This window comes from Flavobacterium sp. ACN6 (assembly GCF_002304005.1).
Taxonomy (GTDB): Bacteria; Bacteroidota; Bacteroidia; order Flavobacteriales; family Flavobacteriaceae; genus Flavobacterium.
Genome location: NZ_MRCQ01000009.1, coordinates 57,672 through 228,059, shown reverse-complemented (window position 1 = coordinate 228,059; position 170,388 = coordinate 57,672). Strand labels below are relative to the sequence as shown.

The window sequence follows — 170,388 nt, the reverse complement described above, 5'->3', positions numbered from 1 at the left end:
AACAGCCAATCTTTGTCGATCCACGAGTGTGATCCTTCGTTCCTCAGGATGACAAACTGGAAGTAAAAAAATTCCAAATTCCAATTATGGAGAGGGAAATTCCAATCCCGAAGCCTCGGGATAAATTCCAAATTCCAATTTGAATTCGGGGCGGAAATTGTCAGTCTGAGCGAAGTCGAAGACCTTTAATAATGCAAAAGTCCTTCGACTTCGCTCAGGATGACAACTGCACAAAAAAAATCCCAAACCCCAATCGTAAAATTGGAATTTGGAATTTATAATTTATCCCGAGGCTTCGGGATTGGAATTTTAAATTAACCTACAAGATTAATGATCTTTCCTGGAACGATTATCACTTTATTTGGAGTTCTTCCGTCTAATTGTTTTTGTGTTCTTTCGTCTTTCATTACGATTTCTTCGATTTGTTCTTTGGTTAAATCCAAAGGCAATTCGATTGTGAAACGCATTTTTCCGTTGAAAGAAACTGGATATTCTTTATTCGTTTCAATTAAATGATTGGCATCAAAAATTGGAAACGCCACTTCAGAAATTGAAGTTTTATGTCCTAACTGCGACCATAATTCTTCTGCAATATGCGGTGCATATGGCGAAACCAAAATAGCCAATGGCTCTAAGATCGCTCTTGAATGACAATTTTGAGATGACAATTCGTTCACACAAATCATAAACTGAGAAACCGAAGTATTGAAAGAGAAATTCTCAATATCGTCAGCCACTTTTTTAATCGTTTTGTGTAATGATTTTAAGTTGTCTTTTGTTGGTTCGTCGTTGTTTACAATTAAACCATTATCATCAAAATACAATCGCCAAAGTTTTTTCAAGAAACCAAAAACTCCTGATATACCAGCAGTATTCCAAGGTTTTGCCTGCTCTAACGGGCCTAAAAACATTTCGTATAAACGCAATGTATCAGCGCCGTATTCATTACAAATATCATCTGGCGTTACTACATTATAGTACGATTTCGACATTTTTTCGACTTCACGTCCTACAATGTATTTTCCGTTTTCATCTAAAATAAATTCAGCTGTATTAAAATCTTCTCTCCAGTTTTTGAATTTTTCTATATTTAATTCATCAGAAGAATTAACAAAATTAACATCAACACGAATTGGCTGTACATTTTGATCTCCAATTTTATTTTTAGACACAAAAGTATTTGTTCCTTCCAATCTGTAAACATAAGCCGTCGTTCCCAAAATCATTCCCTGATTGATCAGTTTTTTGAATGGTTCTTCGGTTGGAGCAAAACCTTTGTCTTTTAAGAATTTGTTCCAGAAACGAGAATACAATAAGTGTCCGGTTGCGTGTTCGCTTCCGCCAATATACAAATCAACGCTTTCCCAGTAAGCCAAAGCTTCTTTACTTGCAAATTCTTTTTCATTGTGTGCATCCATGTAACGCATCCAATACCAAGAACTTCCCGCCCATCCTGGCATAGTGTTCAATTCAAGAGGGAAAATTTCGAAATTATCTACTAAATCAGTATTAACAACTTCATTATTTTTAGTGTCCCAAGCCCAAATTGTTGCGTTTCCTAACGGAGGCAGACCATCTTCGGTTGGTAAATATTTCTCTACTTCAGGCAAAATAATTGGCAAATGTTCTGCACTGATCATTTTAGGCAATCCGTTTACATAATAAACTGGAAATGGCTCACCCCAATAACGCTGACGAGAGAAAACAGCATCACGCAAACGGTAATTTGTTTTTCCTGTTCCCTGACCGATTTCTTCTAATTTAGCAATTGCTTTTTTAGTCGCGTCTTTATAATTTAATCCGTTTAAGAAATCAGAATTAGCGATTTCTACGTTGTCTTTTGATCCGTAAGCAGCTTCAGAAATATCAACATTGGCGAAGATATTTTTAATTTCCTGCATACCCAGATTTCCTTTAAAGAAATTAGCAAAAGCGTAATCTCTTTCGTCGCCGCAAGGAACCGCCATTACAGCACCAGTCCCGTAACCTGCCAAAACGTAATCGCCAATCCAAACCGGAATGGCTTCTTTTGTAAAAGGATGTTCTGCATAAGCTCCAGTAAATACACCCGAAATAGTTTTTACATCGGCCATACGCTCACGTTCAGAACGTTTTGCTGTTTTTTCGATATATGCTTCAACTGCAGCTTTTTGTTCTGGAGTAGTAATTTTAGCTACCAAATCATGTTCTGGCGCCAAAGTCATAAAAGTTACTCCAAAGATTGTATCAGGACGAGTTGTGAATACTTCAATAAAGTCTAAAGTCGAATGTCCAGAGTCTGAAAGTGCAGCTTCACTTTCGACATTCGACTTTTGACTTTTGACTTGAAACTTAACCAAAGCCCCAACCGATTTCCCGATCCAGTTTCTTTGAGATTCTTTTATAGATTCACTCCAATCAATATCATTTAGACCTTGAAGCAAGCGTTCGGCATAAGCAGAAATTCGCATACTCCATTGTGTCATTTTTTTTCTTATAACAGGAAAACCTCCACGCTCCGAAACTCCGTTTACAATTTCATCATTTGCTAAAACAGTTCCTAAACCAGGACACCAGTTTACTTCAGTTTCTGCCAAATAGGTCATTCTGTATTGCAAAAGGATTCTTTCTTTTTGATCTTCAGAATAAGAATTCCATTCGTCAGCAGTAAAAATCGCAACGTTATCGTCGCAAACTGCTTCAACCAATGCATTACCGCTTTCTTCAAAAACAGTTATAAGCTCTGAAATATCAAATGCTTTTCCTTGTTTTTTACAATACCAAGAATTAAACAATTGAATAAAAATCCATTGTGTATGTTTGTAATAATCTGGATTTGAAGTTCGTACTTCACGGCTCCAATCAAATGAAAACCCAATTTTATCTAATTGTTTTCTGTATCCTGCAATTTGCTTTCCTTCTTTATCAACTCCTCCGTCAATATTAACCCGCGTTGTATCTTCTGGACGCTGTCCCGTCTGAATCGCATATTGCTCTGCCGGCAATCCGAAACTGTCGTAACCCATTGGATGTAAAACATTGAAACCTTGGTGTCTTTTGAAACGAGAATAAACATCTGAAGCTATATATCCCAGCGGATGACCCACGTGTAATCCTGCCCCTGACGGATAAGGAAACATATCAAGAACATAATGTTTAGGTTTATCAGAGTTGTTTTTTGCTGCAAAAGTTTGATTTTCTGCCCAATATTTTTGCCATTTGGCGTCAATTTCGTTTGGATTGTATTTCATTTTTTAAGGTTCAAAGTTGCAAAGTGACAAAGGTCCAAAGGTTTTACCACTTAATGAATTAAGGCGCAAATTTACATTTATTGTTTCTTGTTCCAAAGCTATTTCATTGACAAACAAATAAAATATCGAAATACCTATTCAAATTAAGTAAAAATACGTAATATTGAGTCTACTACTATACTAAAATTTATGAAAACTAAAAATTACATTTTAATTCTCCTTATTGCATTTTCATGTTCTATGTGTAATTCTTCTAAAAAAGAAAAAGAAGAAACTACTTCTCCGGAACAAATTTCAAAAACTGAAAAACACGAACACAAAACGCTTTCTGCAGCAGACAGTCTAAAATTGGCCAATCACCACATTGAAGTAAAAGGCGCTATTGAATTTCCGTTACAATTAACCGTTGATTCGTTAAAGAAAATGAAAGTTGCTGCAATTGATAATTTCAAAGTAATGGGGAAAAACGGTGCAGTCAAAAAAGAAATTAAAAATTGCAAAGGGGTGCTTTTGAAAGATATTTTAGAAAAAGCAAAAATCAAACAGGAAGATCATAAGGACAGAAATTTTTATATTGTTGCAAGAGCTTCAGACGGTTATAAGGCAACTTTCTCTTGGGCAGAACTTTTCAATAATCCGACAGGAGAAAATGCTTATATTCTTTTTGAAGAAAATGGCAAACCAATCAAAAACGGTGAAATGATTTTAATTTGTAAAAATGACATTGTAACTGGGCCAAGACACGTTTATTGGTTAAAAAGTATTGAAGTTTATAAGGTTCAGTAAACTTTTTAAGGTTCAAAGGCTTTATATGCTTAAATTTTTTTAACCGCTAAGACCGCTAAGTTTTCTCACTAAGCATTGCCTTTACAAAGCACAAAGTTCGCAAAGCTATCTATTTATAAAGCTTTGCGAACTTTGTGTTTTTTTTTATATAAAATCGTTACTTAAAAAATAACTTGGCGTACTTTGCGTTTAAATCAGTTTTTATATCACTTAATAAATAACTGTTCAAAAAAAATTGCACCCTTTGCGGTTAAACATATTTTTATTCAATATCAAATTGTACATTTATAGTATAAAAGTTCGTTAATAACTTTAAATAAAGAAATTCTTTATTATTTTTACCACATAATTTAAGCAGACTATGAGTTCTAACTTTGATAAATTTCAAAAGCGCAGGTTAATTTCCTCTTATTTTTCGGTTGTATTAAGTGTATTCTTGGTTTTATTCCTTTTGGGAGTACTGGGATTATTCATTATTAATTCTAAAAATCTAGCAGATGACTTTAAAGAAAAAATCGCAATGACGGTTTTCTTTAAAAACGAAGCTAATGATAGTATTATCAAAGCTTTTGATAGTGAATTAAAGCGAGCGCCTTTTGCACTTTCGCATGTATATGTGTCAAAAGAAAAAGCTGCAAAGGAGCATACTGATATTATCGGAGAAGATTTCTTAACATTTTTGGGAGAAAATCCTTTGCTGAATTCGTACGATATTCATTTAAAAGCAGATTATGTCGAAAGAGACAGCATTGTTAAAATCGAGAATCGCTTTCGCAAAAACGCTATGATTTCAGATATTGTTTACGACAAACAATTAGTAAATCTGGTAAATGACAACATCAGAAAAGTAAGTATGTGGATTTTAATAATCAGTGGTTTCTTAACTGTAATTGCTGTTTTATTAATTAATAGTTCACTTCGTTTATCAATACATTCTAATCGTTTTATCATTAAAACCATGCAGATGGTTGGAGCAACCAAAGCGTTTATTCGTAAACCATTTGTAATGCGAAGCGTAAAACTAGGAATGTTAGGAGCCGGGTTGGCAATCATTGCTTTAATTGCGCTGTTATTATATGTAGAAACTAATTTCCCTGGATTAGGAATTTTAGAAGATAAAGTATTAATCGCGTTGGTTTTAGCTGGTGTTTTCGGATTAGGCGTTTTAATTACCTGGGTAAGTACACACTTTGCAACACAACGTTTCTTGAATTTAAGAACTGACGATCTTTATTAATTTTAGATTGCTGATTTTAGATTTAAGATTTAAGATTTAAGAATGCCTTCGACTTCGCTCAGGCTGACATATAAAAAACACTTTGACTTTATTTAGGATAACAAAAGAAATATGAAAAACAACAGTAACGCAGAACAACAGCCAAAACAGGAATTCCTTTTTGATGGTATCAATTATAAAATTTTATTAATTGGTATTGCTGTAATTGCATTAGGATTTATTTTAATGTCTGGAGGAGGAAGTACAGATCCGAATGTTTTTAACGAAGATATTTTTAGCTTTAGACGTATCCGTTTAGCTCCGACAACTGTTTTAATTGGTTTCGGAATCACGATTTATTCTATTTTTAAAAAATCAAAATAATTAGATTTTCTTGATTTCAAATTGGAATACCCTTCTCCCGAAGCCTCGACTCGCTTAGGGTGACAAATCTGAAATCTGAGATTCTAAAATCTAAAATTCTCAATGAATACATTACAAGCTATCGTTCTTGCCATTATTGAAGGAATTACAGAATTCTTACCTGTTTCTTCAACTGGACACATGATTATTGCCTCTTCTTTTTTTGGAATCGCTCATGATGATTTCACTAAACTTTTTACCATTGTTATTCAGCTTGGCGCGATACTTTCGGTTGTAATTTTATATTTCAAACGTTTCTTTCAAACATTTGATTTCTACTTTAAACTTTTAGTTGCTTTTATTCCTGCAGTTGTTTTAGGATTGCTTTTAAGTGATTTTATCGACGGTTTATTAGAAAATCCTGTTACGGTTGCAATTTCGCTTTTAATTGGAGGAATTATTTTATTGAAAGTAGACGAATGGTTTAACAACCCAAATGCTGCCGAAACTTCACAAGAAATTACATATTTACAGGCTTTTAAAATTGGATTGTTTCAATGTTTGGCAATGATTCCTGGAGTTTCGCGAAGCGGCGCAAGTATTGTTGGAGGTATGTCGCAAAAATTATCAAGAACAACTGCTGCAGAATTTTCGTTTTTCCTTGCAGTTCCTACAATGTTAGGTGCAACAGCAAAAAAATGTTACGATTATTACAAAGCAGGATTTGAATTATCTCACGATCAAATCAATTTATTGGTTATTGGGAATATCGTTGCTTTTATTGTAGCACTTTTGGCCATTAAAACGTTCATCGGATTTTTAACTAAAAACGGATTTAAAGTTTTTGGTTATTACCGAATCATCGCTGGAATCATTTTATTATTGATTCACTTTTTCATTCACCCGCTTACCATTATATAATGACACCTGAAGAATATTTAGACGGACAAGTTTTATTGATTGACAAACCATTAAAATGGAGTTCGTTTCAAGCTGTCAATAAATTAAAATACCTTTTGATCAATAAAGTTGGGCTTCCAAAAAAGTTCAAAATTGGGCACGCAGGAACTTTAGATCCACTGGCAACGGGACTTTTATTAATCTGCACTGGAAAATTCACCAAAAGAATTTCTGAACTTCAAGGTCAGGCAAAAGAATATACGGGTACTTTTTATATCGGAGCCACTACTCCATCGTACGATTTAGAAACCGAGATCGACCAGACTTTTCCAACTGAACATATTGATGAAGCTTTGATTCACGAAACAGTAAAACAATTTTTAGGCGAAATTGATCAAAAACCACCTATTTTTTCGGCAATTAAAAAAGACGGTGTTCGTTTATACGAGCATGCGCGTGCTGGAGAAACTGTTGAAATTGCAAGCAGAAAAACTACTATTCACGAATTTGAAATTACTAGAATAGCTTTACCCGAAGTTGATTTTAGAGTGGTTTGCAGTAAAGGAACGTATATCCGTTCTCTGGCGTATGATTTCGGAAAAGCAATGAATTCTGGTTCTCACCTAACCGTTTTACGTCGTACCAAAATTGGCGATTATGATGTACAAAATGCAATCGACATTACTTTGTTTGAAGAGAGTTTGATGCTATAAAAAAAGCACATTACAATTTTTAAAATAGTAATGTGCCGGCTCCTAAATAGTACAATTATCTCATACGTATTTTTTTGAGTTAATAGTGAGGCACATTTTTTCCTCCAAATAAAAATTGAGAAAAGAAATCATAGAATCTTTCAAATAACTTTTTCATAATAGTGTATTTTTTAATGTTAGACAATAAATAGACACCAGTAAAAAGAGTAAATCAGAAAGTTATAATAGAAGTGGGATTATATTTACTAAGTTACAACTTTTGAAGTAAAATAAAAACACTTTAAGATAATTTTATCAACCAAAAGATTTGTTTATCAATAGATTAACTAAAATCATAGTCGATTGTACTTGATATTCTCCATAATTTCAAGCAATTCTTCCTGAACGGAGATTCCTTTATCGGCCAAATACCATAATTGTAAATCGGTTTTTATTTTTTCATTAATTGGCCCAACATCCCTTTTATGATTTGCCATTAATTCGGCTGCGCCTTTTGGTCTTGGCCCCCAATCTGCACGAACAATTCCAGCTTCTTTACAAATAACAATTACTTTCGGAATTGCTCTTCCGCCATTTGTCAAATATTGATTCATTAAATCGTCGTTTTGATCTCGAAGCGCAATGCGCAGATCCACTTTTTTATTCGAAGCCGAAGCCATTTTATCTAAAATTGGAAGAATCTGAGCCGCATCGCCGCACCAGCCTTCAGACAAAACCAGCCAAATATAATGATTGTCCAAATTTTGAAGTTTTTCGATAATAGATTCCGAAATTTTTATCGTCTTTTCCAGCCTGTTCATTCTGGCTTCATTTAATTTGGAATAATTCGTCAAACTCTCCGATTGTTCGTTTCCAGTTGATTTTCCTTCAGATAATAAATCGGTTACTAATTTTCGGTATTCAGCATAAGAATGAGTATTGAATAATGCTTTGGCTACGATGCTTTTCATATTTTCAATTTTTAGGATATATAAAAATACGAATTTTAGAAAGATGGTATAATGACTTTTGTCACATTTGAAATAAATAATATTAGTATATTGAAATTTGAAGAGAAAGGAAATAATTTAAAATTTAATAATTCCGTTCTTCTTCTTCATCATCTAATAAGTATTCAAAAAAATCTGAAAAATCATCCCAAATATCTGGCTTAGATATAAAATCTTGTTCCTCTAATTTGCTTATTTCAATAGAATCTAGCCATATAATTGAAGGTTTATTTTCAGTATCCATTACAAATACGCTCATATCATGTTCGGCTAATACAATAAATCTGTCTGGTATACCTACAGCTTTTCTAATTCTTAAAGTTTCCTCAATGAGATTAGTTGGATCGTCAAATAAAAAAGAATGCATCCAAATACTCCCGTTAAAGAAGTTTGAAATCTCACAAAAGTCAGATGGCAATTTTACATGGAGTTCCTCCTCAATCTTTTTTAAGTCTTCTTTAGAAATCCCATCATTATCATCAAATAATTTAATGTATCTATCTCGTAATTTGTTAATGTCTCTCATCTCTATCTTTTTATTCTTTAGTATCACTTAAATTAAAGCTAAATAAAATCTTACAAATTTAAAAAAATAACTTAATACGCGAACTTAAAATTATTTTGCAAACATTATTTTTAAAAATCAGAATATGTCTATATTTGCACAAATTAACGCGACACACACATGAAATATAAAAGAATTCTTCTAAAACTTAGCGGCGAAGCGCTAATGGGTGATTTACAATACGGTATAGACCCAAAAAGATTAGCCGAATATGCTGATGAAATTAAGCAGATTCACAGTAAAGGAGTAGAGATTGCAATTGTTATTGGAGGAGGAAATATATTTAGAGGAGTTGCTGGAGCAAGTTCTGGAATGGATAGAGTTCAAGGTGATTACATGGGAATGCTTGCAACTGTAATTAACGGAATGGCTTTACAAGGCGCTCTGGAAGACAAAGGAATGAAAACGCGTTTGCAGACTGCTTTAAAAATGGAATCTATTGCAGAACCATACATTAAAAGAAGAGCAGACCGCCACTTAGAAAAAGGAAGAATCGTAATTTTTGGAGCCGGAACTGGAAATCCATATTTTACAACTGATACTGCTGCCGTTTTAAGAGGAATCGAAATCAATGCCGATGTTATCTTAAAAGGAACTCGTGTTGACGGAGTTTATGATTGTGATCCTGAAAAAAATGCATCTGCAGTTAAATTTGATTTTATTTCGTTTGACGACGTAATCAAAAAAGGATTAAATGTAATGGACACCACTGCATTTACTTTAAGCCAGGAAAACAAATTGCCAATCGTAGTTTTTGATATGAACAAAATTGGAAACTTGTTGAAAATCTGCGAAGGCGAAAACATAGGAACTGTAGTAAATATATAGTCATCAGTAACAGTTTACAGTCACACAATTAAGACTTTAACTGAAAACTGAGAATGAAAACTGAAAACTAAAAAAAACAATGACGGAAGAAATAGACTTTATTTTAGAAAGTACTGAGGAATCAATGAATGGTACTATTGCACACTTAGAGAAAGAATTTCTTAATATTCGTGCAGGAAAAGCCTCTCCAGCTATGCTTGGAGGTGTTTTTGTAGATTATTACGGATCTGCAACGCCGCTTTCGCAAGTATCTAAAATCAGTGTTCCAGATGCTAGAACAATTACATTACAGCCATTTGAAAAAAATATGCTGCAAGCAATTGAAAAAGCAATCATGATTGCTAACATCGGTTTTAACCCGATGAATAATGGAGATGTGATTATTATCAGCGTACCGCCATTAACAGAAGAGCGTCGTCGTGATTTGGCTAAACAGGCAAAATCTGAGGCTGAAGATGCTAAAATTGGTATTCGTAATTCTCGTAAAGATGCTAATACTGATATCAAAAAATTAGAAAAAGAAGGAACTTCTGAAGATGTTTGTAAATCTGCTGAAGAAGAAGTTCAGAACTTAACAAACGCATTCATCAAAAAAATCGATGAATTATTAGTTCAAAAAGAAGCTGAAATCATGAAAGTGTAATCAGAGATTCGAGATAAAATAAAAAATCCGTTTGGTTAATAGTACCAGACGGATTTTTTTATTGTTATTTTTGCATACGAAAATTTAATTCTTTTCGTTTTTGAAACTATATCATTCTGTATGAAGCTATTTTGTTTTTTGACTTTGTTTTTTACGCTTACTATTCAAGCGCAATTTCAAATAAACGGAATCGTAACCGATTCAAACAACAGACCGCTGCCGTTTGCCACTATTACTACCTCAGAAAATAACAACGCTATCACAGATGTTGATGGCAAATTTATTTTCAAAATCAGCACATCGGCTACAACCTTGACGGTGTCGTATGTAGGTTTTCAAACTAAAACTATCGCATTAATCACTAATAAAACTTTTTATTCGGTTTCGCTTGCACAGCAGACAGATGATTTAAAAGAAGTTGTTGTTTCTAATGAAAACCCCGCTTTAACGATAATTAGAAAAGTTATTGCCAATAAATCATTAAATGATCCGCAGAAAAAGCTCAATAGTTTTGAATATAAAACGTACAACAAACTTATTGTAACTGCCAATCCCGACTCTATTGAAGGTCGAATTGATTCTTCTGCAGCTTATAAAAATCTGGATAAAAAAATCATCAATATTGATTCTTCTGATTATAAGTTTAAAGAGATTGTAAGCAAACAGCATTTATTCCAAACCGAGAAAGTTTCGCAGTATCAATTTGGAAATAACAAATTAAAAGAGACTGTTCTTGGTACCAAAATCGCAGGTTTCAAACAGCCTATTTATGAAGTCCTTGCTTTTAATCTTCAGTCGATTTCCATATATAATCCGAAATACGAATTGTTTGAAACGAAATACGAAAACCCAATTTCGAATCAGGCTCCGTCAAGTTATAATTATAAACTGTTAGATACGGTAAACATTAAAGGTCGTGATACGTATATGATTTATTTTAAAAATAAACTAAAACGAAAATCATCCGGCCTCGAGGGCGTATTGTATATTGACAAAGAAAATTTTGCTGTTGCCAAAGCAGTAATGCGAATAAAAGGTGTTTTGGATATCAGCGGGATTCACGAATTTGAATATATTCCGAAAGAAAAAATTTGGTTTCAAAGCAATACGACATTTAAAATTGTAAAAGGAAAAAACGATGATGACATTAGGATTCTAGGCGGCACCATTCAATTTGATGGAGATGTTGAAGATAATTTTGAACCAAGAAAAAAAGCTGCTTCTGATTTTACCTATTTACTTTCAGAAAGTAATAGTTTTGATATTCGTGTCAACACAAATAATCCAATAAAAAATCCTTCGCTTTATATCGAAATTAATGACGATGCGGCAAAAAAACCAGAAAACTTCTGGGAAGCTTATCGAAAGGAAAATCTTGATTTAAGAAGCCAAAAAACCTATTTATCACTAGACAGCCTTTCTGTGAGCAACAGAATTGAAAAGCGTTTAGGAATTGGCCGAAAAATAATTAATGGTTTCTATCCTCTGGGCCCTGTTGATTTGGATTTAAAGAAGATTATAAGTTTTAATAATTACGAAGGATTCCGCATCGGTTTAGGCGGTATTACAAATGACCGTTTATCTAAAAACTTCCGCCTTGAAAGTTATACCGCTTACGGAACAAAAGACGGTGTTTTTAAATACAGTCTTGGCGCCGGCGTTTTATTAGATAAATATACTAATACGTGGTTTAATGGTTATTATGCAGATGACGTGCGCGAAATTGCTAGTACGGTTTTCAGCGTAGACAAACGCGTGTTTAAGATTTATGATCCAAGGCCAATTAACATTAGTACTTTTTATGAATATTCAGGATGGAGAGGTAATATCCAGACCAAATTTATCCCAAAAACTGAGGCCGTTTTAGAATTTTCCCGAAATTATATTGAACCAAAATTTGATTATCTTTTTAATTTAAACGGAAATTTATATTCGAATTATGTCATGACGACGGCCATGCTTTCTATTGTATGGGCGCCTTTCAGCGAGTTTATGCAGACTCCAACTGGAAGAAATGAAAGCGATAAAAGATTTCCGAGATTTACTTTTCAATACACGCAGTCTTTACCAAATGTATTGGGCAACGATTTTACTTTTAGCAAAATAGATTTTAAAGCAGAATACGAAAAACAATATCTAAACCGTCAGAAGACCAGTTTACTTTTACAAGCGGGTTATGCAATTGGAGATGTTCCGATAACGCATTTGTATAATACTTCTCCAAATAATTTGACCAAAGAAACTATTATTCAGCGTATTACTTTTGCGGGAAGAAATGCTTTTGAAACCATGTATTTTAATGAGTTTTTCTCTAGTCAATATTTAATGTTTCAGATCAAACATGGATTTGACCGTATTAGAATTATGAAAAAAGTTCGTCCTTCGTTAGTTTTAGTAACGAGAATGGCATGGGGAAATATGGAAAATCCTGAACAGCACGTCGGACCTGCTTACAAAACACTCGATAAAGGTTTCTTTGAATCAGGAATTGAATTGAATAAAATCTACAAAGGTTTCGGCCTTGGCGGATTCTATCGTTATGGCCCTAACCAATTATTGAAATTTGAGGATAATATAGCGGTTAAGATTTCTTATGTACTTGACTTGGGATTGTAAATTAAATTGCAAACCTAATTAGATTAAAAATTCCAATCTTTTTAAATTCCAAATTCCAAAACTAATTAAGTTAAAATTTCAAACTCTAATTCCAAATTCCAATTACAACGTCATGTTTGTCAATCCTGAGAAACGAAGGATCACACGCGGGATTCTACAATGATTGATCTTTTTATTAAAAGGAACTTCTACTGTGATTTCTCTCCTGAAACCTCGGGATCGTAAAGACAAAATTGTGGTTACGATACTCAATTGGAAACAAAAAAAATGCGAATTCAGAACGAAAATCTTTGTCAAAGTTTTAAACTTTGACAAAGGTTACTCTATAATTGTCCGATTCTATCATTTTTCTATCTTATTTAAGCTAACGAAGTTCATCAAAACAATTACTATTGTAGTAGTTTATTATTCATATAACACTCTTTACTATTTGTAAGATGAAATTATTCCAAATAAAAGAAATTAATAATGTCAAAAATTAAACAAAATGGATTTAGAAAAAATTGAAGAAGTACTTTCTGAAAACCTTGGTGAAGGATATAGAATACTAAGAGAAAATGGAGATTTATCTCCTACGATTGAATGGGTTGATTGGGTTCAACAATCTGATGATGATGAAGATTATATAGTTGAAGTTAATTTTGAAGACGAAACAGAAGAAGTTTTTAAGAAAGGAATACTGTTAAAACAAATATGGCACGAAGACGTATAATTTTGTATAAACCGAAGATACTAGTGTCATCATCTTCGGGATAACAAATATTGGTGAAAAACCTTTGTCAAAGTTTAAAACTTTGACAAAGGTCAATCTAAAAGATCTTTAGGGGAGATACCGTGCTTATTTGCTAAATTGATATCTGATCCTTTTTCCAAAAGAAAATTGATTATCTCCGAATTTTTATTTGCAATTGCACGAAACAAAGCTGAATTACCAATATCATCAACAACATTTACATCAGCATTAAATGAAAGAAGTACTTTTACAGTATCAATTTTATTATTAATTACAGCTAAATGAAGTGCTGTTAAACCTTTATTATCTTTATTGTCTATTCCACAACCAAGAGTCAAAAGCTCTTTTACCATTTCTGTATCACCATCTACTATGGCTGACATCAAAAATGTGCGACCATCTCGATCAACACTATTTAATCCAAAATTTTTCTAAAAACTCTTTAATTTTCGAAAAATCCTTTTGAAGTAATAATTTGTAAAGCTGGGTGTCGTCAAATTTTTGCATATCACATAATTAAAAGAATAATCCTACAAATGTAAATATTTAATTTCAAATATTTTTTACTTTAAAATATTCCTTTTGATAGATCATATCTTACTTCAAAATGAAAAATTGTCTTTACTGCGAGAATTCACAAAGAAAATCTTTGTCAAAATTTTAAACTTTGAAAATAAGCTGTGCGCAGTTTAATCGTAAAAAAAAATCCCAAATCCCAATCATAAAAATTGGAATTTGGAATTTAAAAATATTGGAATTTAAAATTTTTTATGGTTTCAAAATCAAAACTGAAGGTGTATTGTTCAACCAGATACTTTGAGATTCAATTAATTTTTTCCAGCTGTCTAAACTTATAATCATTAAGTTTTGTCCGTCTAAAAATTCTTTTTTCAGTGTTCGATCATTCATAATCATGATATGGTTGGGTGCAATCTGCTCAATTGAACGAATCGTTTCCTGCATTTCGCGAGTATTTTTCACTTCTCCGCTGGCATCCAGAACCGTAATCTGAGAACCATTATTATTGATCAGCTTTTTAGCATATTCAATTAAAAAAGAATCTTCTTTACTAAAAATAGGAATAAATACCTGATTTACTTCTTCTAAATCTTTATCGATAAAAATACCAACCGGCATTCTCGTTTTGGCAATAATATGACGCGTTCTTTCATCGAAAGGATTATTTTCAAACAAACCTTCTTTTCCTGTAAATTTATCAATCAAACGATCTGGATTTACTATTCGGGTTGTAAAACCAAGAATTTTTCCAAGAAGCGTTCCGTCAAAAATGGATTGTCCTAAACCAACCAATAACAAATCATATTCTCCTTGATTGGCAGAATCGATAATATCAGTATCAATATCATTAGAAACTTTAAAAAGAGTCACGATATTTTGATTTAAACGGTTTGATTCTTCTATAACTGGAACAAGCATTTTACGTTCATAATCTTTAACATCAAATGAATGTATTTCTGTACTTAATGACAAATGCAATGCTGTTACAATCGAATTATCGGGCTGTTTTTTAACCAAGCTGTTTGCAATTTTCAAAAGCTTCTTCCCTCTTTCTGGAGTTGCAAACGAAAGCAGAATCTTGTATTTGCTTTTACTGCCAATTTCCTGCGGCACACTTGTTATTTTATCTTTAAAAATAAATCCTATAAAATCTAAAGCCGGACCAGTCATAAATGTTGTAACCAAAGCCATAATTACCATCATGGTAAAAATCTCTGTGGAAAGAACTCCAAGATCGTAACCAATATTTAGAACAACAAGTTCCATTAAACCACGCGTATTCATCAAAGCTCCAATAGCTAAACTGTCTTTCCAATTTTGCCCGACAAATTTTGCTGCCAATGCGCTTCCAAAGAATTTTCCAACAACGGCAACTGCAATAATCAAACCTGTAATTTTCCACAAATAAGGATCATTAAGCAATCCGATTTGTGTACGTAAACCTGTGAAGACAAAGAATAGAGGTAATAAAACGATAATAGAAACGTCCTCTACTTTTTCTATAAATATATTTCTGAATTTATTGTTTTCCGGCATAATTGCTCCCGCTAAGAAAGCTCCGAATAAAGCATGAATTCCGATTAACTCTGCAGCATACGCTGAGATTAAAAGTGTGATAAAAAAGATCGCAACAACCGGCTTATTTAAACTTTCTCTTGTCGAATTTAAATCTCCAACACGTTTTAGGAACGGACGAACGATTTTCAACATTATAATTACATATAAAATTGCCAGACCAATAACATATAAGGAACTTGTAAATGACCCCGCTTTCACAATCGCAATTACAACCGCCAGAATACACCAAGCTGTAATATCATCTGCAGCGGCACAAGTTATTGCAATTGTACCTAATCTCGTTTTCTGTAAGCCGCGTTCTTGAACAATTCTTGCCAAGACTGGAAATGCGGTAATACTCATGGCAATTCCCATAAACAAACCAAAAGAAGAAAACTCAACTCCAATTGGTGCAAAAGTATGATAGATAAAATAAGCTAAAGTTAATCCTAAAGCAAATGGAATAACGATACTGGCGTGGCTGATAACAACAGCGTCGTGCGCTTTGTTTTTTAGTACTTTTAAATCCAGTTCCATCCCAATAACAAACATGAAAAGGATTAAACCGATTTGGCTTAAAAATTGTAAATTTCCTAAAGATTCTTTTGGAAACAAAGCTGCCGAAAATTCTGGGAAATACATTCCGACCAAAGATGGTCCTAAAACAATTCCGGCAATCATTTCGCCAATTACAGATGGCTGCCCGATTTTTCTAAAAAACCATCCGAACAAACGTGCTACTAAAATAATAGTAACAATTTGAGCCAATAAAATTGCTAACGGATGCTGTAAATTGTCAACCATAGAATGAAGGAAATCATTCCAGTGGTTACTTTCGATTTTTTTCTTAACGATATTTCGCCCCACTTCAAGTGCTGCGCCTTTTGAAATTACCCAATATATCAGAGCGGTAAAACCTCCAATAATAGTTACGTAGAATAAAGAGTTTTTAATGTTATTCATAACTCGTTCTTTTAATTTATTGCGGCAAATATCAGAACTGAGGTTCAAGTGAAAAAGTAAATTTGGAGCTAATTTTCAATCTATGTAATAAGTCCGAAAAACTTTGTAATAAGTTATAATTTCACCTTTTTCAAAAAGTCCGAACGATAGGTTTCGCTTAGAATCAAAGTCGTATTTTTATTGTTTTCCTCAAGATGATGCAGCACAATTTCGTTATGATTAAAGAACTTTATCGCTTTTACGGCAACAATTTCTTTTTTGTTGATACGGCAGAAATCGGCTTCTGGAAGTTCGTTTAAAAGCGTATCAAATTTAACGTTTTTTAGATTCAAAAAACTTCCATCAGTAAGCAGGACTGTTTTATCACGGCTGTCACTTGGGGCAGTTTTTATCAACTCAATTTTATTAAAATATAACAATGTTTTTCCTTTGTCTGTATTGAGCTGTATAAATTTTTTAGCTGTATCTGTTTTCTCAAAGCGTTCAAAGGCTTTTGAAACCGCTTTTTGCAGGCGCTCCAGTTTTACAGGTTTTGTTATATAATCGACGGCATCAATATTAAATGCTTCTGCGGCATATTCTTTATAAGCCGTACAAAAAATAACCATTTTATCCTGAAGTTTTTCAGCAAGATGAAGCCCGTCAATTCCAGGCATTTCAATATCCGAAATCAACAAATCGAAATCCAGAATCGAAATATCATTCAAAAGTTTTTCTGGATTGTTATACGTTTTTACAATTTCCAGTTCCGGAATTTGTTCGCAGAGCATTTTTAGGTAGGTTAATCCTGGAAGTTCATCGTCCAGAAGCAAGCATTTCAGTTTTGTATTCAAGTAAATCAATTTTTAGATGAGCAATATAAACGTCGTTTTCTATAAACTTATCGAGTTTGAAGTTATTTTTATAAATGATTCTCAGACGATGTTCTAGAGTGGCGTGACCAAAACCGCTTCGCTCCTTTTTCAACACTTTTTTATCGGAGATTTTATTCGAAACCGTCATAAAAAACGCATTATCTTTAAACTCAAAAACAACCGAAATAAAAGCGTCGGCACTTTGAAGATCGGCGTGTTTAAAAGCATTTTCAATCAAATCAATCGAAATCAGCGGTGCCAGTAACGGCTGATCGTACAATTTGTCTTCTTTGTTAATATTGGTTTTGATTTTTAATTCAAAAAGCGGACTGATTTTAATTTTATTGATTTCGATTAAATTCAGCGCAAAATCAATTTCTTCCTTTGCCGTTACAAATTTCTTCTTGCTTTCATATAAAATATAATCCAGAACATTGGCCAATTTATCTAAGGCAAAATAAGTTTGATAAGCGTGCGACTGAATCGAATTTAAAATATTCTTAAACAAATGCGGATTTAGTTTAGATTCTAAGTTTTCCAACTGCAGATCATTGACCTTAACTTCAAGCGCATAAAAACTCCTTTCGGCATCATCTTTTGCTTTTTTTGCCTGTAGTAATTGATAAATCATAAAACAAATTATGATAACCAGCAATAAAAGAATTGCTAAAAAAATATACGTTATGGCGTTGTTATCCTGCATTTGCAATAGTTTTTGGTTTGGTGCGAATGAAACGGTTATTTTTCTTCATTATAAAATTACTGCAAATATGAGAAAAGCTGCTAACTAAACAGTCAAAAGAAAGAAATATATCACAAACCAAAAACTTTCAAATATTGTGTTAACATTAAGTAAAATACAGGCGATTGATTATGATTTCGAGCACTTTTCACTACATTTGCAACCATTTTTAAAGATTTTATGAAAAACGCGATTCAAGTTGGATTTTGGGAAAAATTAGCCCGAATCATACTTAAAAACAGAATAACTATTTTAATAATATTAGCAGTTTTAACTGTTTTCCTTGCTTTGCAGTGGAGAAACCTTTCTATGACTTATACTGAAGCAAACCTGCTTCCTAAAGATCATATTGCAAATAAAGAATATCAGAAATTCCTAGACAAATTTGGTGAAGAAGGAAACCTTGTCGTAATTGGTTTTAAAGATCCTAAATTCTTTACTCCAAAAAATTATGCGGCTTGGAATGAATTAATGACTGGCTTAAAAAAATCAAAGGAAGTCGATTTGGTTGTTTCCTTAAATGATTTGAAAAAACTGGAAAAAGATACAGTTAACGAAAAATTCGTTTTAACTCCGTTTATCGACCAAAAGAAAGCCTTTGATCCAGCTTATTTAAAAAATATTCAATACGATTTATTCCATAATCTGCCTTTTTACGAAGGGCTTTTATTCAATAAAGAAAGCGGAAGTGTTCGTTCTGCGGTTTATATCAATAAAAAACTGGTAAATACAGCTGAAAGAAAAACTTTTATACTTCAAAATTTAGTTCCGAAAATCGATAAATTCGAAAAAACAACCGGAATTGATTTGAAAGTTTCTGGAATGCCATACATCCGAACAATCAATGCGGATAACATGAAAGGCGAAATTGGATTGTTTATTGGAGCTTCATTATTTACGGTTTCTCTAATTTTCTTTTTCTTTTTCCGTTCGTTTAGAGCGACGTTTATTTCGATTTGTATTTTAATTGTCGGCGTAACTTGGTCTTTTGGAACACTTGGATTATTTGGTTATAAAATCACGATTTTAACGGCTATTATTCCACCGCTGATTATCGTAATCGGTATTACCAACTGTATTTTCCTGATCAATAAATATCAGCAGGAAATCAAATTGCACAATAATCAGGCAAAAGCTTTACAGCGTGTTATTTCTAAAATTGGATCTTCGACTTTAATGACCAATCTTACGGCTGCAATTGGTTTTGCAACCTTGATGATTACGGGTAACGAATTGCTTTTTGAATTCGGATTGGTAACTTCAATCAACGTGCTTTCTGTTTATACTTTGACGCTTTTTATTGTGCCGATTATTTACAGTTTCATGCCACTGCCAAAAGCAAAACATTTATACCATTTAGATAAAACTTATATTTCAACTCTATTAAATGTAGTTGCCAATATAATTAAGAGCAAAAAATCAATTGTTTACACGATTTACGCAATCCTTTTTATTATTAGTATCAATGGTGTAAGACAAATGAAAGTTTCGGGAAGTTTGATTGGCGAAATGCCAAAAAGTGCTTCTTTCTTTAAAGATATTTTATTTTACGAAAAAGAATTTAACGGAGTAATGCCGTTGGAAATCATGATTGACACCAAAAAGAAAAAAGGTGTTATGAAAGCGTCTACTATTCGTAAAATGGACGAATTGCAAAATACAATTCAAGAAATTCCTGAATTGGCAAAACCAGTTTCGATTGTGAACTTGGTTAAATATTCTAAACAGGCTTTCTACAACGGAAATCCAGAATATTACCAATTACCTACTTCGCAGGAACAGACTTTTATTTTGAGTTATGCTAAAAACGCGACCAAAAACAGCAAAGAAAATTTAATGAAAGCCTACGTTGATTCGACTGGACAATACGCTCGAATCACAACTTTCATGAAAGATATTGGAACTGATGAAATGGCAAAAGTAGAAGGAAAACTTCACAAAAAAATTGATGAAATTTTCCCGAAAGACCGTTTTGAAGTTACCGTTACCGGAAAAGCGTTAGTTTTCCAGAAAGGAACTACTTATTTGGCGCATAATTTAATTGAATCATTGCTTTTTGCGATTTTAACGATTGCGATTTTGATGTTGTACTTATTCCGTTCCTTTAAAATGGTAGCAGCTTCTTTGATTACGAATATTTTACCGCTTTGTATTACTTCGGGATTAATGGGCTATTTTGGAATTCCGTTAAAACCTTCTACGATTTTGGTATTTAGTATCGCTTTCGGAATCTCGGTTGATAATGCGATTCAGTTTATGGCAAAATACAAACATGACCTGATTCAAAACCGCGGAAAAGTCAAAAAATCGGTTTTCAGTGCTTTAAGAGAAACTGGAGTCAGTACTTTTTATACTTCTATTGTTTTGATTTTAGGTTTTGCAACTTTTACATTATCAAGTTTCAGCGGTACAATCGCATTGGGAGGATTAATTTCTTGTACTTTGGTCTTTGCAATGTTTGCTAATTTGGTTGTGCTGCCTTCGCTGGTTTTGACTTTTGAGAAAAAGAAAACTAAAAAAGAGGAACTGGAGAATTTGGAGAAATAAAGGTTTTTATTTGACACGAATTGGCGCGAATTAAAAAGCAATGAAAAAAATCGAAATTTATTCAAGTAAGAAAAATACGTTTTTATTATTAATTGGCTCTCTTCTATTTATCATTGGAGGAATTTGGATGTTTAAGGATGCTGAAAATTTAGCAAGCTATAGAGGAAGTCCAATTTTCTTAAAAGGGATTGGAATTATTTCCGTTTTATTTTTCGGTTTAGGAGCGTATCTTTCAATTAAGCAATTAGTAAAAAACAAACTTTTTCTAATTATTGATAAAAATGGAATTAATGTTAATCCGAAAAAGAATTCAACAGAATTTATAAATTGGAAAAATATTGAAGGATTTTTTGAACTAAAAATTCAAAGTCAAAAAATGGTGCTTATTAAAGTTAACAATCCTGATTATTGGATTGAAATTGAAACTAATCAAATAAGAAAAAAACTAATACAATTTAATTTAAATAATTACGGTTCACCTTTTTGTCTTTCAGCAGTTTCAATGCAAATAAATCATGCCGAACTTATGAAAGTATTAAATGAGAGTCTTAAGAAATACAAAAATTAGCATAAGGAATAAAACCATTTTGTCATTTCGACGAAGGAGAAATCTCCGCAACATATTCCGCAAAGCTAGGAAATACTAGACGGAGCTACTTGCTGAGATTTCTCCTTCGTCGAAATGACAAAAATGAGAGAAATACTAAATCTCAATAAAATTATTTCTTTTGAAACCGAGTGCCCTAGCCCCGATCGAAGCGGCATCCTTTCTATTTTTTCTTTAAAAATAGAAAGATACAGCGAAGAGCGGGAAACAGCTTCAAAAATTAATTATTATCGTTTATATTTGCAATTCGATATAAAAACACTGGTTTTATTTTAATGTAAAATCAGCAATCTATAAATCTAAAATTAAAATGAGACACACAAAGGTTAAAGACTTATTAAACAGTACGACGACGCTACAGGAAGTGAATGCAAAAGGATGGGTGAGAACTTTTAGAAATAATCAGTTCATCGCGCTAAATGACGGTTCTACCATTAATAATATACAATGTGTTGTTGATTTTGAAAATACACCTGAAGAAACTTTAAAAAGAATCACGACTGGAGCTGCGGTTTCTGTAATTGGAACTTTGGTGGAAAGTAAAGGTGCGGGTCAGAAATATGAAATTCAGGTAAACAAACTTGAAATTCTTGGAGATTCTGATGCGGAGAAATTTCCAATGCAGCCGAAAAAACACTCTTTGGAGTTTTTACGTGAAAATGCACATTTACGTGTACGTACAAATGCTTTTGGGGCAATTATGCGTGTGCGTTCGGTATTATCGTATGCAGTTCACAGCTATTTTCAACAAAAAGGGTTTGTGTATGTAAACACGCCAATTATTACGGGAGCTGATGCTGAAGGTGCCGGAGAAATGTTTCAGGTAACTTCTTTACCATTGGATAATCTTCCAAAAAATGAAGAAGGAAACATTGATTTCAAAAAAGATTTCTTTGGAAAACATACGAACTTAACGGTTTCTGGACAATTAGAAGGTGAAACTTTTGCTATGGCTTTGGGACAGATTTATACTTTTGGACCAACTTTTAGAGCAGAGAATTCAAACACTTCTCGTCACCTTGCTGAGTTTTGGATGATTGAGCCAGAAGTTGCTTTCAACGACCTTGACGACAACATGGATTTGGCTGAAGATTTTATTCAGTACGTAATTAAATATGCTTTAGATAATTGTGGAGATGATTTGAAATTCTTGGAAGGAAGACTTTTAGAAGAAGAAAAATCAAAACCTCAGGCGGAAAGAAGCGAAATGGCTTTGTTGGATAAATTAAACTTCGTTTTGGAGAACAACTTCAAACGTGTTTCTTATACGGAAGCAATTGACATTTTGAGAGATTCAACTCCAAATAAGAAAAAGAAATTCCAATACCTTATTACAGAATGGGGAGCAGATTTACAATCTGAACACGAACGTTACTTGGTTGAAAAACACTTTAAATGTCCGGTAATTTTATACGATTACCCAGCAAACATTAAAGCGTTTTACATGCGTTTGAACGACAACACAGAACCAGGAAGAGAAACAGTTCGCGCAATGGATATCCTTTTCCCTGGAATTGGAGAAATCGTTGGAGGTTCTGAAAGAGAAGAGCGTTACGACGTTTTGGTGGAGAAAATGAAAGCTTTAAATATCGACGAAGAAGAATTATACTGGTATTTGGACACCAGAAGATTTGGTTCTGCAACTCATGCAGGTTTCGGTTTAGGATTTGAGCGTTTGGTATTGTTTGTAACAGGTATGACAAACATTAGAGACGTAATTCCTTTCCCAAGAACTCCTGGAAGTGCGGAATTCTAAAATAGTTTAATCGGTTAATCGTTCATTCGGTTAACCGATTTTCACGAAGAAACGAATTGACGATTAAACAAATAAACGATTAAACATTATAAATGCTAAAGCAATTTTTAAATTTAAAATTATCACAAAAATTATCTCCGCAGCAAATTCAGCTGATGAAGTTAATTCAATTGCCTACGCAAGCTTTTGAGCAACGTTTATTAGAAGAAATGAACGAAAATCCGGCTCTTGAGGCTGGAAAAGAAGACGAATACGAAGCCGATGAATTCGCCAATGAAGACTACGACGATTATGATGATGCAGAATCTGACAGAATCGAAGCAGATGACATTAATATCGACGAATACCTAAGCGACGACGATACACCTGATTATAAAACTCAGGTGAATAATTACAGTGAAGACGAAGAACGTGAAACGCCTTTTGCTTCGCCAATTAGTTTTCATCAGGATTTAATCAATCAGTTGAATACTTTTATTTTAAACGATGAAGAACGCGAAATCGCTGAATTCCTTGTTGGAAGTATTGACGACATGGGTTATATCCGCAGAAGCGTTCCGGATATTGTAGATGACATGGCTTTTACTCAGGGAATTTATACCGATGAGAAAATGGTCGAGAAAATGCTTCAGGTGATTCACGAACTAGAACCTTCGGGAGTTGGAGCGCGTGACTTGCAGGAATGTTTGCTATTGCAGTTAAAGCATAAAACGCCAACAGAATATGTTGATCTGGCGATTGATATTATCGAAAATCAGTTTGACGCTTTTACGAAAAAACATTACGATAAATTATTACAGAAATACAGTGTTTCTAACGAACAGCTTAAAAAAGCGATTCACGAAATTGAAAGATTAAACCCAAAACCGGGCGGTTCTTTTACAGGAAACAATAAAGTAACGGAAAATGTGGTTCCCGATTTTGCAATCAGAATTGTTGACGGAGAATTGGAATTGACTCTAAACGGACGAAATGCTCCTCCCCTGCACGTTTCTAAAGATTATCAGGAAATGATGCAGACGTATAAAGATTCTCGTGATAAGTCATCAGCGCAGAAGGATGCGGTTCAGTTTATCAAACAAAAACTGGATTCAGCCAAATGGTTTATCGATGCGATTAGACAACGTCAGGAAACGCTTTTTGTAACCATGAATGCGATTATGCATTATCAGGAAGAATTTTTCTTAGACGGTGACGAAACCAAATTAAAACCAATGATCTTAAAAGACATTGCGGACATGGTTGGTTTGGATATTTCGACGATTTCGCGTGTTGCCAACAGTAAATATGTTGAAACACCATACGGAACGAAACTGATTAAAGAATTTTTCTCTGAAGCCATGAAAAATGATCAGGGCGAAGATGTTTCGACTTTAGAAATCAAAAAGATTCTTAAGAATACAATTGAAGAAGAAGATAAAAAGAAACCGCTTCCAGACGATCAATTGGCTGAAATCCTGAAGGAAAAAGGATATCCAATTGCAAGAAGAACTATTGCTAAATATCGTGAACAATTGGATATTCCAGTTGCTAGAATGAGAAAGAAAATTTAGGTTTTCTCTGCCTTTATATCAAAATACCAAACCTAACAGGTTTTAAAACCTGTTAGGTTTTTTCATTAAAGAAGTTAAGTTATTTCAAGATATGATTCATTCCTACGGAATGTCTCATTGGTAGAAAATATTTGATGTATAGTTAAATATTGGTTCCGTAGGAACGTTTGATTAATCGAACAAATAAATTACCGTTAAATCAGGTGTCTCTGCAGGACACAACACAAAACCATTTATGATTCTACCGCTGAAATATTCCTATGGAATATAATTGAAATCCTGAATATTATTTTAAAAGATCTAAAAACAACAAACCCTACAGGTTTTTAAAACCTGTAGGGTTTGCTATATGTGAACCTTCTAATTATTTATATTGATCTGGCAATATTTTCACAGTAAACAAAAACGCTTTCTTTTTGTCGCTGTAACTGTAAATCAAAGTATAATCGTTATCTCTAAAAACCTGAAGCCCTTCATTTGATTTGGCGGTACTTATTAGACTTTTTTGAATCTCGTCGTGAATTACATTGATCTCTGCTTTTTCTTTTTCTACATTCAACAATGTCAAATTATACTGAACAGTTCTTTCCTCAGGCAAAGTCACACTATCTAAACGAATGCCTTCCTGAATATTAAGCGGGCAATTTTTATTGTATTTGGCAACTAATTCGGTTACCTCGGAATTTACTTCATCTGCATTTTCAGAAAGATAAAACTGAAAAAAAGCTGCTAAGGCTAAAGCAACACCAATTATAATTAATAATAAAATATTCTGTTTTCTCATTTTACTTTCACTTCTTAATAAAGTTAAAATTTATTTTTCTTGGATTTTCTTCATTGCATTAAAATACGCTGCACGGCTAAGTGGCTCGTATTCTTCTGTTTCACCAAGCATCACCAATTTATCATTATCTGTTTTTCTAAAACTGTAATTAGCCAAATTTCCAGTTCTCGTGCAAACGGCGTGTACTTTGGTCACATATTCTGCCGTTGCCATAAGTCCCGGCATAGGCCCGAAAGGGTTTCCTTTAAAATCCATATCAAGTCCGGCAACAATTACGCGGATTCCCTGATTGGCCAAATCATTACAAACCGTAATAATTTCATCATCAAAAAACTGAGCTTCGTCAATACCGATCACATCACAGCCTTGTGCCAAAATTAAAATATTGGCAGCTGCGGGAACTGGAGTGGAACGAATTTCATTAGCATCGTGCGACACTACCATTTCGTCATGATAACGGGTATCGATTGCGGGTTTGAAAATTTCGACTTTTTGCTTGGCGAATTGAGCGCGTTTTAATCTGCGGATTAATTCCTCGGTTTTACCCGAAAACATTGATCCACAAATAACTTCAATCCAACCAAATTGTTCTTTGTGATTTACTGTATTTTCGAGAAACATTTTGTATTTTTCTGCCTTTAAAAATGAATAGTTTTTATTACTTTGTACTGGTAATAAATCGACGTAAAAATGTGCTGTTTTACATTTTTTCAAAAGTAGAAAATTTTTATCAAATCGGAGATTCGCGAACGCTTATTAACAGAAATAAAAAAATATCTTTTGGATTTCTTTCATAATAAAGACATTCAGACATTAAATACACTAAAATACCTTATTCACTATAATTTCAACAGTTATGAAAAAAAAATTGGAAGCCGATTTAATCAGCATTGCACATCGAATTTTGAAACTTAAAAACAAATCCGATATCAATCAATTGTATCTTGAAACTCAGAAATTATATGAGAAATTAGCGGTATTGAAATTTGTAGAAGAGAATTTTGACGCTGCAAAACCAACAATTGGTCAACACGATATTGCTTCAGAATTAGAAACAATCTTTGATAAAGAGGAAATAGTTCCTGTTCCATCTGAGACAGAAAGCCCTGCTGCTGTAATTGAACTTGAGGAATCTTACGAACCAGAAGTTTCAGAAGAAATCACTGCTGCAATTCCTGAACCAATTGCAGAAGAAATAGAGGAACCAATCGCTGCTGAATTTTCTGAATCTATTATTGAAGAAACACCAGAACCAATTACTGCCGAAATTATTGAATCTGTTGTAGAAAGAACAGAAGAGCCAGTTGTTTCTGAAATTATTGAACTGGAAGCAGAAAAAGAAACTGAAGTAGAAGAATCAAAGAATAATCCAGAAGAACTTTCGTTTACGACTGTAAGTGATTTAAAACCAATTCCAGATTTTAAACCTGCGTTTGAATTAGAAACGGAAGAGATTAAAGAAGAAATAAAAGAGGAACCAAAAATCGAAACTTCGAGTATACCAACCATTCTTTTTGAAGATTTTGGAGTAAATTATGCCGACGCTCAGTTTGTAAAAGTAGATAGTTTTGAAGCAGTTCCACCGGCTAAAACCCCTTCAATTACTGATTTTAAAGAAGAGAAAAAAGTAGAAACAGCCATTCTTGAAACTCCTACACAGCCAAAAGCGGTAAGTTTAAATGAAAAAATGGCAAAAGGTTTTCATATTGATTTGAATGACAGAATTGCTTTTACTAAAAATCTTTTTGGAAACAGTACAGAAGACTACAGCCGCGTTTTAAATCAGCTTTTAACCTTTGATTCTTATAGTGAAGCACAAGAATTTATTGAAAACATGGTTAAACCTGATTATAATAATTGGGAAGGAAAAGACGATTACGCAGAACGTTTCTTGGGAATTGTAGAGAAGAAATTCTCATAATCCTTTTCACTTTTTACATTTCACTAATAACAAATTATGTCTAAATTATATATCGTTCCAACGCCTATTGGCAATCTTGAAGACATGACTTTTCGTGCCATTCGCATTCTGAAAGAAGTCGATTTGATTTTGGCCGAAGACACCAGAACGAGTGGAAAATTGTTGAAGCATTTTGAAATTGGCACACACATGCACAGCCATCATATGCACAACGAACACAAAACAACCGAAAACTTAATTGCGCGTTTAAAAGCCGGCGAAACTATCGCTTTAATTTCAGATGCAGGAACTCCGGCAATTTCAGATCCTGGTTTTTTATTGACGCGTGCCTGTGTTGAAAATAAAATTGAAGTAGAATGTCTGCCTGGCGCAACGGCTTTCGTTCCAGCTTTAGTCAACAGCGGATTACCAAATGACAAATTTATTTTCGAAGGTTTTCTGCCTGATAAAAAAGGACGTCAGACTCGTTTTTTGGCTTTAGCCGAAGAAACAAGAACGATGATTTTGTATGTTTCACCACATAAATTAGTCAAAACTTTAGCCGAATTTATTCAGTATTTTGGCGAAGACAGACAAGTCTGCGTTTCAAGAGAATTATCAAAATTACACGAAGAAAATGTACGCGGAACTGCAAAAGAAGTTTTAGCACACTTTGAAAAAACAGCACCACGCGGAGAAATCGTAGTTGTCGTTGCTGGAAAAACAATAATAAAAGAACCTAAGAAAAGTAAGTTTTCTAAGGATGATGACGAAGAATAATAGTTGCCCCGAATTCACAAATTAAAATATATTAAAAAATGTTTGCAACGAATTACACCAATTATCACGAATTTAATTGGTGAAAATTCGTGAAATTCGTGGCAAAAAAACGAATAACATATCATGAGCATCCAAGCCTTTTTAGAAAAAGTAAAACAAACTCCAACAGAAATAACATTCCCAGAAACTATTGCAGTAATCGAGGAAAATTACAATTTTACTCCAACCGCTTTTCAAAACGGAACGCAACACAACGCTGCAGGCGAAAATTCAGGTTCTTGTAAATTATTTTCTTTCGCCAAATTGCAAAACTTAAGTAAAGAAGAAACTTTAGCCTGTTTCGGAGCTTTTTATTTCGAAGAAGTTTTAAAAGATCCAAACGGAACAAACCACCAAAACATTAGAAATTTCATCAACTTAGGCTGGGACGGAATCCAGTTTGAAGGCAATGCTTTGGAAGCGAAGTAATATTTTAGATTTTAGAGTGTAGATTTTAGATTTCTGAAATTTACACTCTATATTATATACCCAAAAAGCTTTGACAAAATTTAAAAAAGTATTTCTGCCACAAATTTCGCAGATTAAAACAGATTAAAGATTGCCACTAATTACTCAAATTAACACAAATTGAATTAGTGAAAATTCGTGCAATTCGTGGCAAAAAAAATTACCAATCAAATTAAACGATTTCAGACATCAACAATCTAAAATCTACACTCTAAAATCTAAAATCAACCATGCGTTGGACCTTAAAACCAAAACCTTCTGAAGATAAAATCAAACATTTGGCACAGGCCTTAAATGTAGAAGATTTTGTAGCAACACTTTTGATTCAGCGTGGTATTGAAACTTTTGAAGATGCTAAGAATTTCTTTCGCCCTTCATTAGAACATTTGCATGATCCTTATCTCATGAAAGATATGGACAAAGCCGTTGCAAGAATTGAACAGGCTATTGAAAGGCAGGAAAATATTTTAGTTTTTGGAGATTATGATGTTGATGGAACGACAGCGGTTTCATTAGTTTCCTCTTATTTAAAATCACATTATCCAAATATCGCCACTTACATTCCAGATCGTTATGACGAAGGTTACGGGATTTCTCTTAAAGGAATTGACTTTGCCGACGACAACGGATTTTCATTAATTATCGCTCTCGATTGCGGCATAAAGTCCATTGATCATATCGCCTACGCGAAAGAAAAAAACATTGATTTTATTATTTGTGACCACCACAGACCTGGCAATATTCTTCCTGATGCGGTTGCGATTTTAGACCCGAAAAGAGAAGACTGCTCGTATCCGTATGATGAATTATGTGGCTGCGGTGTCGGTTTTAAACTGATTCAGGCTTTAGGTCAAAATAGAAATGAAACCATAGAAGATTTAGTTCCGTATCTGGATTTGGTTGCTACGGCAATCGCGGCAGATATTGTGCCGATTACAGGTGAAAATAGAGTTTTGGCTTACTTTGGTTTAAAAGTAATAAACAGCGAGCCAAGACCTGGAATTAAAGCATTGGTGCATCAAGTAAAAAAGAAAGTTTTAGATATTACAGATGTTGTTTTTATCATTTCTCCCCGAATTAATGCGGCAGGAAGAATAAAACACGGAAATCATGCTGTTGAATTATTGACTGAATTTGATTTCGATCAGGCCCAGCAATTTGCTTCGGAAATTGAACAATACAATGCAGACCGAAAAGATTTAGATAAAAAAATTACAAAAGAAGCTTTTCAGCAGATTTTAGAAAACAAAGAAGAAGAACGTTTTTCAACGGTTGTTTTTCAGGAAGACTGGCACAAAGGCGTGATCGGGATTGTAGCTTCGAGATTAATTGAAACTTATTACCGCCCTACTTTGGTTTTTACAAAAAGCGGTGATAAATATGCGGCTTCTGCCCGATCTGTAAAAGGTTTTGATGTTTACAATGCCTTAGATGCCTGCGCAGAACATTTAGAACAATTTGGAGGACATATGTACGCTGCAGGAATGACTTTAAAAGCTGAAAATTATCCACTTTTCAAAGAAGCTTTTGAAAAATGTGTACAAGAAACAATTCAGCCTGAAATGCGAACTCCTGAAATAGAAATTGATGCCGAAATTAACTTCTCCGATATTACTCCAAAACTTATCCGAATTTTAAAACAATTCGAGCCTTTTGGCCCGCAGAATATGACGCCGGTTTTTATGACTTCGGATGTAAAAGATACCGGATACGGCAAAACTTTAGGAGCTGAAGATGAACATTTGAGACTTTGGGTAAAACAAAACAATTCTGAGGGAATTGGTGCTATAGGTTTTGGATTAGGAAAAAAAATAAACATCGTAAAAAATCAAAATCCTTTTCAGCTCGCTTATTGTTTGGGTGAAAACGAGTGGAACGGAAATGTTACAACACAGCTTATGCTGAAAGACATTAGAACAAATGGAAGAGATTAAATCAAATAAACCGGATCCGTATCAGGCGCTGCGTTATAGAGAATTCAACGTATTTTTATTATTACGTTTTGCCATGGTTTTTGCTTGGTCAATGCAGTTTATTGTAATTGAATGGGAAGTGTATAGTTTAACTAAAGATCCGCTTTCACTTGGAATTATCGGTTTAATGGAAGTCGTTCCTGCCGTTTCAATGGCCTTATTTGCCGGTCATATTGTTGACCAAAGAGAGAAAAAAGGCTTGTTGGTAAAATGTATTCTAGGATTTTCTGTAATTAGTTTTGGATTGTTTTTACTGACGTGGCCAAAAATTATTGGCGGCTGGTCTTCCAATGTTATTTTATATTCAATTTATACTTTAGTCTTTTTTGGCGGATTAGTTCGTGCATTTCTTGGCCCAACTATTTTCTCACTTCTATCACTGATTATTCCTAAAAAAGCATATCCAAATGCAGCAACTTGGAGCAGTTCTGTTTGGCAGGTTGGCGCTGTAATGGGCCCTGCTCTTGCCGGATTTTCAATTAATTGGATGGGCGTTCACTGGTCGATGTGTTTGGTTTTTGCATTCTCCATACTTTCCTTAATTTTTTTATCTCAAATTAGTACAAAACCAATCCTAAATCCAAAGATTGGTGAATCAATAAAAGACAGTCTTACAGAAGGTTTGACTTTTGTATTTAAAAACCAAATTGTCTTAGGAGCCTTATCTCTTGATATGATTGCTGTACTTTTTGGGGGCGCAGTTGCATTGTTACCAGTTTTTGCTCAAGATATCTTAAAAGTTGGTGCAGAAGGATTTGGTATATTGAGAGCCGCTCCAGCAGTTGGTGCGTTTATCACGATGCTTGTTTCTGCTTATGTGCCATTATATAAAAATGCCGGAAAGAAACTTTTAGTCGCCATATTTGTTTTTGGATTATCGATTATCTTATTTGGTTTTTCTACGTCATTCTGGCTTTCTGTTTTTGCTTTATTCCTGAGCGGACTAGCAGACGGAATTTCGGTAGTAATTCGCCAGACGATTTTACAGCTTAAAACGCCAGATCATATGCGTGGTCGTGTTGGTGCTGTAAACTCCATTTTTGTGGGATCTTCTAACGAATTAGGGGCTTTTGAAAGTGGTGCCACTGCCAAATTAATGGGTGCTGTAACTTCTGTTATTTTTGGAGGAAGCGTTACATTACTGACTGTAGTCGTTACAGCATTAAAATCACCAACATTTCGAAATTTAGACCTTCATAGAGATATGGAAGATCATAATAAACTGGAGTAAATGAAGTCTATTTTTCTTTGCTTATTTTTTGGAATGTCTCTTTTCGTAAACGGACAAAATCTTTATATTAAAACATACGGAAACGAAAAGGACAAACCCATAATTTTTATTCACGGCGGTCCAAGTGGTAATGCCACTTTATTTGAAGGAACAACAGCTCAAAATCTAACTAATCAAGGTTTTTATGTTATTGCTTATGATCGAAGAGGCGAAGGAAGATCTGCAGATCCTAATGCAAAATTGACTTATGAAGAAGCTTATCAGGATTTAAATTCTATCTATAAAAAGTACCATTTAAAAAAAGCAGTTTTGCTTGGTCACAGTTTTGGTGGTTTGGTCGCGACTCTTTATACGAACAAATATCCTCAGAATGTCAGCGCTTTAGTTTTGGCTGGCGCTTTGTTTTCTCAGCAGGAAACTTACGACCATATCTTAGATACTTTAAAAAAGAAATACAGCATTAATTCTGAACAATTAAAAAGAATAAATGTTGTAGAAAATTTAGATAAAAATTCGGCCGAATATCGAAAAAAATGTTTTGAACTGGCTGGTGAAAACAACTTTTTTAAAATGCCGCATCCAACTTTGGTTTCAAAAAAATTGTATGCACAATACGAAGCGGGCGAGTATTTCAAAACCAATATTAGGAACAAAAATGCACCTTTGCTTTTTTATCAAAATGAAAAACAAAATAACATTGACACTCGACCAATCTTAAAGAAAATAAAAGCCAGCGGTGTTCCAATTTACGGAATTTACGGAAAACAGGATGGCATTTTTTCATCGGCACAAATTAAATCAATTGAAAATCTCACTGGTAAAAACCACTTTGCTTTTTTAGACAATTGTTCTCACTATTTATTTGTAGATCAGCAAAATGAGTTTCTGTCAAATGTTAAAAATTGGATAAAGTAACATTCAATTTTAATCTTATTTCATTTCTTTATTTAAAAAAAGCAAATGAAATATACTTCTACTCTACTTTTTGTGTTTTTATCTTTTGCAATTTACGCTCAGGAAAATACTATTTCCGGCGATGTCAAAAGTTCTCAAAACAGTTCAGCTTTAGAATATGTAAATATCGGCATTGCTAGGAAAAATTCTGGAACAGTATCAAATACAAATGGAAATTTCGTTTTAAAGCTTAATAAAAAAATGAATCCAAACGACACTATCCTATTTTCTCATATTGGATTTGAAACCAAGAAAGTTTTAATTAGTCAATTAAAATCTAGCAATAATGTTGTAAAAATGACGCCTTCTGAAAACACTTTAAAAGAAGTTGTCGTTTCTTTCAAAAAACCCAAGCCAAAACAATTTGGAAGAAGCGCAAAAGGATTAGGACTTATGCATTTCAATTTTTTCACTGCTTTAGACAAAACTGTCGACGATTATTTGAGTCGTGAAAGAGGAATGGAATTTCGAATCAAAAAAGACTGCAAAATAACCGACTTTAATTTTAATATTACTTCTAACGAATTTAAATCGGTAAAATTTAGATTGAATTTTTATAAAATTGAGAATGGTCTTCCTTCCACAATTTTAATTGAAAAAGATATCCTTTTTGAAGTAAAAGACAACAAACTTGGGTTATTTACCTTCGATCTACAACCATACGATATTTATCTTGACAAAGAAATGGGAGATATTGCCGTTACGATTCAATGGATTGAAAGTGTAAAAAGCAATGAAAAAAGTAAATTCTTCGCGATTTCAACGGCTGTATCAGCAACTGAAAATAGTTTTTACAGAGAAAGAAATATGGCAAACTGGTCCAAAAGCGGTCAAAGTTTGACATTCTACCTCAACACAATGTGTCAATAAAAGATTTAAGACATCAGTCTATATAATTTTATTGTTTCTACAACCTTTTAATTTAGAATTAATATAAATAATAATTATATTTGTTGAATTAAAAGGATTTACAATGAGAGATATTGAACAGATATACCATAACAACTTTGGAATAGCTTTTTACTGGAAAGATGATAATAGTACGATTTCAGATAAAGTACAATTGGTTTTTAAAGAAACCGGCTTTTACTTTACTATTCCGGAATTAAATCTTTTTTGTGATTTGATTGAAGACAGCATGATCGAAAATGCTTGTTGCGAAGCTTGTGAAATGAAATATTCGTGCCATAAATTTCTATTAAAAACACCCTGTAATTCTATAGATTTAGCTGTAAATATGACCGAATTAAAATCGATTAAAGATTTGGTTGAAGGTTCTCTATTCAAAATTGAACTCGACGAATATGTCTACGGAGTTGGCATGAACTAAGAAACATTCTAAATATTTTAAGAATATTTTTTCATTATTGAAATATATTTTGATTCAATTCAAAAAAAAGTATATTTACAGTAATGAAAAAAGCCGTTTTTCTAATTATCTCACTATTTCTGATCAGCTGTACCAATAAATCAGAAGAATATATAGATCCGCGCGGAACCGATTACGCGGGTTCAGAAAGCTGTGTACAATGTCACAAAACGCAGTCTGAAATGGTCTTTCACAGTTCTCACTTCAAAGCAACTGCACCAGCCGTAATAGAAAATATTTCTGGAGATTTTGATTCTAAAAATCATACTTTCATTTATGATAAAAACACCAAATTGGTCATGGAAAAACATGGCGACAGTTTGTATCAGGTTCTATACAAAAACGGTAAAGAAACAGCTAAGTATAAATTTGAAATTGTTTTTGGAACCAAACATGCGCAGACATCTGTTTATTGGAAAAACAACAATACTTACGAACTGCCTCTTTCTTTTTATCATTCTGTAAATAGCTGGGCAACAAGCCCTGGTTTTCCTGCCGACAAACCATACTTTGACCGCATGGTTGTTAAAGATTGTTATGCCTGCCATAGTTCAAATATCAGCTCCAGAACGACTGATCAAAGTTCTGCAGAGAAAAACTTTATGTCGATGGATGTGGAAGATATTATCAATAAAAAAACTATTATTTACGGAATTGACTGCGAACGCTGTCACGGACCTGCAAAAAAGCATGCAGAATTTCATCTAAAAAATCCAAACGTTAAAATCGCCAACAGCATTACAAGTTTTAAAAACCTCAACAGACAGCAAAAACTGGATGCCTGTGCTTTGTGCCATGCTGGAAATGATGGAATGAAATTAAAATCGCGCTTTGAATTTAAACCTGGAGATAATCTTTCAGAATTCTTTCGTGAAACGAGAAGTATAAATGACACGACACAATTTGATGTTCACGGGAATCAATTTCGTTTAATGGCGCAGAGTAAGTGTTTTATAAACAGTGAAAAAATGGATTGCATTACCTGTCATAATCCGCATGAAAATGCTTCAAAAAACATGGTTTCCTACTCTAAGATCTGTATGAGCTGTCATCAAGGTTTAAAACATAAGGAACAAACGCTACAAGCAATGCCTGAGAAAGTATTGGCCGATAATTGTGTAGAATGTCATATGCCGAAAAAAGCTTCAAATGCAATAAGTTTTCAGCTTTCAAACAGCAAACAATTATCGAATTACATTTTAAGAACGCACAAAATTGGAATTTATCCAAATAAAAAGTAATTATTTCTTGTACTCTAAAAGTTCGAATTTTTCACCGTCAAAAACGCCGTAGGTAAAATAGCCAATCCAGTCGCCTAGATTCACATACTCAGAATTTTCGCCAACTGAACGAATCATTGGCAGATGACGATGACCAAAAATAAAATAATTGTAATGTTTGGTTTCAAGCTTTCGTTTAGCGTATAAAATCAGCCACTCTTTTTCTTCTCCTAAAAACTTAATGTCTTCATCTCCGGAAATCAATTTATTTTTAACCGATAAATATTGCGCTAAACTTACACCAACATCTGGATGAAGCCAGCGAAAAAGCCATTTTGAAAACGGATTTGTAAATACCTTTTTCATTCTTTTATAACCTTTATCTCCGGGTCCTTTTCCGTCGCCGTGGCCAATTAAAAAAGTTTTTCCGTTAAAAGTAAATTCTTTGTTATCATGATAAACCGGAATATTCAATTCGGTTTCAAAATAATCATTCATCCATAAATCATGATTTCCTACGAAAAAATAAATTGGGATGCCGCTGTCGCGAATTTCGGCCAGTTTGCCTAAAATGCGCACAAAACCTTTTGGAACAACCGTTTTATATTCGAACCAAAAGTCAAATAAATCACCCAATAAAAAAATTGCTTCTGCATCTTCCTTAACCTCATCCAGCCAAGCCACGAATTTCTTTTCGCGCGGTAAGCTCAATTCTGGAGTCGGCGCACCAAAATGCTGATCTGAAGCAAAATATATTTTTTTCATTGAGATTTTTAAATTTTAGACTTTTGTCTCTCTGAGCGAAGTCGAAGAGTTTGGAATTTGGAATTTAATTTTTGGAATTTTACAAATTATCAGATGCATACCATTCTGCAAACGAAGATTCTGTTTCCTGAAGTTTAAGAGAGAAAAGAGAAATTCCTTCTGGAAGGCGTGCCACAATTCTATCTGCAAAATCAACCACCATATTTTCGCTTGTTGGCTGGTAATCTACCAAAATAACGTGGTGACCGCGATTTTTCAATTCATTTGCCAATTCGATGTGCGGTGTAGTCTGATTGAAAACAGTTGCGTGATCAAACTGATCGACGATTTCTTCTTTTACAATTTTCTTTAGATCCGAAAAATCAATCACCATTCCGAATTTCACATTCGATCGATCTGTAATTGGCGAACCAATAACCGTAACCGACAATTTATAACTGTGTCCGTGAACGTTCTTGCATTTTCCGTCGTAACCGTACAAAGCGTGTCCGGTTTCGAAACTAAATTGTTTTGTAATTCTGATATTACTCATCGATGTTTAATTTTAAGCTGGCAAATTTACGAATTAATAACCGTTTAAATAATAAATTCCAAATAAAGAAAAATTCCAGATTTCAATAGGAATTTAATGCAATTGGAATTTCGAATTTGGAATTTCGAATTTCATTGATCTATTTTTTAAACTGCAGTAACGCATTTCTGCTAAAATCAGATAAAACCAGTTTACCTGTAATTGCGGCACGTTCAAAAAGAAGCGATTCCCATTGTTCTGTACCTTCCCAAATAATCTTTTTCATTTCTTGTAAAGCTTCGGGATTGTAAGTGCTTAATTTTTGAGCAAAGTCTTTAACGTCATTATCCAAAGTATTGACCTCAGTCAAAACAGAATAAAGACCTTTCTCAAAAGCCCAATCTGCCGATTTCCATTCGTGTGCTGCGAGCGTCATTTCGGTCATTGCTGTTTTTCCAATTTTGCGAGAAACCGCTGGTTCTATAACAAAAGGCCCGATTCCGATTGCCAATTCTGATAATTTAATATCACTTTGAGGTGTTGCAAAAACATAATCGCAGGCCGAAATAATTCCGACACCACCTCCTACTGCTTTTCCTTGTACACGGCCAATTATTATTTTACTGCAATTGCGCATGGCATTTAGCAGATGGGCAAAACCAGAAAAGAATTCAGTTCCTTGTTCTTCGTTTTCTACTTTTAAAAGCTCATCAAAAGAAGCGCCGGAACAAAAAGTTTTTGCTCCTTCACTTTTTAAAATTATAACCGAAACATTTTCATTTCGGCTTAACGCATTAATTTCGGCTGTAAGTTCATCTAGTAATTTACGTGGAAAAGAATTACTTGCAGGATGACCAAATTGTACTGTTGCAATTGTATTTTGAAAAGAAGTTTCTAAACTTCCATTTAGATTTTTAGAACTCATAAAAATAAATTTAAACGTAAAGTTACGCTTTTGCAAAATATTTTGTCTGATTGATTTCTAAATTTGTTTTTTGAGAATTATTTGACTTTATTTGCTAAGACTTTGGGGGATTAGCTCATTTGGCTAGAGTACTTGCCTGGCAGGCAAGGGGTGACCGGTTCGAATCCGGTATTCTCCACTTAAACGTATAAATCCTTGTAAAAACCTAATTTACAAGGATTTACACTTTCAATTGATAGGATTGTAAATTATTTTTCGTTAGCTGAATCATCAACATCAATGTCTATTTTTTCTTCTTTTTTAAAATCATTATTTAACAAATCGGTTAATTTCTTTTTTTCTTTTTGATTTTTTCTAATTGTCAAAACAACCAAGATGATAACCAATACTACTACAACTCCTATTACAACCCAGTTAATTTCCATAATTTAAGTTTTATTAAAAGTAAAAATTTAAACTATTCAACATATTATCAAAAGGTTAAGCGTTTCATTTTTTATTAAAACTTTCTTTAAAAGATGTCAATTCCTGAAAGATATTTCTTTAAATTTATTTCTATTTTTGTATTCCTCAAATTCTAAAATACCACACAGTCTTTAAGGAACTTATAAGAAATAAACCTTTCAGAGAATAAAAAACAAATGAAGCAAACCTTAAAAACCAAATTATTTCCTTTATTAAAAAAAGTTACTATAATCACGATTATAATTTTCATAACCACTTTTATACAAATTTATTGGGCAATGGGAAGTCTTTCTGAAAGAAATTCAAGCGGATGCCTCGACTGTACTTTTTCTTATGACGCGTATTTAATGTCTTTAATTTCTGCAATTTTATTGTCAATCGTTTTTCTGTTTCTTTCTTTCATTAAAAACAGCTATTTAAAAGTTTTTCTTCAATTATTATTCTTAATTTCAATATGGCTTTTCTGGAATTATGGCATTTTTGTTGATCGCGAATCTTCTTGGAGCACTTTTCGGTTTAAAGAAGAATTATTTTACACATTCACATTGTCATTTTTACCGATTTCTATTCTTTCTATAATTACAGTATTCACTTTACATTATATCTTAAAAAAGTATGAGTCGAAATAACAAAATAGTATTGAGATTTTATCTCATTATGAGCCTATTTCTAGCATTAAACTGTTGTTTGTATTATTTTAAAGAAATAAGTTTACGTGGTTATTATAGTGATATTGTATTATTTTGGATTTGGCTCTTTACAAGCTTTGTAGTCATTGTACTTTTTTGGAAAAAAATCATGGCCAAGCTTCTTCTGGCAGCTCTAGTATTGACTTTGATAGTAAGCATTATCCCAATGATGATTCCTTTTTATGCGCTTTTACTTTCGACCACATCTTTAGGTTTGTATATTGATAAAAATTTAAATGATAAATATCGGGCTCAAATTGTGGGCTACAGCGCAATGACGTCTCCGTGGCTTGAAGTAATGGAGAAAAATGGCCCAATCGAAAAAAGAATTTTTAAATGTACCGACTCGCAAATCAGGAATGATAATTTGAATATCAAAATCAGAAATGCAAAAGATATTCTTTTTAAAAAGGAAACCGACAGCACATTAACGTTGACAATCTTTTGTGGAGGTCCCAACCAAACTATTACGTTCAATAAAAATTCTGGAAATAGTATCGAACTAAAAAATAACTGAATAAAAACGAAATAATATGACCGTATTCCTACGCTGGCTTTTACTCCCAATAATTGGATTGATTGCATTATTATTTTGGAAAGGAAGTCCCATCTTGATTAAATCGTTACTGCTAATTTTTCCGCTTGTATTAATAATTGCTTGGTTTGTGCACGAAGGCGCATTTAGCAGTGGCGGCGGATTAGCCACAATATATGGCGTATTAGCAATTATCGCATTTTTAGTTTGCTATGAAATTGGATTATTAAGTCATCGGTTTTATCTCGTAAAAAAAGGTGTTACAACAAACGAAGATGACATCTTACTACTCATCGGATTGGTTATCTTAGTAATTGCTACAATCTATTTCTTCATATCAATTTCAAAATAAATTATTTAAAACAAATCGCCAATTGTTTTAATTATGTTTCATTAAAATCTTAAACCATGTCTGAATTAAGTTCTCTATTCTGTAAAGTAAAAATCACAAAATCGCAGCTGGATTTTTTTTTAAACAGCGCTCCCGAAAAACCAACGTTAAATGACAATTGGCAAAAATGGTGGGACAGTCGGGAAATGGATTCTAAAATGGATTTAACGCCAGAATATCTTCATGCCTACAATGAAAACACCAATCAGGAAGTTCTTGACGGATGGATGGAATACAAACAAGCAATGGCTTTTTCAGATTACGATGAAGCGAAAGAAGAATGGCAATGGGGAATGCTGTTTTTTAGCGAAAATTATGTAGAAATGCTACCCATGTTTGCCTTTATCGTTAGCATGGAAAAATACGTTAGCGAAAGCACCGAAAACAGCGCAATTGTTTATCCATACTTTTGGGGAGACAGCAATGTTGATGCTTATATTTATTTTGAAAATGGAAAGGCCGTACTAAGTCCGCAAGTAAAAAGCACTTCTGACGTGAACGCGGTAATAATGGAAAGCACTATAGTTTGTCTGGATCAAAAATGGGAGGATTTGTCTAAAAATATGGAAATGGATTAAAATTTCTTCTCTGAAATTCTGTTTTAATCGAAGTATAATTATTTACAAATTTCATTTAGAATTGAAATTCTTTATAGAGCTTCTTGCGGAGATTTCTCCTTCGTCGAAATGACATATATTGCGAAAATTTTGATTATTCACTCGCTATAAGATTGCTATTGAGCGCGAAAACTTAGTGCCTCAGCATCTTTGCGGCAAACTAACCTTTATCGCAGTAAAAACCCCATTCGAATCGATCCATAAAAATACCCGCGATTTGTATCATTAACATCGCCTTTTAATTCTCTTCCGCGGTACAGGAAAGAATAGGAAATATTGAAATTATTGTAGCGGTATTTTAAACCTGCTTCTCCATTAAAGCGAAGCGGCACTAAATCGAAAGTAATTGGACTGGTATTATTAAACATACTGCCCTCGATTGTGGCATCGTAAAACTGATAATTAACGCTTGGCGCTATGTAGAAATAAAACTCTCGAATGTTGGGCTGTACTTCTGCACTTATAGAAGCATCATGCATATTAGAATCGTAAATCGGAATTAATTTTTTAAATCCAAATCTCGCCATAAATCCTGTAGAGATTCCCGTAAAAATGGTTCCCAAATTGGCTTCCGACTGGAAATGCAGATCTACAAAATCATTATGCTGTGATGGAAACATTTTTTTAGAATACATTACGTGCGCTTGTAATCCTAAAGCGTTATGAATTTGATTTTCCCAGCCAAAAACTTTTTTATAACCGATAATTTTATGAAAGCCTTCCTGCAATTGTTGCCCAAGAGCATTTGGTCCCACAAAACCCAATTGAAAATCGGTTTTTAAAACGGATTCGCTTTTATAGAAAAAGCTTTTCCCCGCTTCTGCAAAAAGATATCCCGCAAACGGACGATCGTTTATATCGACGGCTTCTTCATTGATAAATCGCGGATTATAAAGATATTGCCCAATTCGAAATTCGGTTATTTCTTTACTAATTTTTTCATTGCTATTCCGGCTTATATATCGATAAAAAATTTCCAATCCGTTGGTGTAATACATATCGTTTTTAGACGAAGTATATAAATCATTATCTGATATAAAACCTATTTCTGAAGTTTTTCCTTGTCCAAAAGTCAACGTTGTTGTTAAGATTAGAAAAGCAAAAAATAACTTTTTACTTCTCATTCCCTTTATAATTTACTTTTTTTCCAACGTAACGCATCTCGCGAACAATACGCTCTTTTCTTCTATTGATATAACTTGATGAACCTGTAGCCTTAAATTTTCTCGGATTTGGTAAAATCGCCGCAATTCCCGCCGCCTGCATTGGTGTTAAACTCGAAGCATCGCGACGGTACCAATGTTCTGTCGCCGCATAAGCGCCGTAAACTCCGTCACCCATTTCGATGCTGTTAAGGTAAACTTCCATGATGCGTTCTTTGCCCCAGATCAATTCAATTAAAACGGTAAAATAAGCTTCAAGACCTTTACGGAAATAACTTTTTCCCTGCCACAAAAAGACGTTTTTAGCCGTTTGCTGTGAAATGGTGCTTCCACCGCGAATTCGCCTTCCGCGTTCATTACTTTTATATGCTTTTTGAAGTGCTTTAAAATCGAAACCATTATGAATAAGAAAAGTTCCATCTTCGCTCGCAATTACTGCTTTTTGCAAATTCATGGAAATTTTTTCAATCGGTTCCCAGTCGTGATCAAAATACACTTCCTTTCCACCAAATTTATTTTCGATAGCGCGAATAATCATCAAAGGTGTAAAAGGAACCGGAACGTATTTAAAAAATATAACCGAACCAATTGATAATCCGAAAAACCACAAAGCAGCTTTTATAAAAAACCATTTTATTTTTTCTCCCAAAGATCGATTTCCTTTTTTAGGAGACGATTTTGGTTTTGGTTTCGCTGCGGTTGTTTTTTTTGGTGCTGGTTTTTTGGGTGCTGCCATTATATTAAATCTGCTAATTCTGTTCCTATTAAACTGCCAATTGCTATTCCCATTCCGCCTAAACGCACTCCACAAAACACGTTTTCAGATAGTTGAGAAACAACAGGGTTTTTACTATTTCCAATTCCCATAATACCGCTCCATCGGTGCGCAATCTGAAAATCCTGATTTGGTAAAATTACATTTTTCAGTAAATCTTCCAATTTATTTTGAATAATTTTCGTCTCGCCAAATTCAGTTGTCGTTTCGCCTTCAAAATCCAGATTTCTTCCGCCGCCCAACAAAATACGATTGTTTACATTTCTGAAATAATAATACCCTTTATCTAAATGAAACGTTCCTTTTATATCTAAATTATCAATGGGTTCTGTAATTAAAACTTGAGCCCTTGCAGGTTTTACAGCGCCACTCGTCAAAACACTTGCAAAACCATTTGTCGCAAAAAGTAATTTATGGGTTTTAAAACTGAAATCATTCAGGACAACTTCAACATGATTTCCTGCGTCTGCATAAGATGTTACGGTTTGCTGATTTAGAATTAAAATGTTTTCAGAAACTGCTTGCTTCAACAATTCCTGCATCATATTTCCGGTATCAATCTGGGCTTCAAAAGGATTAAAAATTAAATAATCTTGAATATTTCCAAATCCAAATCGGTCTGTTTCTTTCGCAAAAACTTCTGTTTTAAAAAGCGGTTTTAGAATTTCATTGATAAAAGGCATTCTTGAAATACATTCATTAAATCCCAATTCATCTTCTTTCAAAAACAATTCATAACCGCCGTGAGGTTTAAAATCAATTGCTGCATCTCCAAGTCTTTTTCGAAGTAACTGCAAACCTTTCCAGCGTTTCCCAATCAAATTGACTACATCATCTTCTGAATGCGTTTTTAAATCATCCATAATTTCAGAGAGACTTCCAAAACAGGCAAAACCAGCATTTTTCGTACTCGCCCCTTGTGGTAACATTCCTCTTTCTAAAACAAGAATTTTAGCATCCGGAAATCTTTCGCGTAAGCGTAATGCAGCATGCAGGCCAACGATACCACTTCCCACAATTGTGTAATCAACATTCGTGAACCAGTTTTTTAATTCCCAATAGCTTAATTCCATTTCTCTGTTTATATAAATTCCAAACTTTTAAATTCCAAATTCCAATTTAGGAAATAAATTTGAAAGAAATTCTAATAAAAAATTCCAATAATGAAAATTCCAGATTCCAAATTTTAGAAACGTTTGCCAAACTCAATTGCTGTATGCCCTTCGACTTCGCTCAGGGTGATAAAACAATTATACTGTAAGAAATAGAATTTCACCTCACTTGTCAGGCTCAAACTGACAACATTGGAATTTGGAATTTCACCTCGCTGTCAGGCTGAGCGGAGTCGAAGCCCTTTACTACTTACTCTTCGACTTCTCTCAAACTGACAACATTGGAATTTGGAATTTCAAAATTGGAATTTGAATTTTAACAATTTATTGGATTTTAAATGTTGTATTTTTAGCGCCACAAAAAATAGAATAATTTGATTATGAAAAAAGTATTATTAACAACCTTAATAGTAATGAGTTTAAACGCTATCGGACAGAATGTTATGTCGCCAGAATTATTATGGAAATTAGGAAGAGTGACACCTCTTGGTATTTCTAAAGATGCGAAAAATGTTGTTTTTAAAGTTTCTACACCTTCTGTAGAAGAAAATAAATCGACTTCTAAAATTTACACAATTCCCGTAAACGGAGGAAATGCAACAGAAATTAAAGACACGAAAGACATCTTAGCGGACAAAAATATTTCTCCTGACGGAAAATATCTAGTGTATAATGAAGAAGTAAAAATCGATAAAGTTTTAGGAAAAGATTTTTATCCAAAACTAACTAAATCTGACGCTCAAATTTATGACGGATTAGATTACCGTCATTGGGATACTTGGAACGAAGGAAAATTTAACCATGTTTTTTATAAAGAAAATAAAGATAGCGCAAAAGGAATTGATATTTTAAAAGGTGAAACTTTTGATTCTCCTCAAAAACCTTTTGGCGGAGACGAAGATTATATTTGGTCGCCAGACAGCAAAAGTATTTTTTATGTTTGCAAGAAAAAAGCAGGAACTGCTTATGCGATTTCTACCAACACAGATATTTACGAATATAATTTAGAAACTCAAAAAACGACCAACAAAACAGATGGTAATTTAGGTTACGATACGGCACCGCAGTTTTCTCCAACTGGAAATTTATCTTGGCTGCAAATGAAACGTGACGGTTACGAGTCTGATAAAAACGACATTATTGTTGAATTTAAAGGAATCAAAACTAACTTAACGGCAAATTGGGACGGGACTGTAGATAATTTTATCTGGAGTAAAGATGGAAAAACGGTTTTCTTTGTTGCGCCAATTGATGGAACAAAGCAACTTTTCTCTGTTAATTTTCCAGGTTTAACAAAAATCGCTATTAATGTACGTCAATTGACAAATGGAGATTTTGACGTAAATGATTTAGTAGGTTTTTCTGGAGATGACATTATTGTTACAAGAAGTGATATGAATCATGCCGGTGAAATTTTCTCTTTTAATTTGAAGAAAAACACTTGGAAACAACTTTCAAATGTGAACACAGAAACATACAAATCTCTGACATTAAGTAAAACAGAAAAACGTTACGTTACTACTACTGATGGCAAAAAAATGCTGGTTTGGGTAATTCTTCCTCCAAATTTTGATGCTTCAAAAAAATATCCAACTTTATTATTCTGTCAAGGCGGACCGCAAAGTGCATTGACACAATCGTATTCTTTCCGTTGGAATTTCTCTTTAATGGCAGCAAAAGGTTATGTAGTTGTAGCGCCAAACCGTCGCGGAATGCCAGGACATGGTGTTGAATGGAACGAACAAATTAGTAAAGACTGGGGCGGACAAGTGATGGACGATTACCTTTCTGCTATCGATGATGTTGCCAAAGAAAGTTATGTTGACAAAAGCCGTTTAGGATGCGTTGGTGCTAGTTACGGAGGGTATTCTGTGTTTTATTTAGCTGGAATTCACAAAAACCGTTTCAAAACTTTTATCGCTCACGATGGTGTTTTCAACACTGTTAGTATGTTGGGAACGACGGAAGAAGTTTTCTTTAACAACTGGGATTTTGGCGGCCCATATTGGGAAAAAGATAATGCCGCAGCACAAAAAGCGTATACGACTTTTAACCCTGCGACATTGGTTCAAAACTGGAATAAACCAATTTTGATTTTCCAAGGAGGAAAAGATTTCCGTGTGCCAATCGGACAAGGACAGGAAGCTTTTCAAGCTGCCCAGTTAAGAGGAATTAAAAGCCGATTTGTCTATTTTCCAGACGAAAATCACTGGGTTTTAAAACCACAGAATGCTCAGGTTTGGCAGGGTGAATTCTTTAAATGGTTAGACGAGACTTTATAATTCATAGAAAGTACAAAATTACAGCTGTAGATTTTATATAATCTACGGCTGTTTTTATTTTTATACCTTACAATTATGTAACATATTGACTAAATTTACTTTTCTGTAAACAGATTTTTTTAGATAAATTGCAGGAGTTTACAATATCCCCAATTTACAAATCCTTCAGCAAAATATGGAAAGCAAAAGAAGTTACACCGCAGTCAAAGTTTTATTCAGCTATGTTGCATTATTGGCTTTGGTGGTAACCGTTGGATGGTTTCTATATTCTGAAAATGTTGTTTATAACAAACTGGAAGATAAGATTGCTTTTGAAAAAACTAAAATTCTAAGGGTTAGTAAACTTTTCTCCAATGTTTATAAAACCGAGAGTTTAGCAAGGCAGACTATTCAAAATAACTCTGAAAAAGATTTCAATAATTATTTGATAGAAACAGATTCGCTTCGTCTTCGCATCGATACTTTAAAACAAATTGTTACTACAGAATATCAAAAAGTACTTTTGGATAGTGTCACTTATCTTTTGTCTGAAAAGACAAAAAACATCAAGCAGTTAAAGGAAATAAAAAATAAAGCAGACGACGAAACTTCTGTAAATAATGCTATTGACGAAATCACGAAAATGGAGTTTAACCTTCGAAAACTCGAACTTCAGGATTTTACCAAAAACCCAAATCAATTGGGAAGTTACCAGCGTGGTGTTTTACAGCGATATGTAGATTATCTTAATCAAAACATTCCCGACGACAGCACCAATACATTGAGTAAAAAAGCTTCGGATTCTATTTTAGCCAATTCTAAAAAGCTGTTGAGTACCGTAAAAATGAAAGCTGAAAAGAAGAAAGAATCGTTGAATTTTGAAGAAAACAAACTGCTCCAAAACGAAATGGCGATCTCAGATCAGCTTCGAAAAGTACTTCGAATTATTGAGCGAGAAATCATCATCAATTCGATAAAAAACAATTCTTTAAAAGAAAAATCATTAAAAAGAGTCAACGAAATTGTAACCGCTTCGGCCGTTATTGGTTTACTGTTAACTGTATTTTTCTCTATTTTAATTGTGAGCGATTATTCAAAATCAAAAGCTTATAAAAAACAGCTGGAAATTGCCAATTTCAAAACAAAAAATCTGCTTAAAAGTCGTGAACAGTTAATTTCAACAGTAAGTCACGATTTAAAAACGCCTTTGAGCACTATTGTCGGCTATTCTGAACTTTTAGGAAATTCAGACGTTAATACCAAGCAGTCTTATTTCATTAAAAACATTAAAAATTCTTCTGAGTATATTACACAACTTGTTCAGGATTTACTGGATTTTTCTAAAATAGAGGCTGGAAAAATAGCAATCGAAAAAGTTCCTTTTTTACTTCCTGAAATTATTGAAGATGTTGCAAAGAATATTCAAACAGTTTACAAGCAAAAAAATATTGATCTTATTATTAATGTCGACGAGAAGTTCCAAAACCGTATTGTAGGCGATCCATTTAGACTAAGACAAATTCTAACCAATATTATTGGTAATGCTTATAAATTTACTGAAGAAGGACATATTAGAGTTGCCGCTTACGCGAATGAAGACCAGACTTTTACCATTTCTGTTCAAGACACTGGAATTGGTATTGAAAAAGGAAACCAAAAATTGGTTTTTGAAGAGTTTGCCCAAGCAAATGAGAACATTGAAAAGGAATATGGAGGAACTGGTTTAGGCTTATCAATCTGCCAGAAGATTATTTCTATTTTGGGCGGAAGTTTAAGCTTAGAAAGTATTTTTGGAAAAGGAAGCACCTTTAAAATTGAACTGCCATTATTATTTGATAATAGTCAGCCAAGTTCAACTGAAGTAAAAAACAAATCCTTAAAAAACACTAAAAAGCAGACTTTTATTGTTGTTGATGACGACATCAATCTTTTGAATTTGACGAGCGGGGTTTTAAAACAAGAACAGCATCAGGTTTTGTCATTTACAAACGCTTCTAAAGCTTTAGAAACAATGCAGCATACTGCTTTTGATTTTGTTATTAGCGATATTCAAATGCCAGAGATTGACGGATTTTTGTTTTTAGAAAAACTTCGTGAGCTTCCAGAAAACATATTCAAAAATCAGCCAGTGATTGCGCTGACGGGACGAACAGATTTAGATCTTTCGGTTTATAAAAATGCTGGTTTTACCACTGTTGTTAAAAAACCGTATTCACCAAAAATTTTATTGGAAACCATTCAGCAGATATTAGATCACGAAGAAATCCCTGCCACAGAATTTTCTGAAATTACAGAAGATCAATCTTCTCAAATGTATTCTTTAGATACATTAAAAGATTTTCTAGGTCATGATGAATCTGCTTTAAAAGAGGTTCTAAAATCTTTTATTGACAGCAGTGCAGATAATATAGAACTTTTGAAAACGGCAATACAAGAGAATAATCATGAAGAAATTAAATCGATTGCACATCGTATTGCACCGATGTTTAAACAAATTCAAGCAAATGAAATTGGTCAGATTTTAAAGAAGTTAGAAAAAGACGATTTGAATACCTTAGATTTAGACAGTATGTATACGGATTTAAAAGAAAAAATGAATGTTCTTTTTCAAGCATTAAAACAAGAAGTTTAAAAAAAAGTAAAGCATTTTAAAAATGCTTTACTCTATATTATATTGTTTCAATTTGTTGTAAAGTGTTTTTCTGGTAATTTTTAAAAGCTTTGCAGCTTCAGATTTATTATTCTGCGCTTTAGATAAAGCATGAATAATGGTTTCTTTTTCATTTTCAGATAATGAAAAAACTCCATTCTCAGCTGGCTGTTGTTTTTGAATCTGGAAAAATTCTGCTGGAAGGACATCGCTATCAATAAAATCACCGCGAGATAAAAGCGTCGCACGTTTTACACAGTTTTGTAATTCACGTAAATTCCCCGGCCAGTTGTAATTTTGAAAAATAGAAACTACCTCTGGAGAGAATCCGATAATATCTTTATTTAACTGCTGATTGGCTTTTTCAAGGAAATAATCTGCAAAAACCATTAAATCTTCGTCACGATCTTTTAAAGATGGAGACTGAATAGAGAATTCGTTGATTCTATGGTATAAATCTTCTCTGAAATCACCGTTTTTTACTGCTTCACGTAAATCTTCATTTGTAGCTGTAATAATGCGGATATCGACGTTTATTTCTTTATTGCTTCCAACGGGTTTAATTTTTCTTTCCTGAAGCGCCCTTAATAACTGAATTTGGTTTTCATACGAAAGGTTTCCAATTTCGTCCAAAAATAAAGTTCCTCCATTTGCCGCTTCAAAATAACCCATTTTATCACTAATCGCTCCCGTAAAAGACCCTTTTAAGTGACCAAAAAATTCACTTGCAGCCAATTCTTTTGGAATAGCACCACAATCAACCGCAATAAAATTGTTGTTTTTTCGCTGACTTTGCTGATGAATACTTTTAGCAATAATTTCTTTTCCAGTTCCGCTTTCGCCAATAATTAGAACAGACATATCCGTCGGACTTACTAATTCAATATGATCTAATAATTTTTTAGAAGCAATCGAAATTCCTCTAACAAATTCATTTTCCGTTGAAGTTGAAGCTGCTTTTTTTGCAGTTTTCTTTTTCGTTGGAACTTCAACTAGATCTTCCTCTTCTTCTTTTGGAGTTTGCAGTGCATTGGTAATAACCAATAAAACCTCATCTGGATTAAATGGTTTAGATATATAATCTGCTGCTCCATTTTTAATTGCCTTAACTGCAGTGTTTACATCAGAATAACCTGTCATTAAAATAACTGGAATATCAGGATATGAATCTTTAAATTCTGACATCAATGCAATACCGTCAAAATCAGGCAGACGAAGATCTGTTAAAATCAAATCAAAAGATTCGTTTTTAACCGCTGTACGTGCTTCTGCAGCAGAGAAAGCAATCGTTACATCGTACGCTTTTTTAACTAGAAATTTTTCTAATAATTTACAAAACGCGATGTCATCTTCTATCAATAATATCTTAGGCATTTGTGTTTAGGGAGTTTTTTGCTAAAATAAGACTATTAAAATTGGATTTTCACAAAATTATGCAAAAAAAAAGAGATTGCAAGCAGCAATCTCTTTTTCACCAAAAACATAAATCTAAATTCACCTAATTATATTTTCAACCAGTTACCATTGACATCTGAGTACACAGTAGCCTTTTGGTCTCCAACTGATATTTCGAGTTTATACTCTTTTTTTTCGTTAACAAATGCTTTATCCAGTTTTGCTCCCGGATAAGCTGTCTGCAAAGCTGTTTTTACAGCTGCAGGCACAGCATCTGCAGTAACCTCTGTGTATTCTGATTGAACCACAATAGTTTTAATATCTTCTGAAACTGGCAATATATTTGCCTGAATTGACATTGTTCCAAGAAGGATAACTGCTGATAAGATTAATTTTTTCATGATGCTGATTTTAATTATTTTTTGATGATGTTACCAGAAGCATCTGTAAAAATAGTATACTTCTTGTCTCCATTTGAAATTTCAAGTTTATACTCGTTTTTCTCGTTTTTATACGCTTTTTCAAGCTTAGTTTTCGGGAAAGATTTTTCAACTGTTGACTTCACTGCTGCCGGAACGGCATCTGCAGTTACTTCAGTAAATTCATCTTGAATAAGTACTGATTGAGAGATTGAAATTGCTGGCAGAATAGCGGCATTTACCGATAAACTTCCTAAAACAATCGCTGCTGATAAGACTAACTTTTTCATAATATTGTATTTTAAAATTATTTTTTAAGAATATTACCCGAAGCATCTGTATATACAATCGATTTTTCTTTTCGAACTGTTATCTCAATTTTGTACTCCTTTTTGTCGTTTACCCATGCTTTTTCAAGCACTACACCAGGATAAGCTTCGTCTAAGCCTTTTTTTACAGCTGCGGGCACTCCATCTACTTCTTTATATTCATCCTGGTCATTAACTGTCTGCACCATTAAATTGGTTACAGCAGCGGTTTCTGCGTGCATCGACAAACTGCCTAAAACAATCGCTGCCGATAAGATTAACTTTTTCATAGTAATAGTTTTTAAGGGTTAGTTTTAGATTATTTTTTAATCCAAGTTCCGTCTGCGTTAGCAAAAAGATTTCCTGTTTTATCTCCAACAGTTACTTCAAGCTTGTATTCAGATTTTGTGTTTTTAAATGCTTTAGTAAGCACAGCGTCTGGATATGCTTTTTTAAGAGCATCAGTTACAGCTACTGGAACTTCTTCTAATTTAACTTCTGTATATTCATCTTGAATAGAAATTGTTTTAACGATTGTATTTGAAATTGGCGAAGTTGAAGCAAATGATGTTAAACCTCCCAAAACGATTGCGGCTGATAAAAATAAATTTTTCATGATAGTTGTATTTTAATATTGTTAATTTGATCTTAGTATTCTTGATCTGGATTTTCACAAAATCTATATTAGATTATTTTTTAATCCAAGTTCCATCTGCATTAGCGAAAAGATTTCCAACTTTGTCACCTACAGTAACGTCAAGTTTGTACTCTGCTTTTTCGTTTTTATATGCTTTTGTAATTACAGCTTCTGGATATGCTTTTTTCAAAGATTCTGTAATAGCAGCTGGTAATTCTTCTAATTTGATTTCAGTGTATTCTTCTTCAACAGAAATCGTTTTTACGATTGTATTTGTTACTTGTGTAGTTGAAGCGAATGAAGTTAAACTTCCTAAGACAATTGCGGCTGATAAAAATAAATTTTTCATAACGTATATATTTTAATATTAATAGTTGTTTACGCTTTAGACAATGAAATTATTATGCCGTAATGAAAAAGATGCGTGCCAAACCCCGTAAACCCTTATTTTTAAAGGCTTTATTAAAATATGCCAAAAAATAAGAAAATTCAAAAAGTGTGTAAAAGGCGAAAAAGGTGTGTAATAAGTAAACACTTAAAGTGTAACCTTGAGGAAATATTCAATTTAAATCTCAATTTTTAACGTTCCAAATTCCAAAATTTAAGTTTGAGGTTTCAATTTCAGTATTGATACTTTTTGAATTGAAGTTTGGAATTTAAAATTTTGGAATTTTAAAAAACGGTTACAAAGAAAAAAGGCTGTCAAAAAATTGACAGCCTTTATAATTATTCTGGAGCATTCATTTTAAATGTATCCATAAATGCAGTTGTATAATCTCCTGCAATATATTTTGGATCGTCCATTAATTGTCTATGGAAAGGTATTGTAGTTTTTACACCTTCTATTACGAACTCATCTAAAGCTCTTCGCATTTTGCTGATAGCTTCTTCACGAGACTGCGCTGTCGTAATTAACTTTGCAATCATAGAATCGTAGTTTGGCGGAATACTATAACCTGAATATACGTGAGTATCTAAACGAACTCCGTGTCCTCCTGGCATATGAAGCGTAGTAATCTTTCCTGGTGAAGGGCGAAAATCGTTATAAGGATCTTCAGCATTAATACGACATTCGATAGCGTGTAATTCTGGAAGATAGTTTTTACCTGAAATCGGAATTCCAGCAGCAACCATAATCTGCTCACGGATCAAATCATAATCAATAACTTGTTCTGTGATCGGGTGTTCAACCTGAATACGAGTATTCATTTCCATGAAATAGAAGTTTCTGTGTTTGTCCACAAGAAATTCTACCGTTCCAGCTCCTTCGTATTTAATGAATTCAGCAGCTTTTACAGCAGCTTCTCCCATTCTTGTACGTAAGTCATCTGTCATGAAAGGTGAAGGTGTTTCTTCAGTAAGTTTTTGGTGACGACGTTGCACTGAGCAGTCTCTTTCAGAAAGGTGACATGCTTTTCCATAAGAATCTCCAACAACTTGAATTTCGATATGACGTGGTTCTTCAATAAGTTTCTCCATGTACATTCCGTCATTTCCAAATGCTGCAGCAGCTTCCTGACGCGCACTTTCCCAAGCTTTTAAAAGCTCATCTTCTTTCCAGATCGCACGCATTCCTTTTCCACCACCACCAGCAGTAGCTTTCATCATAACTGGGTAACCAATTTCTTTAGCTACTTTAAGTGCATGCTCATAAGAATCTAATAATCCGTCTGAACCTGGTACACATGGAACTCCTGCTGCTTTCATTGTAGCTTTTGCAGAAGCTTTATCACCCATTCTGTCAATCATTTCTGGAGCAGCACCGATGAATTTAATTCCGTGCTCTTGACAAATTTTAGAGAATTTAGCATTCTCAGAAAGAAAACCGTATCCTGGGTGTATTGCATCTGCATTTGTAATTTCTGCAGCTGCAATGATATTTGACATTTTCAAATACGATAAGTTACTCGGAGGAGGACCAATACAAACCGCTTCGTCAGCAAATTTAACGTGTAAACTTTCTGCATCGGCTGTAGAGTAAACTGCAACAGTTTTGATTCCCATTTCCTTACATGTACGAATTACACGAAGTGCAATTTCTCCTCTATTCGCAATTAATATTTTTTTAAACATCTTATTTATATTAAAAATTACAAATTCCAATCTCCAAATTCCAACAATTGGATTTTGTGATTTCTCTATTGGAATTTTTAAAAATTATGATGGATCAACTAAGAATAAAGGTTGGTCAAATTCTACAGGAGACATATCATCAACAAGAATTTTTACAATTTTACCAGAAATTTCAGATTCGATTTCGTTGAATAATTTCATTGCTTCAATTACACAAAGAACATCTCCTTTTGAAATAGTGCTTCCTACTTCTGTAAAAACAGATTTGTCTGGAGATGGTTTTCTATAAAAAGTACCAATGATTGGAGATTTTATAGTAATATATTTAGAATCGTTAGCAGCTGGTGCTTCTGGAGTTACATTTACAACTGTTGGAGCAGTAACTTGCGGCGCCGCTACTTGTGGTAAAGCTGCCTGAGTTGGTAATTGCTGCACGTAAGTTGCTTCAGTTACATTTGTTTCTAAAGTTGTTCTGATGGTGATTTTTACATCATCCATTTCTAACTTCACTTCTGCAACGCCCGAATTTGCAACAAATTTGATTAGGTTTTGAATTTCTTTTAAATCCATAATGATTCGTTTTTAGTTTTAATTTATTTCTTATCGTAAGCCCATTTTAAATAGATAGATCCCCAAGTGAATCCACCACCAAATGCAGCAAAGATAACATTATCTCCTTTTTTAAGCTTATCTTCAAAATCAGCCAATACTAATGGTAAAGTTCCAGAAGTCGTATTACCATATCTTTCAATATTTACCAATACCTTAGATTCATCTAATTCTAATCTTCCGGCAGTAGCATCAATAATACGTTTATTAGCTTGGTGTGGCACTAACCAGTCTACATCTTCATTTGTCAAATTATTTCTTTGCAAAATCAATTCGCTGGCATCGGCCATATTTGTAACAGCATATTTGAAAACAGTTTTCCCGTCTTGCATAATATTGTGCTGTCTGTTTTTTACAGTTTCTTCACTAGGCGGAATCAAAGAACCTCCGGCCGGAATTTTAAGGAAATCACGTCCTACACCATCACTTCTTAAATATTCATCCTGTAAACCTAAGCCTTCATAATTTGGTTCGAAAAGAACTGCACCAGCTCCATCCCCAAAAATAATACAAGTAGCTCTGTCTGTATAATCTACAATTGATGACATTTTATCTGCACCAATTAAAAGTACTTTTTTGTAACGTCCTGACTGAACATACGCTGCAGCAGTTGACATTCCGTATAAGAAACTTGAACAAGCAGCCTGCAAATCGTAAGCAAATGCATTTGTAGCTCCAATTTCTGTTGCAACATACACTCCAGTAGAAGCCACCATCATATCTGGTGTTGCTGTTGCCATTATAATCATATCAATCTCAAGAGGATCAATATTTGCTTTTGCAATTAAATCTTGTGCTGCTTTTATAGCAAGGTAAGATGTTCCTTTATCAGCATCTTTAAGAATTCTTCTTTCTTTAATTCCTGTTCGAGTGGTAATCCACTCGTCATTGGTATCAACCATTGTTTCTAAAACTTTGTTAGAAAGTACAAAGTCAGGAACGTAAGCGCCAACAGCGGTAATAGCGGCTGTGATTTTATTCATTATATTCTATTATTTCCTCTCAAATACTGCGATTTGAAAAATTTTTAAAAGACTTGAAAATTACAAAAAAAAACGAAGCGAATTTGTCTATATTTTCTTAAAAAACAAAAATTATAACCAACAAAAAAAACTCTCACTATGTGAGAGTTCTAGTATAATTTACAAAAACGTATTAAGCAACCGCTTCAGATTTATCGATAACAACTTGCCCTCTGTAGTACATTTTACCTTCATGCCAGTAAGCTCTGTGGTATAAATGTGCCTCACCTGTAATAGGACATGTAGCGATTTGAGCTACAGTAGCTTTATAATGTGTTCTTCTCTTATCTCTTCTTGTTTTCGAGATTTTTCTCTTAGGATGTGCCATTTTACTATATTATTTATCCGTTAATAGTTTCTTTAATTTTTCCCAACGCGGGTCAATATCTTCTTCTTTATTACTCTCTTCTTTTTGTTCTTTTACACTTAATTCATTCAATTTTGTTAAAGCTTCGGTTTGTAAAGTTCCGTCTTTAACTCCTGGATGAATTCTTTTAAGAGGCACCGAAAGTGCAATCATTTCATAAATGTATTGTGACACATCTAATTCATGTTCTCCGTGTGGCAAAATCAACAATTCTTCATTATCATTATTGAATTCATCTCCAAAGCGAACAATTAATTTCATTTTTCCTTTTATAGGAAGATCAAAATCTTCGCCTGTTAGATCACAAGGTACATTTACAGTTCCTTTGTGTTTGAATTCTAACTCTAACATGCTGCTTTTCTTTTCGAAAACCAAACTCACTTTAATATCTGAACTTTGAAACTCATCGTAATCAAAGTCCTTAAAGAACGTGTTATTTATCTGATACTCAAAATGGTGTTTTCCTAGTTTTAATCCTACGAAAGGAATTAAAAATTCTTTTGTTTTGCTCATTTCAACATCAATTTGATCAATTCAGTTCTAAAACTAGATGTCTGAATTGGGGTGCAAAGATATAAAATTATTATAAATCTAATAATCTTATTCACCTTTTTTTGTTTATAACTGTTTTTCTTTTATTTTAAGAGGTTTTTGACTAATCTCCTCATACTGATTACGAGAGCGAAAAATATCTATTGCAAGATAGACTGCCTCTGTAAATGAATTATAATCTGCCATATCTTTTCCAGCAATATCATAGGCTGTACCGTGATCTGGAGAAGTTCTAATCTTATCTAAACCCGCTGTATAATTAACTCCTTTTCCAAAAGATAATGTTTTAAACGGAATCAATCCTTGATCGTGGTACATTGCTACAATAGCATCATATTTTTCAAATTGACCGCTTCCAAAAAAACCATCAGCAGGAAATGGCCCAAAAACCATTGTTCCCGATTCGAAGATTTTTTTCAAAGTTGGTTTTAAAACCAAATCGTCTTCTTTTCCAATTACACCGCCATCACCAGCATGTGGATTCAGACCTAAAACTGCGATCTTCGGTTTCACAATACTAAAATCCTGAACCAAAGATTTTCTAATGGTTTCTATTTTCTTAGTAATTAATTCCTCCGTTAAATGAGAAGCGACTTCATTCAATGGCACATGATCTGTAATAAGACCAACTCTTAAATTATCCTGAACCATCATCATCAGCGCATTGCCTTCTAATTGCTGATCTAAATAATCGGTATGACCAGGGAATTTAAAATCCTCAGACTGTATATTATACTTATTAATTGGCGCTGTAACTAAAACATCTATTTCTCCATCTTTTAAGGCTTTTGTTGCCGCGGTGAAAGATTTTATAGCATACTCGCCTATTTTAGGATCATTAGCTCCATAATTTATATCTACTCCTTCTTTCCAAAGATTTAAAACATTTACTTTTCCAGGAATAACTTGATCTAATTTATCAACTCCGTGAAATTGAACTGTCGATGTAAAACTTTTTTTAACGAATGAAAGAATTTTAGCATTAGCAAAAATAACCGGCGTACACAATTCTAACATACGAGAATCTTCGAATGTTTTTAGTATAACTTCGCTTCCAATACCGTTTAAATCTCCTACTGAAATTCCAACAATTATATTTTCTGCTTTTTTATTCATGAGCTCAGTTTATTTATTACTAATTTTGATGTGCAAATTTAGTAAAATAAAACTACAATGTTCACAGGAATTATAGAAACACTCGGCAGGATTCACGAAATTCAAAAAGACCAAAATAATCTTCACATAACAGTTGACGCTTCGATCACTAACGAATTAAAAATTGACCAAAGCGTTTCGCATAACGGAATATGCTTAACAGTCGTAGCCATTAAAGATTCTCTTTATACTGTAACAGCGATAGATGAAACTATTTTAAAAACCAATATCGGCGATTGGAAAGCGGGTGAAGTAGTAAATTTAGAAAGAGGAATGAAACTTGGCGATCGTCTGGACGGGCATATTGTACAAGGGCACGTTGATCAAATCGGAACTTGTACTAAAATTGAAGAAGCCAACGGAAGCTGGAATTACACTTTTGAATATGACAAAAACCTAAATAATATTACAATAGAAAAAGGTTCTATTACAGTAAACGGCGTAAGTCTTACCGTTGTAAATTCTAAGGAAAATGAATTTAGCGTCTCAATTATTCCTTACACTTACGATCATACTAATTTTAAAGATTTCAAAGTAGGAACAAAAATCAACCTTGAATTTGATGTAGTTGGAAAATACATTTCAAGACTGTATTCGATAAACAAATAGTTACTTAAGTTTTCAAACAAAAAAGCTTCAAATTAATTTGAAGCTTTTTTTGTGTTTTTATATATTACGGTCGCTCCAAGAACTAAACCGCCTATTAATAGAATTAATATATTTTGATTTATTGGAAATCCTTCTCCTCCACTTCCAGGACTGTCTTCATCATCAAGATCAGTTGTGCCGGCGGTGCTGGCCATACGCGCAGTTGGCGGTGGGGGTGTACCTGCACACACAAACGAAATATTAAATAGTATTAACGCAACTGCTAAAAAGGGGGCTTTAAGATTTTTCATAAATTCAAGCTGTTGTAAACAGCAAGCTATAATTATTAACAAATTTACTTTAATAGAAATTTCGCACAAACGCTGTTTTATCTGCAAAATCTTGGACAAAAGTATAAGTTTTTTGAAGAAAAGCAACTTTTAAAACAAAAAACACACAACAAATTTTAACACTTTTTTTATTAAACAGCCGAATGCCTTTTTAGAAAACGTTGTAGCTCATAAAAACCTCATTTTCACTACTATTTAATTACTAAACAGCCTTATAAGAATTTCCTGATTTTAAAAAATAAACGAAACATTTAAACCAAACCAAAACATCTATTTACCAAAATACGAAAAAAAACAAGGTTTAGATTTTTACATTTTTTATCTTAAGTGACTAATAGATATTAAGTTACCATCTTTATCTAAAAAGCTGACAAATATTTACATTAAAAAGAAAGATCAAAAGATGAAGTATTAACTTCAAAACAGCTAAATTATTGTACAGAATTTACAGCAAAAAAAAATCAATTCTTTAAAAGAAGAATCGTCTCTTCAATTTTTGCAAGACAAAGATCTAGTTCTTTTTGAATCTGTTTACTCCAAAATCGTATAACAGTCCAATTTTGAGAAAGCAGATAAGCATTTACTTGTTCGTCCCGCCTCATATTTCTTTCAATTTTAGGAATCCAATATTCCCGATTTGATTTTATACGCAGTTGCTGCACTTCCCAATCTTTTCCATGGAAAAATTCGCTGTCGACGAAAATAGCAAGTTTGTATTTTGCAAAAGTTAGATCAGGTTTTCCAAATATCTTTTTATTGTTTTTTCGATATCGATAACCCAGTTTCCATAATGCCCTGGCAAGCCTTACTTCATCTTTTGTCTCGGTGCTTTTTATAGCCTGCATATTTTTTCTCCGCTGTTCGGGAGTTAAATTATCCATTACTCGTTAAGATTAAATTTGTCTTTAAAACATAAATTTAATCTATTTTTCTTTTAAACCCGAATACAATTTTTCCAAATGATGTAAATCACCTGACTGAATATAATAATTGGCTGCATCCATTTTGGTTTTAGCATTCAGCAATGCTTTTTTAGGAATAACATATTGATTTTTAATAATATGTCGAATTGTTACTATAGAAGAACATCCAGGTATATCATAAAACCAAACCGTTTTTTCGATTTCCTGCCATAAATTTTCTTTACTCTCGGTGATTTTTTTTAGAATAAATTTTATATCAGGCTTTATTCTCACCAAAACAAAAAAATCATAAACAGCAATATTTAAATTATCATGATTGGGAACATATCTTCCTTCAAAATCCCAATCTTTAGTTTCCAAAAGAAAAAGATTAGAAAAGAAAGCGGCTGATTTTACGCAGATAAATCTTCCGTTTGCTTTTAAATCGGTTTCATCCCAAATTCCTTTTCCATGAATACTAAAATCTGGAGATTCTACATCTATATTTTGAAGTTTCAAATTTTGATACAGCACAATTTCTGCTAATTTCCCCTGAAACGTATTTTGAAAAATTTCTTTATCTGATCGGTGCAATTGTCCGCCCGATCTGCAAATACGATGAAATCCTTCTCCATAAACCATTTCATAAGCAAAATCAAAAGCTTGTTTTACAAAAGCAGTATCAACAGCATTTTCTTCAAAAGTCTTTTTTGAAGTAATAAAATAATTATTGTCCTTTTGTTCTAGTTTCATGTTTTACTATTCTCTGCAAAAAGTAAAAATACATTTTAATTGATAGAATAATATTACAAATTTAATTTACAGCAATAAAAAAGCCTTTACATTGCTGTAAAGGCTTTCTATTTCTAAAGTAGTGGTCCCACCTGGGCTCGAACCAGGGACCACCTGATTATGAGTCAGGTGCTCTAACCAGCTGAGCTATAGGACCGGTTTAGAGGATGCAATATTACTACTATTTTTCATTCACTCCAAATATTTTAAGACATCATTTGTATTTAATTTTAATTCTTTTGCCGAATTTCAAAAACGAAATTGATTTTCAACATCTTATTTAAAAATTAAAATGACATTTTTTTATTTAATTTCCTGACAAAGCTCCACCAAAACACCATTTGTGTTCTTCGGATGCAGAAAAACGACCAATTTATTGTCGGCTCCTTTCTTCGGAATTTCATTTATTAACACAAAACCTTCATTTTTCAGGCGGATAATTTCTGCTTCGATATCATTAACGTCAAATGCAATGTGATGAATTCCTTCTCCTTTTTTCTCTAGAAACTTTGCAATCGGACTTTCTGAATTTGTTGCCACCAAAAGTTCAATCTTATTATTTCCGGTTTGAAAGAAAGAAGTTAAAACGCCTTCGCTTTCAACAGCTTCCATTTTATACGACGGAACGCCGAGCATTTTCTCAAACAAAATATTGGCATCGTCCATATTTTTTACCGCAATTCCGATATGTTCTATTTTGTTTACCATTTCTTTCTATTTTATTGATTTACATAAGTATTAAAATAACCACATTCTGCAATTACATCTTGATAATACTTCGTATCTGAGTAGTCTTTTCTCAAAGCTTTAAAAGAATTCCAGGCAATAAAATTAACTTTATCATCTTGAATGTCCCAATAACTATTTATAGCGCTGTACTTTTTATTGTAATAATCGTTTCGCTCGCATTTTGAAATCAAATACAAACATTTTGCTTTTTGTTCTTTGTTTGAAGCCGCTTCAAAAGCTTTTTGATAATACATTTTCGACACTGAATTATTCGTAATCATTTCTTTCATTGCATTTCTAAACGAATAAGGACTTGATCCGTAACCTACAATATTAATTTCGTAGAACGTTCTTCCGTTTCCAAAATGAGAAATATTATAAAAAGCATTTCCTAATAAAAGACTGTTGGTATACACATCTTCTTTTTGAGCTAATTTATCCTGCATTGATTTTATCGTCGTCAAGAAATCCATATAAGTGTATTTTCTTTTTTGATAAGCGACATGATCACAATCGTGGCAGTCTTTTATACTTCCGTTAAACGGATTTCCTAAAAACTTAAAATATTGAACCGAATCTGCTTGTTTCAAAAATTCAATTGCTTCTGGAATTTTATTTTTAAAAGCCGCTTGAACTGCCTGAAAATTATTAATGTCTTTTAATTTCAAACTATAAATTCCAGCACCAATTTTCTCAATTTCATTTTTATTAGACTTTTCTAAAAAAGCTTTCATTGCCAGCAGTTCTTTTTCATTATCATAAAATGAATTTCCATCGTTCCAATAACTGTAACGAGATTCATTAAACAATTCTGCCATTACAGGATTTGACTTTGATTTATATAAAGCTGCCAAATAATTTTTACTCCACTGAAAAGCATTTTGATAACGAAACTCACTTCCTTTATAAGTCTTTGGCAGTTCAAAATAAATCCAATTCAAATCGGCTAAAACTGTTTTTACGTTAGTATCATCCAGTTTATCGATTTTGCTCAAGTTGTTTACAAAACGTAATAATCGAATTTGGTACGTTGCTAATTGTGTTTTAGGCAGTGTTTTTACTGCTTTAGTATAACTCTTATCTGCATTGGCATAATCGCCTTTCAGCGTTTGAAGATATCCCAATGAAATATCCCATAAATATGGTTTTTCTGTATTTCCTGCTGCAGCTATTTTAGCAATTAAATCAAGTGCACTGTTGTCAATTTTTGCTTTGTTTTCACTTTTATTTTCGGCAATCGTCTGCGGTTTCATCGGCTGATTTTCTCCTGCATTCTGCTGAAAAGAATTATTGATTTTTTGTTCCAGCGCATTCACCAATCTGGTTGCCAGATAATTTAAATGTTCGCTTTTTGGATCCAGTTCATAAATCTTTTCAATGGCTTGTTTTTCATCTTTATAATAACCGTGAATTGCCCAAAGCGCTGCTTTTTCACTGTTGTTTTTTGCCATTGCCAAAGATTTATTCCAGTCCGATTCATTTTTTGGATGAAAACTATACGCCGTTACGACACGTAATTCCGGGCACTTATCAAAAACCTGCGCATATAAATAATTAGAAACTGCATATTTTTTCTGCTTGTAATTGATTCCCGCAACATAGGCCAACGCACGATAATACAAAGTGTTTTTTGCAGCAGAACTCTCTGTTTTATTAAAAAAGTCAATTGCTTTTTGTTTGTCATTACTATAAAAACGAGCTTTCATAGTCAAAAACCAATATCTATTTTTCAAAAAAGGATCAGACAGAGTGTTGTAAACATTTTCTATAGACTGAATCATTTTCGCATCGTTGAAAGTTTTCGCTACAACGGGATCGTAACTCCAATAATCCTCGCCTATAGAAACGGTTTCAATTTTTTGGGCTAAATATAAAAACTCGATAAAATTTTTAATCTTATCGTCTTTCAAATTAAGTTTCTTCCCCCATTTTTGAGAACTTTTATTCTCCTTTTTGCTTTTATAAAAAACATGAAGATCGCTTATTTCTTCTTTGTTTTTAATCTTGTCTTTCTCGTCAGAATAATATCTAGGTTTTTCATCTCCAATCAAAAAGTAATTTACCGTTGTGGTATCCGCTTTTCCTTTTAGGTAATCTGCCCAGTCTGATTTTATGTTTCCATTAAAACGGGAATTGTGCTGGGTATCAAAACCAATTCCGTAAAAAATGCCGCCCGAAAGAAAAAGGGGCGAATACGATTTGTCGGCAAAAGTTTCTGGCGTAAAATTAGAATTGTATCCAAAGAAATCCCAGTCGTCTCCGCCGGCGCAGGCATAAATAATTCCATATATGGAAAGTAAAGCAAGGCTAAAACTTAGAAATAACTTGTTCAAAAATATTCTTTTCATAATTGTTTAAATTGAATTCGTCTAAATCGTAAAATATAATTTCGTTTGGTTTTTCAGGCAGATTTTCATCCAAATCTTCTGCCATTTCTTTTAAATCGTCTTTTTTAATTTCTTCTATTTTCAGCAGATCGTTCTCTTCATAAAAAACACCATTTTTATAATTAGATTGTTTTACTGTGAAAAAATTGGACTGTGTTTTTTCAAAATTTGAATCCTGCATCAGCTCTTTTACATCTATTTTTGAGCGAAGTCCGATTACTTTATTATTTCTAATATGAACTCCCCACGAATAAATTGGAAATGCCAGATCCAGATGAAGCGGATATTTCTTTATACTTTTCAGATATTTTGATGCCGCTTTCTGATCGTAAATAGAATTGAGAGAATCTGGTGCAATCGATCCCATATTATAATACATCAAAACTCCAGAATCGACATTTGGAATTTTTGTCTTTTTAAAATATTTCACCTGATGCAGTCGAATTGTTGCTGAAAGTTTTTTCTTCGAAAGCTTTTTAAAAACTTCTATAAATTCCAAATAATTGTCTTTGCTATTCAAAGACCAATCGCAGTCAATTTGAATTTCATCACAAGAAATTTTATTTTTCGTGTTGATCTGTTCAATAAAATTAAATGTTTTCTGTGCTAAATCATTCACATCTAATTTTGGCTGCAGCATTACTTTATTCTGAATAAAGACAATTGGGACAATCGTATATTTTTGCGGATTTTCTTCAAAACGTATTGGACTAATCGGAATTGGGAATTTTGTTTCTGGATGAAGTCCGATATCAAAATATCTAATATAAAGCTTTTGAACATTGTTTTCAGTCAAAACTTCTTTCTCCGTTTTTGAAAGCTTGAATATTGTTTTCCAATAATAAAAGGATATAACTGGCTTTTCGCTATTACTGCAAGAAAGCAGTAAAAAGAGGCATAAAATTGAAAAAAATCGCTTTAACAAAACTTAGAAAATTACATTTGAAATCAAAAGTAAGAAATTATGACTGTCTAAAATATTCAAAACCCTAAAAAATACAGAAGAAATGCAAAAGTTGTAAATCCTAATAAATCGATAAAAAATTTCAATTAAAGCAAATATAATCGTTATTTTGTGCAATCAAATTTGAAAACCGTTATGTTGAAAAACACTCTAAAATATATTTCCTTTATAATTCTAATCTCAATGATAAGCTGCGCTAAAAGAGGCAGTATTACCGGCGGTTTAAAAGATACTTTAGCACCCGTTTTGGTATCGAGTTTTCCTGAAAATTACAGTACCAATTTTAAAGGAAACACTATCACTTTAAATTTTGATGAATATATTAAACTGAAAAACACCAATAAACAGCTGATTATTTCGCCGCCGTTTAAAAACGAGCCTTTAATCACACCTCAGACCGTAAGCAAATTTATAAAGATTGAGATTCGAGATACTTTACTGCCAAACACAACTTACAGTTTAAATTTTGGACAGGCAATTCAAGACAACAACGAAGGAAATGCTTTGAATCAATTTAAGTATGTTTTCTCGACTGGATCGCATATTGATTCGCTTAAACTTAATGGGCGCATCAAGGATTCTTACGAAAAACATGTAGATAATTTTGTTTCGGTAATGCTTTATGAGGTTAATGATAAATTTAAAGATTCTGTTATTTACAAAGATTTTCCTAGCTATATCACCAATACTTTGGACAGTATGAGAACTTTCCAATTTGAAAATCTTAAAGAGGGAAAATATCTTTTGGTTGCCTTAAAAGACAAAGGCAGCAACAATAAATTTAATCCAAAAGATGATAAAATTGGTTTCTTAAAAAACTATATTACTATTCCAACAGATTCGGTTTATGATGTAGAATTATTTAAAGAAACACTTCCTTTAAAGACATTTAAACCAATTCAGGCTTCGGGAAACAGATTATTACTTCCGTATGAAGGAAAGCAGAATTTTAAAAATAACAAACCAAAAATTGTTCTAAGAAATAATACTGAAGTTTTAGAAACTATTGTTACGCAATTTCCAAAGAAAGACTCGCTTCAAGTTTGGTATAAACCTTTAAAAGTAGATTCTTTATCTCTGGAAGTTGATAAAGACAAATACAATAAGAAATTCACATTTAAAATTAAAGATCTTAAAAAGGATACTCTTAATATTAAACCAGTACAAAACGGAACAATTAATTTTAGAGAACGTTTTACTTTGGAAACAGAAACTCCATTGGTAAAATTTGATAAATCTAAAATCCTGCTTGTCAACAAAGATTCTACTGCTGTGGAATACACAACCGAATACGATGAATTTGATCAAAAATTGTATGTTGATTTCAAAAAAGAACCTTTAGAAAAATACAATTTCACCTTCTTACCAGGTGCTTTGACTGATTTCTACGAAAAGACAAATGATACTTTATCAATCAAACTGACGACCAAAGAAGTAGCCGATTACGGAAATATAATTTTGAATCTAAAGAATGTAAAACGTTTTCCTATAATTGTCGAATTGACCAATAAAAAAGGAGATGTTGTTTTGGCCAGCGAATATTCTGAAGGAGCAACAACATTAGAATTCAACTTATTACAGCCTGAAATTTTTACCGTTCGTATAATTTATGATGATAATAAAAACAAACTTTATGACACGGGTAGCTTCCTAGAAAAACGATATTCTGAAGAAGTGTATTATAATCAGGAAGAATTTGATGTGCGCGCAAACTGGGATCGAAACGAAACAATTGATTTAAGTATTCCGTTTAACCCAGAGGTCGAGAAAAAAATAGACGACAAAAAGAAAAAAGACGCAGAAAAGAAACGGAAAGCGTTTTAAAGCTTAATTTCAAATTGATCTTTATCGCTTAAAAAATCCAATTTACTGCGGGTTTCATACATGGTGTTTTTATCTAATTCCAAGATAAAAACACCATTTTTTTCTTGTGGTTCTACGATATAATTCCCTAAAAAATCGATTGCCTGAGAATGGCCATTATGTTCGTAATCATTTGCATCCAATCCAACTCTATTTACCCCGATTACAAAAGATAAATTTTCTATCGCACGCGCTTTTAACATAGCATCCCAAGCATTAATTCGCACTTTTGGCCAATTGGCAACATATAGGATCAGATCATAATTTTCTACATTTCGCACAAAAACAGGAAATCGTAAATCGTAACAAACCTGCAGACAGATTTTCCAATCCAAATATTCCACAATCACCTTTTCGTTCCCTCGGCTATAAACCTTGTCTTCTCCTGCTAAAGAAAAAGAATGTCTTTTATCGTAATATTGAATTTCGCCCGAAGGAAAAACAAAAACCATACGATTGTAATAGTTTCCATTTTCTGTAATAACTAAACTTCCTGTTATCGCAGCATTTTTTTGCTTTGCTTTTATTTTCATCCATTCGATCGTTTCTCCCTGCATGGTTTCTGCAATTGCAGACGGATTCATGGTAAATCCAGTCGAAAACATTTCGGGAAGTACAATTAAATTTACTTCTGAAACAATTTCAGCTATTTTTAAATCAAAGTTTTCTCGATTTTTAGAAGCATTTTCCCAGAAGAGTTCCGTTTGGATTAAAGCAATTTTCATTTCAGTATATTTTTACATAAAGGTAGAAAACATCACTGTATTCTTTGTGTACCATTCGGTAATTTTAACATTAATATTGCAAAAAAAACGCAATTTTTGCAAAAAAAATGCGATATGTAAAAATATTTTATATATTTGAAATTCCAACCACAATTATAAGTAACTAAAAACCAACCACAAACCATGAGCATTCTTATTCTCACAGCATGCATTGTTTTCTTGATTTTACAGATTGCCTGGTTTAAAATAAATCCTTTTATCGCGTTTATTATCACCTCACTTTTAGCAGCGCTTTTTCTCGGTTTACCAATAGAAACCATTTCTCCCGTTTTGCAAAAAGGACTTGGCGAAATGCTGGGTTCAATTACTTTAATTATTGTTTTTGGAACTTGTATTGGCAAACTTGCCGTTTCGTCTGGAGCCGCAAAAGTGATCGCTAAAACGGTTATGAATTGGACTGGAAGAAAATATGTTCGGTTAGGATTAATGATAACTGGATTTATTATCGGAATTCCGCTTTTTTACAGCGTTGGTTTTGTGCTTTTAGTCCCGCTGATATTTTCGGTTGCACATCAATTTAAATTATCAAAAGTTTATTTGGGAATTCCAATGCTGGCTTCACTTTCTGTTGCGCACGGTTTTCTTCCGCCGCATCCTTCTCCTATGGCATTGAGCAGTATTTTAAAAGCAGATATTGGTTTAGTTTTGATATACGGAATTATAATCGCCATTCCGACCATCTTAATTGCGGGTTTATGGTTTTCTACCCGTTTTAAAAATATAAAAACAGAATCGGATCACGAAATCTTAAATGTCGAAGAAATAACGAATGAAGGAAAACTGCCTGGTTTTGGCATAAGCCTATTCTCTGCCCTGTTTCCCGTTTTCGGATTAACAATTACGTCTTTACTTCCGCTTATTTCAGATAATGAAAAATTAATAGCTATCTGCAAAATTATTGGAGATCCAAGTATTATTATGCTGCTGTCACTGCTTTTGTGCACCTATACTTTAGGAATTAGAATGAATCGAAGCATGTCTTCTGTTATGGATGATTATACGCAGGCCATAAAAGATGTTGCTTTAATTGTTTTAATAGTTGGAGGCGCCGGCTGTCTCAAAGAAGTTATGATTGTAAGCGGTGTAAACGAAACGATAGTTGCCGCTTTAAAACAAGTTACTATTCACCCCTTCTTATTAGCTTGGATTATGGCAGCTATTATTCGTATCTGCGTAGGTTCTGCAACAGCGGCTGGTTTAATGACTGCCAGCGTTTTACTACCTTTACTACAATCAAACGATCTAGACCCCAATCTCTTTGTACTATCTGTAGGAGCAGGAAGTTTAATGTGTTCTCATGTTAACGACCCCAGTTTCTGGATGTTCAAAGAATATTTCAATATCAGCCTAAAAGACACTTTTAAATCCTGGACAGTAATGGAATCAATGGTTTCTGTTTTAGGAATTGTATTTATTTTTATTTTGAACGCTTTAATACATTAAAATTATGAGCTTAAATCCACAAGAAAAATTCGAAAGTCTTGGTTTGTCTTTACCCCCTGCTCCACAGCCTTTAGGAATTTACAAACCCTATTTAGTAGACGGAAAATATTTATATCTGTCTGGTCACGGACCTGTTCAAGAGGACAACTCTTTAATTATTGGCCGTGTTGGAGACGATATGGATATTGAAGCAGGAAAATTAGCTGCGAGACAAGTCGGCCTTACCATGTTATCAACCATTGTAACCAATTTTGGAAGTTTATCTAAAGTAAAAAGAGTTATAAAAGTACTCGGAATGGTCAATTGTACTTCTGATTTCCTTAGACATCCTTATGTTATCAATGGCTGCAGCGAATTATTTGCAGAAGTATGGGGACAAGAAAACGGAATTGGAGTTAGAAGCGCTGTCGGAATGGGATCGCTTCCCGATAATATTCCAGTGGAAGTTGAAGCACTTTTTGAATTGTATTAATTTAGTTTTTAAACACGTAGAAATATAGTTTTTAGTTTAAAAGATTAAAATAAATAACAAATCATTTACACAAAGACTATGTTTATTAAAACAAGTGAAACGCCTTTCAAAAGCATCCAAAATCTATGTCTCTATGTGTTTAAAAAAAATAACATTTATAAATTGCTAAAAACCAAGAATTATGCAAAAGAACTGGTGGGAAATTAACTCCGAAACGCTTATCGACACACCGTTTTTAGCAGTTTATGAAGATCGTGTGCGAACTAATATTGAACGTCTGATTTCTTACGTTAAAGGCGACACTCAAAAATTACGTCCGCATATTAAGACACATAAAAATGCTGCGATTTTAGAGCTTTTTAAGATTTATAATATTAAGAAAATTAAATGCGCTACCATTTGTGAAGCCGAACTTGCCGCCAATCAAAAAATTGAAGACATTCTTTTGGCGTATCAGCCAGTTGGATTAAAAGCAGAAAGATGGATTTTGCTAATTAAAAAATTTCCCGAAATTCATTTTTCAACTATCATAGACAATCAAAAAACGGCTTTCGCTTTAAATGAAACTGCCAAAAGAAATAATCTTGTTTTATCTGTTTATTTGGATTTGAATACTGGAATGAACCGAACTGGTTTTCCGATTTCAGAAGATTGGACGGAGTTAATTCATGTTATTTCAAAACTCGAAAACTTGCATTTTAAAGGCTTTCATATTTATGACGGTCACCTAAAAGGAAATCTAGAAGAGAGGAATTTAGAAGCTTCAAAAGCATTTGAACAGATTTTAAGCAAAGTTGAAAAGACACAAAATGAATTTGATTATGATTTGAAAATTGTTGCCGGCGGTTCCAATACTTTTCCGTTTTACGCCTTGCAGAAAAATGTAGAATGCAGTCCAGGTACTTTTGTTTTTTGGGATTCCAATTATGAAATTCATCTTCCGGAACAAGATTTTAAAGCCGCTTTAGTAATTGTTGGAACCGTTATTTCTAAACCAACAAAAAATACATTTTGTGTAGACATTGGTTATAAAGCTGTTTCATCAGAAAATCCGATTGATAAAAGACTGGTTATTTTAAATGATGAAAGTTTAATTCCAACCGCACATTCTGAAGAACATCTGATTTTAGAAAATAAGGGGGAAAACGAATATGAAATTGGAGATATTATTTATGCAGAACCCTATCATGTCTGTCCGACCGTGGCTTTATATGATACTCTTCAAGTGGTCAATAAAAAACAGCAGCTTTATACCCAATGGCCTGTGGATGCACGAGGTCAAAAAAACACAATATAAATTAAAACGCTATGTTTATACTAGACGCTCATTTAGATCTCAGCATGAATGCGATGGAATGGAATCGGGATTTGAGAAACAATGTTACAACTTTACGCCGGTTAGAAAAAGGAATGACAGACAAACCAGACCGCGAGCGTGCAACGGTTTCTTTTCCTGATCTTCGTCGCGGCAATATCGGCATTGTAGTTGCGACTCAAATTGCACGATTTGTAAAACCAGATAGTATAATTCCAGGATGGAATTCGCCAGAACAAGCTTGGGCGCAGACTCAAGGACAAATCGCTTGGTACAAAGCGATGGAAGAAGCGGGAGAACTGACGTCAATTACAGACAAAAAATCACTCTTAAAACATTTTGATTTATGGAACGACGGAACTCCAAACGACAATAAACCAATTGGATATATTTTGAGTTTGGAAGGAGCCGACTCAATTGTTGATATTTCTTATTTGGAAAAAGCCTATAATTACGGATTAAGAGCTGTTGGTCCCGCACATTACGGCCCTGGAAGATATGCAAACGGAACCGATGCAACTGGAAAAATGAATCAAAACGGTATTGATTTACTAAAAGAAATGGAGCGTTTGAACATTATTCTCGATGCAACCCATTTATGCGATGACGCTTTTTGGCAGGCTTTGGATCATTTTAACGGCGCCGTTTGGGCAAGCCATAACAATTGCAGGGCATTAGTCAATCATAATCGTCAATACAGTGATGAAATGATTAAAGCTTTGGTTTCGAGAGGAGGGGTTATTGGAGGCGCTTTAGACGCTTGGATGATGGTTCCGAATTGGGAAAGAGGCATTTCTGATCCGAAGAAAATGAACTGCAGTCTGGAAACCGCTTTTAGACACATGGATCACATTTGCCAGCTTGCCGGAAATGCCAATCATATCGGCATTGGTTCTGATCTTGACGGCGCTTTTGGAACTGAACAATGTCCATACGATTTAGACACCATTGCTGACTTGCAAAAGTTGGTATTGCTATTTAAAAATCATGGTTATGCTGATGAAGATTTAAAAAAGATCTTTCATCAAAATTGGATTGATTTTCTAGTAAAGAATTGGGATTAAATTACAGTCAGACTTGGAAAGTTTTCTTTGTATGATTTTAGTTTTTTATCATTTGGTTCTTCTTCGGTAATAACATAATTTATCTCAGACAAACTAGCGATTTTCATTTTAAGAACCGTATTTAATTTCTCTGTAATCGTTAAAACCGCTGTTTTTTTAGACGCCTGAATCATTGCTTTTTTAACCTGAACCGTTTCCCAGTCAGAATCAGAATAACCGCCATCTATATCTAAAGCATTTGTTCCAAGAACCAAAAGATCTGCTTTTATGTTAGCCAATTGATGAAAAGCTTCTCCGCTCACACACATTTGACTGTATGAAGAAATGCTGCCACCAATCATGATGGTTTTGATATTTGGTTTATCTAAAAGTTGTACCGCTGTTAAAGCAGTAATAGTAAAAACGGTCAAATTAAGGTCGTTCGGAATTAATCGAATGAATTCGCGAATGGTAGTTCCTCCATCAACGATTAAAACCATTCCGTCATGAAGAAGGCCGACCGCTTTTTGCGCAATAACCTGTTTTGCTTCGACAGCATAAGTCTGGTTCGACGAAGAATAATGATAACCTTTAGTCATCGCACCGCCTTTTACCTTAATTAAAAGTAAATCAGCATCAAGTTCATTAATATCACGGCGTACAGTATCTTCTGAAACGCCAAGCTTAGCAGAAAGAGTTTCAAAACTCACACGTGTGTGCAGATTGATCTCTTTTAGAATATGATTTTTACGTTCTTCCTTACTGTAATTTAAAACTTCATTTTCTGTGCTCATGCCGATTGTTTTTTTCTATTTACAAAAATAAACATTTCAGTAATAATTCATCGAAACCAAAAGCTCTATTGACAATAAAAATTCTAAATAATTACGTTTTAAGACCTTTTATCTATCTTTAAAATTCCTTTTTACTAAAATCTAAAGTTTTTCTCTTATGAAAAAATTTCTTCTTTTACTTTTTACGCTGTCTTTTTTAAACGGAAGTGCTCAAAATCTTCCAGAAAACAAAACTATAATTCCAGCACCAAATTCGTATAAATTAACAGGAGACAGCATTCGCGTAAATGGAAAAATTCAAGTCAGTTTTATAAATAAAAATTACAGCGAAAAGGAATTCAAATCGGCTAAAATTTTAGAATCCGCATTCAATTCTCCAACCGCTTCCAAGAAATCAAATATCAAAGTTGAATTTAATACGAATGTAAATTTCAATTCAAAAGAAGCGTATAAAATTGAAATTACTTCGAACAAAATTACTGTTGCTGGAAAAGAAGAAGGACTATTTTATGCGGTACAAACTTTACTACAGCTTCTTCCAAATAAAATTTCAGGCGGCGAAATAAAACTTCCTTGCATAAATATCGAAGATCAACCCCGATATTCTTACCGAGGCCTGCATTTAGACGTCTCCCGACATTTTTTCTCTGTTGCTGTTATAAAAGATTTTATCAGACAAATGTCCAGCTATAAATTAAACAACTTTCATTGGCATCTAACAGACGATCAAGGCTGGAGAATTGAAATCAAAAAGTATCCACAACTTACCGAAATCGGTTCAAAAAGAGCACAGACATTAGTGGGAAATAAATTCGAAAGAGCACCATTTTTCTTTGACGGAAATCCATATGGTAGTTTTTATACTCAAGAAGAAATCAAAGAGGTAGTAAAATTTGCGGAAGAAAATTATGTGAATATTATTCCAGAAATCGAAATGCCGGGACACGCTTCTGCAGCAATAACAGCTTACCCAAATCTGGCCTGTTTTCCAGATCGAAATTATAAAGTTGTAGAATCTTGGGGTGTTTTTGAAGATGTTTTCTGCGCAGGAAAAGAGGAAACTTTTACTTTTTTAGAAGACGTTTTAACGGAAGTAATGGCATTGTTTCCAAGTAAAAACATTCATGTCGGCGGAGACGAATGCCCAAAAACCAGATGGAAGGTCTGCCCAAACTGCCAAAAACGAATTGCAGCTTTAGGCTTGAAAGAGGAACACGAATTGCAGAGTTATTTCATTAAAAGAATTGAAAAATTCTTAAATGCCAATGGAAGACAGATTTTTGGCTGGGACGAAATTCTGGAAGGCGGCCTTGCGCCAAATGCAGCAGTTATGTCTTGGCGTGGAGAATCGGGCGGGATTCATGCTGCAAAATTGAAACATCCCGTTGTGATGACTCCAGAAGGCACCGTATATTTTGATTACAATCAAGGGTATTCGCCAAACGAACCGCTTACAGTTGGAAGATTGAGCACTTTAGATAAAGTTTACAATTACAATCCAACTCCCGTCGACAGTTTAAGTGTTGAGGAGCAAAAGTATATTATTGGAGTTCAGGCCAATCTTTGGTCGGAATATTTGACTAGTCCTGCAAAATTAAATTATATGCTGTATCCAAGAATTTTCGCTTTAGCAGAAATCGCTTGGACCGAAACTCCGAATAAAAATTATAACCATTTTATTCAAAATCAATTACCATATCATCTAGAGAAACTGGAATTGGAAAATCGATTGTATAAAGTTCCGACACCTTTTGGTTCCGATGAAGCGGCATTAATTGCATCAAAGTACCTTTTGGATTTAAAACCGACTATAAAAAACGGAAAGATTTTTTATACTATTGACGGTTATAATCCTGATGAAACGGCAGAATTATACCAAAAACCTATAGCGATACATATTCCAAAAGGAGAATACAGAATCATCAAAACGATTCAAATCAGCGAAAGCGGCAAAAGAAGTTCAATTAACAAAATCATTGTTCGCAATCCAGATTTGAAACCCGATTTAGACATTCAGCCGAAGAAAAATGGTTTGAAATATGAATATTTCACAGGCACATTTAAGCAAGTTCAGGATTTAGAACTTTCAAAACCTGTTAATTCTGGCATTTTAGAAGGCAAAATAAGTGCTGAAAAATGGAAAACGAAATTAGAGCGTTATATAGGTTTAAAATTCAGCGGATATATCTTTATTCAAGAAACAGGAAATTACACTTTTTCAACGCTTTCAGACGACGGATCAAAGCTTTTTATAGATGACGAGTTAATTGTAAATAATGACGGCATTCATTGGGCGAATGAAGCTTATAGGGCTGTTAAATTGGAAAAAGGTTTTCATAAACTCAACATCAGCTACTTTGACTTGACAGGCGGTACAATTTTAAACTGCTTTATTCAGAAAGAAGGTCAAAAGAAAGAAGAAATCACAGCTTCGCAATTATATCATGAGTAGAAATAATAAAGGGCTTGATTAAAAGAATAACTCTTTTGATTGGACAGAATTATTCTATTCGCAAAAATCCCAGCGGGGTACAATATTTATAGATAATAAGACATATAGAAAAAGCTCCAGCGGAGCGACATATGTTGTAAATTGCAAAAAATATGTCGCTCCGCTGGAGCTTTATATTATAAACTTTATTCTTAGCTATAAATATTTCGCTTCTCCGAAGCTTACCCAAAAAAAAAGGAGCTATCCTTTTGAGAAAGCTCCTTGATTGTATATAAAAAAGATAAATTACCCTTTTAAACTTGCTGCTAAATACTCACGGTTCATACGTGCGATATTCTCAAGTGAAATTCCTTTTGGACATTCGATTTCGCAAGCTCCTGTATTTGTACAGTTTCCGAAACCTTCTAAATCCATTTGGTGAACCATGTTTAATACACGGTCAACTGCTTCAACTTTACCTTGTGGTAATAATGCATATTGAGAAACTTTTGCAGAAACGAATAACATTGCTGAAGAGTTTTTACAAGTTGCAACACAAGCTCCGCAACCAATACAAGCAGCAGCATCAAATGATTTATCTGCATCATGTTTGTTGACTGGAATCGTATTCGCATCGATTGTATTTCCTGAAGTGTTTACAGAGATAAATCCACCAGCGTGTTGAATTCTGTCAAAAGAACTTCTGTCAACCACTAAATCTTTAATTACAGGGAAAGCTTTTGCTCTAAATGGCTCGATAAAAATCGTATCACCATCTTTAAACATACGCATGTGTAATTGACAAGTTGTAACTCCTCTGTCTGGTCCGTGCGCTTCTCCGTTAATAAACAAAGAACACATTCCGCAGATTCCTTCACGACAATCGTGGTCAAATGCTACAGGCTCTTCTCCTTTGTTGATTAATTGTTCGTTAAGAACGTCAAGCATTTCAAGGAAAGACATATCTGGTTCGATTCCATCGATAGGATATTCTACAATCCCTCCTTTATCTTGGGCGTTTTTTTGACGCCATATTTTTAATGTAAGTTTCATACCGTTTTAGTTTGAAAGTCATAGAGTCGAAAGTCGGAAGTCGCTTGAGACATTTTGTCTTTTGACTTTAAGACTTTGGACTTTCGACCAATTTCTTATTTATAGCTTCTTTGAACTAATTTAATGTTTTCGTAATTAAGAGGTTCTTTGTGTAATACGGCATCACTTGGTTTTCCTTTGTATTCCCAAGCTGCAACGTATGCAAAGTTATCATCATCACGAAGTGCTTCTCCTTCTTCTGTTTGGTATTCCTCACGGAAGTGACCACCACAAGATTCGTTACGGTGTAAAGCATCTTTCGCGAACAATTCTCCTAATTCTAAGAAATCGGCAACACGAGTCGCTTTTTCTAATTCCTGATTAAATTCGAAAGCGCTTCCAGGAACTTTTACATCTTTATAAAACTCTTCACGTAAAGCAGCAATTTCCTCGATAGCTTCATTTAAACCTTTAGCATTACGAGCCATACCTACTTTATCCCACATGATTTTTCCTAATTTTTTGTGGAAATAATCTACAGAATGTTTACCGTTATTATTGATAAATTTATTAATTTGATCAACAACTGCTTTCTCAGCTTCAACGAATTCTGGTAAATCTGTTGAAATTTCTCCCATTTTAATATCTGGAGCTAAATAATCTCCAATAGTATAAGGTAATACGAAATATCCATCAGCTAAACCTTGCATTAAAGCAGAAGCTCCAAGTCTGTTTGCTCCGTGATCAGAGAAATTAGATTCTCCAATTGAGAAACATCCAGGAATTGTAGTCATCAAGTTATAATCAACCCAAGTTCCTCCCATTGTGTAGTGAACCGCTGGGTAAATCATCATTGGTGTTGTATAAGGATCCTCATCAACGATTTTGTAATACATTTGGAATAAGTTTCCGTATTTACTTTTCACGATTGCAGCTCCTAATTTTGTTACCAAAGCAGCATCTTTATCATCTAAACCTTTTACGTAAGCATCTTCAGTTCCGTAACGCTTAATTGCCGCTGCGAAATCTAAGTAAACTGCTTCACCTGTTTTGTTAACTCCAAAACCAGCATCACATCTTTCTTTAGCTGCACGAGACGCAACGTCACGAGGAACTAAGTTACCAAATGCAGGATATCTTCTTTCTAAGAAATAATCTCTATCCGCTTCAGCTAAATCAGTTGCTTTTTTCTTTCCTTCACGAATTGCCTGAGCATCTTCTAATTTTGCAGGAACCCAAATACGACCGTCATTACGCAAAGATTCAGACATCAAAGTCAGTTTTGACTGGTGATCTCCTGAAACCGGAATACATGTTGGGTGAATTTGTGTGTAGCAAGGATTTGCGAAAAACGCTCCTTTTTTATGAATTTTCCAAGCTGCTGTTGCGTTACTTCCCATAGCATTTGTTGAAAGGAAAAATACGTTTCCGTATCCTCCAGAACCAACTACTACCGCGTGAGCAGAATGTCTTTCTATTTCTCCAGTGATTAAGTTACGAGCGATAATACCTCTCGCTTTTCCATCAACGATTACAATGTCAAGCATTTCGTGACGGTTGTACATTTTAATTTTTCCACGACCAATTTGACGGTTCATTGCAGAATAAGCTCCTAACAATAACTGTTGTCCAGTTTGCCCTTGTGCATAAAATGTACGAGAAACCAAAGTTCCTCCAAAAGAACGGTTATCTAAAAGTCCGCCATATTCACGAGCCAATGGCACCCCTTGAGCCACACATTGGTCAATAATATTAGCAGAAACTTCAGCCAAACGGTGAACGTTTGCCTCACGTGCACGGTAGTCACCACCTTTTACAGTATCGTAGAACAATCTGTAAACTGAGTCACCGTCACCTTTATAATTTTTTGCTGCGTTGATACCTCCTTGTGCCGCAATAGAGTGCGCACGACGCGGAGAATCTTGGAAACAAAATGCTTTTACGTTATATCCTAACTCAGCCAGAGTAGCAGCAGCAGAACCTCCAGCCAAACCTGTACCAACTACAATAATATCTAAATTACGCTTGTTAGCAGGATTTACTAAATTAATATGATCTTTATAATTTGTCCATTTATCCGCTATAGGACCATTTGGAATTTTTGAATCTAATGCCATTATAATTGATATTAATTATTGAAATGATGAAATAATGCGATAATTACGAAAGCAGCCGGAACAACAACTGCGAACCCATAACCTACTTTTGCTAAAAATCTTGAATATTTATTGTGCATCCCTACAGATTGAAGAGAAGATGCAAACCCGTGCCATAAGTGGAATCCTAAAAGGACAAAAGACACACAGTACAATGCTGTACGAATTGGATCGTGAAATTTGTGAACTAACTCCCCATAATACCTTGTAGCATTTGGTACCTCTCCTGCTATATATTTATAGTTAACTTCAGGAAACCAAAAATCATAAAAATGCAATCCTAAGAATGCTAAAATAACCAATCCAGAAATAATCATATTTCTAGAACTCCAAGAAGCATTTGCTGCTCCATTGTATTTTGCATATGCAATTGGTCGTGCCGCGCTGTTTTGAGCCGTAAGTACAAATCCCATTATGAAATGGAAAATTACCCCGAATGCCAAAACTGGCTGCATTACATATTGTATTAGCGGATTGTATCCCATAAAGTGAGAAGCTTCATTAAAAACGTCTTCACTAATAATAGAAATGAAATTTAAGGAAACATGCAGCGCTAAAAACGTGATTAAGAATATTCCCGAAAGAGCCATAGCTACTTTCTTTAAGATGGAAGCATTCAATAGTGCAGATTGTGCCATAAGTGTTTAAGTAGTTTGTTTTAAAAAATTAGACAAAAATAACGCAATTACAAAAGAACTACAACCATTTCGCTGTTATTTATAATGATTTTAAAATAGACTACGTATAAGTATTTTTACGTACAAGCTTGCTTTTAATAATAAATAATTTAGTATAAAAAATTGCTTTAGAGCCGTTTTGCTTCAATTTCAATACGTACGGGATTACCAAAAATTTATCATATTGTTATTTTATTCAAAGTTTTGATTTATTTTCTTCAAAAGTGTCTCTGCCTATAAATTTTGTCTAAGTAAAAAATTGTCATTCCACAACATAGTTTTACCTTTAGCGGCTCAAAAAAATAAGAATGAAAACAGGAATTGATGCTATTTCTTTTGATGTAGCAAACATACATTTACCCATAAAAACTTTGGCAGACGCCAGAAATATTGAACCCGAAAAATTAGAAAAAGGTCTCGGATTGCTAAAAATGACTTTTCCAGACGTTCATCAAGACGCTGTTGTTTTTGGAGCAAACGCTTTAACGAAACTTATCACTGATAACAAAATCAACCTTAACGAAATAAGCCGAATCTATGTTGGTACTGAAAGCGGTATCGACAGCTCAAAACCAATTGCTTCTTACTTAATTAACTTAATGGAGCAAAAGTTTGGTGAAGATTCTTTAGCCGAATGTGATGTTGTTGATTTCACTTTTGCCTGTATTGGCGGTGTTGACGCTTTGCAAAACTGTCTTGATTTTGTAAAATTAAATCCAACTAAAAAAGCAATTGTCGTTACAACAGATTTTGCAAAATACGATTTAAATTCTGGTGGAGAATATACGCAAGGTGCCGGTGCCGTGGCAATGTTGATTACAGCAGATCCAAAAATTATCGCTTTTGATAATGATTGGGCAACAAGCACAAAAGGTGTTTTTGATTTTTTTAAACCATACAGAACTATTTCTAAAGGCGACATCACAAAAAACAATAACAACGATTCTTGGTTTGATAATTTAGAAGCCGAAATTGAAATCCATAAAGACCAACCGGTTTTTGATGGTCAATATTCAAATCAATGTTATATGGATCGTACGCGTAATGCTTACTTTTTATTCAAAAAATTAAAAAACAAAACCGAAACTCTTTACAATACTTGGCACAGTATTGTGATGCATTTGCCTTATTCTTTTCAAGGACGCAGAATGTTATCTGAAATCTATGCATTAGACAGCGCCGAGAAAATTATTGCTGACAATATTGCTCCTGCAGATTATCAGACTAAAATTAAGGAAGTGGCAAAATCTGATGATTACAGAAGTTTTGTAACTGAGAAATTACAACCTGCTGAATTGGCTTCTTCTTTAATTGGAAACCTTTATACTGGATCTATTTTCATGGGATTGTTATCTACTTTGGCTCATTTTTATGACACAAACAGAGAAATTTCAGGAACTAAATTCGGTTTTTTAGCTTACGGAAGCGGATCGAAATCGAAAGTTTTTGAAGGAACAATTCAACCCGAATGGAAATCGGCTTTGGAAAATGTCAAACTTTTTGAAAATTTAGCCGAAAGCGTAGAAATTGATTTCAACACTTACGAAAGTCTTCATAAAAAAGAACAAAAACAAAGTGTGAGAACTCCAAAAAACGAATGGGTTTTAGACCGAATTGAAAAAGAAATTCCTGTTTTGATTGGGGCTAGATATTATAAATGGATTGATTAAATTTTTAAATTCCAATATAGAAATTCCAAATTCCAATAGAAAACCGAAGTATTTTGCTTCGGTTTTTTTATTTGTCATTCTGAATGAAGAATCACACTAGGAATTCCGCAAAGAGAATCGCCAATATTTGTCGAGTTTCGAGTGTGATGCTTCGTTCCTCCTTTAGAATGACAAGATTGTGTTAAAAACCTTTGTCAAAGTTTTAAACTTTGACAAAGGTCACAGCGTAAAGCAATGGATCCAAAGCTTTGCGAACTTTTTTAAGAAAATGCACAGAAAAAACCTTAGCGAACTTGGCGGTTAAACAGCAGCAAATTAATCTTTTTTATGCTGTTCCGTGTAGTTCTGATTTCCTTTAAGCGCTTCATCATGCACATTCATTCCGTTTGACATCCCGAGCATGAAGGCGGTTATAATTACTATTAGTTTTCTTTTTATCCAATGAAGAGGTCGCTTAGATTGCTCTAAACGTGTGTTATTTATACATTTTGAAAATGATAAATGATTAGACATTATTACATCATCTGTGCCTAGAAATATATTTCCTTAAACGTTGTATAAACTTTTACTGAAGTGATTTGAAATGATTATTTCATTTATAAAAATAGATTGATTTATAAACGATATTAGTTTTTGATGCAGTAAATCTTGCTGTTTAAGTAGTTTCTTAATTTGGAAAGTAAAAACATTTTCGATTTTAAGAAAATTCATAACAATTGAAAACCTTGTTTTACTACAAGAATAAACCTGACCAAATTTGTAGAAACGAGCACTTTTAAGATTCAATTCTCTCTTTAAAACTACAACCGAAGATTGGTAATAAGATGCTGATTTGGATTGAGAAACTAAAGTACCATCACCCGCAATCACGACAAAAGCCAGAAAGAGTGCGATTAGGTATTTTAAGTGCTTATTCAATTTGTTTTGATTGTATACTATTTCTTTCAAACGAAAATACAAATTAAATCAACAACTTCATTTTCTAGAAAAGTTATTTTAAAGTTTGTTGATTTCTAAAAAGCAGAAAACCCAATCCAAAACAAAAAAGAATACAGCTCAACAACATATAAAGTCCATCTTTCATTATAAAAAAGGAGAAACCTGTTGACAAAGCACCAAGAATTACCATTATAACACTTGTTGTATTAGTTTTAATAAAATTTAAAGCATGAATTGACAATCCTAGAAAAAGCAAAGACGGACCAACAATAACAAACGGATACAAAATCGATGGCGTATTGCTAATTTGTTGACTTAATTGTTCTCGGGCAAAATCATTATTCCCATAACTTGTCATGATAAAATCGATTGTACAAAGTCCGATGTGGGCTATAACGCCTAAAATTGTTAGTATTGAAGCTGCTACATTCAATTTGTTTTTAGGAAAAACATCATTAAACGACAACAAGAAACAAGCTCCGATTATATTGAACCAATGCGCAAAATCGATTGGTTGCTGAAATTCGGGTAAAACTTTAGAAAATAATAGATAACTCGCAGTAAAAAATAAAAGTCCGATGAGGCAAAAGTGTTTTGTTTTCATAATTAATTTTAAAATTGATTGAAACAAAACTAAAACGAAAAACTCCTGCAAATACCAGTATCATTGACTTTGGTACGAAACCTATTGTTTTAGGTACGAAATTACAAAGTCAATACAGATTCCTTATAATTCTTAGAAACGGGAAGTTCTATTTGAGTTAAAATAATGGTACTTGAATTCCGCCAAGATTTAAAATGCATCGGATTTATTAAATGAGAACGATGAATTTGCAGTAGAAAAGCAAAATCGTCTTGAACTTTTTTGAGCGAAGAACGAAGCAATTTGGAATGCAGTTTTCCGTTTTCCAAATAAAAAATCTCTACATAATTTTGAGCATTAGAAATACAAACCAAATCGGCTTTTTTGATTTTTAAAATATCTAATTTGTTTTCTCCTACAAATGTGAGAACATCATCTTTTATTGGAATCAATTTGATTAAATATCGTCTTGCCAAAATAATGACGGGAGCTAAAATCAAAGCAACTTTAACAAAAATTATTGAGAAGAACTCTGTAAAGCTATAACCTCCGCCTAAAATTGGACTTTTATAAAACGCATAAATTCCAAACAAATAGATTGCAAAAAAGAAAATAACACTGGCTGTTTCTAAACCGAGATTCCATTTTGAGATTTTATTGTACATTATTTTTTGTAGAAAACTCAAAATCACATAACAAAAGAATGCCAGCAAACTAAAGCCAAGACTAATTAAAAGCCAAGAACGAAAATTTAAAGTTCCGTCGTCAAAAGGTTTTATGATAAAAGCGAAAATGAAAATCCATACACCAATCAGCAAACCAACTATTAGATTAAATTTTATAGATATATTGAGCTGTTTCACTTGGTTGTAGTTAGATTTTATAGTTTCATTTCCATAATGGGCATGAAACGGTTTTTTATGGAAGTTTCGAACTCTCCAATTTTTACAAATCCCATTTTGAAGTAAAAGTTCTCTGCATTTGGTTCTGAATTGAGTCTTACTTTTTCTATTTTTTCTTCTTTCATTCGGTTTAAGAAATCTAAAAGCAAATATTTTCCCAATCCGCGACCAATATATTCGGGCAAGATAAATAAATTGTCCAATTCTACAATGTTTTCATTTTCAAAAATATACGAATAGTAACCTATAATTAAATCATTATCAATTAATTTGAACACGTTATGTTCTGCAATATAATCTTGAGAAATAGTTAAATTTTTATCCCATTTTAGCATTTGCTCCGCAGAATATCGCCAATAGGCTTTTGACTTTTTGGTTATTACTGTGAGGATTTCGTTGTCGGTTATTTTGGCTTTTTCTATTATCATTGATTTAAAATTAAAAAAGATAAAGTCTCTTAGGAACCTTGTCATTTCGACCGAAGGGAGAAATCACACTAGTAATTCTACAAAGATTGGCGATTTGCATGCGGATTCTCTTATGTGATTTCTCCCTTCGGTCGAAATGACAAATCAAGTGAATACATCAATGATTCCTATAAATCGTAAATTTATTATGACTTAGAGTAAAACCTAGATTTTCGTAAATCGCCACATTCTCTACTCGTTTTTTATTTGTGGTTACTTCAATACTTTTTAAGTTATTCTGATCTGCAAAATTCTTGATTTCATTGATCAATAACCGCCCAACGCCTTTTCCTCGATAATTTTGATGAATAAAAAATTCCTGAATTTCGCCGACAACTCCGCAGTGATGCAAAAGATTTTGGGTATGAAAGCTGATAAATCCTAAACCTTCATTTTCGTTTTCGGCAATTAGATAAAGATTTTTCGGGTTTGAAATATTTTCATTAAATATTGTTTCAAAAACTTCAAAATCTAAAATTTCATTTTCGAGCTCGCAGATTGCTTTGTAAACGAAGTCTAAATCTTGGTTTTGGATTTTTCTGATTTTCAGGTTTGAGTTCATGTTTTCTACATCAATTTAAACTGACAGCCATTTTAAGGTTATAAATTTATCACAATCATCTTTCATATCAGAAGCCCAATCAATAAGTATTGCAGCGCCGCCTTTTCTAATTTCATTTCTAACTATATTGTAGTTTTCTTTTGCATCAACAGGTCCTAATCCCGCTAATTCAAACACAATATATTTTGTCTTGGAAAATGTTGCGTATAATGAAAGTAGTCGATTAGATTTCCAATAAAGTTCATTTAATTTAGTCTTTTTATTAATCCATGGAATTTCATAAATTTTTTGGATAAATTCACTTTCTAGATTTGCTCTTTTCTTTAAATATTTTTCAACTCTTACTGGAAAAAACAAACTTCTAAATTTTGATTCTTTAAAATAATCTACGTGAGTCAAAGACTTAGTAACAATCACATTTTCATTTTTTATTTTTCCAGTAAAAATATTAACCAATTCCGTTTTGATGCCTTGAAAATGACCTCCTCCATACAAATACAAAATAACCAACTCTCCTTCCCTTAACTCAAACGGTGGTATAAAATATTGATCCGTTCTTATTCCTTTGCTTTCAATTAATAGCTCTTTCATTTTTACCCAAGTAATTCATCACAATATACAAAATTGGATAATTAAACATTATTTCAACCATTAAATTTCTTCTAAACCCCCAAGCGTGAGGGATAGAGGCGGTATCCTTTTATGGAGCAGAGCGGAATAAAAGATATAGCCGAAAGCCCGACCCAGAGGGACACGCCCATATTAAGATTCTAATTTCGGCAAACAAACCTGACAGGTTTTAAAAACCTGTCAGGTTTAATAAGATTGAAGATTTTCTTTGTAGAATTACTAGTGTGATCTTTCCTTGGTCAAGATGACAAAATTATACGAGTAAAAATAGCATTAACAAACTTTCGGTAAACCTATACGCACTTTTCAATTAAAAAAACTTCGAGCCTTAGCGCCTTCGTGGCAAACCTGAAAACAAATAAGAAAACTTTAATAAATCAATTATACGTCACTTCTTCAAAAATTAGTAATTTTGAAATTCGAAGTTCAAAAACGAAATAATTATGAAATATCATCAAATAAACAGCGCTCTTTTTGTAAAAAATCGCAGAAAATTCACGGCAGAAATGAAACCTAACAGTGTTGCCGTTTTCAACTCTAATGACATTTACCCAATTAGTGCCGACAGTACATTACCGTTTGCACAACACAGAGATATTTTTTACCTGAGCGGTGTAGATCAGGAAGAAAGCGTTTTGCTTTTGTTTCCAGATGCGCCTTACGAAAACCAAAGAGAAATTCTTTTCTTGAGAGAAACTAACGATCATATTGCGGTTTGGGAAGGTGAAAAACTAACTAAAGAACGTGCTTTTCAGGTTTCTGGAATTAGAACGGTTTATTGGTTACAGGATTTTCATAAAGTTTTGAACGAAATGATGACATACGCCGATACGATGTACATTAACACCAACGAACATTACCGTGCAAGCGTTGAAACGGAAACTCGCGAAGCTCGTTTTGTAAAATGGTGGAAAGAGCGTTACCCAGCGCATAATGTGGCGAAAAGTAACCCTATTTTACAACGCATTCGTTCTGTAAAAGAAAGCGAAGAAATCGATTTGATTCAGCATGCTTGTGATATCACAGAGAAAGGTTTCCGCAGATTGCTTTCGTTTGTAAAACCAAATGTTACGGAATATGAAATCGAAGCTGAATTGGCTCACGAATTCATTCGTAACCGTTCTAAAGGTTTTGCTTACACGCCAATTATCGCTTCTGGAAACAATGCGAATGTTTTGCATTACATCGAAAACAATCAGCAATGTAAAGCCGGCGATTTGATTTTATTAGACGTTGCGGCAGAATATGCGAATTATTCAAGCGATATGACGAGAACAATTCCAGTTTCTGGAAAATTCTCTGATCGTCAAAAAGCGGTTTACAAAGCGGTTTTGAATGTTAAAAACGAAGCTACGAAAATGCTGACTCCAGGAACACTTTGGAAACAATATCATATTGAAGTGGGTAAAATTATGACTTCTGAATTGCTTGGTTTAGGGTTACTAGACAAAGCCGATGTTCAGAACGAAAATCCAGAATGGCCTGCTTACAAAAAATATTTCATGCACGGAACGTCTCACCACATGGGATTAGACACGCACGATTACGGATTACTTCACGAGCCAATGAAACCAAATATGGTGTTTACCGTTGAGCCAGGAATTTATATTCCAGGTGAAAAATTCGGAATTCGTTTGGAAGATAATATTGTGGTTCAAGAAAAAGGAGAACCTTTTAACTTAATGAGAAACATTCCAGTTGAAGTTGACGAGATCGAAACTTTGATGAATGAATAAAGAATAGAAAAGATTATAGAATCAAGACGGCTGGCAGAAATGCTGGCCGTTTGTTTTGAAGGTTACAAGCAATGTTTGTTCTTTTAAATTTGAACTGAATAAACTTTTTCTTTAACTCGAATAAACGTATACTTTTTATATGCTTTTGCCTTTTGTTATCTTTGCAGTCACACTTTAAAAACATTATTTTGGAAAATATTCTCTATAAAAACACCAAGATCTCTTTTACAGATTCAGGAAAAGGAAATGCAGTTGTGCTGCTTCACGGCTTTTTGGAAAACAAAACAATGTGGACAGAATATGTTGCTCTTCTTTCAGAACAATATCGCGTTGTAACAATCGATTTATTGGGCCATGGGGAATCTGATTCTTTAGGTTATGTTCACGAAATGGAAGAAAATGCCAATGCTGTTAATGAAGTTTTGGAACATTTAAAAATAGAAAAAGCTATAATTGTCGGGCATTCCATGGGTGGTTATGTTGGTTTGGCTTTCGCCGAATTATATCCGCAGAAAATTCAAAAGTTAGTTTTACAGAATTCAACCTCTAAAGAGGATAACGAAGAAAAAAAACTAAATAGAACCCGCGCTATAAAAGCAGTAAAACAAAATTACATAAGCTTTGTAAGTCTTGCAATTGCTAATTTATTCAGCGAAAACAATAGAACACGTTTAGCTGCCGAAATCGAAAAAGTAAAAGAGCAGGCTTTAAAAACGCCTTTGCAGGGAATTGTGGCTTCGCTTGAAGGAATGAAAATACGAAAAGACAGAGAATGGCTTTTAAAAGAAAATAGATTTCCGCTTTTATTGATTTTAGGCAAAAAAGATCCTGTTTTAAATTACGAAGAAAATCTTGCGCAAATTAAAGACACTACAGCCGAATTAGTTTCTTTTGAAGACGGACATATGAGCCACATCGAAAACAAAGAAGCTTTGAAACTTATATTATTAGATTTCTTCGCTTAAAAATTAAATCATAAAAACCAAAAAAGGCCGTTTCTAACCGAGGTTGAAATAGCCTTTTTCTCATTTTTGGGGGCAAATGTTATTATAACTTTGAAGTAATATCTTTTTTGTATTTAGACAAAGTAGCTCTTGTTAAACCAAGATTTGCTTTTGTAGAATCTACAGCCAAATAGATAAAATATCTTCCGTCTTCAGAAACATCAATAATATGGATCTGATCTGTTAATGTAATTAAGATATCATTGATTTTTTGGTCTAATCCTAAAGCTTTAATTGCGTTTAGTTTAGCTTTAACTACTTCTAAATTGTAAGCAGATGCTAATTCTGGATCAAAATCAGGATTTACAGTTAGTGAGCAGTAAGACATTCCTGTCTCAACCTCAGTTACTGAAACAGCGATAAATCCGTTAACATTCTCTTTTAAATCGTTTTGAAAATTTTGTAAAAAATCTGACATGTTTATTAAATGTTGGTTTTAAATTAATTATTAAAAATAGAATCCATTTTACGAAGTAATAGTCCCATTTTGCTTAAATCTTTAGAAAGCAGCGCAATACAATTATCATCTTGATCTTTGCTTGCCACTACAATTCCGTCATTATTCTTAATCATTACTTGTTTAAGATCTCCGTTGTTAACGTCTTCAGACATTTCGAGGCACATTTTCAAGATCATTCCTATCATTGCTGCAACATTTCCGTCGTATTCTAAATTAACCGACTCGTTTAAGATTCCATCAATATTAAAACTCAATCCAGACTCTGCTCCAGTCTCTTCTACTAGTGTTTGTAAATCAATCATATTCTTTATTTGTCATGTTTTGGAAGGGTCAAAGATATTTCAATATTAACAATTGCGCGATAAACACTTGTTAAAAAAAAGACACGTATAACATCCTGAATCACTTTTATTTATCGCTTAATTAATCGTCTTTTTTTGGATGAAATATTTAAAAAAAATTAACAGAAAAAACATATAATTCTAAAATCATAACATTTCGCTTCATAAAATTCAAATCTAAAATTAACATTTCTAGATTGTTGCATTACCCAAAAGTTTTTATATAGATTTGTAAAAAATTTATTCAAATGAAAACTGTTGACGAATTACGCTTTGACCTAAATGTAAAACTGGAGAAATTTAGAAGATTTCGTATTGAAAACGGAAACATCAATACCACAAATTCTGGAGATAAGACCAAGAGAGGTTTTTTCAAAAAAATATTCAGTTAAAAACAACCTATTGAAGAGACGAACTTGTCAGATAACCTTTTTGTATAAGTTCGTCTTTTCCATTGATTTTATGCAACTTGCCTTCTTTCAACAATAACAAACCTGTTGAAATTTTCATAACATTTTCATATTGATGATCTGTTATAATAATTCCTTTTTCTTCGGAATTTTCTTTAATTAACTGCGATATAATTTCAATCATTTTAGGAGACAATCCACTAAAAGGTTCGTCCAGAAGAACAAATTTAGAAGTATTAAAAAGAATCAATTTTACTTGGAGATAACGCAATTCTCCAAACGATAGATTCTTAATTTTTTCTTTTAAAAGAGGTTTGAGAAAACCATCTTCACAAAAAAGAATTGCTTTTTGTTTATCGACTGATAACATAATTGTCCTTACTACGGACAAATGATTTGGAACAAATTGATCTTGACACAGATAACTAATTTCATTTACCAAATCTGAAGAATTATTTTTTGAAATTCCATCAATAAATATGCTTTTGTCTAAAGCCGCTAAATTGCCGCATGCAATTTTTAGTAAAGTTGATTTACCAGAACCGTTATGCCCTAGCAAACCTACAATATTACCTGTTTCAATTTTCAAGTAAATATCTGAAAGTATAAACCTATTTTTAAACTTCTTTTGAATACCGCTAATCTCGAGAATATGTTTTTTCAATATATTTTTTGAATAAAGATTAATACAATTCCCGCCAGAACAACAACAAAAGCATTCATTAAAAAACTATAAAAAATAAGTTTGTTTTTTGAAATTCCGTTATTAGCATAAAACCAATATTCGTTTTTACGGTATAATTCTTTAAAGCCAAGACTTGACAAAAAACCAATTGTAACGAACAAAAATAAAAAATAATTAACGCTTCCGAAAAACAACGCAAGAACAGAAACAACTAAATTTATAATTAAAGTTGTCTTATAGAATTCGAATATGTTTTGAAATTTTCTGATAAAGCAATTTATATTTTTTCCTCGAAAGGGATAGCAGGATTAAAAATTTCGGCTAACAAATTAGCAATTTCATCTAGATAAGAATTTAACATTTCGGGTGTTACGGTTGTATTTAACTCTTTCTCTTCTTTAAACCCAAAAGGCAGGAAACCAGATTTTAAATTTTTAAATGAAATAATCCCCACTTCAATTGGCAGATTTCCAGCTTCTTTCTCAAACATATATGCATACGCCAATACTTGGATAATTTTATCGTTTTTAAGCTCCTGTGTTAAACCATTCCATGTTTTCAGCACTACACTCGCTTTTTCTAATTTTCCCGTCTTATAGTCGATAATTCTAATTTTCCCGTCACGTCGCTCAATACGATCGACATTTCCCTTAATCAAAACCGGAAAAGGCAGTTTCGGATGAACAAATTCGCGTTGAAAAGTCTGTTCCAAAGCAATGATCTGAATCGCCTCATCATTTTTTATGGATTCTAGTTCCATTCTTAAGAAATTGGCAACATTTCGTTTCGCAACTTCAAAAGCCAAAAGATTTCGTCCTTTCTTGATTTCTCCCTCTTTGTAAACTAATTTAAATTGCTTTAAAACTTCATCATCCAATAATTTAAAACAATTTAAAAGATCATTTTCAGCAATAAATTTCCCAATAAAAGGCTCGTATAAAGCTTTCAAAGTTTCATGGATAATAGTTCCCAAAGTATTTAAAGCGATATTTTCTTCTACTTCTTCCACTTCACGAATTCGCAGTATTTTTTGAAAATAAAAATCAATCGGATTCCGAATGTAACTCGTTAATGCCGACGGAGAAAAACCTGTTGCGGCTATTTCTTTCAAACGTTCCATAACTGCTTCCGATTTCGTAACAGAAATAGGTTCGTAAGCGGTATTTGGAAGCACTGGATTATAAATATCGAAAGTGATATTATGCTTTCTTTGTTTTTCTACTTCTAATTGGGTGATGAAACGGCTTCTTTCACCCGCATCTAGTCCGTCGTTTTCAGTATTATAAATTAGATAAATATTCTTTGCCCTTTGCAGTAAATGATAAAAGTGATACGTATAAATTGCATCTTTTTCCTTAAAAGTCGGAAGACCTAATTCGCGTTTTACATCATACGGGATAAAAGAATTCTGAGATTTTCCAGCAGGGAATTTGCCTTCATTCATTGACGTTATAATAACGGTTTCAAAATCTAAAACACGGCTTTCCAAAACCCCCATAATCTGCAAGCCTCTTAACGGCTCACCTTCAAAAGATACTTCGGCAAGATCTATAATCTGTTTATAAATAGCATGAAGTGTATCAATATTATCGATATGGTTGTGTTTTGAATAGTAATTTATAAGTTTATTAATTACTTTAAAAACCCCATAAACAAATGCCTTTGCAATTTTCTCTTGTTCATTATCGTTGCTAAAATGTTCTTTAATTGCAATAAGCAAAGCCGAAATATTCTTTAAAACAGCAACAGAACCACTTTCCCATTTTTCAAATAAGAGATCAAAAAAGGAAGAAGGATTAGAATGAAGTTCCAAAATTTTATAATGCGTAATAAAAGTATAATTATTCTCTTTAATAATTTTTACTAACGCCTGAGCATTTGCATAAGGCTCAACTAAAGGATGCGTTAAAACATCCAGCACATCTTTATAATAAAAAACATAACTGCCTCCTTTACGAGAAAGTGCATTAGTATGCATTTTAAATAACTTAGCAACCAAAATTTGAGATGGATTATTTTTTCCCGAATATCCCATCGTGATATTCAAAAATCCAACAGAAGAAGGAAGCGAATATAGAACCGGAACTAATAAATTCTCTTCACCAAGCACGACGGCTACTTTATCTAAAGATGTGCCAGGGTCTTGATCAATTAAATTTTCAATTATACTTCCCGTTAATTTTGCCTGCCCAATTGTTTTAGGAGTTCCAATAATCTGAATATTTTTTGACTGCGAAAAATCATCTACAATCCATTCAAAAATATTTGATTTGTAATGTTTCCAACTCTCTTTAAAACGTCTTAAAAAAAGTCCGGCATCATGATAAGGATCATTTAGGAAAGTTTGGTCAGCATCCCAATAAATTTTAGCCTGATCTAAAGCTAATAAATGCTGTACTATTTTTTCCTCTGCAGCGTTAAGAGCATTAAATCCTGCAAAAATAAAAATACGATTGCCAATTGTATTTGAGAAATGATTCAAATTATTTACAGCCTCTCTATATACCAAACCTTGGTAGCCTATAGATTTAAACAACAAATGATTATAGAGGGAATCATAATACAAGGGAAGTAATTTCCAGAAATCAATATAATTTTCTAGAAGTTTTGTTTTTTGATCTACTTCCAGTCCCCATTTTTTTATATCCTCAATATCTTTCAGATAGGATAAAACATGCGAAGGATCTAAAAGATAACGATCAATTTCATTAAAATCCTGCAACAGCGTTTTTGCCCAGTTAGCAAATAACTCAAATGACTGCTGATTCTTTTTTTCGGTAATCGATAAATAAACTTCATAGAATTCAAATAAAAGTTCAATTGAATCTATAGAACGTATGGACGCGACGTCTTGCACAAAATCTTCAATACTAGTAATTTCAGGAGCAATAATAGTTTTATTAGTTTCCTTTTTAAGAGCATCAATCAAAAAAACTTTAGCTCTTTTGTTAGGAAGAATTATCGTTATTTGAGACAGTTTCTCCGCATAATCTTGAATTACGACACCAGCAATTTTTTGAAGAAAAGAAGTATTTATCATAGTATAAAAATAAAAAAAGCCATTCAATTAAGAATGGCTTTTCCTTTTTATTTAGAAAGTAAATTAGATTTTACCTTGGTATTTAGAACCAATGTGTCTAATTTCTGTTCTTCTGTTTTGAGCTTTACCTGCAGCAGTTTTGTTGCTTGCAACTGGTTGAGACTCACCAAAACCTTTAGATACTAAGTTATCAACATTTACTCCTCTTTCGATCAAAGCGTTCATAACAGCAGCAGCTCTATCTTCAGAAAGTTTTTGGTTCAATTTATCAGAACCATCGCTATCTGTGTGACCTTCAATGCTGAATTTCGCGTTTGGATAGTTTTTAAGGATTTCTTTAATAGCGTCTAATCTTGCTGGAGTTTCTTTGTCTCCTGATTTGAAAGTAGCTTTTCCTGAGTTGAAGTAGATTGCTCTAGCTTGAACTTTAAGATCTTCTAATGCTTCAGAAGTTACTTCTGGACATCCTCTGTTACTTGCAGGACCATAAACTGTTGGACAGTCATCATCTTTATCAGCAACACCATCTTTATCAGCATCTAAGAATGGGCAACCACCGTTTTCTTTAGGACCAGCAACTGTAGGACATTTATCGTCTTTATCAGCGATTCCGTCTCCATCAGTATCAGGACAACCTTTTAAAGCAGCTAAACCAGCAACATCTGGACAAGCATCATCTTTATCAGCAATTCCGTCTCCGTCAGTATCAGGACAACCGTTTAAAGCTGCTAAACCGAATACATCTGGACAAGCGTCAGAAGCATCAACGATTCCGTCTCCGTCAGTATCAGGACATCCGTTGAATTGTTTTAAACCAGCAACATCTGGACAAGCATCGTCTTTGTCATAGATTCCGTCTCCGTCAGTATCTTTACCTCCGAATTTGAAAACTAAACCTGCAGTGTGTTGGAAGTGAGATGGAGCATCTGGAACACCAGCTGCATCTTCTCTATCACCACTAACAGACCATTTGTATCTTGTAGCTAACTCAAGACCAATAGCATCTGTAAACCAGAAAGTAATACCAGCACCTGGATTAACAGTTCCGTAACTGCTATCTCCGAAGAAAGTATAACCTCCACCAACAGATAACGAAGGATCAATCACTTTAGATTTGATTAATTCTTGGAAGCTGTATTTGATAGTAGCATCAATTCCGTAGTACATTAAGTCACCAGGATTAGTTACAACCATACCTCTTCCATCACTACCTGCAGCAGATGGATTAAAAGTAACATACTTGTCGATTTTATTCACAGATCCTTGTAAACCTACAGAGAAACCGCTCCCAACATATCTAGACACTCCAATGTAAGATAAAGAAGGAAGAATATTCCAGTTATCTTTTGCATCAAATGGCTGAGAAAAGTGTGCAGGAAAAAAGTCAACATGGTCCGGACTTGCACTAGTTCTGGTATCCACAGCATTAACCCCGAAAGAGATCGCCCATGGATTGTTACTGTCTTGTGCGTGAGAACTTAAACCCATCGCCATCAACACAGCAACTAAAAGTTTGTTAAGATGTTTCATACTTAATTTTTTTAATTACAATTTAGTTAATTACAAGCAAAAGTAACACCAAATTTTTTAAATACAAAATGAAATGTTAAAAAAAACCTACAAAAATTTGACCAAAGTGGTAATTATATAACTTTTAACATTTTACCGACAACTGTGAAGGCATTAATCGCCTTATCCAAGTGTTCTTTTTCATGCGCTGCAGACAGCTGGACGCGTATTCTGGCCTTTTCTTTCGGCACAACCGGAAAAAAGAAACCAATAACATAAATTCCTTGTTTCAAAAGTTCATCTGCCATAGTTTGTGACAATTTTGCGTCATATAACATAACAGGAACAATTGCAGAATCTCCATCTATAATGTCAAAACCAGCCTTTTTCATTCCATCTTTAAAATAGTTGGTATTCCACTCCAGTTTATCGCGTAATGTGGTATCTTTTTCTAATAATTCAAAAACTTTAATTGAAGCTCCAACAATTGCAGGCGCTAAAGAATTTGAAAACAAATATGGTCTTGATCTTTGACGAAGCAACTCAATTATCTCTTTCTTTGCTGTAGTATATCCTCCCATTGCACCTCCTAAAGCTTTACCAAGAGTTCCTGTAATAATATCCACTCTCCCCATCACTCCCTTTGCCTCAAGAGTTCCTTTTCCTGTAGCACCAATAAATCCTGCAGCATGGCATTCATCTACCATTACCATTGCATCGTATTTATCTGCTAGATCACAAATTTTATCAAGTGGCGCCACTAAGCCGTCCATAGAGAAAACACCATCTGTTACAATTAATTTAAAACGAGTTCCAGCTTCATTAGCCTTAATTAACTGTTGTTCTAGATCTTGCATATTGTTATTCTCATAGCGATAGCGTGCCGCTTTACAAAGACGAACGCCATCAATAATAGAAGCATGATTTAAACTATCCGAAATAATTGCATCATTTTCACCAAGTAATGGCTCAAAAACACCTCCGTTTGCATCAAAAGCCGCCGCATATAAAATAGTATCCTCTGTACCGTAAAAATCAGCTATTTTTTGCTCTAATGTTTTATGAATATCCTGTGTACCGCAGATAAAACGAACAGAAGACATTCCGAAACCATGAGTATCCATAGCATCTTTCGCCGCCTGAACTACTTCTGGATGTGATGAAAGCCCTAAATAATTATTAGCACAAAAATTTAAAACTGTTTCACCAGTTGAAATTTTAATCTCAGCACCTTGAGGTGATGTAATAATTCGTTCTTTTTTGAAAATTCCATTTTCTTCTATGGTCTGCAACTCACTTTGCAGATGTTCTTTAATTTTACCGTACATTTTTTATATATTTAAAACGTTAAAAATTAACAACTTAACCAAAATAAAGCTTCGTTATTTCTTTAACATCTGATTAATTTTTTCACAAATTTACCACTTCAATTTCCGACCCTATATATACCAATGCCTTTTTTAACACTTTGTATCCCAAATCTTCAATTGCATCTTGATATTCTTGAATTTGCTGCTGATATTTACTATTCACAGCCCCTGTTTTATAATCTAATAAAAAAGCTTCTTTGCTTTCTAAAAACACAACTCTATCCGGTTTTAAAATTCTTCCTTCTTTTTGCACAATTGTCTGCTCGTTCAAAACCGTATGATTTCCATCAAAACAAAGAGCTAATTCAGGATGATTTACAATTTCACGCAAGGTCTGCAATACCATATCAACTTGGTCGTAGGTTATCAATCCATTTTCGAGAGCTTTTGTTACCGCTAAATCAATATCTGACTTATCTTTTACAAACGCCAAAATCTCATGAACAATATTCCCATAAGAAATTGCTTCCTGCTGATGTGTTCCCCACATCAAAGCTTCGCGCTGTGCAATCTTAATACTTTTAGGATTTAAGACTTCTTTTACAATTGGAATTGATTTTACCAAATCGACTGTTTTTGTATTTTTTGAAAGCCTCATTTTATCACCGAATTCATAATTCAATTTCTCCTCATCATAAACACCTTCATTGATCAAAAACTTAATAAAAAAGGAAGCCATATTATTTGGATATTCTCCATCGTTTTTTGCCTTCAGCGATTGGGAAATCACATACAATTGTTCTTCTGCGCGCGTTAGAGCCACGTATAAAACATTTATATTATCTAATAATTCTTCTTGTTTTTTCAAATTAAAGACCGCCGAAGCACTTTCACCAAAACTTTCAACAACACTACTGTTATCAACCAGCGCTTTCGGAACACCTAAATCGGTTTCTTCAGTGTCGAGCCATAATTTATCTTTTGGTTTTCGATTATAATCTTCGTCAGCAAAAGGCATAATTACAACGGGAAATTCCAATCCTTTCGATTTATGAATGGTCATAATTCGAACTGCGTTGTTCCCTTCTGGAGAAGGAATACTAAATTTATGAGCATTCTTATCCCAGAAAACTAAAAAATCTGCGACTCCAGATTGATTTCTAATATCTCGTTCTAAAACAATATCTAAAAAAAACTGCACATAAGCATTTCCTTCCGAAGGCAGAATAAACTTCGAAATAATAATTTCAACTGCTTCATATAAAGATTTTTTCCGAACATCTTCAAATGAAAAAGAAACATCAAAAGTCAAAAGCCACTCTTCGAATTCTTTTTCCAACCTGTAACTCATTCCTTTTGCAATAAAATCATGAACAGGCGTATTCAAATCTGTATTTGAAGCCAAGAAATGCAAAAAATTAGCTTTCGCTTCTAAATTTGCACTGTTATTTAAGTATCGAAGTAAATGAATAACCAAACGAACTTCTGCTGCATTTTGAATCATCAAGGTTTCCGAAGACAAAAGCGGAATCCCCTGTTCGGTTAAATAATTCGCGATTGCAATTCCTTGATCTCTTTTTCGGGTCAGAATCACAATATCTTTATATTCAAAACCCTGCCTAACCACTTCCTGAATTGTATTTAAAGTCGCCAAAACATACAAATCCGATTTTTCTACAACCTCGTCTTCATCAAGAAATTCATTTTTATCTACAATTGGAAGAAAAGAAATATTTACATAACCGCCTTTTTTTGAATTTGTATTTTGAAAACTATGATTTTCATACAAATCTTTATAATCTTCATTTGAAAATTCCGCGGAAATCAATTTAAAAAAAGCATTGTTAAAATCAATAACTTCGCTAAAACTGCGATAATTGGTATTTAAATGCTTGATTGCTTTATCTGGATTATTAAACGGATTTACATCTTTACTTAATTCTATAAACTGCTCTGCTTTTCCGCCGCGCCAGCGATAGATAGACTGCTTTGGATCTCCCACAATCATCAGCGTTCCTTTATTTCCATAATCATCTAACCCCGAAAGCGAATTATCAATTAAAGGAATTAAGTTCTGCCATTGCATTTCTGATGTATCCTGAAATTCATCAATAAAAAAATGACGGTAACGCTCTCCTAAACGCTCATAAATAAATGGCGCCGGCTGATTTTGAATTTCCCTATGAATAATAGCATTGAATTCTGAAATCGATAATATATTTTGTTCCGATTGAATTTTTGCCAACTCATTACTTACTGTATTCAGCAATGAAAGCGGCGTAATATTTTTTAAGAAGGCTTTATAAAAATCTCTTTTTTCAAAATTTTGATAAACCTCTTTTAACATTTGAAGCAGTTCGGGAATAATATTTTCTATTAACGCTCGGTCTTTTGCCGTTTTGTTAATTGCAATATCCTCAAATTCATGAAAGGTTTTATTCTTTGGATTAAACTTTCCATCTCGAATACTTTCTAAATGATTCGGAAAAGTTCCTCTGGAAAATGATTTTGAATCAATTCCGTTTTTATCAATTAATTCAATTGCGTTAGAAGCCAATGCTTCATTCTTAGATTCTAATTCTTTGCAAAGCGCCTGCATTTTTTGTTTAATCTCAACAAACTCTTCAATGCTTTTGTCTTGAAAATGCAAAATCTCATTTCGATTATTTTCATTCAAAACCAATCTTCCCGTATCCAGAATCTCACGAGAAACATCCCAGCTTTTATCATCATCGGTTTTTTCCATTGTAAAATCGATGAGTAATTTTGTCAATGTTTCATCTTCTCCCGCTTGAGCAATAATAGCATCAACAGCTTCAACCAATAAATTCTCGGTATCAAGCGTAACCTCAAAAGTCATTGGAAGATTTAAATCATGTGCAAAAGCACGAATAACTTTATGGGTAAATTTATCAATGGTAGAAATATCAAAAGCAGCATAATTATGAATTAAGTGCTTAATAATCTGCTGCGATTTGGTTTTAATTTTGATAATTGAAAGTCCGGTATCGCGCGAAAGATCTTCCATTAGATCTGCAGCTTTTAAAGAAGGATCATCTTTTGCAAATTCAGATAAACTTCCAACAATACGGCTTTTCATTTCATGAACCGCTTTATTGGTAAAAGTTATGGCAAGAATATTTCGATAGGCATCGTTTTTTGGAGAAGAAAGAATAATTTTCAGGTATTCTTTTACCAGAGTATAAGTCTTTCCTGATCCTGCAGAAGCATCATAAATAGAGAAAGACGGACTTTGCATAAGTTTGGTTTTAGTATTGTAAAAATAGCACAATTAAATATTAAATCCCAATAAAGAAAAATTCCAAATTCCAATTTTTGAAGCACTAATTGCAAACAAATATTCGAATTTGGAATTTTTAATATTGTATTTTTAAAAATAATTAATGTTTTGGAAACGCTCTTTTATTGAAAACCAAAAGTATACCTACGCCTGTAGAAATTGCCATATCGGCAACGTTAAAAATAGCATTAAAAAAAGCAAAGTGTTTTCCACCGAAAAAGGGAAGCCAAGTTGGAAGATTTCCTTCCCAAATAGGAAAATAAAACATATCCACCACTAAACCATGAAACCAAGTTCCGTACGGAACTGGCGAAAAAATTGTTGCCAAATTATGAGTACTGTCATCAAAAATAACTCCGTAAAAAACAGAATCAATTATATTTCCTGCCGCTCCAGCAAAGATTAAAGCAATAGCCACTATCAAATATGTAGAATGACGCTTCTTTATGGAGTCAGAAAGCCACCAGCCAATTCCGAAAACAGCAAAAATTCTAAAAACGGTTAAAATCAATTTTCCGTATTCTCCAGGTATTTTTGTTCCCCAAGCCATACCTTCATTTTCAATAAAATGAATTTTGAACCACTCAGCCCCCATCACTTTTACTTCTTCTCCAAGAATAAAATTTGTTTTGACATAGATTTTAGAAAGCTGATCAACAATTAAAACTAAAAATATAAGGAAGTACGCTTTTCGTAATGACATTTTCTGATTTTTTGATGGGCAAAAATAACAATTAAATCAAAAAAAACGCTCCTTATGGAACGTTAATTGTTTTGTAATAAACTGCAGAAAGTTTATCTGCCACTTTAAACCCATGAAAGTTTACTTTTTCACAGGCACTTTTGCGGGTGTTTTTGGACTGTCGGAGAAAAAATCTGAAATCGATTTGAATATTCCTTTGCTCTCTTTTCCGGCAGCAAGCTTTTTCGCTTCGCCCTTTTTTACATCTGCTTTAAACTTGATACGCAGTTTTTCAAAATCTTTCATTCTGCGCTCTACGTCAGAGTTTACTTCTTTGAATTTCAATACTTTACCCATAATGTAAGTTTTTTACAGTAAATAATTTAAATTATTAATGATTTGGTATTACAATGATACATAAATTAATTTATATTTGTTAATTAAAATTAACACTTGTTTAGGATGATTCGCTATTAATTTCTCAAACAAATACCAAAATGAACTGAATTTAACATTCTTCCCAAAATCCTACAAAATCATGAATGAAATTACAACTACCTTAAATGACTTTCTTGTCAGCACAAAATCGACCGCAGCATTAATCTTAAACGGAAAAGGAAAACTAATCACTTCCTTAAACCTAGACTACGGAGACAGTATTGCCGCAATGAGTGCCGCAATTTTATCAATGAGCGAAAAGTTCTTAATTGACTTAGAAAAAGGCTCATTAAAACAACTATATTTAAAAAGTGCAGAAGGCGTTATTGTTGGAAACAAAATTAGCGGCTCTAATTTTATTGTTGCTTTTTCGAAAGAAGGAAGCAATCTTGCATTATTGATGCGCTCAACAGAAGAAGTATCTGCTGAATTAAGCAAAAATTCCCTACTGAAATAACATAAATCTATTAACAAACAAACCCACAAACTATGAGTAATGATTTTTTAAACGTGTTTTTAAATGAAATGAAAACAAACGTAAACGGCTTTATCGCTGTCGCTGTAACAGAAATTGAATCTGGATTAAGCTTTGGAAATTTAACAATCGATCCAGGTTTTGACCCAGAACTTGCAGCGGCTTATAACTTAGAAGTTGTAAAAGCCAAATTAAATGCGGTAAAAGCCTTAAACCTCAACCAAGACATCGAAGATATTTTGATTACTTTATCGAATCAAATCCACATTATCGATATTTCTCCGAACAAAAAATTTATGATCTACCTTGCTGCAGATGCTTCAAAAGCAAACCTAGGTATGACTAGAGCCATTTTAAGAAAGCACAAAGCTGAAGTTGAAAAAAACCTAGCATAAAAAATTACTCCATTGTAGAACTGTCTCTTAACGAGACGGTTCTATTTTTTTCTTTCGCGGCCCCAAATCGACTGCCTTTTTTATTCTTACAAAAAATCAGTCCTTGTTTTGGAAGTGTTTCTTTAAAAAATAATCCATTTCTTTCAAATCAAAAACAAGTCCTTACTTAGACTAATTCTAAAACATTAAACAAAAAAAACGCCCCTGAAAGGAGCGCTTATTTTTTTATTTCAGTGAATTTTATCTTTGTAAATTTTTAGCCTCGATACTCATTGTTGCATGAGGAACGATTTTAAGCCTTTCTTTGCCAATCAATTTACCTGTTACTTTGCAGATACCGTATGTTTTGTTTTCTACACGGAAAAGCGCGTTTTTTAAATCACGAATGAATTTCTCTTGTCTGATAGCCAACTGAGAGTTTGCTTCTTTTGACATTGTTTCACTTCCTTCTTCAAAAGCTTTAAAAGTTGGAGAAGTATCGTCTGTTCCGTTATTCAAATCGTTCATATAAGCACTCTTGATTAAATCAAGATCTGCCTGCGCTTTTTGTATTTTTGCTTGGATTATCTCTTTGAACTCTGCTAAATCTGCGTCAGAGTATCTTGTAATTTCATCTATCATTTTATAATTATTTTGAAATTAATATCATTGTTTTAATATCATCAAACTCAATTTCTGTGCCGTTTTCTAAAGCGTCTACAAAAACCAAGTCGTCTGTTAGTGTTTCAGACTTAATATAGTCTTCATTTTTTGAAACGGCTTCTTCTAAATTACCGTCTCTTTTAATTTGTACTTTAATTTTATCAGTAACTTCAAATCCTGAATCTTTACGGATATTCTGAATTCTGTTTACCAACTCTCTCGCAATACCTTCATTTTTTAATTCTTCAGATATTGTAATGTCAAGCGCAACTGTAATTCCGTTTGAATTAGCAACCAGCCAACCTTCAATATCCTGTGATGTTATCTCGACGTCTTCTAATGATAAAGTTACATTATTTCCAGAAATAACAATATCTAACGTTCCCTGTTTATCCAACTGATTGATCTGATCTACAGAAAAAGCCTGTATTTCCTTAGAAATCAGCCCCATATCCTTCCCGAAACGTGGTCCAAGAGCTTTAAAATTAGGCTTAATCTGCTTCACCAAAATACCTGAAGCATCGTCTAAAAGTTCAATTTCTTTAACGTTTACTTCGGCTTTTACAAGGTCAGATATCGCTTCAATTTCAGCTCTCTGATTCTCGTCAAGTACTGGAATCATTACCTTTTGCAGAGGTTGTCGTACTTTAATCATCTCCTTTTTACGCAATGATAAAACCAAAGATGAGATCGTCTGCGCCTTCTGCATTTTGCTTTCCAACGTTTTATTAACAAAGTTTTCGACAAATTTTGGGAATTCAGCCAAGTGAACACTAGCAAAATCCTCAGTTCCCGTAGAAGCTGTTAAATCTCGGTACAATTTATCCATAAAAAAAGGAGCTACAGGAGCGCTTAATTTACTGATCGTTAACAAACAAGTATAAAGCGTCTGGTAAGCTGCAATTTTATCTTTAGCATATTCCCCTTTCCAGAAACGACGGCGGCATAAACGAACGTACCAGTTACTTAAGTTTTCCTGAACGAAGTCAGAAATGGCTCTTGTTGCTTTTGTCGGCTCGTAATCTTCATAACATTCATCAACAAATTTGATTAAAGAATGTAATTCAGAAATAATCCATTGATCAATTTCAGGTCTTTCGTTTAATGGAATTTCTGCTTCAGCGTATTTGAATCCGTCGATATTCGCATATAACGAAAAGAATGAATAGGTGTTGTATAAAGTTCCAAAGAATTTACGACGCACCTCAGCAATTCCTTCAAGGTCAAACTTCAAGTTGTCCCACGGATTTGCATTCATGATCATATACCAGCGCGTGGCATCTGGACCGTATTCTTCAATAGTTTTAAACGGGTCAATCGTATTTCCTTTACTCTTAGACATTTTGATTCCGTTTTTATCCAGAACCAGACCGTTTGAAACTACGTTTTTATAAGCTACTTTATCAAAAACCAAAGTTCCGATAGCGTGTAACGTATAAAACCATCCACGAGTTTGATCTACTCCTTCTGCAATAAAATTCGCAGGAAAATCTTTATTCTCGTCGATTTTATCTTTGTTTTCAAAAGGATAATGCCATTGTGCATACGGCATTGCTCCCGAATCGAACCAAACGTCAATTAAATCGCTTTCGCGTTTCATTGGCTGGCCAGAAGCTGAAACCAAAGTAATTTGATCAACTACATTTTTGTGCAAATCAATTAAATCATAATTTGATTCAGACATGTTTCCGATTTCGAAACCTTTGAACGGATTTTCTTTTTGAAAACCAGCTTCGATAGATTTCTCAATAGCATTGTACAATTCTTCAACAGAGCCGATAAGAATTTCTTCTTTTTTATCTTCTGTTCTCCAGATTGGCAACGGAATTCCCCAATATCTAGAACGAGATAAATTCCAGTCGTTGGCATTTTTAAGCCAGTTTCCAAAACGTCCCTCACCAGTAGATTTAGGTTTCCAGTTGATAGTTTCGTTCAGGTCGAACATTCTATCTTTTACATCGGTTACTTTAATGAACCAAGAATCTAGTGGATAATATAATAACGGCTCATCAGTTCTCCAGCTGTGTGGGTAACTGTGCACGTATTTCTCAACCTTAAAGGCTTTATTTTCTTCTTTTAATCGAATTGCAATTTCAACATCCACAGATTTCTCTGGTGCCTGCCCTGCCTCGTAATATTCGTTTTTAACGTATTTGCCTGCTAAATCACCTAAGTGAGCAGTAAATTTTCCTTGTAAATCAACCAATGGAACTGCATTTTCTTCTTCATCCAAAACCAACATTGGCGGTACTTCTGGTTTTGCTTCTTTTGCTACTTTAGCATCATCTGCACCAAAAGTAGGCGCTGTATGTACAATTCCTGTTCCGTCTTCTGTCGTAACGAAATCTCCTGCAATTACTCTAAATGCATTTTCAGCATTTTGATATGGTAAAACATAAGGCAATAATTGTTCGTAACGGATCTCAACTAAATCAGCTCCTTTTGCTTCTGCTAAAATTTTGTACGGCAGTTTTTTATCTCCGTTTTTAACATTGTCAAAATCAGCATCATCTTCGCTTAAGAAAAACCCTTTTCCGAATTGTTTTCCAACTAAGTTTTTAGCCAAAACAACATTAACTGGCTCAAAAGTATATTGATTGAATGTTTTTACTAAAACGTAATCGATTTTTGGTCCAACTGTTAAAGCTGTATTCGAGGGTAATGTCCAGGGAGTTGTTGTCCAGGCCAAGATATGAACATCTCCAAAACCTTGTAAAAAGCTTGGCAAAGTTTCTGGCAAAGTTTTGAATTGCGCTACGATCGTAGTATCTGTAACATCTCTGTAAGCTCCTGGCTGATTTACTTCGTGAGAAGATAATCCAGTTCCTGCTTTTGGAGAATAGGGTTGAATCGTATAACCTTTGTACAACAAACCTTTATCGTAGATTTGTTTCAAAAGCCACCAAACAGATTCCATGTATTTTGGTTTATAAGTAACATATGGATCTTCCATATCAACCCAATATCCCATTTTTTCGGTCAAATCATTCCATACATCCGTATAACGCATAACTGTTTTTTTACACGCTTCGTTATATTCTTCGATGGAAATGGTTTTTCCAATATCTTCTTTTGTAATTCCAAGTTCTTTTTCGGTACCCAATTCTACAGGTAAACCGTGAGTATCCCAACCCGCTTTTCTTTTTACCTGAAAACCTTTTTGAGTTTTATATCTGCAAAAAATATCTTTAATCGCACGCGCCATTACGTGGTGAATTCCTGGTAATCCGTTTGCTGAAGGCGGACCTTCAAAAAACACGAAAGGCTCAGCACCTTCGCGAGTTGTTACACTCTTTTCAAATATATTTTCTTTCTTCCAAAAATCAAGAACTTCAGACGCTGCAGCTGGCAGGTCAAGTCCTTTGTATTCAGTAAATTTTGTGCTCATTTTATCCTTTTCTTAAACGAGGTGCGAAAGTAAGGAATTTTGAGGAAAATAGATAAAAGATGACAGAAAAAAGACTAATATCTGGAAATATATAATAGATTTTTCAACAAATATTGGTCTTTTGCATGATTTAAGAGAAAACTTCTTTTAAAATATCTAAAGATTTAGGCTTTTTAAATCCATCTAAGTGCAGACTGTAATAATCAATCAGGATTTTAAGCAGTATTTGTCTTTCTAAAACATGAAAGACTTTTTGATCATTATCAAATCTTAAATCCAATAATTTTTTAAATAAATTGGTTTCATGTTCAGAGAGCACAGTTCCATTTTGAAAAAGCGTAAAAACGCCTTCATTCATTTCAAAAAATGGCAGATCTCTTTCTGAAAGATCGGGATAAAAACCAAGGTATTTGGTAATTTCTAACAACATGATTAAATGGAAATTAGAAATTTCATCATGATGATCCAGCCAAGTTAAGGCCGTTTCTAAAAAAACAAAAAGCGGCTCGTTTTTTTCTTCTTCCTGAATAGAATAATGAAGCATTTCTGAAAGAAACATCACCATTGTACCTTTTATAATATCTGTGTGAATACTCTGAAATGGAACAGCGCTTTTAATTTCTTTAAAGTTTTCCAGCGTACCTTTATTTTTATGAACGGCTTCAATTTCTAAAATCGAAAAAGGCTGAAAATACGCAATCTTCTGACTTGCTTTTTTACTTGAGAAAGCATCGCGCACAAAATAAGATTTCAATCCGCTTGAGAGCGTAAAACATTTTACGATCAAGCTTTTCTCCTGAAATTTTAAAGAGGAAATTACTATGGCTTTGGTTTTGACTAACAATTTTAGATTTTAGATTTTAGATTTTAGATTTTTTGAATACTAAAATCTGATGTCATTTTTAAACTGAATACCGAAAACTGAGACTGCGACTGCATATTATCGAATAATCATTATTTTTTTAACTTTGGTTTCACCGCCGTCTTGTGCCGAAATAAACACCATATAAACGCCCGAAGCTACTTTATATTTACCAAAAGCCGTTGTATCCCACTCTATTGTTCCGCCTGAGGATGTTATTTCATAAACCAGATTTCCTTCGATATCTGTGATTTTCACATTGGCTTTATCTATTAATCCGGCAACTTTTACGGTTCCTGTATAAGTTGGACGAACTGGATTTGGATACACATAAACGTTATTCAAATTATCATTTGCTCCAGTTGCGATTCCGTTAAAGGAAACCATTCCTTTATTAGTCACAATAAAAACTTCGCCGGTTTTGCTGTTTACTTTTACATCGTTTACATAATTACTTGGCAGAGGAGAATTATTTATTGTAAAATGATATTTGGTTTCCTGTCCATTTGGAGAAACCATAAAAACACCAGAATCTGCCGTTCCTATCCATTTATTGTTTGCTCCATCAACAGCAATTGAAGTAATAAACTGTTCGTAAAGTAATTCCTGTGCAAGATCATCTTCCTGAATAATTATTGCATTTGCTTTCAGCTGACTTTCCGATTGAAAGTTTGCTACATTAGACAAAACCCTTAAACCTTTTGTGGTTCCAATCCAAAGCTGGTTTTTTGTATCCAGCGCTATCGTTCTAACATCTGCAATTGGCAGATTCCCAACATCGGTACCAAAAGTCATTTTTTTAAATGTGTTAGTTGTTTCATTAAAACCAACAACTCCATCTCTATTTGTTCCAATCCATTTTACATTGTTTCGATCCACAACTATACTTGAGTAACTGACATTTTCTGCATTATCAAAAATGGAAGTCATAGAATAACTTCCCCATTGTCCATTTGTTTTTAAAACTTTCAGCCCGTTTTTGATTCGGCTGTTCGTTATCCAAAGATTGCTGTTTTTATCAAAGGCATTTGCATTTATACGCACATCGATATAATCTGCACCTGCATTTGTAATAGATTCTAAACCACTGTTTAATTCGTTATATAAAAAATTGGGCACTTCGTTTTCAATCTTTAACAATCCAGAAAAAAATGAACTTGCATAAACTTGTTTTTCGTTGTTTGGATTTACAAGAATTCTGGTAATTGATTTCGCATCATAAACTTCAGAATATGGAATATTTAACCAGCCCGAAGTATTATACCTGCTGAGTCCGTAACTATCTAAAGGATAAGGATCATAAGAAGTATCATAATTTCCATAAACTGCCCACAAAGTATTTGGAGTTACATCTATAGAAAAAATATTATTTCGTACTGGTCCTGATGGCGTATTATTTTGAAAGACAGCAGCAGTATTAAGGGTAGAAAAAAACAATCCTTTTTCTTTGGTTCCAATATAAACCTGATCTCCAACTGTAGTTGCGCAGCTAAAATTCAAAGTGTTATCTAAAACCTGAGAATTAGTAATCTGTCGATTTAAAACCATTTGATTACTATACACATACACCGTATTTGCTATGGTAACAAATAAATTATGATTCTTGGCCCTCATATCGACAGCCGCTTGCGGTAATTGTGTAAAACCGATAAAAGTATTCGAATTAAAGCGATGAATATATCCTGTATCATTTACTGCGATCAATTCTGTATCTAAAGCCTCAACAGCAGACCAACTTCCTGTATTTACAACACTCCATTGATTATAATCAATCAAATTAGCATTTGTACTATCCGCTTTTCTGATACCGTTTGAAGTGGCAGCAAAAATAAATCCGTTAAAAAAAGTGGTTTGCTTTACGCTAATTTCAGCTCCATTATCACCTACAAAATAAGTATCGCCAAACTGAGAAGTATTCAAATTAAACTGTACAATTCCGAAATCACAAGAAACATAGACTAAACCGTTATGCTCCATAAAATGATTAATCTTTTTAATATTTGCTGGCAGCTGTTTATTAATGATATCTACTTTTTTTAAGATGCTTCCATCAGTTTCGTTGACTAGAATTATTAAACCATTTTCGTAACCGATTATTGTTTTTTTAAATGCTTCGCTGTAATAAACTGCAGAAATAGTCTGACCAGAAAGTCCATCGACAGTCGTTGTCGTTTTTAAAATGTTTGTCGTAGTGTTTTTTGAAAACAAAGCATTTTCTGAAGCTGCAAAAACAGTTATTGAAGACTCTGAAACATCCTTTATTTCATTAAATGAAAAATACCCCTGCCAAGACGATTTATTCTGTGCCTGGCAAAACTGAATTAGTGCTAAAAACAAAAAGCAGAAAAGTATCTTCTTCATCATATATGTATTCGAATAGACAAATATACTACAAACGAGATTATTTAATTTTGGTGCAAATAAAAAATGCCTCCGATTTATCTTGATAAAGACAATCGAAGGCATTTTAACATTGCAATTAAATTTTTAAACTACACCTTGCGCAAGCATAGCGTCGGCAACTTTAACAAATCCGGCAATGTTCGCTCCTTTTACATAGTTAACATATCCGTCTTCTTCTGCACCGTATTTTTTACATTGGTTGTGAATTCCAACCATAATATCTTTCAAACGTAAATCAACTTCTTCGCTAGTCCAGTTTAAACGGATAGAGTTTTGAGTCATTTCCAATCCAGAAGCTGCAACACCACCTGCGTTTGCTGCTTTTCCTGGAGCAAATAACACTTTATTATCTAAGAAAAGTTTAATAGCATCTAATGTAGAAGGCATATTTGCAGCTTCTGTTACACATAAAACACCATTATCAATTAATTTTTGAGCATCTTCTCCGTTTAATTCATTTTGAGTAGCACATGGAATCGCGATATCTACTTTTACTTCCCAAGGGCTTTTTCCTTTATGGAAAACAGCATTTGGATATTTCTCTAAATATCTTTCGGCTCTGTTATCGCCAGTTGCTCTCATTTCGACCATATGATCGATTTTTTCTCCAGAAATTCCTTCTTCATCATAAATATAACCATCAGGACCAGAAATTGTAACTACTTTTCCTCCAAGTTCATTTACTTTTAAAGCCACTCCCCAAGCAACATTTCCGAATCCAGAAATAGCAACTCGTTTACCTTTTACTTCATGACCAATTGTACGTAACATTTGATCTGTAAAATAAACTACTCCATATCCTGTAGCTTCAGGTCTAATTAACGAACCTCCGTAAGCCAAACCTTTTCCAGTTAAAACTCCAGTAAATTCATTTCTAATTCTTTTATATTGACCAAACAAATATCCAATTTCTCTTGCTCCAACTCCAATATCTCCAGCAGGAACGTCAAGATCTGGTCCAATATGACGGCATAATTCTGTCATGAAAGACTGGCAGAAACGCATAATTTCTCCATCAGATTTTCCTTCTGGATCAAAATCAGAACCACCTTTTCCACCTCCCATAGGAAGTGTTGTCAAACTGTTTTTAAATACTTGTTCGAAAGCTAAAAATTTCAAAACAGATAAATTTACCGAATGATGAAATCTAATTCCACCTTTATAAGGTCCGATAGCAGAGTTCATTTGAATTCTAAAACCTCTATTTACAATAATTTCACCGTTATCATCTACCCACGGAACTCTAAAAATTATAGAACGTTCTGGTTCAGCTATTCTTAAAAGTAAATTTTTTCCATCGTATTTTTTACGCTCAGCAATAAATGGAATAACTGTTTCTGCAAATTCTCTTACCGCTTGAAGAAACTCTGGTTCGTTTGGATTTTTTGACTCAATAAGAGCCATAAATTCATTTATTTTTTGTTCCATATTTGAAATAAATTTTCAGATAATTTGATTTAATTTTTCCGTTTTCTGATCCAATTTTGAGTTTAAGAAAACGTTTTCGTTTTAACACACAAAGATATATCAAATTCTGATTCGCTGTTATATTTTTCACTTTTTTGAATCGATTTGTGTTTTTTTCAAACAATACAAAAAAACACATTTTACATGTAGGTGTTTACACGCAAATTACCCTTTAAAAGTTATCAAATTAAGTATTTTGCTACTTATTTTTCAATAGAACGTTTTAATATTTTGAATCGATTAGGTTTTTTATATATTTGCCGAGATTTGTAAGCCCTAAAAAATGTCTAAACACCTATTTATCACATTATTTGCCTTGTTAGGCATATCAACTGTTACATCAGCGCAAGCAGGCCTAGCTCAAGAGATAGGAATATACGCAGGACCCGTTACTTTACAGTCTGATTTTGGCCAAAGAAATAATTTTGACACAAATGCTGGAAACTCTGGATTTGGCATTGGAGTTATGCACTTTATCAACTTTTCGGCAAATAATAATAGAGAAAGTTTCTTTACTGAACATTTTAAAGTGAGATCAGATTTATCTTTTAGCAGAACCACTTTAAAGCATTTCGGAAAATGGGTTGAATACAAACCAGACGGAGTATTTGCGCAACAATTAAAAAACATGCATGCAAGTTCTACTATACTGGGTCTTGGAGCTCAAATCGAATTTTCTCCTTTCATGAAAATACATGACTTCGAAAACACAATTGGTAGTTTCAGTCCGTATGGAAGTGTAGGTTTCCAGGTTAGTTATTATTCTACTAAAGTAGGATCTCGTTTGGGAGACATTACTCTTCCTAATGTTACACCAGGAAAATACTTAACTCCATCTGACGGACGTGCACATGGATTTTCTTCTGAATCTGGTGTAGTTTTATCAGCAACAGCAGCAGTTGGAGTACATTATAAATTAACTACAATGAGTGATTTAATGTTTGAAACTCGTTTTCAAATGTATAGCTCAGATTGGATTGATGGATTGAACCCAAACAAAGATATTTACACAGAAAACAAATCTAATGACTGGCAGGTTTGGTTTAACTTTGGATATATACATTATTTGGAATTCTAGAAATATTTAAAATCCCGATAAAGAAAATCCCAAATTCCAAAATTTAGTAAAATTGGAATTTGGGATTTTTATTTTGAAATTTCTTTTAAGCTAATGCCTGTTCTAAATCGGCAATTAAATCATCAGCATCTTCAATTCCTACGCTTAATCGAACTAAATCATCAGTAATACCAACTTCTGCTCTTTTATCTGCCGGAATTGACGCGTGTGTCATTAATGCCGGATGATTGGCTAATGATTCTACGCCGCCAAGAGATTCTGCCAATGTAAATACTTTTAATTTCTCTAAGAAAGTAATAGAATCTTCCTTTTTACCCGATTTAAAATCAAAAGAAACCATTCCGCCAAAAGCTTTCATTTGCTTTTTAGCAATTTCATGAAATGGATGACTTTCTAAACCTGGATAATAAACCGTTTTTATTTTCGGATGATTACTTAAGTATTCTACCACTTTCTCTCCATTCTCACAATGTCTTTGAACTCTTAAAGCCAAAGTTTTTATTCCTCTTAAAACCAAGAAACTGTCCATTGGCCCAAGAGTTGCTCCTGTTGCAAACTGCTGAAAATGCAATTGCTCTCCGAGTGCTTCATCTTTTACAATTAAAGCTCCCGCAATAACATCAGAATGTCCTCCTAAATATTTCGTTGCCGAATGCATTACAATGTCAGCACCTAAATCTAATGGTTTCTGTAAATATGGTGTTGCAAAAGTATTGTCTACCGCAAGAAGAATTTTCTTTGCTTGTGTAATTTTTGCTATTTCCTGAATATCGGCCAATTTCATCAACGGATTTGTCGGCGTTTCAACCCAGATTAATTTAGTGTTTTCATTGATCAGACTGTTCAATTTTTCAATATTGGTCATATCAACAAAATGAAATTTAATTCCCGAATCTTTATAAACACGAGCAAACATTCTATATGTTCCTCCGTATAAATCATCCATTGCAATAATTTCATCCCCAGCTTTAAAAGATCGTAAAACACAATCTGTTGCAGCAAGTCCAGATGAAAATGCCAATCCGCGAGTTCCGTTTTCTATACTTGCCAAAGCTTCTTCTAAAGCGGTACGAGTTGGGTTTGATGCCCTGCTGTATTCATAATCACCTAAAGGCTTTCCTGGACTGGTTTGAACAAACGTTGAAGTTTGATATACTGGCGGCATAACTGCTCCTGTAGATGGATCATGGTGCTGTCCTCCATGTATAACTTTTGTATTAAATTTCATATAGTTATAAGTTTTAAATCTATAATTGTTGTACAAATTTACCGCTTAATTTATTTTATCGGGACACAACTTCTTACCTTTGTATATAATTAACACTTTTTGATATGAAAAATTACATATTTATAATCTTTTTGTGTTTGATTTTTACAAGTTGCAAAAAAGAGCTTTCATTTGAAAATGAAACGTTTGAAGAAAAATCTACTATTCCGTGCAAAAATGAATGTCCGGAAATCACAATAGAAGTTCCAGTTGCCAAAAATATTAAAGTAATATCAGACAGCATCAACAAGAAAGTTTTCTCCGTAATAAAAGAGATTGTTTTTTTTGGCGAAGATTCAACAAAAGTCAATGACTACAAATCATTGTCTAAGTCATTTATTGTGTCTTATGACGAAATGCATGAGAAATTTCCAAACGATACTTTTGGCTGGGAAGCAAAAATAATTGGTAATGTCGAATTTCAATCGGAGCACATTTTAAATCTCAAACTAGATCATTATACCTTTACAGGAGGCGCGCATGGTTATCAAGGTTATCGTTCTTTATTATTTAATCCGAAAACTGGAAAGGCTGTTTTCAATAACCAATTATTTAAAAACGAAAAAGATTTTAAGGCTTTCGCCGAAAAGACATTCCGAGCAAAATATAAAATCCCAGAAAACGCGAATATTAATGCAACAGGTTTGATGTTTGAAAATGATAAATTCCAACTGCCTCAAAATATTTTTTATACCTCTCAAGGTTTGCTTCTGTATTACAACTCATACGAAGCAGCTTCTTATGCAGACGGCCCAAAAGAACTTTTATTCCCTTATAGTGAAGTAAATAAATATTTGAATTTTCAATAAAAAAAGGGGTTTATACGGATTTTGCAACAGAATATTTGTAGATATGCTGGATGTAGACGCACTGCAGTGCGTCTCTACAAAAACCTTTGTCGCTTTGAACCTCTGAACCTTTGCGACTTCAATACGTTTCTACAAAAAACCTTTGTCGCTTTGAACCTCTGAACCTTTGCAACTTCAATACGTTTCTACAAGAAACCTTTGTCGCTTTGAACCTCTGAACCTTTGTAACTTTACTGAACATCATACTTCATCTTACGCAAAATCCGCAATGCTTCTTTAAAAGAGGAATAAATATGTTTATAAGGCTTGAGAAGCAATTTTGCATCAATTAATTTTTGTCTGGCATCTTCAAATCCATTCAAATAACAAATCATAAAAGTCGAAGGCAGATTTTCTAAGTCTTTTAATTCACGCTCAGATAAAGTAATTTCTTTTTGAAGTTTCGCCAGCAAAGCCATATTGGCGTTATAAATATGGTACAACATTTTTCGATTAAATTCTGGCGGCTGAAAAAGTATTTGTCGGTCTATTTTATAATAACCGTTATCAAAGAAATGAATAGTTTGTTCTTCGAGCGGATAATAACTCGTTTTATCATTCAAACCTAAAGGAACATATTCTGTAATGGTAAAAGTATCATCATTATATTCGATAGTAACAACATCTTGCGCAGAATAAAAAAGTTTAATTTGTTCATTGATTAATTCAATGTCTACGCGAGAAAGGAAAGTTTTATCCCGCATTGTTTTTGGAACTCCTGCCCAGCAGATTACAAACAATTCTTTGAAAACAAAATATTTCGGAGACATATCTTTATGCCTGAAATTCATAAAATCTATAACGCCGTCTAAAGTATATTGTATGCTGTTTCGAGAACTATTTTCTATACCAATTACGGTTTCTGTATTCTGATAGCTTTTTTCGACTTCTTCGCTATTATCCAGCGGAATCGAATTACTGCCGCGCCTTATAAAAACACTATTAGCAAGAATCGTATGGATTCCTTTTTTAAAATAAGAGACTTTGCTTTTTGGTTTTATAGTAACGAGACCAATTACTTTGTCTTTGGGAAGATTTGGAAAAGGGACATTTTCGTATTGAATTTTTGGCGGATTTTCTAAAAAAGCATTTACCAGATTCTGAATTCGGCTGTCATCAAAAAAATCATCGCCTACAATTTCGTTATCCTGATCTTCTACTCCAACAACGATATAAGAATTATTGTTTGGGTTGGAATTGGATAACGCGCAAATGTGTTTTAAAAACTTACCTTTTCCTTCGCGGGAATGAAGATTCAACTGCCTTTTTTTATCATAAAAACTGCTTTCATCATTGTGAGCAAGTAAATTCTTTATCAAAAGGCGCTTATTGATCATAGTCTAGTTTTTTTGTCGCTAATTGCACTAATTTACATTAATTAAAAACTCGTAATCATTTTAATTGCATTCCATAACTTTAAAACGTAAAAAAGACGCACTACTGTGCGTCTTTATAATAATTTATAACATATTTTTCTTGACGATCGTGGAAGACGCCTGTGCCGTACTCATTACCATCAAATCTGCAATATTTACATGATACGGTCTTGAAACCACAAAATGAATGATATCGGCAATATCTTCTGCCTGAAGCGGATCAAATCCTTTGTAAACATTGGCCGCTCTTTCGACATCTCCTTTAAAACGAACTTCGCTGAATTCAGTCGCTACCATTCCAGGATGAATGCCTCCAACCCTGATTCCAAATGGATTTAAATCGATTCGCATTCCAGCCGTAATCGCATCAACCGCATGTTTTGTTCCGCAATACACATTTCCATTCGGATAAACTTCTTTTGCCGCAGTCGAACCAATATTAATAATATGACCTGATTGTCTTTCAACCATCTGCGGAATTACAGCTTTTGAAACATATAAAAGTCCTTTTACATTAATATCAATCATCGCATCCCAATCGTCTACATCTCCCGTTTGAATAGGATCTAAACCATGAGCATTTCCTGCGTTATTAATTAAAACGTCTATTACTGCAAAATCATTTGGCAAAGAACTTATTTTTTGCAAAACATCTTCTTTATCACGAACATCAAAAGCTAGAGAATGTACTTCTGTAAAAGCCGAAAGTTCTTTTTCTAGTTCTTCTAAGCGATCTTTACGTCTGCCGCAGAGAATAATTTTATAGTTATTTTTCGCCAGTATCTGCGCGGTTGCTTTTCCTATTCCGCTTGTGGCGCCAGTAATTAAAACTGTTTTTTTCATCTTTAGGTTATGTTTTGGTACGCGGATGACACGGATTTACTTCGTAAAGACACGGATAATTACGGATTTTTCTCTTACTAATTAAAAAAAATCTGTGCAAATCTGCGTTTTTACGAAGTAAATCCGCTTCATCTGCGTTCTATTTTTGCAAATTATAGTTTTAACTGAATACTAAAAACTGTAAACTGAACACTAAAAATTAAGGCACATCATCGCCCATACTTTCTGTCCAAATCGCAAACCAATCTTCTGTATCCATGTCCAATTCAATTGCTTTTGATAAAGATTGAATTCTAGCAACATTCACAGTACCTGCAATTGGAATTATTTTTGCAGGATGTTTTAAAATCCATGATAATAAAAGTGTGTCCGCACCTAAATGGTATTTTTCTAATAAAGTCGAAAACAGTTTTTTCAAACGGCGAGTTTGCTTTGTATCTTCTCTAAAAACAGTTCCAAGCGGATTCCATGATAACGGACGAATTCCGTGTGTCTGCATATAATCTAAGCTGCCATCTAACATTGGTTCAAAATGTGTAGCCGAAAATTGTACTTGATTATAACTTACCTCTGTTTTCTGGCGAATTAATTCAGTTTGTGAACTAGTGAAATTGGAAAGCCCAAAATCAATAATTTTTCCTTCGCCTTTTAATTTCTCAACAGCTTCTGCAATTTCATCTGCCTGCATTAACGGGCTTGGCCTATGTAACAAAAAAACATCTACATAATCTGTTTTTAATTTTTTCAAAGATTCTTCAACCGACTTAACAATATAGTCTTTCGAATAATTGTAATGTTTGATTTTGTTTTCTGGGCGTTTTTCAGCAATCATCTGAATACCGCATTTGGTAATTAATTGTAATTTTTCACGATCGATTTTACTGGCGTGAAAGGCTTTTCCAAAATCGGCTTCGGTCGTATACGATCCGTAAATATCCGCGTGATCAAAAGTCGTAATTTTGTTTTCGATACTCACTTGTATCATGTTTTCCATTTCTTTAGTTGTAAGGTTTTTATCCCAAACTCCCCAATTCATAGTGCCTGAAATTATAGGCGATAAGACAGTTTTGCTCATAATAGTTATGCGTTATTTTTGGTAATAATTATGCTTTAATAAAACATAATCATCAAAGTTCTTAAAAATATAAAAATAGATTCACAATTAGTCCTTAAAATTAAGGCATTGGTCGAAGTTTTAACCATTCTTTAACATCTTACTTCTTAAAAAATATTCAATTTGCACTCTCAAAAAACAGGCGTACAAATCAAGGTTTTTAAAAATATTTATATGGAAGAAAATACAACGACTTTAGACATTAGAGCGATTAATGAAAAAATTGAAAGAGAAAGTGCTTTTATAGACCTTCTTACAATGGAAATGAACAAAGTTATTGTGGGCCAGAAACATATGGTCGAGCGTTTATTAATTGGACTGCTTGGACAAGGGCATATTTTACTGGAAGGAGTTCCAGGTCTTGCAAAAACTTTGGCTATAAATACATTATCTCAAGCGGTTCAAGGTTCTTTCAGCCGTATCCAGTTTACGCCGGATTTATTACCTGCCGACGTTGTCGGAACCATGATTTACAATATTAAGGCAAACGAATTCTCTATTAAAAAGGGACCAATTTTTGCCAATTTCGTACTTGCCGATGAGATTAACCGTGCGCCGGCAAAGGTTCAGTCAGCATTATTAGAGGCGATGCAGGAAAAACAAGTTACAATTGGCGACACTACTTTTAAATTAGATCGTCCGTTTTTAGTTTTGGCAACACAAAATCCAGTTGAGCAAGAAGGAACATACCAATTACCTGAAGCACAAGTTGACCGTTTCATGTTGAAAACAGTAATTGACTACCCAAAAATTGATGAAGAGCGTTTTGTAATTCGTCAAAATTTAAAAGGATCTTACGAAAAAGTAAATCCGGTAGTTTCTGTTGACCAGATTTTACGTGCTCAAGAAGCAGTTCGTGAAGTTTATATGGACGAAAAAATTGAAAAATACATCTTAGATATTATTTTCGCAACGCGTTACCCAGAAAAATACAAATTAGCCGATTTAAAACCGCTTATCAGTTTTGGAGCTTCTCCTCGTGGAAGTATCAATTTGGCTAATGCAGCAAAATGTTATGCTTTTATCAAACGCCGCGGTTACGTAATTCCAGAAGACGTTCGTGCAGTTGTGCATGATGTTTTACGTCACAGAGTTGGAATCACTTATGAAGCAGAAGCAGAAAATATTACTTCTGTAGACATTATCAACAAAATCGTAAACGAGATTGAGGTACCTTAAAAATAGTTTTCAGTTTTCAGTCACAGTAAACACATTACAATAACTGCGACTGAAAACTGCGACTGAAAACTAAAGAAATGGATACAAAAGAGCTTTTAAAAAAAGTACGAAAAATAGAAATCAAGACCAAAAGATTGAGCAATCATATCTTTTCGGGAGAATACCACTCTTCATTTAAAGGACGAGGAATGACGTTTAGCGAGGTGCGTCAATACCAATACGGAGATGATATTCGTAACATCGATTGGAATGTGACCGCACGCTACAATGAAGCTCACGTTAAAGTATTTGAAGAAGAACGCGAATTAACTATGGTTTTAATGGTTGATATTTCGGGTTCTGAATCTTTTGGTTCTAAAAATCAATTTAAAAAAGACATCGTCACCGAAATTGCGGCAACGATGGCTTTTTCGGCTACACAGAATAATGACAAAATTGGTTTAATATTATTTTCTGATACAATAGAATTATATATTCCTCCAAAAAAAGGACGCTCGCACGTACTTCGCATTATTCGTGAATTGATCGAATTTGAACCAAAAAGCCAGAAAACAGACATTGCACAAGCTTTGAAGTTTTTATCTGGAACCCAAAAAAAGAAAGCCATTATTTTTATGATTTCCGATTTTATGTCTGATTCTTATGAGCATACTTTAAAAATTGCTTCTAAAAAACATGACATAACAGGTGTTCGAGTATATGATATCCGCGAAGAAAGAATTCCAAATTTAGGAATGGTGCCAATGCTGGATGCCGAAACTGGGAAAATACAATTGGTTGATACGGGTTCAAAAACAGTCCGCTCTAATTATGAGAAACATTATCAAGATAAATTGAATTATTTTAAAGATACATTTCGTAAATCTGGAGCAGGAATTGTCAACACCAGAGTTGACGAAAATTATGTAACTAAACTGTTAGGCTATTTCAAATCGAGATAAGTATTTTTGATTTTTGATTAACGATTTTTGATTTATGATGTGTGTGATTTGAGATTAAAGGGAGTATTTAAGAAATGACCAAACAAGAATTAGAAAATAGATTGATTGATTTTGCAGCAACAATTATAATTATAGCAAGTAAGTTTGAGAAAAATTATGCCGGAAATCATTTGTCAGGACAGATAATTCGATCGGGAACATCGCCGGCGCTAAATTACGGTGAAGCGCAAAGTGCAGAAAGTAAAAAAGATTTTATTCATAAAATGGGAATTTGTCTGAAAGAATTAAGAGAAACATTTGTCTGTTTGAAAATAATAGAAAAAGCAAATTTATCAACAGACAGAGAAAGTTTAATGCAGGTAAAAATAGAAGCAAATCAATTAATTTCCATTTTTGTGTCCAGCATTAAAACATCAAAAAATAATTCATAAAAATTAAAGATTACAATTTTAGAAAACTATTGACAATCCTGGGGAAAATCAAAAATCGAAAATCGTTAATCTTCAATCATAAATCAAATGAAATTTAAACTTTATATATTTTTATTGCTTTTTTCTACTATGATTTTTGCACAGCAGAAACAAGTAGAAACAAGTATTGATACCACCAAAAATAAAATTGGTGCTGAGTTCAAACTGACCCTTAAAACGGTTGTGACTTCAACATCAAAAGTTGAATTTCCAAAACTTAAAAATATTGGCCCTTTAGAAGTCATTCAATCTTATGCTGTTGATACAGTTAAGAAAGACGGAACTTATGAATTGATCAAAAAATATGGACTAACACAGTTTGATTCTGGTCGTTATACGATCCCGAGCATTAAAATTTTAATTGACAAAAAGCCTTTCTTTAGTGATTCTATTAAAGTAGAAGTGGCTAATGTAAAAGTCGATACTTTACAACAGAAAATGTACGACATCAAAGATATTTCTTCGGTTGATGATGGAATAGGAAATTGGTGGATTTACGTTTTAATTGTTTTAGTAATTATCGGAATTGGGGCTTTTGTATACTGGTACGTTAAAAAACGTCAGCTGAAAAAAATCGAAGAAGAAGTTTATAAAACGCCTATCGAAAAAGCGACAAGTTTGTTAAACAACTTAGAGCAAAAAGAACTGGTTCAAAAAGGAGAAATTAAAGAATACTATAGTGAATTAACTGATATTGCTAGAAATTATATTGAAGAAGCCATTCATATTCCAGCAATGGAAAGTACTACTTCTGAGTTAATTCAAGCAATCAGAACAGCTTCTACCAAGAAAAAAATGACGCTGACTCCAGAAACGGTAGAAAATTTAGAACGTGTTTTACGTCAGGCCGATTTGGTAAAATTTGCTAAATCTAAGCCACTTGATTTTGAAATTACTGAGGATAGAAATAAAATCCAGAAGGTAATTTTAACGCTTGACAATGCGATTCCAACAGAAGTACCAGAGGATATCGAAGATCAATTGTTGAATGAAGCGCAAAAACAAAAACAAATTCAGGCACAACTTCGTAAAAAACGTAATGCCCGAATTGGTTACGCAGTTGCAGCAGTTGTGTTTTTATTAACGGCTACTACAACTTACTTTGTGGTTACAAAAGGCTTCACTTACGTGAAAGACAACCTAATTGGTCATCCTTCTAAAGAATTATTGGAAGGCGAATGGGTAAAAAGTGCTTACGGAAATCCAGCGGTTCTTATTGAAACTCCAAAGGTTTTAAAAAGAATGGATACTGAAAAAGTACTTCCAAAAGAAACGATGGCATTAATTAAAGAAATGCAGCTTTTTGTTTACGGAAGTATGATTGACAACTTCTATATCACCGTTTCTACTGCCAAATTTAAACAGCCAACTGATATAGATTTAGCAAAAGCCCTGGAAGGATCTTTAAAAGTAATGGAAGCTCAAGGAGCGCAAAATATTATTGTAAAACAAGAAGATTTTCAAACAAACGAAGGTATTCAGGGAGTTAAAGGTTACGGAACAATGTCTATCCTTAATCCAGCAACTAAAACGAGTACAAAGGCATATTATGAATTGTTACTTTTCAAACAAGATCAAGGGTTGCAGCAAATCATGATTTTACATGAAGAAGGTGATACATATGCTAATGAAATCACAACCCGAGTATTAAATTCTGTTGAACTTCAAAGAGCAAACAACTAATGAGTAAGATCACTTTTTTAAATCCAGAATTTCTTTGGTTGTTTCTTTTAATTCCGATTGCTGTAATTTGGTTTTTATTGAAACGCAACCAACAGTCGGCTACCTTAAAAATGAGCTCGACCGCAGGTTTTCAAAACAACGAATCTTTATTAATAAAATTAAGACCATGCTTATATGTTTTTAGAGCTTTAGCATTAAGCTCTTTAATTATTGCATTGGCACGACCAAGAACGGTCGATATAAGCAATCAAACTAAAACAACGAAAGGAATTGATATTGTAATGGCAATTGACGTTTCTGGGTCTATGCTGGCAAAAGATTTAAAGCCAAACCGTATGGAAGCTTTAAAAAGAGTTGCAGGCGACTTCGTTGAAGAAAGGCCAAACGACAGAATCGGATTGGTTTTATATGCTTCTGAGGCTTATACCAAAACTCCAGTTACCAGCGACAAAGCAATTATCCTTGAAGCCATTAAAGGCATTAAATATGATACTGTACTGCAAGACGGAACAGGAATTGGAATGGGATTGGCAACTGCAGTAAATCGTTTAAAAGACAGCAAAGCAAAAAGCCGTGTGATTATTTTACTTACCGATGGTGTTAACAATGCCGGATTTATCGAGCCGGAAACTGCTGCAGATATTGCAAAACAATACGGAATCAAAGTTTATACGATTGGTCTTGGAACAAACGGAATGGCAGAATCTCCATACGCATACGCACCAAACGGAGGTTTTTTATTCAAAATGCAAAAAGTTGAAATCGATGAAAGATTGATGAAAAGCATTGCCAAAAAAACAGATGGAACATATTTTAGAGCAACAAGTAACGATAGATTAGCTGAAATATACAAATCAATCAACAAATTAGAAACGACAGAAATTGAGGAATTAAAATTCTACGATTACGATGAAAAATACAGAGTTTTTGTTTTATTTGCCGGCTTTTTATTATTACTCGAAGTTGGTTTAAGGAATACAGTTTACAGAAGCTTTATTTAATTTTTTCAAAATTAAAAAATTCCAAATTTTTAAATTCCAAAATCCAAAACGGAATAGTAAAATTTAAAAAAAAATGGAATTTGGAATTTATCCCACAACAATTGGGATAGGAATTTAAAATTAAAAATATTGAAATTTAAAAATTAAGATTTCAGACAACAGTAAAATTGGAATTTGGAATTTAGTTTTTGGAATTTAAAAAATTATATGGAATTAGACGAAAAAAAATATTTATACCTTTTATTCTTACTCCCAATTGTGGTGTGTGTTTTCCTTTTCAATATGTATTGGAAAAGAAGAAAACAACGCGAATTTGGTGATCTGGAAATGGTTAAAAGATTAAGCCCGGAGAAATCAGTTTTTAAACCTGTTTTAAAAATAGTGGTGATTCTTTTGGCGCTTACCTGCTTAATTATTGGTCTGGTTAATCCGAAGATCGGAACTAAAATGGAAACTGTAAAACGAGAAGGTATAGATATTGTTTTTGCAGTCGATGTTTCTAAAAGTATGCTTGCCGAAGACGTTGCACCAAGCCGTTTGGATAAGAGTAAACAATTGGTTTCTCAAATCATTAACCAATTAGGAAGTGACCGAATCGGAATTGTGGCATACGCAGGAAGTGCATTTCCCGTTTTACCAATAACATCAGACTACAGCGTTGCCAAAATGTTTCTGCAGAGTATGAGTCCAGATATGGTTTCGTCACAAGGAACATCTTTAGACGAAGCTATTCGATTATCTGCAACTTATTTTGATGAAAAAAGCAAAACCAGCAAATTATTAATTCTGATTTCTGATGGAGAAGATCACTCTGAAGGCGCAACTGCTGCTGCAGAAGAAGCTAATAAATTAGGAATGAAGATTATTACGGTTGGTGTTGGAACAGAGCGAGGCGGAACAATTCCATTAAAAGAAAATGGCGTAGTTCGAGGCTACCAAAAAGATCAAAACGGACAAACTGTAACAACCAAATTAAATCAGGAAGGTTTAAAAACAATTGCAAAAGCTACTAAAGGCGGTTACGTTTACGGCGGAAGCACCAAAGAAGTTTTAGAATATGTAAAAAATGCTTTAAACAACATCCAAAAAACGGAATTTGAAGCTACACAAATGGCCGAATTTCAATCGCAGTTTCAGTGGTTTATCGGATTTGCATTTTTATTACTGTTCCTGGATATTTTCTTATTAGAAAGAAAAACAAGCTGGATCAAAGAATTGGATTTATTTAACGAAAAGAAATAAAAAAAGTCAGCCACTAATTGCTCGAATTTACACGAAAAACAAATTGCTATTTTGTGAAATTCAAACAAAAAAACAAAACTAATTAGTGTCAATTAGTGAGATTCGTGGCAAACAAAAATAAAAAACAAGAATGAAAAATTTACTTCTTTATATTTTACTAACGGTTTCTTTTGCAGTTTCTGCTCAAGAGAAAGACAAATCATTGCCTGCTGCCAATGAAGAATATAAACAGAATAAATTTGTTGATGCTGAGGCAAACTATAGAATTTCGGAATCAAAATTTCCTAAAAAATCAACAGCGCCATATAATTTAGGAAACACTATTTATAGACAAAATCAAATTTCAGAAGCAAAGTTTGCTTACGCGAAAGCCATAAAAAACGCCAAAACCAGACCTGAAAAACACAAAGCGTATCATAATCTTGGGAATGTCTTTATGAAAGAGAAAGATTATACTCAGGCTGTAGAAGCTTACAAACAAGCATTACGCAATGATCCGACAGATGATGAAACGCGTTACAATTATGCGTACGCAAAACAAAAGCTAAAAGAAAATCCGCCTAAAAACGATAAAAACAAAGACAAGAATAAAGATAAAGACAAGGATAAAAACAAAGATAAAGACAAGGACAAGGATAAAAATAAAGACAAAGACAAGGATAAGAAAGACGACAAAGGCGATAAGGACAAAGACAAAAAAGACGGTAAAAATGATCCGAAGAAAGACGACAAGTCTGACAACAAAGGAGAACCTAAACCGCAGCCTGGAGGAATTTCAAAAGAACGTGTCCAGAATTTATTAGATGCGGTGAACAATGAAGAAAAGAAAATCCAAGATAAAGTAAACGCACAAAAAGTAAAAGGCAGCCCTAAGAAAACAGAAAAAGACTGGTAGGCTTTTTGAGTTAATCGTTTAATCGTTAATTTGTTTAATTGATGCAATTATGGTCGATTAAACAAATTAATGATTAAAAATAAGACGATTAAATAGTTAAGTAAATAAACGATTAAACAGCAAACACGACTAAACAATTAATGAAAAGATATTTAATTCTATTTCTACTCACTTTTCAAGGACTTATGGCTCAAGTACAATTTGAAGCCAGAGTAAGCAAAAACACGCTTGGACTAAACGAAAGAGTTCGTATAGATTTCATCATGAATGTTGATGGGGATAACTTTGAACAGCCTGCTTTTGATGGTTTTAAACTTGTTGCCGGACCAAGTCAGCAAATCAGCCAGTCTTGGGTAAATGGACGAAGCTCTTTTCAAAAGATTTATTCTTATATCCTGCAGCCTGAAAGAAAAGGTGCTCTTCTCATTAAACAAGCCGCGATAGAATATAACGGACAAGTTTATAAAACATCTCCAATTAAAGTTACGGTTACAAATGCTGTGGCTCAGGAAAGAGATCCTAATGACAGACCTCCTGGATCTGGAAATGAATTATTGAATTTGGTTGCTGAAATTTCAAAAACAAATCCGTACTTAAACGAACCGATTACGGTTGTTTATAAATTGTATTTCAATAACATTGGTGTAACTGGTTTTAAAGAATTGGCAAAACCAAAATACAATGACTTCTGGAATCAGAACATTGACATAAAACAATTAGCGATCGAAGAAGGAACTTATCAAGGTCAGAGATGTTATTTTGTTATTTTGAAGAAAGCTATTTTGTATCCTCAAAAAGCTGGAAAGCTTACAATTGAACCTCTTTCACTAGATATTGGTGTGCAATTACCAACAAATCGTCGTGATATGTTTGGCCAGATGATTATTACTGAGGACAATAAAATAGTTTCTGCAGGAGCTAAAACAATAAATGTAAGACCGCTTCCTGAAAGCACAAAACCAGAAGGATTTACGGGCGCTGTCGGAAGACTTAATTTTACTGTTACTCCATCAAAAACAACACTTAAAAATGGCGAAAGTCTTGATTTAATTGTGAGTGCACAGGGAACTGGAAATATGAAGTTATTTACACTTCCAAAACCAGTTGTGCCAAATGCATTAGAAATGTACGATCCTGTTCACGACGAAAAAGTAACAACTTCGTTAACTGGAATGTCAGGAAGAATTACAGATAAATACACTATCATTCCACAGTACAAAGGAAAATATGCCATTAAACCAATGCAGTTTTCTTATTTTGACTTGAGTACAGGTTCTTATAAAACTATCACTTCGAAAGAAATTATGGTTGATGTTTTAGACGGACCAACTCCTGCTGAAGCAAATACAGGAACAGCGGCTAAAAATGTAATTGCTCAAACAGATCAATTCAAAAACATTAAATCTAAAACAGCTTTAATTACTATTGCTAAAAACGATTTTTATGGTTCTGATTTATATTTAGGTTTATTATTCGCTCCATTTATCATCATTCCACTTATTATCTTAGCTAAGAAGAAAAAAGAAGCTATGGATAGTGATGTTACTGGAAACAGAATTAGAATGAATAATAAACTGGCGAAGAAATATTTATCGCAGGCGAAGAAACATCTTAACAATAAAGAGCCTTTCTATATTGCCTTAGAAAAAGCAATGCATAATTTCTTAAAAGCTAAACTGCATATTGAAACCTCAGAAATGAGTAAAGACAATATTAGAGAGTTGCTGCTTTCGAGAAATGCAAATCCTGAAACGGTTCAGAATTTTATTGATTTGACAGAAAACTGCGAATTTGCACGTTATGCCCCAGCATCAAGCGCTTCGATTCAGCAGGATTACGATAAAGCGGTCTTGATTATTTCTGAATTACAAAAACAGATTGTTTAAATTTAACTTTAAAACAAACCTAACAGTCCCGAAGCCTCGGGATTAAAACCTGTTAGGTTTTTAAGAAATAAAATGAAAAATATACTATATCTCTTTTTATTCATATCGCAGGTTTTCTTTGCGCAAGGCCGTTTTGAAGCAGGAAGTGCGTTATACCAAAAAGGACAATATAAAGAAGCTGCACAGGTTTACGAAAACATTATCAAAGAAGATAAATTACATTCGGCTGAATTGTATTTTAATCTTGGAAACTGTTATTATAAATTAAATCAAGTCGCACCTTCGATTTATAATTATGAAAAAGCCTTGGTTTTAAAACCAAATGATCCTGAGACTTTAAATAATCTAAAGTTTGCTAAAAAGCTGACCATCGACGAAATTAAAGAAGTTCCTAAAGTAGGTTTTGCCAAACTGATTCAGAACTTCACTTCTATTTTTGATTATAATACTTGGGCAAAAATTGCTATTGCAATTGGATTTGTGTTTTTGCTGAGTTTTATTGGTTATTATTTTTCGACGGCAACACTTTCAAAAAGAATCTATTTTGTCGGAATGTTTATCCTTTTGATTGCTTTGGGTTTAAGTATTTCTGCTGGGATGTCTGAAAAAAATCACTTTGACAACGATCGTGTCGCTATTGTTTTTTCTGAGTTAAGCCAAGTTAGAGGCGAACCTCAAAAATCTGCCAATGGTATTATTTTATTGCATGAAGGAGCAAAAGTTTATGTACTTGAAACTGTTGGAGGCTGGAAAAAAGTAGAATTAACAGATGGAACACAAGGCTGGATTGATTCGTCGACAATTAAGGAAGTGAAATAAAGTTTTAAAAAAACCGCAAATAAAAAAATCCCAAATTCCAAAACAATAATTGGAATTTGGGATTTTTTTATTATTGGAATTTCAATTAATTTACCGCATCAACCAATCTGATAAATTCAGCTCTATAACCATCTTCATCGTTATATAAACCAGACTTTGCTAATTTTTTGATGTCTGAACTCGAACTGCTGCTGATGTATTTTGAATCGCGCAATTTTAATCCGAACCAAGAAACGGCCGTGGCAAATTTGAAATCAGGAGAACTATTCTGCAGATCTGTTTTTCTGTCTGCTATTACATTTACTATTTCAAGACTTTTATCGCCATCAGGTTTTTTATATCTAAATTTCACTGTTGCCAATTCGTCGCTGTAATTCGCATCTGTTTTTTGGGTTTTAGTATATTTTAAATCCGACGGAACGTAAGTGCTTTCAACCCCAGCAGGAATAATTTCATACAAAGCAGTAACCGAATGTCCGCTTCCTAATTCGCCCGCATCAATGGCGTCATTTTTAAAATCTTCAGCATTTAGTTTACGGTTTTCATAACCAATCAATCGATACGCTTGAACGTGTTTTGGATTAAACTCAATTTGAATTTTCACATCTTTTGCAATCGCAAACATGGAACCTTTAAATTCTTTTCCCAAAAAACGATTTGCTTCCTGAATATTATCAATGTAAGCATAGTTCCCATTTCCTTTATCAGCTAGAATTTCCATTTTAGAATCTTTGTAGTTGCCCATTCCGAAACCTAAAACTGTTAAGAATACACCAGATTTTCTTTTCTCTTCAATTAGTTTCATCATATCATCATCAGTCGAAGAGCCCACATTAAAGTCACCATCTGTAGCTATCACAATTCTATTATTGCCTTCTTTAATGAAGTTTTGCTGTGCTAATTTATAAGCCAATTCGATTCCTTCGCCTCCTGCCGTGCTTCCGCCCGCATGCAAATCATCAAAAGCATCCATAATTTCGTCTTTATTATTACCTGACGTTGGTTCTAAAACAACTCCCGCCGAACCCGCATAGACCACAATAGAAACTTTGTCGATACTGCGAAGTTCATTTACTAGAATCTTCATCGATTCTTTTAGTAAAGGCAGTTTATTTGGTTCATCCATCGAACCAGAAACATCTACCAAGAAAACAAGATTAGTGGCCGGCAAATTTGCCATTGGAATGTTCTTTCCCTGCAAACCAATCTTTAGCAGCCGGCTGTTTGTATTCCACGGACAATCGCTGTATTCTGTATTAATCGCAAAAGGATGCTGGCCGTCTGGCTCTGGATATTTATATTTAAAGAAATTAATCATTTCCTCCACACGAACAGCATCTTTAGGAACTTTCTGTCCTTCGTTTATAAATCTTCGAATATTGGTGTAGGATGCATTATCAACATCTATAGAAAAAGTAGAAAGTGGTTCTTTAAGCGGAGATTCAAAAGGATTTTCTTCCAGTCCAGCATAACTTTCCGAGTTTGGTTCAATGTACATTTCCTCTTGAACTGCATCTGTGACAGCTGCAGCAGAATCAACTGTTTCATAATTTTGGTCTGGTGCATACGCTTTGTTACAGCTGAAAATAGTAAGTACAAGGAATGCCATCATAAAGAAATTAAGATTTCTCATAAAGTAGTTTTTTTAAAATTAGTAATAGATTTTTGCTTTCAAATAAGGACTAGCATTCCGGATGTACTAGAGTTGATTATTTGCAATTTCCGATCATTCAAATTCGATGCCAAGAATTTTACAAATGTTTTTCTTACGTGAAAATAAAATTAGAAACCCTGATTTTAAAGGCATTCAGCGGGAAAATATTTTTTTGTTTTTTCTACAAACAGTTTGACTGTAGAGATGCAATGCAGTGCATCTAACATCCAGCATATCCACAAACGTTTATAGATTACATTCCTTCAAATTAATGTCTTTAACTCACTCACCATGTCGACATACGTTACATAGACGCACTGCTGTGCGTCTCTACAATATTGCATCTTAAAAAAAACTATTATTTTTTTTTATGAAGATTTATTGTAACAGATTAAATGGATTAATGTTTTGAATCCTTTAATCTGTGGCATTATTTATTTTCTTCCGTTTTAATTTTGCCCGCAATCACCATGTCAACATACGTTGCGTAGACGCACTGCTGTGCGTCTCTACAGTATTGCAATTTAAAAAAAACTATTAAATGTTTTTAATGAAGATTTATTATAACAGATTAAATGGATTAATCTTTTGAATCCTTTTAATCTGTGGCATTATTTATTTTCTTCCGTTTTAATTTTGCCCGCAATCAGCATGTCGACAAACTTTACGTAGACGCACTGCTGTACGTCTTTACAGAAAAAATAATCTAAAAATTAAAAGGTGTAGATTTTCTCAGGCGTAACGCAATAATCCAATTTAATATCCGATTCAAAAATATCATCGATTTCACTTACGGCTTCAAAAAAAGAAAGTCCGATTTTGATGGTTTCGGGTTTACATTCTGCTAGAAATTTATCATAGAAACCTTTTCCGTAACCAATTCTATTTCCAAAAACATCGAAAGCCAAAAGCGGTACAAAAACCACTTCAATTTTAGAAGCCGGCACTTCGATTCCATCAACAGGTTCTGGAATATTATATTCGTTCTTTTTGATTTTGGTATTATCCGTTAATAGAAAGTGAGTCATTTTTCTGGTCTCAAAATCACTTTTCGAAATTAGAATTTCTTTGTCTTTTCCAGAAAGTAAGTGCAGAATAAATTCGGTATTCACTTCTTTATGTTCTTCAATGGGAAGAAAAACATGATAATAAATTTTATCCCAAATTGGCATCTGAATCAATTGGTTTGCAATTGCCAGGCTTTTTTCTTCTATTTCATCAAAAGAAAGTGCTTTGCGGCAATTTTTATATTCAATTCGAAGTTCTTTTTTACTCGTCGGCATTTTCAGGATTACTTTTAGATAAATGATAAATTGCGTCGCCTTCGTACACAATGGGCGAATGATTGGCGTTGATCACAAAACCATCATGAGGTGCTTTTACTTTTTGTTCAAATTTACCAAACGGATCTGTAATAATGGCCAAGATAGTTCCTTTGGTTACAAATCTTCCGACTAAATTAAAATCGTGCAGCAAACCTGAACACTTCGCGCGAAGCCAAACCGAATTTTTGATATAAATAGAAGGCTCCATTGCTGGCTCAACCAATTGTTTTGGGTCAAGCATATTCAAATAATGCAGTAAACGTTTTGTACCCAAGACACCTTCATTTGCAATTTCGTTATTAATATCCAATGATTTTCCACCTTCAAAGAGAAGCATTTTGACATTGGCTTTTTCAGAAGTATTTCTAAAAGACCCATTTATATTTTTAGAATATAAAGTAAAAGGCGCATTAAAAACATCTGCCAAAATTTTCAAATCGGGATTGTTTTCGGTAATTCTAATTTGAGGTGCGTTGAAACGGCTTGCGCCACCGGCATGAAAATCGACTGCATAATCTAAAATCGGTAAAATTTCTTCGACAATATGATAGGCAAATCGGCTTGCGAGCGAGCCTTTTTTGCTTCCTGGAAAAACGCGGTTTAAGTCACGACCGTCTGGAAACTCGCGCGATTTGTTCACAAAACCATACATATTAATCACTGGAATGCAGATTATAGTGCCTCGCGTAGGCCTGTTAATTTTTTTGCTGATAAGCTGGCGGACAACTTCTACACCGTTTATTTCGTCACCGTGAATTCCCGCCGAAAACAAAACCGTTGGACCTTCAAGCTTGGAACGGCGTACAATAACAGGAATATTCAGTTTTGTCGTGGTATGTAATCGAGCAATTTCGACGTTTATGGTTCTATGTTCTCCCGGCAGAATCGATTCGCCAAAAATAACCAATGGAGTACTATTTTTCATCTGGAATTATAAAATCTAAATATAGAAATTATTCTTTTGATTTCGTAAATTTGAAACTAATTCAATGTTAAGCTTTATTTAGAAATCGGAATGGTTTTTGAAAAGCTTCTCGAACATCTTCAGAAACAACAATAGAATGCAAAAACCGACCTTAGATCTTCAAATTTTAACTTTGCCAGACAATCCGGGTGTTTATCAATATTACGATAAAGACGGGAAAATCTTGTATGTCGGAAAAGCCAAAAATTTAAAAAAAAGGGTTTCCTCCTATTTCAATAAAGTTCACGATACCAAGAAAACAAATGTTTTAGTTCGAAAAATTGTAACGATAAAACACATTGTTGTTCCTACAGAAACCGATGCGCTTTTATTAGAAAACAATTTAATTAAAACGCTACAACCTCGTTATAATGTACTGCTTCGCGATGACAAAACCTATCCATGGATCTGCATCAAAAAAGAACCTTTCTCGAGAATATTTTTAACACGACGAATGGTTAAGGACGGATCTGAATATTACGGTCCGTACACCAATTTCAAAATGGTGTATACAATTCTGGATTTAATCAAAGAATTGTACCCGCTTCGAACCTGTAATTACGATTTAAGCAAATCAAACATCGATTCTGGCAAATTTAAAGTTTGTCTGGAATATCATATTGGCAATTGCAAAGGCCCGTGCGAAGGTTTAGAACCCCTCGAGGAATACCAAAGACAAGTCAATGCCATTCGCGAAATCTTAAAAGGAAATTTTAAAGAAAGTTTAAAGGATTTCAAGAAACTGATGAATACTTATGCGCAGAATTTACAATTTGAAGAAGCGCAGAAAATCAAAGAAAAAATTGAAGTTTTAGAGAATTATCAATCCAAATCTACCATCATCAATCCGAAAATTACCAATATTGATGTTTTCTCGATTGTTTCCGATGAAAGTGCGGCGTATGTCAATTTCCTGCAGATTTCTCACGGTTCGATTATTCGTTCGCATACTTTAGACATTAAGAAAAAACTGGACGAAAGCGACGAAGAATTACTAGAACTGGCGATTGTAGAACTTCGCGAACGTTTCAATTTATTATCAAAAGAAATCATTGTTCCGTTTGAAATGGATCTGGGCGAAAACATTAAAACAATCGTTCCGCAGCTTGGAGATAAAAAACAGATTTTAGATTTATCGATTCGAAATGCCAAATTCTACCGCATCGAACAATTGAAACAATTACAAATTGTAGATCCAGATCGTCACGTGAAAAGAATTATGGCACAGATGCAGAAAGATTTGCGTCTTCCTGTTGAGCCTCGCCATATCGAATGTTTTGACAACTCGAATATTCAGGGAACAAATCCCGTTGCGGCCTGCGTAGTTTTTAAAGATGGAAAACCAAGTAAAAAAGATTACAGACATTTTAACGTAAAAACCGTTGAAGGTCCAGACGATTTTGCTTCGATGACCGAAATTGTATACCGACGCTACAAAAGATTATTGGACGAAAACCAGCCTTTACCGCAATTAATAATTATTGACGGCGGGAAAGGACAATTGTCATCGGCATTAAAAAGTATTGACGAATTGGGATTGCGTGGTAAAATTGCCATTATCGGAATTGCAAAACGTCTTGAAGAACTTTTTTATCCCGGCGATTCAATTCCGTTATATCTCGATAAAAAATCCGAAACTTTAAAAGTGATTCAACAGTTGCGTAACGAAGCGCACCGTTTTGGTATTACTTTTCACCGAGACAAACGAAGCAAAGCAGCGCTCAATTCGTCCGTAGAAAGCATTCCCGGCATTGGCGAAAAAACAATGCTTACGTTAATCCAGCATTTTAAAAGTGTTAAGAGATTAAAATTAGCATCAGAAACTGAAATAGCCGCCGTTATTGGATTATCGAGAGCCAAAAAAATTGTCAATTTCTATCATCCAAAAGAAAACTCATGATCTTAAAAATGCATCTTTTACCTATTGGTTTGTTCTTCGTTTTTTCTATTTCAAATAGTCAAAATACGATTTCTTTTTCGCAAAAAGACAACAGCAAATTTGAGGTAAAACACATTAATAATTTTGAAAGTTTAGAAGTAAAAAATACCCAAACGGGAAAAATTCAAATCATAAACAATATCGAAGCTTCTATAACCGGCAAAGATTCGCATTTAGAAATAAACGATTACAATTTTGATGGTTATACCGATTTTGCTTCTTTCCATACAGATGACGGAATGGGAGTTTACACGATTTATCAGATTTTTGTTTTTAATCCAAAAACCAAACAATTTGATCCGTTAAAATTCCCCACAAATTACAACCCGAAATGCGATATGTTTTGCGATGTAAAAGTGGACAAAACTAAAAAAACACTAAGCTCAAGCTGCAGAGGCGGTGCGAGAACACATACCGATATTTGGAAATACAATCAGAACAAAAAATTAGTACTTTCAAAATCAGAATCATATTAAGATAATCGATTAAAAGCCAAAAAAAATGCCGACTTTTACAAAAACAACTAGTTATTTTTTATGCGCCTAAACCAGCTGTCCATTACAAACACTCGGTCAAAAGGATTTTTTCCCAATCCCAAAAAAGGAGCTTCTTGGGTCGCTCTTTTTTGGCAGGAAAAAATAACCTTTTGCCTCTCGCGGTTTTCCATTTCCTTCTGGGGCGTGGCATCGGTACTTTTTACACTTTTATTACTTTTCCCAGAAAAATCATTTTCACAAGAAACTAAAAAAGACAGTGGGAAAAGACCAAAAATTGGTTTGGTTTTAAGCGGTGGCGGCGCCAAAGGTTTTGCACACATTGGTGTTTTAAAAGTTCTCGAAGAAGCCGGAATCAAAATTGATTTTATCGGTGGAACCAGTATGGGATCTGTAATTGGCGGACTTTACGCGTCTGGCTACAACGCTTCTCAAATTGATTCTATTTTTAAAAAAACCAATTTCGACGAACTTATAAACGATTATATTCCGCGTTCATCAAAAAACTTTTACGGCAAAAAAAATGACGAATTATATGCAATCATTTTACCGTTTAGTAATTTTAGAGTCGGCATTCCAGAAGCACTTTCAAAAGGAATGTACAACTACAATCTTTTGAGCAGTTTAACTAGAAACGTGCGTCATGTTCGGGATTTCAATAAATTGCCAACTCCATTTCTTTGTATTGGAACCAATATTGAAACTGGCGAAGAAGTTTTACTTAATAAAGGAAATCTTGTTCAGGCTATGATGGCGAGTGCCGCTTTTCCTTCCCTATTTACTCCTGTAGAAATTGATGGGAATTTATTGGTCGACGGAGGCGTTGTAAATAATTATCCGATACAAGAAGTTCGAAATCTTGGAGCAGATATTATTATTGGCGTTGACGTTCAGGACGATTTAATGAAAAGAAAAAGTCTGAAAAATGCTACTCGTATTTTGGTTCAAATCACCAATCTGCAGTCCATCGACAAAATGAAAAACAAAATAAAAGACACTGATGTTTACATAAAACCAGACATTCGTGATTATGGCGTAATTTCATTTGACAAAGGCGAAGAAATAATTAGAAAAGGTGAAGAAGCCGCTTTTGCTGTTTATGAAAAAATTAAAACATTAACAGATGAAACCACTTTTTACAAAAAGCCAAAACTAAAAGTTGCTACAGACACACTTGAAATTCAGAAAATAAACACCGACAAATTAGACAATTATACTAAAGAATATATTCGTGGTAAACTACGTTTTAAACCAGGAAGTAGGATTACATATAGTGATCTAAAAACCGGAATTAATAACCTGAATGCTACGCAAAACTTTAGTACGATTTCCTACTGCCTGCAGCCAGACGGCGAAAAAGATGATTTAGATTTAGTTTTAAAAGAAAACCCAACACAAACATTTTTGAAACTGGGACTTCATTACGACGGACTTTATAAAAGTGGTATTTTATTAAATCTTACTCATAAAAAAACGTTTTTAAAAAATGATGTGACTTCGCTGGACATTATTCTTGGCGATAATTTTAGATATGATTTTAATTATTATGTGGAAAATGGTTTTAATATCAGTTTTGGTTTCCGTTCTAGATTAAATCAATTCAATCGAAATGTAACCACAAGTTTGAGCAATATCGTTTATGATAATCCAACTGTCAATTTAATTAATGTTGATTTTATGGATATCAATAACCAAGCGTATTTTCAAACCATTTTTGTACAGAAGTTCTTAATGGGCGGTGGTTTAGAATATAAATATCTAAAGATAAATTCGCCGACACTCTCTAACGAAGACAATATAATTGACAAGAGTAATTATTTTAGTGCATTTGCTTATTTAAAATATGACTCTTTTGATGATAAATATTATCCGAGTTCAGGATTGTACTTCTCTACAGATTTACAAACCTATCTGGCATCTTCAGATTATACGAATACTTTTAAACCATTTTCGATGGCAAAAGCTGAAATCTCTTTTGTAAATACATTATTTTCAAAAGCTACTTTTAAAATTGATGCCGATGCAGGTTTTACTTTTGGAAACAGCAGTGTTCCGTTTTTTGATTATATATTAGGAGGTTACGGTTACAGCAAAATAAATAATTTCAATTATTTCTATGGATATGACTTTTTAAGTATTGCGGGAAACAGCTACATCAAAACAGGAATTACACTGGATTACGAAATAATCCGAAAAAATCATATTAACCTTTCGGCCAACTTTGCCAATTTAGGAAATGACATTTTTAATGGTGTCGATTGGATCTCAATGCCAAAATACACAGGTTATGCCGTAGGTTACGGATTGGAAACTATAATTGGCCCAATTGAAATAAAACAATCGTGGTCTCCAGAAATGTCAAAAAGCTTTACTTGGTTTAGTATCGGATTTTTGTTTTAGGCTTTTATCAAAGAATAATTCAATAAAATCGTACTATTTTTTTGCTATGTAAAAATTATATCAAAAAAAATTAAAATATCTTATAGTTATAATTAATATAATTTTTAATTTTACTCGGAAAAAATTACGACATTTGTTATAATGAAAACAAAATGGACAGGTTTATTAGAGTATCTTCAATTCCTCATCAAGAGAAATCCTGAGTAAGCTATCGAATTGAGATAATTTTAATCATTCAATAAAGAAATGATTAAATTATCTGTTCACACAATTCAAATTTTCGAATTATCTAATTTACAAATTATCTAATTGAAAAGCCATGCCATTATATCACAAACTCGGAGACTTTCCGCAAAAGCGACACACCCAATTTGAAAAACCTAACGGAGGTTTTTACTACGAACAATTGTTTGGAACCGAAGGTTTTCACGGACATTCGTCGTTGTCTTATCACGTACACAGACCTACGCAAGTAAAAGAAATTTTAAACTCTTATTCGGTTGAGCCTAAAATTGCAATCGGAAAAAATATAAAATCATTATTATTTAAAGGTTTTGAATTAAAACCTGAAAACGACTTTTTGGACAGCCGAAAAGCAATGCTGGTCAATAAAGACTGCATCATTGGTTTGGCCGCTCCAAAAGAATCACTTCGAAACTATTTCTATAAAAATGCCGATGCCGATGAAATGCTTTTCATCCATAAAGGAAAAGGAAAGTTAAGAACCATGTTAGGAAATATTCCATTTGAATATGGTGACTATTTAATTATTCCTCGCGGCATTATTTATCAAATTGAATTCGAGACCGAAGAAAACCGACTTTTTTATGTCGAATCGTATTCTCCTTTTTACACTCCTAAACGTTATAAAAACCAATCGGGACAGCATTTAGAGCATTCTCCATTTTGCGAGCGTGATTTTATTTTACCAAACGAATTGGAAACGCATGACGAAAAAGGCGATTTTTTAATTAAAATCAAAAAAGAAGGCATGATTCACGAAGTGGTTTACGCCACACATCCTTTTGACGTTGTCGGTTGGGACGGTTATAATTTTCCATACGGATTTTCAATTCATAATTTTGAACCTATAACGGGACGTGTTCACCAACCGCCTCCGGTACATCAAACATTTGAAACGGCAACTTTTGTCGTTTGTTCTTTCTGCCCTAGACTTTACGATTATCATCCGAAAGCAATTCCGGCGCCTTACAATCACAGCAATATAGATTCTGATGAAGTACTATATTATGTAGATGGCGATTTTATGAGTCGTAATAATATTGAGCAGGGTCATATCACTTTACATCCAAAAGGAATTCCGCACGGACCAGCTCCAGGTGCCATGGAGCGTAGTATCGGTCATAAAGAAACTCATGAATTAGCCGTTATGGTTGATACCTTCAGGCCACTTATGGTTACAGAAGAAGCAATGGGTCTTGACGATGGACAATACTATAAATCTTGGACGGAATAGCTAATCGAATTTAACCGCAAAGTTCGCAAAGGATTTTTCGCAAAGTTCACAAAGATTTTAATGCCGTTGTACTCAAACGAGATCACAAAGCTTTGCGTTCTTCGGGATTTATAAAATCTTACTAATAAAAATCTTTGCGCCCTTTGCGTTAAAAAAAAATCTAAACACAACATTTCGGAAAATCAAATAAACGATTAACCGATTAAACAAATAAACATCATGAGTAAAGAAGTTAAATCAGTAGAATACGGATTAGAAAAAATATTTGAAGGAGCACAAGATTTCCTTCCATTATTAGGAACAGATTATGTAGAGTTTTATGTAGGCAATGCAAAACAATCTGCACATTATTACAAAACTGCTTTTGGTTATCAGTCATTGGCTTATGCCGGATTAGAAACTGGAGTAAAAGACAAAGCATCGTATGTTTTGAAACAAGATAAAATCAGAATTGTTTTAACAACACCTTTAACGGCAGATTCTCCAATAAACGATCACTTGAAAAAACATGGCGATGGTGTAAAAGTGGCAGCACTTTGGGTTGAAGATGCTACAAAATCTTACGAAGAAACGATCAAACGCGGCGCACGTTCTTTCATGGAACCAACTGTTGAAGAAGATGAATTTGGACAGGTTATTCGTTCTGGAATTTACACTTACGGAGAAACCGTTCATATTTTTGTAGAAAGAAAAAATTACAATGGTATTTTCCTGCCAGGATATAAAGAATGGAAATCTGATTATAATCCAGAACCAACGGGATTGAAATATATTGACCACATGGTTGGAAATGTGGGCTGGAACGAAATGAATACTTGGGTGAAATTTTACGAAGACGTAATGGGATTTGTGAATTTCTTATCTTTTGATGACAAACAAATTACCACAGAATATTCTGCATTGATGAGTAAAGTAATGTCAAACGGAAATGGAAGAATTAAATTCCCCATCAACGAACCGGCAGAAGGAAAGAAAAAATCGCAGATTGAAGAATATTTAGATTTCTACGGTGGACCTGGAATTCAGCACATTGCCATTGCAACTGATGATATTATTACAACAGTATCGCAGTTAAGAGCACGCGGTGTTGAATTTTTATCGGCTCCTCCGCATACTTACTACCAAGCAATTCCAGAAAGATTAGGTGTTCATATGGACATGATGAAAGAAGATATTAACGAAATTGAGAAATTGGCGATCATGGTCGATGCTGACGAAGATGGTTATTTATTGCAGATTTTTACGAAGCCGGTTCAAGACAGACCGACACTTTTCTTCGAAATTATTCAAAGAATGGGTGCAAAAGGGTTCGGCGCAGGGAACTTTAAAGCCCTTTTTGAGTCAATTGAGAGAGAGCAAGAATTGAGAGGAACACTATAAAATGTTAATTTTTATATCGAAAACAGCACAATTCTCTAAAAAACGATGCTTTTTTTGCAAATGATATGTTAAACTTGACTTTGGCTATTTGTTTTTTGAACTTTCTATCTATCTTTGCACTCGCAAATCAGGAAGGGGTGGTTTCCTTCCGAATTGATATAAATTTCATAATTTATAGTTTTTTGGTTAGTTAATAGCATAAAAACTCAGTCATCTTTGACTGAGTTTTTTTGTTTTGGTACATTTGGAATAGAATTTGCATTTATTTATCTTTATAATGAAATGTAAAAATTGTACTATGAAAAAATTCATCCTCATCATATTAGCACTAACAACACTGGCGTTCGATACTCAAAAAGTGGACGCTTTCGATACTGGCGAATATTTTAAATTTAGAATTCATTACGGAATTGTCAATGCGGGCTATGCAACTCTTGAAGTAAAAGATGCCACAGTAAACAACAAAAAGGTATACCATTCTGTTGGAAAAGGTTACACTACAGGTATGTCAAAATTTTTCTTCAAGGTTGAAGATTTATATGAAAGCTATTTTGACAAAGAAACAGGAAAACCTTATCGCTACGTTCGAAAAATTGACGAAGGAGGTTACACCAAAAATCAGGAAGGTTTTTTCAATCAAAACGACAACAGGGTTTTGGTAAAAGATTACAAACGAAAATCAGAAAAAACGATTATTGTTACTGAAAATGTGCAAGATATTGTTTCGGCATTTTATTATTTGAGAAACCATCCAAATATTGACAAATTAAAATCTGGTGATGCAATTTCTATTGACATGTTTTTTGATGAAGAAATCACAAAATTTAAGTTAAAATATATAGGTCGTCAGGATATTACAACTAAATTTGGGACGGTTTCTACGATGGTATTTAAGCCTTCTGTACAAACAGGAAGAGTATTTAAAGAAAAGGAAAGTTTAACGCTCTGGATAACAGACGATATAAACAAAGTTCCAATTCGAATAAAAGCAGATTTGGCCGTAGGTTCTCTTAAAGCCGATCTCGATGAATATAAAGGATTACAAAGTCCACTTAAAGCAAAAAAATAATGAACCCTACAGATAATTCTGAAGCAATCTTAAAAGAAATTGATCTTAAATTTCAAGCCATAAATCAAAAAACTGATGTTCAATTAGAAGGATTGCTTTGGGCTAAACCAATTACATATTGGGATTATATTCAAACCGATGCATTGTTGAATTTACAAATACAACGCACGACACTTCCTGACGAAATGGTTTTTATCATGTATCACCAGGTGAATGAATTAATCTTCAAAATGATTTTGTGGGAAATTGATCAAATTGCCGAAAAAGAAAATATTGAGGTAGATTTTTTCAGCGAAAGATTATCTAGAATTACCAGATATTTTGATATGCTTACCAATTCTTTCAGCATCATGGAAAACGGAATGGAAGTAGATCAATACATGAAATTTAGAAACACGCTTACTCCAGCAAGTGGTTTTCAAAGTGCACAATATAGATTAATTGAATTTGCATCAACTGATGTTATTAATTTAACCGATCGCAGATACAAAGCAAACTTTGACGAAAACACAGATCTGGAAACTAGTTTTGAACACTTATATTGGCAGGCCGCTGGAAAAGATTATCATACAGGACAAAAATCTTATTTGCTTCAGGAATTCGAAAACAAATACAAAGATCAGTTTTTGAGACAGATGGCAACATTTAAGACCAAAAATATCTGGCAGAAATTTTCGCAGCTTCCAGAAAAAGACCAGCAAAATCCAGAATTAATTGCAGCAATGCGTCACTACGATAAAACAGTGAATATCACTTGGGTTATGCAGCATCTTAATACTGCAAGAAAATATATTTTGGAAAGCGGAAAAGGTAATGGTGAAGCGACTGGAGGAAGTGACTGGCAAAAATATATGCATCCAAAATACCAAAGACGCATCTTTTTTCCTAAATTGTGGACCGAAGAAGAATTGTCCAATTGGGGAAATGAAACCGAAGAATAATTTCACCACAAAAATCCAAAAAAGTTTGAAAAAAGCAGTCGTAATTTTAATTGTCTTGTTTTCTATTTTCTCTTGTAAAAAAACCGAAGAAAAGGTAGAAATCAAAATTACTAAACCAAAAACCAAAAAAATAGAATTCGGTTTTAATTACGCAGATTTCAATGTTGTTAATGATACTATTTCAAAAGGAGATTCTTTTGGCTCGATCATCCAAAGTCAAAATATCGGCGACAAAAAAGTACACGATATTGTAGAGCAAGTAAAAGATTCTTTTAACGTTAGAAGTATTCGCTACAACAAACCTTTTACATTATTACGTTCCAAAAATAAAACCAACAACCTTGAAGTTTTTATTTATCAGCCAGACGCTTTAAGTTATTACGTTATTGATTTAAGAGACAGCATCGCTAAAGCTTATAAGAAAATAAAACCTGTTACTTTAAAAAGAAAAATTATTGGCGGTGTTTTAAAAAGTTCATTATCTGAAACTTTAGGAAATGAAAGTGTAGAAACAGCATTAGCAAGCAGAATTACAAAAGTCTTTTCTTGGTCTATTGACTTCTTTAAATTAAAAAAAGGAGATCGTTACGGACTAATCTTTACCGAACGTTTTATAAATGGAAAAACGTATGACGGTGTTGAAGAATTGGAAGCCGCTTTTTTTGAGTACAAAGGTAAAATCGTTTATGCTTTCCCTTTTGAAAGAGACACTACTTCAGGAAAAATTGAATATTACGATGATGAAGGAAAAACACTTAAAAATTTCTTCTTAAAAACACCAATTAAATTCAGCCGAATCACTTCTAGATTCACCATGAATAGATTTCATCCGGTACAGCATACCTGGAAAGCACATAAGGGAACTGATTACGCAGCACCAACGGGAACACCAATTTCTACCACAGCTTCTGGAGTTGTAGAAACCACAGGATACACAGCTGGTAACGGAAATTTTGTAAAAGTAAAACATAACGGAACCTACTCTACTCAATATTTACACATGTCAAAAATCCTAGTTCGACGCGGGCAGCGTGTAACACAAGGTCAGACAATTGGTTTAGTGGGAAGTACTGGTTTAGCTTCTGGACCTCACGTATGTTATCGTTTCTGGAAAAATGGTGTCCAAGTCGATGCACTTCGATTGAATCTTCCAACGGGAGAATCTCTGACTGGAAATGACAGAACTCGTTTTATGCAGCAAATTGAACCTTTGAAAAGAGAATTGGACAGTATTGGTAATTTGTAAGAATAATTTTTTGCAAAAAAAATCATGATCGAAATAAATCTAAAAAGCGACATTATTATTCCTTTCAATAAAATAGGTGATAATGACTGGGACAAAAAATCAAAATTAATAATTGAATCTTTAGCAGAAAATTGGAGTAATGAACTAAAAGCACCAATTTCTATAGAGGAGATTGATAATTTAGAAAAGCGCTTAGGAACTCCTCTTCCAAATGGATTGAAAACTTTTTACAAAACTTTTGGTATTCCTGACATTGGCGAAGAATTACAACGCTTTGAAGATATTATATGGTTGAAAGATATTTGGGAAGAAGACAATCTTTATGGTCCTGAATTCTCAAAAGAAGATAAAATTTCATTGCCCCATTTAATTACATTTAGTGACTACTTAGGAAATGGAAATATGTTCTGTTTTCATAACGAAACCAAAGAAATCTATTATTTCGATCACGACACTACACCTTTCCTAACAAAAATGTTTAGCAATGTCGATGATTATATTAAAGGCTGTCTAATTTTTGCCCAAGCTGATCTTTTCGGCGAAGTCGGTCAAAAGCAAGTAGAAAAATGGACTGAAGAAATTGCAGAAGATTTATTTGGAAAAAGCATCGTTCGAAAATGGAGATATTAAAAATTAATTCTACTAAATAGAAGTCATGAAAAATTCGCGTCTTAAAACAATGTATCATGAAACTTTTTCAGGTTTAAAATTATATTATCGCGACACTAATTTATCTGATGATTTAATTTTAAAGTACAAAATCGGGCAAATAATTCAAGAAAAAGGTTTTACCGATATGAGCTCGATTGGCGGAGGCATTTCTGGAAATTTACGATATTTAATCGCAAGTGCACATCCAAAAGATTTATCAAAATTTAATCCTGATTCCGCAAAAATTGGTCATTTCCTTTTAGACTCTATTACGTATTTCAAAGTATTAGACATTCAGAAAATTGAAGACAAAACACAGATCTTTCTTTTAAACATACCCGATATTTCAATTTCACTTTTTAAAAACTCCACTTCAAATCTGGAAGAAGAAATTATAGAAAATGCGAGAAAAAAGTTCGCTAAAAAAATCCATTTACCTTTAGCTCCCGAACTGCAGACAGAATCTTGGAAAGAAAGAACAAAGTCACCAATCGGAATGAACGAAAATGGAGAATTGTTTTTTGATGATTCTAAAATCAAAACTGAGCCTGTAAAAAAGATTGAAATTAATACTGCCAAGAAAACTATTGAGATTAATAAAAAACCTTGGTGGAAGATTTGGTGATTAATTGTAAGAAAAATATTTAATAAATGTTTTTAATTAATTTCTAAATTAGTTACCTTTGCATTCTAATTTAAACTCATAATATGGCAACTACAATTAAAATTACTCCTGTAGTAAAAGGCAGCGAATCTAAAAGATTCAATGACACCATATCTTCTAGTAAAACAAATAAAATTTCTGAAGAGAAAAAAGCTAAAATATTTTCTTTAGTAAGTAAGGTCATGCAGAAAAAAGGCTAGTTAATGGATTTATCCGATTTTTCATTTTCTATCTTAAACAATAATGACACTTTAGAAGGCTTTGATTGTCAGGACAGCGAAATAAATGATTTTTTTCTTGAAGACTCTAAGAATTTTCAAAATGAAAAAATTACAAACACCTATTTATTTAAAGAACAACAAAAGGTTGTTGCTTTCTTTTCAATTTCCAATGATTGCCTAAATGACTTAGGTTACGAAAATTCAATTTGGAATAAATTACATCGCAAAATTAAATTACCAAACGAAAAAAGAATAAGACAATATCCTGCTGTAAAAATTGCACGATTGGGAATCGACAAAAACTACAAAGGAAATGGATTATCTCATCAACTTCTTGACTTCATAAAAGGCTGGACTTTTATTGAACATAAGCCTGCCTGTCGCTTATTAATCTTGGATGCTTATAATAAATCCATACAACTTGCTACTTATCAAAAAAATGATTTCATATTTCTATTGGATTCCGATAAGGAAGAAAAACACAGATTTATGTATTTTGATTTAATGAGGCTAGAGTAATCTTGACACATAAACACAATAAATCACATAAAACGTTTTCGTAACTAATTGTTATATAATCTCGAACCGCTATCCTTTTAAAAGTTATTTCAGTATTTTTGTGTTTCATAGAACAAACTCAATTATAGATAAAATGGCTTTAAACACAACAAACCCAACAGGGACTGAAGCGTGGAAAAATCTGCAAAACCACTTTAACGCAATTCAAGAAACCACAATACAAGAATTGTTTCAACAAGATAGTGCGCGTGTTGAAAAATTCAACTTGCAATGGAATGACTTTTTAGTAGATTATTCTAAAAATAATATCAGTCAGGAAACTATTTCGCTTTTATTAGAATTGGCAAATTCAATTGGATTACAAAATGCAATTGCCGATTATTTTGGCGGAGAATTAATTAACAAAACAGAAAACCGTGCAGTTCTTCATACTGCATTACGTGCTCCAGAATCGGCAGTGATTAAAGTTGATGGAGAAAATGTGATTCCTGAAGTATATGAAGTAAAAAATAAAATCAAAAGCTTCACAGAAGAAGTAATTTCTGGACAAAGAAAAGGATACACAGGAAAAGCTTTTACTGATGTGGTTAATATCGGAATTGGTGGTTCTGACCTTGGACCTGTTATGGCCGTGGAAGCTTTACAGTTTTACAAAAATCACTTAAACTTACATTTCGTTTCAAATGTTGACGGTGATCATGTAAATGAAGTAATCAAAAAATTAAACCCTGAAACTACTTTATTTGTAATTGTTTCTAAAACATTTACAACTCAGGAAACACTTTCAAATTCAGAAACCATTAAAGAATGGTTTTTAAAATCGGCATCTCAGGAAGATATTGCAAAACACTTTGCAGCGGTTTCAACTAACATTCAAAAAGTAACAGAATTCGGAATTAATCCTGACAATGTTTTCCCGATGTGGGACTGGGTTGGAGGAAGATTTTCTCTTTGGAGTGCCGTTGGTTTAAGTATTGCCTTGGCAATTGGTTTTGATAATTACAACGAATTATTAGTTGGAGCAAACGAAATGGACGAACATTTCAAATCAACAGAATTAGACGAAAATATTCCAGTAATTTTAGCTTTAATAAGCGTTTGGTACAATAATTTTTATGGTGCCGAAAGTGAAGCTTTGATTCCGTACACACAATATTTATCAAAACTAGCTCCTTACTTACAACAGGCAACTATGGAAAGTAACGGAAAAAGCGTTGGCCGTGATGGAAAACCTGTTAATTATCAAACAGGAACAATTATTTGGGGAGAGCCTGGAACGAATTCACAACACGCATTCTTTCAATTAATTCACCAAGGAACAAAAAGAATTCCAACAGATTTTATCGGATTTGTAAAACCATTGTACGGAAACGAAGATCATCATGATAAATTAATGTCGAACTTTTTTGCGCAGACTGAAGCTTTAATGAATGGAAAAACTCCCGCACAAGTTCAAGCGGAATTTGACAAACAAGGACTTGATGCAGAAAAAGCTGCTTATTTATTACCATTCAAGGTTTTTACTGGAAACAAACCTACCAACACCATTTTAATTGAAAAGCTTACACCAAAAAGTTTAGGTTCTTTAATTGCATTGTATGAACATAAAATTTTCGTTCAAGGTATAATTTGGAACATTTTCAGCTTTGATCAATGGGGTGTTGAATTAGGAAAACAGCTTGCTAATTCGATTTTAGATGAAATTAACTCCAAGACTGTTAAAAGTCATGATAGTTCAACTTCGTTTTTATTAAACCACTTCTTGAAAAACAAATAAAAAACCTTTATTTAAAAATTTTATAACAAACTGAAACGCCTTAATTTAATCCTAATTAAGGCGTTTTTTATATGTAAAATACCGACAAAAAGCACTAAAATGGAGTTCATTTGCACGTTTCCACTTACAACACAATCCAAATAATTACATTTTTAACAAAAAACACTTGCATAAATTTAAGAAAATAAAGTTTTTTTTAATGAAAAGAGAAAAATTCATTTTAATGCGCAACACAAAATACAAAACTTATTTTTCTTAACATTTCGATAACATTATCTGAGTTATTTGTTATAATTTTGCCAAAAACAAATAACAAAACAGATGAAAAAATTGTCAAAGTTTCTCTTACTGCTTTTAGCGTTTATTTATGCAGGAGATATTTATGCGCAAGGTAATACAACTTCCTCTATCAATGGAGTTGTTAATGATTCGCAAAACAAGTCCCTTCCAGGTGCAACGATTCTAGCAGTTCACGAGGCTTCAGGTAGCCGTTATTCAACCACAACGGATTTTGATGGTCACTTTAGAATCTCTAACATGCGTGTTGGTGGTCCTTACAAAATTGAAGTGACTTTCATTGGTTTCACAACCTACACAGAGTCAGGAGTTTATTTACAACTTGGAGATTCTAAAAGTTTAAAAGTTAACTTAAAAGACGAAACAAACCAACTTAGTGAAGTTGTTGTTGTTGGTAAAAAAGATCCAACTTTTAACTCAAAAAAGACTGGAGCTCAAACTATTATCGATCATGACAAGATCAATGAATTACCATCTTTATCAAGAAACATTGCTGACTTTGCAAGACTTACACCACAAGCGCAAATGCGTGGAGATGATGTAATCTCAATTGGCGGACAAAATAACAGATTTAACGCAATTTATATTGACGGTGCTGTAAACAACGACGTTTTCGGATTAGCTGCAAATGGTACTAACGGTGGACAAACAGGAGTTTCTCCAATTTCATTAGATGCAATTGAGCAATTCCAAGTGAGTGTTTCTCCTTACGATGTTAAATTATCAGGATTTGCTGGAGGAGCAATTAGTGCTATTACACGTTCTGGAACAAATAACTTTGATGGTTCTGCTTATTTCTTATACAGAGACCAATCTTTAGCTGGAAAAACTCCACAAAAAGCAAGCGCTACTGCAGAAAGAAAAAAATTATCTGATTTTACGGCTCAAACATACGGTGTAAGAGCTGGAGGAGCTATCTTGAAAGATAAATTATTCTACTTCATCAACTACGAAAGACAGGATAACGAAACACCAGCTCCTTTTGATATCAACAACTATACTGGCGCTATCGGTATTGCTAGTGGAAATCCGTACAGCGGTGCTGTGGCTCAAGATAGAATTAATGCTTTAACAGATCGCCTACAAACACTTTATGGTTACAATCCTGGTGTTTACAACAACAATACTCAAACTTTAGTATCTGATAAATTAATCGCTAAAGTGGACTGGAATATTAATGACAATAACAAACTTTCTGTAAAGAACAGTTATGTTAAAGCAACAAACTTCTCTCCATATCGTTCAACAGCAACTTCTTTGAACTTTGTTAATGGTGCTCAAGACTTCGAATCTATAACAAACTCTGCTTCATTAGAGTTAAACACTAGATTTAACAACAAATTCTCAAACAACCTTGTAGTTGGTTTTACTACTGTAAATGATGACAGAGATGCATCAGGAAGCCCATTCCCTACCGTTGAAATTAGAGATGGAGCAGGAACAATTTATTTTGGTGCCGAAGCTAGTTCAACAGCTAACTTATTAAAACAAAGAGTTTTAACAATTACAGATAACTTCGAGATTAACGTTGGTAAACACAATATTTTAATTGGTACACACAACGAATTGACTTACGCTAAAAACGTATTTATCAGCAGTAACTTTGGTAGATACCAATTTAGCAGCTATGATAGCTTCATGAACAATGGAGTACCTTCAAGATACCGTTTAGGATACTCTTTAATTGGAGGTTCAGGAGATGAGTCTCTAGGAGCAGCTGAATTCAACATGAACCAATTTGGATTATATCTTCAAGATAACATTAGAATTTCTGACAACTTCAGAGTTTCTGTAGGTGTACGTGCTGATATGCCAGTATGGGAAAGCGGAATTGTAAACAGTGATTTTAACGAAAGAACTATTCCATTATTAGAAGCTGCAGGGAAAGATCTTAAAGGCGCAAAAGTTGGTCAAGCAATTAAAAACACCGTGCATTTTTCTCCAAGAGTTGGATTCAACTATGACGTAAACGGAGACAAAGAAACTCAAGTACGTGGAGGTATTGGAGTATTTACATCAAGAGTTCCTCTAGTATGGCCAGGTGGAGCTTACAATAACTATGGTATGGGACAATACTTTTACGATACAAGTATTGTTACAACAGGTCCTAAACCTCTTTTCAATCCTAACACAGATGTTAACAGCCAAATGTATTCTAACGGCGTTGCTGTTGGACCAATCCCGGGAACAGGTGCTGTAGGAGGAAATGTTGATTTATTTTCTAAAGATTTCAAATTACCACAAGTATTAAAAACAAGTCTTGCTTTTGATCGTAAATTACCTGGTGGATTAGTATTGACTGCAGAAGCGATCTTCAATGAAAACTTGAACGCAATTCAGTACCAAAACTTAAACCTTGTAGGTCCACAAACTTATACTACAGGTGGAGATGTTAGACCAATATACAACAATGTACTTGTTGATAAAACATATTCAGGAATCTACTTAGGTTCTAACAAAAAAGCAGGAAGCGCTTGGAATACTAGTTTCACATTAACTAAATACTTCCAATCTGACTTTATCGATGCAAACATCTCTGCAACATATTCTTACGGAGAATCTAACGTTTGGATGGATGCAACAAGTTCTCAAAACAGTTCGCAATGGCAATACATGGAAACTGTTAACGGTTCAAACGCGATTTCTGGTGTATCTAGATCAGATTTTGATCAAGGGTCAAGAGTTATGGCTAACTCATCTATCAAATTCAAATGGAACAATAATATCAAAACTACTATTGGTCTATTCTATGAGGGAGCTCAAGGAACACCTATCAGTTATATCTACAACGATAGTAACGGTAGAATCATGAGAGATACTAACCAAAACTCAGCATTAGCTTACATCCCAACTAACAAAAGTGAAGTTGTTTTAGTTTCTACTACTGCTAACCCTATGACACCAGATCAACAATGGGAAGCTTATGATGCTTATATCTCTAGTAATAAGTACTTAAACAGCAGAAGAGGAAAATATGCAGAGCGTAACGGTGATCGTTTAGACTGGAGCCATGTTATCGATTTAAAATTAGCTCAAGAGTTTAAAGTTAACGTAGGTAAGAAAAGCCACAAATTAGAGTTTACAGCTGATGTTTTCAACTTTACAAACTTGTTAAACAAAAACTGGGGAAGAAGATACTTCGCTACAAACGATCAAGTATTATTACTTCAACAAGTTGGTTTCTTAGCTAACGGAACTACTCCAACATTCAACTTCAACCCAAGTGTTGCAAATACTGTTAACCAAATTGATGATGTAGGTTTACAATCAGCAAGATGGCAAATGCAAGTTGGAGCTAGATACTCTTTCAACTAATAAAGAACCATCCTAAATAATTAAAACGGCATTGACTTTTAAGTTTAATGCCGTTTTTTTTTACTCATTTTTGTTATATTTGTTTCAAACAAAAAACAAGGTTTATGTATAATTTTCTACAAAAATTCCACTCTGGCTGGGCATACTTAGCATTGCTTCTTTTACTTGTTGCAGTTGTTAACGCAATCATCGGAGTCACTTCAAAAAAAGAGTTTACAGCTAAGGATCGTAAAATCGCTTTATTTGCTTTAATTGGTACTCACACCCAGTTATTAATTGGTTTGATCTTATATTTTGTTTCTCCTCTTGGAAAAGCAGCTTTTGGACAAATGTCTAATGCAGAACTTAGATTAACATCATTAGAGCACCCACTAATTAATCTTATTGCTATCGTCCTAATTACAATTGGATGGTCTAAACATAAAAAATTAATAAACAGCGAAGCTAAATTTAAGACCTTTGCTATATTTTACGGATTAGGATTATTACTAATTTTAAGTAGAATTCCGTGGAACCTTTGGTTCTAAAAAATACCAATTAAAAGCCCTTTTACAGGGCTTTTTTTATCTCGGCATATTATTTGTACAAACTCCCCCCAAGTCTGAAAAAAAATAACCCATGAGAAATAAAAAACACATTTTATTCGCCACAATTGCTTTGACTTTAATTAGCGGCTTTACTTATGTTATAAGCCAAACCAAACCTACAACAGAACCTAAAATCATTCAAGATACGGTCAAAAATGCAAGACCAAATATTATTGCATTACCTGTAGATTCAGTATTTACAGACAAAGGTTTAAAACTAAGACCATACAAAAAAAATGCTCACGCCTCCTACTACGCTGATCGTTTTAATGGAAAAAGAACTGCGAACGGAAGCCGATTCAACAACAATCAATATACTGCTGCTCATAAAAAACTTCCTTTTGGAACCAGAGTAAAAGTAACAAATGAAGCAAATGGCAAATTTGTCATTGTAAAAATTACAGATCGTGGTCCATTTGTAAAAACCCGTGAAATCGATTTATCTAAAAGAGCTTTTATGGATATTACCAAACACAAAGGTGCAGGCGCCATGAAGGTTACCATTGAAACCATAGTAGAATAATAAAAATCCCGCTTTAAGGCGGGATTTTTATTTAAACCAATTTTCTTAAACTCATCATAATACCACTGTGAACTCCCTCATGATAATTATTAAAATCTAAAGCTCCTTGTATATTTTTAAGTGTATAACCTAAGCTCGTGGCATATTCGTTATAGTCAACGAAAAGACCGGTTTCAAAATCATTTTTTGTTTTTTCAAGTGTTGTTGAAAGCAATGCTTTAATTTCATCAACTTCTGCCTGCGAAAGATCTCCTTCGGGTTTTGTACCTCTTCTGTATTTTAGAATAAATTCATCTGATACTATTGCTGGTAATCCCGATAGTTTATAAACCAAAGCCTGCTGCACAGAAATACAATGCGCAGCATTCCAAATAATATTATTATTGAATCCTTGCGGAATTTTATTCAATTGTTCTAATGAATGACTTTCTAACATTTTCAAAAGAACCTCTCTAATTGTTTTTTGGACTTCAAAAACTGAATTCATAATTTATTTTTTTTCTAAAATTAGACAATTTTAAGTTTTAAATGAATTTTCTTTGTACTCTAATAAAAACTCAAAAATCATGAACAAAATATATTATTTGGCATCTTGCGATACGTGCAGAAAAATCATTAAAAGTCTTCCTAAAAATGATTTGGTTTTTCACGATATCAAACAAGACCCAATTACGGAGGCAGAATTAGAAGAAATGTATAAACTTTCTGGAAGCTACGAAGCCTTATTCAGCAAAAAAGCGCAATTGTATAAATCTATGGATTTAAAAAACAAATCGTTGACTGAGGCAGATTTTAAAAAATACATTCTGGAACATTATACTTTTTTAAGCCGTCCGGTTTTTATTATTGACGGAAAAATTTACATCGGCAACAGCCAGCAGAATATCTTACAGGTTATGAAGGCTTTAGAATAAATTTATTTTCTCTAAAGACACTTTTCTTAAAGAATGTAATTGAACAAATCTCGCAAAGACGCAAAGCCGTAAAGCTTAAGTGTATTTCTTTGCAACTTTGCATCTTTGCGAGAAAATCATTCCAAAGCAAAAAAACTTTAAAATAGTTTATACTGAACTGGAACAGCATTTAACATCAAACACTGCAAACTTTTATTTATCTTTGCGCCTTTATACTCAATTATATGATACAATCTATGACAGGGTTTGGCAAAGCTTCTTTGCAATTGCCTACAAAAAAAATTACCGTTGAAGTAAAATCCTTAAACAGCAAAGGTTTAGATTTAAATGTAAGAATGCCGTCGCTTTATCGCGAAATGGAATTAGGCTTGCGAACCCAAATCTCTACAAAACTGGAAAGAGGAAAAATTGATTTTGCGATTTACATCGAAAGTACTGCAGAACAAACTTCGACTAAAGTAAATGTTCCTGTCGTAAAAAATTATATTGCGCAATTAAAAGAGGTTTATCCAGCTGCTGATGAAACAGAATTGATGAAAATGGCTGTTCGTATGCCGGATACCTTAAAAACAGAGCGCGAAGAAATTGACGAAAATGACTGGGAGCAAATTCAGGTAATTATTGATGAAGCTCTCCAAAACATTTTAAGTTTTAGAAAAGACGAAGGAGAATCTCTTGAAAAAGAATTCAACCTTAGAATTGGAAATATCCGCCAATATATGAACGACGCTCTGGCTCTTGATCCAGAACGTGTTCAGGCAATTAAGGATCGTTTACAAACCGCAATTTCTGAATTACAAGTTAATGTTGATGAAAACCGTTTCGAACAGGAATTAATCTATTATCTTGAAAAATTAGACATTACAGAAGAAAAAGTTCGTTTAACCAATCACTTAGATTATTTCTTAGAGACCATAAAAGGTACTGAAGCGAATGGTCGTAAACTTGGTTTTATTACTCAGGAAATGGGTCGTGAGATCAATACGATGGGTTCTAAATCGAATCATGCTCAAATGCAGAAGCTGGTGGTGATGATGAAGGATGAATTGGAGAAGATTAAGGAACAGGTTTTGAATGTCCTTTAGACGCTTTAAGCAGTAAGCTTTACGCTATAGGCAAAATTGAAGACTTCAAAAATAAAGGCTTAAAGCTTACGGCCTAAAGCTTAAAGCAAAAAATAAAGCATAAATTAATGAACAAAGGAAAATTAATTGTTTTCTCAGCACCATCAGGATCAGGAAAAACAACTATAGTAAAACATTTACTAGGGAAAGAAGATTTAAACTTAGAATTTTCGATCTCAGCAGCTTCACGCGACCCACGCGGAGAAGAAGAACACGGAAAAGATTATTATTTTATTTCGTTGGAAGAATTCAAAAAACACATTAAAGCCGAAAATTTCCTGGAATGGGAAGAAGTGTACCGTGATAATTTCTACGGCACTTTAAAAGCCGAAATTGAAAGAATCTGGGCTTTAGGAAAAAATGTAATTTTTGATATTGATGTTGCCGGCGGACTTCGTATTAAACATAAATTCCCAGAGCAGACTTTAGCCGTCTTCGTAAAACCGCCAAGTGTGGACGAATTAAAACGCCGATTAAAAGAACGCTCTACAGAAAGTGAAGATAAAATCAATATGCGAATTGCAAAAGCTTCGGTTGAATTAGCTACAGCTCCTCAGTTTGACACTATTATCAAAAATTACGATTTAGATACAGCGAAAGAAGAAGCCTATCAACTAGTGAAGGAGTTTGTATCTAAGTAGTTATTTAGTCGTTAGTTGTTAGTCGTTAGTTGTTAGTCCTTAGTCTGAGAAGAAGTTAATTTTAAGATTTACATGAGCGGTATTAAATCATACAAAGAATTATTCATTTGGCAAAAAGGAATAAGAATAGTTGTTCTGGTTTATAAACTAACAAAGAGTTTTCCTAAAGAAGAAATATACGCCTTAACAAGTCAATTAAAAAGAGCGAGCGTATCCATTCCTTCAAATATTGCAGAAGGTTTTGGACGTCAAACCGACAAATCATTTAACCATTTTTTGAATATTTCCAGAGGCTCTCTGAATGAAATAGAAACACAATTAATTATTGCAAAAGAATTAGAATTTATTTCTGACGATAATCTATTTAATGAGATTATGTTTTTGATTGAAGAAGAAAGCAAAATGATAAGTGCTTTTTCTAAAAATCTCAAAGACTAAGAACTAAGGACTAAGAACTAAGTACTCTAAAAATGAAAATAGGTCTTTATTTCGGCACATATAATCCCATTCATGTTGGTCATTTGATCATTGCCAATCACATGGCTGAGTTTGCAGATTTAGATCAGATTTGGATGGTTGTTACGCCTCATAATCCGTTAAAAAAGAAAGCGACTTTATTAGATGATCATCATCGTTTGCAGATGGTTTATCTGGCAACAGAAGATTATCCAAAAATAAAACCTTCGGATATTGAATTTAAATTACCTCAGCCGAACTACACCGTAATTACTTTAGCACATTTACAAGAGAAATATCCCAATCATGAATTTTCTTTGATTATGGGCGAAGACAATTTGAAAACGCTTCATAAATGGAAAAACTACGAAGTAATTCTCGAGAATCATGATATTTATGTTTATCCGAGAATTTCTGAGGAAGAGGAAAATGTCGAATTAAAATCACATCCAAAAATTCATGTAATCGATGCGCCGATTGTAGAAATTTCTTCAACATTTATAAGAAACAGTATTAAGGAAGGGAAAAATATTCAGCCTTTACTTCCTCCAAAAGTTTGGGAATATATAGATCATAATAATTTCTATAAGAAATAAACAATTTGAATTGCCTCCAGTTTTAACTGGAGGTTTTTTATTTTCAAAAAATCATTCCGTAGGAATGTATCATCGGTCGAATTAAATTTGAATTACGTTGATACGTTCCGTAGAAACGTTTCATTAAAGATCTATTATTACACAAAAGGGTTTCGCTACAGGACACATGCAAAAACGATACATTTTTTTCTACCGATGAGACATTCCTACGGAATATTGAAATACTGTTGTTTACTAAACTGATTAGTGAAAAATAAATAAAACAAAAAGAGCCTGATTTTAAAATTCAGGCTCTTCTTGTTAATGAAAAATATTTTGAGTCAAATAAGCTCCAGCGGCGCGAAAAAATATCACCCCGATGGGGCTTTTTTCCATTTGAACGATTAAATGCTATAAATATGCCGTCCCTTTGGGACTTATTAATTAAAACGAAAATTTATTACGCTTCAACGTTTATCTCGCTTTTTACTCGACTTCTAATATCACTCAGCGATTGATCAATTAAAAGTTTTCCATCTCTAAAAACTTCCTTCAATTCACCTTGTTTTTCTTCTTCCCAAGAAACATTATCTGTTAAATGATACTTCCCGTCGATTAAATCTATTTTCATCAATCCTTTGGCCGATTTTTTAGTTCCGTCATCTGTAATCGGATCTTTGAAAATTGCTCTCCCTTCACCATTTACTTCTCCGTAAGTTGCTTTCATAGCAAAACCGAATGTATCTCTTGTGTTGTATTGATACGTGAACGATCCAATTCCCAGAACCACATTTGTAGATGCAAATCCCTTTTCTTTTAATCTTTCACAAATTTGAGTTGCTCTTGCCACAGTAATACTATCACCGTAAATAGCGCCGATTTGCGGAATCAATTCTTTAAATCCTTTGTCGTTTACAGAACCGCCGAAAACATCCCAAAGCAATTCGATTACACCTTTCTTTTCTTTTTCTGTTTTTCCGTTTGGATTTCCGCAGATAATATCAACCGGATCACCGCTGTCAGGACGAATTACTACTTTCCCTTCTCTTGAAATAATATCTTCTCTTAAACGCGGTAAATAATCGGTTAAAACCTTCCATAAATCCCAAGTGTCAGAAACGATAGAAACGATTCCTTTTGGATAAACTTCTGTAATTAATCTTTTAAAGGTTTCACATTCTCCTTCTGTAGTTCCCATGCACATTACAGAATGTTCTGTAGCAGCAACTGATCCCGCGATTAATTCGGCATCAGAATTGGCTTTGTAATATTCTTCGAAGAAATCAATCGCCGGAATTGTATCAGATCCTGTAAAACTTAATAAATGTCCCGCTGCTGAAGTTACAGCTGCTTCGATTCCGCCCATTCCTCTCATCGAGAAATCATGTGCCTGCCAGTCTACAAATTCTGGAACTGATGATGTTTCATCTGCATATTTATCTAATACTTTTCTGTATTCTTTTGCAATTGTAGCAGAGTTACAAGGCAGCCAGACTACTGCAGAAAGCAACGTTTCGAAGTAATTAGTAAGCCAGAAAAACTCGGGAATTGTATTGTACATCGTAAACATCGGAACTCTTAATGGTACCGTCGCTCCTTCTGGCAATGCTTTAAAAACCATCGGAATATATCCTAAGTCGTGTAAGTCTTCGATATGTTTTGTACCAACTTGGTTTTCACCCAAATAATTATTGATTCTTCTAGAATATTTCTTAATCACTTCTTCTTTTGGCTGTTTGAAGAAATACTCTTCAAAATCATGAATGATATATTTTTTGATGAAATACTGTAATCCGAAAAACACAACCTCATCAAGGCCTTCAATTCTTGATTTACGAGGTGTCCAGTTAGAATAAACTAATGTGGTATTATCTGGGTATTGTCTTCTGTGGTCAACTTTGTAACCATCTGTTAATAGTAGTGGGTTCATATATTTTCTAGTTAATTTAATTAATTTTACAACATCAAAAATCGATATATTTTACGGGAACTTCATCAGTAAGCCAAACATTATTTTCAGATAAATAAAATTTAAATCCATCTCTGTACATCTGACCGCTTCTTATGCTCAAAATTTGAGGAGCTCCTCTTCTGCTTCCTACTTTTACAGCTGTTTCTCTATCTTTTGAAAGATGTATATGCTGACGGCTCATTTTTTGTAAACCTTCTTTTTTAATGCTTTCCAAAAACTTTGCAACAGTTCCGTGATACAAATATTCTGATGGTTCTGTTTCTTCCAGATTCAATTCAACCGAAATAGAATGCCCCTGACTTGCTCTTATTTTCGTTTTATCTTCATTAAAAGCAAAACGTTTTTTATCGTTGTTTTCTACAACATAATCTAAAAGTTCAGCAGTCATTTGATTTTGACTTCCTTTTTTATTGCATTTTAGAATTAATTCGTCAACATCTGCCCAGCCGTTTTCATCTAATTTTAATCCAATTGTTTCTGGCGAATGTCTAAGCACCAAACTTAAAAACTTGCTGACACTTTTTGCTGTTTTTTCATTCATGATTAATATTTTTTTTCTACCAATGAAATGTTTTTCTACCAATGAAATGTTCCTACGGAACATCTGTTTGTATATAATTTTATTTCAATTCATCTCTAACTTCCATCAAAGCAAAACCTAGCAAATTCAAACCTTTCCATTTCTGCGGGTTCATAACATCTTTGTGATCGCCCGCCATACCTATTCCCCAGATTGCATCTACAGGACTTGCTTCTACTATAACTCTCTCTTTTGTATTTAGTAAAAAAGTTTTTAGTTCTTCGTTTTGACTGAACTTATGATAATTCCCTTCTTTCACAATTTCAAATCTCGCGGCTAACCAAAGCGTTTCGTTATAGTTCTTCACTTCGCGACCTAACTTTTTGGCTTCGGCAGGAGAATTAGCTTTAATGATTTTTGCTAAAATTTCATTGTCCTTAAACAATTCGGCTTTCTTCGCCATCATCCAGTGTTCTGCAGTTTTGTAGATCACTTTATCAATTTCAAAAGAACTTAACCACCATTGACTAAAACAGGTTTTAGTAATTGTTCCGTCATTACTTGGCTGATGTCCCCAGAAAAACAAAAATTTATTTTCTTGACTAATATTATCTATATTGTATTTCATTTTTTCTGTTATTGAAACAAAGAAGTAATCTCTTTAAAATCTTTAGAATCGGGTGAAAATGATCCGTAAATGGCATTGAAATCTGTTGTCAAATTTTCAAATTCATAGTCTTTCTCTAACTGATCCATACAGGTTACAACCAAATTTCTTTTTGTATTTGGACTATAAGCTGCGTCTAATTTTAAAGCGTAATTCAACAAATCATAATCAAGATCTGCAAATCTCAGCTGTTTTTGATATTCGTTGAAAACACAGGTTTCTTCTTCGTTATTTTTTAATTTTAATTCAACTTCATTTGGCATCCAGCCGTGACCGTGTCTTGTTGTGTAACTTCTGGTTACGTAATACACTTCTATATCATCAATTTTTAGTTTATTACAAATTTCAATCGCATTTTTTGAAGTGGTATTTGCATACGTCACATTCGGAAAAACACCATGATCCATATCGAGGAGAATTCCCTGACTTCCTTCAAAAATTAAATTAGTATATTTTGAAAGAAAACTGTAATCAACAATATTCCATTTTATTTTATCTACGGCTTCCAGATAATCCTGAACTTCTTGATCGATGTCTGGTTCATTTAAAAAACCGTAGTAATAAGCAATTTGGTTTAGTTTTTCTAAAAGCATTTCGCGGGGCGCTATCAAATCAATCGCAAATAATTTATAAGGCCCTTCGTTCCTTTTCATGGTTGAACCAATGCCTTTTCCGCAGGTTCCGTGATCTATGTTTCTCACGTTTCCTCTATTGTGCCAAACATCAAACGGAGTAGTCACTTTTGCCAATGGATGAATATACAGATCGAGATTAGCATTTTTTTCTTTTAATTCTTCTCTTTCATTAAACAGAAAAAGCGGATGAATCGTGCAGTGTTCGCTGTAGTAAGACGGAAGACCACGAAGCGCACCGCTGGCAAAGCTGGAATGAACGTGTTTTCTATCATCAATCACAACCGTATGCGCAGCCTGCTGTCCTCCAGAAAAGCGAATAACTATAGATTCAGGATTTTGTTTTGCCAGAAAATCTGTTGTTATTCCTTTTCCTTCATCACCAAATCCTAAACCTATAACTATTTGAGCTATTTTCATTTGTTGTTATTATTAATCTCGCAAAGTCGCTAAATCGCAAAGTTTTTTTGTCAGCAACTCTTTTTAAGTTCTATTTTAAACTTTATCATTTGGTAAAAAATCTTTGCGCCTCCGCGTCTTTGCGAGCAAATTTCTCGTCGTTGAGAAAAAAAATTTCTTTTTAATCTGGCGAAGTCCCAAAACTTTTAAAGCATTTCTATATTATCTAAACCTGTACTTGTTGTATCAGAAACTGGTATTGTTCCTGAAACAGAACTTTTATGTTTATCGCAGATTATTTTCTTGATTACGTTTGGAATTTCTCTATGATCTTCAATTGAAAGACAATTTTGTCCTAACAATTCTTTCCATTCGACATCAGCATTTATCGCTTGTCCGGAATGCAAAACACTAATATGATATACATCGTATTTTTTTTGCGCTTCTGCCAACAATTCAAGATGTGTATAAGTCTGTTGTCCTTGACCCATAATTTCTTTTATTGCCGATGCAGGAAGTATTTTTAAACCAGGTTCATCGCCAACTGTAAACAGCAGTCCTTTTTGACCTCTTTTTTCGAAAGCATCAGTTTTAGTATGAAATGCAGCAAAATACCATGCTAACAAATAACTTTCTCCGGCGTTTCCTCCACCACCGCCTTCGATATAGGTTCTCGTTAACCACATGTCTAGTTCTTCATCTCCAGATTCAAATTGTCCAACCTGCAATGGATATCTGTCGCATTCGTGATCGCCGATTCCTAAAAACAAAAGTGCCGGATCTGGAACACCTCCCTGAATAATTCCTCCCATTAATTTTGGAAGTCCTTCTTTGATCAGTTCGTGTGGAATATGTCCCATACTTCCCGTAACGTCTAGTCCTAAAATAATTGGAACTGTGTTTGGATGAACGTCTGAATCTCTCGCTTCTCTGAAAATCACTCCTTTTGGATTCATTGATTCATGCGCCATTCGTAACGCATTCTGTGTAAAAATCTCGCCAGCCGATTTACTAGCATAGCCTACTTTTTTTGCTCTGCTTTCGCGAGCACCGAAATCATATCTTGTACCTCCCATGACTAAAATGTTTTACCAAATAAATACTCAAATCTCTTTTTTGTTACTTCAAACTGGATATTTAAATTTCTGATGGTCAGCGAAAGCTCCATATCTTTTTGCACAAAAGCTTCTGGCTGAAAATCGGCAAAGGTTAAACTGTTTTTATCCAGCGGACTAATATCGATAAGTCCTTCTTGTTCTCTTTCGAGTCTTTTTATTTTTAATTCAATATCCTCAACTCGCCGTCTGTATATTAATTCAGAATCTTCGCCAATAGTTTTGGCTCTATCCTCTCTTATCTGATCATTGTTTCTTTTTAAAGACTCAATAAATCTTGGTTTTAAATCGTTCATAATTTTATTTTTTTGTTTCAGGTTTCAGGTTTCAAGTTGTGAACTTGATTTGAAATGTGGTTTAAACTTGAAACGGTTAATAGCATTTTTTAGGTTACTTCGGATAACGTGAAACCTGAAACTTTAAACTTTTAAACTAAAGTATCTAGTCCGATTACCGTAACATTTTCGCCTTCAAAGTCTTTAAAAGAATTCGTCGTAAAAATGCCGTCAAAGCAGTTTAAAACTTCAAACCCTTTATTAAAAATTCCGTGGCTTACTGCCAAATATAATCTTCCGGCATTTTTCTTTTTCAATTCTTCGGCTAAACCGACAAAAGTGCCGCCACCGTCGCAAATATCATCTACAATTAAGCAGTCCATTCCGTTTAGATCATCTTCATATACTTTAAATCCAGATAATCTTCCTGTTTTTACGTCACGGCTTTTACTGCATTCTACAACTTCAACACCGCCTAAAAATTCAGAAACTTTATAGATTTTCTTTAAAGCACCTCCGTCTGGAGAAATCAATTTTACGTTTTCGCCAATTCTTTTTAAAACTTCTTTGATAAAAGTATAGTTTGGAATTACTGTAGAATTATTTAGTAAAGCTGGAGTCACTTCTGAATGCGCATCAAAAACAAAAACTTTATTTAACTGCAAGGCATTTATAATATCTGCATATACTTTTACAGATAAAGGTTCGCCAGGAATCATAACACGGTCTTGTCTTGCAGCCGGGAAATACGGAATAAATAGATCGATAATTTTAACGTCCATTCTGCGAAGCGCATCAACTGTAACACACAATAATCCTAAATCATTGAAAGAATTTAATCGGTGCGTAATTGTTATTTTTCGATTAGCATCAAAATCTGGGCTGATTTTGATGTGTGGTTCTCCTCCAGAGAAAGTGAAACTTTGAAATTTGATTTCTTCCTGATTTTGAAAAGGAGCGAATTTTGGGTCGAGATTTAGTATCATAGTTTTGTAGTTTGCGTTAATTATACGCAAATGTAGAATTAAATTTTAAATAAACAATTTATTTTGTGTAAAAATTACGCAAACTTTATTTCGAAGTGAAAATCTTCTTTTATTAATTCGTTGTATTTTAGTTTATTAAACTTAAATAACTTGGCTGGACGACCTGTTTTAATTGGAGAAAAATTTTCTGTTTGTTCTAAAATACCGTAGCTGAGTATTTTTTTTCTAAAGTTTCGTCGGTCAATTTCTTTTTCTAGAATAGTGCAATAAAGATTTTCCAGATCTGAAAACAAGAATTCTTCAGGAAGTAAATCGAAACCAATTGGTTCGTAAGTCAGTTTTGCTTTTAGCCTTGTAATGGCTTTTTCGAGTATCAAATTATGATCGAATGCCAAAGACGGGATTTCATCAATTTTAAACCATTGCACTCTTTCGGCATCTGTACTCGCTTTGATGTCTAAGTTTGAAGCATCAACCAAAGCATAATAAGCAACCGAAATAACACGATTTCTGGAATCTCTATAAATGTCATCTCCAAAAGTATACAACTGCTCCATAAAAGTCAGCTGCACGTTTGTTTCTTCATGCAGTTCGCGAATTACTGCATCGCTTAGTGATTCTGAATCCTCAACTAAGCCGCCAGGTAGAGCCCAATATTTTTCTGAAGTGCCAAATTGCTGTTCTATCAATAACACGTATAAATCGTTGTTTTTATATCCAAAAACAATCGCATCGACAGCAATTCTAATATTTTGTAATTTTTCCATAATCCTAAATCATATCAAACAAATATAACGAATGAGAGTCAATTTTATAATTTATGCTTTTGCATTAGATTATAAAATTGACTCTCATCAATATCTTTTAATTTTTTCTAGTTAACAGTCACAGTTCTTTTAGGAACAGAAGTACATTCTGCACCATCTTTTTTAACCGTAACTTCAGCCTTAGCTTCATATGTACCAGCTGTCGCGTAAGTATGTGTTACCACTGCACCAGTTCCCGTAGTTCCATCACCAAATGTCCATTTCACTCCAACTAAAGTTCCAGTTCCTGAATACTCAACTGAATAGTTCATTAATTTCGGATTAGCAGCATCTGTTGAATTATGTAATTTAACAAAAAATGATTCTGCTAGACAATCTATTATCACTTCGTCATCATGTTTACTGCACGAATTACTTATAAGTACAGCTGCGATAAGCATTAACACTTTTGCAATCTTTTTCATTTTTGAAAATTTTAGTGGTTCATTTATCAAAATTACTCTTTTATCCTACAGAAACAAATGATTAAAATCATAACCTATTTCCAAAAAACAACTTCAGTTCCTTAGCAATTATGTCAAAAAACGAATTTAAGTTATTATTTTTTGGCGCTAACAAATACACAAATTCTTCTGGAACGTGAAAACTATTCCACACCAGCTGCAGTTTATTTTCTTTTATTAATTTCCTCGCATTACAATTCCAAGTTACGGCCACTCCATCATTTTTGGATAAAAGTTTTAGCATTTCAGATTCTGAAGGAATAATATAATTGGGAACCATTGAAGGTCTTTTTTTATTGAAAGCATGAAGCCAGAATAATTTTATGTGCGGAATTCGAGCATCATGACTGTACCATTTTTGTCCGTTGAGCCATTGTTCTATTTCAGTAAAATTGTCTGCTTTTAATTTTTGACGAAAATCTGTTATGTCTAAACGTGTTGGCGCCACCATTATCAGTTTTATTTTTCCAACAATTTCATAAGTGGTATCAAAAGTATCGAACCTTTTTGTCGTGATGGCGAAATCAAGTTTTTTAGCATCTACTAATGCAAATAGTTCATCGTTTTCTGCGAAAGTAAAATCGATCAAATCAAACTTAGAAATCAAAAGATCGCCAACGCAATGGAAAAGATGTTTTGAAATTCCAACTGAAATTAATCTATTGGCGTCTTCCGCTTTTGCCCTGAAACCTGCCTCGACACTTTCTAGCCGATCCAGCGCATCTATAATCAAATTATTCAGTAACTTAGCGTACTCGGTTGGTTCAACGCCTTTAGATTTCCTATTAAATAATTTATTTCCAACATGCGCTTCGAGCATAGAAATTTGCTGACTAACGGCAGGCTGGCTCATAAATAACTCTTTTGCCGCTACCGAAAAATTACCGTTTTTATAAACTGCCTTAAATGTTCTGTACCATTCTAGATTTACCATGACATAAATTTATTTATAACAAACATAGTTTATTTTATTTTTACTGATATCACATATGCTGTAAATTTGTTTAAAATTTAATCTAATGAAGAAAATAGCATTACTCGCAATAATTGCATTTACAGCTTCAAGCATTTCTGCTGTGGCTCAAAAATCAAATAAAAAAAGTATGAAAAAAGTATTATTTGTTGTAACCAGTAACGATAAACTGGGTAACACAGGAGAAAAAACAGGATTTTGGTCAGAAGAATTTGCTGCACCATATTATGAATTATTAGATCAGGGAGTCGAGATTACTATTGCTACTCCACTTGGAGGACAACCGCCAATTGATCCAAAAAGTGCAGATCCGGCATCTGCAACTGAAGATACCAAACGTTTTGACGCAGATAAAGTTTTACAGGAAAAATTAAAAAATACTCACAAGCTTTCTACAATTAACCAGAAAGATTATGATGCCGTTTTTTACCCAGGAGGCCACGGTCCGCTTTGGGATTTAGTGGAAGACAAGAATTCAATCGCTCTAATTGAAGCTTTTTACACTAATAAAAAACCAGTTGCTTTTGTTTGCCATGCTCCTGCAGTTTTGAAAAATGTAAAGGTAAATGGTGAATATTTAGTAAAGGACAAAAAAGTGACTGGTTTTACAAATTCTGAAGAAGAAGGTGTAGGCTTGACAAAAGTTGTTCCGTTTTTATTAGAAGATGCTTTAACTCAAAATGGAGCAAAATTCTCAAAAGGACCAGATTGGCAGCCTTATTCTGTAGAAGATGGTCTATTGATTACGGGTCAAAACCCAGCTTCATCTAAATTGGTGGCTGGAAAATTACTAGAAAAATTGAAATAAAAAGCAAGATGCTAAGGTTCTAAGGTAAATGCCTTTTAAAAAACTTAGCGACTTAGTGCCTTAGTGGCTCAGAACCTTAAAAATAAAAAAATGCTAAACTTTGAATTATATAATCCGACGAATTTAATCTTCGGAAAAGGACAAATTGAAAAACTTTCGACTTTAGTTCCAAAAGATGCTAAAATTCTTTTGGCTTACGGCGGCGGAAGTATTTTTAAAAACGGAATCTACGATCAGGTAATTGCGAACTTAAAAGGTTTTGAAATTGTAGAATTTGGCGGCATAGAACCAAATCCACATTTTGAAACTTTGATGAAAGCAGTTGATGTTATCAAAAATGAAAAAATTAATTTCATTCTTGCCGTGGGCGGAGGATCTGTAATTGATGGTGTGAAATTTATTTCGGCAGCCGTAAATTTTGACGGAAATCCGATTGATATCTTACAGAAACGTATTCTGATTAAAGAGAATGCGATGCCTTTTGGTACCGTTTTGACACTTCCAGCAACGGGAAGTGAAATGAATTCTGGATACGTAGTAACAATTGAAGCTACTCAGGAAAAATTATCTTCTGGCGGAAGTGCTTTGTTTCCACAATTCTCTATCTGTGACCCTGCAGTAATTGCATCTTTACCAAAAAGACAACTTGAAAATGGTGTTGTAGATGCTTACACACATGTTATGGAACAATATTTAACGTATCCAACTGATGCATTTTTACAAGATAGAATTGCAGAGGGAATTCTTCAAACCTTAATTGAAGTTGGTCCAGGCGTTGTAAAAAATCCAACCGATTATACTTTGGCTTCCAATTTTATGTGGAGCTGTACAATGGCGTTAAACGGATTAATTCAGAAAGGTGTTCCAAGCGATTGGGCAACTCACATGATTGGCCACGAATTAACAGCGCTTTACGGAATCGATCATGCGAGAACTTTGGCGATTATTGGACCAAGTTTATACAATGTAATGTTTGAAACTAAAAAAGCAAAATTAGCCCAATACGGAAGACGTATTTTTAATCTTTCTGGTTCTGATGAAGAAGTGGCTAAAGAAGCAATCAATAAAACGGTTGAATTTTTCCATACAATGGGAATGGATACTAAACTTTCACAATACACAGAAGATTACGGCAACACAGCAGATTTCATCGTAAATCGTTTTGACGAAAGAGGTTGGAAAGGTCTTGGTGAAAATCAATTGGTAACTTTAGATAAAGTGAAATCTATTGTTGAAATGAGCTACTAAATAAAATAAAATTCCAATCACGAAGCCTCGGAATTAAATTCCAAATTCCAATTGCACACGTAAGTATTGGGATTTGGAATTTTTATTTGAAATTGGAATTTGGAATTTGGAATATTGAGATTTAAATTTCAAACTTTGGAATTTGGAGCTTAGAAAAATTGGAATTTCACAAAAAAGGCGTTCTTAAAAAATTTAGGAACGCCTTTTCAAAATACTAAAACAAAACTAACTAACTCAATTTTTTTCAAATTCATTAAAATTCTAATTTATAAAGAGTTCAAACGCAAAGTTTTATATTTTATTGTGTAGGGAGAAAAATATTTTATTGATATATTAAATCATTGTAGCAAACTCGTTATTATTTAAAGCTTTCGTTCATTTTCTTTTCCAGTATTTTATTCATTCTTTCAATCTCTTTTCTAATACCCTTAAAGATTACATTCTTTTTTTCTCCTAAGACTTTACCTTCCAAAAAAGATTTTAGAGGTCAAAAATTAATATATCATAATTGAAAGAAACTTCTTAAAAATACTATTTTTTGCATTAATTGAGTTTTTAAAACTAAAATATCTTCTGAAATTCAGCTGCTTTTAATTTAAATGAAAATAAACCCAAATGTCTTTGACAAAATTCTTAAATTAGACATTGCTTTATTAGCACATTATTAAGTACTTTTGTTTTAAATTATTAAAATAATGAGCGAAAAATTAAAATTTGCAGTAATTGGAGGAGGGAGCTGGGCAACGGCAATTGCAAAAATGTTATGCGTTAATCTTTCAGAAATTGCCTGGTATATGCGCAATGACTCTGCCATTGAACATATTCAGAAATACAAACACAATCCAAATTATTTAAGTTCTGTTGAATTTGATACTAACAAGCTTAAATTAACCAACAATATAAACGAAGCAATTGAATACGCAGATTATATTATTTTTGCGATTCCTTCCGCTTTTTTAGATGCCGAATTAAAAAACATGACCGTTTCGTTAGCTGATAAAATTATTTTTTCGGCTATTAAAGGTATCGTTCCTGAGACAAGTTTAATTGTTGGCGAACATTTTCACATTCAGTACGACATTCCTTACTACAACATTGGAGTTATTACAGGTCCTTGCCACGCCGAAGAAGTAGCTCTTGAAAGACTTTCTTACTTAACAATCGCATGTGGTGATCCTGAAAAAGCCTGTATCGTAGCAAAATCTCTTTCTGGAAATTACATTAAAGCTAAAATTTCAGACGATATTATTGGTACTGAATATGCTGCCATGTTGAAAAACATCTACGCAATAGCTGCCGGAATTGCACACGGATTAGGTTATGGAGATAATTTCCAATCGGTTATGATGAGTAACGGAATCCGCGAAATGAAGAAATTCATTAGAAAAGTTCATAAAATGAAACGTAACATCAATGACTCAGCTTATTTAGGCGATTTATTGGTTACAGGATATTCTGTTTTCTCAAGAAATAGAATGTTCGGAAATATGATTGGAAAAGGATATACCGTAAAAAGCGCCATGATGGAAATGAGCATGGTTGCCGAAGGTTATTATGCTACAAAAAGTGCTTATAAATTAAATCAAGGATACGGAGCAAAAACACCAATTATCGATGCTGTTTATGCTGTTTTATACGAAGGAAAAGACGCTAAGGCAGTATTTAAGAAACTGACCGAGTCGTTGGATTAAGAGAAAAGAATATAGAATAAAGAGAATAGATATAGACTTTTGTCGATTATAAAAAAAGATCCAAGATCTAAATAATATAGTCTTGGCTCTTTTCTTTTACTATTTTGTAGAGTCTATTTTCTTTATTCTTTTCTCTATTTTCTTTACTTCACCATCACCCCTTCAACAAACAAAATCGGCACTTCTTCCGTTTTATTTTCGTCAAGCGAATTAGATTTGAAGATGAATTTCTTATCGTATAAAGTATTTCCGATAAAGAAAGTCACCATAAATTCGTTATTCATAACCAAAAGACTTTTCTCAATCATTTCTATTTTTACAACAGAAACTGCGGGAACCTCAACAAAAGCATGACGCAGAATCGAAGTTTTTTTCATTTCGCCGTCGATAGTTCCAAAAGCTTTTGAAACGACCATTACGCTGTCTAAATTAAAGTCACTGTCATTAACTAAATAAGCATACCATACTTTTTCCATAAAGTCATCGCTCCATTCCTGCACAGCGGCAAGGAATACGTTTTCTACTTCTGGAATTACTATATCTTTTTTCATATGAGTCAAAAGTTTGAAAGTCGAAAGTCATAAAGTCGAAAGTCAAAAGCCATAACTATGAGACTTTTGACTTTCGACTTTATGACTTTCTAACTTAAATTATATATTTGATTTAAACTGCTCTAAGAAACGAACATCGTTTTCATAGAACATACGGATATCGCCAATTTGGTATAAAAGCATTGCGATACGCTCTACTCCCATTCCGAAAGCGAAACCGTTGAATTCATCAGGATTGATATCACAGTTTTTAAGAACGTTTGGATCAACCATTCCGCATCCTCCAATTTCTAGCCAGCCAGTTCCTTTTGTAATACGGTAATCGGTTTCTGTTTTTAGTCCCCAATAAATATCAATTTCAGCACTTGGCTCTGTAAATGGGAAATAAGACGGACGAAGACGAATCTTAGATTTTCCGAACATTTCTTTAGTGAAATACAATAATGTCTGCTTCAAATCGGCAAAAGAAACATCTTTGTCAATGTACAATCCTTCAACCTGGTGGAAAATACAGTGAGAACGTGACGAAATAGCTTCATTACGGAAAACACGTCCTGGTGAAATCGTACGAATTGGCGGTTTGTGATTTTCCATATAACGCACCTGAACAGATGATGTATGCGTACGCAATAAAACATCTGGGTTTGTCTGAATGAAAAATGTATCCTGCATATCTCTCGCCGGGTGGTATTCTGGTAAGTTTAATGCTGTAAAGTTATGCCAATCGTCTTCGATTTCTGGACCTTCAGAAACGTTGAATCCGATATTAGCAAAAATATCTATAATTTGATTTTTAACAATCGAAATTGGATGGCGAGAACCAATAATTACTGGTTCTGCTGCACGAGTTAAATCGCCGAAAATGCCTTTAGATTCTTCTTTACTTTCAAGTTCTTCCTGAATAACTCTTACTTTCTCTTCAGCAACCGCTTTTAAAGTATTTATAACTTGTCCAAAATCCTTTTTTTGATCGTTTGGAATATTTTTAAATTCAGTAAAAAGTTCCTTCAATAAACCTTTACTACCTAAATATTTAATACGGAATTGTTCTAAAGATTCTTTGTTTTTATCATTAAAGGCTTTGGCTTCCTCTATATGTTGTTTTATCTTATCTATCATTTTCCTTCAATAATTGAGATACAAATTTAGTGTTTTTAGTTGAAATTATACAGTCACAGTCACAGTTTTCAGTTTTCACTTCAATCAGCTCTAAACTGGGACTGCTACTGAAAACTAAAAACTACTCAATCAATTCTCGTTCTAAAAAATAATTCACAATCGCTTCTTTCATTAAAACAGATTGTTCTCCAGCTTTTAGTGGTGGTAATTCTTCTTTTACTTTATAATGCGGCCATCCTTCTGCATCAAAAAAATCAAATTCATAAAACCCGTAAGGCTCTAATAATCTACAAATTGCAATATGCATTAAGTTTAATTTTTCATCTTTTTTGAATTCACGGTGCACTTTTCCGAGTTCCTGAACTCCAATTAAGTAAATTATGGCATCTAAATCTAAATCTTCCCCTTGCGAAAACTGATTAGATAATATCTCGACGAGTTTTTCCCATCGCTCTTTTAGTTGTGTATCTCTGGACATTTTAATTAATGATTTTTGATGGCAGGTTTTAGATTGCGGGCTAAAAATTTAATTCTGAGGGGCAGAATCACAATCTAAACTCTAAATTTTGATTTGCAAAGATACATAGTTCAAATTCAATGTGCCTAAAAAAATTAAACTCATAGAAAAGAGAACTTCAAAAAAACCTTTGAACCTTTGCCGATAAGAGCCTTTGAACTTAAAAAAACTATATATTTGCGCCTTTATTTAATACACCAAAATCATGAGTTTTTTTGATATAATTGTGGCCGCACTTTTAGCTTTTAGTTTATATAAAGGAATTAAAAACGGACTTTTTGTAGAAGTTGCTTCTTTTGTTTCGCTGTTGTTAGGAATTTATCTTGCGATAAAATTTTCTTCTATAATGAAAGAAATGATCAGTAAACATGTATCATGGAATCCGAATACTATACAAGTTACTGCTTTTATCCTGACTTTTATTTTAGTTGTAATTGGAGTTTACTTTTTAGCCAAAATCCTTACTGGAATTGCCGATTTCGCTTTTTTAGGATGGGCCAATAAACTGGGCGGAGGTTTCTTTAGAATATTAAAAACGATCCTGATTATGAGTATTTTTATTGCTCTTTTTGAGAAAATAAACTTCAATGAAACTTTTGCAAAAAAAGAAACTCTCGATAAATATTATTTTTACAATCCGATAAAAAAAGTAGCGGCTTTTGTATATCCTTCAATTGAGAAATGGTATGAAACTTTTAAGGACGAACATGTTAAAAGTTCTGAAGAGAAGTCAAATGAAATTAATGAGAAAGAATAAATAGTATTTTAAAAGAAAGTCCCATCGGGACGAAATATTTATAGAAAATTTATAAATGTACCATCATAAAACCCCAGCGGGGTGAAATATATAATGTACCGCTCCGATGGAGCTTAAAATCCAACAATTCAATTCCCAAAATTCCAATAAACGCCTTTAAAACGAAATCCAACAGGTTGTAAAAACCTGTCAAGTTTGTTTTTTATACATATTCTATAATGCCCCAGCGGTGCAAAATAGAAATGAAATCAAGCGCATGTAAAAGAGCTCCGAAGGAGCGAAATATATCTAAATAGCGAAGCTTTTACATGTCGCTCCTCTGGAGCTCTATTATTATGAACGCATATTATTTTCTATAAATATTTCTCCGAAGTTTATTTATAGAAGCAAACCCGAAAGGTTTTAAAAACATGTCGGGTTTGACAAAGATTACGTTTAGAACTATTTTACCAGTTCACTTCTAGTTTTTCTCCTTTTTTCAAGGTGATATTTTGTTTTTTATCGCCAGAAATAAAAGTCGTTTTCCCTCCTATTTTAGATGAAACTGTCACTTTTTTAAGCATTTTATTTTCCCAATTCATTTCAATTTCAAATCCGCCACGGGCGCAGATTCCTTTTACTGATCCAGTTTCCCAAGCATCAGGTAAAGCGGGAAGTAATCGAATTTCGTTTTCGTTTGATTGAACAAGCATTTCAGCAACTGCTGCTGCGCCTCCAAAATTACCATCAATTTGAAATGGCGGATGCGCGTCGAATAAATTCGGATACGTTCCTCCTCCTCTTCTTGGTTTTTCTGTTTTTTTGCCGTCAGGATCAACGTAACGCAATAATTCACGGAACATTTTATAAGCGCGGTTTCCGTCCCAAAGTCTTGCCCAAAGATTTATTCTCCAGCCTTTTGACCAGCCGGTTGTTTCATCTCCTTTTATTTCTAAAGTTTTTCTCGAAGCCTCAGCCAGATCAGGAGTTTTTAATGGCGTAATATGATCACCTGGAAAAAGTCCAAATAATTGCGATTGATGACGATGTTTCGGGTCGTTATCTTCCCAATCAAAATACCATTCCTGCAAATTTCCTTTTTTACCAATTTGATACGGATATAATTTTGAAAGTACTGTTTCAAGTTTTTTTCTGAAATCAGCATCAACATTCAGTTCTTTTGAAGCTTTTATGGTTTTATCAAAACATTCACGAATCATTGCTAAATCGGCAGTTCCTCCATATAGAGTAGCACCAACAAAGCCATCTGCCAGTTTGTATTGGTTTTCTGGTGAAGTTGACGGCGATGTAATTAGATTTCCATTTTTATCCGTTACCAGCCAGCCCAAACAAAATTCAGCTGCGCCCTTCATCAACGGATATCCTTCTTTTTTCAAATATTCTCTGTCCTGCGTAAAAACGTAATGTTCCCAGATGTGCGTACTCAGCCAAGCGCCTGCCAATGGCCAGCAAGCCCACATTGGATCTTCTTTTCCAAATTGTCCCACCGGATTGGTCATTGCCCAAATATCTGAATTGTGTGCGGCCGCCCATCCTTCGTTTACGCCATAAAAAGTCTTTGCCGTAACTTTTCCTGTTACCGAAAGATTTTTTATAAAGCTTAAAAGCGAAGTATGCATTTCTGAAAGATTGGTGTTTTCTGCCAGCCAATAATTCTCTTCCAGATTGATATTCATCGTGTAATTACTACTCCAAGGCGGATTTAAATGCGGATTCCAAAGTCCTTGTAAATTTGCAGGAACACCCAAAGTTCTTGAAGAACTAATTAATAAATAACGACCGTAATTGAAATATAAAATTTCCAGATTTTTATCTTCCTTTCCGTCAGCATAACGTAGTAAACGCTCGTCTGTCGGCAGATCTGGAGCAGTTGTTTTTCCTAAATCTAAATTGACACGATTAAAATATTTTTGATAATCTGCAATGTGATTTTCTTTTAGTTTATCGAATGGTTTTGCAAATGCCTTGTTCAAATTCTGTAAAGCAATTGACACATCATCTAAACCTTCTGTTGCTGGATTTTTGTCGAAACCATTAAAACTTGTGGCAACTGAAACATAAATAATAGCTTCTGTAGCCTCTTTTAAAGATAACGATTCTCTCGAACTTGTAATCTTTCCGTCTGTTTTTTTGATTTGGACTAAAGTGGTAAATCTTGTTCCTCTTTCTTTTATGTCCAGATATTTTGGCACAACTGGATATCCAGCATTTTCATGAATCGGCGCAGCACCTGTCATAACCAAAATATTGTTTCTAACTTCAACATTTGACTTTAAAAGGCTTTTTGAATTGATATCAAAATTTAAAGCGCCTTTTTGATCGGCTGTTAATTTGATTACCATAATTTGATCTGGCGCTGAAACAAAATATTCGCGGGTATATTTTATGCCGGCCATTTCGTAGCTTACTTTTGATACTGCATTTGAAATATCCAATTCCCGATAATAATTAACGGCTTTTCCTTTTTCGTAATTATTGATTTCTAATGTTCTCAAAGGCGCATAAGATTCGGAGTTTTTACCCTGAATTTTTTTATTTAGTTCTTCGGCTAGTTTGTAATTTTCATTTTTTAATGCTTCCCGAATTGCCGGAATGTTTTTGTAAGCCTCTGGATTCATCTTAGCGTTTACCGGTTCTCCTGACCAAAGTGTAATATCATTCAAATAAATTTTATCTGAATTTGCACCCCCAAATACAGTTGCCCCCATTTTACCATTTCCTAAAACCAAGCTTTCTTCAAAGAATTCTGCGGGTTGCTTGTACGATAAAACATGTTTCGATTGCGCCGAAATGTTTGTATAGTAAGAGGTAAGAAGTAAAATGAAAAATGTTTTTTTAATCATATCTGGTTATCTTATACTAACAGGTTTCTAAAACCTCTTAGGTATTTATTGAATATCTAAAACTAATAAAATCTATCTAATACCTATCAGGTTTTAAAAACCTGTTAGGATAGAAAATCAGATGTTTATTTTTCTACCGATGAAATGTTCCGATGGAACATGTCATACAGATGTAAAAGTTTTTATATAAATGTAAAATAGATTGTCATTCCTTTTAACTAATCACTAGGCACTAAGTACTAATTACTAGGGACTAATTACTAAGGACTAGATCAATAACAACTAATCACTAATCACTAAAAAACTACTTACTCACACTATACTTCTCATTCGCCGTAATCATTTCCCAATTGTCGGTTCTAAATGGCGATGCAGGAAATTTTTCTTTATTGAAAAGATTGATTGTCGTATCGTCATCTGCCCAGCCGTAAT

161 protein-coding genes, 2 tRNA genes and 1 pseudogene (1 of these 164 cut by a window edge) are annotated in these 170,388 nt (G+C 33.6%); 79 read left to right on the top strand and 85 right to left on the bottom strand.

Annotation, left to right across the window (positions count from 1 at the left end; genetic code table 11):
• Positions 1-314: 314 nt before the first annotated feature.
• Complete coding sequence (gene leuS / locus BSF42_RS15505) at positions 315-3,230, bottom strand: leucine--tRNA ligase (protein ID WP_095953994.1); 2,916 nt, start codon at positions 3,228-3,230, stop codon at positions 315-317.
• Between the two features lie 189 nt (positions 3,231-3,419).
• Between leuS and BSF42_RS15500 the strand changes: the two genes are divergently transcribed.
• The 5 genes from BSF42_RS15500 to truB all read left to right on the top strand — a co-directional run bounded on the left by BSF42_RS15500 (position 3,420) and on the right by truB (position 7,208).
• Positions 3,420-4,016, top strand: a complete 597-nt coding sequence (locus BSF42_RS15500; RefSeq protein ID WP_095953993.1) for a molybdopterin-dependent oxidoreductase — start codon at positions 3,420-3,422, stop codon at positions 4,014-4,016.
• Positions 4,017-4,377: 361 nt separating this feature from the next.
• On the top strand, positions 4,378-5,253 hold the full coding sequence (locus BSF42_RS15495; RefSeq protein ID WP_095953992.1) for an ABC transporter permease: 876 nt from the start codon (positions 4,378-4,380) through the stop codon (positions 5,251-5,253).
• A gap of 111 nt (positions 5,254-5,364) precedes the next feature.
• Positions 5,365-5,616: a DUF3098 domain-containing protein gene (locus BSF42_RS15490; RefSeq protein WP_095953991.1), complete on the top strand. Its 252-nt coding sequence runs from the start codon at positions 5,365-5,367 to the stop codon at positions 5,614-5,616.
• Between the two features lie 102 nt (positions 5,617-5,718).
• Complete coding sequence (locus tag BSF42_RS15485; RefSeq protein WP_095953990.1) at positions 5,719-6,516, top strand: undecaprenyl-diphosphate phosphatase; 798 nt, start codon at positions 5,719-5,721, stop codon at positions 6,514-6,516.
• Complete coding sequence (gene truB / locus BSF42_RS15480; RefSeq protein ID WP_095953989.1) at positions 6,516-7,208, top strand: tRNA pseudouridine(55) synthase TruB; 693 nt, start codon at positions 6,516-6,518, stop codon at positions 7,206-7,208. Before BSF42_RS15485 ends, truB begins: the two co-directional genes overlap by 1 nt.
• Before the next feature lie 332 nt (positions 7,209-7,540).
• Here truB and BSF42_RS15475 read toward each other — a convergent pair whose 3' ends face one another.
• Together BSF42_RS15475 and BSF42_RS15470 are read right to left on the bottom strand one after the other, a co-directional pair.
• A complete protein-coding gene (locus BSF42_RS15475; protein WP_095953988.1) occupies positions 7,541-8,158 on the bottom strand; it encodes a thioredoxin family protein in 618 nt (205 codons plus the stop codon).
• A gap of 124 nt (positions 8,159-8,282) precedes the next feature.
• Positions 8,283-8,723 carry an SMI1/KNR4 family protein gene (locus tag BSF42_RS15470; RefSeq protein WP_095954001.1) on the bottom strand — a complete coding sequence of 147 codons (441 nt, stop codon included), beginning with the start codon at positions 8,721-8,723 and terminating at the stop codon, positions 8,283-8,285.
• 159 nt (positions 8,724-8,882) lie between these two features.
• Between BSF42_RS15470 and pyrH the strand changes: the two genes are divergently transcribed.
• From pyrH to BSF42_RS15450, 4 genes are all read left to right on the top strand, one after another.
• The gene (gene pyrH / locus BSF42_RS15465; RefSeq protein WP_095953987.1) at positions 8,883-9,590 is read left to right on the top strand and encodes a UMP kinase; all 708 of its coding nucleotides are present in this window, start codon (positions 8,883-8,885) and stop codon (positions 9,588-9,590) included.
• Between the two features lie 79 nt (positions 9,591-9,669).
• Positions 9,670-10,233: a ribosome recycling factor gene (frr, locus tag BSF42_RS15460; protein WP_095953986.1), complete on the top strand. Its 564-nt coding sequence runs from the start codon at positions 9,670-9,672 to the stop codon at positions 10,231-10,233.
• A 120-nt stretch (positions 10,234-10,353) separates the two neighbouring features.
• Complete coding sequence (locus BSF42_RS15455) at positions 10,354-12,849, top strand: DUF5686 family protein (protein WP_095953985.1); 2,496 nt, start codon at positions 10,354-10,356, stop codon at positions 12,847-12,849.
• 487 nt (positions 12,850-13,336) lie between these two features.
• Positions 13,337-13,561, top strand: coding sequence for a hypothetical protein (locus tag BSF42_RS15450; RefSeq protein WP_095953984.1), 225 nt, complete (start codon positions 13,337-13,339; stop codon positions 13,559-13,561).
• A gap of 92 nt (positions 13,562-13,653) precedes the next feature.
• On the opposite strand, the pseudogene BSF42_RS15445 reads toward BSF42_RS15450, so the two are convergent.
• The 4 genes and pseudogenes from BSF42_RS15445 to BSF42_RS15430 form a co-directional block, all read right to left on the bottom strand.
• A pseudogene (locus tag BSF42_RS15445) lies at positions 13,654-13,989 on the bottom strand (ankyrin repeat domain-containing protein); the annotation flags it as partial.
• Positions 13,990-14,350: 361 nt separating this feature from the next.
• A complete protein-coding gene (locus tag BSF42_RS15440) occupies positions 14,351-16,621 on the bottom strand; it encodes a cation:proton antiporter (protein WP_095953982.1) in 2,271 nt (756 codons plus the stop codon).
• 113 nt (positions 16,622-16,734) lie between these two features.
• Entirely contained in the window at positions 16,735-17,454 is a 720-nt protein-coding gene (locus tag BSF42_RS15435) for a LytTR family DNA-binding domain-containing protein (protein WP_095953981.1), read from the bottom strand.
• Positions 17,417-18,178, bottom strand: coding sequence for a sensor histidine kinase (locus tag BSF42_RS15430; protein ID WP_095953980.1), 762 nt, complete (start codon positions 18,176-18,178; stop codon positions 17,417-17,419). The genes BSF42_RS15435 and BSF42_RS15430 overlap by 38 nt, the downstream gene beginning before the upstream one ends.
• A 219-nt stretch (positions 18,179-18,397) precedes the next feature.
• Between BSF42_RS15430 and BSF42_RS15425 the strand changes: the two genes are divergently transcribed.
• From BSF42_RS15425 to rpoN, 5 genes are all read left to right on the top strand, one after another.
• Positions 18,398-20,764 carry an RND family transporter gene (locus tag BSF42_RS15425; protein WP_095953979.1) on the top strand — a complete coding sequence of 789 codons (2,367 nt, stop codon included), beginning with the start codon at positions 18,398-18,400 and terminating at the stop codon, positions 20,762-20,764.
• A 40-nt stretch (positions 20,765-20,804) separates the two neighbouring features.
• A complete protein-coding gene (locus BSF42_RS15420; protein ID WP_095953978.1) occupies positions 20,805-21,332 on the top strand; it encodes an STM3941 family protein in 528 nt (175 codons plus the stop codon).
• A gap of 123 nt (positions 21,333-21,455) precedes the next feature.
• Positions 21,456-21,647: a hypothetical protein gene (locus BSF42_RS15415; RefSeq protein WP_141248466.1), complete on the top strand. Its 192-nt coding sequence runs from the start codon at positions 21,456-21,458 to the stop codon at positions 21,645-21,647.
• A 34-nt stretch (positions 21,648-21,681) separates the two neighbouring features.
• Entirely contained in the window at positions 21,682-23,127 is a 1,446-nt protein-coding gene (gene asnS, locus BSF42_RS15410) for an asparagine--tRNA ligase (RefSeq protein WP_095953976.1), read from the top strand.
• A gap of 92 nt (positions 23,128-23,219) precedes the next feature.
• On the top strand, positions 23,220-24,680 hold the full coding sequence (gene rpoN, locus BSF42_RS15405) for an RNA polymerase factor sigma-54 (protein WP_095953975.1): 1,461 nt from the start codon (positions 23,220-23,222) through the stop codon (positions 24,678-24,680).
• Positions 24,681-25,044: 364 nt separating this feature from the next.
• On the opposite strand, the gene BSF42_RS15400 is transcribed toward rpoN, so the two are convergent.
• Positions 25,045-25,464 carry a hypothetical protein gene (locus BSF42_RS15400; protein WP_095953974.1) on the bottom strand — a complete coding sequence of 140 codons (420 nt, stop codon included), beginning with the start codon at positions 25,462-25,464 and terminating at the stop codon, positions 25,045-25,047.
• 30 nt (positions 25,465-25,494) lie between these two features.
• The gene (locus tag BSF42_RS15395; protein WP_095953973.1) at positions 25,495-26,085 is read right to left on the bottom strand and encodes a thymidine kinase; all 591 of its coding nucleotides are present in this window, start codon (positions 26,083-26,085) and stop codon (positions 25,495-25,497) included.
• A gap of 235 nt (positions 26,086-26,320) precedes the next feature.
• Here BSF42_RS15395 and BSF42_RS15390 point away from each other — a divergent pair, with 235 nt between their 5' ends.
• From BSF42_RS15390 to BSF42_RS15350, 9 genes are all read left to right on the top strand, one after another.
• Positions 26,321-27,385, top strand: a complete 1,065-nt coding sequence (locus BSF42_RS15390; protein WP_095953972.1) for a hypothetical protein — start codon at positions 26,321-26,323, stop codon at positions 27,383-27,385.
• A 36-nt stretch (positions 27,386-27,421) separates the two neighbouring features.
• A complete protein-coding gene (gene rsmI / locus BSF42_RS15385; protein ID WP_095953971.1) occupies positions 27,422-28,144 on the top strand; it encodes a 16S rRNA (cytidine(1402)-2'-O)-methyltransferase in 723 nt (240 codons plus the stop codon).
• A gap of 123 nt (positions 28,145-28,267) precedes the next feature.
• Positions 28,268-28,612 carry a HopJ type III effector protein gene (locus tag BSF42_RS15380; protein WP_095953970.1) on the top strand — a complete coding sequence of 115 codons (345 nt, stop codon included), beginning with the start codon at positions 28,268-28,270 and terminating at the stop codon, positions 28,610-28,612.
• A 269-nt stretch (positions 28,613-28,881) separates the two neighbouring features.
• Positions 28,882-30,585, top strand: a complete 1,704-nt coding sequence (recJ, locus tag BSF42_RS15375) for a single-stranded-DNA-specific exonuclease RecJ (protein WP_095953969.1) — start codon at positions 28,882-28,884, stop codon at positions 30,583-30,585.
• Positions 30,572-31,855 (top strand): MFS transporter, encoded by a 1,284-nt coding sequence (locus BSF42_RS15370; protein WP_095953968.1) that lies wholly within the window; start codon positions 30,572-30,574, stop codon positions 31,853-31,855. The genes recJ and BSF42_RS15370 overlap by 14 nt, the downstream gene beginning before the upstream one ends.
• Positions 31,856-32,770: an alpha/beta fold hydrolase gene (locus BSF42_RS15365; protein ID WP_095953967.1), complete on the top strand. Its 915-nt coding sequence runs from the start codon at positions 31,856-31,858 to the stop codon at positions 32,768-32,770. It abuts the gene before it with no gap.
• Positions 32,771-32,815: 45 nt separating this feature from the next.
• On the top strand, positions 32,816-33,679 hold the full coding sequence (locus BSF42_RS15360) for a carboxypeptidase-like regulatory domain-containing protein (protein ID WP_095953966.1): 864 nt from the start codon (positions 32,816-32,818) through the stop codon (positions 33,677-33,679).
• A gap of 103 nt (positions 33,680-33,782) precedes the next feature.
• Entirely contained in the window at positions 33,783-34,139 is a 357-nt protein-coding gene (locus BSF42_RS15355; RefSeq protein ID WP_095953965.1) for a hypothetical protein, read from the top strand.
• Positions 34,140-34,222: 83 nt separating this feature from the next.
• A complete protein-coding gene (locus BSF42_RS15350) occupies positions 34,223-35,419 on the top strand; it encodes a cytochrome c3 family protein (RefSeq protein ID WP_095953964.1) in 1,197 nt (398 codons plus the stop codon).
• Here BSF42_RS15350 and BSF42_RS15345 read toward each other — a convergent pair whose 3' ends face one another.
• From BSF42_RS15345 to BSF42_RS15335, 3 genes are all read right to left on the bottom strand, one after another.
• Positions 35,420-36,163 carry a UDP-2,3-diacylglucosamine diphosphatase gene (locus BSF42_RS15345; protein WP_095953963.1) on the bottom strand — a complete coding sequence of 248 codons (744 nt, stop codon included), beginning with the start codon at positions 36,161-36,163 and terminating at the stop codon, positions 35,420-35,422.
• A 79-nt stretch (positions 36,164-36,242) separates the two neighbouring features.
• Positions 36,243-36,695: a 6-carboxytetrahydropterin synthase gene (locus BSF42_RS15340; RefSeq protein WP_095953962.1), complete on the bottom strand. Its 453-nt coding sequence runs from the start codon at positions 36,693-36,695 to the stop codon at positions 36,243-36,245.
• A gap of 139 nt (positions 36,696-36,834) precedes the next feature.
• Positions 36,835-37,599, bottom strand: a complete 765-nt coding sequence (locus BSF42_RS15335; protein WP_095953961.1) for an enoyl-CoA hydratase/isomerase family protein — start codon at positions 37,597-37,599, stop codon at positions 36,835-36,837.
• A gap of 104 nt (positions 37,600-37,703) precedes the next feature.
• Here BSF42_RS15335 and BSF42_RS15330 point away from each other — a divergent pair.
• Positions 37,704-37,777 (top strand) — tRNA-Ala (locus BSF42_RS15330).
• Between the two features lie 70 nt (positions 37,778-37,847).
• Here BSF42_RS15330 and BSF42_RS22480 read toward each other — a convergent pair.
• Positions 37,848-38,024, bottom strand: coding sequence for a hypothetical protein (locus BSF42_RS22480; RefSeq protein WP_172426703.1), 177 nt, complete (start codon positions 38,022-38,024; stop codon positions 37,848-37,850).
• 216 nt (positions 38,025-38,240) lie between these two features.
• Here BSF42_RS22480 and BSF42_RS15325 point away from each other — a divergent pair, with 216 nt between their 5' ends.
• The 4 genes from BSF42_RS15325 to BSF42_RS15310 all read left to right on the top strand — a co-directional run bounded on the left by BSF42_RS15325 (position 38,241) and on the right by BSF42_RS15310 (position 40,257).
• Positions 38,241-38,693 (top strand): hypothetical protein, encoded by a 453-nt coding sequence (locus tag BSF42_RS15325; protein WP_095953960.1) that lies wholly within the window; start codon positions 38,241-38,243, stop codon positions 38,691-38,693.
• A gap of 169 nt (positions 38,694-38,862) precedes the next feature.
• The gene (locus BSF42_RS15320) at positions 38,863-39,270 is read left to right on the top strand and encodes a hypothetical protein (RefSeq protein ID WP_216360282.1); all 408 of its coding nucleotides are present in this window, start codon (positions 38,863-38,865) and stop codon (positions 39,268-39,270) included.
• 16 nt (positions 39,271-39,286) lie between these two features.
• On the top strand, positions 39,287-39,640 hold the full coding sequence (locus tag BSF42_RS15315) for a hypothetical protein (protein ID WP_141248465.1): 354 nt from the start codon (positions 39,287-39,289) through the stop codon (positions 39,638-39,640).
• 56 nt (positions 39,641-39,696) lie between these two features.
• The gene (locus BSF42_RS15310) at positions 39,697-40,257 is read left to right on the top strand and encodes a hypothetical protein (RefSeq protein ID WP_095953957.1); all 561 of its coding nucleotides are present in this window, start codon (positions 39,697-39,699) and stop codon (positions 40,255-40,257) included.
• A 206-nt stretch (positions 40,258-40,463) separates the two neighbouring features.
• Here BSF42_RS15310 and BSF42_RS15305 read toward each other — a convergent pair whose 3' ends face one another.
• From BSF42_RS15305 to BSF42_RS15295, 3 genes are read right to left on the bottom strand one after another with little or no spacing between them, the layout of a single operon-like run.
• Positions 40,464-41,420, bottom strand: a complete 957-nt coding sequence (locus BSF42_RS15305) for a lipid A deacylase LpxR family protein (protein ID WP_095953956.1) — start codon at positions 41,418-41,420, stop codon at positions 40,464-40,466.
• Positions 41,410-42,195, bottom strand: coding sequence for a monofunctional biosynthetic peptidoglycan transglycosylase (mtgA, locus tag BSF42_RS15300; protein ID WP_095953955.1), 786 nt, complete (start codon positions 42,193-42,195; stop codon positions 41,410-41,412). The genes BSF42_RS15305 and mtgA overlap by 11 nt, the downstream gene beginning before the upstream one ends.
• Positions 42,195-43,307, bottom strand: a complete 1,113-nt coding sequence (locus BSF42_RS15295; RefSeq protein ID WP_095953954.1) for an FAD-binding oxidoreductase — start codon at positions 43,305-43,307, stop codon at positions 42,195-42,197. The genes mtgA and BSF42_RS15295 overlap by 1 nt, the downstream gene beginning before the upstream one ends.
• 419 nt (positions 43,308-43,726) lie before the next feature.
• Between BSF42_RS15295 and BSF42_RS15290 the strand changes: the two genes are divergently transcribed.
• Positions 43,727-45,628, top strand: coding sequence for a S9 family peptidase (locus tag BSF42_RS15290; RefSeq protein WP_095953953.1), 1,902 nt, complete (start codon positions 43,727-43,729; stop codon positions 45,626-45,628).
• A 175-nt stretch (positions 45,629-45,803) separates the two neighbouring features.
• The gene (locus BSF42_RS15285) at positions 45,804-48,239 is read left to right on the top strand and encodes a hybrid sensor histidine kinase/response regulator (protein WP_095953952.1); all 2,436 of its coding nucleotides are present in this window, start codon (positions 45,804-45,806) and stop codon (positions 48,237-48,239) included.
• 27 nt (positions 48,240-48,266) lie between these two features.
• On the opposite strand, the gene BSF42_RS15280 is transcribed toward BSF42_RS15285, so the two are convergent.
• The 13 genes from BSF42_RS15280 to pdxA form a co-directional block, all read right to left on the bottom strand.
• Positions 48,267-49,631: a sigma-54 dependent transcriptional regulator gene (locus tag BSF42_RS15280; protein WP_095953951.1), complete on the bottom strand. Its 1,365-nt coding sequence runs from the start codon at positions 49,629-49,631 to the stop codon at positions 48,267-48,269.
• Positions 49,632-49,759: 128 nt separating this feature from the next.
• The gene (locus BSF42_RS15275; protein WP_095953950.1) at positions 49,760-50,053 is read right to left on the bottom strand and encodes a hypothetical protein; all 294 of its coding nucleotides are present in this window, start codon (positions 50,051-50,053) and stop codon (positions 49,760-49,762) included.
• A gap of 14 nt (positions 50,054-50,067) precedes the next feature.
• On the bottom strand, positions 50,068-50,301 hold the full coding sequence (locus BSF42_RS15270) for a PepSY-like domain-containing protein (RefSeq protein ID WP_371615968.1): 234 nt from the start codon (positions 50,299-50,301) through the stop codon (positions 50,068-50,070).
• Complete coding sequence (locus tag BSF42_RS22845) at positions 50,255-50,407, bottom strand: hypothetical protein (protein WP_371615949.1); 153 nt, start codon at positions 50,405-50,407, stop codon at positions 50,255-50,257. The genes BSF42_RS15270 and BSF42_RS22845 overlap by 47 nt, the downstream gene beginning before the upstream one ends.
• A complete protein-coding gene (locus tag BSF42_RS15265) occupies positions 50,379-50,669 on the bottom strand; it encodes a hypothetical protein (protein ID WP_095953948.1) in 291 nt (96 codons plus the stop codon). The genes BSF42_RS22845 and BSF42_RS15265 overlap by 29 nt, the downstream gene beginning before the upstream one ends.
• A 29-nt stretch (positions 50,670-50,698) precedes the next feature.
• Positions 50,699-50,995, bottom strand: coding sequence for a hypothetical protein (locus tag BSF42_RS15260; RefSeq protein WP_095953947.1), 297 nt, complete (start codon positions 50,993-50,995; stop codon positions 50,699-50,701).
• Between the two features lie 73 nt (positions 50,996-51,068).
• Complete coding sequence (locus BSF42_RS15255; RefSeq protein ID WP_095953946.1) at positions 51,069-51,365, bottom strand: hypothetical protein; 297 nt, start codon at positions 51,363-51,365, stop codon at positions 51,069-51,071.
• A 377-nt stretch (positions 51,366-51,742) separates the two neighbouring features.
• Entirely contained in the window at positions 51,743-53,089 is a 1,347-nt protein-coding gene (gene accC, locus BSF42_RS15250; RefSeq protein WP_095953945.1) for an acetyl-CoA carboxylase biotin carboxylase subunit, read from the bottom strand.
• 84 nt (positions 53,090-53,173) lie between these two features.
• The gene (gene accB / locus BSF42_RS15245) at positions 53,174-53,659 is read right to left on the bottom strand and encodes an acetyl-CoA carboxylase biotin carboxyl carrier protein (RefSeq protein ID WP_095953944.1); all 486 of its coding nucleotides are present in this window, start codon (positions 53,657-53,659) and stop codon (positions 53,174-53,176) included.
• Positions 53,660-53,682: 23 nt separating this feature from the next.
• Complete coding sequence (locus tag BSF42_RS15240) at positions 53,683-54,681, bottom strand: beta-ketoacyl-ACP synthase III (RefSeq protein WP_095953943.1); 999 nt, start codon at positions 54,679-54,681, stop codon at positions 53,683-53,685.
• A gap of 172 nt (positions 54,682-54,853) precedes the next feature.
• Positions 54,854-55,048 (bottom strand): 50S ribosomal protein L32, encoded by a 195-nt coding sequence (gene rpmF, locus BSF42_RS15235; RefSeq protein WP_031455170.1) that lies wholly within the window; start codon positions 55,046-55,048, stop codon positions 54,854-54,856.
• 9 nt (positions 55,049-55,057) lie between these two features.
• Entirely contained in the window at positions 55,058-55,600 is a 543-nt protein-coding gene (locus tag BSF42_RS15230) for a DUF177 domain-containing protein (RefSeq protein WP_095953942.1), read from the bottom strand.
• A gap of 105 nt (positions 55,601-55,705) precedes the next feature.
• Entirely contained in the window at positions 55,706-56,755 is a 1,050-nt protein-coding gene (pdxA, locus tag BSF42_RS15225; protein WP_095953941.1) for a 4-hydroxythreonine-4-phosphate dehydrogenase PdxA, read from the bottom strand.
• A 57-nt stretch (positions 56,756-56,812) separates the two neighbouring features.
• On the opposite strand from pdxA, the gene BSF42_RS15220 reads away from it, so the two are divergent.
• A complete protein-coding gene (locus tag BSF42_RS15220) occupies positions 56,813-57,403 on the top strand; it encodes a riboflavin synthase (protein ID WP_095953940.1) in 591 nt (196 codons plus the stop codon).
• Positions 57,404-57,435: 32 nt separating this feature from the next.
• Here the strand turns inward: BSF42_RS15220 and BSF42_RS15215 are convergent, their stop codons facing one another.
• The 7 genes from BSF42_RS15215 to BSF42_RS15185 form a co-directional block, all read right to left on the bottom strand.
• The gene (locus BSF42_RS15215; protein ID WP_141248464.1) at positions 57,436-57,792 is read right to left on the bottom strand and encodes a hypothetical protein; all 357 of its coding nucleotides are present in this window, start codon (positions 57,790-57,792) and stop codon (positions 57,436-57,438) included.
• Between the two features lie 401 nt (positions 57,793-58,193).
• Entirely contained in the window at positions 58,194-58,613 is a 420-nt protein-coding gene (locus BSF42_RS15210; RefSeq protein ID WP_095953938.1) for a very short patch repair endonuclease, read from the bottom strand.
• A gap of 42 nt (positions 58,614-58,655) precedes the next feature.
• Positions 58,656-59,387, bottom strand: a complete 732-nt coding sequence (locus BSF42_RS15205; RefSeq protein WP_095953937.1) for a hypothetical protein — start codon at positions 59,385-59,387, stop codon at positions 58,656-58,658.
• Between the two features lie 122 nt (positions 59,388-59,509).
• Positions 59,510-59,583 (bottom strand) — tRNA-Ile (locus BSF42_RS15200).
• A gap of 146 nt (positions 59,584-59,729) precedes the next feature.
• Positions 59,730-60,134 carry a methylmalonyl-CoA epimerase gene (gene mce / locus BSF42_RS15195; RefSeq protein WP_095953936.1) on the bottom strand — a complete coding sequence of 135 codons (405 nt, stop codon included), beginning with the start codon at positions 60,132-60,134 and terminating at the stop codon, positions 59,730-59,732.
• Positions 60,135-60,145: 11 nt separating this feature from the next.
• Complete coding sequence (locus BSF42_RS15190) at positions 60,146-62,503, bottom strand: hypothetical protein (protein WP_095953935.1); 2,358 nt, start codon at positions 62,501-62,503, stop codon at positions 60,146-60,148.
• A complete protein-coding gene (locus tag BSF42_RS15185; RefSeq protein ID WP_371615941.1) occupies positions 62,463-63,338 on the bottom strand; it encodes a hypothetical protein in 876 nt (291 codons plus the stop codon). Before BSF42_RS15185 ends, BSF42_RS15190 begins: the two co-directional genes overlap by 41 nt.
• 303 nt (positions 63,339-63,641) lie before the next feature.
• On the opposite strand from BSF42_RS15185, the gene BSF42_RS15180 reads away from it, so the two are divergent.
• The gene (locus tag BSF42_RS15180) at positions 63,642-65,330 is read left to right on the top strand and encodes an Ig-like domain-containing protein (RefSeq protein ID WP_095953934.1); all 1,689 of its coding nucleotides are present in this window, start codon (positions 63,642-63,644) and stop codon (positions 65,328-65,330) included.
• On the opposite strand, the gene BSF42_RS15175 is transcribed toward BSF42_RS15180, so the two are convergent.
• On the bottom strand, positions 65,327-66,094 hold the full coding sequence (locus BSF42_RS15175; protein WP_095953933.1) for a nitrilase family protein: 768 nt from the start codon (positions 66,092-66,094) through the stop codon (positions 65,327-65,329). The genes BSF42_RS15180 and BSF42_RS15175 overlap by 4 nt on opposite strands.
• A gap of 183 nt (positions 66,095-66,277) precedes the next feature.
• Here BSF42_RS15175 and BSF42_RS15170 point away from each other — a divergent pair, with 183 nt between their 5' ends.
• The 4 genes from BSF42_RS15170 to BSF42_RS15155 all read left to right on the top strand — a co-directional run bounded on the left by BSF42_RS15170 (position 66,278) and on the right by BSF42_RS15155 (position 70,448).
• On the top strand, positions 66,278-67,597 hold the full coding sequence (locus BSF42_RS15170; RefSeq protein WP_095953932.1) for a GntP family permease: 1,320 nt from the start codon (positions 66,278-66,280) through the stop codon (positions 67,595-67,597).
• A gap of 4 nt (positions 67,598-67,601) precedes the next feature.
• Positions 67,602-68,069: a RidA family protein gene (locus BSF42_RS15165; protein WP_095953931.1), complete on the top strand. Its 468-nt coding sequence runs from the start codon at positions 67,602-67,604 to the stop codon at positions 68,067-68,069.
• Positions 68,070-68,250: 181 nt separating this feature from the next.
• On the top strand, positions 68,251-69,366 hold the full coding sequence (locus BSF42_RS15160) for a D-TA family PLP-dependent enzyme (RefSeq protein ID WP_095953930.1): 1,116 nt from the start codon (positions 68,251-68,253) through the stop codon (positions 69,364-69,366).
• 11 nt (positions 69,367-69,377) lie between these two features.
• On the top strand, positions 69,378-70,448 hold the full coding sequence (locus BSF42_RS15155) for a dipeptidase (protein WP_095953929.1): 1,071 nt from the start codon (positions 69,378-69,380) through the stop codon (positions 70,446-70,448).
• Here the strand turns inward: BSF42_RS15155 and BSF42_RS15150 are convergent.
• The gene (locus tag BSF42_RS15150) at positions 70,445-71,221 is read right to left on the bottom strand and encodes a DeoR/GlpR family DNA-binding transcription regulator (RefSeq protein WP_095953928.1); all 777 of its coding nucleotides are present in this window, start codon (positions 71,219-71,221) and stop codon (positions 70,445-70,447) included. The two genes, BSF42_RS15155 and BSF42_RS15150, sit on opposite strands and share 4 nt — an antisense overlap.
• 157 nt (positions 71,222-71,378) lie before the next feature.
• On the opposite strand from BSF42_RS15150, the gene BSF42_RS15145 reads away from it, so the two are divergent.
• Positions 71,379-73,673 (top strand): family 20 glycosylhydrolase, encoded by a 2,295-nt coding sequence (locus tag BSF42_RS15145; RefSeq protein ID WP_095953927.1) that lies wholly within the window; start codon positions 71,379-71,381, stop codon positions 73,671-73,673.
• 285 nt (positions 73,674-73,958) lie between these two features.
• Here BSF42_RS15145 and BSF42_RS15140 read toward each other — a convergent pair whose 3' ends face one another.
• From BSF42_RS15140 to BSF42_RS15130, 3 genes are all read right to left on the bottom strand, one after another.
• Positions 73,959-74,705 (bottom strand): succinate dehydrogenase/fumarate reductase iron-sulfur subunit, encoded by a 747-nt coding sequence (locus BSF42_RS15140; RefSeq protein WP_095953926.1) that lies wholly within the window; start codon positions 74,703-74,705, stop codon positions 73,959-73,961.
• 95 nt (positions 74,706-74,800) lie between these two features.
• Positions 74,801-76,801, bottom strand: coding sequence for a fumarate reductase/succinate dehydrogenase flavoprotein subunit (locus BSF42_RS15135; RefSeq protein ID WP_095953925.1), 2,001 nt, complete (start codon positions 76,799-76,801; stop codon positions 74,801-74,803).
• Between the two features lie 11 nt (positions 76,802-76,812).
• Complete coding sequence (locus tag BSF42_RS15130; protein WP_095953924.1) at positions 76,813-77,478, bottom strand: succinate dehydrogenase cytochrome b subunit; 666 nt, start codon at positions 77,476-77,478, stop codon at positions 76,813-76,815.
• A gap of 347 nt (positions 77,479-77,825) precedes the next feature.
• Between BSF42_RS15130 and BSF42_RS15125 the strand changes: the two genes are divergently transcribed.
• The gene (locus tag BSF42_RS15125) at positions 77,826-79,187 is read left to right on the top strand and encodes a hydroxymethylglutaryl-CoA synthase family protein (protein ID WP_095953923.1); all 1,362 of its coding nucleotides are present in this window, start codon (positions 77,826-77,828) and stop codon (positions 79,185-79,187) included.
• Between the two features lie 315 nt (positions 79,188-79,502).
• Here BSF42_RS15125 and BSF42_RS15120 read toward each other — a convergent pair whose 3' ends face one another.
• The 7 genes from BSF42_RS15120 to BSF42_RS15090 form a co-directional block, all read right to left on the bottom strand.
• Positions 79,503-79,700, bottom strand: a complete 198-nt coding sequence (locus tag BSF42_RS15120) for a hypothetical protein (protein ID WP_095953922.1) — start codon at positions 79,698-79,700, stop codon at positions 79,503-79,505.
• Between the two features lie 33 nt (positions 79,701-79,733).
• Positions 79,734-80,135: a hypothetical protein gene (locus BSF42_RS15115; protein ID WP_095953921.1), complete on the bottom strand. Its 402-nt coding sequence runs from the start codon at positions 80,133-80,135 to the stop codon at positions 79,734-79,736.
• Positions 80,136-80,178: 43 nt separating this feature from the next.
• Positions 80,179-80,730 (bottom strand): hypothetical protein, encoded by a 552-nt coding sequence (locus BSF42_RS15110; RefSeq protein WP_095953920.1) that lies wholly within the window; start codon positions 80,728-80,730, stop codon positions 80,179-80,181.
• A gap of 101 nt (positions 80,731-80,831) precedes the next feature.
• On the bottom strand, positions 80,832-81,374 hold the full coding sequence (locus tag BSF42_RS15105; protein ID WP_253251077.1) for a LytTR family DNA-binding domain-containing protein: 543 nt from the start codon (positions 81,372-81,374) through the stop codon (positions 80,832-80,834).
• Between the two features lie 215 nt (positions 81,375-81,589).
• Positions 81,590-82,039: a GNAT family N-acetyltransferase gene (locus BSF42_RS15100; protein WP_172426701.1), complete on the bottom strand. Its 450-nt coding sequence runs from the start codon at positions 82,037-82,039 to the stop codon at positions 81,590-81,592.
• A gap of 157 nt (positions 82,040-82,196) precedes the next feature.
• Entirely contained in the window at positions 82,197-82,640 is a 444-nt protein-coding gene (locus BSF42_RS15095) for a GNAT family N-acetyltransferase (RefSeq protein WP_095953917.1), read from the bottom strand.
• Positions 82,641-82,655: 15 nt separating this feature from the next.
• Positions 82,656-83,231, bottom strand: coding sequence for a hypothetical protein (locus BSF42_RS15090; RefSeq protein WP_095953916.1), 576 nt, complete (start codon positions 83,229-83,231; stop codon positions 82,656-82,658).
• 482 nt (positions 83,232-83,713) lie between these two features.
• Between BSF42_RS15090 and BSF42_RS15085 the strand changes: the two genes are divergently transcribed.
• Together BSF42_RS15085 and BSF42_RS15080 are read left to right on the top strand one after the other, a co-directional pair.
• Positions 83,714-85,006 (top strand): aminopeptidase P family protein, encoded by a 1,293-nt coding sequence (locus BSF42_RS15085; RefSeq protein ID WP_095953915.1) that lies wholly within the window; start codon positions 83,714-83,716, stop codon positions 85,004-85,006.
• 188 nt (positions 85,007-85,194) lie between these two features.
• Positions 85,195-85,971 (top strand): alpha/beta fold hydrolase, encoded by a 777-nt coding sequence (locus BSF42_RS15080; RefSeq protein WP_095953914.1) that lies wholly within the window; start codon positions 85,195-85,197, stop codon positions 85,969-85,971.
• An 82-nt stretch (positions 85,972-86,053) separates the two neighbouring features.
• On the opposite strand, the gene BSF42_RS15075 is transcribed toward BSF42_RS15080, so the two are convergent.
• Together BSF42_RS15075 and BSF42_RS15070 are read right to left on the bottom strand one after the other, a co-directional pair.
• Entirely contained in the window at positions 86,054-86,428 is a 375-nt protein-coding gene (locus BSF42_RS15075) for a hypothetical protein (protein ID WP_095953913.1), read from the bottom strand.
• A 23-nt stretch (positions 86,429-86,451) separates the two neighbouring features.
• Positions 86,452-86,772, bottom strand: a complete 321-nt coding sequence (locus BSF42_RS15070) for a hypothetical protein (protein WP_095953912.1) — start codon at positions 86,770-86,772, stop codon at positions 86,452-86,454.
• A 287-nt stretch (positions 86,773-87,059) separates the two neighbouring features.
• Between BSF42_RS15070 and BSF42_RS22475 the strand changes: the two genes are divergently transcribed.
• Positions 87,060-87,203 carry a hypothetical protein gene (locus tag BSF42_RS22475; RefSeq protein WP_172426700.1) on the top strand — a complete coding sequence of 48 codons (144 nt, stop codon included), beginning with the start codon at positions 87,060-87,062 and terminating at the stop codon, positions 87,201-87,203.
• A gap of 7 nt (positions 87,204-87,210) precedes the next feature.
• Here BSF42_RS22475 and BSF42_RS15065 read toward each other — a convergent pair whose 3' ends face one another.
• From BSF42_RS15065 to BSF42_RS15030, 7 genes are all read right to left on the bottom strand, one after another.
• Complete coding sequence (locus tag BSF42_RS15065; RefSeq protein ID WP_095953911.1) at positions 87,211-87,885, bottom strand: ATP-binding cassette domain-containing protein; 675 nt, start codon at positions 87,883-87,885, stop codon at positions 87,211-87,213.
• 298 nt (positions 87,886-88,183) lie between these two features.
• Positions 88,184-90,946, bottom strand: a complete 2,763-nt coding sequence (locus BSF42_RS15055; protein WP_095953909.1) for a PD-(D/E)XK nuclease family protein — start codon at positions 90,944-90,946, stop codon at positions 88,184-88,186.
• Between the two features lie 63 nt (positions 90,947-91,009).
• The gene (locus BSF42_RS15050) at positions 91,010-92,476 is read right to left on the bottom strand and encodes an OmpA family protein (RefSeq protein WP_095953908.1); all 1,467 of its coding nucleotides are present in this window, start codon (positions 92,474-92,476) and stop codon (positions 91,010-91,012) included.
• A gap of 113 nt (positions 92,477-92,589) precedes the next feature.
• On the bottom strand, positions 92,590-93,783 hold the full coding sequence (kbl, locus tag BSF42_RS15045; RefSeq protein WP_095953907.1) for a glycine C-acetyltransferase: 1,194 nt from the start codon (positions 93,781-93,783) through the stop codon (positions 92,590-92,592).
• 82 nt (positions 93,784-93,865) lie between these two features.
• A complete protein-coding gene (locus BSF42_RS15040; RefSeq protein WP_095953906.1) occupies positions 93,866-97,024 on the bottom strand; it encodes an exodeoxyribonuclease V subunit beta in 3,159 nt (1,052 codons plus the stop codon).
• A gap of 142 nt (positions 97,025-97,166) precedes the next feature.
• Positions 97,167-97,769, bottom strand: coding sequence for a lipoprotein signal peptidase (locus BSF42_RS15035; RefSeq protein WP_095953905.1), 603 nt, complete (start codon positions 97,767-97,769; stop codon positions 97,167-97,169).
• A 120-nt stretch (positions 97,770-97,889) separates the two neighbouring features.
• Complete coding sequence (locus BSF42_RS15030) at positions 97,890-98,105, bottom strand: hypothetical protein (RefSeq protein WP_095953904.1); 216 nt, start codon at positions 98,103-98,105, stop codon at positions 97,890-97,892.
• Positions 98,106-98,286: 181 nt separating this feature from the next.
• Here BSF42_RS15030 and BSF42_RS15025 point away from each other — a divergent pair, with 181 nt between their 5' ends.
• Both BSF42_RS15025 and BSF42_RS15020 read left to right on the top strand, forming a co-directional pair.
• On the top strand, positions 98,287-98,643 hold the full coding sequence (locus BSF42_RS15025; RefSeq protein ID WP_091494460.1) for a roadblock/LC7 domain-containing protein: 357 nt from the start codon (positions 98,287-98,289) through the stop codon (positions 98,641-98,643).
• 32 nt (positions 98,644-98,675) lie between these two features.
• On the top strand, positions 98,676-99,056 hold the full coding sequence (locus tag BSF42_RS15020; RefSeq protein ID WP_095953903.1) for a hypothetical protein: 381 nt from the start codon (positions 98,676-98,678) through the stop codon (positions 99,054-99,056).
• 240 nt (positions 99,057-99,296) lie between these two features.
• Here BSF42_RS15020 and BSF42_RS15015 read toward each other — a convergent pair whose 3' ends face one another.
• The 5 genes from BSF42_RS15015 to gdhA all read right to left on the bottom strand — a co-directional run bounded on the left by BSF42_RS15015 (position 99,297) and on the right by gdhA (position 107,779).
• A complete protein-coding gene (locus BSF42_RS15015) occupies positions 99,297-99,677 on the bottom strand; it encodes a TraR/DksA C4-type zinc finger protein (protein ID WP_095953902.1) in 381 nt (126 codons plus the stop codon).
• Between the two features lie 7 nt (positions 99,678-99,684).
• Positions 99,685-103,086: an isoleucine--tRNA ligase gene (ileS, locus tag BSF42_RS15010; RefSeq protein WP_095953901.1), complete on the bottom strand. Its 3,402-nt coding sequence runs from the start codon at positions 103,084-103,086 to the stop codon at positions 99,685-99,687.
• A gap of 130 nt (positions 103,087-103,216) precedes the next feature.
• Positions 103,217-103,930 (bottom strand): DNA repair protein RecO, encoded by a 714-nt coding sequence (gene recO, locus BSF42_RS15005; RefSeq protein ID WP_095953900.1) that lies wholly within the window; start codon positions 103,928-103,930, stop codon positions 103,217-103,219.
• Positions 103,931-104,026: 96 nt separating this feature from the next.
• Complete coding sequence (locus BSF42_RS15000; protein WP_095953899.1) at positions 104,027-106,309, bottom strand: ABC transporter substrate-binding protein; 2,283 nt, start codon at positions 106,307-106,309, stop codon at positions 104,027-104,029.
• 126 nt (positions 106,310-106,435) lie between these two features.
• Positions 106,436-107,779, bottom strand: a complete 1,344-nt coding sequence (gene gdhA / locus BSF42_RS14995) for an NADP-specific glutamate dehydrogenase (RefSeq protein WP_095953898.1) — start codon at positions 107,777-107,779, stop codon at positions 106,436-106,438.
• Between the two features lie 322 nt (positions 107,780-108,101).
• On the opposite strand from gdhA, the gene BSF42_RS14985 reads away from it, so the two are divergent.
• Positions 108,102-108,896: a glutamate dehydrogenase gene (locus BSF42_RS14985; protein WP_095953896.1), complete on the top strand. Its 795-nt coding sequence runs from the start codon at positions 108,102-108,104 to the stop codon at positions 108,894-108,896.
• An 85-nt stretch (positions 108,897-108,981) separates the two neighbouring features.
• Here the strand turns inward: BSF42_RS14985 and BSF42_RS14980 are convergent, their stop codons facing one another.
• Positions 108,982-110,124: a cystathionine gamma-synthase gene (locus BSF42_RS14980; protein ID WP_095953895.1), complete on the bottom strand. Its 1,143-nt coding sequence runs from the start codon at positions 110,122-110,124 to the stop codon at positions 108,982-108,984.
• Between the two features lie 104 nt (positions 110,125-110,228).
• On the opposite strand from BSF42_RS14980, the gene BSF42_RS14975 reads away from it, so the two are divergent.
• Positions 110,229-110,972, top strand: coding sequence for a DUF3298 and DUF4163 domain-containing protein (locus BSF42_RS14975; RefSeq protein ID WP_095953894.1), 744 nt, complete (start codon positions 110,229-110,231; stop codon positions 110,970-110,972).
• A gap of 230 nt (positions 110,973-111,202) precedes the next feature.
• Here the strand turns inward: BSF42_RS14975 and BSF42_RS14970 are convergent, their stop codons facing one another.
• The 3 genes from BSF42_RS14970 to BSF42_RS14960 all read right to left on the bottom strand — a co-directional run bounded on the left by BSF42_RS14970 (position 111,203) and on the right by BSF42_RS14960 (position 114,305).
• Positions 111,203-112,348: an ATP-binding protein gene (locus BSF42_RS14970; RefSeq protein WP_095953893.1), complete on the bottom strand. Its 1,146-nt coding sequence runs from the start codon at positions 112,346-112,348 to the stop codon at positions 111,203-111,205.
• A 123-nt stretch (positions 112,349-112,471) separates the two neighbouring features.
• Positions 112,472-113,230 carry an SDR family NAD(P)-dependent oxidoreductase gene (locus BSF42_RS14965; RefSeq protein ID WP_095953892.1) on the bottom strand — a complete coding sequence of 253 codons (759 nt, stop codon included), beginning with the start codon at positions 113,228-113,230 and terminating at the stop codon, positions 112,472-112,474.
• Between the two features lie 199 nt (positions 113,231-113,429).
• Complete coding sequence (locus BSF42_RS14960) at positions 113,430-114,305, bottom strand: aldo/keto reductase family oxidoreductase (protein WP_095953891.1); 876 nt, start codon at positions 114,303-114,305, stop codon at positions 113,430-113,432.
• 213 nt (positions 114,306-114,518) lie between these two features.
• Between BSF42_RS14960 and BSF42_RS14955 the strand changes: the two genes are divergently transcribed.
• The 9 genes from BSF42_RS14955 (at position 114,519) to BSF42_RS14915 (ending at position 124,460) form a co-directional block, all read left to right on the top strand.
• Positions 114,519-115,523 carry a MoxR family ATPase gene (locus BSF42_RS14955; RefSeq protein ID WP_095953890.1) on the top strand — a complete coding sequence of 335 codons (1,005 nt, stop codon included), beginning with the start codon at positions 114,519-114,521 and terminating at the stop codon, positions 115,521-115,523.
• Between the two features lie 77 nt (positions 115,524-115,600).
• Positions 115,601-116,464, top strand: coding sequence for a DUF58 domain-containing protein (locus BSF42_RS14950; protein ID WP_095953889.1), 864 nt, complete (start codon positions 115,601-115,603; stop codon positions 116,462-116,464).
• A 74-nt stretch (positions 116,465-116,538) separates the two neighbouring features.
• Positions 116,539-116,895, top strand: coding sequence for a four helix bundle protein (locus tag BSF42_RS14945; protein ID WP_095953888.1), 357 nt, complete (start codon positions 116,539-116,541; stop codon positions 116,893-116,895).
• A gap of 87 nt (positions 116,896-116,982) precedes the next feature.
• Positions 116,983-118,617, top strand: a complete 1,635-nt coding sequence (locus BSF42_RS14940; RefSeq protein WP_095953887.1) for a hypothetical protein — start codon at positions 116,983-116,985, stop codon at positions 118,615-118,617.
• Positions 118,617-119,618 carry a VWA domain-containing protein gene (locus tag BSF42_RS14935; protein ID WP_095953886.1) on the top strand — a complete coding sequence of 334 codons (1,002 nt, stop codon included), beginning with the start codon at positions 118,617-118,619 and terminating at the stop codon, positions 119,616-119,618. Before BSF42_RS14940 ends, BSF42_RS14935 begins: the two co-directional genes overlap by 1 nt.
• Before the next feature lie 207 nt (positions 119,619-119,825).
• Entirely contained in the window at positions 119,826-120,860 is a 1,035-nt protein-coding gene (locus tag BSF42_RS14930) for a VWA domain-containing protein (RefSeq protein ID WP_095953885.1), read from the top strand.
• A 130-nt stretch (positions 120,861-120,990) separates the two neighbouring features.
• Complete coding sequence (locus BSF42_RS14925) at positions 120,991-121,755, top strand: tetratricopeptide repeat protein (RefSeq protein WP_095953884.1); 765 nt, start codon at positions 120,991-120,993, stop codon at positions 121,753-121,755.
• Between the two features lie 140 nt (positions 121,756-121,895).
• Positions 121,896-123,641 (top strand): BatD family protein, encoded by a 1,746-nt coding sequence (locus BSF42_RS14920; RefSeq protein ID WP_095953883.1) that lies wholly within the window; start codon positions 121,896-121,898, stop codon positions 123,639-123,641.
• 72 nt (positions 123,642-123,713) lie between these two features.
• Positions 123,714-124,460: a tetratricopeptide repeat protein gene (locus BSF42_RS14915; protein WP_095953882.1), complete on the top strand. Its 747-nt coding sequence runs from the start codon at positions 123,714-123,716 to the stop codon at positions 124,458-124,460.
• Positions 124,461-124,545: 85 nt separating this feature from the next.
• On the opposite strand, the gene BSF42_RS14910 is transcribed toward BSF42_RS14915, so the two are convergent.
• From BSF42_RS14910 to BSF42_RS14900, 3 genes are all read right to left on the bottom strand, one after another.
• Positions 124,546-126,093: a VWA domain-containing protein gene (locus tag BSF42_RS14910; protein ID WP_095953881.1), complete on the bottom strand. Its 1,548-nt coding sequence runs from the start codon at positions 126,091-126,093 to the stop codon at positions 124,546-124,548.
• A gap of 734 nt (positions 126,094-126,827) precedes the next feature.
• Positions 126,828-127,397, bottom strand: a complete 570-nt coding sequence (locus BSF42_RS14905) for a 5-formyltetrahydrofolate cyclo-ligase (RefSeq protein ID WP_095953880.1) — start codon at positions 127,395-127,397, stop codon at positions 126,828-126,830.
• Positions 127,384-128,364 (bottom strand): succinylglutamate desuccinylase/aspartoacylase family protein, encoded by a 981-nt coding sequence (locus BSF42_RS14900; protein ID WP_095953879.1) that lies wholly within the window; start codon positions 128,362-128,364, stop codon positions 127,384-127,386. Before BSF42_RS14900 ends, BSF42_RS14905 begins: the two co-directional genes overlap by 14 nt.
• A gap of 136 nt (positions 128,365-128,500) precedes the next feature.
• On the opposite strand from BSF42_RS14900, the gene uvrC reads away from it, so the two are divergent.
• From uvrC to BSF42_RS14825, 16 genes are all read left to right on the top strand, one after another.
• Positions 128,501-130,303 carry an excinuclease ABC subunit UvrC gene (uvrC, locus tag BSF42_RS14895; RefSeq protein WP_095953878.1) on the top strand — a complete coding sequence of 601 codons (1,803 nt, stop codon included), beginning with the start codon at positions 128,501-128,503 and terminating at the stop codon, positions 130,301-130,303.
• On the top strand, positions 130,300-130,818 hold the full coding sequence (locus BSF42_RS14890) for a hypothetical protein (RefSeq protein WP_095953877.1): 519 nt from the start codon (positions 130,300-130,302) through the stop codon (positions 130,816-130,818). Before uvrC ends, BSF42_RS14890 begins: the two co-directional genes overlap by 4 nt.
• A gap of 60 nt (positions 130,819-130,878) precedes the next feature.
• The gene (locus BSF42_RS14885; protein WP_095953876.1) at positions 130,879-133,236 is read left to right on the top strand and encodes a patatin-like phospholipase family protein; all 2,358 of its coding nucleotides are present in this window, start codon (positions 130,879-130,881) and stop codon (positions 133,234-133,236) included.
• Between the two features lie 319 nt (positions 133,237-133,555).
• Positions 133,556-134,713 carry a homogentisate 1,2-dioxygenase gene (locus BSF42_RS14880; RefSeq protein ID WP_095953875.1) on the top strand — a complete coding sequence of 386 codons (1,158 nt, stop codon included), beginning with the start codon at positions 133,556-133,558 and terminating at the stop codon, positions 134,711-134,713.
• A 219-nt stretch (positions 134,714-134,932) separates the two neighbouring features.
• Positions 134,933-136,093 (top strand): 4-hydroxyphenylpyruvate dioxygenase, encoded by a 1,161-nt coding sequence (hppD, locus tag BSF42_RS14875; RefSeq protein ID WP_095953874.1) that lies wholly within the window; start codon positions 134,933-134,935, stop codon positions 136,091-136,093.
• A 298-nt stretch (positions 136,094-136,391) separates the two neighbouring features.
• Positions 136,392-137,162 carry a DUF3108 domain-containing protein gene (locus BSF42_RS14870; RefSeq protein ID WP_095953999.1) on the top strand — a complete coding sequence of 257 codons (771 nt, stop codon included), beginning with the start codon at positions 136,392-136,394 and terminating at the stop codon, positions 137,160-137,162.
• Positions 137,162-138,103 (top strand): tryptophan 2,3-dioxygenase family protein, encoded by a 942-nt coding sequence (locus tag BSF42_RS14865; RefSeq protein ID WP_095953873.1) that lies wholly within the window; start codon positions 137,162-137,164, stop codon positions 138,101-138,103. The genes BSF42_RS14870 and BSF42_RS14865 overlap by 1 nt, the downstream gene beginning before the upstream one ends.
• Positions 138,104-138,128: 25 nt before the next feature.
• Positions 138,129-139,349, top strand: coding sequence for a peptidoglycan DD-metalloendopeptidase family protein (locus tag BSF42_RS14860; RefSeq protein WP_095953998.1), 1,221 nt, complete (start codon positions 138,129-138,131; stop codon positions 139,347-139,349).
• A 24-nt stretch (positions 139,350-139,373) separates the two neighbouring features.
• Positions 139,374-139,979 carry an SMI1/KNR4 family protein gene (locus BSF42_RS14855; RefSeq protein WP_095953872.1) on the top strand — a complete coding sequence of 202 codons (606 nt, stop codon included), beginning with the start codon at positions 139,374-139,376 and terminating at the stop codon, positions 139,977-139,979.
• A gap of 25 nt (positions 139,980-140,004) precedes the next feature.
• A complete protein-coding gene (locus BSF42_RS14850) occupies positions 140,005-140,625 on the top strand; it encodes a hypothetical protein (RefSeq protein ID WP_095953871.1) in 621 nt (206 codons plus the stop codon).
• A gap of 83 nt (positions 140,626-140,708) precedes the next feature.
• Positions 140,709-140,864 (top strand): hypothetical protein, encoded by a 156-nt coding sequence (locus BSF42_RS22470; RefSeq protein ID WP_172426698.1) that lies wholly within the window; start codon positions 140,709-140,711, stop codon positions 140,862-140,864.
• Positions 140,865-140,867: 3 nt separating this feature from the next.
• The gene (locus BSF42_RS14845) at positions 140,868-141,404 is read left to right on the top strand and encodes a GNAT family N-acetyltransferase (protein ID WP_095953870.1); all 537 of its coding nucleotides are present in this window, start codon (positions 140,868-140,870) and stop codon (positions 141,402-141,404) included.
• Positions 141,405-141,537: 133 nt separating this feature from the next.
• On the top strand, positions 141,538-143,181 hold the full coding sequence (gene pgi, locus BSF42_RS14840) for a glucose-6-phosphate isomerase (RefSeq protein WP_095953869.1): 1,644 nt from the start codon (positions 141,538-141,540) through the stop codon (positions 143,179-143,181).
• Positions 143,182-143,502: 321 nt separating this feature from the next.
• Positions 143,503-146,793: a TonB-dependent receptor domain-containing protein gene (locus tag BSF42_RS14835; RefSeq protein WP_095953868.1), complete on the top strand. Its 3,291-nt coding sequence runs from the start codon at positions 143,503-143,505 to the stop codon at positions 146,791-146,793.
• Positions 146,794-146,897: 104 nt separating this feature from the next.
• Complete coding sequence (locus BSF42_RS14830) at positions 146,898-147,320, top strand: hypothetical protein (RefSeq protein ID WP_095953867.1); 423 nt, start codon at positions 146,898-146,900, stop codon at positions 147,318-147,320.
• A gap of 91 nt (positions 147,321-147,411) precedes the next feature.
• Entirely contained in the window at positions 147,412-147,903 is a 492-nt protein-coding gene (locus BSF42_RS14825; RefSeq protein WP_095953866.1) for a septal ring lytic transglycosylase RlpA family protein, read from the top strand.
• 31 nt (positions 147,904-147,934) lie between these two features.
• Here BSF42_RS14825 and BSF42_RS14820 read toward each other — a convergent pair whose 3' ends face one another.
• Positions 147,935-148,390, bottom strand: coding sequence for a DinB family protein (locus BSF42_RS14820; RefSeq protein ID WP_095953865.1), 456 nt, complete (start codon positions 148,388-148,390; stop codon positions 147,935-147,937).
• A gap of 79 nt (positions 148,391-148,469) precedes the next feature.
• Here BSF42_RS14820 and BSF42_RS14815 point away from each other — a divergent pair, with 79 nt between their 5' ends.
• From BSF42_RS14815 to nadD, 5 genes are all read left to right on the top strand, one after another.
• Positions 148,470-148,817 (top strand): arsenate reductase family protein, encoded by a 348-nt coding sequence (locus tag BSF42_RS14815; protein ID WP_095953864.1) that lies wholly within the window; start codon positions 148,470-148,472, stop codon positions 148,815-148,817.
• Positions 148,818-149,041: 224 nt separating this feature from the next.
• Positions 149,042-149,902 (top strand): YicC/YloC family endoribonuclease, encoded by an 861-nt coding sequence (locus tag BSF42_RS14810; protein WP_095953863.1) that lies wholly within the window; start codon positions 149,042-149,044, stop codon positions 149,900-149,902.
• Between the two features lie 107 nt (positions 149,903-150,009).
• Positions 150,010-150,582 (top strand): guanylate kinase, encoded by a 573-nt coding sequence (gmk, locus tag BSF42_RS14805; RefSeq protein WP_095953862.1) that lies wholly within the window; start codon positions 150,010-150,012, stop codon positions 150,580-150,582.
• Positions 150,583-150,654: 72 nt separating this feature from the next.
• Positions 150,655-151,020, top strand: coding sequence for a four helix bundle protein (locus BSF42_RS14800; protein WP_095953861.1), 366 nt, complete (start codon positions 150,655-150,657; stop codon positions 151,018-151,020).
• Positions 151,021-151,052: 32 nt separating this feature from the next.
• Complete coding sequence (nadD, locus tag BSF42_RS14795) at positions 151,053-151,634, top strand: nicotinate (nicotinamide) nucleotide adenylyltransferase (RefSeq protein ID WP_095953860.1); 582 nt, start codon at positions 151,053-151,055, stop codon at positions 151,632-151,634.
• Positions 151,635-152,073: 439 nt separating this feature from the next.
• On the opposite strand, the gene BSF42_RS14790 is transcribed toward nadD, so the two are convergent.
• From BSF42_RS14790 to BSF42_RS14745, 10 genes are all read right to left on the bottom strand, one after another.
• A complete protein-coding gene (locus BSF42_RS14790; protein WP_095953859.1) occupies positions 152,074-153,543 on the bottom strand; it encodes a nicotinate phosphoribosyltransferase in 1,470 nt (489 codons plus the stop codon).
• 34 nt (positions 153,544-153,577) lie between these two features.
• On the bottom strand, positions 153,578-154,126 hold the full coding sequence (locus BSF42_RS14785) for an RNA 2'-phosphotransferase (RefSeq protein ID WP_095953858.1): 549 nt from the start codon (positions 154,124-154,126) through the stop codon (positions 153,578-153,580).
• Between the two features lie 79 nt (positions 154,127-154,205).
• On the bottom strand, positions 154,206-154,733 hold the full coding sequence (locus BSF42_RS14780; protein ID WP_095953857.1) for an NADAR family protein: 528 nt from the start codon (positions 154,731-154,733) through the stop codon (positions 154,206-154,208).
• A gap of 8 nt (positions 154,734-154,741) precedes the next feature.
• Positions 154,742-155,824: an adenylosuccinate synthetase gene (locus tag BSF42_RS14775; RefSeq protein ID WP_095953856.1), complete on the bottom strand. Its 1,083-nt coding sequence runs from the start codon at positions 155,822-155,824 to the stop codon at positions 154,742-154,744.
• Positions 155,825-156,009: 185 nt separating this feature from the next.
• On the bottom strand, positions 156,010-156,879 hold the full coding sequence (locus tag BSF42_RS14770) for a hypothetical protein (protein WP_095953855.1): 870 nt from the start codon (positions 156,877-156,879) through the stop codon (positions 156,010-156,012).
• Between the two features lie 2 nt (positions 156,880-156,881).
• A complete protein-coding gene (locus BSF42_RS14765) occupies positions 156,882-157,214 on the bottom strand; it encodes a hypothetical protein (RefSeq protein WP_253251075.1) in 333 nt (110 codons plus the stop codon).
• 131 nt (positions 157,215-157,345) lie between these two features.
• The gene (gene prs, locus BSF42_RS14760) at positions 157,346-158,179 is read right to left on the bottom strand and encodes a ribose-phosphate diphosphokinase (RefSeq protein WP_095953853.1); all 834 of its coding nucleotides are present in this window, start codon (positions 158,177-158,179) and stop codon (positions 157,346-157,348) included.
• A 74-nt stretch (positions 158,180-158,253) separates the two neighbouring features.
• Positions 158,254-158,946, bottom strand: a complete 693-nt coding sequence (locus tag BSF42_RS14755) for an NUDIX domain-containing protein (RefSeq protein WP_095953852.1) — start codon at positions 158,944-158,946, stop codon at positions 158,254-158,256.
• 107 nt (positions 158,947-159,053) lie between these two features.
• Positions 159,054-159,410, bottom strand: coding sequence for a PKD domain-containing protein (locus tag BSF42_RS14750; protein ID WP_095953851.1), 357 nt, complete (start codon positions 159,408-159,410; stop codon positions 159,054-159,056).
• Between the two features lie 67 nt (positions 159,411-159,477).
• Positions 159,478-160,383 carry a LysR family transcriptional regulator gene (locus BSF42_RS14745; RefSeq protein ID WP_095953850.1) on the bottom strand — a complete coding sequence of 302 codons (906 nt, stop codon included), beginning with the start codon at positions 160,381-160,383 and terminating at the stop codon, positions 159,478-159,480.
• Between the two features lie 85 nt (positions 160,384-160,468).
• On the opposite strand from BSF42_RS14745, the gene BSF42_RS14740 reads away from it, so the two are divergent.
• The 3 genes from BSF42_RS14740 to BSF42_RS14730 all read left to right on the top strand — a co-directional run bounded on the left by BSF42_RS14740 (position 160,469) and on the right by BSF42_RS14730 (position 164,169).
• Positions 160,469-161,230 (top strand): type 1 glutamine amidotransferase domain-containing protein, encoded by a 762-nt coding sequence (locus BSF42_RS14740; protein ID WP_172426697.1) that lies wholly within the window; start codon positions 160,469-160,471, stop codon positions 161,228-161,230.
• 90 nt (positions 161,231-161,320) lie between these two features.
• Complete coding sequence (locus BSF42_RS14735) at positions 161,321-162,478, top strand: iron-containing alcohol dehydrogenase (RefSeq protein ID WP_095953996.1); 1,158 nt, start codon at positions 161,321-161,323, stop codon at positions 162,476-162,478.
• A gap of 695 nt (positions 162,479-163,173) precedes the next feature.
• Positions 163,174-164,169, top strand: coding sequence for an NAD(P)H-dependent glycerol-3-phosphate dehydrogenase (locus tag BSF42_RS14730; RefSeq protein ID WP_095953849.1), 996 nt, complete (start codon positions 163,174-163,176; stop codon positions 164,167-164,169).
• A 143-nt stretch (positions 164,170-164,312) separates the two neighbouring features.
• Here the strand turns inward: BSF42_RS14730 and BSF42_RS14725 are convergent, their stop codons facing one another.
• The 3 genes from BSF42_RS14725 to BSF42_RS14715 form a co-directional block, all read right to left on the bottom strand.
• Positions 164,313-164,720, bottom strand: coding sequence for a hypothetical protein (locus BSF42_RS14725; protein ID WP_095953848.1), 408 nt, complete (start codon positions 164,718-164,720; stop codon positions 164,313-164,315).
• A 99-nt stretch (positions 164,721-164,819) separates the two neighbouring features.
• A complete protein-coding gene (locus BSF42_RS14720) occupies positions 164,820-165,839 on the bottom strand; it encodes a phenylalanine--tRNA ligase subunit alpha (protein WP_057115257.1) in 1,020 nt (339 codons plus the stop codon).
• Positions 165,840-165,960: 121 nt separating this feature from the next.
• Positions 165,961-166,317, bottom strand: a complete 357-nt coding sequence (locus tag BSF42_RS14715; RefSeq protein ID WP_095953847.1) for a hypothetical protein — start codon at positions 166,315-166,317, stop codon at positions 165,961-165,963.
• A 244-nt stretch (positions 166,318-166,561) separates the two neighbouring features.
• Between BSF42_RS14715 and BSF42_RS14710 the strand changes: the two genes are divergently transcribed.
• Positions 166,562-167,113 carry a CvpA family protein gene (locus BSF42_RS14710; protein WP_095953846.1) on the top strand — a complete coding sequence of 184 codons (552 nt, stop codon included), beginning with the start codon at positions 166,562-166,564 and terminating at the stop codon, positions 167,111-167,113.
• Between the two features lie 446 nt (positions 167,114-167,559).
• Here the strand turns inward: BSF42_RS14710 and BSF42_RS14705 are convergent, their stop codons facing one another.
• Together BSF42_RS14705 and BSF42_RS14700 are read right to left on the bottom strand one after the other, a co-directional pair.
• Positions 167,560-169,956 (bottom strand): glycoside hydrolase N-terminal domain-containing protein, encoded by a 2,397-nt coding sequence (locus BSF42_RS14705; RefSeq protein WP_095953845.1) that lies wholly within the window; start codon positions 169,954-169,956, stop codon positions 167,560-167,562.
• Positions 169,957-170,260: 304 nt separating this feature from the next.
• Positions 170,261-170,388, bottom strand: partial view of a sialate O-acetylesterase gene (locus tag BSF42_RS14700; RefSeq protein ID WP_095953844.1) — the 3' portion only. Its footprint extends 1,819 nt past the window's final position; the window shows 128 of its 1,947 coding nt (coding positions 1,820-1,947); the start codon falls outside the window, past its right edge; its stop codon occupies positions 170,261-170,263.

Coding starts and splice junctions, on each gene's coding strand:
- BSF42_RS15310 (WP_095953957.1), top strand. CDS start 39,697: ATGTCTGAATTAAGTTCTCTATTCTGTAAAGTAAAAATCACAAAATCG.
- BSF42_RS15350 (WP_095953964.1), top strand. CDS start 34,223: ATGAAAAAAGCCGTTTTTCTAATTATCTCACTATTTCTGATCAGCTGT.
- BSF42_RS14885 (WP_095953876.1), top strand. CDS start 130,879: ATGCGCCTAAACCAGCTGTCCATTACAAACACTCGGTCAAAAGGATTT.
- BSF42_RS15265 (WP_095953948.1), bottom strand. CDS start 50,669: ATGAAAAAGTTAATCTTATCGGCAGCGATTGTTTTAGGCAGTTTGTCG.
- rpoN (WP_095953975.1), top strand. CDS start 23,220: ATGCTAAAGCAATTTTTAAATTTAAAATTATCACAAAAATTATCTCCG.
- BSF42_RS14720 (WP_057115257.1), bottom strand. CDS start 165,839: ATGATAGATAAGATAAAACAACATATAGAGGAAGCCAAAGCCTTTAAT.
- BSF42_RS15145 (WP_095953927.1), top strand. CDS start 71,379: ATGAAAAAATTTCTTCTTTTACTTTTTACGCTGTCTTTTTTAAACGGA.
- mtgA (WP_095953955.1), bottom strand. CDS start 42,195: ATGGCAGCACCCAAAAAACCAGCACCAAAAAAAACAACCGCAGCGAAA.
- accB (WP_095953944.1), bottom strand. CDS start 53,659: ATGGATTTAAAAGAAATTCAAAACCTAATCAAATTTGTTGCAAATTCG.
- frr (WP_095953986.1), top strand. CDS start 9,670: ATGACGGAAGAAATAGACTTTATTTTAGAAAGTACTGAGGAATCAATG.
- BSF42_RS15120 (WP_095953922.1), bottom strand. CDS start 79,700: ATGTCTAATCATTTATCATTTTCAAAATGTATAAATAACACACGTTTA.
- BSF42_RS15205 (WP_095953937.1), bottom strand. CDS start 59,387: ATGAAACTAGAACAAAAGGACAATAATTATTTTATTACTTCAAAAAAG.
- BSF42_RS15365 (WP_095953967.1), top strand. CDS start 31,856: ATGAAGTCTATTTTTCTTTGCTTATTTTTTGGAATGTCTCTTTTCGTA.
- BSF42_RS15325 (WP_095953960.1), top strand. CDS start 38,241: ATGAAGCAAACCTTAAAAACCAAATTATTTCCTTTATTAAAAAAAGTT.
- BSF42_RS15230 (WP_095953942.1), bottom strand. CDS start 55,600: ATGAGCAAAACAAAAGAATTTTTAATTCCTTTCGTAGGATTAAAACTA.
- BSF42_RS15500 (WP_095953993.1), top strand. CDS start 3,420: ATGAAAACTAAAAATTACATTTTAATTCTCCTTATTGCATTTTCATGT.
- BSF42_RS15035 (WP_095953905.1), bottom strand. CDS start 97,769: ATGTCATTACGAAAAGCGTACTTCCTTATATTTTTAGTTTTAATTGTT.
- BSF42_RS15070 (WP_095953912.1), bottom strand. CDS start 86,772: ATGATTGATTTACAAACACTAGTAGAAGAGACTGGAGCAGAGTCTGGA.
- BSF42_RS15085 (WP_095953915.1), top strand. CDS start 83,714: ATGAAATATCATCAAATAAACAGCGCTCTTTTTGTAAAAAATCGCAGA.
- BSF42_RS14900 (WP_095953879.1), bottom strand. CDS start 128,364: ATGAAAAATAGTACTCCATTGGTTATTTTTGGCGAATCGATTCTGCCG.
- BSF42_RS14955 (WP_095953890.1), top strand. CDS start 114,519: ATGGAAGAAAATACAACGACTTTAGACATTAGAGCGATTAATGAAAAA.
- BSF42_RS15340 (WP_095953962.1), bottom strand. CDS start 36,695: ATGAGTAATATCAGAATTACAAAACAATTTAGTTTCGAAACCGGACAC.
- BSF42_RS14825 (WP_095953866.1), top strand. CDS start 147,412: ATGAGAAATAAAAAACACATTTTATTCGCCACAATTGCTTTGACTTTA.
- BSF42_RS14905 (WP_095953880.1), bottom strand. CDS start 127,397: ATGCCGACGAGTAAAAAAGAACTTCGAATTGAATATAAAAATTGCCGC.
- ileS (WP_095953901.1), bottom strand. CDS start 103,086: ATGAGCACAAAATTTACTGAATACAAAGGACTTGACCTGCCAGCTGCA.
- BSF42_RS15105 (WP_253251077.1), bottom strand. CDS start 81,374: ATGTACAATAAAATCTCAAAATGGAATCTCGGTTTAGAAACAGCCAGT.
- BSF42_RS14865 (WP_095953873.1), top strand. CDS start 137,162: ATGAACCCTACAGATAATTCTGAAGCAATCTTAAAAGAAATTGATCTT.
- BSF42_RS15175 (WP_095953933.1), bottom strand. CDS start 66,094: ATGAAAATTGCTTTAATCCAAACGGAACTCTTCTGGGAAAATGCTTCT.
- BSF42_RS15280 (WP_095953951.1), bottom strand. CDS start 49,631: ATGCCTAAGATATTATTGATAGAAGATGACATCGCGTTTTGTAAATTA.
- BSF42_RS15155 (WP_095953929.1), top strand. CDS start 69,378: ATGTTTATACTAGACGCTCATTTAGATCTCAGCATGAATGCGATGGAA.
- BSF42_RS15450 (WP_095953984.1), top strand. CDS start 13,337: ATGGATTTAGAAAAAATTGAAGAAGTACTTTCTGAAAACCTTGGTGAA.
- BSF42_RS22480 (WP_172426703.1), bottom strand. CDS start 38,024: ATGGAAATTAACTGGGTTGTAATAGGAGTTGTAGTAGTATTGGTTATC.
- BSF42_RS14925 (WP_095953884.1), top strand. CDS start 120,991: ATGAAAAATTTACTTCTTTATATTTTACTAACGGTTTCTTTTGCAGTT.
- BSF42_RS15440 (WP_095953982.1), bottom strand. CDS start 16,621: ATGAATAACATTAAAAACTCTTTATTCTACGTAACTATTATTGGAGGT.
- BSF42_RS15090 (WP_095953916.1), bottom strand. CDS start 83,231: ATGAAAGAGCTATTAATTGAAAGCAAAGGAATAAGAACGGATCAATAT.
- BSF42_RS14910 (WP_095953881.1), bottom strand. CDS start 126,093: ATGAGAAATCTTAATTTCTTTATGATGGCATTCCTTGTACTTACTATT.
- nadD (WP_095953860.1), top strand. CDS start 151,053: ATGAAAATAGGTCTTTATTTCGGCACATATAATCCCATTCATGTTGGT.
- BSF42_RS15400 (WP_095953974.1), bottom strand. CDS start 25,464: ATGAGAAAACAGAATATTTTATTATTAATTATAATTGGTGTTGCTTTA.
- BSF42_RS15380 (WP_095953970.1), top strand. CDS start 28,268: ATGAGCATCCAAGCCTTTTTAGAAAAAGTAAAACAAACTCCAACAGAA.
- BSF42_RS14830 (WP_095953867.1), top strand. CDS start 146,898: ATGTATAATTTTCTACAAAAATTCCACTCTGGCTGGGCATACTTAGCA.
- BSF42_RS15425 (WP_095953979.1), top strand. CDS start 18,398: ATGAAAAACGCGATTCAAGTTGGATTTTGGGAAAAATTAGCCCGAATC.
- BSF42_RS14735 (WP_095953996.1), top strand. CDS start 161,321: ATGCTAAACTTTGAATTATATAATCCGACGAATTTAATCTTCGGAAAA.
- asnS (WP_095953976.1), top strand. CDS start 21,682: ATGAGACACACAAAGGTTAAAGACTTATTAAACAGTACGACGACGCTA.
- BSF42_RS14845 (WP_095953870.1), top strand. CDS start 140,868: ATGGATTTATCCGATTTTTCATTTTCTATCTTAAACAATAATGACACT.
- BSF42_RS14755 (WP_095953852.1), bottom strand. CDS start 158,946: ATGGAAAAATTACAAAATATTAGAATTGCTGTCGATGCGATTGTTTTT.
- BSF42_RS14985 (WP_095953896.1), top strand. CDS start 108,102: ATGTCTAAACACCTATTTATCACATTATTTGCCTTGTTAGGCATATCA.
- BSF42_RS14870 (WP_095953999.1), top strand. CDS start 136,392: ATGAAAAAATTCATCCTCATCATATTAGCACTAACAACACTGGCGTTC.
- BSF42_RS15345 (WP_095953963.1), bottom strand. CDS start 36,163: ATGAAAAAAATATATTTTGCTTCAGATCAGCATTTTGGTGCGCCGACT.
- BSF42_RS14835 (WP_095953868.1), top strand. CDS start 143,503: ATGAAAAAATTGTCAAAGTTTCTCTTACTGCTTTTAGCGTTTATTTAT.
- BSF42_RS14715 (WP_095953847.1), bottom strand. CDS start 166,317: ATGTCCAGAGATACACAACTAAAAGAGCGATGGGAAAAACTCGTCGAG.
- BSF42_RS15395 (WP_095953973.1), bottom strand. CDS start 26,085: ATGTTTCTCGAAAATACAGTAAATCACAAAGAACAATTTGGTTGGATT.
- BSF42_RS15370 (WP_095953968.1), top strand. CDS start 30,572: ATGGAAGAGATTAAATCAAATAAACCGGATCCGTATCAGGCGCTGCGT.
- BSF42_RS15240 (WP_095953943.1), bottom strand. CDS start 54,681: ATGAATAAAATCACAGCCGCTATTACCGCTGTTGGCGCTTACGTTCCT.
- BSF42_RS15075 (WP_095953913.1), bottom strand. CDS start 86,428: ATGTCAGATTTTTTACAAAATTTTCAAAACGATTTAAAAGAGAATGTT.
- BSF42_RS14945 (WP_095953888.1), top strand. CDS start 116,539: ATGACCAAACAAGAATTAGAAAATAGATTGATTGATTTTGCAGCAACA.
- recJ (WP_095953969.1), top strand. CDS start 28,882: ATGCGTTGGACCTTAAAACCAAAACCTTCTGAAGATAAAATCAAACAT.
- BSF42_RS15150 (WP_095953928.1), bottom strand. CDS start 71,221: ATGAGCACAGAAAATGAAGTTTTAAATTACAGTAAGGAAGAACGTAAA.
- BSF42_RS15040 (WP_095953906.1), bottom strand. CDS start 97,024: ATGCAAAGTCCGTCTTTCTCTATTTATGATGCTTCTGCAGGATCAGGA.
- BSF42_RS15420 (WP_095953978.1), top strand. CDS start 20,805: ATGAAAAAAATCGAAATTTATTCAAGTAAGAAAAATACGTTTTTATTA.
- BSF42_RS15180 (WP_095953934.1), top strand. CDS start 63,642: ATGTTGAAAAACACTCTAAAATATATTTCCTTTATAATTCTAATCTCA.
- BSF42_RS15000 (WP_095953899.1), bottom strand. CDS start 106,309: ATGAAGAAGATACTTTTCTGCTTTTTGTTTTTAGCACTAATTCAGTTT.
- BSF42_RS14970 (WP_095953893.1), bottom strand. CDS start 112,348: ATGATCAATAAGCGCCTTTTGATAAAGAATTTACTTGCTCACAATGAT.
- BSF42_RS14750 (WP_095953851.1), bottom strand. CDS start 159,410: ATGAAAAAGATTGCAAAAGTGTTAATGCTTATCGCAGCTGTACTTATA.
- BSF42_RS14730 (WP_095953849.1), top strand. CDS start 163,174: ATGAGCGAAAAATTAAAATTTGCAGTAATTGGAGGAGGGAGCTGGGCA.
- BSF42_RS15055 (WP_095953909.1), bottom strand. CDS start 90,946: ATGATAAATACTTCTTTTCTTCAAAAAATTGCTGGTGTCGTAATTCAA.
- BSF42_RS14965 (WP_095953892.1), bottom strand. CDS start 113,230: ATGAAAAAAACAGTTTTAATTACTGGCGCCACAAGCGGAATAGGAAAA.
- BSF42_RS15125 (WP_095953923.1), top strand. CDS start 77,826: ATGAAAACAGGAATTGATGCTATTTCTTTTGATGTAGCAAACATACAT.
- BSF42_RS15455 (WP_095953985.1), top strand. CDS start 10,354: ATGAAGCTATTTTGTTTTTTGACTTTGTTTTTTACGCTTACTATTCAA.
- BSF42_RS15390 (WP_095953972.1), top strand. CDS start 26,321: ATGAAAAAAAAATTGGAAGCCGATTTAATCAGCATTGCACATCGAATT.
- pdxA (WP_095953941.1), bottom strand. CDS start 56,755: ATGAATAAAAAAGCAGAAAATATAATTGTTGGAATTTCAGTAGGAGAT.
- BSF42_RS15320 (WP_216360282.1), top strand. CDS start 38,863: ATGGCCAAGCTTCTTCTGGCAGCTCTAGTATTGACTTTGATAGTAAGC.
- BSF42_RS14975 (WP_095953894.1), top strand. CDS start 110,229: ATGAAAAATTACATATTTATAATCTTTTTGTGTTTGATTTTTACAAGT.
- leuS (WP_095953994.1), bottom strand. CDS start 3,230: ATGAAATACAATCCAAACGAAATTGACGCCAAATGGCAAAAATATTGG.
- BSF42_RS15210 (WP_095953938.1), bottom strand. CDS start 58,613: ATGGATAATTTAACTCCCGAACAGCGGAGAAAAAATATGCAGGCTATA.
- BSF42_RS15220 (WP_095953940.1), top strand. CDS start 56,813: ATGTTCACAGGAATTATAGAAACACTCGGCAGGATTCACGAAATTCAA.
- BSF42_RS14980 (WP_095953895.1), bottom strand. CDS start 110,124: ATGAAATTTAATACAAAAGTTATACATGGAGGACAGCACCATGATCCA.
- BSF42_RS14950 (WP_095953889.1), top strand. CDS start 115,601: ATGGATACAAAAGAGCTTTTAAAAAAAGTACGAAAAATAGAAATCAAG.
- BSF42_RS15050 (WP_095953908.1), bottom strand. CDS start 92,476: ATGAAACATCTTAACAAACTTTTAGTTGCTGTGTTGATGGCGATGGGT.
- truB (WP_095953989.1), top strand. CDS start 6,516: ATGACACCTGAAGAATATTTAGACGGACAAGTTTTATTGATTGACAAA.
- BSF42_RS15315 (WP_141248465.1), top strand. CDS start 39,287: ATGACCGTATTCCTACGCTGGCTTTTACTCCCAATAATTGGATTGATT.
- BSF42_RS15255 (WP_095953946.1), bottom strand. CDS start 51,365: ATGAAAAATTTATTTTTATCAGCCGCAATTGTCTTAGGAAGTTTAACT.
- BSF42_RS14770 (WP_095953855.1), bottom strand. CDS start 156,879: ATGGGAGGTACAAGATATGATTTCGGTGCTCGCGAAAGCAGAGCAAAA.
- BSF42_RS14800 (WP_095953861.1), top strand. CDS start 150,655: ATGAGCGGTATTAAATCATACAAAGAATTATTCATTTGGCAAAAAGGA.
- BSF42_RS14815 (WP_095953864.1), top strand. CDS start 148,470: ATGAACAAAATATATTATTTGGCATCTTGCGATACGTGCAGAAAAATC.
- BSF42_RS14705 (WP_095953845.1), bottom strand. CDS start 169,956: ATGATTAAAAAAACATTTTTCATTTTACTTCTTACCTCTTACTATACA.
- BSF42_RS14810 (WP_095953863.1), top strand. CDS start 149,042: ATGATACAATCTATGACAGGGTTTGGCAAAGCTTCTTTGCAATTGCCT.
- BSF42_RS15285 (WP_095953952.1), top strand. CDS start 45,804: ATGGAAAGCAAAAGAAGTTACACCGCAGTCAAAGTTTTATTCAGCTAT.
- BSF42_RS15355 (WP_095953965.1), top strand. CDS start 33,783: ATGAGAGATATTGAACAGATATACCATAACAACTTTGGAATAGCTTTT.
- pgi (WP_095953869.1), top strand. CDS start 141,538: ATGGCTTTAAACACAACAAACCCAACAGGGACTGAAGCGTGGAAAAAT.
- BSF42_RS15015 (WP_095953902.1), bottom strand. CDS start 99,677: ATGATAGATGAAATTACAAGATACTCTGACGCAGATTTAGCAGAGTTC.
- BSF42_RS15190 (WP_095953935.1), bottom strand. CDS start 62,503: ATGAAAAGAATATTTTTGAACAAGTTATTTCTAAGTTTTAGCCTTGCT.
- BSF42_RS15485 (WP_095953990.1), top strand. CDS start 5,719: ATGAATACATTACAAGCTATCGTTCTTGCCATTATTGAAGGAATTACA.
- rsmI (WP_095953971.1), top strand. CDS start 27,422: ATGTCTAAATTATATATCGTTCCAACGCCTATTGGCAATCTTGAAGAC.
- BSF42_RS15170 (WP_095953932.1), top strand. CDS start 66,278: ATGAGCATTCTTATTCTCACAGCATGCATTGTTTTCTTGATTTTACAG.
- BSF42_RS15430 (WP_095953980.1), bottom strand. CDS start 18,178: ATGCAGGATAACAACGCCATAACGTATATTTTTTTAGCAATTCTTTTA.
- uvrC (WP_095953878.1), top strand. CDS start 128,501: ATGCAAAAACCGACCTTAGATCTTCAAATTTTAACTTTGCCAGACAAT.
- BSF42_RS15020 (WP_095953903.1), top strand. CDS start 98,676: ATGAGTAATGATTTTTTAAACGTGTTTTTAAATGAAATGAAAACAAAC.
- BSF42_RS15025 (WP_091494460.1), top strand. CDS start 98,287: ATGAATGAAATTACAACTACCTTAAATGACTTTCTTGTCAGCACAAAA.
- BSF42_RS14820 (WP_095953865.1), bottom strand. CDS start 148,390: ATGAATTCAGTTTTTGAAGTCCAAAAAACAATTAGAGAGGTTCTTTTG.
- BSF42_RS15275 (WP_095953950.1), bottom strand. CDS start 50,053: ATGAAAAAATTAATCTTATCAGCAGTTATCCTTCTTGGAACAATGTCA.
- BSF42_RS14780 (WP_095953857.1), bottom strand. CDS start 154,733: ATGAAATACAATATAGATAATATTAGTCAAGAAAATAAATTTTTGTTT.
- hppD (WP_095953874.1), top strand. CDS start 134,933: ATGAGTAAAGAAGTTAAATCAGTAGAATACGGATTAGAAAAAATATTT.
- BSF42_RS22470 (WP_172426698.1), top strand. CDS start 140,709: ATGGCAACTACAATTAAAATTACTCCTGTAGTAAAAGGCAGCGAATCT.
- kbl (WP_095953907.1), bottom strand. CDS start 93,783: ATGTACGGTAAAATTAAAGAACATCTGCAAAGTGAGTTGCAGACCATA.
- rpmF (WP_031455170.1), bottom strand. CDS start 55,048: ATGGCACATCCTAAGAGAAAAATCTCGAAAACAAGAAGAGATAAGAGA.
- BSF42_RS15305 (WP_095953956.1), bottom strand. CDS start 41,420: ATGAGAAGTAAAAAGTTATTTTTTGCTTTTCTAATCTTAACAACAACG.
- BSF42_RS15165 (WP_095953931.1), top strand. CDS start 67,602: ATGAGCTTAAATCCACAAGAAAAATTCGAAAGTCTTGGTTTGTCTTTA.
- BSF42_RS15030 (WP_095953904.1), bottom strand. CDS start 98,105: ATGGGTAAAGTATTGAAATTCAAAGAAGTAAACTCTGACGTAGAGCGC.
- BSF42_RS14725 (WP_095953848.1), bottom strand. CDS start 164,720: ATGAAAAAAGATATAGTAATTCCAGAAGTAGAAAACGTATTCCTTGCC.
- BSF42_RS14850 (WP_095953871.1), top strand. CDS start 140,005: ATGAAAAATTCGCGTCTTAAAACAATGTATCATGAAACTTTTTCAGGT.
- BSF42_RS14765 (WP_253251075.1), bottom strand. CDS start 157,214: ATGAACGATTTAAAACCAAGATTTATTGAGTCTTTAAAAAGAAACAAT.
- BSF42_RS14790 (WP_095953859.1), bottom strand. CDS start 153,543: ATGAACCCACTACTATTAACAGATGGTTACAAAGTTGACCACAGAAGA.
- BSF42_RS14710 (WP_095953846.1), top strand. CDS start 166,562: ATGAGTTTTTTTGATATAATTGTGGCCGCACTTTTAGCTTTTAGTTTA.
- accC (WP_095953945.1), bottom strand. CDS start 53,089: ATGTTTAAAAAAATATTAATTGCGAATAGAGGAGAAATTGCACTTCGT.
- BSF42_RS15360 (WP_095953966.1), top strand. CDS start 32,816: ATGAAATATACTTCTACTCTACTTTTTGTGTTTTTATCTTTTGCAATT.
- BSF42_RS15415 (WP_141248466.1), top strand. CDS start 21,456: ATGAGAGAAATACTAAATCTCAATAAAATTATTTCTTTTGAAACCGAG.
- BSF42_RS15295 (WP_095953954.1), bottom strand. CDS start 43,307: ATGGAATTAAGCTATTGGGAATTAAAAAACTGGTTCACGAATGTTGAT.
- BSF42_RS15160 (WP_095953930.1), top strand. CDS start 68,251: ATGCAAAAGAACTGGTGGGAAATTAACTCCGAAACGCTTATCGACACA.
- BSF42_RS15260 (WP_095953947.1), bottom strand. CDS start 50,995: ATGAAAAATTTATTTTTATCAGCCGCAATCGTTTTGGGAGGTTTAACA.
- BSF42_RS15335 (WP_095953961.1), bottom strand. CDS start 37,599: ATGAGTTCTAAAAATCTAAATGGAAGTTTAGAAACTTCTTTTCAAAAT.
- BSF42_RS15135 (WP_095953925.1), bottom strand. CDS start 76,801: ATGGCATTAGATTCAAAAATTCCAAATGGTCCTATAGCGGATAAATGG.
- mce (WP_095953936.1), bottom strand. CDS start 60,134: ATGGTAAACAAAATAGAACATATCGGAATTGCGGTAAAAAATATGGAC.
- BSF42_RS15490 (WP_095953991.1), top strand. CDS start 5,365: ATGAAAAACAACAGTAACGCAGAACAACAGCCAAAACAGGAATTCCTT.
- BSF42_RS15110 (WP_095953920.1), bottom strand. CDS start 80,730: ATGAAAACAAAACACTTTTGCCTCATCGGACTTTTATTTTTTACTGCG.
- BSF42_RS14775 (WP_095953856.1), bottom strand. CDS start 155,824: ATGAAAATAGCTCAAATAGTTATAGGTTTAGGATTTGGTGATGAAGGA.
- BSF42_RS15475 (WP_095953988.1), bottom strand. CDS start 8,158: ATGAAAAGCATCGTAGCCAAAGCATTATTCAATACTCATTCTTATGCT.
- BSF42_RS15495 (WP_095953992.1), top strand. CDS start 4,378: ATGAGTTCTAACTTTGATAAATTTCAAAAGCGCAGGTTAATTTCCTCT.
- gmk (WP_095953862.1), top strand. CDS start 150,010: ATGAACAAAGGAAAATTAATTGTTTTCTCAGCACCATCAGGATCAGGA.
- BSF42_RS22475 (WP_172426700.1), top strand. CDS start 87,060: ATGAAAACTGTTGACGAATTACGCTTTGACCTAAATGTAAAACTGGAG.
- BSF42_RS15140 (WP_095953926.1), bottom strand. CDS start 74,705: ATGAAACTTACATTAAAAATATGGCGTCAAAAAAACGCCCAAGATAAA.
- BSF42_RS14855 (WP_095953872.1), top strand. CDS start 139,374: ATGATCGAAATAAATCTAAAAAGCGACATTATTATTCCTTTCAATAAA.
- BSF42_RS14940 (WP_095953887.1), top strand. CDS start 116,983: ATGAAATTTAAACTTTATATATTTTTATTGCTTTTTTCTACTATGATT.
- BSF42_RS14880 (WP_095953875.1), top strand. CDS start 133,556: ATGCCATTATATCACAAACTCGGAGACTTTCCGCAAAAGCGACACACC.
- BSF42_RS14740 (WP_172426697.1), top strand. CDS start 160,469: ATGAAGAAAATAGCATTACTCGCAATAATTGCATTTACAGCTTCAAGC.
- BSF42_RS14930 (WP_095953885.1), top strand. CDS start 119,826: ATGGAATTAGACGAAAAAAAATATTTATACCTTTTATTCTTACTCCCA.
- BSF42_RS14960 (WP_095953891.1), bottom strand. CDS start 114,305: ATGAGCAAAACTGTCTTATCGCCTATAATTTCAGGCACTATGAATTGG.
- BSF42_RS15470 (WP_095954001.1), bottom strand. CDS start 8,723: ATGAGAGACATTAACAAATTACGAGATAGATACATTAAATTATTTGAT.
- BSF42_RS15290 (WP_095953953.1), top strand. CDS start 43,727: ATGAAAAAAGTATTATTAACAACCTTAATAGTAATGAGTTTAAACGCT.
- pyrH (WP_095953987.1), top strand. CDS start 8,883: ATGAAATATAAAAGAATTCTTCTAAAACTTAGCGGCGAAGCGCTAATG.
- BSF42_RS14935 (WP_095953886.1), top strand. CDS start 118,617: ATGAGTAAGATCACTTTTTTAAATCCAGAATTTCTTTGGTTGTTTCTT.
- BSF42_RS14915 (WP_095953882.1), top strand. CDS start 123,714: ATGAAAAATATACTATATCTCTTTTTATTCATATCGCAGGTTTTCTTT.
- gdhA (WP_095953898.1), bottom strand. CDS start 107,779: ATGGAACAAAAAATAAATGAATTTATGGCTCTTATTGAGTCAAAAAAT.
- BSF42_RS15095 (WP_095953917.1), bottom strand. CDS start 82,640: ATGAACTCAAACCTGAAAATCAGAAAAATCCAAAACCAAGATTTAGAC.
- BSF42_RS14785 (WP_095953858.1), bottom strand. CDS start 154,126: ATGAATGAAAAAACAGCAAAAAGTGTCAGCAAGTTTTTAAGTTTGGTG.
- BSF42_RS14745 (WP_095953850.1), bottom strand. CDS start 160,383: ATGGTAAATCTAGAATGGTACAGAACATTTAAGGCAGTTTATAAAAAC.
- prs (WP_095953853.1), bottom strand. CDS start 158,179: ATGATACTAAATCTCGACCCAAAATTCGCTCCTTTTCAAAATCAGGAA.
- BSF42_RS15130 (WP_095953924.1), bottom strand. CDS start 77,478: ATGGCACAATCTGCACTATTGAATGCTTCCATCTTAAAGAAAGTAGCT.
- BSF42_RS14920 (WP_095953883.1), top strand. CDS start 121,896: ATGAAAAGATATTTAATTCTATTTCTACTCACTTTTCAAGGACTTATG.
- BSF42_RS15100 (WP_172426701.1), bottom strand. CDS start 82,039: ATGATAATAGAAAAAGCCAAAATAACCGACAACGAAATCCTCACAGTA.
- BSF42_RS22845 (WP_371615949.1), bottom strand. CDS start 50,407: ATGCTTCGGGTAATATTCTTAAAAAATAATTTTAAAATACAATATTAT.
- BSF42_RS14890 (WP_095953877.1), top strand. CDS start 130,300: ATGATCTTAAAAATGCATCTTTTACCTATTGGTTTGTTCTTCGTTTTT.